Below are 230686 nucleotides of genomic sequence, written 5' to 3'. Positions count from 1 at the left end.
ACCTGTCTCACGACGCCCATGTCGGGCATCCGTCATGAGAACAAGATCATGACCACGTTCCGCCAGAACCGTCGCGACAGCTTCAGCGGGGAAGAAATGTCCTCCCGTTCCGCCGGCAGCAATGACAATCGGGCGCTTCATGGTGTGTGTCTTTCAAGCAGGGAACCGGGGGTGTAGGGCGTCGCGACGCGCTGGGCAATCCTGCCGGGGCCAACATGATGGCGCGTCAGGGCCAGAACCATGCCCATGGTCATTGCCACGGACATGGCCGAACTGCCGCCATAGGAAATAAACGGCAGGGTCATACCTTTCGTCGGGATCAAATGAAGCGTTGATCCCATATTGACGAAGGCCTGCAACCCAAAGCCCGTGACCAGACCGGCAGCAGAGACGATCACAAACGGGTCTTCTTCCCGCATCAGCTTCAGCAATGTGCGAAGAACGATAATCCCGAAAACGATGATGATGCCAAAGCAGAGCAACAGCCCGTATTCTTCACCTGCTACGGCGAATACGAAGTCAGCATGCGCGTCAGGCAGCAGGTCCTTGACGCGCCCTTCGCCCGGGCCACGGCCCAGAAGGCCACCGTTGCCGAGCGCGCGCAGAGCCGTGTCGATCTGATAGTGATCGCCAACATCCGGGTGCAGGAAGCGCTCAACACGGGAACGGACATGCGGGAACATGACAAACGCCATACCGAACGCGCCCACCATGCCAGCAACGCAGAGGCCAACCCAGTACAGACGCAGACCGTCCACAAAAAGCTGCGTCATGAAAACCATCGTAATGACGGACAACATACCGATGTCAGGCTGGGATTTCAGAAGCGCCAGAATGACGCCAAAACAGGCGAAGGCAAGGATCATGCCGGGAAACGCAATATTCCCACGCAGTACAACGGTACGTCGGGCAGACAGCAGCCACCCCGTTACCACGGCGAAACAGGGTTTTAGAAACTCGGACGGCTGAACGGACATCATGGGGAGCGCAATCCATCGCCGCGCGCCTTTGATTTCCATGCCATGAACAAGCGTCATGGCCGTGGCTGCAAGTGCGATGATTCCGCCAATGAAGGCCAGTTTCTTCACGCCTTCGCGGGACAGATACGAGACACCCAGCACAATCGCTCCGGCAAGCGCCAGAAAGATGACCTGCTTGAGAATGAACATGTTGCGGGACGCGCCGATGCGCGATGCAACGGCCGGGCTGGCCGCGAGCATCAGAACATAGCCAAGGCCAATCAGGATGCCAACGCAGGCGAGCGTGACCCGGTCGGTATTGCGCCACCAGCGGGCGACTGCCGATGAATCGACACGGGAGGTACCCGCCATGACCGTCACCCTTCCTGTTCTGTTGTGAGCATTTCGCCCGAATGGCCTGATTTCACAATATTATCGCAAATCTGGAGAAAGTGTGACCCACGATCCTCAAAACTGCGGAACTGGTCAAAACTTGCGCAGGCCGGTGAGAGCAGAACGGTTTTTACGCCTTCCGCCAAAGCTGCCTCAAACGCTGCAGGGACGGCACGATCCAGCGTTTCGCAAAGCGTAAAGGGTACCTTACGGGCCTTGAGTGTTTCCGCCAGAATGGCTGCATCCCGACCGATCAGAAATGCCTGCGCAATCCGGTCAAACCACGGAACCAGCATGTCGATGCCGCCTGCCTTGGCTGTTCCGCCTGCAATCCACATGACACGCTTATAAGATCCGAGCGCCTTGGACGCAGCCTCTGCGTTAGTGGCCTTGCTGTCATTGATGAAAGCGACACCATCGCGTTCGGCGATTTTCTGAAGTCTGTGTTCGAGGCCGGGAAAGGATGCCAGTCCCTTGCGAATATCATCATCGCTCAGACCAAGATGGCGCGCCATGGCCCAGGCTGCTGCAACGTTTTGAAGATTGTGTCGGCCCGGCAGGGCGTCCCCCACAAATTCAGGTACCGCATCAGGGTCAAGGAACGTGACTGTCACGCCTTGAGGCGCGACATCATCTGCAATTCTCTGGCACCATGGATCATCCTGTCCGATGGCAGCCAAGTCATCCGACGTCATGTTGTCAAAGACATGTGCTTTAGCGGCGGCATACCCGTTCATATCGCCATGGCGATCCAGATGGTCTGGCGTGATGTTCAGCAGGCATGCCGTTGAAGCATGGAAACGGTCGAGCCGTTCCAGCATATAGGACGACATCTCAATGACATAGACGCCATTGTCCGGAAGCAGGGGCAGGGCGAGAGATGCCGTTCCCAGATTGCCACCCGCCGCGCAAGGGACTCCCGCGGACTGAAGCAGATGGGCTAGAAGGGCCGTCGTCGTGGATTTGCCGTTGGTCCCGGTGACGGCGGCAAAACGCGCCTGTGATCCGGCTTTTCTGACTGCGCGATAGAGCAGTTCGGCATCGGACAGGATCTGAATACCCTGTGCGCGGGCCAGTTCGGCAACGGGATGCGGGGTCGGGAGAAGATGGGGAATACCCGGTGACAGCACGAGGGCTGTCACGCCCGACAAATCCGTCAGAGGAGCGAGTGTCAGGCGCTCACGAGGTGGAAGGACAGGGTTGCGATCATCCCACGCCTGAACCTCGGCTCCCATGCCCAGAAGCGCATCAACCACGGCTGCACCATTACGGCCGAGACCGCACACAGCGTAGCGCTCACCTGCAAGAAGATCTGTCGGAAATCCGCTCATCTCAGTTTCAGCGTGGCCAGACCACACAGCCCCAGAACAATGGAGACAATCCAGAACCGTACGACGATCTTCGGCTCCTGCCAGCCCTTCTTTTCAAAGTGATGATGCAGTGGAGCCATTAGGAATACGCGGCGTCCGGTGCGTTTGTACCAAAACACCTGAATGACGACGGACAGTGTCTCCGCCACGAACAGGCCACCAACGATGCACAGAACAAGCTCATGCTTGACGGCCACAGCAACAGCACCCAGTGCGCCGCCCAGTGAAAGGGAGCCTGTATCGCCCATAAAAACGGCTGCTGGTGGCGCATTGAACCAGAGAAATCCAAGCCCGGCCCCGATCAGTGCCGCACAGAACACAGCCAGTTCTCCGGTCCCGGGAACCGGATGAAGCTGAAGGTAATCCGCGAAGACATGGTTGCCGACCAGATAGGCGATCAACGCAAAAACCAGAGCGGCAATGACAACCGGAACAATAGCCAGACCATCCAGGCCATCCGTGAAGTTCACGGCATTGCCAAACCCGGTAATCGTAATCATGGCAAAGAGTGGAAAGGCATAGCCCAGCGGCAGGAGGATATCCTTCACGAAAGGAAATGCCACGGCATTGCGAATTTCCGGGGGCGTCAGATGCTGGAGCCAGATGCCAGCAATCAGGGACGCCGCAAATTCACAGCCCAACCGCATCCGCTTTGAAACGCCCTGCGTGTTGCGCTTTGAAAGCTTCAGGTAATCGTCTGCAAACCCGACGGCTCCGAAAGCTGCAGTCGTCAACATGACCGCCCAGACGAAGCCGTTTGTCAGATCCGCCCAGAGGAGTGTGGCTGAAAACAAAGCAATCAGGATCAACATCCCGCCCATCGTCGGGGTGCCGGCCTTTTCCAGAATATGACGTTCCGGCCCGAGTGCACGGATAGGCTGGCCTTCACGCTGGATCCGCTTGAGTTGCGCGATGAACGGATTGCCGAGGGCAAGCGAGATCACCAGTGCCGTCAGGCAGGCACATCCGGAACGGAAGGTCAGATAATGGAAAAGGTTGAAGAAGCCCCCATGCGACGAGGCATGTGAGGCAACAAGATTGAAGAGCATCAGGCAGAAACCGGGTTGGAAGCGTTATCGAGAGCGGCGATGACATCGCGCATCCGGCTACCCAGGCTGCCTTTGACAAGCAGAAGATCGCCGGGCCGGAGGGCGTTGAGAAGGAGAGGGGCGAGCGAACGTGAGTCTGGTGCGTAAGCGCCGCGCAGATCTTCAGGCAGAGCGTTGTAGAGGGCGCGCATATGCTCGCCACAGCAGAAAGCGATCGCGTTCGCAGCAACCACAGCATCTGCCAAAGAACGATGCTCGGCATCTGCAAACGCACCAAGTTCGCGGATGTCTCCCAAGGCAGCTACGCGGCGTTTTGCGGGCAGCAGGGCAAGTGTTTCGAGCGTCGAGCGGATACTGGTCGTAGAGGCGTTGTAGCTCTCATCCAGCAACTGAACACCATCCAGCACTGCGCGCATCTGACCACGTCCGGCCCCCGGGACAAAATCCGTCAAAGCATGAGCCGCTTTGGAAACATCTTCCCCAAGCGCAGCAACCGCACCCAAAGCTAATCCAGCATTGCGAGCAAGATGGCGACCTGGCGCCTTCAGATGAATGCTCATGTCTCCGACTTCCGGAAGCGTCAGGACAAAGTCACTTCCGTCTGCTGTGCAGACAAGACCGGTCAGTCGGATTTCAGAATTAACGGAAAGACCACTGTGCCAGAGCTTCGCATGGACCGGGAGTGCCGCACGGAACAAATCCTGCCCGGTCGCATCGTCGGGAACGATGGCCGTGCCATTCGCAGTCAAAGCACCAAAGAGCGTAGCCTTTTCGCGTGCAATTTCTTCCACGCTGCCCATATGGCCGAGATGCGCTGTCCCAATCGTGGTGATGATTGCCACATCTGGCCGCACCTGCGCTGCCAATGGCGCAATTTCACCGACATGGTTCATGCCAACTTCACTGACGCAGAACTGTGCGTCCCGTGGGAGGCGGGCGAGCGTCAGAGGAACACCCCAGTGATTGTTATAGGATGCGACAGCCGCATGCGTCGGACCAAGAGCCGACAGCGCCGTACGCAGCATGTCTTTCGTGGTTGTCTTGCCCACACTGCCAGTAACGGCGATGACCTTTCCGTCAAAACGGTCACGCGCGTAACGTCCGAGCGCTTCAAGAGCACGCATCGTATCCGCGACGATCAGTAGACGAGGGTCTGTCGAGCCCCGCGTGTCATGCACCATGACGCACGCCGCGCCGGCTTCGAGAGCCTGCGCAATATGGCCATGTCCGTCGCTGGTTTCGCCCTTGAGGGCAATGAACAGATCGCCGGGCTTCAGAGTGCGTGTATCAATGGAAATACCCGTCACACTGACATCAGCGGCAAGTGTGCCCTGTGTAGCGTCACAAAGTTCCTGAGTGGTCCAGAGAGCGCTCATGCGGCACCTGCCAGTTCACGGATCACGCTGCGATCATCAAATGGGAGAACCGTCAGGCCAACAATCTGCCCCTGTTCATGGCCTTTACCTGCGACGACCAGAATGTCACCGGGCTTCAGTGCCTCCAGACCCGCCGCGATGGCAGACCGGCGATCACCGATTTCCAGTGCATCAGGGCAGGCTGCATGAATGGCAGCGCGAATGCTCTGCGGTTCTTCCGTACGGGGATTGTCGTCCGTGACGATTGCCACATCGGCCATGCGGGCCGCAACTTCGCCCATGAGCGGACGCTTGCCACGATCCCGATCGCCACCAGCCCCAAAGACCACGACCAGACGGCCTTCTGTATGGGGACGAAGACTTGCCAGAACGCGTTCCAAAGCATCAGGCGTATGGGCGTAATCCACATACGCTGCGGCGCCATTGGACAGTTCAACAGCCCGTTCGCAACGTCCACGCACACCCCTTAACTGTGGAAGCAGATCCACAAGACTGCGTGCGTCGTCTTCTGTCTGCCAGCACATTGCTGCTGCCAGCATCGCATTGTCGGCCTGGAACAGTCCCGGCAAACCAAGCGTCATTTCCGGTAAGTCTTCACCATAAAGAGACAGGCGGACAATCTGGCCCGTCGGGGTAGGACGTGTCTCCAGAAGGCGGAGGGTCTGTCCCGTTTTGCCTGTCGTCCGAAGGGCCATGCCCCGTTGTGCTGCGATAGCGTGCAGAGCGTTCAGCGTATCCGCGTCCATATCGGCATTGACGGCGGCAATACCGTTAGCAGGCAGAAGATCTTCGAAAAGACGCAGTTTCGCGGCACGATAGGCTTCAAGGGTGCCGTGATAATCCAGATGGTCTCGCGTCAGGTTTGAGAACCCGGCGGCATTGAGCCTCACACCATCCAGCCGATGCTGCTCCAGACCATGAGACGACGCTTCAAGGGCGACATGATCCACCCCATGCTGGGCCAGAGATGCCAGCGTGGCTGCCAGTGAGACCGGATCGGGTGTTGTCAGGGAAGGCGGAGGCGGAACATCGACATTCGCAATCAGTCCAAGCGTGCCGAGGCTTGCAGCCTTGAGTCCCTGAAGCGTCCAGAGCTGACGCAGAAACTCAGCCGTGCTGCTCTTGCCGTTCGTTCCGGTGACGGCTGCAATGCAGGAGGGCTGCGGCCCCGCAAGTGTTGCCGCCATCAGCGCAAGCAGATGCTTGGCGTCCGGCGTCAGGAGAACCGGGATGTCTGCTTCAGCGGGATGATCCGCAATGATGGCGACGGCACCCTTTGCGACAGCCTGAGGAATAAATGCTGCTCCGTCCTGTTTCGCGCCACGCAGAGCGAAAAACAGTGTGCCTGGCCGGACCTGTCTGCTGTCTGCCGTGACAGTCAGGATTTCAGGGTCGACGGAAGGCGACAGAACGGAACCATTCTGCCGGAGAAGTTCAGAGAGACGCATGGGCAGGCTCAGTGCTGTGTCTTGGGGGAATGCGCCTGATTGCGCGGATCACCGGGATCGTTTCCGGGACCCAGGGCACGATAGCCCGCTGGCACAGACGGATTCATGGGAATGGCGAGAGACGCTTCAATCGCGTCCTTGTTGGCCGTATCCGGGAACTGGTTCAGGATTGGCCCAACACGTGAAATGATCTTTTTCACGGTTGGCGCGGCGTTCCAGGCGGCTGTGGTCCAGCCGTGGGTTGCCGCTGTTCCCTGTGGGCTGTCGAGCATGACATAGACCGCGTAATGCGGATTGTTCATCGGGAAGACACTGGTGAAGGCCGAAACGTTGACGTGTTTCAGGTATCCGCCATGGGCACCGATCTTTTCCGCCGTACCTGTCTTACCGCCAACATAGTAACCCGGAACCTCAGCTGACTTGCCGCTGCCGACCGTGACGTCGAGGCGCAACAGTTTGCGAAGCAGGGCAGAGGTCTTTTCTGACAGAACCCGCGTTCCAACGGGCGTTTGTGCGCCGATATCATCGCCATTTTCGGTCTCATCCGGCTTGTACGCAACGGGCCGGACCTTGGCATCGGGTGTCTGGGCTTCATCCTGCTGGTCGCGCGCTACAAGCGTCGGCTTGAGCAGGATACCACCATTCACAGTCGCTGCGGTGCCGCGGACAATGGCAAGAGGAGGCTCAGCCACGCCGTGGCCGAAACCTACGGTCATGACAGTGGAAAGCCCCCAGTTCTTTGACGCTGGCACCAGAGGACGCCCGGCTTCGGGCAATTCAACCGGAACACGGTTGAAAAACCCCATACTGCGTAGCCAGTCCTGCTGACGCTGGGCGCCAACATCCAGAGCGATGTGTGCCGCTGCCGGGTTGGACGAGTAGGCCAGAACACCTGGCAAAGACAGCCAGGGCGCAAAATGATCGGTCTTCATATCCCGGATGGTGAAGCGTCCGACCCGGATGGGAATGGTCGAGAACCGATCCCAGATATGCACAACGCCGAGCTGGAGACCCATTGCGGCAGTCTGAAGCTTGAACGTCGAACCCGGTTCGTACATACCCGTCACAGCGCGGTTAAAGCGGGCATCATTTGGCGCATGGTTGAAGTCGTTAGCGTCATAGTCAGGCAAACTGACCATGGCGAGGATCTCGCCCGTCCGCACATCCATGACGATTGCTGAGGCACCAATGGCCGAAAACTCATCCTTGGCAGCCGCAAGCTCGTCATGGGCCACGGCCTGCACACGTACATCCAGAGACAGTCGAAGCGGCGTCCGATCCGAATTCAGGCGCTGATCAAAATATCGCTCGACGCCAGCAATGCCGTGGTCGTCAATATCCACGCTTCCCATGATCTGGGCAGCCGTCCGGCCAAGCGGATAGTGGCGGCGCTCGCCAGCTTCAAAATAGATACCGGGAATGCCAAGATTGTTGATTGCGATTTCCTGCACCGGAGAAATATCGCGGGCAATGTAAACGAACTGCTTCTTCAGGGAGAGGCGACGAACAGTTTCTGCCTCATCCAGTTTTGGCAGAACAGTCTTCAGCTTCTTCGTCGCGTCCTCCGGATCAATCAACTCCATCGGATTGGCATAGACCTGCGCGACCGGAAGGGAGAGAGCGAGCGTCTGACCATTTCGGTCCGTAATGGTCGCGCGCTTGACGGATGGCAGAACAAAATCGCCCGCCATCTCACCGCGTGGATCACTCTTGGGAATTTCCGGAACCTGAGGCGCGATCTGCCGCTTTTCTGGCTCCATCGGCATGAGAACCGTTGCAAAGGTCGCCTTAAGGGCAACTGCACCATAGATCGCAAGAAAGCCCATGCCAGCCACGAGAAGGCGGCCATGCATCTGGTCAAGGTTCAGGCGGCGGGACGAAGGCTTCGGTCCCGCTACCTGCGAGCCGCGCCGCTCCGCCCGTTTATTCTGGCGTACGGCGCGACGCGAACCTGATGGGGGTGGCACGTCCTGAGGCATCGTGCGGCGTTGCGTCCTATGTAAGGTGCTCGCCCGAAGCTATCCGGAAAATACTTGACGAGCAGTTAACGAGAGAGGGTCTCAGTTAGCCAACGGAACCGGCGGGGGCAATGCATCTCCATCATTTCCCAGCGCAGAGCTGGCATGATGACGGACGCGCGGACGCTCTTCTTCGGCAACCCGCGTCAGTGACGCTTCACGGACCTGATGAACTGGCTGGCTGTGCCAGGCCGTGGCGACCACAGGCGTGGGACGTGTTCCATGGTAACTCACCAGGCGTACGCTTGGCGTCACATCAGATCGTGCCGCACTCAGATGAGGAACCACAGGGCGCGTGGCTGCCGCAGATGCCAGTTCAGTGTCGGCGCTATGAACAATCCGGTCTGCACGCGGATGAACAGGACGAGGTATCGCAACGGCCTTGGCTGTCACGATGCGTGGCGTGGCTGGAAGAGGCTGAGGGGCTGCTGCGGCAATAACCGGAGCATGCGTGACCGGTACGACAGGGTGGGTAACAGGTGCTGCCGGAAGCGGCAAATGCGCCTCGGTTGCTGCGCGGTTCACGACTTCATGGAGTCCCTCGCGCGGATCAGCGGGGGTCGGACGGGAGCCAGGAGCGGGCAGGCGGCTTTCCACGCTGGCCATCCGCACGAACTGATCCGGAGCCATCGGGTGGAGATCGGGCACAAACCGTGCTGCCAGAACATTCAGGCGATCCGGCTGATTGAGAAGCGCCCATTCCGTCCGCAGCATGGCTGTCTGCGAGCGGACCTTCTGCGTCTCCTGAACGATCTTGGTAATCTTCTGATCAAGGACCGTCGTCTCATGTTTCTTGGTATAGAGAAACAGGCCGGACCCTGCGGCGAGGACAGCGCAGGCGATGGTGAAAGGCCGGATCATGCTCGGTTTCCTGAGGCGGACGGTTGAGAGGCGGAATTACGAACCAGGGCGCGCAGACGTGCGCTTCTTGCTCTGGGGTTTTCCCGCGCTTCCTCTTCCGTGGCAGGCAGGGGGCGGGAATGGAGAAGGGAAAAAGCTGGCGGCTCTTTCCGGACGGGAGCCGGATCGTAGCGGGACGGGTTGGCTGTGCGGCCAGCCAGTTCCGCCATGGCACGCTTTGCCAGACGATCTTCAAGAGAATGGAACGTCACGACAACGAACACACCACCCGGAGCCAAAAGACGGGGGGCAGCTTCCAGTGCGCGTTCCAGTTCACCCAACTCGTCGTTCACGGCAATCCGAAGGCCCTGAAAGCTGCGGGTGGCCGGATCGATCTTGGAGCGATCTTTGGGAACGCAGGAGCGCACGATATGAGCCAGACGACCTGTTGTCGTGATTGGTTCTTCGGCGCGTGCGATAACAATTGCGCGGGCAATGCGACGGGAGAGCTTCTCTTCGCCGTAGCGATAGAGAATATCCGCCAGATCACTTTCCTTCATGGAATTAACGAGATCTGCAGCGGATGGGCCGTCAGTGCCCATACGCATGTCCAGCGGGCCGTCATTGCGGAAAGAAAATCCTCGCTCGGCCTGATCGATCTGAAACGATGAGACGCCCAGATCCAGAACGATCCCGCCAAACGGACCATCCTGCCCGACGAGCTCTTCCATATTCCCGAACGTGCCCTGATGCATGATCAGGCGGCCATTAGCCTGTTGAGCCATGGCTTCGCCGCGGGCAATGGCCGTGGGATCACGATCAATGCCGTGCAGGGTGCAATCCGCACTGTTCAGGATGGCACGGGCATAGCCGCCGCCTCCGAAGGTACCGTCCAGATAGCGACCGCCATCGCGGGGGGAAAGCGCCTCGAGCACTTCCTTCAGCATGACGGGGACATGCCCCTGATGGACGAGAGTAATCGCGTTCATGCCGCAACTCCGTTGGCCGGTCTGCGGCTGCCTGTCAGTTCTTTTGCCCGTGCACGCGCCTGAAGGCGACGCTCTGCTGCCGCTTCTGGATTCCAGATCTGGAAAACGCGACCCAGTCCCATGAACGAGACTTCGTCTGTCAGCGAGGCATGCGTGCGCAGAACATCCGGAAGAATGATCCGGCCTTCCTTGTCGCTGTCCAGTGGGTAGGCATCCGCATACAGGCTGGCAGCAAGATCATCATGATCTTCCGAGAACGGATCGTATTCGTCGAGCGGCTGAGCAAGAGAGGCGAAAGCAGCAGACGTCCACGCTTCGATGCAGGGATGCAGATGCGATGGACGAAGAATAACCAGAGCCTCACCCGGCTGGGCCTGTGTTCTGAGAGCGGATCGGAAAGGGGCCGGAATGGAAACACGTCCCTTGGCGTCAAAGCGGTTCTGATGTGTGCCGAGGAACATGCTCATTGATGATGTGCCTCCCTTCACTTCAGGACCCGCGCAAGGTGTTCAGGTATTTCTCTGTTCTTTCTTGGGATACCATGGGATTTTATGGGACGTCAAACACATATCTGCGAAAAACGGCAGAAAACTGCGGCTATTTTCAACGCGGGAATTGTGACGCGTTTTTTTGCTATTTATTAGGAATTATCAGGGATAATCGCCGGGCGAGATCTATACCTGCCGCTATTTGTTCCCTTTATGTTCTCTTAATATCTGTTCTGGGAACTATTGGAGAACGGTTTTGATCAGAGGTGCCAGACGGCCTGTAAGCCGGGTTCTGTCCGCCAAAGGCGGGACGATCATTCCTCTGGGACATGCATTGCTGCATGCCTCACGCAACCAACCCGAACGACGGAGTGAGACGCTCCCGGCTGCCTTGCGACAGCCTGCCGTTCCTATTCGGTCTTGCTCCCGGTAGGGTTTACCGTGACCGACGCCGTTGCCGGAATCGCGGTGCGCTTTTACCGCACCGTTTCGCCCTTACCCGCGACATGTTCCAGAAGGAACAGTCCGGCGGGCGGTCTGTTTTCTGTGGCACTGTCCCTAGGGTCGCCCCCGCCGGCTGTTAGCCGGTACCGTTTTCCCATGGAGCCCGGACTTTCCTCCATGACAGGGATCCTCATCCCGGTCACAGCGATCGTCCAGCCGTCTGGCGGGCGGACCTTGCGCCGGGAGCGGTTGCGGGTCAAGGGCAGACTTTCGGTTCATTTGTCGCCATGATGCTGGAATGCAACCGACTTTTGCTCTGCGGATCTTTCTTTTCTGGCTGGAATGGCAAGCTCGTCGTCGCGGAATGGTATCTCGTTCCGTGCCCATTGATGTGGTGCCGGACATCCCAGCGCCTATGCCGTCAGCTACGGCTCTCGCGCATCTTAGGCGGGTGACCGGGAGGCCAAGTTTTCCTCAATGTCTGTCCTCGCTGCGCATTCGCAAATGGATTGAGATCAACGTGCCAGGCGAAGTGGGAGAGCGACCTGCGCGGCTCTATCGTCCCAGAGGGAAAGTCACGGGCATCGTGCTGTTTCTGCACGGTGGAGGATTCGTTCATTGCGACACAACCTCCCACCACGGTATCTGCTGCCGACTGGCTGCGACATCGGGTGCCATGGTTCTATCACTTGATTACCGTCTTGCGCCTGAACATCGATTCCCTGCGGGGCTGAGAGACGCACAGGCAGCCCTTAAATGGCTCAGGCAGGTTGCACCCAAGCTTCCGATTGCAGTGGCGGGTGACAGTGCTGGAGGGAATCTTTCAGCCGCGCTTACGCACTGGAGTCGTATCGATCCGAATATTACTCTGGCTGCTCAGCTTCTGTATTACCCGGCCGTCAGTGGTCCGATCATTCCTGCGTCCCGGCAGGCCTATGGCCAAGGCTATATGCTTACTACGGAACTGCTGCACTGGTACTGTGGGCAGACCCTTGCGGCTCCGGAGGATCTGTTTGATCCAGAGTTTTCGCCAGTCTTTGCCGAGACCTTCAAAAATCTTCCACCTGCGATGATCGTAACGGCTGGTTTCGATCCGTTAAGAGGCGAGGGAGAGCTTTATACCCGTCTACTCAGAGATGCAGGTGTTCCGGTTCGATATCGACTCTTCCCGCGCATGATCCACGGCTTCCTGAATGGATATGCTTTGTTTCGGGATGGACGGACGGCGCTGCGGGAAGGAGGCGAGTTTCTGAAGGAAGCTTTCAGGAAGGCCGGGACAGCGTCTTCCTGAAAAGCCAGTTCTGTCAGGGCTGAAGCTGACGAAAGGAACCGGGTGTCCCTGCGTCCGTCTGAAGGGTTCGCTCGCTGCGATCAACTTTCACGCTGAACAGCTTGTCAGCGGAAGGTTTGTCACCCGGGCAACCGTTTCCATGTCGTCCCAGAACGTCAATGATTGGATTATTGTCCGCAGCATTGCCATTGACGACAAATACCAGGCACTTTTTCGGCATATCCGTCAGGCCGTCATTGGTCACGACAAGGCGCAGATGTTCCACAAGGGCTGTGTTGTCGAACCAGCTCAGCTTGTTGAACGTGAACTTGTCATAGGAAAAGTCCAGAAGTCCGGTACGAACGATCACGAACATCAACAGAAACGCCGGCACCACAATCAGGAGCCGGCGCATCAGATGCTGTTTGAGTGTACGAGGCGGACGCCGTGTGCCCCGTGAAAAACGGGGCTTTGCGTTCGCGTTGTCAGTCAAAAGCGTTTACTCCATATCTTCGTGCCACTTGTCGCCCTTGGCGGCGAGCATTTCAGCAGACTTTTCCGGACCGTACGAACCGGCACTGTAAGTCTGCATCGGCACCTTGTTCTCACTCCAGGCATTGAGAACAGGCTCAGCCCAGCGCCATGCCGCCTCGACCTCGTCACGACGGATGAAGAGAATAGGATTGCCCCGCACCGCGTCAAGGAGAAGACGCTCGTAAGAGTCCGGGAAGGGAAGTCCGCCTTCCATCCGGATCGCTGTGTCCAGATCGGCAGTACGCAGTGTATAGGCGTCCAGAGCCGGGTTTTTGACGTTCAGCTGAAGCTCGATACCTTCGTTAGGCTGAATGCGAATAACCAGACGGTTTCCCGCCGGTGCTGAACCAAAAAGCGTGGTCGGAGCAGAGCGAAAGCGAATAACGATTTCGCTGACCTTGTGGGCAGACCGCTTTGCGGTGCGGATGTAGAACGGCACACCCTTCCAGCGTGGTGTATCAACCCAGGCCCGGATGGCAGCGTAGGTTTCCGTATTGCTTGGTTGTCCAAGCTCTTCCAGATAGCCTGGAACGCTCTGACCGCCGACAACGCCTGCCGTGTACTGAGCGCGAACTGTTTCAGCCGCTACCGTTTCATCCGTGATGGGACGAAGGGCGTTTAGGACGGCCAATTTCGCATTGCGAACCGTATCGGCTTCCAGAGAGTCCGGAGCTTCCATGGCGACAAGGCACAGAACCTGAAGAAGATGGTTCTGAATCATATCGCGCATGGCGCCTGACGTGTCGTAGTAGGACGCACGTCCCTCTACGCCAACAGTTTCGGCGGCCGTGATCTGTACGCTTTCAATCTGCTCCCCAGACCAGATTGCATTCATGATCGGATTGGCAAAGCGCAGCGCCAGAACATTCTGGACGGTCTCTTTTCCAAGATAATGATCGATGCGGTAGATCTGGTTTTCGGGGAAATACTGACCAACACCGTCATTGATGGCGGTGGCTGTGGCCATATCCGTGCCGATCGGCTTCTCCAGCACGACGCGAGAATGGGGCGTTACGAGACCGTGGCTGTGCAGGTTCTCGCAAATGCGACCATAGAGCTGAGGCGCTGTCGCGAAGTAATAGACGCGGATCCGGTCGGCCGGGGCCTGAGAGAGAAGGGAAGACAAATCCCCCCATTCACTGTCTGCCTTTGTGCCATCAAGTGTGACATAGTGTAGAAGGCTGAGAAAACGGTCCACAAGGACCGATGACCGGACATCATCAGGTATGAAGCGTTCCAGCGCCTCTCTGGCGCGGGCAACATAGCCTTCCCGGTCGATATCCGTACGCGCGGTTCCGATGATGCGGGCATCATCAGGAATCTGCCCCATGCGGAGACGGTTATAAAGCGCAGGCAAAAGCTTGCGCATCGTGAGATCGCCGGTGGCGCCAAAGATAACATAGTCGAATGGCTCGACCTGCTGGACGTGTTCCATGAGTGCTCTCTGACCTCTCGAACCCGGATTGTCGGGGAAAAGGGTTTAGGGTTCAGACCTTTGCAGGCACGGTCTAGTTCCGCTCTGGGGGGCTTTCTGTCAAGGGAATGGGCATGCACGACATCGGGAGGTCGCATCACGGAAACGCGTGCGTTCCCTAAATGTGCACATAAACCCGTTGACCTCCCAAGCCCCGGCGCGATAAGCCGCGCGGCTGGTATCGCATCTTTGCGGCACTCTGGACTTATGCCTGAAAAAGGAAATCGAACATGGACGCAGAAAGCAAAATCGAAGGCGCCGCAACGGGTGGCATTGCTGCCGACCGCCTGCGCTCCATCATCGAGCGGGTTGAGCGTCTGGAAGAAGAACGCAAGGCTCTGGCAGGGGACATCAAGGACATTTTCTCCGAAGCCAAGTCTGCTGGTTTTGACGTGAAGGTGATCAAGCAGATCATCAAGCTGCGCAAGCAGGAGCCTGCCGAGGTGGAAGAACAGGAAACGCTGCTCGACATCTATCGCCGTGCTCTGGGCATGTAATCTGATTAACGCAGCATCGTCAGACTCCCCCTAACATCGCGACCGGAACATGATGTCCGATATTTCATGGCTGCCCGCCTGGGCACTGATGTGTCTTTTGATTGTCGCTGGTCTGTTCGGGCTGGCGTTGCTGTGCATGCCGTTTGCAATTTTTGGCGTGAAGCCAAGATTGCAGGAACTGGAGTTCCAGATCGCGGAACTGCGGGCCGAACTGCAATCTCTCACGCTTCGCCTGACTGCTCCTCCGTCGGACAGGACAGTAGCGTCAGGGCAGGGGCTGGAAGGCGGCATGCGTGCGCCTCTGCGGTCTACGCAAGAGAAAGTACGCTCCGTCGAACCTGCATCACCAAAAACGGCAGACTATTTCGAGCCTGTTGCAGTCGTACGTGCGGAAGGTCCGACCTATGAGGACGGACCAATGGCGGCTGAACCGGAGATCCTGCGTCGTGCTGTCAGACGGCAGGAGCCTGCAAAAAGCTGGTCCCGTGCTCCCTGGGAAGATGAGCGTTCGCAAGCGGGCAGCCGTGAGCGTGAAGAACTTGCACCGCGTTCTGTTGCCACGCGAAATGACGATGAGGAAACATTTCGTCGGCGTGCTGAGCCGAAACTCCGCTGGCCTCCAAGAGACTGACGCGTTCTGTTGGAATCAGTGCTGGTCCAAAGCGAGGTCGTCGCGGTGGATGAGTACGTCCCGGCCTCTGTACCCGAGAAGCTGTTCCATCTCTGCTGAGCGATGGCCAATCAGCTTCCCGCATTCATCGGCGCTGTAGGAGGATAAACCCCGCCCGATGATGTTGCCACTCTCGTCCTTGATGAGGACGAGATCACCACGCTCGAAATACCCATCAATGGCTGTAACGCCGGCAGGAAGCAGGGAAGCGCCGACGATGAGGGCCTGTCGGGCGCCATTATCCACAATCAGCGCACCTTTGGGATGCAGGCTGCTGCCGATCCAGCGTTTGCGTGCTGATCCGGTATCCGTCTGCGGCAGGAACCAGGTGCACAGACCACCATCCAGAAGTCTCTGAAGAGGGTTCTGTGTCTGGCCCGCGGCAATCACCATGGCTGCACCGGCACGATTGGCAATGCGCGCTGCCATAAGCTTGGTGCGCATACCACCTGAAGAATATCCGGGAGGAGGTTCGCCACCCATCGCCATAATCTCGTCTGTGACCTGCTCGATCACAGGAATATGGCGTGCATTAGGATTTGTACGCGGGTCAGCAGTATAGAGACCATCAATATCGGACAGAAGAACCAAGCAGTCTGCCTCAATCATCTGGGCAACACGCGCGCCCAGACGATCATTGTCGCCAAACCGAATTTCAGACGTGGCAATTGCGTCGTTTTCATTGATGACCGGAATACATCCCAGATCAAGCAACGTCTGGAGGGTCGCGCGGGCATTAAGATGCCGTTCACGGCTCTCAGTGTCATCTGGCGTCAGGAGAAGCTGCCCGGCAACGAGGCCATACTCCGCCAGTGCCGTGCTCCACCCTTGCGCCAGTCCGATCTGGCCGACTGTGGCAAGGGCCTGCTTTTCGTCGAGCCGAAGGCGACGGTTCATTAGACCTAATTGATGCCGGGCTAGAGAAATCGCTCCCGAGGAAACAACGACAACTTCTGTGCCCGCTTTTCGGAGATTGGCAATGTCTTCGCAAACACTGCGGAGCCAGTCCGTCCGCAGTGCGGCCTGTGCGCTATCAACCAGCAAAGCGCTACCAATCTTGATGACAATCCGGCGCGACTGCGCCAGGTGAGGGGCAGCGGCCGGGGATGTCATGCCTGTTTGCTTTCCTTTGCAGCGTTGACGCGATCCTGAAGTAGCCGGAGCAGTTCGGGGAGGCCCTCTCCAGTCACGCCAGAGAGGGTCAGGACTTCTGCGCCGGATGCTTTGGCCAGTGCGCGCTTCTTGGCAGATTTCTGTTCCGCCGTGAGAGAGTCGCACTTGTTAAGCACAATGATTTCGGGTTTCGCGGCAAGGCCTGGATCATAAGCTTCAAGCTCATGTCGGATCAGGCGCCAATGCTTCACGATCTGGGACTCTGTTCCATCAATCAGATGAAGCAGCGTTGCGCATCGTTCGACGTGACCCAGAAAGCGATCGCCCAGACCGGCGCCTTCACTGGCACCCTCGATCAGGCCAGGAATATCCGCGATGACAAATTCTTCAGTCGTGTTCAGGCGCACGACACCCAGTTGAGGATGAAGTGTTGTAAACGGATAATCTGCAATCTTCGGACGTGCACGGGAAGCAACAGACAGTAGTGTGGATTTGCCTGCATTCGGGAGGCCTACAAGGCCAACATCCGCAATGAGCTTCAGGCGTAGCCAGACCCAGCGCTCTTCGCCTGGCCAACCTTTGTCGGCACGGCGTGGGGCACGGTTGGTGCTGGTTTTGTAATGAGCGTTACCACGGCCACCGTCGCCGCCGCGGCAAAGGAGAATTTCCTTACCGGCTTCGTCGAGATCTGCGAGGAGGGTTTCCCGGTCCTCATCGAAAATCTGCGTCCCGACAGGAACATCAATGATGACGTTATCCGCAGCAGCGCCGGTCCGATCAGAGCCCGCACCATTTCCACCCTTTCGGGCCTTGAAATGCTGGGTATACCGGAAATCAATCAGCGTATTGAGGGCAGGGACGGCGCGAAAAAGAACATCGCCACCACGTCCGCCGTTGCCACCATCAGGGCCGCCGAACTCGATGTACTTTTCCCGACGGAAGGCGATCACGCCGTCACCGCCATCGCCGGAACGTACATAGATCTTGGCCTGGTCGAGAAATTTCATCGTATTATCCGCAACATATGAAAAAGGCCGGCCCTGAGGAGGACCGGCCCTTCCGCTCGCGCTTGAGGGCGCGGTGACTTATTCGGCGGCTTCCGGCAGCGCCACGGAAACGTGGACGCGGCCTTCGGCGCGACGCTGGAACTTCACGTGTCCGTCCACAAGGGCGAACAGGGTGTGATCGCGACCAACGCCGACATTGCTGCCAGCCTTCATCTTGGTTCCACGCTGACGGACAATGATGTTGCCTGCCAGAACGCTTTCGCCGCCGAACTTCTTGACGCCGAGACGGCGACCGGCGCTATCGCGCCCGTTACGACTGGAACCGCCTGCCTTTTTTTGTGCCATGGCTGTTTATCCTTCCTGGTGCGGGCTATCAGGCCGCGTTGATCGCGTCGATGCGCAGCACGGTGACGTGCTGGCGGTGGCCGTTCTTGCGACGGCTGTTCTGACGGCGACGCTTCTTGAAGATGATCACCTTGGCCAGACGATCCTGTGCGACCACGGTGGCCGTCACGGTTGCGCCTGCAACCAGAGGCGCGCCAACAGTGACGCTGCCTTCGCTGCCGACCATCAGGACGTCGGAGAAGGTGATGGTGCTGCCGGCTTCCGCCTCAAGCTTTTCAACCTTCAGGATGCTCTCGGGAGCAACACGATACTGTTTTCCGCCCGTGCGGATGACTGCAAACATTCTGGAAACTCTCGCTGTTCCGATCTCGTGGTTGCTTTTGCCGGGGTATTCCCGATCTGGCGCAACCCAGTCGCTTCTTATCGTTGGTTCCTGTCACATCTTTAAAAAACGAACAGAACAGGCGGGTCGATACAGCGCGGTGTCCTCGACGTCAATAAAAAATAGCATAGTCACAGGTTACAGTTGTGCTTTTTTCAAAGGGTATGGTCGTGCCCTCTTGCAATCTCCGAAAAACCTCGTCATAAGCCGCTCCATCGATCAGGTCTGTTCATACAGACCGTACGGAGAGGTGCCAGAGTGGTCGATTGGGGCGGTCTCGAAAACCGTTGTGCCTTCGCGGGTACCGTGGGTTCGAATCCCACCCTCTCCGCCAGATAAATCAAAAAATGGGCGTTTGATTGATGTTCTCTTCAATCGGACTCATCTGACTTTATGTGCGGTATTTCGTAGTTTCGGCCCCAGCTTTGAAGCAGCGGCTGTAGTGTCGCGAACGAATTACTGAACAGCGTCCTGAAGTTTCAGGTGGCTGCGCTCACCCTTGAAAGGGCGGCTTGCGTCAAGAAAGTCCGCATTGGTTTGCATTGTATAGGCAATCACGACGAGATAGGTGATGGCACGGGTCATTTCCAACCGTGTCACAAGATCGGTTTCATGCTCATCAAGAGCACGTAAACGTCTGACTGCGGCGTTTGCAACGCGGGCTGCCTTATCATGCCGCTTTGTGGACTGCTCAACATAATGAAGCACCAACTGAATGGGGCGTCGCGCGCTATCCGGCAAATATTCCCGATCGAGAAGTGTGCGAAGACGGATGATATTCAGCCCTAATGTCAGCGTTGCAAGCGTTCCAAGAATACACGCTTCAATCAGTGGGGCAGGGGTTGGTCCGGCGTGCCGGATGAGGCGTGCAAAACGATCCGTGTTGCGTCCGATCCAAACACTGATCTGGGGCGTGTAGTTCGGATCTGCCAGATGACGGAGTTCCGTCAACATGATGCGACGCAGACGAAATCGCTCATCTGAACTGCTGAACGGCAGAACGGTACGAAAAACCAGAACACTGATACCAACAGCCATCACGACGGCCATGTTGCTGTTGTAGAACGCCACTTCATTCATGACATGATGGTTTTCCAGTCCCAGCATGGCAGGGAGCAGCAGACCGTATGCTGCGGCACCACCTGCGGTGGAGGGGTTCCCTTTCGCCAACCCGCCGAGAAACATTGCAGGCCCCAGAAAGAGCGTCAGTGTTTCGAAGGTTGTGACTTTCGGCATCAAGACAAAAACCAAGATCCACGCGACGACATAGGCTGCGAGTGCGCCTTTCAGAAATTCCATGGTCCCAAGAACGGGATTTTCCTTGGTTGCGAATAGGCCGCAAACCAGAGTCGTAATCGCAATAAAACCAAGCCCACTGGGCCAGGCGGTAATTTCATAGATCAGGGCCGTTACCAGGACGGCGCATGCTCCCCGAAGTCCGTTATGGACGGCCTCACGGGTATCCCGATGGGTTTGTCGTTGAAAATGAAAATGATCGCCGGGAATGGAGTGTGTACTGGCTTCATATTCCTTGATCGCAAGCTCAAGGTCCCCAAGTAGTTCGCCCAGAGACATGAACAGGACGCGCTCATCCAGATGGGCTTCCGTATCCTGCTCATTGAGTCTGAGATCGAAAGGATCATTACCCGGAACAGGCTCATTGCTGTTTTGAAGATCTGTCTCTCGATGCGGGGCGGCATACAGGCGGCACACGTCTCGAAGATGCTGGAGTTCCGCCAGAAGGTCGGGAACGGTTGTCGTATTGGCGATCCGTTTTGGGAAATCTCTAAGGAAAGAAAGAATTTCGTCTGCGGCCTGCGTAAATGCAGGATGTTCATGATTAAGGAGCTGGAGCCGCATGGCCATGCCAAATCCGCGGGACAACAGAGCAGACACAGAGGCCAGAGCAGCGCGGGCGTGATCGCCTTCGTGGCCATGCGGCCCCATTTCCACTTCAGCAAATTCGATCTGATCGTTGATGCTGAGGATGGTGCCGAACTGTCGGCGTGCGGCATTCAGGGCTCCGCGTTCTTCACCAAGGATGCTGCATAAGGTCCCGGTTACGAGAACGAGCGCGGATTCCAGCTTCTGGCGCAATTGCGCGCGCGCCTGTCGTTCCTGGGTTGTTGCGAAGATCAGGCCCATGAACGCTTCGCACAGCACGCCCAGAATAATGTAAGTGGTGCGGGAGACGGCCACCGTGAAAATATTGTCAGGATCGGATGCTGCGTCCATGCAGATGATCGAACAGGTATATCCTGCAAGAACAAGGGCGTAGGAGCGAAAGTTACTGACAAATGTCGCCAGTCCGCTGCACATGCCAATCCAGATGGCAATCATGGGAAAGAACAGCCATGGAGCCTGAGGAGCCGCAGCCATCAGGGCAATGGACGCAACGGCTCCAGTTATGGTCCCGATAATACGCCATTTGGCTTTTGACTGACTTTCACCGCGCGTTGCCTGTGCAACGGCCCAAACGGTCATCGCAGCCCAGGCAGGGCTATCGAGTTCCATCCAGAATGCGATGCCGATCGCGAGGCATGCGGCCAAGGTATTTCTGAGTGCGAAGGTGAGCGTTGCCGTCGAGGGAGCGTAGACCCAGGACAAGGGGAGTTTGATCCGCGGGCGCAAGGCTGCTGACGCACTTGCACCGGAGGGGGGATTGTTCGGAGTCGGACGTCCTGCTGACGTAGTGCTACCACTCATTGCAGGGCTTTCTTAGCCCCGATGGTTCCCGTTAGGCGAGAGCCGAAATGGCCATTCTCAGATCTGCGACGAATTTTATGTATTCGCGTGTCTTTGCATCCTCATCCGGCAGGCGCAGCAGATAAGAGGGGTGTACTGTCACAAGACCAAGGCTCCCATCTTCAAGTCTGAAAAGCCGGGAACGCTCACGGGAAACCGTAACGGGGCGCCCGAGAAGAGCGCTGGCTCCTGTCACGCCCAGCATGACTGTTACCTTGGGCTGTAGAAGCCGACGTTCTGCCGAAATCCAGGGCGAGCAGGCATTCATCTCCACTGATCCCGGTTTCTGGTGAATGCGCCGGTTTCCTTTCTGGACAAATTTGAAGTGTTTGACGGCATTACTGACCCATGCTTCATGACGCTGCCCTTGGGCTTCCTCAAAAGCCTTGTCAAAAAGCTGTCCGGCTGGCCCCACAAAAGGACGACCTTGAAGATCTTCCTGATCCCCAGGTTGTTCCCCAACAAATAGAAGGTCCGCGTTCTGGGGGCCTTCGCCAAAGACAGTTCGCGTAGCGTGATGACACAGATCACAAAGGGAGCAGTCTGTAGCAAGTGCCCGTAGGGCGGTGAGGGAAGGAGACTGCTCAATGTCTGCGCTTGTAGGTGTAACGTGCACTGTGCCTAAACCCCGCCAGTAAGCATTAGCGCGGGTTGCTGTCGCGATTTGTAAGGCCTGAGGAAGCAGGTCTGTACCGGAGGCGGCCGTGATATCCGGCAGTGCTGGACCCATACGATAGTCCTGACCATCCCAGCAAAGCGTCCTGCTGTCTGACAGAAGAGCCCATGGTGCAGTCCGTAATCGGCCAAGTGGCCCAATCTGACTATCAATTAATTGTGGGGCATAGTTTGTTTTGATGACCTGCCAGTCTTTAATCCGATTTTCCGGGAATGTGCTTCTCAGTGCGAGAATTTGGGCGCGGACATTCTCGGCAATCTGTTCGAAATCCTGCAGGTCGGCCCTGGAAGGCTCGCCAGTTTGCTGGATATGTGCCAGCGCGCGATAGAGTCGATCAAACCGATCAGGAATGGACGAAGCAAACACCGAAGAGATTAATCGACCGAAAGAGCGAGGTATTTTCAATGGAGAAGGAGTGTTCGGAAGAATACGTTCGCTCTGAGGTGCGTATAGCGCGTCTGTTTCCTGTATGGACCAATGAATCGCGTTTTCCGCAACCTGTTGGTTCAGGAAATCACGGCTGAGAGAGCGCCATCCCATGAAATCACTTGGGGAGCAGAGTATGGCAGTCCTGGGTTGCATAAGGCTCACAAAGGAACGTTGGTGAATTTCGAAAAGGCCAACAGGATAATTACTTCTTTTTTAGGCTGCATATTCTAGAAACTTTGTTAAAATTGATTCGCTATCTGCATGGTGCTGATTGTATATTCTATGATCATAACAGGCAGAATGTTTTCACGCCGAAAATGGCAAAAAATATTACCCCGCAGGGAAGGTAAAATATTATGTCGGAGAACACATCCTCTCATCCAGAGCTTTTGGAACTGACAGCGCAGATCGTTGCGGCTCAGGTTTCCAAGGGAAGCGTGGATGCGGAAACTCTTCCGGCATTGATTCGGCAGGTCTATGAAGCCCTTGCCAATGCCGGTGTTCCGCAGCAGGAGCCTGAGCCAGAGCGTCCGCAGCCTGCTGTTCCGATCAAGCGCTCTGTCTTCCCGGACTATATTGTCTGCCTTGAAGACGGCAAGAAGCTGAAAATGCTCAAGCGTCATCTTCAAAGCGCCTATAACATGACTCCTGAGCAGTACCGTGAGCGTTGGGGGCTGCCTTCTGATTACCCGCTGGTTGCTCCTAATTATGCTCAGCGTCGTTCTGCTCTGGCTCGGGAGATTGGCCTTGGTCGCAAGATCAGTGCGACGGGAGAAGGCAAGAAAGAAGGTGGCCGTACGCGCCAGTCCAAGAAGCAGGCCTGAAGCGGCTGATTTTCCAGTATAAAAATCGCTGGAGAAATTGACATTGTCGGTCGGTCCGGAGACTACTGTTTCATGAATTCTGAAGCAGAAACCCTTCTCCGGACCCAGACTGAGAAACGGCGGCTTCTCCGATGGAGAATTGCCGCCATTTTATTTTTTCTGACAGCTCTTATTGTGGCTGTTGGTAAAGGTCATCCGGTTGCTGCTGATTTGGGAGGGCGACCGCATATTGCTCGTGTCGTCATTCGGGGTGTCATTGGAAACGATGTCTCGCGGATCACGACAGCATTGAGAAAAGCCCAGAATTCTTCTTCCGTGACTGGACTTCTCGTTGTCGTGGACAGCCCGGGTGGCGGTGTGACGGGTGGTGAACGTCTGCATGATGCGATCGAACAGTTCGCTGCCAAGAAGCCTGTTGTCGTCACAATGGGGGATATGGGCGCATCAGCCGCCTACATGCTTTCTGTGCCCGCACAGCATATCGTGGCGCTCCCATCCACGCTGACAGGTTCAATCGGCGTCATTCTGCAGCGTCCGGATGTTTCGCCTTTGCTTGGGCGTGTGGGAATCGATGTGGCGGCCATTACGTCAGGCGCCATGAAAGACCAGACGGACCCGACCAGTCATTTGACTCCTGAAGGCAAAGCCATGCTGCAGGGGCTGGTAAATGATCTTTTTGATCAGTTCGTTGGGATGGTGTCCAAAGGGCGTCATCTGTCGGAAGAAAAAGTCCGTAGTCTTGCTGATGGACGGGCCTATACAGGGCGTCAGGCGATTGGTCTGGGTCTTATAGACGAACTGGGGGATGAAGATGCCGCTCGACTGTGGCTTCGCAAGCAGTTGAAAATCGGCAATGCTCAATACCCTGTTATGCCTTTGCTCTCTGAAACATCACGGCACTGGTATGATTTTCCGCATCGTCGAGCTATCTTCGAAGGTGTGTTCGGAACGGGCATTATGGAAAAAATGGATAGGCAGTTGGCAATCAGCAGTCTTGACGGGGCCGTTGCGATCTTGCAACCCTGAAACCCGTTTCATGGGCGGAGGCAGATAGGCTGCAATCATGACCAGATCGGAACTCATTGCCGAGCTTTCTGCGCAATATCCCCACCTTCTGGCCCGGGATATTGAACGGATCGTTCATACGATTTTTGACGAAATTGGAGCTGCGCTCTCACGCGGAGATCGTGTCGAGCTAAGAGGCTTTGGCGCATTTATTCCTCGTCAGCGTGATGCTCGGACAGGGCGCAATCCTCGAACGGGCGACACAGTCTCTGTAGACGAGAAAAGTGTTCCGTTTTTCAAAGTCGGGAAGGAACTGCGTGAGCGGGTTAATCATAGCGCAGTCTCTTCTGCGCGTGAGGATTAACGCGCTGCTGCGTTTCCCTGAGCCATTCTGTATTGTGCTGTCTGTGCATCAGGCAGTGGAAGAATGTGAAAACCCCCCTGCATTTGGGCACAATCCTGCCTCCAAATGCAGTAGTCTTTCCACTGTAGGGGGAGGGGCTTTCTTGAATTTTATAGTGATTCCTGTCTGTTTTGTGCTTGGTTGGATTGCTCTCATGCAGTCATGCCTTGCGGCGACACCTTCCAATATGCACAGGTCTGTCTCAACTGGTGCCAGGCATGTTTCACAACGGAATATTTTACAGAAAACGGCAGAGGTCCCCTGTTATCAGTCTCAGGCTGGGTTGATCTTCCTCAAGGCTCCTCCCGGGAAAAGCCATATGGGTCATTCTAATAATTTTGCCCCTATTGGAGAGGCTGTATTCCGGTCCTCGACCAGTCAGCATGCCTGCGTTGCGGCGCGCGGACGCCGCGGTTGAATCACGACGTCCGTGGAATAACTAGTCCTGTCCTTTGAGGTAGCTGATTTCAGCCAAAAGAAAATCCCTAAAAACAGATATTCTCTTGGATGTGCGGAGCTCTTCGGGATAGACAAAGTAAGCCTCCACCAATGGAACAGGCTGATCTGGTAGCACTCGTACCAGATTGGAATATGACGCCGCAGTGTAAAGCGGTAGCGACCCGATCCCCGTGCCGGCTGAAATAGCATTGGCGACGGCTGCAATGTTATTGATAGCCAAACGACTGCCACGATGAGCAAGTCCTTCGTGCCTCAGCAGGTCCAGGAGCCAGTTGACATTGGGTAAGGGCAGGTTACGCCCCGCAAATCCAATGATCTGATGTTCTGCCAGTTCTCGCAGGTTGGTTGGCGTGCCGTAACGCTCCAGATAATCGGGGCTTGCGTAGATAGGCATCGGGAAATTGGCAAGATGGCGCTGAACAAGATCCGGCTGTGTGGGCGGGTGCAGACGAATAGCGACATCAGCTTCACGCATTCCAAGATCCAGGTCCGCATCTTCCAGTAGAAGCGTAACCTCAATATCGGGATGCAATTCCAGAAACCGATGCAGCCGCGGGGACAGCCAGCACAAGCCAAAGCCGGTCGTGGTTGTAATCTTGATCTTGCCAGCTGCGCGCTCTTTGCTCTCGCTCAGAAAAGCCTGAGTCAGAGCCAGCTTCGAGAAAACTTCCCGTACGGTCCGGTTCAGGACTTCACCCTGCTCCGTCAGAATAAGACCACGGGCATGCCGATGGAACAGCGGCACTCGCAGAACTTCTTCCAGTGCGGAAATCTGACGCGAGACGGCAGACTGGCTGAGGTTCAGTCTGTCGCCCGCATGGGTAAAGGATCCGGCTTCAGCAACTGCGTGAAAAATACGCAGCTTGTCCCAGTCCATATGGTGATCTCCCCGATCGCTGGCGCGTCGGTCTTCGTCCTTCTTACCCATGTCACCTGGCGTTATTTCTGCGGTGTGTCGTTGAAGGGACGAAACTGTCTCAAGCCGAGGCGAGGGTCAAGTTTTTGTCATAGCAGGTATGCCAGAAAGGTACCGTTCTGCTTCCAGTGCTGCCATACATCCTGTGCCTGCGGCTGTGACAGCCTGTCGGTAAATACGATCCTGAATATCACCCGCTGCAAAAATGCCTTCCACTGATGTAGCAGTCCCGCCTGCTTCGGTCAGGATATAACCGTCTTCATCGCAGCGCACTTCATGGCGGAAAGGTCCCGTATTCGGTGTGTGGCCAATCGCCACGAAGACCCCGTCAACTGGCAGTGTGGTGAACTCGCCCGTTTGTGTGTTCCGAAGTTTCACCCCGCAGACGACTTCCGGAGAGCCTGCGCCAAGAACTTCTTCCACTGCCTGATTCCAGTGGAGCTCAATTTTCGGATTCGCGAAAAGACGCTCTTGGAGAATCCGTTCCGCTCTCAGTCCATCGCGGCGATGAATGAGATGAACCTTGTCAGCGTGATGGGTCAGGTACAGGGCTTCTTCGACTGCTGTATTGCCACCGCCAACAACGGCTACGGTTTTGCCCCGATAGAAAAATCCGTCGCAGGTTGCACAGGCGGACACGCCCCCAGACTGCAAACGCTTTTCCGACTCGAGACCCAGCCATTTGGCCTGAGCGCCTGTTGCGATCACGACCGTGCGGGCATGATACTCGTCACCGGAATCGCCCTTGAGGCGGAAATATCCATCAGATGCCGGTCCATTTTTAAGATCCGCTTCCATGATCAGATCGTAGATCAGGCGTGTCCCGACGTGTTCTGCCTGCTCGCGCATCTGTTCCATGAGCCATGGCCCCTGCACCGGAGCGGCAAATCCGGGATAATTCTCGACATCCGTTGTGATGGTCAGTTGTCCCCCCGGCTGAAGGCCGGTCACGAGAATCGGTTTCAGGCTGGCGCGTGCGGCGTAGATGGCTGCAGTGTAACCAGCGGGGCCCGCGCCTACGACCAGAAGGTCTGTATGGTGGATTTCAGGCATGATTGATCCTCGTCCGTGTTTCGATCCCTCATATAAAGGTTTCAGAGGCATGTGCCATCTTTGCGGACGTCGCCTCCTGCCATATACCTCGGAGTCAAATGAACGCTTCTCTTTCTCCCAACCCCGTCGAACTGGATGCCATTGACCGGCAGATTATCGCCGAGCTTCAGGCAGACGGCCGCATGACCAACGTGGAGCTGGCCAGACGGGCTGGCATTTCTGCACCTCCCTGCCTGAGGCGTGTCAGACGCCTTGAAGAGCTGGGGATCATCAAGGGCTACCATGCTGAAGTTGATGCGCCTCTGCTGGGATGGTCTCTGAATTTCTATGCCCTGATAGGGCTGGACAGCCAGAAAGGCAGTGTCCTCGAGGCTTTCGAGGCGCAGGTTGGTGCCTGGCCTGAAACCCGTGAGTGTCACATGATACGTGGTGGGGGCGACTTCCTGGTCCGTCTTGTTGCGCGTGATGCTGCCCACCAGAACGTTCTGACCCGCCGCCTGACAGACAGTGTTCATGTCGTGCGCGTCCAGACCCTCCAGACTATTCATACTAGTCGGGATCTGGCCGGGGTTCCTATCTGATGACTTTGAGATCTGAGGAAGATCTCCTTTTGCCCGCACGGTTGAGCATTATCGTTCCCTGCTACAACGAAGCAGAGAACGTGGCTCCCATGGTTGCGGCTCTCAGCCGTGCCCTTGCAGAAGAATACTGGGAAGTCATTTTCGTTGATGACAACTCTCCTGATGGCACGTCGGCCCGCGTTTCAGACATTGCCAAGAATGATCCGCGTGTTCGTGTTGTGCGGCGTGTCGGGCGGCGAGGGTTATCTTCTGCCGTTATAGAAGGGTTTCTGTCATCCAGCGCGACATATGTGGCGGTCATGGATGGAGACCTCCAACATGATGAGTCCGTACTCCCTGCCATGGTTGCGGCGCTTGATGCCGGATCACAGATGGTTGTCGGTAGCCGGCATGTCGAAGGCGGTGATAATGCCGGTCTTGCCGGACACTGGCGGCACCTGCTGTCAGACACCGGTATCCGTGCCGCGCAAGCCGTTCTGCCCCATCCTCTGACGGATCCGATGAGTGGCTTCTTTGCCATGAGGCGTGATCTTTTTACGGCGACGCTCCCAAAGCTGTCTGGCACGGGGTTCAAGATCCTGCTGGATCTTGTCATGTCTGCGCCCAAAGAGACGAAGATTACCGAAGTCCCTTTTGTTTTTCGCCCAAGAGTCGCTGGGGAAAGCAAGTTGGATGTCGTCGTGCTTTTGCAGTTCGCGACGATGCTACTCGACAAACTCACGCATGGCTGGCTGCCAACACGATTTCTGGCGTTTGCGCTAGTCGGGCTGGTTGGCGTTATCGTGAATGTTGCAGTCATGCAGTTGGCCCGCGTGTCGGGCATGGATTTTTCCCAGTCCCAGCTTGTCGGTACGGCCGTCGCTATTCTCACGAATTTTCTGCTGAATAACCGTCTGACCTATCATGACCGGCGCCTTAAAGGTGCAAGGATGTGGCGGGGGTTTGCACTCTTCGCAGCAGTGTGCTCCGTCGGTGTTTTCGCCAATATCGGCGTCGCGCGAATGGTTCTGCACGATTTGGGTCATGGCCATTGGGACCGCGCCTCTGCAGCGGGAGCTGTCATTGGTGTCGTCTGGAATTATGCGGTGTCCTCAACGCTGATCTGGCGCTGACATGCAGACCGACACGGTTCGTACCCTTGGAATGTTCTGGGGCTTTCTCGGCCTGTTGACAGTATTGCGCCTTACATTGGCGGCTCTTCTGCCTTTGACACCGGATGAAGCCTATTACTGGGTCTGGTCCCGCCATTTACAGCTGGGATATTTTGACCATCCCTTCATGGTGGCACTCTGGATACGGATTGGCACCTGGATTGCCGGAGGTACGCCTCTAGGTGTGCGTCTCTTAGGGCCTCTTTCGGTTTTACCCGGCAGTTGGGCCTTGTTTCATGCTGCCCGACTGTTGCTGCCTTCTCGATCATGGCCGCTTTCCGGCTTTCAGGCTGTTCTTCTTTTGAACGCGACCCTGATGCTGGGCTTGGGCGCTGCGACCATGACGCCTGATACACCACTGGTATTTTTCGTCTCGGTGGCTCTGTACGCTATCGGCAAAGCCGTCACTTTGCCTGCCAACAAGGCACTCGGATGGTGGTTGCTGGTCGGTATGCTGCTGGGGCTGGCATTTGATTCAAAATATACGGCTGTTCTGATTGGGTTTGGACTTGGTGGTGCAGTTGTGTTTTCTCCCGCATGGAGAAAACAATCAGGTCCATGGCTCGCCATTCCGGTGCTGTTGGCGGCAACATCGCCCGTTCTTTGCTGGAACGCGACGCATCATTGGGCCAGCTTGCTCAAGCAGGGAGGGCGAGCAGGGGACTGGCATCCTGCCCGGGCAATCCAGTTTCAGTCAGAACTTTTTGGAGGGCAGATCGGCCTCGCTACGCCCCTGATTTTTGGCCTGTTCTTAATAGGGCTGTGGGCCTGTTTCAAGCGCAACACACTTCTGGTTTGGCTGGGCGCCCTTCCGTTGGCCGTGTTCATTTTTCACGCCTTCGGAGACCGCGTTCAGGCGAACTGGCCGGCTGTTGTGTACCCTGTCCTTGCCTTGGCCGCGGTAGAGGCGGGGCGACGTATTCGCTGGGCGGCAGCAAGTGGCTTTGTGGTGACTGCTCTGGTCTGTTTGCAGGCAGCGTTCGCTTTTCTCCCGATACCTCCTGCGAAAGACCCGGTTCAACGCCAGACTGCTGGCTGGCCGGAGTTCGACCAGAAACTGGAAAGGCAGGCAGTGGCTCAAGGGGCTACGGTTCTCATGGCAGAAGATTACGGTCTCGCCTCACAATTGGCTTTCAATCAAGGAAACTCTGGTCTGAGCGTATTTGGGACAGATCGTCGTTGGGAACTGTTTCGTCTTCCTGCCGCAAGGGGAGAGAAAGGGCTCCGTGTTGAGGAAATTCATCATATTCCGAGCCCTTTGCCGATGGATGTTCTCTGTCGAGAAAGTCAGAGGCGGACAGTTCGCTGCTATCAGATGACCGTGGTCGAAAATCCTCTTGGCGTGCAGTTGCCACGTCACTCTTAAAGCTCTCCTTAACCTTTGACTGCCATACTTGAGGTCTCTCAGGAGGTGGAATGTCGAAAGCAGGTGGCAAGGACGAGCGCAAGATCATTATCAAGCGCTTTGAAGTGGTGGAGGGCGGCCATCACGGTGGTAGTTGGAAGATCGCTTACGCCGATTTTGTAACAGCCATGATGGCGTTTTTTCTCGTGATGTGGCTCATCAACGCCACAACGGAAGAGCAGCGCAGAGGCATCGCCAATTTCTTCAACCCCATGGCGATCCAGCAGGATATTCCGCCTCCGGCTGAGAATGTCATCCATCTGGTTCCGGACCCGGTTGCCTCATCCCAGAAACCTGCGGCCATTCATCCGGGAGACCCTGCAGGCGCGCATCCGGATAACGGGGAACCAGGTAAGGATCATCTCCTGAACAAGGATGCAGGAGACCGTAGTACCCAGATTGTGGTTCTTCATGATCGACAGGTTCAACCCGGTATGCCTCCTGCAGCGCCTCATGGACAAGACGCTCAGCAGGGTGAATTGCGGCGTGCGACTACGGAAATCAGCAAAGCGCTAGATGGGGCACCGGAACTGGCAGACGTGCGCTCTCAGGTGTCGGTCAGTCTGGGAGATGACGGTTTACACGTCGAAATTGCAGATTCCGACCATCAAGCCATGTTCGCACTGGGGTCCGCCGTTCCAACACGCCATGCTTCTGATCTTCTGAAACTGATTGCGCCGTATCTGGAAAAGCTGCCCGGCCGTCTGTCCGTCAGTGGTTATACAGATGCCGCACCCTATCGTCCCGGTCTTCCAGGAAACTGGAGCCTGTCGAGCGACCGTGCTGTGGCGGCACGGGATATTCTTGTGAACAGCGGCTTTCCCGACAGGCGACTTAAAGCTGTCACTGGCTACGCTGACCGGAACCTGTTCGACCCCGCCAATCCTCTCAGCGCCCGGAACAGACGTGTTGTTCTCGTCCTCTCCCCGGATCAGCCGTAATTCTTCGCCAGTCAGGAAAATTTTGAATGTTTATTCTTATTGGTCTGGGCGTTGTCCTTGCGTGCGTTTTTGGGTCGTTCGTGGCATCCGGAGGAGCCATCGGGCCATTGCTCGCTTCAATGCCCTTTGAGCTTCTCACCATTCTCGGAGCTGCTGTCGGTACCTTCGTGATGGCCAATTCCATTGGCGCGGTGAAGCACCTGCCTGCTGGAATTAAAAAGGCCATGAAAGGCTCCCAGTACACACGTCAGGATTACCTGGAACTCCTCGGACTTCTTTTTCACATGACCAGGCTTGCGGCCGCCAAGGGAATGATGGCGATTGAAAGCCATATCGAGGATCCCCAAGGCAGCACAGTCTTCGGAGCCTTTCCCAAGATCCGGGACAATACGCATGTCTGCTCGTTTATTTGCGATTATCTCCGTATGGCAGGCATGAACGCGACAGACCCGTTTCAGATGGATGACGTCATGGGGCGTGAACTGAAGAAAAATCTGCGTGAGGAAATGCATCTCCCACATGCTCTTCAGTCGGTCTCAGATGCTCTGCCAGCCCTGGGGATCGTGGCGGCAGTGCTGGGCGTCATCAAGACGATGGCCTCCATCAGCAAGCCACCTATCGTCCTGGGTGAGATGATTGCCGGGGCCCTTGTGGGAACCTTTCTCGGTATTCTTCTGGCTTACGGTATCGTTGCACCCATCGCCGGGCGGCTCGGAGGTGTGGTGGAAGAGGAGGCTTCGTATCTTGATCTCGTCCGCTCCGTTATCGTGGCGCACCTTCAGGGCAATGCTCCGCAGGTTAGCGTAGAGATCGGGCGTAAGAGCATTCCGTCAGATCTCATGCCGACCTTTCAGGAAGTCGAAGAATCCCTCAGTGCTGTGGCCGTAAACTGAGGTTGTTTTCCTGAGTGTGACCTTTACGATGCCGTCATCATCCTAAATGGCGGCCGAAAGGATCTGGCATGCGCCCCTCCGCACTGCGGGCTCTCTGTCTCTTACTTCCTCTTTTCCCTCTGGCGTCTTCTGCGTACGCTGGCACCCAAAACTCTCCGCAGGTCCCGCCCCGCGCGGAGCTTGAACAGGTTGATGGCCCGACTGCCCTGCACTGGGTCAAAGCGGAAAATGCCACAACCCAACAGGCTCTTGCATCGGATCCACGATACAAGCCGCTCTATGAGCGTATCCTTGCTGCTCAACAGTCTCCAGACCGTCTTGCAACACCAACCCAGATGGCAGGAGCGATCTGGAATTTCTGGCAGGATAAGGCCCATACACGTGGCATATGGCGAAGCACGTCCATAGCGGATTTCCAGTCAGGACATCCGGTCTGGAAAACACGTTTCGATCTGGATGTGCTTTCCAAGTCGGAACATGCCAACTGGGTCATGGAAGGTCTGAACTGCCTTGAGCCGGAAGACCGGCGTTGTCTGCTGGGACTGTCCAACGCCGGTGAGGATGCGCACGAACTGCGGGAGTACGATACCTCTACCGATCGTTTTGTCTCGCAAGGCTTTGCTTTGCCGAATGGCAAGCAGGCCGTGGCATGGCTCGACCGGGATACGCTTCTGGTATCCCGCGACTGGGGCACTCAGGACGCTGGTCTGACGACTTCTGGTTACCCTTATGTTGTCCGTGCCCTGAAGCGGGGTCAGTCACTCCTGCAGGCACAGGAAGTTTTCAGGGGGATGGCAAGCGACATGGAAGTCGCTCCAATGGTTCTGCAGGACGGGCAGGGGCACCAGCTTCTTCTGATCGATCGACACAAAGATTTTTTCCATAGTGATGTGGAAAAAATTGATCCGAAAACTCTTCATGTCAGCCAGCTTCCCATGCCGGAGAAGTACGATGGCCTGAGCTATCAGGATGGCCAGCTGGTTTTCCACCTTCTGCAGGAGTGGAAGACGGCACATGGCCGTATTTCGGCTGACAGTGTCGTCGCAATCAATCCCGAGCATCCGGGAGAGCCAGAAGTCATCGTGTCTCCGACATCTCGTCAGACGATTGGAGACGGGATGGGGGGTGCAATAGCGACGACCAAAGACGGGTTGATTGTCGTGCTGTACGATAATGTGCAGCCAAAGCTGATGCTTTATCGCCGGAGCGCCAGCGGGCATTGGGCTGGACGAACCATAGAGCTTCCGCAGAATATGGCTGCGACGATTGTTTCGTCAGATCCCAGAAGTTCGAACGCATACCTTCAGTTGGAAGGGTTCATTCAGCCACCACAGATCTGGAGCGTCGATACGGCCCAGCAGACCACGCGCCTGCTTTACAGTCAGCCACATCTCTTCGATGCGTCCAAACTGACTGTCGAACAACAGTTCGCGATCAGTACGGATGGCACGCAGGTTCCTTATTTTATCGTTCATGCCAAAGACTGGACGAAGAACAGCTTCAATCCGACACTGATGACAGCTTATGGCGGTTTTGGGCTGTCCTACCTGCCTGTCTACCATCCTGATCTCGGAATCACGTGGTTCGAGCGCGGTGGTGTCTATGTGATGGCCAATATCCGCGGAGGGGGCGAGTTCGGTCCGGCCTGGCACGAAGCAGCCCGCTATGCTGGGCGTCAGCATGCGTATGACGATTTTGCGTCCGTTGCTCGTGATCTGTTTGCCAGAAACATCACGTCGCCTAAACGACTGGGAATCCGTGGTCGTTCCAATGGCGGTCTGTTGATGGGGGTTGAGTTTACGCAGCACCCTGAACTGTGGAATGCGACCATCATCGGCGTCCCGCTTCTGGATATGCTCAACTACGAACATATGGCGGCTGGTGCTTCATGGGCTGCAGAATACGGAAGTGTCTCGACATCCGAAGGAAAGGGCTTCTGGGAGAAAACCTCTCCTTTACAGGCGCTCAAGGCGGATGTGCATTATCCGGTGCCGTTCATCTTCACATCCACGCGTGATGACCGCGTTGGGCCTGTGCATGCCCGCCTCTTCGCCGCGAGGCTTCAGGATCTGCATGTACCGTTCTTCTATTACGAGGATACGGAAGGCGGGCACGCCGGTACCGTCAATGCGGCCGAGGTTGCCCATGAGAGGGCCCTGGAGGCCATCTACCTCAGCAAGCGATTGATGGACCCTCGCTGACCTGAGCATCACCCATGCTCTTGCCTGATGAGGCGAGAGCATGGGTGCAACGGATGGCGCATAATCTCAAAGAGCAATAAAAAAGCCGCTCCCTGAAGGGTAGCGGCTTTTCTCGTCCGTTCAGATGACGGGAAGGACTTTAGAAGCCTTCACGCTCCAGACGCTTGCGCTCCATCTTGCGGGCACGACGAACAGCTTCTGCTGCTTCGCGGGCGCGACGCTCGGAGGGCTTCTCGAAGTGGCGACGCAGCTTCATCTCGCGAAAAACGCCTTCGCGCTGCATCTTCTTCTTGAGCGCCTTTAGCGCCTGGTCAACATTATTGTCACGAACGAGTACCTGCACGGTGCCGTCAACTCCTTCTGGGCCCGCCTTTAGCGTCACCCGTGATATGGCAATCCAATTGGGATGGAGCCCTTAACACACTCTTTTGGCGGTGTGCAATTCATTCGATGGTTCTTGTGCGGATTTTTATCTGTGCGCAATCTGCCCGCGACTTCTGCGTTAATAAGCTGTCACAGAGAAAGGAAGCTCATGGCTCTGCTTAAAATTGCCCGTATGGGTCATCCTGTCCTGCATCAGGTGGCCGAGCCCGTCAGTGATCCAAAATCGCCGGAAATCCGCCGTCTTGTAAGCGATATGCTGGAAACGATGGCAGATGCACGAGGTGCTGGACTGGCTGCCCCGCAGGTTCATGTCCCCTTGCGGATGTTCGTTTATCACGTTCCTGCAAACAGGGTGTCGGACCCGGAACAGGCAATGCTGCCTCGCGTTCTCATCAATCCGGAAATTACCCCTGTCGGTGATGAAATGATGGTGTGCAGTGAGGGATGCCTCTCGATTCCTGGTCTCAGAGGTGACGTACCGCGATACGCAAAAGTTCGGTATCGGGGACTGGATGAAAACGGTGATCCCGTGGACGGCGAGGCCGTGGGCTTTCATGCCAATGTTCTGCAGCATGAGAATGACCATCTCGACGGCGTGCTTTATCCGCAGCGCATCGAGGACTTCACCCGCTTTGGGTATGTGGAGGAAATGGTTCGGTGACAGCGCGGCCGCCTGAAGGGCCTTCCTCTACCACAGCGCATCTTTACCTTCGTGAAGAACAAATCCGTCAGTCTTATGAATCCCTCATGCTGGCTTGGCGGAGTCTGAATTCTGAATGTGAGGCTTTCCTGAGGGAAAATGGCCTCGGTGCTGCGCATCACAGAATTCTTTTTCTCGTTGCAGCGCATCCTGGCATTACGCCGAGTGTTCTGCTTACCAGTCTTGGGATTACCAAACAGTCTCTTGGGCGCGCTTTGGGTGATCTGCGGGAGCGCAACCTCCTCATTCAGGAAGAAGACCGCCATGATCGCCGTAAACGCCCTTTGAAACTGACACCTCATGGAGAGGCGATCGAACGCCAGCTTTTCCAATTGATTCGTGAAGCCATGACGCGGGCTTACCGGGAGGCTGGAGTGACAGCCGTGGAAGGGTTCAAGCGCGTCCTCTCTCCTCTGCAGATGGCTCCAGGAGGGGGCTTTCGATGAGCGACGAACATATTCTCGTTGTCGATGACGACCAGCGCCTTCTAAGGCTTCTCCAGCGATACCTCGCGGAGAACGGTTATCGGGTTACCACCGCACAGGATGCCGTACAGGCACGGGACGTCCTGAAACTCATCCAGCCGGATGCTCTTGTTCTCGATGTGACCATGCCAGGAGAGGACGGTTTGTCCCTCACACGATCTTTGAGGGAAGAGGGGCTGTCTTTACCCATTCTTCTGCTGACAGCCCGCGGCGAACCGGCTGACCGGATCGATGGTCTGGAGTCTGGGGCAGATGACTATCTTGGAAAGCCTTTTGAACCGCGCGAACTGCTCTTGCGCCTGAGAGCGCATCTCAGGCGTGTGGTGCCAGCCTTGTCGCCTGTTATGGAGGTCCCATCCGTTCTCAGGCTTGGCCCTCTGGAGTTTGACGTCGAGCGCGGATTGCTGACTGGACCAGACGGGCCGGTTCATCTCACGGGTGGCGAGGCAGCCCTGCTGGGCGTCCTTACCACCAGACCGGGTGTCGTGATGTCCCGTGAAGACATTGCGAAAGCTCTGGATATGGACGAGATCGGCGAACGCGCCGTTGATGTGCAGGTCACGCGTCTGCGTCGTCGTATTGAATCTGACCCCAAGGAGCCCAGGTTCCTGCATACTGTGCGCGGAAAGGGTTATGTTCTCAAACCCGGACTCTGAGGAGCGCTGGGGCAAGCTGGACCGGCCGCTCAGGCGTGTGTTGCCCCGCTCCCTGCTGGGGCGCTCCATGCTGATCGTACTGATTCCGCTCCTGGTGACGCAGGCCATCGTTCTGGTGCTGTTTTATGGAACGTACCTGAATGTCGTCTCCCGGCGCCTTTCAGATGGCATTACCGGTGAGATCTCGCTTGTCATTTCCATGCTGGAGCGTACGCCTGAAGCAGACCGGCGCGAAGAACTCCTGAAAGACGCAGCAGCGAGAACCCAACTTCAATTCGTTTTTCATCCTCACATAACTTTGAGGCGGGAAGGAACGAATCATGTCCTCGGCCCGATTGACGATGATTTTGAACGTGCGCTCAAGCAGGGACTTGGCCACCCGTTCTTTGTGGACTGGTCTGCCGCCCCGGAGACCGTACGCGTCTCTGTTGGCCTGCCAGACGGGATGCTGGATGTTCTGACGCCTCATAAAAGACTGAGCATCGGGCCAATCTGGATGTTCCTCGCCTGGGCATTTAGCAGCTCAGCGTTTTTATTCCTGATCGCCGGACTGTTCATGCGCAATCAGGTCCGTGCCATCCGCAGATTGGCAGAAGCAGCCGAGTTGTTCGGTCTGGGGCGGGACGAGGGAGCAATCCGTCCTCAGGGAGCCCGTGAGGTGCGCCAGGCGGCCATTGCCTTCAATCGTATGCAGGAACGCGTCAATCGCTTCGTAGCGCAACGGACGGCCGTTCTGGCCGGTGTTTCCCACGACCTCAGAACGCCACTCACCCGTTTGCGTCTGAGTATGGCCATGCTGCCCACTAAAGGAATGATTCGCGCGGAGGACATTCAGCCGGATGTTCATGATATGGTGGCGGATATTGAGGACATGGAGCGCCTGATTGGCAGTTACCTGTCCTTCGCGCGTGGCGAAGGAGCGGAGAAGCCGGTTTTGACCGATATTCGTGCTCTGATCGAAGACGTCGCTGTCGCAGCTCGGCGCGCGGGTGGCCAGGTGCTGAGTGTAGAAGGCAAAGAAGGCGTAGAGGTGCCAGTGCGTCCGGATGCGTTAAAACGGGCTCTGACCAATCTCGCCGACAATGCAAGACGACACGGCGGAGCCATGCGGTTTTCGCTGTGGGAAGGGGAGCGCCGGATCGAGATTACGGTTGAAGATGACGGCGGCGGTATTCCGGCAGACCGTCGAAAGACGCTTCTTGAGGTTGGTAGTTCAGGAAATAACGGCGGTACTGGTCTGGGGCTGACTATCGTCCGGGACATTATTCATGCCCATGGTGGCACCATCAGGCTACTGGAAAGCCCCCTTGGCGGACTAAGCGTGCTGCTCAGCCTGCCAAAATAAGCCAGCCAGATCAGGGCAGCGTATTGCCTGCGCCGCCATTGCCGGTGCCCTGGTTGCCCAGCGGCCCCTGGCTGCCGCCAAAGGTGCTGCTCATGTTGCTCATCGGGTTGTAACGGCCAACGTTGCCCAAAAGCTGCTGGATGACAGAGGTTTTTGTTCCTGGTGTCGGGGTCTTTTCCCCGACCATGCCAACGCGGATGCCATCTTTGCGATTCAGCGTATCCAATTTTCGCAGAACGCCAGAATTGTCAAAATTCAGAACAACCACCTGCTGCTTGTCGACCGAAGGAAAGCCCAGTGGCGTCGGAGACGTAATCATGGACACGTAGATCCAGGTATTGTCATCGAATGTCGCATGTGCGGTCGGAGAGCCCATGGCATCCAGAACATCTGAACGCGTACTGGTTCCCGGTACGAGCTGGGCGTAATCCGTCTTCTCGATCAGCGATCCGCGAGGTTCGGGAATCGGGCTGAAGAAGGAGCATCCTCCCAGCAGAAGCGGAGCACAGGCCAAGCCAGACAGGCTCAGGCGACGCAGAAGAGGTGTTCTGCTTTTTGCCGTCAGAAAAGATGCGTTATTCATGGAACCGGAAACTATCCTGTGCAAGAGAACCGCTCAACCCAGCGCGTGCCTTAAACGGAACCCGCCTGTCAACGATTTCCCCCATGATGATCGGGGGTGGAGTGCTCAAATGTCCAATACTCCCGAATTTTCCCGCCGTATTCCCCTGAGGCGGCTGGGATCGGGTCTGGAAGAAACGATTACGGCAACAGAGCAGGAGCGTGAGGCTCTGGCTCGACGTTTCGGTATTCCCGCCATCCAGCATCTGGAATGCCGCTTCCTCCTGACGCCTGAAGACAAGAAGCACATTCTTGCCGAGGGGCGTCTGTCCGCGAAAGTGACACAGGTCTGCGTCATTACGGCAGAAAAATTTGATGACGTTCTCGCAGAGACGTTCATTCTTCGCTTCATTCCTGAATCGGAAATGCCGGAAGACGAGTTCGATATCGATTCCATTGACCTTGAAGGCCCTGACGAACTTCCACATGACGGCCGTGGCCTCGATATTGGTGAAGCTGCTGCCGAACAACTGGCGCTGATGCTGGACCCCTATCCTCGCAAACCGGGCGCGGGTCTCGAAAATGCTGTTGACGTTACACCCGCAGAAGGGGAAGAAGAGGTCGGTCATTCTGATGACCTGCCAGAGTCAGAGCGTCGTCCGAACCCGTTTGCGGCGCTGGCGACCCTGAAGAACGGGGATAAAAAAGAATAAAATCCCCAGCTTTGGCTTGCGGGTTTCCGTTTGCTCTGCTAGAGCCGCCCGCCTGAACTCGGCGTAAATACGAGACGACGAATAACGGGGCACCGCATGCCGCTGGGAGCGGAGAGGGTGCCGACACAGAAGCAGAAAGAGGCATAAAAGCCATGGCCGTCCCCAAAAGAAAGACCACGCCGTCCCGTGCCGGTATGCGTCGCAGCCACCATGCCCTGCAGGCTGAAGCACATGCTGAATGCGCGAACTGCGGTGAGCTGAAGCGCCCGCACCACGTTTGCAGCCACTGCGGCCATTACGATGGTCGTGAAGTTGTTGCAGCAGGCAAGAGCCTGAAGACGGCCGTCCGCGCCTGATCTCTTCTGCGGGCACCCTCAAGGCGTGCCCGCATCTGCGATGCTGTCCGGGAAACTGTCTTAATGTCTAAAGCGCCTGTCGCGTCTGATCGTGACGTCGCGGCCCCAAGGCCCTACGCCCTCGCCGTCGACGCAATGGGAGGAGACAGGGCACCGGATATCGTTCTTGCTGGCCTCGAACTGGCCGCAGACCGGCATCCGACAGCCAGAGTGCTCCTGATCGGAGATGAGGCGGTTCTAAAGCCGGCTCTGGCACGATACCCAAAAGCTGCCCGTATCTGTGACATCCGTCACGCCCCTGCTAGCATTTCCATGGAAATGAAGCCGACCGCAGCTCTGCGCGTCCGCGGTTCATCCATGCGCCTTGCAATGGAAGCTGTCGCATCTGGTGAAGCACTCGGAGTAGTCTCCGCTGGTAACAGTGGTGCCATGCTTGCTCTCGCCAAAATTATCGTGAAAGCTCTCCCAGGTATCTCCAGACCTGCCATGGTGGCTGTGCAGCCATCATCGCGCGGTGATACCGTGATGCTGGACCTCGGGGCGAATATCGCCTGCGATGCCCGCAATCTGGTTGAATTTGCTGTTATGGGCGAGGCCTTTGCTCAGGCAGCGCTTGGTCTTCCAAAACCCACGATTGGCCTTCTCAACGTCGGTTCCGAGGATCTGAAAGGCGACGAGCGTCTCCGTCAGGCCGCTGAACGTCTGCGTGAAAGTGTGCTGGCAGAGCAGTTCCACGGTTTCGTGGAAGGGCATGACATTACGGCTGGCACGACGGATGTCGTTGTGACGGACGGCTTTACCGGAAACGTGGCTCTCAAGACCGGTGAAGGTGCGCTCAAGCTCGCTTTCGGTCTGCTGAAAAATGTTTTCCAGACCAATCTGCTGACGCGCATCGGGTACCTTCTGGTTCGTCCTGGATTAGAGCGCATGCGGGAGTGGATCGACCCGCGGCGTTATAACGGTGCAGTCTTTGTCGGATTGAACGGTATTGTCGTGAAGTCCCACGGTGGCGCTGATGGCGAAAGCTTTGCCTCTGCCATTGATGTCGCCATGGACGCTGTTACCCATAACCTGAACGACAAGATCCGTGCCCGTCTGGATCAGCTTGGCATGCTCGGCGCCGACACCGACGCAACACCTGCCAATGCGGTCGCTCCAGAACCTGTGAGCTGAAAACTATGTCCGGTCCTCTTCGTGCCCGTCTGACAGGCGTTGGTGGATATCTGCCCCGCACGGTTGTCACCAATGACGATCTTGCCCAGAAAATCGACACGTCCGACGAATGGATCCGGGCTCGGACCGGCATCACTCAGCGGCATATTGTTTCAGGCGACGAAACAACAGCATCCATGGCCGCAGAGGCAGCCCGTCAGGCTCTTGAGCAGGCTGGTGTGAATGCCGAAGAGGTTGATGCAATTCTGGTGGCGACCTCGACGCCGGATCAGGTGTTTCCGGCTGTTGCCACACAGGTGCAAGCCCTCCTTGGCATCACCAAGGGCTTCGGCTTTGATATCAGTGCCGCCTGTTCCGGGTTTGTGTATGCGCTCGCATCCGCCAATTCGTTCATCCAGTCGGGGCTGGCGAAGAAGGTTCTGGTCATTGGCAGCGAAGTGTTCTCGCGCCTGCTGGATTGGAATGATCGTACAACCTGCGTGCTTTTCGGAGACGGTGCAGGTGCTGTCCTTCTGGAGGCTGGAGCCGAAGACGGTGAGGGTGTTCTCTCAACCCATCTGCACTCCGATGGGCGATCGGGCGATATTCTTTATGTGGACGGCGCTGTAGGCTGTTCGGGTACGACGCAGCACCTCAAGATGATGGGGCGCGAAGTGTTCCGTCATGCGGTCGTCAAGCTTTCACAAGCTGTTGATGAAGCGCTGGAAGCCAATAACCTGACGGGTCAGGATATTCAGTGGCTCGTCCCGCATCAGGCCAATCTGCGTATCATTGACGGGATGGCCAAGAAGCTGGCCCTGCCGTCCGATCGGGTCGTGGTGACAGTAGATCGTCACGCCAATACCTCGGCTGCGTCCATTCCGCTGGCCCTTAATGAAGCTGTCCGTGACGGACGTATCCAGAAGGGCGATCTCGTTCTGATGGAAGCTCTGGGCGGTGGTCTGACCTGGGGATCTGCGCTCGTTCGCATGTGAGTGCCTCCCGGTCTTTCAAGGTTAACGATTGATTCCTTTGACTGTTCTGAACGTCATGATACGCATGTGTCATGAGTACAGTCACGCGCGCGAATCTTGTCGAGCACATCTATAGCCGTGTTGGGCTGTCCCGGCACGATTCCTCCATGATTCTGGAAAGTGTACTGGAGAAAATCTCCGGGACGCTTGAGACCGGAGAATCCGTGAAGCTGAGTGGCTTCGGGACGTTCTCTGTTCGCCAGAAAGGGGAGCGTATCGGGAGAAATCCCAAAACCGGCGTAGAAGTCCCCATTCTTCCCAGGGCCGTACTGGTCTTCCGACCGTCCCAAATTCTCAGGGACCGGATGAACGGTATCGTTAATGAGGCTCACGGAGTGGACGACGCGGATGACTGAAAATTTGTCGACTTCAGTCAATGAGGCTGAGCAGGATCAGGAAAACCTGAATCCTTCCAAGGCAAAAAAAGGTCCGGAAGCATACCGCACCATTAGCGAAGTTGCAGAAGAGCTCCATATTCCGCAGCACCGTTTGCGCTCATGGGAAACCATCTATCCCGGTGTAAAACCTTTCCGCGGGGAAAGTGGTCGGCGGTACTACAATCCGGAGCACGTCGAAACGCTTCGGCTGATTTCCGATCTCCTCTACGTTCAGGGCTACAAAGGACAAGGTGTTCTGCGTGTCCTGCGAGAGCGCAAAGCGAGAAAAGCTGCTGAACATCCCGTTGCGGTTCCGCATCCGGTGGCATCGGCTCCAATTGAGCATTTCCCAGCCGTTGAAGATCTGCCTGTATCAACGACTACGGAAGAAATTTCGGCCAATCCAGTTTCATCCGTTGATGATATTGCGTTTCCGGAAGCTCCTTCGGACCGTCTTCATGTCTCTGACCCAGGTGTGGATGAGGTTGTGGTCCTGTCCTTTCATGAAGAGAAGCAAGACTTGAATGCCTCGGAACCGGAGATGTCTCCGGAAGAAGAAAAAGCATCTCATGTGCTTGACGAATGCCTGACAGGAATTATGCCTCCCGAAGCCGAAGCCGAAGCCGAAGCCGAAGCCGAAGCCGAAGCCGAAGCCGAAGCCGAAGCCGAAGCCGAAGCCGAAGCCGAAGCCGAAGCCGAAGCCGAAGCCGAAGCCTTCTCAATTCGCGATACGGAAGAGATGCTGGCGCTTCAGGACGCGAATCAGCATCTCTGCGCATCTGTGAAGCATCTGGATGCCGAGAACGAATTTCTACGCGCCGAGCTTAGAGAAATTCTCGAAGAACTTCAGCTTCTGAGAAATCTTCTGCCTGTCTGAATCAGAGGCCCTTGCGGTGATGGCGCTACGCTGCTAAACCACCGCCACCGCAGGACAAACGGGCAGTAGCGCAGCCTGGTAGCGCACCAGTCTGGGGGACTGGGGGTCGTGGGTTCGAATCCCGCCTGCCCGACCAGTCCTGCGGTAATTTCCAGAAAATTAAGTTTGTTAAAAGGCCTAAGAGGCCTTTTTCCCGTCTGTGCGCTCTTCAGTCCAGAGCGTCCACAGCAGGTGAAGCGCCGCCATGATTGCTGGCCCCAAAAATAAACCCAGAAGCCCCCAAGTTTCTGCTCCCCCAAGGATACCGAGCAGAACCCACAGGAAAGGCATCTTCGTGCTGCCGCCAATTAAAACCGGGCGAACAAAGTGATCTGCCACGAAGATCACGACTGACCCCAAAGCCATCACGACAATAGCGCCAATCATGCTGCTCTTGGCGAGGAGCAGCAAGGCGACCAGCCCCACGGTAGGCCATGCCAGAAAGGGAATCATCGCTGCGACTGCCGTCAGCATGGCAAAAAGGAGCGGCTGGGGGGCGCCTGTCAACATGTAGGCTACACCCATAATCGCGCCTTCTCCCAGTCCAACAAGAACCAGCCCTGCAAGTGTTCCGTGAACGGAAGAGATCATCTGCTTGGCCAGACTTTCCCCTTGAGCCCCAAACAGTCGATGGGACCCAACAAGCCCTTTACGGATGACGTAGTCGCCGTCCTTGAGCAGGAAGAAAAGCGTCAGCAGTGAGAACGCAAAGAGCGTTCCTCGTCGAGCCACCTGAGATCCGACCTGCTTTGTCATCTGCATACCGTGACTTACGTCCACAGAATGGAGCAGGCGGGACAGGCGTTGAGGGCTCGTCATGTGGTTCTGCCACCAGGTCGTGGCCTGGGATGAGATGAACGGAAGATGCGGCACCCACTCTGGCATCGGAATGCCATTGTTGCGGACGTCATCTATCCACTCGAGCGCACTTCTTATCTCATCAGCAAGCTTCACGCCGACGAGTGAGACCGGGACGAGGAAGATCAGGGCCACGACAAGGGTGAAGACCATCGGAAGCCAGTCACTTCGGCCAAAACGGCGCTCCGCCCGCTGGTACAGAGGCCAGAGCGAAATGGCAAAAACACAGCCCCACAACAGAGCCGGCAGGAAGCTCTTGAGCGTGTAGAGACCGATAGCGACAAAGAAGAGAGCCAGAAATCCGCGAGCCCGCCGCTGGATGGTTCCGGTAGAATCAGACGCTTCTACCGGGATGACTTCAGGGGAGCGAGGAGGGAGCTGGTCGATCATGGGGATCCTGAAAATGGAAGCCTGCAAAGAAGATAGCGATGGCTACCTGCGTCGGATAAGTCCAACTTGCAGGCTTCGGGAAACGCTACGACTGTCAGTTGAACAGAGAGCATCCGGATTGAATGGTGAGCCCAACGGCCTGTTGGGAGAATTGTTGCCGGTAAGCAGCCTGAATTGCACGAAGATTATGTTGCAGGTTCTTGTCGGCCGGAACGACGACCCAGAGAATGCGGGAAGGCTCACGGCCAACAATATGCGTCACCGTGTTCATCCATTGACCGTCAGCATTGAAAACGGTCAGGCCGCTCGGAAAGCGTGGAGTGATTTCCTTCGTCACGAAGTCCTGCCATTCAGTATCCGTGATCGGGAGGCCGCCTGGGCGGGTCTGCCCGAACATCATCCGAATTTGCAAAGTATCCTGAGCGCGCATTTCGCGGCAGAGGTCGGGTGTGACACTTACGGGCACAACGCATCCTCCCAGAAGAGGAAGCGCGAGGATGAGGGCGGTGAAGCCAAGTTTTTTCATAATGTTTTTCGCGTCAGAGCATTTTGAAGAATGAGAGCCTCATCAGGCGTGAAAAGCCCCCGTCTGATGAAAAGGTCTATTAGAACAAGATTGACGTTGAATTTGAAATCATCCGTGTCCCGAACGCGTGCAAAAACGTCTGTCAGCGGAAGCAGATGGAAGCTCTCGACTTCGCCATCTTCTGCGATGGGGGTAAAATCGCGTGGCAGAATCAGGTCGTAGCAGTGCAGAACATCTCGCCTGAGCCCCTCAGGGCGCTCCATGGCGTATTGAAGGCGGCTGACCGGCTGGGCATGGCCTGCCAGGCTTTCAGGTATCCCAGCCTCTTCCTTCGCTTCCTTGATGACGGTTGTGTGCGGGTCAAGTCCTGCACTCATGCCGCCAGCCACAAGATGGTCGAGTTTCCCCGGATCCAGTCGTTTGGTCATGCTTCTGCGCGCAATCCAAAGCATGGAGCCGGAAGGGTGGTCTTCAACCAGACCATTCAGATGCACGCCCTCGGCAGCAACCCCGAGAACCGGAATGGCGCCTCGATCTACCTGACCAACGACAACGCCAAGATCGTTCCTCACGTCAAAGGGCTCGTTATGGGAGGCGTACACACCCTGTTGGGCCAATGTCTGTGAAAGAGGGAAAAGCTCCTGTCCCGAAGCAACTCCGAAGCCTGTCTCGTCTTTCAGGCCTAAACCTTCCAGCAGATCTGCGATTTCAGGAGAGATCCATCCGATCTGTTTCTGGGCGCAGAAAAACGGAAGTCGGTTTCCTGGCAAGCGGGCACTGTTACAGGCCTCGATATGGCGAAGAAAACGAGAAAGGGACGGGGATATGGATTTATCGAACACGATGGAAAGTTTCGCATGTGCAGGAGAGATTGCAAAGCGAAGCCTCTCTTTCTCATAGTCCGGCATGTCAAAGAAATACGATTCGACGTCGGAAATGCTGCCGCTAGGGCAACTCTGGAAAAAAATCCGCCCCGAAAATCCTGTGCGTACCTTCTTTTGGGTCGGCGTAGCTCTTGTTCTTCTCCTTGTTGAAAGCGGAACGACTGTTGCAACGCCCTGGGTCTTCAGTCGCATGGTTGCTGCCCTGTCAGAGCATCAGGCGCTTCTCGCAATTCCTGTCTGGCTGATCGCACAATATACGATCATTCGGGTGGTAGCGGGGGTTTCAACTCCTCTCCGCGAAATGCTGATTGCCCCTCTTGAAGCCGATCTTCAGCGTCGGGTGGCTCTGGTCGGGCTTGAGCATCTTCATGCCATGAGTGTGCGGTTTCATCTGGATCGCCAGACCGGAGCACTGACAAGAACGCTGGATCGGGGCTCCGATGCTGTCGGAACGCTGCTAAGCCTCGTACTTTTTAACGTGCTGCCCAATACGATCGAGTTAGTGATGACACTCTTCGTCATCCTGCGTGTGTTTGACTGGCGATATGTCGCGATTGTTGTTGCCGGCATCGGTGTTTATGCGGCTGTCTCCTACGTCTTTACGCGGATGCGCATGACAGCGCGGAGGGCGCGGAACACAGCCAACAGTCAGGCGCAATATCAGCTTGTCGACAGTATGCTGAATTTCGAGACTGTTCGAAGCTTTGCAAACAGTCGTCAGGAAATTCTGCGGTATGACCGCTCCAGGCAGGCGCTGAAAAGTGCGGAAATCCGGCTAAAAAGACTTGTTGGCTTTTCCCAGATGGCACGTAGCCTGCTGATTGCCTGTGCAACGACGGCTCTTCTGGGGTTGGCCGCACATGATATTGTGCTGCACCGGATTGGTGTCGCTCAGTTTGTCCTGATCGGAAGTTATCTGCGTGGATTATATAGTTCAGTGGGCGCGCTGAATTATGTGAGTGCCGGATGGCGCAATGCCCGGGTTGATCTTGAAAACTATCTTGAGCTTCTGGGGACGCGTTCTGAAATCGTCGAGGCAGCAAATCCTGTCCATCTTCCGGTCAGGCTGGCAGATGGTGGCGCCGCAAGGATTACATTCGATCATGTGTCCTTCAGCTACGATCCTGCTCGTCAGATTCTTCACGATATTTCACTGGAAATCCCTGCAGGCACATCTCTGGCCATCGTTGGGCATACGGGGTCTGGCAAATCAACCATGGGGCGCCTTCTGACGCGGGCCTATGATCCGACGTCAGGTGCGATCCGGATTGATGGTCATGATTTGCGGGATGTCGCTGTGGAAGATCTTCAGCGCGTCATCGGGACTGTTCCGCAGGATACGGTTCTGTTTAATGCAGGGATTGGAGAAAATATCGCTTACGGAGATCCCTCGGCTCCGGAAGAAGAGGTTCATCAGGCAGCCCGGAAAGCGCAGATTCATGACTTTATCGATGAACTGCCAGAAAAATATGAAACGGTTGTTGGCGAGCGTGGGCTGAAACTTTCTGGTGGCGAAAAACAGCGTGCGGCGATTGCCCGTGTGTTGCTCAAGGACCCACGGATTTTGTTGCTGGATGAAGCGACCAGCGCACTCGATACGTGGACGGAAGCCGCAATCCAGCAGGAGTTGCGCGAACTGGCCCAGTCACGGACGACCGTCATCGTAGCGCATCGTCTTTCAACGATTCAGGATGCGGATCAGATTGTTGTTCTTAATGCCGGACGGATCGTTGAGCGCGGCACCCATTTTGAATTGCTCCGTAAAAACGGGTATTATGCCCGAATGTGGTCGGTTCAGGCGGGCGAAACAGTCATGAGGGCTTGACGAAAGGCCTATCGTTCGCCATAAGCCGCGCCTGATTTACGGAACACGCCGGGCCTCGCTGTCCTGCGTCATCCAGCATCGAGGAAAGTGCTACCATGTCTCGCCGTTGCCAGGTCACGGGCAAGGGCGTGCTGACGGGCAATAACGTCAGCCACGCCAATAACAAGTCCCGCCGTCGTTTTCTCCCCAACCTGCAGGAGACCACGCTGATCTCCGATATTCTTGGTGCTTCGGTGCGTATGCGCCTTTCCACCAACGGTATCCGTACGATCGAGCACAATGGTGGGCTGGATTCGTTCCTGCTGGGAACGCCGAACCGCAAGCTTCCTGAAGAAGCTCAGGTCATCAAGCGCCGCATCCTGCGCGTTCAGGAACGTAAGGCTGCACAGACTGCCTGAGAAATCTTTCCGGCTTTGGTCGGTTCATAAAGATTACTCTTGAAAACCATGGCGGTCTGGGTCATTCAGCCGCCACTGGGACAAATCAGGTTCGGCTTTAACGAGCCGCAGCGGAGGTGTTTCAGTCCAGACTGAAACACCTTTTATTGTTTTTTGGAGGTTCTCCGTGTCTGAAAGCGTTCAGGAAGCCAAATCGGCTCTCTCGAAGATCCGCAACATCGGTATTACCGCACATATCGATGCTGGTAAGACCACCACGACCGAGCGCATCCTGTACTACACGGGTGTCTCCCATAAGATCGGTGAAGTCCACGACGGCAACACCACCACCGATTACATGGCGCAGGAGCGTGAGCGCGGCATCACCATCACGTCCGCTGCCGTGACGTGTGAGTGGAACGACCACCGCATCAACATCATCGACACCCCGGGCCACATTGACTTCAACATCGAAGTAAACCGTTCGCTCCGTGTGCTCGATGGCGCCATCTTCGTGATCGAAGGTGTTGCAGGCGTGCAGCCGCAGTCCGAGACCAACTGGCGTCTTGCTGACCGCTATAACGTCCCGCGCATCATCTTCATCAACAAGCTCGACCGTACGGGTGCAGACTTCTACTACGCTTTCAGCACGCTGAAAGAGAAGCTGGACATCGTTGCAGTTCCGCTGCAGCTGCCAATCGGTGCTGAAGAAAATTTCGTTGGTGTTGTCGATCTCGTTGAGATGCGCGCCATCATCTGGGAAGGCGGCGAACTCGGCGCCAAGTTCCACTACGAAGAAATCCCGGCTGACCTGAAGGAAAAGGCTGAGGAAGCTCGCCAGACGCTTCTGGACACGGCGCTCGCCATGGACAACGAAGCCATGGAAGAGTACTTCGAGAAGGGTGACGTTGACGTTGCTACGCTGAAGAAGTGCATCAAGAAGGGTGCGATCTCCGGTGAGTTCCGTCCGGTCATGTGTGGTACGGCGTTTAAGAACAAGGGCGTTCAGCCTCTGCTCGATGCCGTTATCGACTACCTGCCGGCTCCTGACGAAGTTGAAGGCATCCGCATCGCTCCGCCGGAAGGCGAAGAGGTTGACGAGAACTTCCTGCCAATCGTTCCGGTTGATCCAGACGGAAAGTTTGCTGGCCTTGCGTTCAAGATCATCTCCGACAAGTACGGCACGCTGACCTTCGTTCGCGTCTACCGTGGCGTTCTGAACGCTGGTGACACGATCCTGAACACGACGAAGGGTCACAAGGAACGCGTCGGCCGCATGTTCCAGATGCATGCTGACAAGCGTCAGGAAGTGAAGTCCGTTGGCGCGGGTGACATTGCTGCGTTCGTTGGTCTGAAAGACACGGTCACGGGTGACACGCTGGCTGATGCCGCTGATCCGGTGGTTCTGGAGCGTATGCAGTTCCCGGTTCCGGTTATCGACATCTCCGTCGAGCCGAAGACCAAGGACGCCGTCGAGAAGATGACGCTGGCGCTGCAGAAGCTGACGGCTGAAGATCCGTCCCTGCACCTCAAGACGGATCAGGAAACGGGTCAGACCATCCTGTCCGGCATGGGTGAGCTTCACCTGGACATCATTGTTGACCGTCTGCGTCGTGAATACGGCGTTGATGCTAACATCGGTGCGCCTCAGGTGGCTTATCGTGAGACGATCACGAAGCCGCACGTTGAGACCTACACCCACAAGAAGCAGTCTGGTGGTTCGGGTCAGTACGCTGAAGTCAAGATCGAGTTCGCTCCGTCTGACAAGCCGGACGAGATCATCTTCACGAACAAGATTGTCGGCGGTACGGTTCCGAAGGAATACATCCCGGCAGTCGAAAAGGGTATCCGGATGCAGAGCACCACGGGTGTTCTGGCTGGCTTCCCGACGGTGGACTTCCAGTTCACGCTGCTCGACGGTAAGTACCATGACGTTGACTCGTCGGCTCTGGCCTTCGAAATCGCCGCCAAGGCCTGCTTCCGTGAAGGCATGAAGAACGCCGGTCCGGTGATCCTTGAGCCGATCATGGACGTGGAAATCACGACGCCGAACGACCACGTCGGTGACGTCGTGGGCGATCTTAACCGTCGCCGTGGCATCATCCAGAGCCAGGAAACGTCGGGTTCGACCGTGATGATCCGCGCACAGGTGCCGCTGAAGGAAATGTTCGGCTACATTTCCCATCTGCGTTCTGCAACGAAGGGTCGTGCATCCTTCACCATGCAGTTCCATCATTACGATCCGGTGCCGCGCAACGTGGCAGAAGAGATCATGGCGAAGTCTGCCTGATCTTTTCACCTCCGGTGAACGACAAACCCCGTCAGAGCAATCTGGCGGGGTTTTTTATTGAATATCAGTGGGCTGTGGATGCAGCTTCACAATAGAACTAACACTCAGTCCGTCATTGGCGTTTTTTCGGTTAGCTATATGGAAGAAGCCGAGAGCTTTTTTTGCGCTACATTTGTGAGAGCCGCATGATAACGCGCAAAATTACCGGATTTTGGTTTGTTAATGGTGATGAGCACCATTTGACGCAGGCTATGCCTTGGATGGGCGGCCTGATGGCAAGCGCAATCTATTTTGCCTCTGTTTCCGTCGGGCAGATATAAATTGTTTGGCTTAGATTTTCAGTGCCCGGTGCTCTGAAAACAATATGCTGCCGCTGAAGTTATAGGGAATGCATCCATTTGCTCTCAGGGGTCCGAATCATGTGTTGATCCGGATCGGGTGGCTGGCCGGTTCTCGCCGAATAAAAGACGGTGTCTGTAGTGGGAAATAAAATATTCTCCCACTACAGAGTTGTTAATCAGTGCAGGTTATCAGTACGGCGGATAAAGGCTGCAACATTGTCATGTAACTGTTGAAGAGCAGTGGGGTCCACGTAAACCATGTGTCCCGAAGAATACTGGGCGTATTCGATATTCTTCTGAAGGTTCAGAGGCATCGGCAGGTGCTTCATCTCGTAAATGCCCTCATAATAAGGCGTTGCGAGATCGTAGTAGCCGCCATTCAGCATGACATGCAGATTGGGGTTCGTCTTGATGGCCATGGCGAGATCGCTCATGACGTTCGGAACGCCCTTCGGCTGATACCCGTGGCCTGGCTGCGTGTGCTTGTTGTCCCAGTGATCTTCCGGGTTGAACAGGCGATAGGTCTCGTCCGTGCCGTACTTCAGCGTATTGCGGACATAGTCGTTGAAAACCGACACATAGGCCGAACTGATAGCGCTGGACTGTGGATCGTAATCCACTTCTTTGGACATTGGATCAAGCGTTGGGCTCGAATAGCGTGTATCGAGACGACCCGTCGCCATGCCCGTCTTGGCCTGGAGTTGCTGCTCGAACTGGCCGCCATTTACGCGAAGGTCTGACCGCAGGATATAATCAGTCGGAAGGCCGGTGTAGTCATGGAGCTTTTCGGCAATGGCCTGACGCTCATTCTCAGGCAGGTCTGCACCCTGACGCAGAGCGACGGTGTAGTCCGTTACTGCAAAATGTTCGACTTCCTTCAGGAAGGCTTTCAGATCAGCATGCTGCTGCGGCAGGCAGTGGTGATACCAGGCGGTCGCGGCGTAAGTTGGAAGTGCAAGAACGTAAGGGTCGTCGACGCCGGGATTGAATTGCGGGCCATCAGCGCTGTTGTCGTAGTTCAGGATCTGGGAAAGAAGAATGACACCGTTGAAGTCGATGTTTTCTTCCTGCTCAAGATCATTGATGACGACTGCTGAGCGCATCGTACCGTAGCTTTCACCGAACAGATATTTCGGTGAGTTATAGCGATGGTACTTCGCTAAAAACTTGGAAATGAAGTGCGTGAAGGCTTCACCGTCTCCGTCGACGCCCAGAAATTCCTTGGCAGCATCTTTGCCCGCGATCCGGGAAAAGCCTGTCCCCGGTGCATCCACGAACACCACATCCGAAACATCAAGTAAGGACTGTGGGTTGTTGATCAGAGCGTATGGGGCGGCGGGAAGATGCTGGTCGCCCGGCGTATTTACGCGGCGTGGTCCGAACGTGCCCATATGAACCCAGACGGATGCTGAACCAGGACCGCCATTATACAGGAAGGTGATCGGGCGCTTGGCTGAGGGAGCGCCTTCCTTGAAATAGGCTGTGTAGAACATGGAAGCGACAGGAGGATTTTTATCCTCATCATCCTTCCCGGCTTCAACCTTGACCCCGCGTTTGTTCAGAACGTCGTTTGAATCATTATAGCCAGCACCATGAACCAGAATGGTTCCCGCAACAGCCTGATAAGGGATGGTCGTACCATCAACGACGACGGTCGCGCGCGTGACGCTATCGGCATTCGGAGCGGGTGTATCCTTCGCTGTCTCAGCGGCGAAAACAGGTGTTGCCATCATGGCAACACCGAGAAGAAGAGCCTTGCGTAGCATTCAGAAAGGGCTTTCTGCTGATTGTGTTGTCCTTCTCTAAGCGCATAGCTGCCTTGCAGACAAGGCGTTGTTATAATGTTTCGTTTTTAACCGAAAGCACGGTTGGCGTGCATGATCGCAATGCCAATTTCTCTGAGCAGATTGAAGCACCGTTCCAGTGGTTGGAAGATCTCACGATGTTCGCGCGCAAAGCCACTTTCTTCCCCGGCATCTCCTGGCTCCCCAAAATCCAGATTGGAAACGCTAAGGGCAGACATAGGGAACAGGTCATCCAGCAGTTCTAAGGAACGCGGAATATTAAGACACAGGATTAGGTTTGTGATGGAGTCGCGTGTCAGGTTGTTTCGTGGTCCGAAATATGGGATGCGGGTAGAGAGAAGCCACAACCGGTCAATGAGGGCAAACCGGATGGCGTGAAGCAGCTTTTCACAGGGTTCCATATGCGGTGCATCTGGCCATGCTGCCCGCAAGGCGATGTGGTCCGTCTGGATACGACGGAACATTGCAGGAGCGCTCGTCCAGAACTGTAGCACTTCGAGACCATGTGAGATGGTCAGATAATTCTGGCGCTCTTCTTCGTCTTCCGCTTTTGAAGCCCGATCAAGCCATGTTCCCGGATCAAGCTGGCGTACGGTTGCCCGCAGAACCTCCAGATCAGAATGGGCTAACGCCTGACGTGCAAAATCCATGGCCTCGCGGAAACGCGGCGAACTGGTTACGAAATGTTCGAAAGTTTCCGGATGACGCTGTGCGGCGTTGCCCAGGCCATGCAGAACATTCGCCCACCAGCCCAGTTGCTGGAGAATGGCGTTGTTCGGAATGGCCCGAAGCTGACTGGGGTGTGTGATGCGGGTTACGGTTGCGGCATCAGACTGTCTTGCAGAAGGGCGCGAGCCTGTCTTGTCGATAAGAGATGGCCCAAAAGCGCTCAGAAGAGCCGCGTAGCCTGGATCGTTGACGAGCGTGCCCATATCGAGCGCAATCGTGGAAAAGAAATCAGCGGCAAAATCGGGACGATCATAGACCGGATCGTTTACGCTGGTGGGAACATGAGCGACATGTTCAGCCAAAGTTGCGATGGTGGATGCGGCAATACTGTTTGTCCCGAAGAGCGTGTAACCATCGCCCCCCTGAAAGGCCGTTTCTACCCGGCAGCCCACACCTGCGTCGCGGAAAGCAATCCGTGTGCGGGCAGGAGAGAAGTAGTCGAGGCGTTGGCGCAGACTGAACGGGTGCGCACCACGGCCAATACTTTCGCCGTGCGTATCGAACAGCGTCAGGGAGACATCTTCAAGGTCATGTTCCTTGAGAAGATCCAGCGTGCGCATCCGTAGACGTTCGACAAGATTCGTTGCCGCCAACTGGCCAACGTAGCGCCCGGAGTCAGAATACCCGAACTGTAGGGACAGACGACCATTGGCGCGCAGATAGTTTCGCCAGTGTGGAGAGCGGAAGGCTTCCTCAAGAATTGTCTCGCCATTTTCCAGCGCGCTTTCTGTCTCGAAAAGCGGGGAAATTTCGATCTGATGGTCCTGAATGCCAAAAAGGCGTGCAAGCCAGAGTGTAGCGAGCAGAGTGTATCCACTTTCCGTCTCGGCAATCAGGAAGCGGATGGGCGAGCCGGAATCGATGTGCTTGAGGATCTGCGCCATCGTCATCATCAGGCGGGCGGCAGAAGCGGGCTCTACAAGCAGCGAACCGAAATCCACGTGACGGGGTGTCAGGTCGTCGAGAGCATCATTGATGCGAGACAAGAGTACGCGGCGGCGGGACGGGAGTGCGGGGTCATCCGTCAGGCCAAGGCGCGTCCGGGCAACATTATAGATCTGAGCGGCATTGAGGCGTGTATGAATATGCGCGATGCCCAGACCATGGCTCATGAAGCCAGCACGAATGGTCCTCAGCGTCAGGGTTGCTGAAGCGTCCAGATCTGTGGCGGCATCGCGGAAGAGGGGAAGAAGCTCGCGTGCATCGAGGAGAGCTTTCTCGCGATGTGTGATCAGTGTCTGGGCAAAGTCACGAATGGTTTCAGGAGCGGCATGCTTTCCGGATGGGCAGGCTGCATGTTGCGTTTTGACGGCTTCCATGGCGCGACGGACGCGCATTGCCAGAGCTGATTCCTGCAGATTGAGGCCAGCAAGGCCTGCGTCAAGCCGCTCAAGCTGCGCAAGTTTGAGTTCCAGCCGGATACGGATCGTGTCCCACCAGCCGATGTCGTTGCGCCCATCGGTATCAAAGCCGACCCAGCTTGCCAGAATGACGGGAGCGGGATCGATGTGATCGGCTTCATTCGCCCATCGGGAGGTCATGTGTTCGATAAGGGATGCGCTCAGGTCATCGAGTGCATCGCGGCCACGCAGAATTGCTGCAAGAGCCAGAGATTGTTCATGTGCGAGTGTCGGTGGCGTCGCGCGCCGGTGTGTTGTCAGGCATGGCAGGGGCAGTTCAGGATCTGAAGCCCGTTCAGCCAGAAGAGCATAGACATGATCTGCCAGAGCAAAAGTTGGGTGCGCGGTGAAAACGGCTGCAATGGCCGCTTTGGAGAGGGCTTCCGGAGAGGCTGCCTGTTCGACCAGCCGTGCTGCAACCTGTTGCAGACGCGTTGCAGGATTGGCGTCATCCAGGCCGACATACTGACGTAGATGAGCAGCACGCTGGATGAAATGGTCGTCGCGCAAGGCACGGACTGTCTGTTCCAGCTCCTCGATCTTCTCACCCTTACCGATAGACAGATCCTCACCAATGGAGGCAATCAGATCACCCAGACCATTACGCTCTTTAATAAGCTGCGCGGTCATGGTGTCGATGCGTGCGGAAAGGGATGTGTCGTGCCGGGAGGCGCAGTCAGACATCGGGAGCAGTCTCGCTTCTGCGGAAGGTAAATTGAAAACGGGCAAGTTATGTTCCATGCCCGGCCTGTAAGCGCAACCTTGTTGCGACCGCGACAGGGCATGAGGATGATGCTATCGAGGCCTACATGCATCCGGATATGAAGAAAGATGTCAGTCAGGCCAGTTCGCAGCGGCCTAATTCGCCTTCCAGATTGGCGGGGGCTTTGCTGATCGGCATGGGGGCGCTCGCGACGGTGACGACCTATCTTGCGGCGCATCACCTCCACGAAGAGAGTTGGGCTCTCAGTATCCTTAGGGCTGGTTCAAAGGCCGGTGTCGTCGGCGGACTGGCGGATTGGTTTGCCGTAACGGCTCTGTTCCGGCATCCGTTGGGGATTCCCATTCCGCATACGGCTATTCTGCCACGTCAGAAAGTTCGTCTGGGCCAGGCTCTTGGAAAATTCGTCTCAGGTCAGTTTTTCACCGAGGCCGATGTCCATCGCGCGCTCTCAAAAATCGACCTGCCGGGCCTGATCGCCGATGCTCTGAACGAGTCTTCGACCCGTCTTACATTGGTTGCGACTCTCAGGGCCAGTATTCCCAGCCTCTTTGATCGTCTTGAAGACGGTCGGGCAAGCTCTGCGTTGTCCCGGGCATTGCCAGTTCTTCTGAACGGTGAGGAAATGGCTCCTCTGGTCTCGCGTGCCATGCGGGCCATGGTCGACAGCGAAATGCATCAGGAGGTGCTGTCTTTCCTGCTGGCCAAGCTCAAGATGACAGTTGCGGCAAAAGAAGGTGACCTAAGACAGTTTGTTGAAGACCGTGTTCGTGAGCAGGGTGGTCGTTTCCTCGGATGGGCCATTGGAGGCTCTGTCTCCAATCGTGTATTGACGGCTCTCCAAGCGGAAATCGAACGTATCGACCCCATGGATTCGGAAATCCGACATGGTTTTACGGCATGGGTGAGAGCCGAAATCGATCGTATGGAAACTGACCCCGAACGTCGTCAGGATATGACGCAGGCTATTGGCTCGGTTCTGACTCATTCCAGCCTCAAGGCGTGGAGCGGGGAACTTTGGGATCGGGTCCGTCGCATGGCGGAAGAAGATTGCGCTAAAGACGAGGGCTGGAGCGCATCGGTTCTGGATGCGGCCATTATCGGGTTGGCAGGCTCAATGCGTGAAAACGATGCCCTGCGAGAGCGGATCAATCAGGCCGTGGAACGTATGGTTTCCAGGTTACTTCCCGGAATACGGGACAAGCTGGCCGGGTTCATTGCCAATGTCATGGCAGGTTGGGACGGCGACGATCTGGCGCAGCGTCTGGAGGCTCGTGTGGGGCGAGATCTCGCCTACATCCGCGTCAACGGGACTGTCGTGGGTTTTCTGGCGGGGGCTGGCCTTGATGTCATTTCCCGTCTGTTTTTTGGTGTCTGACGGGCTTATACCCTCTCAGGATATCACAAACTTCTTGACCTTTGTGACAGCATGGGTCATCTGGAACCTAATCAGGACTTCCTAAGTCTTGAATGAATGCAATGTGAGTGTGCAAGCTATGCTGAGGCTCTCCAAACTGGCTGATTATGCCACCGTCCTTCTGGTCCATCTCGGGCAGCATGAGGGTCTGGCAACAGCCGCCGCTCTGGCCGGAGAGACTGGCGTCCCGGAACCTACTGTTGCGAAGCTCCTGAAAGGACTGGCCTCAAGCGGGCTTGTTATTTCCCATCGTGGAGCTCGTGGCGGATACCGATTGTCCCGACCGCTTGAAGAGATCACGATCGCCACAGTCATTGCTGTTGTTGATGGTCCGATCTCCATTACGGCCTGCTGTGACGGGCGTGAGTGCGAGCATAGTTCCCTGTGCGGTCTTTCAGGCCAGTGGGACATGGTGAATGACGCCATCCTGCGAACGCTCAACAGCATTACCCTTGCGGATATGGACAAACATTCCGCCCTGCATAGCGGGAAGGTTTCCAGGGAGCCTTCTCTCGACACGACCGGCGCTACGGCTACGCCCGTAGCGGATCCGGTGAACTGAGGACACGAGACGATGCCAGCCGTGACGGAGACCCGCGAGACAGTCGAGAAGCTCGCGAAGTCCAGCTACGAGTGGGGCTTCGAGACCGATATCGAGATGGATATCGCTCCCAAAGGCCTGAATGAAGAGACAGTCCGCCTCATTTCTGCGCGCAAGGAAGAGCCTGAGTGGATGCTGGAATGGCGTCTGAAGGCGTTCCGTATGTGGCTGGAAATGAAAGAGCCGGAATGGGCCAAGGTCAGCCATCCGCCGATCGACTATCAGGATGCCCATTATTTCGCTCAACCGAAAAAGAAGCCTGGCCCGAAGAGCTTGGATGAAGTCGATCCAGAGCTTCTGAAAACCTATGCAAAGCTCGGAATTCCCCTTCACGAGCAGGCTCTGCTGGCTGGTGTTGAAGGTGCGGAAGAACAGAAGCGGATGCCGGTTGCCGTGGATGCGGTGTTCGACAGTGTGTCTGTGGCGACGACGTTCCGTAAGACGCTGGAAGAGGCTGGGGTTATCTTCTGCCCGATTTCCGAAGCCATTCGCGAGCATTCGGATCTGGTCAAGCAGTACCTTGGGTCAGTCGTTCCCGCCGGTGACAATTTTTTCGCTGCGCTGAACTCCGCTGTCTTCACGGATGGATCTTTCGTGTACGTGCCCAAAGGCGTGCGCTGCCCGATGGAACTGTCTACCTATTTCCGCATCAATGCGCGGAATACCGGGCAGTTCGAGCGGACGCTGATCATCGTCGAAGAGCGCGCCAGCGTATCCTATCTTGAAGGTTGTACTGCTCCGCAGCGCGATGAGAACCAGCTTCATGCTGCCGTTGTCGAACTGATTGCGATGGATGACGCCTCCATCAAGTATTCCACGGTCCAGAACTGGTATCCAGGGGATGATGAAGGGCGAGGTGGCATCTATAACTTCGTAACGAAGCGCGGTGCCTGCCGTGGTGCACGCTCCAAGATTTCCTGGACGCAGGTTGAGACAGGATCTTCCATTACGTGGAAATATCCGTCCTGTGTTCTGGCTGGTGAAGGATCGGTTGGTGAGTTCTACTCCGTAGCCGTGACCAATAATCATCAGCAGGCCGATACGGGTACGAAGATGATCCATCTGGCGCCCAATACGCGCTCGACGATTATCGCTAAAACTATTTCGGCCGGCAAATCAGACAGCACGTATCGTGGTCTCGTTCGCATGCAGCCAAAGGCTCGTAACGCACGCAACTTCACGCAGTGCGACAGCCTTCTGATCGGTGACCAGTGTGGCGCACATACTGTGCCTTACATTGAAAGCCGGAACATGACGGCGCGCATCGAGCACGAAGCAACAACGTCAAAAATTTCCGAAGACCAGCTTTTCTACTGCCGCTCCCGTGGACTGTCTGAAGAAGACGCGGTTGGTCTGATCGTCAATGGATTTTGCCGCGAGGTGCTCAAGGAGCTGCCGATGGAGTTCGCGGTCGAGGCTCAGAAGCTGCTGCAGATCAGCCTCGAAGGAAGTGTGGGTTAAAGACATGAGTGATTTTCTGAAAATCCAGGGTCTCGAGGCCCGCATTGATGCCGACGGTACACCGAAGGGAATCCTCAAGGGAATTGATCTCGAAATTCCTAAGGGTGAAATCCACGCCATCATGGGCCCGAACGGCTCCGGCAAGTCCACGTTGTCTTATGTGCTATCCGGCCGTGAAGACTACGAAGTGACGGGCGGTAGCGCGACCTTCAAGGGTGAAGACCTGTTGGCGCTTGAGCCTGAAGAACGTGCGGCGCTGGGCATGTTTCTGGCGTTCCAGTCTCCTGTCGAACTTCCGGGTGTGAACAACGCAAACTTCCTGCGGACAGCCGTCAATGCGGTTCGCCGGGCGCGTGGTGAAGACGAACTGGATGCCGTTGCTTTCCTCAAGGCCGTTCGTGCCGAGACGAAGCGTCTTTCCATGTCGGACGAAATGCTGAAGCGTGCCGTCAATGTCGGCTTCTCTGGCGGTGAAAAGAAGCGCAATGAAGTGCTTCAGATGCGTCTGTTGCAGCCGTCTTTCGCCATTCTTGACGAGACGGATAGTGGTTTGGATATCGATGCGCTGCGTATCGTTGCGGATGGCGTAAACTCGCTGCGTGGCCCTGATTTCTCCGCTCTGGTCATTACCCATCATCAGCGTCTGCTCGACTATATCGTGCCAGATCGCGTGCATGTGATGGCCAAGGGCAAGATCATTTATAGCGGCGGCCCGGAAGTGGCAAAGACGCTTGAAAAGCAGGGCTATACGCAGTTCCTCGAGGCAGCAGCGTGAACGTAGCGACAACAGTTCAGACTTCTCCAGGGCTGGAGGCTTTTGTCCGGCGTTCCGCAGGGCAGGGAACTGCGCTCTCTGCCATGGGTATTCCGACGCGCCGTGTTGAGGCGTGGCGCTACACACCACTTCGTGCGTTTGCTGATACAGTCTGGGCAGAGGCTCCGGCTCTTTCAGACGCGCAGGCGCAGACAATGCTTGCTGGTCTTCCTCTGCCAGAAGCCGGAAGCCGTGTGGTTTTCGCCAATGGTCGGAAGCTCGAAGCGCTCAGCAGCCTGTCGGACAGCATTGTTTCGACGGCAGCAGAAGCAGCAGATCCGCTTGAAGATCGCTTTTCGGCAGTTCTCAATGCAGCACTCCTACAGGATGGCTTGTCAGTTCGCGTACCTGCGGGAACTGATGCCGGAATGCTGGCACTGGTGTCTCTGACGGTTGGCGAGAACATCTCCACGCACCTGCGTCATCGGATTGTGCTGGAGGAAGGCGCCTCTCTGACGCTGTTTGACGTCAATGCGGGAGAGGGACGTTATGTCACCAATCCACGTTTGGACATTGTCGTTGGCAAGGGCGCGCGTCTGACGCATGTGAAGCTGCAACAGGACAGTCTTACAGCAGGGCATCTTGCCATCGTTGCGGCTTCCGTCGACGGTAATGGCAATTATGATAGCTTCACCCTCAACAATGGGAGTGAACTGGCTCGTCATGAAGTTGTGGCCAAGCTGACAGCTGCCCATGCACAGGTTCATGTCAACGGGATCCAGATTGTCGATGGCAGCCGCCTGAACGACCTGACGTCCATGATCCATCATGCCGCGCCAGATTGTGGTTCACGTCAGACCGTCAAGACAGTGCTGTCCGAAAGCGGGCAGGGTGTGTTCCAGGGCAAAATCCTCGTGGATCGCATTGCCCAGAAGACAGACGGCTACCAGATGAATCAGGCGCTTCTGCTATCGGAAAAAGCGCAGATCAACAGCAAGCCTGAGCTGGAAATCTATGCGGACGACGTCAAATGCAGCCACGGTGCAACCGTAGGCGCGCTGGACGACGAGCAGCTTTTCTATTTGCGCTCCCGCGGTATTCCGGAGGCTGAAGCGCGTGACATTCTGGTTCGCGCTTTCCTTCTGGATGCGCTGGATCTGGTCACGGACGAGACACTGCGCGATCTGTTGCAGGGGAGCATTCGCGCATGACTCCGGCGGTGCGTTCCCAATTCCCGATCCTGTCCGAACGGGTGCATGGGCGCCCGCTGGTCTTTCTCGATAGTGCCGCGTCGGCCCAGAAGCCCGAACGTGTGATCGAGGCGATGCGTGAGGCGGCATATCATCAGTATGCCAACATTCATCGCGGCCTCCACTGGATGAGCGAGCGCACGACGGAAGCCTATGAAAGCACGCGTGATGCTGTCGTTCGGCTTCTGAATGCGCCGGACCGCCATGAAGTCATCTTCACGCGAAACAGCACTGAAGCCATCAATCTGGTCGCTCATAGCTTAGGGTCGCTTCTGAAGCCGGGGCAGGCCGTCCTGATTTCCGAACTTGAGCATCATGCCAATATTGTTCCGTGGCTCATGCTGAAGGATCGTGCAGGGATCGAACTCCGTGTCGCTCCCATGATGGAGAATGGCGATCTGGATCTCGAAGCGTATGAAGCGCTTCTTGAAGATGGGAATGTTGCTCTCGTTTCCATCACGCATATGTCCAACGTGCTGGGAACAGTCACCCCTGCGAAAAAGCTGGCAGAAATTGCTCATGCTCATGGAGCGCGTATCCTGTTTGATGGGTCGCAGTCTGTCGTGCATCGCAAAATCGATGTTCAGGACATCGGGGCCGATTTCTTTACCTTCACGGGCCACAAGCTTTACGGGCCCACAGGCATTGGTGTGCTCTGGGGCAAAAAAGAGCTTCTGGATGTAATGCCACCTTTCCTAGGCGGTGGAGAAATGATCCAGAATGTCTCTTTCGAACGTGCGACTTGGGCAACGGTGCCGCATAAGTTCGAAGCTGGAACCCCTGCCATTCTCGAAACGATCGGCCTCAAAGCGGCGATCGAATTTGTGGAAGACATTGGGTACGACACCATTGCCACTCATGAAACTGAACTGACCGTTTACGCGGAACAGCGGTTGGGTGAGGTTCGGGGTCTTACGATCCTTGGATCTCCGGACGTGCGTGGCGGTGTTTTGTCGTTCACGCTGGATGGGGCGCATCCTCATGATCTGGCGACGCTGCTGGATCAACTGGGAATTGCCATTCGGGCCGGGCAGCACTGTGCAGAGCCGCTGATTCGTCGGCTTGGCCTGCATGCCACGGCTCGCGCCAGTTTTGGCATCTATACAACGCAGGACGAGATTGACGTTCTGATCACAGGCCTTGAACGGGCCCGGATGATGCTCACATGAGTGAAGCCATGACCGAAAATCCAGTAGAAGAAACCACCGTACCTGCACCTGACGGAACAGCTCCGGACCAGGATGCTGTTATTGCGGCAATTGCTACGGTCTATGACCCGGAAATTCCGGTTAATATTTACGAGTTGGGCCTGATCTATGCCATTGATCTGCATGATGATGGCCGGGTCAATGTGGAAATGACGCTGACGGCACCTAACTGCCCAAGTGCCCAGGAACTGCCGGAAATGGTGCGGGATGCCATTCTGAAAGTCCCAAATGTAACAATGGCCACGGTGGAAATCGTCTGGGATCCGCCTTGGGATATGAGTCGTATGAGTGACGATGCGCGACTTGCGCTCAATATGTTCTGATCTGAAAGGGCAAAACCATGTCCGAAACTCTGACGCGTCGGCCGCTTCCGGCACTTATGACAGTCTCTGACCGTGCTGCTCAAAGGCTACGGGTTCTCTATGCCGGGGCTCATCAAGGTGAACTGCTGCGGATCGGTGTAGGAACGCGGGGGTGCTCAGGCCTGTCCTACGAGATGACTTTCGTTAAGGAACCAGCTGACACTGATGAGCGGGTGGAAGATCAGGGCGTAACCCTGCTGGTGGACCGCAAGGCTACGCTGTTTCTGACCGGAACAGTGATGGACTACGAGGTCAAAGACCTCGAAGCCGGGTTCACGTTCAGGAATCCAAATGAGAAGGGGCGCTGTGGCTGCGGCGAGAGTTTTCACGTTTGATCCGTTTCGGATCGCGTGAGAACACCAGAACCGTTTCCACTTCCGTGGACCAGAGGAACTGGTCCACGACTGTCCAGTTCAGCAGGGAATATCCTGCTTCTTTCAAAGCACGACCGTCCTTTTCAAGGGCTGCCGGATTGCAGCTGATATAGACAATGTCCTTCACGCCAGACTTGGCGAGCGGGACTGTCTGTGCTCCGGCACCTGCATAAGGGGGGTCTAGAACAACAGCACGTGTCGATTTCAGATCATGCGGAAGAAGTGGCTGCCGCATAAGGTCACGCTGGTAACCTTCGACGCGACGTCCACCTGCAGCCGCCTTCAGGCAATTTGCGGCAGCGAGTTCGCCTTCATAAGCCAGAACACGCCCTTTTTCTGAGAGCGGGAAGGTTAAGGTGCCACAGCCAGCAAAAAGCTCTACGGTAATGTCTTTCTTGTTAAGGGATGGCAGTCCCTCAACAGCCGCTTGAACAATAGCATTTTCAGCGTCGCGTGTTGCCTGAAGAAACGCTGCAGGCGGTGGAGATGTTTCCACCTCCCCAAAGCGTTCCTTGACGGGTTTTGTTTGAGAAACCGTTTCAATCGAACGGTCTTTCGGATTTTGCCATGAGATTCTTGGAAGGTTGTAAGTCCGACCAAAAGCCGCCAGCTTGCTGCGATCAGCACTCGTCAATTCTGCAGAGGTAGAGAGCGTCAGGTCCGGACCACTGTCCAGAAGGTTCAGCACCAGGCTGCCACGTCCCGTCAGGGCACCCAAGGTTCCAAGGACCTCTCGCAATGGCGAGAGAAGGGCAAACAGGTCCGGATGCAGAAGGTGACATTCTGTCATATCAACGGGATCACCATTCCGGCGGTGTAGTCCCAGAATAATGCCTCCAGGAATACGCTGAATAGCGAGGTCCATCCGGCGACGCGTATAGGGTGCTGTCTGGTACTGGCCGGAAGTCGGAATATCCTCGAAGCCTGCTGCATCCAGAGCAGCGGAAACGCGGGCTGTCTTCCACTCCAGGAGGGCTGGAAGTGACATTTCCTGAATCGCACATCCGCCACATTCGCCGAAAAGGCTACATGGGGGAGCAACGCGATCCGCAGATGGATGAGTAACTTCGATCAGTTCAGGACGAGTTCCTGAAAAGCGCGCAAGCACTTCTTCTCCCGGCAGTGTGCCGGGAAGAAAAAGAACATGCCCGTCATGATGAGCAACGCCGTCACCCGCGGCGCCAAGACCTTCAATCCGGAGGGGAAATGCTCCGGTTCCCGGGTTATTCATCACCGTAATGACGCGCGTCATGCTGAACTGGAAGAGTTAGGTCCGTCTCTTCGGAGACTGACAGACGGCGCCGACGGGGCACCAGCATGAATGCGGGAGTATCCCCGCCAAAGCCAGTTTTGGGCGCGTCGTTTTCAAAGGCTGGAGCCAGCTCAACAGATTTGCGATTCTGAACAGGCGCTGAAACAGGGGGGGCTTCCATAATGGTCACCCCTGCCTCAACGGTTTCGTCCCGGCCGTTGCGGTTGCGTTTGCGGCCACCACGACGACGTTTTCTACGCTGTCCTTCCGATTCGTCGTCATTCCCGGCTTCGACTGCGTGCTGCTGATGAGGGAGAGGCTGCTTTGGAGCCACAATCGGACGACCATTTTCGTCTTCCTGTGCCCAATCCACAGAGCGGATTTCCGGAGCATCAAGACGTGCAATGGTTTTGCCCGTCAGAGTCTCGATGGCCTCAAGCAGACGACGATCACGGGGGCCAGCAATGCTGAACGCATGTCCGTGTTTGCCGGCACGGCCTGTGCGACCAATACGGTGTACATAGTCTTCTGCATTGAACGGAAGATCAAAATTGAAGACGTGAGACAGGCCGCCAATATCGATTCCGCGTGCGGCAACGTCAGAGCAGACGAGAATTTTCAATTCGCCTGATTTGAAGTTGTCCAGCGTGGAAAAGCGCAATGACTGCGCGAGATCACCATGTAAATGACCTGCTGCAAAACCATGTTTTGTCAGGTAACGCTGGAGCATGTCCACGTCACGCTTGCGATTGCAGAATACGATTGCACTCTGCACATCCTGCGAGCGAAGCAGTTTGCGAAGAGCTCGACGTTTCTCGTCTTCGTCGACGACAATCAGACCTTCTTCAATCGTCGTTGCGACAGAAGAGGGGCGAGAGACCGTAATCTCCACCGGATTTCTCAGAAACTCATCTGCGAGTCGACGGATTTCGGGAGCCATCGTTGCGGAGAAAAACAGCGTCTGACGATTGCGGGGCAGAAGGCCGACAATTTTTTCAATATCGGGAATGAATCCCATGTCCAGCATACGGTCTGCCTCGTCGATCACGAGCGTGCTGGTTTGCGTCAGCAACAGGCCGCCACGGCTGAAGAGATCAAGAAGGCGACCGGGAGTTGCAATCAGGACATCCACGCCGCGGTTCAGAACATCCCGCTGTTCAGCCATGCTTTCTCCGCCAATCAGCAGTGCATGGGTCAGCCGGAGATGTTTGCCGTACAGCTTGAAGTTATCTGCAACCTGCAGGGCAAGCTCCCGTGTTGGCTCAAGAATGAGCGAACGTGGCATTCTTGCGCGGGCGCGGGAGCCTGACAGCTTCTCAAGCATGGGGAGTGTGAAGGACGCCGTTTTACCGGTTCCTGTCTGGGCAACGCCCAATACATCATGGCCTTTCAGGACTTCCGGAATAGCCTGTGCCTGAATTGGAGTCGGGTGTTCGTACCCCAGCTCCAGAATTGCCTGCATGATGGGATTTGAGAGGCCTAGATCTGCAAAGCGAGGTTGGTCGGCAGAGGTCTGCAATATCTCGGGAAGAGCAGAAGTTTCTGTCGGTGCCGCCTCAACGTCCACGATTACTGCGACATCCGCCACAGGTGTTTCTACAGGGACTTCGACGGGGAGAGGGTTCTTTCTAGGCCGACCACGACGTTTGGGGGCCTTGGGTAGCTGGTCTGGAGAGATTGTCAGAAGGTCAGGATTTTCCCGAATGACCGAGGTCGCTTCTTCTGCGACCGGCACGACTTCAGGGGCGACCTTAGGCTTTCGTCCGCGTTTTTTGGGCGTTGAAGGGGTAGCGTCTTCTACCGCAACCTCAGTCAATGCTTTGGGCTTGCGGCCACGACGCGGTTTGGCTTCTTCAACGACAGCCACGTCTTCGGCAGCCAGCGTTGCCTCAGTTGCCTCAATAGCGATTTTAGGCTTCCGTCCACGCTTCTTGGGAGCTGGCAGTGCAGTCTCTTCCGCGGCAGCTTCAACAACGACAGCCTTGGGCTTGCGGCCACGACGCTTGGGTGCAGGAGCGTCGACAGTCTCTTCAGGAGTCGCTTCTGCGACCTTATCCATAAGGCTATCGGCTTTGCGCGTCCGGCGTCGGGGCGGGAGTGTCGAGTCTTCTATTTGCGCTTTTGTGCGTCGGGCACGGCGAACTGGTGTTGCTTCTACAGAATCGCTTTTCACCTCGGCCGCAACCGGTTCGGATATTTTGATTTGCGCGGCTCTGGCGCGCGGCAGGGACGGTGCCGCGACTGTCTCAGTGGCAGTTTTCTCTGCCGCAGAACGACGGCCTCGCGTCTTCTTCTCGGTCACGACTGGTTGAGAGACAGCCTCATCAAGGCTCTCTGGTTCAGTCGATGAATTCTTGGTTGCCTTTGCACGAACGCCAGCGGGACGGCCGCGCTTCGCAGGGGCAGAGGTACGGGACTTGGAAGGACCGGAGGTCGTTTTCGCGCTCAAATGACTCTCGAGACTCTCGTTGACGGTACAGGCCAGATAGACTGTGCCGGAGTTGAGGGCGGGCACGTGTCCCGCAACTTTAAAGTGGTGCGTTATCGGCTAAACGCTGGAAAGGCAAGCGATACAGCCCATAAAGCGCCATATCGCTACCACAATCACATGCCGTGCGCCATGGCTGCAATCAGAATGTTCAGAAGACCCAGTCCTGCCATCAGGACGGTTCGGTTCCGCAGGCTGTCAAAAACGGCTGGCTGTGGGCGAAGGGCCCGCCTTGCACGTAGGAAAGGCCCACGAGCTGTTGTGATGAAGACGATCGCCATTGCGATGCCGATTAACTGCATGGCGTTAATCGTCCAGTTGACGGCGTCAAAACCGCCCTCATGAATGACAAGTGCCCAGCCACTGACCAGCGAAAACGGAACAACCTGCCAGAGTCCTTTGAAGAACCGGGTATAATTCTGCAGCAGTACCGAAGCGCGCGGGCCTGGGTCGAGTAGGCCAACCGTGGAGCGGACAACCAGAGCCGAATAGATCGACCCGCCGATCCAGTAAGTCATGCAGAGAAGATGGATTGCGAGCACGAGGCTCCAGACAATTGAACCGGTCATTGATCCTCATCATGGTCAGGTGCGTAAAGGAAGGGCAGGGCGTATCCCTGACGTATCTTTGCAAGATTACCCGACCCCACCGGCAGAATGCCATAGGGAACGCGGAAGAGCTCTCTGCTTTCTGTAAACAGTGATCCCATCAGGAGAAACAGCGCCGTGTCTTCATATCCACTTGCCCTTCTGACACCACAGGAAAGCGATAGGATGGATCATGCGGCTTCAGCCGTTGTTCCTGTTTCACAGCTTATGGAAAGGGCGGGATGGGTAGTCGCACGTGCAATTCGCAAGCGGTTCGCACCCTGCCGTGTCGCAGTGGTGTGCGGCCCGGGAAATAACGGTGGGGATGGCTATGTTGCCGCCCGTTTTCTTGCTCAGTGGGGATGGTCAGTGCGTGTTGTGGCCATGGCGGCTCCCAGGGAGGGTAGCCCTGCCCATGATGCTGCCAGTCACTGGAATGGGCCGGTACTGCCGTTCGATGTCCGCTCTGTTGAAGGGGTGGATATGATTGTGGATGCCGTTTTTGGTTCAGGTCTCAAGCGGCCTGTTCAGGATGATGTGGCAACAGTGTTGGGGGCTGTTCCGCTTCGGGTTGCCATTGATATGCCGAGTGGCGTGTCCGGGTTGACGGGGTGTGTGCTTGGGCATGCGCAGGCCTGTGCTTTGACGGTAACGTTTGTGCGTCCGCGCCCGGGGCATTTGCTTGAGCCCGGCAAAGGGCTGTGTGGTGAGCTGGTTTGTGCAGACATTGGTATGCCCGCCGAGGCCTGGGACGGCCTTGCTCCGAAAATCAGTCTCAACTGGCCGGGGCTTTGGATGCTCCCTGTTTCCGGTGACGGGGATTACAAATATCGCCGGGGTGTTGTGAGTGTCTGCGGCGGAGCGGTCATGCCGGGAGCAACGCGGTTGGCCGCCAAAGCAGCGCGTCGGACAGGTGCGGGACTTGTGAGGATTGCTGCGGGCCACGCTGCGGAGTCATACCGACTCGGTGATCCCGGGCTGATTGTTGATGGCGGGCCGCTGTCAGACTTGCTGAAAGATCAACGACGGAAAGTCTGGATCTGTGGGCCGGGGCTTACGCCTGATGAAGTTTCTGCCGTGCTTCCTGAGTTGCTGGGTGCTGATCGAACCGTTCTTGCAGATGCTGGAGCGCTCGCCTGGGGAGCTGAGGATCTGTCACGCCTGAACGGAGTTGCTGCCGTCACGCCTCATATTGGTGAGTTTAAAAAACTGTTCGGCCAGGTTGAGGGTAGTCGCCCGGATGCTGCTCTTGCTGCCGCGCAGAAACTCAATGCAGTCATGGTCATGAAGGGGGCGGATACCATCATTGCCGCCCCGGATGGACGTATTGCCATCAATGCCCATGCGACGTCCGCGCTGGCTACAGCTGGTTCCGGAGACACGCTGACAGGAGTTATTGCAACGCTTCTGGCTGCGGGGATGGAGGTCTGGGAGGCCTGCTGTGCAGGTGTCTGGCTGCATGGAGAGGCCGGGATGCAGGCGGCGAGGCAGCATGGCGGGTGGCCAGTAGCAGAGGATCTGGATCTGCCACTCGGTGCTGCCCGAAAGCTTGCAACAGAGCTTTCCAAGGGCGATTTAAGCAAAAACCCGGTGGCCGCCCTGTTGTGAAGTAGCGTGTCATGCGCTAAAGGCCGCGCTTCCAAGGTTCGGTAACACGAACCCCGGAGACGGGGCTGAGCGGGCGTGGTGGAATTGGTAGACACGCCAGATTTAGGTTCTGGTGGCGCAAGTCGTGGGGGTTCAAGTCCCTCCGCCCGTACCAACCCGGTTTCCTGAGAAGAGATTTTAACTTACCCGACCGAGAGGATCGCCTGGCTCATGCAGGTTACGCCCACGCTCAACGAAGGACTTAAGCGCGCCTTCACTGTCGTTGTCCCTTCTGCGGACCTGCAGGCCCGTCGTGCAGCCCGACTCGCTGAAGTTGCGCGCACGATCAAGCTTCCGGGTTTCCGTCCGGGCAAGGTTCCGGCCTCTCTCGTCAAGCAGCGTCACGGTGCTGCCGTCAACGCAGAGCTGATGGAAGAAGTCATCAACGATACGGTTGGCAAGCTGGTTCAGGAACAGGACGTTCGCCCGGCCATGCAGCCGAAGGTCGAGCTGGTTTCCGCTCCTGATTCCGAAGGCGATCTTGAGTTCAAGATTGAGATGGAAGTTCTGCCGGCAATCGAAGTTCCGGATCTGTCCGGTCTGAAGCTGACGCGTCTGACCTCCAAGGTTGATGAAGAGGTCGTTAACAAGGCTCTTGCTGATCTCGCCCGTCGTAGCCGCAAGTTCGAAGCCATCGAAGAAGATCGTGCAGCCGTAAAGGGCGACGTGGTCTGCGTTGACTTCGTGGGTAAGCTGGATGGCACGCCGTTCGACGGTGGCACAGCTGAAGACGTGAACGTTGAAATTGGCGGTGAAGGTTTCATCCCGGGTTTTGCCGAGCAGATGGAAGGCATGAAGGCCGGGGAAGAGCGCGTCATCAACGTGACGTTCCCGGAAGACTATCAGGCTGAAGAACTGGCCGGTAAGGCCGTGACATTCGACATCAAGGCGAAGTCCCTGAAGAAGCCTGTTGATCCGGAAATCAACGACGACCTGGCCAAGGACATCGGTCTCGACAGCATCGAGCAGATCCGTTCCCTGATCACGGAGCAGGCTGAAGGCGAGTACAAGCAGCTCTCCCGTCTGCGCATCAAGCGTGAGCTTCTGGACGCCCTGTCCGAGAAGACCGACTTCGAAGCTCCTCAGAGCATGGTTGATGCCGAGTTCGCGCAGATCTGGGCCCGCGTCGAGCAGGACCGTGAAGCCGGCCGCATGGACGAGGAAGATGCAGGCAAGGACGAAGAGACCCTGCGTGCAGACTACCGTCGTATTGCAGAGCGTCGTGTGAAGTTGGGTCTGCTGCTGGCTGAAATCGGCCGCAAGCAGGAAATCCAGGTTTCCCGCGAGGAACTTCTGGGTGCGATGCAGCAGGAAGCGCAGCGCTATCCGGGCCAGGAAAAGATGGTTTTCGAGTTCTTCTCCAAGAACCCGCAGGCTGTTGAAGGTCTTCGTGGCCCGATCCTGGAAAACAAGGTTGTCGACTATCTGATCGAGCTGGCTGATGTCACCGAAAAGGAAGTCACACCGGAAGAACTCGCAGAAATCCCGCCTGCAGAGCTCTGAGAGTACTGACGCAGAAAAGGCGGGCACTCTTCGGAGTGCCCGTTTTGCTGTCTGCTCCCTTTGACGGAACGCTCTGCCGGGTCCATGTTAAAGAATACAGACAGCCCATCGGGCATTGAGGAACAGACAGTATGACCATTGGGGACCGCGATCCCGTCGAGGTGTTCAACAACTCTCTGGTGCCGATGGTAGTCGAGCAGACTGCCCGCGGAGAGCGAGCTTTCGACATTTTTTCACGTCTCCTTCAGGAGCGTATCATCTTCCTGACCGGCCCGGTTTACGATCAGGTTGCTTCTCTGATCAGTGCGCAGCTCCTTTATCTTGAGAGCGTGAACCCGACCAAGGAAATTTCTTTCTATATCAACAGCCCAGGCGGTGTCGTTTCTGCTGGTCTCGCGATCTATGACACGATGCAGTACATCCGTTGCCCGGTAAGCACGGTTTGTATTGGTCAGGCGGCATCCATGGGGTCGCTGCTTCTGGCCGGTGGTGAGAAGGGGCATCGGTACTGTCTGCCAAATGCGCGCGTGATGGTGCATCAGCCTTCTGGTGGTGCGCAAGGTCAGGCGTCCGATATTGAAATTCAAGCTCGTGAAATTCTGCTGATTCGTCAGCGCCTGAATGAAATCTATCGTGAGCATACGGGGCAGACGCTGGAAGAGATTGAGCGCAAGCTCGAACGTGACAGCTATCTGTCTGCTGAAGAAGCCAAAGAGTTTGGTCTGATTGATGCGGTCGTGCGCCGTCATCCGGCAGTTCAGTCTGCTCAGGACTGACCGGTTTCAGAACGCAGGAGGAGTTTTGCTCCTCTTGGAAAAGAAAAGCGGCATCCCGATATGCCGCTTTTCATGTCTTGGAGTTACGTGCTCCGGGGTTGCCGAAGGCTGAGACCTCGGCCTAGAGTTTTAAGTGCTTCAGCATGTCTGCTGCCGAAAAGCGGTCGGTGCGTGTGTGAGGGGAAAGAGGAACAGCGATGAGCAACAAATCCGGCGATTCAAAGAACACCCTGTATTGCTCGTTCTGTGGGAAATCCCAGCACGAAGTTCGCAAGCTGATCGCTGGTCCAACAGTTTTCATCTGTGATGAGTGTGTTGAACTCTGCATGGACATCATTCGCGAGGAGCATAAGACGCACCTTGTGAAATCCCGTGACGGTGTTCCGACGCCCAAGGAAATCTGCAAGGTTCTGGACGATTATGTCATCGGGCAGTTCGAGGCCAAGCGTGCGCTGTCGGTCGCCGTTCACAACCATTACAAGCGGCTGGCCCATGCCCAGAAGAACAGCGATATCGAAATCGCGAAATCCAACATTCTTCTGATTGGTCCTACAGGTTCGGGTAAGACGCTGCTTGCGCAGACGCTGGCTCGTATTCTTGATGTGCCATTCACGATGGCAGATGCCACAACGCTGACCGAAGCCGGTTATGTGGGTGAAGACGTTGAGAACATCATCCTCAAGCTGCTTCAGGCTGCTGACTATAACGTCGAGCGTGCGCAGCGCGGCATTGTCTACATCGACGAAATCGACAAGATCTCGCGGAAGTCCGACAATCCATCCATCACCCGTGATGTTTCAGGCGAAGGCGTACAGCAGGCGCTTCTGAAGCTTATGGAAGGGACGGTTGCGTCCGTGCCGCCGCAGGGTGGTCGCAAGCATCCGCAGCAGGAGTTCCTGCAAGTTGACACCACGAACATGCTGTTCATCTGTGGCGGTGCTTTTGCGGGGCTGGACAAGATCATTTCGGCTCGTGGCAAGGGATCAGGCATCGGCTTTGGCGCGGATGTGCGTTCTGAGGATGAGCGTCGTCTGGGGGCAATTCTTCAGACAGTAGAGCCTGAAGATCTGCTCAAGTTCGGTCTTATTCCGGAGTTCATTGGGCGTCTGCCGGTTATTGCAGCGCTGAATGATCTTGATGAAGCTGCCCTGATCCAGATTCTCAGTAAGCCGAAAAATGCTTTGACCAAGCAGTATGGGCGCCTTTTCGAGATGGAAGGGGTCAAACTGTCCTTCACGGAAGACGCACTTTCCGGCATCGCCAAGCGGGCTATCGAACGCAAGACTGGTGCCCGTGGCCTTCGTTCCATTATGGAGAACATCCTGCTTGGGACGATGTTCGATCTTCCAGGACTGGAAGGCGTTGAGGAAGTCGTCATCAACCGTGAAGTGGCGGAGAGCAAGGCCAACCCGGTTTATGTGTACGGGAAGGGCAAAAGCGAACCGACGGAACAGTCTGCTTGATGATGTCGAAAAGGCCGTCTTGTCAGTCGGCCTTTTTGTCACAACATTGAAGACAGACGCTGTCTGAATTCGTGCCTTTTCTGCATGAAGAGACATTACGGTGCTCGCGCTGCCAAGCGGGCGGGGGCCGTAAGATCGTCCCTACGGAGATCAAGTGAATGACTGACGATACAAAACCCAAGACGCGTCGCCGCACAAAAAAAGTGGACGATGCTGCGGTCGTTGAAAAAAAGACCGTCCGCAAACCTCGTGCGACAAAAGCGGCTAAAGAGGCTGTGCCTGCAGAAATTGTGACGGAGGCCGCTCTGGCTGCTCGTCATGATGTCATGGCGGTTCTTCCGCTGCGGAACATTGTCGTTTTCCCGCATATGATTGTTCCGCTCTTCGTTGGGCGTGAGAAATCTGTAAAGGCTCTTGAGGCAGTTACGCGGGACAGCAAACAGATCCTTCTTGTCGCGCAAAAAGACGTCTCGCAGGATGATCCATCTGTTGACGATATCTATCGCTACGGAACGGTCTCCACCATTCTGCAGCTTCTCAAGCTGCCAGATGGAACAGTAAAGGTTCTCGTTGAAGGCACGCGTCGGGTTCACATCACGCGACTGTTTGACGTGGACGGGCATTTCGAGGCCGAGGTTGAAGAAATTGCAGATGCGCCGCTCTCCGCGACGCCAGGCAGCGATCTCGAAGCACTTGGGCGCTCGACGGTTTCCCAGTTCGAGCAATATATAAAGCTCAATAAGAAGATTCCGCCTGAGGTCATGGTCTCGATCAATCAGATCGATGATCTCTCCAAGCTTGCGGATACGATTGCGAGCCATCTGAATCTCAAGATTTCTGAAAAGCAGGAAATTCTTGAGATGCCTTCCGCTGAGCAACGTCTCGAGCGCGTGTTTGCTCATATTGAGACGGAAATCGGGGTTCTGCAGGTTGAGAAGCGCATCCGGAACCGTGTGAAGCGGCAGATGGAGAAGACGCAGCGTGAGTATTATCTCAACGAGCAGCTCAAGGCGATCCAGAAGGAACTTGGAGAAGGCGAGGACGGCAAGGACGAACTTGCCGAGCTTGAAGAGAAGATCAACAAAACGCGGCTGAGCCGTGAAGCCAAGGAAAAGGCTCATGCGGAGCTGAAGAAGCTGCGCGGTATGAGCCCGATGTCCGCAGAGAGTACGGTGGTCCGGAATTATCTGGACTGGCTGCTGGGTATTCCGTGGAAAAAGCGTTCCAAGATCACCAAGGAATTCACGCACGCTGAAGGTGTGCTTGAAGCCGAACATTACGGCCTTGAGAAGGTCAAGGAGCGCATCCTTGAATATCTTGCCGTGCAGACGCGTTCCCAGAAGATCAAGGGACCAATCCTGTGCCTCGTTGGGCCGCCGGGTGTCGGTAAAACGTCTCTGGCACGCTCGATCGCCAAGGCAACGGGCCGTCAGTACGTTCGTATGTCACTTGGTGGCGTGCGTGACGAATCGGAAATCCGGGGTCATCGCCGGACGTATATCGGTTCCATGCCTGGGAAAATCATTCAGGGCATGAAAAAAGCGAAAACGTCTAATCCGTTGTTCCTGCTGGATGAGATCGACAAGCTGGGAGCTGACTGGAGAGGCGATCCGTCTTCCGCGCTTCTTGAAGTGCTGGATCCGGAGCAGAACTCCACCTTCGCCGATCACTATCTGGAGGTCGACTACGATCTTTCAGATGTCATGTTCGTGACGACGGCCAACAGCCTCAATATGCCTCAACCGCTTCTGGACCGCATGGAGATCATCAATCTCTCGGGTTATACGGAAGACGAGAAGGTCCAGATTGCGCGTCGACATCTGCTCTCCAAGCAGGCGGAAGCTCACAATCTCAAGCCTGATGAGTGGACCGTTTCTGATGAAACTCTGCTTGAGTTGATCCGGTCTTATACCCGTGAGGCAGGTGTCAGAAATCTCGAGCGCGAAATTGCCCGTCTGGCCCGTAAGGTTGTGAAGGAAGTCATCACGACCGGCGTAACGCACGTTGAAATCACACCAGACAATCTTGGTAAATACGCAGGCGTGCGTCGTTTCCGTCACGGAGAAACCGAGACGGAGGATATGGTTGGTGTCGTAACCGGCTTGGCCTGGACGCAGGTTGGCGGTGAGATCCTGACCATTGAAAGCGTCATGGTTCCCGGTAAGGGGCAGGTGAAGCAGACGGGTAAACTGGGTGATGTGATGCAGGAAAGCATTGCAGCAGCCCTGTCTTATGTCCGCTCACGGGCACAGGATTTCGGTATCCGGCCGCCGCTCTTTGAAAAGCGGGATATTCACGTTCATCTTCCGGAGGGAGCAACCCCGAAGGACGGTCCGTCCGCGGGTATCGCGCTTGCAACGTCTCTCGTCAGCATCATGACGCAGATCCCCATTCGCCGGGATGTTGCGATGACGGGCGAAATTACGCTTCGTGGGCGTGTGCTGGAGATTGGCGGCCTGAAAGAGAAGCTGCTGGCTGCATTGCGAGCTGGAATCAAGACCGTTCTCATTCCGAAGGACAATGAAAAGGATCTTGCAGAGGTTCCTGAAAATGTCCGTCATGCGCTCAAGATCATTCCAGTTGCCCATGTCGATGAGGTTCTGAAAATTGCCCTCACGCGCATGCCTGAGGCAATTGAATGGGATGAAAGTGTGGACCCGATAGGTGGAATTGCTGGCGAGAAAGCCTCTCCGGCGGCACTTCCACACTAACGGTTGGGTCCTTCTGCGATTCTTACAGTTGACGCGGCCAAAAAGCGCTTCATAGTGCGGCCGCAGATCGAACAAGCACCTGAGCCGCAAGACTCTTCGGAGGATGGCTCGGGTGCTCTAACACCAGAAAGGCACATCATGGAGAAGCCCCTCAACAAGCAGGAACTGATCGCCGCCGTTGCAGACGCCGCCGATCTTCCGAAGGCAAAGGCCAGCGAAGTTGTCGATGCGGTGTTCAGCACGATCGAGAAGACGCTTGCCAAGAAGCAGGAAGTCCGTCTCGTTGGCTTCGGTAGCTTCGTTACCGCTACGCGTAAGGCTGCTAAGGGCCGTAACCCGCGCACGGGCGAAGAGATCGACATTCCGGCATCTACCTCTGTCCGTTTCAAGCCGGGCAAGGGTCTTAAGGACGCCGTAAGCGAATAAAAAAATTCGCTTTTATGGTTCTGGGTGTCTTTACGGGCGCTCAGAACCGTGTATATAGACCACGTGTTTTCTGAGGGCGATTAGCTCAGCGGTAGAGCGTCTCGTTTACACCGAGAGGGTCGGCAGTTCAATCCTGTCATCGCCCACCACATGAAGACTGACTGTACATATGGCCTGGCGTTTCGAACTCTATGAGACGTTGGGATCGACTTCCGATCTCTGTAAAGAAAAAGCTGAGGCTGGAGCGCAAGAAAAGCTCGCCATTCAGGCTTTTGCCCAAACCTCCGGGCGCGGAACTCGTGGTAGAAGCTGGGTCGATCCTGGCGGTAATCTGGCAATATCTCTTCTTTTCCGACCTGTGAATGCAACAGATTTTCTGGCTGCTATTCCTTTTCTGACGGCTCTGAGCCTCTACGAGACTGCGCGGCAGTTCAGTACGGGTGAAGCTGATTTCATGTTGAAATGGCCGAATGATCTTCTGCTCTCTGAACGCAAGATGGCAGGCGTTCTGATCGAAGCAGGGGGACGTGCAGATCATAAATGGATCGTCGTTGGCATTGGAGCCAATCTCCGGCAAGCTCCCGAAATTGAAGGCCGCAAATTGTCCGCGTTGTCCGAAGTGGCTGCGCCCCCTGATCCCGTGGTTTTTGGTCGTAACCTGACCCTGCAGATGGATCATTGGGTTGGTGTCTGGGAAGCTGCAGGATTTGCTCCAATTCGGGAGGCGTGGCTTGAACGTGCGCATCCTGTCGGACGTCATCTTGCGGTTCAGCGCCGTGAAACATATATATCAGGTTCATTTTCAGGATTGGACGAGCAGGGACGTCTGCTTCTTGCGCTTCCAAGTGGTGAAATCATACCGGTTGTAACCGGCGATATCTTGCTGGACTGAAGGACCGGATTGAAACGTGCTTCTCGTCATTGATGCTGGCAACACGAATGTTGTGTTTGCAGTCCACGATGGATCGTCGTGGGTCGGTCAATGGCGCATGTCCACGAGCGACTCCCGTACTGCTGACGAATATGCTGTCTGGCTTCTGGGTCTGTTTGATCGCATTGGGCTGAATGCTGGCTCCATCACACGTGCTATCATCGGAACGGTTGTTCCTGCGGCGCTTTACGATTTACGTCGTTTTTGCAGACAGTGGCTGGATGTTGAGCCGCTTGTAGCCAATGCAGGTCTGGAGTGGGGCATTGAAGCGCTGGTTGATAATCCTTCCGAACTTGGAGCAGACCGCCGTTTGAACGGTCTTGCAGCCCAGCACTTTTATGGCGGCCCTCTCATTGTTGTTGATTTTGGCACGGCAACGACGTTTGATGTCGTGAATGAACATGGCCAGTACTGCGGTGGAGCGATTGCTCCGGGCGTTAATCTTTCCATCGACGCTTTGCACAGAGCGGCTGCCCGTTTGCCACGCATGAGCATCGGGCGTCCTCTGAACGCGATTGGCCGAAGCACAAGCGTTGCCATGCGTTCCGGACTCTTCTGGGGCTATGTTGGCCTGGTTGAAGGGATCGTGGGCAGAATTTCCGAAGAAATGGGCGGTCGCCCCAAGATTATTGCAACGGGTGGTCTCGCGCCTCTGTTTTCAGAGGGCACCAACCTGTTCGACGTGATGGCCCCGGACCTGACCCTGGATGGCCTCCGTCTTCTGGCTGATCGTAATGCGATGGCTCAGCACACCCATTCCCCCGAAGGCATGTAGGCTTTCGGCAATGAATATCACTGATGATGTTAACACATGTAAGGAACAACTATGACGGATACACCTGACGGTTTGTCCTTCCTGCCTCTGGGCGGGACGGGCGAGATCGGCATGAATTTCAATCTTTATCGTCTCACGAAAAACAACAAGGAAACCTGGCTCGCCATCGACTGTGGCATTGGCTTTTCGGGCAATGATACGCCTGAAGCCGAAGTTCTGATGCCAGATCCGACATTTATTGCGGATCGAGCAAAAGACCTCTGCGGCCTCGTGATTACCCATGCGCACGAAGATCACCTTGGTGCTGTCGCGCATCTATGGCCGTATCTGCGTTGCCCGGTTTATGCGACCCCGTTTGCTGCGGCTGTTCTGCGTCGGAAGCTGCATGAGGCTCATCTGGTCAATCAGGTGAAGATCCATGTCGTGATGCCAAGCTCGCGGTTCCACGTCGGACCTTTCGATCTTCAGTTTGTTGCTGTCACCCACTCTGTGGCTGAAGCGCAGGCTGTTGCTCTCCGGACGCCGCATGGTCTCATTGTGCATACGGGCGACTGGAAGCTCGATGAGAACCCGCTGGTCGGTCCGAAAACGGATCTTGAAGAATTCGGTCGCCTCGGAGATGAGGGCGTTCTGGCGATGGTGGGTGACAGCACCAACGTCATGAAGGAAGGGCGTTCAGAGTCTGAGGCTGATGTTCGCAAGGGCCTGACGGATCTGATCACGAGCCTTCATGGCCGTGTGGCCGTGACGTGCTTTGCCAGTAACGTGGCGCGCGTTGAGAGTATTGCGAAGGCTGCCATGTCCGCTGGTCGTGCGGTCATGATCGTGGGGCGTTCCCTGCGTAATCTTGAAACGGCTGCCCGTGAGTGCGGCTATTTCAGTGATCTGCCGCCGTTCCTGACGGAGCAGGATGCACGCGATATCCATGATGATAATCTTCTGATGATCATCACGGGAAGTCAGGGCGAACCTCGTTCTGCGCTGTCTCGCATCGCCTCGGATACCCATCCGAATATTTCGCTCGGCGAGGGCGATACGGTTATTTACAGCTCACGCGTCATTCCGGGGAATGAGCAGGCTGTCATGGCCGTGCAGGACAATTTGTCCCGTCGTGGCGTGACGGTTCTGACGGACAAGGATGCGAAGGTGCATACGTCCGGCCATGCAACGGGCGATGACATTCGTGTGCTGTACGGGATTGTCCGCCCGAAATACAGCATTCCGACCCATGGTGAATGGCGTCATCTGACGGCTCATGCTGCTCTGGCGCACGAGATGGGTTCTGAACCGATCCTGCTGGAAGATGGTGACATTCTGAATCTGTCTCCAGGTGATGTCCGGGTTGTTGACACGGCGCCGACTGGTCGTCTGGCACTGGATGGTGGGCGCCTTCTGCCGATGACGGGTGGCGTTCTGGCTGCCCGCCGCAAGATGCTGTTTAACGGCATGGTCATTGCGAGTTTCGCTGTAGATGACGAAGGCTATGTCATTGGCGAGCCCAAGATCAGTGCACCTGGTCTGCTTGAGGTGGAAGATCCGGAAAGCATTCGCATTCAGGAAGAATTCGCTGATTCCATTGACGAAATCCCGGATGAACTGCGACAGGACGACACGGCATTCCGTGACGCAGCCAAGACGGCTCTGCGCCGTGCGCTGGGGCGGAAGCTTCAGAAGCGTCCGCTTGTCGATGTTCATTTGCTGCGCGTCTAAGAGAAGAAATAGAGTATGCGTCTGAGTAAAGCCTTTCAGCCGACGCTGAAGGAAGTTCCGGCGGAGGCGCAGATTGCGTCTCATCGCCTTATGCTGCGTGCAGGTCTGGTTCGTCAGACATCGTCCGGTATTTACGCGTGGCTGCCAGCTGGTCTGCGCGTCCTGCGGAACATCGAGAAGATCATCCGCGAAGAGCAGGATGCCATTGGTGCTCAGGAAGTCCTGATGCCGACACTTCAGTCTGCTGATCTGTGGCGTCGTTCGGGGCGTTATGACGCTTACGGTCCGGAAATGCTCCGTATTCAGGATCGGCATGGTCGTGAGCTGCTGTATGGACCGACCAATGAGGAAATGATCACGGATATCTTCGGATCGTCCGTTAGTTCCTACAAGCAGCTTCCGAAGGCGCTGTATCATATCCAGTGGAAGTTCCGTGATGAGGTCCGCCCGCGCTTCGGTGTGATGCGTGGTCGTGAATTCCTCATGAAGGATGCCTACTCCTTCGATGCAGACTATCAGGGCGCGGTTAACAGCTATCGCCGCATGATGCTGTCCTATCTGCGGATTTTCCAGCGTCTTGGCGTTCGCGCTGTGCCAATGGTTGCAGATACGGGACCGATCGGTGGCGATCTCAGCCATGAGTTTCTGGTTCTGGCCCCGACAGGTGAAAGCGGCGTGTTCTTCGACGCGGCTCTGGAAGAGCAGGACTGGCTGGGCCGTCCGGTGGACTGTGACAACGAGGAAGATCTCGCTGCATTCTTCTCATCCGTAACGGATCACTACGCCGCAACGGATGAGAAGCACGACGAGGCTGCCTGGGCTGAAGTGCCGGATGACCGGAAGCGGGAAGGACGTGGCATTGAAGTGGGCCACATCTTCTACTTCGGCACCAAGTACACGGAATCCATGGGGATCGAAGTCAGCGGTGCCGATGGGGCGAAATTCTCGCCTCATATGGGCTCCTATGGCGTCGGTGTGTCCCGTCTGGTTGGCGCGATCATCGAGGCCTCGCATGACGAGGCTGGTATCATCTGGCCGGATTCCGTCGCGCCGTACAAAGCTGCGATCCTGAATTTGCGCCCGGGTGACGAAGCCTGCGATGCAATCTGCGAAGAGATCTACGGGGCCGATCCTGAGAACTTCATGTACGATGACCGCTCCGAGCGTGCAGGTGTGAAGTTCAATGATGCTGATCTGATGGGGCATCCCTGGCAGATCATTGTTGGTCCGCGCGGTGCCAAGGAAGGCAAGGTTGAACTGAAGCGTCGTGCAGACGGTGAGCGGTTCGAACTGCCGGTGGCTGAAGCGCTGGCCAAGATCGGAGCCGCCTGATGTTCGGCCGCTTCGAGCGTATGGTGGCGGGGCGCTATCTGCGTGCCCGCCGTGGCGAACGCTTCGCCTCGATCATTGCAGTTTTCTCATTGGTCGGCATTGCGCTCGGGGTGGCTACGCTCATCATCGTCATGTCGGTGATGAACGGGTTTAAGGCTGATCTGATGGGGCGTATCCTTGGCTTGCACGGGGATCTTACCGTGTTTGGCTACGGACGCCCTATCGAGGCCTATCAGAACGACGTCGAGGCTATTCGCTCTGTGCCGGGCGTGAAGTCTGTCATTCCCATGGCGCAGGGGACTGTACTTGTCGAAGCTGGTCGGTATTCGACTGGCGCAGAGGTTCAGGGTGTCGCCCAGCAGGATCTTCGGGATTGGCGTGCTCTGAGTAGTGGCATTATTGCTGGTTCGATTGATCGTTTCACTGGAGACGACGCGGTTGCCATCGGGACGACGATGGCAGATCGCGCGGGCTTAACGGTTGGCTCTCCAATTACGCTCCTGTCCCCGGATGGTCAGGCAACGCCGTTTGGCACAATGCCGCGTGTAAAAACATATCATGTGGCCGCGATCTTCGATGCCAACTGGAACGACTATAATTCAAACATCGTTTTGGTACCGCTTCCTGCCGCACAGAAATTTCTGATGCTTGGAAACGCTGTTTCCCTGATTCAGGTCTCGACCAACGATCCGTCGAACGTCCAGCCTACACGTCAGGCTATTGCGCAGCGCCTTGATGACCCACGCCTTCGGGTTCTGGACTGGACGCAGAGCGCGAATGGTTTTCTCGATGCCGTCACAGTCGAGCAGAACGTCATGTTCCTCATCCTGACGCTCATCATTCTGGTTGCGGCCTTCAATGTGATTTCGTCCCTCATCATGATGGTGAAGGACAAAACGCGCGATATTGCTGTGCTTCGTACGCTTGGTGCGAGCCGCGGCGCGATCATGCGAATCTTCCTGATGAATGGTGCATTCGTCGGGATTGTTGGGACCGCGGCAGGTTCGGCACTGGGTATCGCGTTTGCGCTCAATATTGAGCGTATCCGCCAGTGGCTCCAGTCTCTGACGGGAACCAATCTTTTCAATCCGGAAGTCTATTTTCTTGAGCGGCTGCCAGCCAAACTCGTCTGGTCGCAGGTTGGAGAGGTGATTGCCATGTCACTGGTCTTGTCGCTGCTGGCTACACTGTATCCGTCCTGGAGAGCTGCGCGGACTGATCCAATCGAGGCTCTGCGCCATGAGTGAAGCCCGCATGACAGCTCTAAGGCTCGAAAATCTGACCCGTCGTTTCAAATCTGGTGAAGAGACACTGGAAATTCTTTCTGGTGCATCGTTCTCTCTTTATCCAGGCGAAATTGTAGCTCTTGTAGCGCCGAGCGGTACTGGTAAGTCCACGCTGCTTCATCTGGCAGGATTGTTGGAAGCGCCAACGGAAGGCACTGTCTATATTGGCGAAAAGCCGGTCAGCGGTTTGAGCGATACCGTGCGAACAGCAGTGCGTCGGGATCAGATTGGTTTCGTGTACCAGTTTCATCATCTTCTTGGTGAATTCACGGCTTGTGAGAACGTGATGCTGCCTCAGTTGGTGGCTGGCGTTTCGGCAAAAGCCGCAAAAGCGCGTGCAGAGGATCTGCTAGGTCGTTTTGGCCTGTCTCATCGCCTCAACTCCCTGCCTGGACGCCTTTCTGGTGGAGAGCAGCAGCGAACCGCGATTGCCCGTGCGCTTGCCAATCGTCCAAAGCTTCTTCTGGCGGATGAACCGACAGGCAATCTGGACATCGCGACTTCCGATCATGTTTTTGACGAACTCCTGCGTGTGGTGCGTGAGGAGGGCGTTGCAGCCCTTATCGCAACCCACAACAAGGAGCTCGCAGCGCGCATGGACCGCACGGTTACGTTGCGGGATGGAAAGCTCGTTTCTTTCTGAATTGCCCTGAACTGGCGAGAAGAGCGCTGTATCTGCTCGTCGGTCCTGATAGAATGATGGCATGTCTCATGCCGATTTCGTTCATCTTCGCAATCATTCCGCATACTCCCTGAGTCAGGGAGCCATTCGCATTGCAGATCTCGTCGGGCTTGCCACCAAAAATGCCATGCCTGCCGTCGCCCTGACGGATAGTGGCAATCTTTTCGGGGCGTTGGAATTTTCCCTCTACTGTCGCAATGCCGGTGTTCAACCTATCGTTGGCTGCCAGCTCTCCCTACCATCGCGGAGCACAAAACCCGGCGCGCCTTCCGAACCGCTGGTGGTTCTGGCACGGAACGAAACGGGTCTTGCCAATCTGCAGATCCTGTCCTCGCATGGCTTCCTGAATGGTGATCCGGCTGACCCCACCGTTGCCGTAGATGTTCTGTGCCAGCATGCGGATGGTCTTTTTCTGCTCACCGGGGGTAATCGTGGGCCGATCAATCGCCTGATTTATGATGAACAGAAAGACGAGGCGGAAGTTCTTCTGCGCCGTTTGATGGAGGCATTTCCACAGAACATTGCAGTCGAACTGAATCGTCTGGGTGAGGCTGGCGAGCGGGAAATTGAGAGTATTCTTGTGCCTCTGGCCGATAAGCTCGACATTCCTCTTGTCGCGACCAATGAATGCTTTTTCCCCACGCCACAGATGCATGAAGCGCACGACGCTCTGATCTGTATCGCACAGGGGCGGACCATGGCGGAGGCTGACCGCTGGCATGTTTCACCACAGGCATGGTTCAAGACGCCTGCCGAAATGCGGGAGCTTTTCAAGGATCTTCCGGAAGCCTGCGATAACACGCTGATTATTGCGCAGAAATGCGCCGTAGCCGCCTGTACCCGCAAGCCACTGCTGCCCATCTGTCCCAAGGTTCGCGAAGGTTCAACGGAAGAAGAAACGCTGCGGGCCATGGCGTGGGAAGGGCTGGAAAAGCGCCTTGAGGCGATCAATGCCGATGAAGATAAACGGAAAATCTATTCCGAACGCCTTCAGACGGAACTCGACATCATCGCGAAGATGGGATTCCCGGGTTACTTCCTGATCGTGGCCGACTTTATCCAATGGGCCAAGGCTCATGATATTCCCGTGGGCCCAGGACGTGGATCGGGCGCTGGATCGTTGGTTGCTTACGCTTTGACCATTACCGATATCGATCCGCTTCCATTCGGGCTCCTGTTTGAGCGATTCCTGAACCCGGAACGCGTCTCTATGCCTGACTTTGATATCGACTTCTGTCAGGACCGCCGTGACGAAGTGATCCGATATGTCCGCGAAGAGTACGGCGGCAGTCGCGTCGCTCAGATCATTACCTTTGGAAAGCTGCAGGCAAAGGCGGCGGTTCGGGACGTAGGGCGTGTGTTGGGTCTGCCTTACGGCATGGTTAATCGCGTTGCCGAGCTTATTCCGAATAATCCTGCCAAACCCGTTACCCTGGCGCAGGCGATTGAAGGAGAGCCGCGCCTGCAAGAAATGCGGGACAGTGATGAGGCGCTGAAGCGTCTTTTGGAAATCGCTCTCCAGCTTGAGGGGCTCTATCGCCATGCCTCGACCCATGCTGCGGGCGTGGTGATCGGGGATCGTGAACTGGTCGAGCTTGTGCCGCTCTATCGCGATCCGAAGAGCGATATGCTGGTTACCCAGTACAACATGAAGTTCGTTGAACAAGCTGGACTGGTGAAGTTCGACTTCCTTGGCCTGACGACCCTGACAATTCTGAAAAGAGGTCTGGATTTCCTTAAAGAACAAGGTGTTATCGTCGATCTCTCACGTATTCCTTTGGATGATGCCAAAACCTTCGAGATGTTGGCCAAAGGGGATACGGCCGGTGTCTTCCAGTTCGAAGGCGCGGGTATGCGGGACATGCTCAAACAAATGGCTGCCAGCCGTCTGGAAGATCTGATTGCGGGTGTGTCCTTGTATCGTCCGGGACCAATGGCCAACATTCCGGATTACTGCCGCCGCAAGCACGGTGAACCATGGGAACCGCCGCACGAAGAGATCCGTGACATCCTTGAAGAGACCTATGGCATCATGGTCTATCAGGAACAGGTCATGCAGATCGCCCAGAAGATGGCCGGCTACAGTCTGGGTGGCGCTGATCTTCTAAGACGCGCCATGGGCAAAAAGATCGCGTCCGAAATGGAGAAGCAGCGCGAGATCTTTACGGAAGGTGCAACAGCCAGAGGAATCCCTCAAGACAAAGCCGTCGAAGTCTTTGATCTTATGGCTCGTTTTGCTGATTATGGCTTCAACAAGTCTCATGCCGCAGCCTATGCGTTGGTTTCGTATCAAACAGCGTGGATGAAGGCGAACCATCCTGTTGCGTTCCTTGCGGGCTGTATGTCACTCGCGCGGGAAAAGACAGATAAGCTGGCAGCTCTCTGTCAGGAAGCGCGGCGGATGAACATTAAAGTTCTCCCTGTCGACATCAACAAGTCCATGGCAGATTTCTCGATCGAGGCACTTGAGGATGGTCGTCAAGGAATTCGCTATGCGCTATCCGCCATCAAGCGTGTTGGTGCAGCCGCAATGGAGTCTGTCGTTGCCGCTCGCGGTAATAAGCCTTTCCAGGATCTAACGGATTTTGCAGAGCGTTGTGATCCCAAAAGCCTGAATAAAATACAGATAGAAAGTCTTGCAAAATCAGGAGCTTTCGACAGTCTTCTTAAGGATCGACATACCGTTTTTTCGAGTGCAGACATTTTGTTACGTCGAGCGCAGTCGCGGGCTCAGGAGCAGCAGATGGGCCAGTCAGGATTGTTTGGCGGTAGCGGTCAGGATCGTGAGATTCTGCGGTTGAATGAAGGTCGTCCGTGGCCGGATTTCGAGCGCTTGTCGCTTGAGGCCTCGGCCATTGGCTTTCACATGAGCGCTCACCCGTTGGATGCTTATCGTACGGTTCTCAGAAGGCTAGGTGTCACACCCTCTAACGCTCTGGAAAATGCTGCAAAAACAGGCACTATGCGCGTCAAAATAGCGGGGTGCGTTGTTGATAAGAAAGAGCGTCCGACCCGCACTGGCAAAAAGATGGCCTGGGTCAACCTTTCGGACAGCGGCGGCGGGTGTGAAGTTACGCTTTTCGCGGAAACTCTGATTTCGTGCCGGGATCTTCTGGTGGCTGGACAGGCTATTCTGGTGACAGCCGAGCTTAAACTGGATGGAGATGCGCTGCGGATTACGGCGCAAAGCGTCATGGATCTCGAAACCGCTGCTGCGGCTGAACGGTCTGAAATGCGCGTATGGCTGAAGCAGATGGATGCGCTTCCCACGCTTTCTGAAATGTTGGCGGAGATGCGGGGAGGACACGGGAAAGTTGTTTTCCTGCCGTCTCTCGAAGAAACAAGAGATGTGGAAATCGCCCTTCCAGGCACATATCGCGTCACACCACGTCTGGCTGAACGCCTACGGACTGTTCGGGGGGTCGAGAAGGCTGAACAGCGCTGATCTGGCGGAAAACCCTTGCAATCTGAGTGAAGATCGGCCATATCGCGCTCGTCCGCTGGCATCCCTCGTGGGAGAAGGCGGTCAATCCGCACGCATGGCCCTGAGGTTTTCTGGTGTTCCGCAAGGGACGTCGCCATGCGGAGGTCCAACCAGATGCTAGGAATTTGAATCATGGCAATGCCAGAATTCACCATGCGCCAGCTGCTCGAAGCCGGTGTTCACTTCGGTCACCACACCCGTCGCTGGAACCCGGCCATGGCGCCGTACCTGTTCGGTGTTCGCAACCAGGTCCACATCATCGACCTGCAGCAGACGGTTCCGCTGCTCGACCGCGCTCTGAAGCTGGTCCGTGAGACGGTTGCCAACGGTGGCCGCGTTCTGTTCGTTGGCACGAAGCGCGCTGCTGCTGAGCACGTTGCTGAAGCTGCACAGCGTTGCGGTCAGTACTATGTGAACCATCGCTGGCTCGGCGGCATGCTGACGAACTGGAAGACCATCACGGGCTCCATCAAGCGTCTGCGCCAGATCGATGAAATGCTTGCTGGTGACACGGCTGGTCTGACGAAGAAGGAAGTTCTCGACATCACGCGCGACCGCGAGAAGCTCGAGCGTTCCCTCGGCGGCATCAAGGAAATGGGCGGCCTGCCGGACCTGATTTTCGTGATCGACACGAACAAGGAAAAGCTGGCTGTTGAAGAAGCCAACAAGCTGGGTATCCCGGTCATCGGCATTCTGGACAGCAACTCCAACCCGGCTGGCGTTACGTTCCCGATCCCGGGCAACGACGATGCAATCCGTGCGATCACGCTGTATTGCGACCTGATCTCCGGCGCAGTTCTGGACGGTATTTCCGCTGAACTGGCTGCTTCGGGTCATGACATCGGTGCTGAAGAAGAACTGCCGGCTGAGACGGCTGTTCTGGAAGCCGCTGAAGAGCAGGCTCCAGCCGCCAACTGAGACAGCGTGCCGTGTCATCATCTGAAGATGCGGTAACTGGAAGAAACATGCATGCGGTCGGGCGTTTACGCTCGGCCGCATGATCTTTTCGAGGGATAAGAGAACATGGCAGAAATCACCGCAGCCCTGGTTCGCGAACTGCGCGAGAAGACCGGCGCAGGCATGATGGATTGCAAGAAGGCTCTGACGGAAGCCGCTGCTGACATGGAAGCAGCCATCGACTGGCTTCGCACCAAGGGTCTGTCCCAGGCTGCCAAGAAGTCCGGCCGTACAACGGCTGAAGGTCTGGTTGGCGTTGTCTCCGGTCCGAACCGCGCCGCTATGGTTGAAGTCAACGCTGAGACGGACTTCGTTGGCCGTAACGAAGCATTCCAGGCCTTCGTTGAGCAGGTTGCTCAGGTTGCCCTGGAAGTTGGCGAAGATCTGGAAGCCATCAAGGCAGCCAAGGTTCCGTCCGGCCGTACGGTTGCCGACGAACTGACGCATCTGATCGCTACGATCGGCGAGAACATGTCGATCCGTCGCGCTCGCGTTCTGTCCGTTGAGTCCGGTGTTGTCGCCAGCTACGTCCACAGCGCACTGCGCCCGGGCATTGGCAAGATCGGCGTTCTCGCAGCCCTTCAGGCTCCGTCCGAGTCCGACGCTCTCCTGACGCTCGGCCGCCAGATTGGCATGCATGTTGCTGCAACCCGTCCGGCTGCTCTGGATGTTGCAAGCGTCGATCCGGAGTCCCTGGAGCGTGAGCGTACGGTTCTGATCGAACAGGCCCGTGATTCCGGCAAGCCGGAAGCCATCATCGAGAAGATGGTCGAAGGTCGTATCCGCAAGTTCTACGAAGAAGTCGTTCTTCTGGAGCAGGTCTGGGTTCTCGATGGCGAAAGCCGCGTGGCCAAGGTTGTGGAAAAGTCTGGCGCGAAGCTGGTTGGCTTCGAGCGCTTCCAGCTTGGTGAAGGCATCGAGAAGGAAGAAAACGACTTCGCTGCCGAAGTGGCTGCTGCTGCTGGCACCAAGTAAGGTCTTTTTCCATTTGACCAGGCAGGCTTGTCTGCCTGGTTGAAACCGAAAGAGATTGGAAACTCCCGCACGGTACTCGTGCGGGAGTTTTTCTGTTTTTGGTCTTTGTCGGGAGCATCGTGCTGTGATGGAGTGGGAAGCGGCTGCGCTTGTCCTGTCTGTTCGTCCTTACGGAGAAGGCAGTGCTCTTGTTCATCTGCTGAGCGAAGAGCATGGCGTTTCACACGGAATGGTGCGCGGTGGCGGGTCCAGAAAACAGGCCCCTCTGTGGCAAACAGGTAATCTTGTCATGGCGCGCTGGCGTGCCAGACTGTCAGATCAGCTTGGTGCCGTTACGGCTGAACCTGTTCAGAGTGTAGGGGCAAGACTGCTTGATCTTCCTCTTCAACTGGCCATGGTGAGTAGTGCGTGCGCTCTGGCGGATGGTGCTCTACCCCAAGGGGAAGCTCATCCCGAACTTTTCATGCGCCTGATCCGGCTTTTGACGTTGATAGGAATTGCGCCTGAGCCGCCTCCCATAGCGGCCTATCTGCGCTGGGAACGAGAATTGCTGGGCGAACTGGGTTACGGGCTGGATCTTTCTGCCTGTGCCGTCACCGGAGGGTGTGACAACCTGAATTTTGTCTCCCCAAAGTCCGGGCGTGCCGTAAGCGAAGAGGGCGCTGGTGCCTGGCGCGATCGGTTGTTGGTGCTTCCTGCGCTTCTGGCCAATGAAACCGAAGACGGCAGCCCTGAAGACTGGCTGGCAGGAATGACGCTGACCGGCCACTTTCTTTCACGGTGGGTTTTTGGCGTGCGGCACCAGCCCTTGCCTGCGGCGCGCGAAAGGCTGTTCGAGCGTCTTCGCAGGCTGGCCGGAAAAGATGAGGTCACCGAAGATCTCAATATCGAACCTGCACAGGACCCGGACGAACCCCGCTGACGACATCCGGGTCGGCAGTCCAGTTCCAGACGGACCAGTCCCATCCCGGATGCTGGTTGATTTCCGCTGTCATGCGCTGCTCATCATCGGCGGAAACAGGGTGGCTGAGCTGATAGGCGTGATAGGCCACCATATTGCCCATATAGACGCACCCGCATGCGGTCGGGTCGGCATAGAGCATCACGGCGATATTGCCCTGCATGCGATAGGTCATGGTGTTCGGAGGCAGCAGGTTCATCATCTGCCATCGGGCTGTGGTATCAGCCTGATGGGCGACGAAGCCGTTGCGGGCCAGCGTGTCTTCTTCATGAAGGATCGGCCGGTATGGCGAACAGGCTGAAAGAAGAACGAGCGCAACGCTGGACAGGAGCGGGCGCCAGTGTCTAAGTCCTGCTGAGAAAAGGGGAAGTGCATGGGCGTTGATCTGGCGGGTCATATTGAGGATACCAAGCTCGCGGAGGCTCTGAGCGAGCGATATATTGCGTATGCGATGTCGACGATCATGTCGCGGTCCCTTCCGGATGTGCGTGATGGTCTCAAGCCGGTGCACCGGCGCCTCCTCTATGCGATGCAGCAGCTACGCCTTGATCCCACATCAGGGTTTAAAAAGTGTGCACGTGTCGTCGGTGACGTAATCGGTAAGTTTCACCCGCACGGTGATGCGTCCGTTTACGAAGCACTGGTGCGTCTGGCGCAGGATTTTGCCGTTCGGTATCCGCTCGTCGAAGGGCAGGGTAATTTCGGCTCCATCGACGGCGATGGCGCAGCGGCCATGCGTTATACGGAAAGCCGCCTGACCGAAATTGCACAGACGCTGCTGGACGGTATCAACGATGATGCCGTGGATTTCCGCCCGACTTACGATAACGAAGACCACGAACCTGTCGTTCTGCCAGGCACATTCCCGAACCTGCTGGCTAATGGAGCGGCCGGTATTGCCGTCGGCATGGCGACGAGTATTCCGCCTCATAACGCCGCAGAAATCTGTCATGCGGCGAAGTATCTGATCGAAAAACCTGATGCGACCGTCGCTGAACTGGTCGATTTCATTCCCGGTCCGGATTTCCCGACCGGCGGTATTCTGGTTGAAGATCGCGAGTCGATCATTCGTTCCTATGAAACCGGTCGTGGCAGCTTCAGGACGCGTGCGCGCTGGGAAGTGGAGCAGGGCAGGTTTGGAACCTGGTGCATCGTTGTCATGGAAATTCCCTATCAGGTTCAGAAGTCCCGTCTGATCGAACAGATCGCCGAGCTGATGGAGCAGCGTAAGCTGCCGCTGCTCGGAGACGTGCGGGATGAGAGCACGATGGAGATCCGTCTGGTGCTGGAGCCCAAGACCAAGGGGTGTGACCCTGAAGTCCTGATGGAGACGATGTTCCGCAATACGGCGCTGGAAAACCGCTTCAGTCTGAACATGAATGTTCTCGGCGGAGACCGCGTGCCGGGTGTGCTGTCAATCAAGCAGGTCATTCAGGCCTGGCTGGCGCATGTCCATGAAGTGCTGGTGCGTCGGTCCAACCATCGTCTTGCGGCCGTTCTGCGCCGTCTGGAAATCCTGGATGGTTTTCTCGCGGTTTATCTCAATCTGGATGAAGTCATTCGCATCATCCGGGAAGAAGATGAGCCGAAGGTCAGTCTGATGAAGACCTTCACCCTGACGGATATTCAGGCGGAAGCCGTTCTCAACATGCGTCTGCGTTCGCTGCGCAGGCTGGAAGAAATGGAGATCCGCAAGGAGCGTGATGCCCTTGCGGATGAACGCAAATCTCTTGAGACCCTTCTGGGATCTGAAAAGCGCCGCTGGACCCGGATTGGCAAGGATCTGGATGCGACGATCAAGAAGTTCGGAAGTGGCCCGCTGGGCGATCGACGGACGCGGATTGCACAGCCCCCTAAAGCTATCGATATTTCGGCAGCGCTTGAAGTGGATCGCGAACCGCTGACCATTCTTCTGTCTCGCGAAGGCTGGATCAGGGCCATGAAGGGACATGGGCTGGACCCACAGGGGCATCGCTTCAAAGAAGGGGACGAAGCCGGTCTCATGGCGGAATGTCAGAGCACGGATCGGATCTGTCTGATTGCCAGTGGAGGCAAGGCGTTCACGCTCAAAGCCGCGGATCTGCCCCGTGGACGTGGCTTTGGTCAGCCTGTTCGGACGCTTGTGGATATTGCACAGGAAGAGCGTGTGGTTGCGATGTTCCCTGTCATGGAAGACGGCAAGCGCCTGATCGCGTCTGAGAGTGGGCGTGGCATGATTGTTTCTGAAGCTGGGATCGTGGCGGAGAAGCGGACCGGTAAGCAGGTCTTCAACGTCAAGGAGGGCGAAAGCATCTTCGCCTGCATCCCGGCTGTTGGAACGCATGTGCTGGCTTTGGGGCAAAACAAGCGTGCCCTGATCTTCCCAATGGAGCAGGTGCCGGAGATGAGCCGTGGATCGGGCGTCTCCTTCCAGAAGCTTGGAGAGAGCACACTGCGTGATCTCCGGGCTTTCACGCTTGAGGATGGACTTATGTGGCAGGAGGGACAGCGCGTCCGCCCGGCTGCCGATCTGGCACCGCTGGAAGGGCGCCGTGGGGCGGTCGGGAAGGCTGCACCGCAATGGATGCTGCGCAAACCGAACTAACCTTTCAGGCGGAGAGAATCAGGGGCGTCCAGTGACCACCCTGAAAAATCTCGGCAGGCTGGAAGGTGGCTTTGTAAGCCATTTTCTGACTGCCAGGGACATAATACCCCAGATAGAGGTGAAGATGTCCGCGCTGTTTGGCCAGATGGAGCAACCACAGGATCGAGAATGTTCCCCAGGATGCAGCAGGGGTCGTGGGGTCGTAAAAGGTGTACACGGCGGACAGTCCGTCCGACATGACATCGACAAGAGACACACAGACGAGTTGGTCTGCCGACGTGCGAAACTCTATGACAATGGTTTCGACCGGAGTGTTTGAGATCAGATCGGCGTAGTCCTGCCAGGACATATGGGCCATATCCCCATCTGTATGGCGGCTTTTCTGATACGCCTGAAACAGTGCAAACTGTTCCTGCGTTGGAATTGGCGCTGTAATGGCAGCCTTGACGTCCTGATGGCGTTTCCAGATGCGTTGCTGTGTGCGGGATGGCTGGAAAAGAGCCACAGGCAGGCGCATCGGTTTGCAGGCCCGGCAGTCCATGCAGACGGGGGCATAGGCAATCGTGTGGCTGCGTCTGAACCCGGCCTGGGAAAGACGGTCATGCAGGGAGGCAGCATCGGGGCCAGAAAGATCTGTCAGTACCTTGCGCTCCATGCGGTTGGGCAGGTACGGGCAGGGAGCTGGCTCTGTCGTATAGAAGAGCTGAGGACGATGCTGCACAGGGTCGCTCCTCTTGGAAAATACCGGATTGATTGCCTAGCGTAGCTCAGACATCCGGCTGACGCATCCATCATCTTCGCGGAAAGAGCACAGTCTCGGTCTGCCAGGGAGTTTTATGAGGCACTGGCCTGTTCTGGATTTCGTTCTGACGTGCCTTCGCTGGGCACTGCCCATTATGGTCACACTCCATGCCTTGCGCCACAAACGCAACACGTCCGCGTGCGCTGCGTGGATTGGCGTCTGTTGGATCGGGCCATTTCTTGGAACCGCACTTTACGTGATGTTCGGTATCAACCGTGTTCATCGCCGGGCGCGCAAGATGATCGACCATCACTCCTGGGAAGGGCGCGAACTCCTCGCCAAGTACCGGCAGGTGATGGAAGGGGACCTGGCTCCGCTTGCAAAAATGCTGGGTCGTCTTACAGAGCGCCCCTTGATGCGCGGGAACTCCGTGAAGGTTCTGCACGATGGTGATAATGCCTATCCTGTCATGATAGACGCCATCCGGCAGGCGAAAACATCGGTTATTCTCTGCTCTTATATTTTCCGGGCAGACCGGATTGGTGAGCAGTTTGCTGAAGCTCTGGTGGACGCACACAGACGTGGTGTGGAAGTCCGTGTTCTGGTGGATGGAATCGGGAGCGGCTATTTCCGCTGTGCTATAGAGCGACGTCTCAGACGCGATGGCGTGAAATGTTCCCGGTTCATGCATTCCGTATGGCCATGGCGCATGCCGTTCATCAATCTCCGCAACCATCGCAAGATACTTGTTGTGGATGGTCGGGTCGGTTTCATGGGCGGACTGAACATTGGCGAAGAAAACATGCTTCGCCTACGGACAAAACTCCCTGTCGCGGATACACATTTCGAGCTGCGTGGACCGGTCGTGCATCAGTTGTCCGTGGCATTTGCATGGGACTGGTCTTTCACGACGGGAGAAGAACTCAAGGGCGAACCTTACCTGCCCGAACCGCTGCCCGTCGGCGATATTCCCATGCGGATCGTTACGTCTGGCCCGGATGCCGATCTTGAGAAGATTGAATATGGCATGTTGCAGGCCATTACTCTGGCCAAGAAACATGTGCGTCTCATGACACCCTATTTCCTGCCGGATGACCGCTTTACCTCGGCTCTCAATCTGGCAGCTTTACGGGGTGTTGTGATTGATATTGTTGTGCCGAAAAGCAGCAATCACGCGATTATTGATTTTGCACGCGACGCCAACCTGAGACCTTTTCTGGATGCGGGGTGTCGGGTCTGGATGGCCAATCCGCCGTTCAATCATTCCAAGCTGATGGTCGTGGATGAGGAATGGAGTTTTGTTGGGAGCACCAATCTGGACGTCCGCTCTCTACGCCTGAACTTCGAAATCAATCTGGAAATTTACGATCGGGACGTAGCTCGGGATCTGTCAGCCTTCATGGATACGCATCGCAAAAACCGACTGACCCACCACGACATTGATCGGACACCCTATCTGATCCAGATCCGTAATGCAGCACTCAGGCTTTTCCTGCCCTATCTGTAAGGCTTAGGGCGTGAGGCGCAGCGTGACGGAAATCGGACGGTGATCCGAGCCGAAACGCGGGAGTGCACGGGCTTCCAGGCGATTCACGCCGCGGACAAGGCAACGATCCAATCGCAGGGGAAGGCGGTCCAGCATCCGGTGGGTTTTTTCCTTGGGGCCAACGTCATGAAATCCGGGGAGCATGACTGGGCCCACAAGATTGAAATCCCCCATGATGACAGCGCGTCGATGCATGCTGGTCGTCAGGCTGCGAAGCTGTCGACGGTTGAGGATCTGTCCATGGGACAGGTGCACGTTGGCCAAGGAAAAACTTCCGAAATCGATGATCTGCGCCGTGCGCTTCACAACCAGTCCACGCGGCAGATGGCAGAAAGACGGCGGTCGCGTGAACGGCAGACGACTCCAGCATGCCGTGCCATGCGGGCGACCGGGAAGCGGAATACGATCATAATAGCCCCCCAAGATTTCAGGCAGAACATCAACTGGTACCTGCGCTTCCTGCATCAGAACGACGTCCGGATCTTCCGCACGAATCACGGTCAGAACGTCTTCCAGCGATGCGCCGTCCCAGCGAAGAAGGTTCCAGCTCAGAATACGAAAAGGTGAGCCGGACAGAAGCGATGCCGTCACTTGGAAGACTCCGAAATATAAAGATGCCGTGGTTCTGGTCGGTGAGGGCCAGCAGCGAATTCACTGGTAAGCGTGTATCCAACAGCCAGCAGGACGGGGCCAAGGAAAATCCCGAGGCCGCCGAAAGCCACAACCCCGCCAAGAACGCCCAGAACGGTCAGCAGATAGGGTAACTGCGCGCCACGTGAGATGAAGATCGGTCGGATCAGATGGTCCGCACCGGAAATAACGATTACGCCGTAAGCCGCCAGAAACAGCCCATGCCCCACATGGTGGGTCATACCAAGCCAGATGGCCGCGGGTATCCAGATCAAAGGCGCGCCAATGGGAAAGACCGCAACAAACGCTGCAATACCCGCCAGAAGAACCGGGGAAGGAACACCTGCAATCATGAGGCCGATCCCTGTCAGAACACCCTGAATGATTGCCGTACCCAGTACCCCGTACACCGTTCCCCGGATTGTCCGTCCGATGACATTGATGAGACGGGGGGTGGCACGAGGGCCAGCGATCCGGGCGATCAGCGCGGTAATAGTGAGACCCAGCGAATCGCCGTTCAGCCAGAGGAAGAATGCCACAAACAAAGCCATGACAAGCTCCACCAGACCACTGGCCAGCTTCATCAGGATGGCAAGCGTGTAGTGAGCGATCTGGCCGAAATAGGGACGCAGCATTTCCGTGGCCGCGCCAACGTCATGGGTCAGATGGTGCCACCATTCGACCAGATGGGGCCCTGCCAGCGGGATATGAGCCATCCAGGCTGGAGGTGGTCCGGCCGAGCCTGCCCTGAGAAGGAGCGTATCCAGAGTGCCAATCGTTTCCGGGATGTCACTGATTCCAGCGGATGTGAGAACCGACAGGGGAACGATAATGGTCACGGCACTGAGAAACATCATGCCCAGTGCGGCAAGCGACGGCCGGATATGGCGTCTCAGCCATCGGTAGATGGGCCAACTGGAAAAAGTGAGGATAGCCGCCCAGAGGATGGCCGAAAGGAACGGCCAGAGGATGACGCCGCATCCATAGGCTATGCCAACAAGGACGAAGCCCAGAATGATCCGCTCTGTTGTCATGGAACAGACTTCCGGGGGGTCAATGGCTTCAAGGCAGGGACCTGCATATTCATGGCTGAACAGTCTGCCACGCTCTGGCGTCCCGCGCATCCCTCGACCTATGGTAGAGGAATGACGAATTCACCGCTTCTTGCCGCACAGGACCTCCTTGCAGGGACAACGGCTTACGTTCCGCTGGATGCCAGCGTTCTCCTGCCCGGTCAGAACGGGAATCCGGACGCTGCGTTCCGTGAGGCCCATATTCCGGGTGCACGTCGATTCGACATTGATGTCTTTGCCGATCCGGAGAGCCGCCTGCCGCATACTGTTCCGGGTGCCGCCCGGTTTGCGCGTCTGATGGGCGAACTCGGTCTGACCGAAGACACGCCAATCGTTTTTTATGACGGAAAGGGAAGCGTCGGAGCCTGTCGGGGCTGGTGGCTGGCACGCCTGTTTGGGCACCGGAATGTCAGGATTCTGGATGGCGGTCTGGCTGCATGGCGGGAAGCTGGTGGCTCGGTTGAACGCGGAGACCCTGTGGGTGTGGAGCCTGCTCAGTACAGAACGCGTCCGCGTTACGGTCTGCTGGCAGGGAGCGGTGATATTCTGAACGCACCCTCTCAGACGGTTGTTCTGGATGCCCGCAGTCGTGGGCGTTTTGCGGGGTCTGTTCCTGAGCCGAGACCGGGCGTGCGCGGTGGCCGTATGGCGGGCGCTCTCAGCATGGACTGGACACGGCTTATCGACGAGCATGGTTACTTCCTGCCGCCGGAAACGCTTCGCTCCCTGTTCGCACCGGTTGCCGGGCGCCGGGTGATTACAAGCTGCGGGTCAGGACTGACAGCCGCAACACTTCTGGCTGGGCTGGCAATCGCCGGACTGCCGGATGGCGCACTTTATGATGGGTCTTGGGCAGAATGGGGAAGTGATCCGGATGCGCCGATTGTGACGGGAGAACAGGCATGAGCGATCTCGCAACACGCGTCAGCGCGGGCTGGAACCGCTTGGCATCAACTCTTGTACAGGGTGGGCGTGCAGAGGCCAGCGAGAGCGGAACACTGGTGAATCTGCCCGTCTCGCGCGGTTCGACGGTCCTGTTCCCCACGCTTGAATCCATGAACCGGATGGATGGTCGTAGCCATGCCCATAAGGCGGTTTATGGCGCAATGGGAACACCGATCCAGCACGAACTTGAAGTCCTGTTATCGGCCATTGAGGGCGGGACCCACACACAAGTTGTCAATTCCGGTCTGAGTGCCTGTACCACGCCGCTGCTGGCGTTTCTGGAGCAGGGCGACCATCTGCTTCTGCCCGACTCGGTTTATGGGCCAACGCGCCGCTTTGCTGACACCATGCTCAAACGTCTGGGCGTTAGCACAACGTACTACGCTCCAATGGCGACACGCGCAGAAATTGAGACCCTGACCCGGCCTGAAACGCGCATCATTTTTGCTGAAAGCCCCGGCAGCCACACATTCGAAGTGCAGGACGTGCCAATGCTGGCGGACGTGGCCCATCAGGCCGGGGCGTTACTGTTCCTCGATAACACATGGGGAATCGGTGTTTTCCAGCCGTTCGAGCATGGGGTCGATGTGTCGATTCAGGCCCTGACGAAATATCCGGGAGGCCATTCGGACGTTATTATCGGCTCCATCACGGTCAATGATGAGACGCATTGGAAGACCTTGCGGGATGCCTCCATCCAGCTTGGCCAGTGTGCCAGCCCGGATGACTGCTGGCTGACCCTTCGTGGTCTGCGAACCATGGGTGTGCGCCTCGCTCATCAGTCCCGTTCCGCACTTGAAATTGCTCAATGGCTAAAAACACGTCCGGAAGTGGCGCTCGTGCTGCATCCGGCTCTGGAAGACTGTCCGGGGCACAACATCTGGAAGCGTGATTTTACGGGTGCATGCGGGTTGTTCGGTGTTGAGCTTCAGCCGGACATCAGTGTCGTGGCGGCGGAGCGGATGATCGACGGTCTGAGCATGTTCGGGATCGGGGCCTCCTGGGGAGGCTACGAAAGCCTTGTGCTGCCCACGACCGGACATGTTCGCCGCGTGACGGGAGACGGTGGGCCAAAAGCAGCAACCTTCCGCCTGCATATTGGTCTGGAGAACGTGGAGGATCTCAAGGCAGATCTGGCGCGCGGACTGGATGGTTTGGCAGGGGTGGATCAGTAATGCCAAGCAAGGAATGGATTATCTGGTGGGTCATGCTGGTCGGTTATGCCGTCATGACCGCAACTTTGCTTTATGGTTTCTGGCTGTATGGAACGGCGATGTTCCACCAGATCAATTTCTGGATCACGCTGTTCATCATGGTCGCCATGATTCCGTCTTTTCGGGATCTGGGTCGACGTAAGAACGGATCAACGCCGCCGAAACCCTAAGGCTTCGGCAACGTGATGGCGTTGAATCTGCTGCGTGCCTTCCAGATCCGCAATGGTTCGGGAAACCCGCATCAGGCGTGTCAGCCCCCGATTGGAGAGGCGCATTTTCTCGGCGGCCTGTTCGGCCATGGAGCGAGCATCATCATCCATGACAAACAGGTCTGGTGAGACCTGAGCATTGCAAGCACCCTGTCGTTCGATCTGCCGTGCCCGCGCTTTTTCAACGCGGGCCCGAACTGTCGCACTGTCTTCACCACGCGGTGCCCGGCTGATTTCTACAGGGGAGAGAGGGTCAATCTGCACGCAGATATCCATGCGATCGAGCATGGGACCTGAGATTTTGGCACTGTAATCCTCACCGCAGCGTGGCGCTTTACGACAACTCCGTTCCGGGTCTCCCAGATAGCCGCACCGGCAGGGGTTCATCGCGGCAATAAATTGGAAACGGGCTGGATAAGTCGTGTGCTGGGCAGCGCGTGCGATGGAGATGGACCCGGTCTCAATAGGCTGACGTAGCGATTCCAGACAGGAGCGGGAGAATTCGGGCAGTTCATCAAGGAACAGCACCCCGTTATGCGCCAGACTGACTTCACCGGGTCTCGCTTTCGCACCTCCACCGACCATGGCCGGGAGGCTCGCACTGTGATGCGGAGCACGATAAGGCGGCCGAACGGTCAGGCGTCCCTCTTTCAAAAGACCGGAGACACTATGAATACGGCTGGTTTCCAGCATTTCTTCCGTTGTGAGATCCGGCAGAATACTTGGCAAACGACATGCCAACATGGATTTTCCCGCGCCGGGCGGTCCACTCATGAGAACTGAATGTCCACCGGCAGCGGCAATCTCCAGAGCGCGCCGACCCAGTGCCATACCTTTGACGTCTGCAAGGTCTGGCCCGTAATCGGGAATGTAGCCTTGCGCCGGTGGGACAGGCGTCAGAACCTGTTCGCCCCGGAAATGGGAAACAAGCGCCAGTAATGTTTCCGGCGCCAGAATGTCATGATCGGGATTGCCCCATCGTGCTTCCGTACCCTGAAGCGAAGGACAGATCAGACCTAGCCCCTCTGTCGCGGCACCCAGAGCGGCCGACAGCACGCCGTTGATTGGATTAACACGCCCATCCAGAGACAATTCTCCAACGGCGGCATAAGCAGACACGGCTTCGAACGGCAAAAGTCCCATCGCCACCAGCAGACCCAAGGCAATGGGAAGGTCAAAATGTGCGCCTTCCTTGATGAGGTCGGCAGGCACCAGATTGACCAGAATACGTTTGGGTGGAAGCGCGAGGCCCATCGCTGTGAGAGCGGCGCGAACGCGTTCGCGCGCTTCTCCAACAGATTTATCGGCCATGCCGACGACCAGAAACGCAGGCAAACCGGTAGAAACCTGAACTTCGACCGTGACCGGAACCGCTTCGATGCCTGAGAAGGCGAAGCTCTGGATACGGGCGAGAGTAGGTGTCGTTTTGGGAGGTGTGTTCTGGCCGGATGTCGTCATGGGACGAGATCGTAGCCAGAACATATTACTGGATGGTTAACGCTGGTAAATCAGGCGTGCACGGAGCGTACCGTCCATAGCGCGCAGACCGTCCAGAAGCTGCTGGTCCATGTCAGGGCCAGTCGATTCGGCTTCAACGACGACGTATCCGACTTCACCATCCGTTTGCAGATACTGTGCCGTCACATTGCAGTTCTCGGCTGCGAACAGTTCGTTGATCTGCCGCATGATGCCGGGACGATTGGCATGAACGTGCATGAAACGCGTGCCACGTGGCCGCTCCGGAAGCTGTACGCTCGGAAAATTTACGGCACCAATGGTGGAGCCAACATCCGAATAGTCTACCAGTTTGCGCGCGACTTCAACGCCGATCCGCTCCTGCGCTTCCATCGTGGAGCCGCCGATATGCGGGGTGAGAAGCACGTTTTCCAGACCCTGAAGCGGGGAAACAAAACGCTCGCCAGCAATCTTCGGTTCGACCGGGAAAACGTCCACACCTGCGCCCATGAGGTGGCCGTCCTTGAGAGCAGCAGCCAGCGCCTCCAGGTCCACGACATTACCGCGCGCGTTGTTGAGCAGGATGGAGTTGGGCTTCATTGCCCGGATTTCAGCTTCGCCAATCAGCAGATCCGTGTCCGGTGTTTGCGGAACATGGAGCGTCACGACATCCGACTGAGCCAGAAGATCTTTCAGCGTGGCAACAGCAACTGCATTGCCATGGGGAAGGCGTGGCATGATATCGTAGTACAGGACGCGCATACCGAAGGCTTCGGCCAGAACGGAAAGCTGCGAGCCGATTGAGCCGTAACCGACAATACCCAGCGTCTTGCCACGAACTTCCCATGCATTGATGGCGGATTTGTCCCAGCCGCCCTGATGGCACTGTTCAGAACGGGACGGAATACGGCGCATCAGCATGACCACTTCGCCCATCACCAGCTCGGCGACAGAACGTGTGTTGCTGTACGGGGCATTGAAGACGGGAATACCCGCCATCCGTGCTGCCGTCAGATCGACCTGATTTGTTCCGATACAGAAGCAGCCAATTGCCATCAGGCGGTCAGCGGACTCGATGACCTCCTGTGTGAGCTGCGTCCGGCTGCGGATCCCCACCATGTGCACGCCTTGAAGCGCTTCCTTGAGAGCATCGCCTTCAAGGGCGCCTTTCAGGCGTGTGACCTCTGCATAACCCTGCACATTGAAATGCTCGACAGCACTCTCATGGATGCCTTCAAGCAGGAGAATGCGGATCTTGTTTTTGGGGAGAGAGAATTGCGCGTCCATATTTCCATCCCGGTCCTGAACCGGAAGGCTCCGGCTCTCATTCCAACCTGTCCCGGCCCATGATCACCGGGGCGTCATGCCTAACGCATCGTTCACAAATGGGAAAGGTGGCTCACGATCTCTGGAAGCAGGGCAGGGTTGCCGCAGGCCAGAACCGTTCCATCGCTATCAAGGCTGAGGGGCTGGCCCTGCCAGTCGGTGATGCTACCGCCCGCGCCCTCGATAACGGGCACCAGAGCGCCCCAGTCCCAAGGGTTCATCGTGCATTCCGCAATCACGTCAATCTGGCCGAGCGCCAGTAGTCCATAGGCGTAGCAATCCCCTCCCCATGAGGTTCGCCGAACATGTTTTTGAAGGTTGGCAAAACGGGGCGTATGGGCAGGCGTCATGATTTCCGGCGAAGTGCAGGATAACTCGGATTCTTTCAAGCTTGGGCAAAGACGTGTTCCGATCGTGCCGGGCAAGCGGTCCGAAACGAAGCGTGTTTTCTGCCCCACAGCACCAATCCATCGTTCCCCAGTCAGTGGCTGGTCAATCAGACCCAACACCGGACGGCCTTGATGAAAAAGAGAAATCAGGGTGCCGAAGGTTGGGCGCCCCGTCAGAAATGCGCGTGTTCCGTCGATGGGGTCCAGAACCCAGAGCCAGTCGCTTTCATGCCCGCTCATGCCGCTTTCTTCGCCAAGAATGGCATGGTCCGGAAGAGCGTCTTCCAGAATAGCGCGCATGACTTTTTCGGCAGTACGATCGGCCACGGTGACAGGGCTGTCATCGGATTTCGCATCCGCCTGCAAGGAGGTGCGGAAATGAGGGATGACCGTCCTGCGGGTGGCATTGGCACAGGCTTCGGCGACGGCAAACGCCTTGTTCAGAACTGTTTCGATCATATTTTCCTTCAATTTCCGTCAGAAAGCCGTGTGTGAGATTGACGCCCGATCAGGCGGGCGGCATCAGAAGGACCATGCGCCCGATCATTATCATTCCTTCCAGACTTGCCTCGACCCGTCTTCCGCGCAAGCCCCTTGCGGATATTGGCGGTCTTCCCATGATTGTCCGTGTTGCGAAACGGGCTCTTGAAGCAAAAATTGGAACAGTGGTGGTCGCAGCCGGGGATCAGGACATTCTTGATGCGATCAGTGGGCTGGAAGGCGTGCAAGGCGTTTTGACCGACTCGTCGCTGGCCAGTGGTTCGGACCGTGTTCATGCTGCCCTTCAGCAGGTTGATTCCGCTGGCGAACATGATGTGGTTATCAACCTTCAGGGCGACTTGCCGCTTATTGAGCCTGCCAGTCTGGCAGCAGTTCTTGAGCCTCTGAAACAAGACAGCTTCGACATCGGCACGCTTGCAGCTCCTGTCCAAAGCGAATGGGAGCGAAATGCCGAACAGGTGGTAAAGATCGCCTGTGACTTCGGGGAGCGTTCGGTTGCGCGAGCGCTTTATTTTTCACGCCTGCCGATCCCATGGGGCGCTGGTCCGCACTGGCATCATGTTGGAGTCTACGCATGGCGTCGGGAGGCACTTGAGCGCTTTGTTTCCCTACAGCCTTCTGCACTTGAACGCCGGGAGAGCCTGGAGCAGCTTCGGGCGCTGGAAGCCGGGATGACCATTGGATGTGCACGTATTGAACACGCGCCTCAGGGTGTTGATACGCCTGAAGATCTGGAACGAGTGAGGAAGTTGGTCTGATGCCGGTCATTGCTTTTCAGGGGCGGCCTGGCGCCTATTCGGATCTCACATGCCGTCAGGCCCGTCCGGGCTGGACAACTCTGCCATGCGCAAGTTTTGCAGCTGCGATTGAGGCTGTTCATGATGGCCGCGCGGATGAAGCACTTTTGGCCTGTGAAAATTCCCTTGCAGGGCGCGTACCAGATATTCATTCCCTTTTGCCGGAGGCGGGCCTGCACATCGTAGGGGAGCATTTTCAGCGTGTTGAGCATTGCCTTCTGGGGGTGCCAGGCACTGAAATCTCCGATATCAGGCGTCTGCATACCCATCCCGTAGCCTTGGGGCAGGTTCGCAAGCTCATTCGTGAGTTGAACCTTGAAGCCGTGCCGGAGTTCGACACCGCCGGAGCTGCGGAACTGGTGGCAAAATGGGGGCGTAAAGAGGATGCTGCCATCGCGTCTTCTCTTGCTGGCGAACTGAATGGCCTGACGGTTTTGCGGCGGAATGTGGAAGATGCCGCCCATAATACGACGCGGTTTTACCGTGTAGCACCTGCACCGGACTTTCCTGATGTCAGCCGGAGCGATACGTTGACCACGCTTCTGATGCGGGTTGGAAACACGGCTGGTTCGCTTTACGCGGCATTGGGTGGATTTTCGCGGCATGGTATAAACATGACCCGGATTGAGAGCTACATGCTGAACGGTTCTTTCACGGCGACGCAGTTCCTGATGGATGTCGAAGGGCATCCGGAGCAGCCTGCGCTTGCAGCCGCTTTGAAAGAACTGGAGCAGGTCAGTGATAACTTGAAGATTTTGGGTGCATACCCACGCAGTCTTGCCCGTTCCGGCATATGACGTTGACGGATCGGATGAGCAGGATGGAACGCATGATGAGCAGAGGCGAGACGATGGTGGAGACGGGCATGTATCGGGGGTCGCTGACGGCTCTGGTTACTCCGATGGATACGGATGGACGTATCGATTTCGGTGTGGCGACAAAGCTTATCGAGCGCCAGATCAAAGCCGGTACCAGTGGTCTCGTTCCGGCTGGCACTACCGGAGAAAGTCCGACCCTGTCTCATGAAGAGCATGGCAGGATTATCGCGCACTGTGTCGAGACATCGAATGGGCGTGTACCTGTCATGGCAGGGGCAGGTTCAAACAGCACATCTGAAGCTGTTCAGATGGCGAAGCATGCTCATTCTGTCGGTGCGGACAGCCTGCTGGTCGTTGTGCCGTATTATAATAAGCCGACACAGGAAGGTCTCTATCGTCATTTTATGACGATAGCGGACGCGACGCCGCTGCCGATGTATCTATATTGCATTCCAGGCCGTTCAGTTGTGGATATTACTCCTGAAACGCTGGGGCGTCTGGGTCAGCATCCGAATATCGTGGGTGTGAAAGATGCCACCGCCAATATGGCGCGCCCGATTGCCGTGCGTCGTCATGTGAAGAAGCCGCTGAATCAGCTTTCCGGTGATGACAATACGGTTGTTTCGTTCCTTGCTTCTGGTGGTGATGGCTGCATCGGCGTGACGTCCAATGTCGTGCCGGATCTGTGCGCACAGATGCATGCGGCCTGGAATGAGGGGCGCGTGCAGGACGCGATCGCTCTTCAGGATCAGCTGTCTCCGTTGCATGACGCGATGTTCATGGAAAGCAACCCTGGGCCGGTCAAATACGCTATGTCCCGACTGGGTCTCTGTACCGCCACTCTGCGTCTGCCGCTGGTTGAGCCTCAGGATGCAACGCGTAAGGCGATTGATGCGGCCTTGCGTTCTCTCGATTTATTGGACTGATATTTCTAGATGGCCGGAAAAAAAGAGAAGAGCGGCATGATCTCTCATGGGATCGTCGCTCAGAACCGTAAAGGCCGGTTCGACTATACGATTCTTGAAACCACAGAAGCTGGTATTGTTCTGAAGGGGCCTGAGGTGAAGAGCCTCCGGCTAGGGCGTTCGACCATCACAGAAGCTTATGCGGCAGAGCGTGATGGAGAGATCTGGCTCTTCAATGCTTATATCCCTGAATATCAGGGTGGGGTGCTGTCACGCTTCGAGCCGCGGGCGCCTCGTAAGCTTTTGATGCACAAGAAGCAGATTGCTCATTATCTATCAGCTGTAACACGTGCGGGCGCTTCCCTTGTGCCGCTGGATATCCATTTCAATGCCCGTGGCGTCGCAAAAGTAACGATTGGATTGGGGCAGGGGCGCAAGAAAGAAGACAAGCGTCATGCAATTGCCGAGCGTGACTGGCAGCGTGATAAGGCGCGCCTGATCCGAAGCAAGGGGCGGGATTATTAAATCTTCGATGGCATGAGTTTTCGAGATCTTGGCGAACTGGTTTCGCCCTGTCATTGGAAGTCGCTTTTGCTCATACGGAACAAAAAAAACCGCTGTGGACCTAGTCCACAGCGGTTTTTCTATTTGTTCAGCAAAGAGCTGAAGCGAGATCAGTCAGCGCTGATGACAGCAGCTTCCGGACCCTTCTGGCCCTGAACAACCTTGACGTTGATCGTCTGGCCTTCGTCGAGGGTAGCAAGCTGGGAACGCTCAAGAGCGGAAGCGTGAACGAAGATGTCCTTGCCGCCGGAATCAGGCGTGATGAAGCCGAAGCCCTTCGTGGAGTTGTACCACTTCACGGTGCCGCGGATGTCCTGTGCATCGGACAGATCAGGAGCCGGACGGCCCGGACGAGCGGACGGACCACCAAAGCGCGGCTGCTGCGGAGCTCCGAACTGAGCGCGCGCACGCGGTGCTTCAGCCGTGCTTTCGTCAACGGAAAGAACTTCTGCAACCTGGCGACCCTTCGGGCCCTGACCGATGCGAACAACAACGGTTGCGCCCGGATTGACGCTGCTTACGCCAGCGTTGCCAAGAGCGTTGGCGTGCAGGAATACGTCGCCAGAGCCGTCAGCCAGTTCCACGAAGCCGAAGCCCTTCTCCGTGTTGAACCACTTAACGCGGGAGCTGATTTCTGGGCCGGATGCTGTGACGAAGCTGCTGCCTGCACCGCCACCGCGACGAGGGGCGCCAAAGCCGCCGCCACCGCCACCGAAGCCACCACGGTCACCATAGGACGGCTGGGACGAATAGTCCCCGTCAAACCCGCCGCGGCGAGGTGAGTTAAAGCTGCGGTCGGTTCTGTTGTTTCTCAACGGTCTAATCCCGAGACTGGGGCGCCACAGAGGGGGTCAATTCCCTGCCGTGACGTATTTCAAAAAAGGTGAGTTCAGCGCCAGCGCCTTCCTCTAAGAGAATCACTAGCATGGTTTTTTGCTCGGCTGCCACAACGAAAGTGAGAGAAGCGCCCAACTCGCGTGGATTTTAAGATTGTCACGAGCGCTGGAAGGCTTTGCTTCATAGCCCGGAGATGACATACAACGCATTATAAATGCCCCAGATCCTGATCGTTCGTGAGAACAGAGGTGCCTATGCAGACCCGACTGACTCTTTCCCTCGGGGCAACAGCCCTGCTTGCACTGGCCTCTTCGTCCGCCATGGCGACCCCTCTTCAGGACCCCTACGGGACCTGGACGATCCAGGGGGAAAACGATGCAGTTTCAACGCTTAAGGGAACGTCGGACCAGTATTACACATCGGGTCTGCGTATCAACTGGACGTCGGGTACGGACAATCTGCCGCTTCCGTTTGCGAATCTGAACCACTTCCTGATGGGCAATGGGCAGCAGCGGATCAGTATCGGATTGCAGCAGCTGATCATGACGCCTCGTGAAACCCAGATGGCCCAACCGCCGCAGGGTGATCGTCCGTATGCAGGTCTTCTGCTGGGAACCATTAATCTTATTAATGATACGGATCTGTCCCGTACGGTCATGGGAATCCAGTTTGGTGTCATGGGACCTGCAGGTCTGGGGCGCCAGGTTCAGAACGGCTTCCACAATCTGATCAGTGATACGCCTAACAAAGGCTGGAGCCATCAGTTGGCTAATCAGCCAATCATGCAGATTCAGGCAGGACGTATCTGGCGTCTGCCAATCGTGAACATCTATGGCGTTGGGATGGACGTTCTGCCTGCGGTCTCTGGCGCAGCCGGTGACTATCGTACTTATGCTGATGCAGCCGCGACCTTCCGTATTGGTCAGGGTTTGAACAGCGATTTTGGAAACTCGACAATTGGCCCGGGAACGGATGGAACAGATGCTTTCCGTGCTACTCGCCCGCTGGCATGGTATTTCTACGGTGGTGTCGAAGGACAGGCCGTAGGGTATGATTCCAGTCTTCAGGGCAGCACAGTCCGTGCAAATGCCCCTCATGTCGACAAGGTCTGGGATGTAGGTGAAATTCACGCCGGTGTGGCTGTGATGTGGCACGGTGTGCGACTGTCTTATAGCCAGAACTGGCAGACTGCCCAATTTAAGACCCAGAAGGCTGGATTGTTCAACTACGGATCATTGAAGCTGTCCGTAAAGTTCTGATCTGGGTTGGATTGTTTTGAAACCCCGGTTCTCCGGGGTTTCTTTATGCGGATCGGGAAAGGGGCTGGGTTTGGTCCAGAACGGGTGATCCTAACAGGTATCCCTGGACCTCCTCGCAACCGTAGGCGTCCAGGAACGCCATCTGGTACTCGGTTTCTACGCCCTTTGCGCAGGTCGTGATGTTCAGGGCGCGCGCCAAGGCCAGAACGGCAGACATAACTTCGTTGGCACGATCGTTTTCGCCCAGACCTTTTATGAAACCTCTATCCAGCTTGACCTGATCCAGCGGATAAAAACGCAGACGTTCCAGAGAAGAGTGTCCTGAACCAAAATCATCCAGAGCAAGGCGTACGCCTAACGCCCGAACGCGGGCCAGCTCACGGAATGTAATGTCTTCCGGACCAAAAAAGCGAGATTCTGACATTTCTATCTGAAGGCGGCTGGGAGCGAGGCCCGTTTCCTGCAGGATTTCTGCAACGAGTTTCGAGAGCCTTTCGCTTGCAAGCCAGACAGGAGAAATATTGACGCAGACCCGATAGGGCTTTTCCCATTGGGATGCCGCCTTGCACGCGTGCCGAAGGCTCCAGGTATCCAGGGCTTCAACCATGCCGGCTTCTTCAGCGCATCGAATGAAAAGCTCTGGCGAAACTTCACCATGTCTCGGCCTGTTCCACCGGAGCAGGGCTTCATGGGCGACTACTTTTTGGGAAGCCGTATCGACGATTGGCATCCACTTTAGAAAGAGGGCATTCTTTTCAGCAGCTTGTGCGAGATCCTGCTCAAGGCTGGAAGACAGGAGATGGAGTTCGGTCTTTTCTGTTGATGCGCGTCTTTCATGTCCGCCACCTGCTCTCTGCGCTTCAACCAATGCGGCTTTGGCGCCGGTTAGCAGATCGTCAACGGACTTTCCATTGTCCGGAAACATGCTCCAGCCGACGGAAAGAGAAAAAGGAAGTGACATTTCAGCAAGATAGATTGGGGTGTCGGATGTATGCAGGATTGACGTCATCAGGGATCTCGTCGTGACGACCGTGTGCCCCGGTGGTGTCAGAACGACAAAATTACCTCCTCCCATGCTGCCAAAAAAGCTTCTTGGAGGCAGAAGAATATCAACACGCCGGATAATCTCCTCCAGCATCTGATCCGCGATATCCCAGCCGTACCGTTCATTAATGAATGAGAGGTGATCGAGATTGAACCAGATCAGCCCGAAGTTTGCGCGCTTTGTAAGATTTTTTGTGCGATCAATATGGGACTGGATGGCTTCCAGAGTTTGGAGCCGATTAGGCATGGCGAAGGGCGAGTTCTCTACAGGACCTCTTATCAGTTCAGCCATGTCTTCAAGGGCAGTATCGTTGGACGCGTGGAATTTGGTCTCATCGTGCGCGAAGGCCAGAAGGACTGTGGCGGATGCCTGCTGCTGAGGCGCAGATTTGCCAATGACTATACCACGGAGGCTGTGACCACTTTCGGTTTTGAATTTTACGACTGAAGAAGACTGAAGCAGGTCGGAAATCGGGAGGTTCCGGATATGATCTGCAAAAGATGGACCTATATGCGAAATCTCGACAGACGACGCTGCAGTAGAAATACTATAGACGGCTGCTGCTGAAGCCCCAGTAATGGCAAGGGCAACTCTGAGAATGGGTTGATAACTGGCAGGTATGTTTCCTGTCGGGAGAGAGGCTGCATGCCGATCTGTGCCAGTTAACGTCATACTTAGTGCCCAGTATTCTTAAGTCGTTGTAACCATCTGAAGTAGAAAAAGTTCCTTCTTCAGATGTTCGAATTACACACTTATCTTTAACGATCTTCTAACCCGAGATCAAAAGTCGGTCTGGTTCGTGGCGATTAAAAAGCATTAGGAGTGTACGAAGCGCTACTCCCCGCTTTCCTTCAAGGTGGGGGTTCCGGTCCAGTTCCCGTTCGGAATCCTGTTGCATGGCCGTCACCAGAAGGGACAGGCGCAGACCTTGAGCCAGGCGAAAGCCAGGCAGGCCGGACTGGCGATTTCCTGCGAGATCTCCACCGCCGCGAATCCGGTAATCTTCGTCAGCAATCATAAATCCATCGTTTGTGTCGCGTAAAAGGGTCAGGCGTTTGACGGCAGTTGGCGTGGCCATTCCATCATGGAGCAACAGGCAGAACGATTTTTTGGCCCCCCTTCCGACGCGCCCGCGCAACTGGTGAAGCTGAGCCAACCCAAATCGTTCGGCCTGTTCGATTACCATGACGGAGGCATTCGGGATGTCCACACCCACTTCGATTACAGTGGTTGCAACCAGAATGCGGGTTTTTCCCAGGCGGAAAGCTTCAAGAGCGGCCTGGCGGATTGCGATATCCTGTTTGCCATGCGCTAGCCCGACGATACCGGGAAAGCGTTCGCTCAACATGGCCCAGCGCTCTTCGGCGGCAGCGGCGGATTGGGTTTCGCTGTTCTCAATCAACGGGCAGACCCAGAAAACCTGTACATTATCTGCAATCGCACGGGAGATGGCAGCAAGAATTTCCGGCATTGCTTCCATACTGTGCAGCGTTGTGCGGATTGGCTGACGTCCTGCTGGTTTTGAATCCAGACGACTGACGCTCATTTCGCCCCATTCCATCAACTGGAGTGTTCGGGGAATAGGCGTAGCCGTCATGACCAGAATGTCTGTGGCCTCGCCCTTGGCGCTGAGGTTCATCCGCTGTTCAACGCCAAACCGATGCTGCTCGTCGATGACTGCCAGCCCGAGATCCGCGAAAGTGACGCCGTCCTGAAAAAGGGCATGTGTCCCGATAACGATTTTGGCCGTTCCATCGGCGATTGCGGCCAGCGTTTCCCGGCGTGCTGCACCCTTGATGGTCCCGCTCAGATACACGCATTCGGTCGGACAAAGGCGGGAAAGGGTCTCGAAATGCTGGCGGGCCAAAATTTCCGTTGGAGCCATAAGCGCAGCCTGAGCGCCGGATTCCACAGCTTGAAGCATGGCATTTATGGCGACGAATGTCTTACCCGCTCCCACATCGCCTTGAAGAAGGCGCATCATGGGCGTGGGCGACGCCATGTCTTTCAGGATTTCCGCGATGGCGCGTGATTGTGCCTCCGTGGGGGGGTAACCAAAGCGACGGCTGAGTTCGGCGCGGAGTGTGCCATCTCCCGGCATGCTTCGGCCCGACCGGCTGCGGGCTTTGAGGCGTGCGAGGCCAAAACAGAGCTGGTCAGCTAGAAGTTCGTCGGCTGCAAGGCGGGTCAAAGCTCTCTCACGCAGAGGCGCCCATTCCACATCAGCAGGACTGTTTTCCGGCGCCTGTATGAGCCTGAGGGCTTGTGAAAAGGACAGCCAACGTCGTTTGTGAACAAGAGCCTGATCCTGCCATTCGGGAAAATCAGGCAGGAGGGCAAGAGCAGCCTTCATGGCCTTGCGCACCGTGTAGGGAAACAGGCCAGCCGTCAGGGGCCAGACGGGCTCAAGTCGAGGAAAACTATCCCGCTTACTCCAGCTTGTAACGTGATCCGGCTGCGGCATGGTCAGTTCGCCCTGAAACCGGCTGGTTTTGCCGGACACAAGAAGTTCCGCACCGACAGTCGGAGCTGGCATATTCTTCTGCTGGAAGAAGACCAGATCCAGCCGTCCCGTATCGTCTTCCGTGCGGATGACGGAGGGCTGTCCGGGGCGTGCAGCTTTGCGCATCGAAACGACACGGACACGTGTTGTCAGGATTTCTCCGGGCGCGAGATTGTGTCCGGCGGCAACTGTGCGCAGAATACGACGATCAACGATCCGCTCGGGAAGAGTGAACAGCAGGTCCAGGACGCGCCGTCCGCCTGCGATCTTTTCCAGCAGACTGGCGTGTCGCGGCCCGATACCGGGCAGGGACGTCAGGGGTGCAAAGAGCGGGGCAAGAAGATCTGGAGACGGCTGTTCGGACTGCATTGCAACGGGCGCTCCCCGGCTCCTCTTGATGTGTCAGGCTATGAAACGGCAGGTATAGGGCAAGAGCAGGATGGAACAAAACGAAACCATGACCCGTGAAATGCCACTCGCATCCTTTGGTCCAACCGTCTGGGGTGTGCCTGATGGAAGCGTAGCCCTCCTGCTGCGTCAGAGACTGTCCGAACATGACGGACCGCTTTTACATGTTGCCCGGGACGACGCCGCAGTAGCCTCTCTTGCGGACATGCTGGCTTATCTGATGCCAGAAGTCGAAGTCCTGCGTCTGCCTGCGTGGGACTGCCTGCCTTATGACCGCGTCTCTCCGAACTCCGTCATTGTGGCCGAGCGCGTTGGAACGCTCTGTCGTCTTCTGGAGCCGACCAAGGCGCGCCGGATTGTTCTGACGACAGTTCACAGCCTTTTGCAGCGGGTGCCGCCGCGTTCCGCCTTCAAAGGGCAGTCCATCAGCGTGGCTACTGGCGAAATGCTGGACCAGTCCATGCTGATCGAAGTTCTGGTCGCCAATGGCTACACCCGGACGGATACCGTCATGGAAGCTGGCGAATTCGCAACGCGTGGCGGAATTTTCGATCTGTTTCCGTCTGGTGCGCCGGACCCGATCCGCCTCGATCTGTTTGGCGATGAAGTCGAAAATATTCGGGCTTTTGACGTCGGAACACAGCGTTCAACTGAAAAGCTGGCCCGCTTCGAACTGCGTCCCGTTTCCGAATTTTCGCTGGGCCCGGACAGCATTAGTCGCTTCCGGACAGGCTGGCGCGATACATTCGGCCCGGGGGCTGCGTCGGATACGATCTACGAGAACGTCTCGGACGGTCGCCGCTATCCGGGTCTGGAGCATTATCTGCCACTGTTCCATGATGGCGATGGCCATCAGATGGAAACGCTTTTGGATTATCTTCCTGATGCAGCTGTCAGCTTTGACAGCCATGCACCGGATATTCTGAAAGCCCGGCTGGACATGATTGCGGATCATTATGAGGCCCGCCGCGTGCCGGTGCGGGAAGGGGAGATGCCCTATCGCGCGCTTCCTCCGCATCGCCTGTATCTGGATCGGCACGGATGGGACGCAATGCTTTCCCGCACACCTTCCGTGCTGCTGAATGCTTTCGCCAAGCCAGACCTCGGGGAAGGCATTGATGCGGGCAATCGTCCAGGCCCGCTTTTCGCACGAGCCAAGGATGGATCGCGTGATGGCGTGTTCGAGGCGTTCGGCAAGCAGGTGGAAGACTGGGCGCAGTCTGGCCGACGAACCTATGTGACGGCCTGGAGCCGTGGTTCGCGGGAGCGAATTGCCCATCTGCTTCAGGAACATGGCCTGACCACGGAAAGCCACGATGACTGGCCGTCCGCTGCGGGGATATCACGCGGAACGGTTGGGCTGCTGGTGCTTGGAGTGGAGCGCGGCTTCGTTTCGGACCGGCTGTGTTTTGTTTCCGAACAGGATCTTCTGGGTGAGCGTATTTCCCGTCCACCCCGTCGCAAGAAGCGTGGCGAGCAGTTCATTTCCCAGGTTGGAGAAATTGCGGAAGGTGATCTGGTCGTCCATCAGGACTACGGCATCGGGCGCTATGTGGGCTTGCAGACCATTCGCGAAGGTCTGGTGGCGCATGATTACCTCTCCATTTTCTATGATGGAGAGCAGAGACTTCTTCTCCCGGTTGAGAATATTGAGCTTCTGAGCCGATTCGGCTCTGAGCAGGCCAGTGTTCAGCTTGATAAATTGGGCGGTACGGCGTGGCAGGCCCGCAAGGCCAAGATGAAGTCGCGCATCCGCGTCATGGCGGGTGAACTGATTCGAACCGCTGCCGCCCGGGCGATGCGCGAAGCACCGACGCTGGCACCGGCTGAAGGTCTATGGGACGAATTCTGTGCCCGCTTCCCGTTTGTGGAGACGGAAGATCAGTCCCGTGCCATTGCGGATGTTCTGGAAGACATGAGTTCCGGTCGCCCGATGGACCGTCTGGTTTGCGGTGACGTGGGTTTCGGCAAGACTGAAGTAGCGTTGCGGGCTGCGTTTGTAGCGGCTTTGTCCGGCATGCAGGTGGCTGTCGTTGTCCCTACGACGCTTCTGGCCCGTCAGCATTATCGGGGTTTCGTTGCCCGCTTTGAAGGGTTGCCCGTCCGTATTGCCCAGTTGTCGCGCATGGTGACACCCAAGGAAGCGACGAAGGTTCGCGAGGAGATGGCCGATGGCCGTCTTGATATTGTTATCGGCACGCATGCGCTTCTGGCCAAGACCGTGTCGTTCAATCGCCTTGGTCTGCTCATTATTGATGAGGAGCAGCATTTCGGCGTGGCTCATAAGGAAAAGCTCAAGGCTCTGCGTGAAGACGTGCACGTCCTGACGCTGTCCGCTACGCCATTGCCACGCACGCTTCAGCTATCCCTGTCCGGCGTGCGTGAAATGAGCCTGATCGCTACGCCACCGACGGACCGTTTGGCTGTCCGCACGTTCATTACGCCGTTTGATAGCGTGATGATCCGTGAGGCCATTCAGCGCGAGCGCTTCCGGGGTGGTCAGGTCTTCTGCGTCCTGCCGCGTCTGGCGGATCTGGACCGGATGGCGGATCGTCTGGCCGAGATCGTACCGGACGCCAAGGTCGTGCAGGCCCATGGCCGTCTGACGCCTACGGAACTCGAACGGGTCATGACCGAGTTTGCGGATGGGAAGTACGATATCCTTCTCTCCACTAATATCGTGGAAAGCGGGTTGGATATGCCCAGCGTGAACACGATCATCATCCACCGGGCGGATATGTTCGGACTGGGGCAACTGTACCAGCTTCGTGGGCGCGTGGGGCGTGGCAAGCAGCGTGGCTATGCCTATCTGACCTGGCCGCAGACGAACCCGCTTTCGGCGGCTTCCGAGAAGCGTCTGGAAATTATGCAGACGCTGGATTCGCTGGGCGCAGGGTTCACGCTGGCCTCTCATGACCTGGATCTGCGTGGTGCTGGCAATCTGCTGGGCGATGAGCAGTCCGGTCACATCAAGGAAGTTGGTATTGAACTGTATCAGCAGATGCTGGAAGACGCGGTTCTGGATCTGCGCCGCGAGCGGGGTCGCAAGGCTGAAGAAGATGAGAGCTGGACGCCCAATATCATTCTGGGTCTGCCGGTTCTGATCCCGGAAACTTATGTTGCTGACCTGCCTGTTCGACTGGGGCTTTATCGCCGCATCGCATCCCTGAACGGGGAGGCGGAAGTCGAGGCGATGCGTGCTGAACTGGTGGACCGTTTTGGGTCATTGCCTCAGGAAGTTGGCAATCTTCTGGACGTGGTGCTTATCAAGCGTCTGTGCCGTGAAGCGGGCGTGGAGCGTCTGGAAGCCGGGCCGAAGGGTATGGTGCTTCAGTTCCGCAAGAACCGGTTCCGCAATCCCGCCGGGCTGATCGACTGGGCGACCCGGAAGAAGGACTCGGGTGTGAAGATTCGCCCGGACCACAAGCTGGCCGTGATCCGGGAAATGACGAACGCCACCCGGATTGGTTTTGCAAAGAAGGTGACGACCGTTCTGTGCAAACTGGTGCGGAAGATGGAAGACGCAGACTGAGCGCGTCTTCCGGTTCTTTTTAAGGAACGGCGATTGGAAGCGGGATACGATTAACCGTTACAACGCCACCCTGAAGAGCAATGTCCCAACTGGTGGTGTTGCCATTCTGGCGGCCCATCAGGCGGGCGATCGTCAGGGCAGTGACGACCTTGGTCGGTGCCGTCTGGTGAATTTTCTCGATCAGATCAGCAATGTTTGTAATGCTGACATGCGTGTCGGCAGTTGATGTTGCTGCGGAAGATCCGATCTGGATGGTTCCGGTTCCATCGACCGTGCTGCTGCCGGAGATAGCGTGCAGGGCGTTGATGGTGATCTGCTGTGACGCACCGGAAAGTCCGTGAATGGTCAGATCAGCCGAGAGTGCGGACGGAATAAGCGGCTGTTTCGAATCGTGGATGCCGGTTCCGTTGACCTTCATGCGAAGGTCAGGATTGGTCTCAACGGCATTGATGGTCGCGTGCTGAATCGTCATCATATGGCCGGGGCGAGACAGCTTCACGTTACTCCAGGATGCTTCCGGGGTACCCTCATGGATATTGCGGACTGTAATGGTCGCATCCTGCCCCTGACATTCCGAACTCAGGCCTCCGCGGAAAGCGCTGAGGGCAGCATAGGCCGCAGTCGCGTTGAACTGTTCGAGTTTCGATTCTTCAACTGCACCTTTCGGGTCTTTCAGACTGACAGGGCCAATATCCAGTCCGATGCCGGTGCCTGTCAGGGTTGCGTGCATTCCTGAGGCGGAGAACGCATGTGATGCAGCCTGGTGGCCGCTGAGCGAATACGTGAAGCAGGACGCGGGAATATTGGGCAGTGTGTCTGCGAAAGCGAAGGATGCGAAGGCTGGAAGAGCCGTCGCGATGGCCGTCAGAAGAAGGGTGCGGAAAGACATCATGCCCTCGGTGCTGGTGGTGTCCGATCTCTTGGACAACGTGTTGCTTCAAGATCGTTAAGACTCTCTTAGGATTATGGAGAGACAATGGTTCCCCAATATCCTTTCTTGCGGGTGAGTGTGCATGTCTTCGTCCATTTCCGCCATGCCAGCGGTGCCGCAGTATCTGTCCATCGTCAAAGACGAACAGACAGCCGTCACCAAATGGGAGAAAACAAGCACCGACTCCCGGCAGGCTTTGACCGCCTTCAAGAGCGAAGCCTCTTCAATCACGACACCGGATCAGCTTCTGAAGAACTACAAGGCGCTGAAAGTTGTTCTTGGCGCCTACAACATGTCGTCCAACATTGATCAGACGGCTGTTCTGAAGCAGCTTATGACGCAGGATCCCACGTCCTCTACCTCTCTGGCGCAAAGAAGCGGCAATACGTCCTGGAAAGCGTTTGCCACAGCGTTTTCGGACTGGTCTACGTCGCCTCTGGCGTCAGCCGATACAATCTCTACTATTACCCAGAAGTATCTGACGAATGGATATGAAAACAGCGTTCAGGAAGAAACGCCGGGTCTGGGCGATGCACTCTATTTTACCCGGACCGTCACGTCTGACACGAAGCTTACAAATATCATGTCGGATTCAAAGCTGCTGAAGGTTGCAGAGAAAGTCGCTGGGTTTGATTCTACCCAATTCGGTGCGCTCGATTATGATCAGCAGGTGCGATTGCTGGGTGACAAGCTGGATCTAACGCGGCTCAGCACGCCAAAAGGTGTTCAGCGCTTTGCAGAGCAGTATTTGGCGCTTCTGCAGATTAACCCGGACAAGACGACTACTCCCTCCAGTATGTTGACACTCTACGGCAGCAGCGGGTCTTCTGATGGCGTTCTGTCCCTGTTCACGGGCGGCAGCTCTTCAACGTCATCAAACCTTTATTCAGCGCTTTTCTGAGCCTGCTGCGTGACATCGCGGTGGGAGGTCTGTATCGCGGCTAGAGACATCTGGTAGCGAAAAAGGATCTCTTCATGGCGGGACTGGACCCTGAAGACTGGAGCGGCATCCGTGCGATGGGGCACCATATGCTTGACGCCCTGTTTGATCGTATGGAGCATGTCGGGGAAGGGCCCGTCTGGCAGCCTATGCCACAGGACGCTCGGGACGCTCTGAAAACCGGTTTCCCTGAACAGGGGCAGTCTCTCGAAGAGCTTCACAGTCGCTTTACAGATCTCGTTGTTCCCTATGGCAATGGGAATACCCATCCGGGTTTCATGGGCTGGGTGCACGGGGCAGGCACGCCCGTAGGGATGCTGGCGGAAATGCTGGCTGGCGGCATGAACGCCAATTGCGGTGGGCGCAGTCATGCTGCCAATGAAGTCGAGCGCGAAGTTATCCGCTGGGCTCTCTCCATGGTGGGCATGCCGGAAGACGGCTCCGGTTGTCTGGTAACCGGGTCGTCCATGGCTAACTTCATCAGCATCATTACGGCTAGTCGTGTGCAGGATATCGCTCTGCGCTCTCAGGGCGTTGGGGGCCGTAAAATGGTCGGCTACGCCGCGACAACTGCGCATGGTTGCCTTCCGAGAGCGTTCGATCTGGCGGGTTTTGGCAGCGATGCCCTCAGACGAGTTCCGGTTCTTGCAGATCACAAGATGGATCTGATCGCATTGAAGCGCATGATCAGGGAAGATCGTGAAGCGGGGCACATGCCGTTCATGGTCGCCGGAACGGCTGGAACTGTGGATTGCGGCGCGATTGATGATCTTGCCGGAATCGAGGCGATTACTCGTGAAAACGGGCTTTGGTTCCATGTTGATGCCGCGTTTGGGGCTCTGGCCTGCCTGTCGTTCCGGTTTCAGAAGGCGCTCTCCGGTATTGAGAAAGCGGATAGTCTGGCTTTTGATTTCCACAAATGGGCACAGGTTCCGTATGACGCGGGTTGCGTTCTCGTCCGTGATCGAAAAGCGCATGCGGCCGCGTTCGCTCAGTCCCTTGATTATCTGACCCGCGAACCTCGTGGTCTGGCGAGCGGTGCGCCATGGTTTTGTGATTTCGGGCCTGATCTGTCTCGCGGATTTCGTGCGCTCAAGGTCTGGATGACGCTGGGCCATTATGGCTCCCAGCGTATGGGGCAGATGGTTGAAGCATGCTGTGATGTAGCGGCGCATCTGGCGCGCCGGGTACAGACGACGCCGGGTCTGATTCTTCTCGCGCCAGTGACGCTGAACATCGTCTGTTTTGGGATTGAGGACCTGTCAGATCAGGACGTGTCCGAACTGGTGCAGGATTTGCATGAAAGCGGTGTGGCAGCTCCGTCTACGACGCGCATTAACGGTCGGCTGGCGGTGAGGGCGGCGATCGTCAATCACCGCACCACGACCGCCGATACCGACCGTATGCTGGATGCTGTTATCGCGCTCGTCGCTGCCCGACGGGCGTGAATAGCTCGCTCAGCTGAGCCATCATGGTTCCGCCCAGGTCTTCGGCGGAGCTGATGGTCACGCTGTGTCGATAGTACCGCGTTACGTCATGGCCGATGCCGATGGCCAGAAGCTCTGTGTTGCGATCGCTCTCGATGCGCTTGATGACCTCACGAAGGTGGTTCTCAAGATAGTTGTGCGGATTGGCAGAGAAGGTGCTGTCATCCACCGGCGCACCATCTGAAATTACCATCAGAATATGCCGGTGTTCCGGGCGCCGCTTCAGGCGTTTCCAGGCCCAGAGCAGTGATTCCCCGTCAATGTTTTCCTTGAGAAGGCCATCACGCAGCATCAGGCCCAGATTTTTCCGAGCCCGACGCCATGGGGTGTCTGCGTCCTTGTAGATGATGTGACGCAGATCGTTCAGGCGGCCCGGTTCAGGCGGTCGCCCGTTCTTGACCCATTGTTCCCGGCTTTGACCACCTTTCCATTGACGGGTGGTAAAGCCCAAAACCTCCACTTTGACGCCACAGCGTTCCAGCGTGCGCGCCAGAATGTCGCCGCAGATGGCCGCTGTACCAATCGGGCGACCACGCATGGAGCCTGAATTGTCGATCAGGAGCGTCACGACCGTATCGCGGAACTCCATTTCGGTTTCATACTTGTAGGACAGCGGCAGGGTCGGATTGGTCACGACGCGGGAGAGGCGTCCGGCATCGATAATGCCTTCTTCCTGCTCGAATTCCCAGCGGCGTTGCTGCTGCGCCATGAGGCGGCGTTGCAGACGATGCGCAAGGCGGGACACGAGCCCCTGAAGCTGGACAAGTTGCTGATCGAGCTGTTGCCGAAGGCGATCCAGTTCATCCGGATCGCACAGATCAGCCGCCCCGACTTCCTCGTCAAACTTCGTCGTGTAGGCTTTGTAAGACGACGCTATGCCCGTACCCGTGCCATCGCCCGTCTGATCGGAAGGGCCGGCGGCTTCTTCCGAACCTGTTTCAGGGGAATCGAGCGCGTCGGAAGACATTTCCGTCTCACCTGTGACGCCGCTTTCGCCGCTCTCGGGTTGATACCCGTCTTCCTGATCCGGCTCTTCGCCTGCGGGCGTCTGTTCGTCTTCCTGTGGGACGGCTGCATCGTCTTCAGATTGCTGCTCGTCTTCTGAAAAATCATCAGACGGAGCCTGCTGCTCAATCTCTTCCGGCAGTTCGGTTAGTTGGCACGCACCAAGAAGATGCGTGATGGCCTTGGCGAACGCTGTTTGGTCGCCCTGTGTTTCGGCCATTTCAGCCAGGGCATTCCGCGCAGACGGCGAAAGGGAGGAGCGCCATGCGTCCAGAGCCGGACCTGCCTGTGAAGGCGCATGCTCACCGGATATGGCTTCGCGGGCCAGAAGGCCAAGCGCCATGGCGGCGGGCATGTCGTCCTTGGTCGCCATGCGATTGCAACCAGCCTCGGCGCATTGCTGGATGACGCGCTGGTCCAGATTGGCTCGGACGCCTGCCATATGCCGGGAGCCGTAAACCTCGCAGCGGACCTGCTCAAGCGCGGTATAGGCTTCCTGAGCCTGTGGCTCGGGGAAGTGTGCGTCCAGTCCATTTTTATGGTGACGGAGTTTCAGGGCCGCGGCATCGGCTGCCCCACGGACTTTCTGGATCTCGCGGTCGTGCATGCTGCGCGACATGTAAGGCAGCTGAATCGAGTCTGGTGCCGGAGGGGCTGGCAGTCGGTTGCCCACGACCACGCCCTGAAAGTCCACGTTCTGGTCGGGCGTACCGCCGAGAGCGCGAAGGGTCGCGATGGTGGCGCGGCGGAAGCCCTCCTGACGGTTCTCGTCAGGAGGGGAGTTCTTGGGCGCGGACAAGGCTTTTTACTCCACCGGGGAGGCGTTGAAGCAGCGCTGATAGTACTCGGCCACAATCCCGCGCTCTGCTTCGTCACACTTGTTCAGGAAAGTGAGGCGGAAGGCGAAAGCCACGTCATTGAAGATCTGAACGTTCTCGGCCCAGGCGATGACGGAGCGGGGAGACATGACTGTGGAAATGTCTCCAGCCATGAAGCCTGCCCGCGTCAGGTTGGCGAGAGCGACCATCCGCTCGACCATCTTTGTCCGGTCCTTGTCGTCCGCGCCAATTTTCAGCTTGGATGTGACGATGGCGACTTCCTGCTCCAGTGGCAGGTAGTTCAGGGTTGCGACGATGTTCCAGCGGTCCATCTGGCCCTGATTGATCTGCTGGGTGCCGTGATAGAGACCCGTCGTGTCCCCAAGCCCGACCGTGTTGGCCGTGGAGAACAAACGGAAAGCCGGGTTCGGGCGGATCACGCGGTTCTGGTCGAGCAGGGTCAGGTGACCTTCGGCTTCCAGAACACGCTGGATCACGAACATCACGTCCGGACGTCCGGCGTCGTACTCGTCAAAGATCAGCGCGCAGGGATGCTGGAGGCACCATGGCAGCAGACCTTCACGGAATTCCGTTACCTGCTTGCCGTCCCGCAGGACGATGGCGTCTTTGCCGATCAGGTCGATACGCGACACATGGCTGTCGAGGTTGATACGGACGCACGGCCAGTTCAGGCGTGCTGCAATCTGCTCAATGTGGGATGACTTGCCAGTACCGTGGAAGCCCTGAACCATGACGCGGCGGTTGTACGCGAAGCCTGCAAGAATGGCGCGGGTCGTGTCTTCATCGAACTTGTAGGACTCGTCGATATCGGGGACGTGCTCGGTCCGCGCCGAATAGGCGGGCACCTGAATATCCGTTTTGATACCGAAGACCTCACGCGAGGATACCATGAGGTCAGGCGCACCGAGAACGTTGGTTGGCACTGTTGAACTGTCAGCAGTGGTGACGGTTTCCGGGGCGTCGATCGTCGCGAAATCACTCATGGGTCTGACGGACTTTCATTGAATTCAGGAATGTTCTGAAAAGATGGGCCTTTAGGCCGTATTCTTCCAGAGAGAAAATCAGGAAACGAACTCTGATTCGCGACTGAAATGCGTTTTCAGAACCGAATAGGCGGCTCCGATGGCTTTGAAACGCTCTTCAGCTTTCTGATCACCGATATTCGCATCCGGATGATGACGACGTGCCAAGGCGCGATAGCGGGTTTTTACGTCATCCAGAGAGACAGGCCAGGAGAGGTCCAGTGTCGCCAGTGGTTGGCGGAGTGGCTCTGGTGGCCCACTGGCAGCGGCACGCTGTCGGGCGCTTTCTTTCGCCCGTTCAGCGCGATTCCGACGGCTGGCACCCAGAATATCCAACGGGTCGAGAATATCTTCTTCGTTGAACTCAGCCTTGTTGGCCGTGCCGGTACCGAGTTTCCACGAAGGGCGTTGCCAGGACGTATCGGCCCGCAGATGGGCCTCGATCTGTCCTGGCGTCATGCCACGATAGAAATCCCAGCGGGAATTATATTCGCGCACATGATCAAGGCAGAACCAGAAGTAGGATCGCAGGGCATCCCGCCCACGGGGTGCACGATAGCCGGCACGTTCCGTGCAGCCCGGATGGTCGCAGATCTGGTCCGGTGCCTCTGGATCGGGGTCAAAGGCCCGATGTCTGGTAGATTTACGCTGCATGGTGTCTGATATGGGCAATGTGAGCCGCCTGATGCAAGCGGACAAACCAAGTCGGATTTAATTGACTATGACACAGCCCCTTACAAGACGGGACAGAATTGCCGAAATTCTCACGCAGGAACTGGCGCCCTCTGTGCTGGAAATTCAGGACGACAGCGCCCGTCACGCTCATCATGCCGGGGCCAAAGCTCTTGGTAATCCGGGGGAAACGCATTTCAATATCGCTATCACCAGTGCGAAGTTTGATGGTCTGAACCGGATTGCCCGGCATCGTCTGGTGAACGGATTGCTCGCCGGGGAGTTTGAAACGGGACTACATGCCCTGTCTCTTGTTCTCCACGGAGAAACCACTCCATGAAGCGTGCCCTTCTGGCTCTTCTGTTTCTGTCTGGCTGCGCCACGAGCGGCTATGGCCATCTTCCTGCTGACCAACAGGCAGATGTACATCGCATTGAAACCTACATGAACGGTGTGACCGGGATGCGGGCGTCATTCAACCAGATTGGTCCGGATGAGGGGCATAGTTCTGGACGATTCGTTTACATGCCTGGGCATCTGCGTCTCGACTATGTAACTCCACACATCATGGAGCTTGTCGCGGGTGACGGTCATCTTGTGCTGGATGACATGGACAGTGGGGCCGTGACGCATCTGTCTCTGAAGCGGAATCCGCTGGGCCTGCTTCTGCATCATCCGATCCGTTTTGATCGAGATATTCAGGTCACGGATGTGAGGCGAGGGCAGGGATCGCTTCAGATTTCCGTGGCTGAGGCAAACAACCCCTCTCAGGGTCTTCTGACACTTCAGTTCTCTGACATGGACGGTAAGTTGTCCCTGATGGGTCTTCAAGGCGTGGATGCCCGTCAGAACCGTTTCAGCGTGTCATTGAACAGCGTGGAAGAGGGTGTGGCGTTCACACCCACGGTTTTCACTCCTCCTGGGGGATAGATCCGAAATGCGCTGGCCATGCTGCGGCCAGCGCCTCGTCCAGATCCTGCATGGTCAGGGCTGGATTGAAGCGGCGAAGACTCGTAACGCCAAATTCCCGGATACCGCAGGGAACAATTCCATCGAAATCGTCCAGAGCCGGGTCAAGATTAATCGAGACACCGTGCCAACTGACCCAGCGGCTGACGCGGATGCCAAGCGCAGCAATTTTTGCTTCCTGACCGCTCACAGGATCAACGGTCCAGACACCGATGCGCCCATCACGGGTGAACGCTTCCACACCGAGGCGCGCCAGCGTCTCGATGATCCAGTGTTCCAGTCCTTTGACGAACGCTCTTAAATCACGCGGAGGGATGGTACCGTTCTGCTGGCCAAGATTTAGCATGACATAGGCTAATCGTTGACCGGGCCCGTGATAGGTCCACTGTCCGCCACGGCCCGCGCTGTAGATCGGGTATCCATGAGGGTTGTAGAGATCTTCCGGGCGGGCAGAGGTTCCGGCGGTAAAAATCGGTGGGTGCTCTACGAGCCAGACGAGAGGGCTGGCAGTCTCTTCATGGATCTGACGGGAACGGGTCGCCATGAAATCCAGGGCTTCAGGATAAGGTGTCAGCCCGTCTGATTTTTTCCACAAAATTTCTTCACAAATATCGTTTCTGGTCATTGCTCTCGCTTCAGGCTTCGGCTATATCGCCCCTCACCGGACGGTCTTGCACTACACAAGACGGTTTGTCACGGGGCGGCCGTGGCGGAATGGTAGACGCGCAAGCTTGAGGTGCTTGTGGGGGCAACCCCGTGGAAGTTCGAGTCTTCTCGGCCGCACCATTTCCCTTTTTGGGTAATGGAAAAATTCTCGAAAAAATCACAAAAACAAAACTCCCCCTGAATGCCAGAGTTAAGGCATCCAGAGTGGTGTTTTGCGTCTGTGCCATTTTATTGCCAGACTGCTAATCCACCGTTATGCCTTTCTATGTTTTCATCAGAGCGTTGTGAGCTTCGGCTCGGCGGTCGGATGATTGTTCTGGCTGATGTGTGAGGTTTCGTGATCAAGCCCCTGAAGAAAGCAGTCCTTCCCGTTGCAGGACTTGGAACGCGGTTCCTTCCGGCGACCAAGGCTATGCCAAAGGAAATGCTTCCTGTCGTCGACAAGCCGCTGATCCAGTACGCCATCGATGAAGCGCGCGAAGCTGGCATCGAAGAATTCTGCCTCGTCACTGGACGCGGTAAAGACAGCTTGATCGATTATTTCGATATCGCTTACGAGCTTGAGGCAACGCTGAAAGAGCGTGGCAAGAAGAGCGCGCTTGAAGCCCTGCAGCCCAGCAGCGTGCAGGCTGGCTCACTTGTGGCTGTCCGTCAGCAGGAGCCGCTGGGCCTTGGCCATGCCATCTGGTGTGCCCGGTCCTTTATCGGTAACGACCCATTTGCCATTCTTCTCCCGGATGACATCGTAAAGAGCGGCCGCAGTTGTGTTGCCCAGCTTGTGGATGCCTACAATCAGACGGGCGGCAACGTCGTTGCCGTAACGGAAGTACCGCGCGAGCATACCAACCGTTACGGTATTCTGGATGTAGGTGCGGACGACGGCCGCCTCGTGGAAGTGAAGGGGCTGGTTGAGAAGCCAAATCCTGAAGATGCTCCGTCCAATCTGTCGATCATTGGTCGTTACGTGCTGACGGCTGATGTGATGAAGCACCTTTCCAAGCTGGAGCGTGGCGCTGGTAACGAAGTGCAGCTGACGGATGCAATGGCCAAGATGATCGGGCATGTCCCGTTCCATGGTCTGCGCTATGAGGGTACGCGCTATGACTGTGGTGACAAGGCTGGCTTCCTGGAAGCACAGATTGCCTTCTCGATTGATCGCCCTGACCTGGGTGATGCGGTGAAGGCGTTCCTCAAGAAGTATGTCGACGCTGTTTGATGTCTTTCAGGCACGATTTTGATCCAACCAGTCTCCGCGAATACGATATTCGCGGAATTGTTGGAAAAACGCTTCACCCCGAAGACGCTTTTGCGATTGGTCGTACGTTTGCGAGCATGGTCATTCGGCAGGGTGGGCGTAGCGTTGTCGTTGGTTTTGACGGAAGGTTGTCTTCTCCTGCTCTTGAAGATGCCCTTGTCAAAGGCGCCGTAGAATCTGGTGCGGATGTTATCCGCATCGGCTGCGGCCCGACGCCCATGCTCTATTTTGCGTCCGTTGCCCTGAAGGCTGACGGCGCAATCATGGTTACGGGAAGTCATAATCCGCCGGATTATAACGGCTTCAAGATGATGAGTGCTGGTAAGCCGTTTTACGGAGACCAGATTCGTGAGCTGGGGCATCTGGCTGCAGCAGGAAATGTTGTTCCCGCGACTGAGGGAACGTCGCGAAGTGAAGACATTTCCGGCGCTTATATTACCCGCCTCCTTCAGGATTACGATGGGTCACGCCCGCTCAAGGTCGTGTGGGATAATGGTAACTCGGCTGCGGGCGACGTTCTGTGTCGGCTGGTTGAAAAATTACCAGGTGAACATACGGTCTTGTTTCCGGAAATTGACGGTCATTTCCCGAATCATCACCCCGATCCGACCGTTCCCAAAAACCTTCAGGATCTGATTCTTAAGGTTAAGGACACAGGTGCGGATCTTGGCATCGCCTTTGATGGTGACGCAGATCGGATCGGTGTGGTGGATGATCAGGGGCAAATTCTCTGGGGGGACCAGATTCTGGTACTTCTGGCCCGTGATGTTCTTCGGGAGTATCCCGGCGCAACGATCATTGCAGATGTGAAGGCCAGCAAGGTTTTCTTTGATGAGGTCGAGAAAGCAGGCGGTCAGCCGCTGATGTGGAAGACCGGCCATTCTTTGGTAAAAACCAAAATGGCTGAGACAAAGGCCCCTTTGGCGGGCGAAATGTCGGGGCATATCTTCTTTGCCGACAAGTGGTATGGCTTCGATGATGCACTTTATGCGGCGGTACGGTTTATAGGGATTGTCTCTCGACTGGGGCAGCCGCTTTCACAGGTTCGACGTGCATTGCCAGAAACAGTCAGTACGCCTGAGCTGCGTTTTGATTGCGCCGATACGCGAAAATTTGACGTGATAGCTGAGGTTGCAAAGCGCCTTCGGAGTGAAGGCGCTGACGTCTCTGAAATCGATGGTGTGCGCGTCAATACAGAGGACGGATGGTGGCTCTTGCGTGCGTCCAATACCCAGGCGGTTCTGGTGGCTCGGGCAGAAGCCCTGACCTCTGCAGGACTTGACCGTCTGAAGCAGGCTCTGGCGCTTCAGCTTGACGCTTCAGGCCTCATGGCACCGGACTTTTCTGGTGAAAACGCTGGGCACTGAGGGTCTTTTCATGGCATGGACAACGAGATGTCCATGCCATTTCAGTCTTTTCTAGAGCCCGGCCAGATCGTGCAGCATCCTGACTATCCGGAATGGGGTTGGGGTCAGGTTCAGTCTGCAATTGCGGAGCGCGTGACCGTCAATTTTCAGAACGAGGGTAAGGTTCTGATTGACGCTTCGCGGGTGACGCTAAAGCTGGTGCAGTCCTGATTGCTAAGCATACTGCCGCCGTTTTTTTCTCGCTGTTGCCGGACACTTCTTGATTTGGCGCTTCCGCCAGTCTGTTCCGGGTGTGGGGCCGATGTCCTGACAGAGGGAGCATTCTGCTCTGACTGTTTCTCCTCCGCCCGGCGCATTATTTCCCCCTGCTGTGACCGGTGCGGGACACCACTGATCAATGAAACTTATGGGGGTGCCAGAAGAATCTGCGTTTCCTGTCAATTGAAGCCTCCCGTCTGGCGTCAGGCGCGCGCGGCCTTTGTTTATGATGATTGGTCGCGGCGGATGATCCTTCCTCTGAAATATTTTGACAGAACGGAAAATGCAGCCGTTCTTTCCCAGGAAATGGGAAGGGCCGGAAAAGTCTTGCTGGAGCAGGCAACAGTATTGGTGCCTGTGCCGATGTACCGGGGGAAACTGTGGAGGCGTCGTTACAATCAGGCTGCGCTTCTCGCTCATGGATTGGCGTGTCGCAATAAGGTTCCTGCTTTGCTGGATGGGCTTGAGCGCAGGCGGGCAACCAGAGCGCTTGCTCGGCTTTCTCCAAAAGAACGTTATGCTGAAATTGCAGATACGATTGTTGTTCGGCCAGAGCGTGAAAAACGAATTGTAGGGCAGGCCGTTCTATTGGTGGACGATGTGCTGACAACAGGAGCGACGGCATCGGTCTGCGCGGATGCACTCTTGAAGGCGGGAGCATTATCGGTGGATATTCTCGTTGCAGCCCGGACCGGCAAGGGCGATGAACGGGATGTTCCGTATCCCGAGGAGTAAAAACCATATGTCAAAAATTGAAATTTTCACGCAGCCGGGATGCCCATACTGTGTTCATGCTGTCGATCTCCTCAGATCGAAGGGTGTAGGTTTCCAGGAGATCAATGCGCCCCATGGAACGCCGGAGCGGGAGGAGGCTATTGCGCGGTCGGGACGCCGGACTGTTCCGCAGGTCTTCGTGAACGGAACGTCTCTCGGCGGGTGCGATGATATTGTGGCGCTGGATCGAGCCGGGCGGCTTGATTCCCTGCTTGGCGGTGTCTGAGTGCGGTGGGGATTGATCCTGTCGGGTCTGCTGGCGTGTCTGTCTCCTTCAATGGGGCGGGCCGCGGCAACCGCTGATGTTTCTTCGGCTGCCGGTCCTTCTGAACTGGGTCTTTGGTTGTCCGGGGGGAAGGATGGTGTCTTCTCGATCGAACACTGTGGAAGCAACGGGAATGCCCTGTGTGGCAAGCTGGTTGGCATGGACTATGATGGGGAAATGCCGAAAGACACCTGGGGTCGAGCTGAGTGCGGCTTATGGATGTTGACAGACTTTGTACCAGTTGAAGACCACAAATGGGGTGGCCACATTCTTGATCCACGGAGCGGACGTGTTTATCAGGCCTACATCTGGCTTTCGGAGCCGAATGTCCTGAAGCTGCGGGGCTATGTTCTGGGAATGCCTCTGTTGGGGAAAACCGAGACCTGGACCCGGTATACCGGTGGCGCCTTTGGCGCGCAGTGCAAGATGCCTCCGCAGCCTCACTGAGAAACTATCATGGCAGACCGTATCCTTCTGATATGGTCTTTCAGGAATGCGCAGGTCCGATGTGGCCTTGGCATCTGCCAAACTGAAAGGACCGTGGAACCATTATGTCCCACCCCGTTTCCCGTCGCGATTTTGCGCTTGGACTTGCTGCTGGTGCCGTTGCAACCGGTGTTGCAGGAACGTCTCATGCGGCGGACGAGCCCACAGTCATTCCCGTTCCGCCACCGCCGCCGAAGCCTGTTTCCAAGACGGTCTGTTTCGTCGGCGGATACACCAAGCATGCTCCGCCTGGTGGAGCAGGAAACGGGCAGGGAATTGCTGTATTCGAAATGGATCGTGAATCCGGCGTTCTGACGCCGATCACGACTTATACCGATATTGCCAGTCCTTCGTTCATCACGCTGTCTGCGGATAATCATTTCCTATACGCTCTCAGCGAGATTGATGATTATAACAAGGATGGGCATGGGTCTGTTACGGCATTTGCCGTGGATCAGAAGACTGGCTCCCTGCGCAAGCTGAACGTAGTCAGTTCCGGCGGGGCCGTTCCGGCGCATCTGAGTGTGCACCACTCAGGCCGTTATGTTCTGGTGGCGAACTACATGGGAGGCTGTGTGGCCGTTCTGCCGATCCGGAGCGATGGTTCTCTGGGAGAGGCAACGGACGTCGTTCATAACACTGGTCCGCGTCAGCCCGAGCGTGCAGCCGACAATCCGCAGGGCAACTTCGCTGTTTCAGATCACTCCGGTTCACATCCGCACATGATCCGCTCTGATCCGAGTGGTCGGTTTGTGATCGCGGATGATGCTGGGCTGGATCGGGTCTATGTCTGGACGCTGAACCTGACGACTGGAAAGCTGATTCCGGCCAAGACGCCGTATTACGACATGGAGCCCGGTTCTGCGCCGCGTCACTTCGAGTTCAATCACTCGGGGCGCATCATGTATAATCTGTGCGAGCAGAATTCGAAGATCGTGGTCTCCAGCTTCGATCCGCTGACGGGTGCCATTACGAACATCCAGACCGTCAGCACGGTCACGCCGCATTTCCGTGGCTCGACGCTGGCTGCGGAAATTCTGATCTCGGCCAGTGGCAAGTATGTCTATGCCTCCAACCGTCTGGGCGATTCGCTGGCTGTGTTCGCGATTGCGGCAGATGGAACGCTGTCCTTGCAGGATGAAGTCTGGATGCATGCCGATTATGGCCGTGCCATGATGTTCGATCCGTCAGGAACGTTCCTGTTCTGCGCTAACCAGCGCTCGGATGCGGTGACGTCCTTCAAGGTGGACAAGAACACCGGACAGCTTGCGTTTACTGAGAACTTTACGCCTGTCGGTAGCCCGACGACGTTTGCGTTCATGAATACGCAGGTCTGACCTTCCATGAAAAAGGCGCTCTCCGGAGCGCCTTTTTTGTTTCAGCCCTTCGTGAACATCGCGATGTAGTTCACGCCGGTGTCGCGGGTCGTGCGCCAGCGCGGGGGCAGGTAGCTCATGCCGGCAATATCGGTCATGCGCAGGCCGGCGTTCCGGGCCATGGCTGCCAGTTCTTCCGGTTTGATGAATTTCTTCCAGTCATGTGTGCCGACGGGCAGCATCCGCAAAATGTATTCCGCGCCTAGCTTTGCCATGGCGAATGAGCGCGGTGTGCGGCTCATTGTGGAGACGGCAACCATGCCTCCCGGACGGGTCAGGGCTGCAAGCATGTGCAGAAAGTCCTGCGGATCGTTGACGTGCTCGATGACTTCCAGAGCTGACACGACGTCGAATTCTACGCCTTCCTCGACCAGATCTTCTGCGCTGCCATTGCGATAGGTCAGGGGGGCGGCACTCGGTGGCAGTGGGTAGTTAGCCTGATGCGCGAGTGCTGCTTCGATCCCGTCCGGGCTTGCATCAAGGCCGAGCGTCTCGAACCCCAGTTTTGCAAAGGCTTCGCTGGCGAGGCCTGCGCCGCAGCCGATATCCAGTAGCGAAAGGCGTTTTCCTTCGGATGGCTTGAGAGAGGTCGTTCGGGAGGCGACCCAGTCCGTCCGCAGGGGGTTCATGGCGTGAAGAGGGGCCATCGGGCCGCGCGGATTCCACCAGTCCTTGGCCAGCGCACTGAAATGGGCGATTTCGGAATCGGAAACGGAAGAGCGATGTGAGGTGCTTCCGGAAACGGTTTCTGAGGCCATCAGAACTGTCCTTCTGTGTGCCCGCATGATGCCGTCGGCTGGACGCGGCGTGGCGAGACGAGTATGTGGACCGGCAGAGTCTGTTCAGAAGACCGGCCGGCAAATCTGTTTTGTGCCGTATCCGATGCCAGACCCGAGCGCGCAACGCCAGACACGTACTGGAGCCTTATCCGCGATGTCCATGTCCGATACTCCCGTTCACGACCAGGTTTCGGGTCGTGCCGATACTCTTTCCACGTCTGTGGATAGCGGGAAACGGAAAACGATTGTCATGAAATTCGGCGGTACGTCCGTCGGAACAATTGAACGCATCCGGATCGTTGCGCAGCGAGTCAAGGCCGAGCATGCGCTTGGGCGCCGTGTGGCTGTTGTTGTGTCGGCCATGGCGGGTGTGACCAATCAGATGGTTGGATACTGTGCCGAACTGGACCCGCTGGCGGACCCGAAGGAATATGATGCTGTCGTGGCATCCGGTGAGCAGGTCACGAGTGGTCTTGTGGCTATTGCGCTACAGGCTATCGGCGTTCCGTCACGCTCTTTTCAGGGCTGGCAGATCCCGCTTGTGACAGATGACGCGCACGGGAAAGCATCCATTGACGGTGTTGACGGTACTGAACTGCTGAAATGCCTTGATAAAGGTGTTGTGCCGGTTATCGCTGGATTTCAGGGTGTTGGTCCGGATCACCGGATTGCCACACTTGGGCGTGGCGGATCAGACACATCTGCTGTAGCCATTGCCGCTGCGATCCATGCGGATCAATGCGACATCTATACGGATGTTGATGGAATTTATACGACGGACCCGCGTATCGTGAAGCGTGCGCGGAAGCTGGATCGCATCACATATGAAGAGATGCTTGAGCTTGCTTCCGTAGGTGCCAAGGTTCTTCAGACCCGGAGTGTCGGGCTTGCGATGCGTGAGGGAGTTCGTGTGCGTGTGCTGTCGTCATTTTCCGAAACGGATGATGACAGTGGGTCGATTGTGGTGGATGAGGACGAGATCGTGGAGAAGGAACTGGTTGCGGGTATTGCCAGCTCGCATGATGAAGCAAAGCTCTCCGTCCGGCGTATTCCGGACCGTCCGGGCATCGCGGCGGCCATCTTCGGACCTCTGGCTGCGGCAAATATCAATGTGGATATGATCGTGCAGAGCACGGGCGTTGACCGCATGACGAACATGACCTTTACGGTCGGCAAAAGTGATGAAGCTGCGGCTCGTGCGGTTCTGGAAAAGGCTCATGCCGATATCCAGTATGGTGAGCTTGAGACATCTCACAACGTTGTGAAGATCAGTGTTGTTGGTGTTGGTATGCGCTCCAATGCCGGACTTGCTGCGACCATGTTCGGTACTCTGGCGGAGCGCGGAATCAACGTGCAGGTGATTTCCACGAGCGAAATCAAGATCTCCGTCCTGATTGATTCGGAATACAAAGAGCTTGCGATGCGTGCACTGCACACCGCGTACGGGCTGGATAAGAAAGAGGAACCCTCTACGTGAGTGCAATGACGGACGCCCGCGAAACCCTGAACCGCCTCTGGAAGCCGGGATGTGACTTCCTGGGTAGCGAAGTCGCCATTCTTGGCGGCGCGATGTCCTGGGTGAGCGAGCGCAATCTTGTCTCCGCCATTTCCAATGCTGGCGGCTTTGGTGTGATTGCGTGCGGCGCGATGACGCCGGAGCGCCTTGAGGAAGAAATCGTTGCCACGCAGGCTCTGACGAAGCGCCCGTTTGGTGTGAACCTCATTACCATGCATCCGGCACTTGAGCAGCTTGTGGACGTGTGTCTTGCACATAATGTGTCTCATGTCGTTCTGGCTGGTGGTGTGCCAACGAGCGCCATCATCAAACGTGTCCGCGATGGCGGAGCGCGTGCGATTGGTTTTGCGCCTGCACTGGCTTTGGGCAAGCGTCTGGTGAAGCTGGGTATTGAAGCACTCATTATTGAAGGATCGGAAGCAGGTGGCCATGTTGGTCCGGTTTCCCTGACGGTCCTGGCGCAGGAAATCCTGCCGCACATCAAGGACGTTCCTGTCTTTGTGGCAGGTGGTCTGGGTCGTGGCGATGCCATCGTGTCCTATCTTGAGCAGGGCGCTTCCGGTGCACAGCTTGGAACGATCTTCGCGGCGTCCCAGGAGAGCATCGCACACGAGAACTTCAAGAAGGCGTTCCTGCGAGCCAATGCCCGTGATGCCGTGACATCTGTACAGCTTGATGAGCAGTTCCCGGTCATTCCGGTACGTGGTCTTGCCAATGCGGGTAGCCGTGGCTTCCTGAAGCATCAGGCAGAAACGATCCGGAAGTTCCAGAATGGCGATGTGAGCAAAGAAGATGCTCAGCTTTCCATCGAGCATTTCTGGGCTGGTGCGCTGCGTCGCGCCGTGATGGATGGTGACGTCGATAACGGGTCTGTCATGGCTGGCCAGTCTGTCGGTATGGTCAAGGAGATCCGTCCGGTGTCCGAAATCATCGCTACGCTCGTGGAGCAGGCTGTGGAAGCCATTGCAAAGCGGGAAGACCGCGTTCACGCTCCCGCCTGATCAGGTTATTCAGCCATGTCCCCTCCTTCCGATATCCGCACGATGCCGCTTCGCTCAGACCAGCCGAGTGTTGGAACGATCCTGCGTACGCGTCGGGAGGAGTTGGGGTGGCAGATTGAGGATGTGGCTCAGTGGCTACGAATCCGGAGCCGTCTTCTGGTTGCGCTGGAGGCGGATGATCTGTCGTCCCTGCCGGGTGTTGCCTATGCCGTAGGTTTCCTGCGGACATATGCTCATGCCATGCAACTGGATGCTGATGGTCTGGTTGCACGCTTCCGTCAGGAATATCGCGGTGTTGTTAACCGCAAGACGGATCTTGTTTTTCCTCAACCGGAGGGAGAGCGCGGCCTGCCAGTCGGGCTTCTGGTTGGGGCAGGACTTGTTGTTGTCGTTGCCGCCTATGCGGGGTGGTATCGGTTTGCCTCGCATGAAAGCCCGGCTGATCGCCGGGTTCCGGCTGTTGCGGAGTTGATGTCAGGCGCTGCAACGCCCGCAACGACCTCTCCGCAGGTTGCATCGGTCATGCCGGGACGTGCGCCTACGCCGGAACCGCATGTTTCGCAGTCTGTAGCGCCCGCCATGACGCCACCTGTTGAGGCGCCGTCTGCACAGGCTTTGCCGCAGGCTGTTCCTCCGGCGTCTCAGGTCAAGCCCGCTCCTGCCGTTACGGCAGAAGCTGAGGCCGGTTCTGAAGATGCAGATCAGAACGCCGGAGACCAGTTCGGTCCTGCCACGAATGCGCCAGCAGAAACTCCCGCTCCGGCTGTGCCTGTCGGATCAGTTGTTGTGCGTCTGCTTGCTCCTGTCTGGATGCAGGTCAAGGATAAGGACGGTCATGTTCTTGTCTCGCGTGTTCTCAAAGCCGGAGAAAGCTGGCAGGGCGACGCGGCAGGTGCTCCTTTCCGAATGTCATTTGGCAATGCCGGAGGCGTGGTTCTTTCAACGGATGGTACGACCAGTGCGCCTCTTGGGCGCCAGGGTGAGGTTCGCCGGAACGTCGAGGTTACGGCAGAAGCCATCAAGTCTGGGGCATTTGGCAATGGCGTTGCCTTGCCTGCGCAACCTGCGTCTGAGTCGTCAAATCCGTCTGCTGTTCCTGAGGCGGTTGATGGATCGCAGGATAGTCCTGCATCTGTTGTGAAACCTGTACCGCATCGGGCAAAAGCGCCTGCAAAGCCTTCCGCAGAATTTTCTGCTGACGATCTGAATGCCCGGCAACTGGATCAATCGTCTCCATCGCATTAAACAGGGGCCAAGCCCCTGACCCACAGGACCCGGTTTGTCCGGGCACGAAGAGGTAAATCATGAGCAGCTACCGCCCCTATCAGCACATCGAGCGTCGCAAGTCGCGCCAGATTCATGTCGGCAAGGTTGCGGTCGGTGGTGATGCGCCGATCTCCGTGCAGACTATGACCAACACCCTGACATCCGACGCGCAGGCGACGATCGACCAGATCCGTCTGGCCGAACTGGCAGGTGTAGATATTGTTCGCGTGTCCTGCCCGGATGAAGCTAGCACGGAAGCCCTGAAGGAGATCGTGCACGAAGTGAACGTGCCGATCGTTGCGGACATTCACTTCCACTACAAGCGCGCTATCGAAGCTGCGAAGGCCGGCGCGGCCTGTCTGCGTATCAATCCGGGTAATATCGGTAGTGCCGAGCGTGTTCGTGAAGTTGTGAACGCCGCCAAGGATTACGGCTGTTCCATCCGTATCGGCGTGAATGCCGGTTCTCTGGAAAAGCACCTTCTGGAAAAGTACGGTGAGCCTAACCCGGAAGCACTGGTTGAAAGTGCTCTGGAACACGCCAAGATCCTTCAGGACCATGATTTTCATGAGTTCAAGATCAGCGTGAAGGCGTCTGACGTGTTCATGGCGGTTGCAGCCTATCAGCAGCTTGCAGACTGCTGTGACCATCCGCTGCACATTGGCATCACTGAAGCTGGTTCCAAGCGTGCCGGTACGGTGAAGTCTTCCATCGGTCTGGGCAATCTGCTCTGGGCGGGCGTGGGTGACACGATGCGTGTTTCGCTTTCGGCTCCTCCGGAAGAGGAAGTGCTGGTGGGCTGGGACATCCTCAAGTCCCTGGGTCTGCGTCATCGCGGTGTGAAGATCATTTCCTGCCCGTCCTGTGCGCGTCAGGGTTTCAATGTGGTCGAGACGGTTCAGACGCTTGAAGATCGCCTGCAGCATATCAAGACGCCGCTGACGCTCTCCATCATCGGATGCGTTGTGAATGGTCCGGGTGAAGCTCTCATGACTGATATCGGTGTGACCGGTGGTGGCTCTGGCCGCCACATGGTTTATTCCGCTGGTCGTCAGGATCACACGATGCCAGCCGAAGACATGATCGAGCACATTGTGGATCTGGTGGAAACCAAAGTTGCCGCTATCGAAGCGGACAAGGCTCAGACCGAAGCTGCTGCCGCTGCTGAAGCCGCCAAGCAGATGGACCCGGCGAGCCACTGATGTCAGGACTGCAACTGCCCCGCGGCACACACGACCTCATCGGCGACATCATGCGCCGTCACCACCATGTGGTGGAAACGGCGCGTTCGGTTCTTGAAACCTATGGGTTTGAGGAATGGAGCACGCCAATCTTCGAAGACACGCGGGTTTTCTCCCGTACGCTCGGTGAGACATCTGATGTCGTGTCCAAGGAGATGTACACGTTTGAGGATCGGGGTGGCGAGAGCATTACGCTGCGTCCCGAGAACACGGCCTCCATCTGCCGTGCGCTCGTGACAAATGGCCTCACCCAGTCCCTGCCTCAGAAGGCGTTCTATCACGGGCCGATGTTCCGTTATGAACGTCCTCAGAAGGGGCGGTATCGCCAGTTCCACCAGATTGGTGCGGAACTGCTGGGTGCCGAAGGGCCGCTGCGGGATGCTGAAGTCATCACGATGGCTTACGACATCCTTAAGGCTCTTGGTCTGTCCGAGCATGTTGTTCTGGAACTGAATACGCTGGGTGATATTGCGTCCCGTCAGGCATGGCGTGAGGCGCTGGTCGCTTATTTCCGCCAGCATGCTGATGCTCTTTCGGAAGAGAGCCGGGTGCGTCTTGAGGTAAATCCTCTGCGTATTCTGGATAGCAAATCCGAGCAGGATCGGGCTCTTCTGGCGGATGCCCCGGCGTTTGCAGACTATCTGAACGATGAGTCCCGCAAGTTCTGGGATGATCTGCGGTCTTACCTGACGGCCTTTGGCGTGGAGTTTGTTGAGAACCCGCGGATCGTACGTGGCCTTGATTACTACAGCCACACGGCTTTCGAGTTTGTGACAACCAAGCTGGGTGCGCAGGGTACTGTTCTGGCTGGCGGGCGTTATGAAGGTCTGGTCGAGCAGATGGGCGGCCCTGCCATTCCGGCAATTGGCTGGGCTGGCGGTATTGAGCGTCTCGCGCTTCTGCTGGAAGAGATGCCTTCCATTGCGGCTGGTATTGCAATCGTTCCCATGGGCGATGAAGCGGTTCTCAAGGGGGCGGCCATTGCACGTGCTCTTCGTGAAGCCGGTTTACGTGCGGAGATCGAGACGCGTGGCAACATGAAAAAGCGTATGGAGCGCGTCGTAAAGTCCGGTGCGTCTCATGCGGTTGTTCTTGGCGATGAAGAACTTGCGCGTGGCGTCGTACAGCTTCGGGACCTTGGTGCCCGCGAGCAGCAGGAAGTGGCCATATCCGACCTCGTACAGGCTCTGAAAGGCGCCTGAGACGTGGCATTTGATGACAGGCTGGAGCGGATTGTTGCCCGCTCGGAAGAAATTCAGGCTCTGATGTCGTCTGGCGAAATGGGCGGAGAAGAGTTCACTCGTCTTTCGCGCGAATATGCGGAGCTTGAACCTGTCGTCGTGTCCATTCAGGCCTGGCAGGCTGCCGAGAGGCAGCGGGAAGGGGCCCAGGCTCTTCTTGCTGATCCTGAAATGAAGGAACTCGCTCAGGTCGAGCTTGAAGAGATAGAAGCGCAAATTCCTGAGTTGGAGCACAATCTACGGATTGCGCTTCTGCCCAAAGATGCTGCTGATGAGCGTAGCGCCATTCTGGAAATCCGTCCGGCGGCGGGTGGTGACGAAGCCGGGCTTTTTGCGGCCGAACTTTTCGATGCCTATCGTCGGTTTTCCGAGCAGAATGGCTGGCGGTTCGAAGTCATGGAATATGCCGAGAGCGAAGTCGCGGGTCTGAAGGAAGGCATGGCGACGATTTCCGGCCGTTCCGTCTTTGCCCGTCTCAAGTATGAATCAGGCGTTCATCGTGTTCAGCGCGTTCCGGCCACAGAAAGTCAGGGCCGTATCCATACATCGACGGTGACTGTTGCTGTTCTGCCAGAAGCGGAAGAAGTGGACGTGACGATCAATGACGACGATCTGCGGATCGACGTTTATCGCGCGTCTGGTGCGGGCGGACAGCACGTTAACAAGACCGAAAGTGCCGTTCGGATTACGCATATCCCGACTGGTGTTGTCGTGGCGATGCAGGAAGAGAAGAGCCAACATAAGAACCGTGCCAAGGCCATGAAGATTCTTCGGGCACGTCTTTATGAGCGTCAACGATCCGCAGCGCATGAGTCGCGTGCCGCAGATCGTAAGTCTCAGGTGGGAACGGGTGATCGTTCAGAACGCATCCGGACCTACAATTTTCCGCAGGGACGTGTGACGGATCATCGGATTAACCTGACCCTCTACAAGATCGAGCGCATCATGGCAGGCGAGTTTGATGAGATTATTGATGCTCTGACGCGTGAGGAGCAGACAGAGCTTCTTGCAGCTGAAGGCTTTTAAAGAGTCAGGAACTCGGCGTAGCGCAGACAGCAGCGCGTCCATGTCGGTGGGTTGCAACAGAGGGGTCGTTGTAATCCACAAGGAAGAAATCAGTGAAGTTGTTACTTCCGACGGCATCCAGAGTATGGCCTTCCGGATGATGGAGCTGTCCTTCGCTGCTGACCTGATGCGTTTCCTGATGACCGTTATGCATGATGGTGATTTCGCCGCAGAGCGCGTAATCAACGTCATATCGTCCAGCGGGCAGGGGAATAGTGCGGGTTTCGCGGGATTTGGACAGCCCCAGCCGGAAGGTCGCCACAAGGTTACCGTCAAGGTAAAGACGGGACACTTCGGATATTTCTTCTGAAGCGCGCTCATCTGTCACGGTGAAGGTACCGGGCAGTTCTGACTGGGCCTGAGCCGTATGCAAGGCGCATCCCAAAAGAAGGGCTGAGAATAAGAATGCACGTTTGGACTTCATGATGACAGGTATAGCAGGTTCTCGGGCAAGATGACTGCAAAAGATGTTCTTCTTCGACAGGCAACAGAGGTTCTGCAAAGGGCCGGGTTGGAAGATCCGCGACGGGAAGCGAGGCTTTTATTGGGGTGGGTGACAGGTCGTGATCCAGCGGGACTGTTTTCCCTGACAACTGTTTCGGAAGCTGATGCGACTCGGTTTGAAGACGCTGTTACGCGGCGTGCGGCACGGGAGCCTCTGGCATTTATTGTCGGGGAAACAGGGTTCTGGACGCTGGATTTCCATACGACACCCGACACGCTGATTCCTCGGGGGGATAGTGAAGCCTTGATTGAAGCGCTTCTGGCCGTGCGGCCGGATCGTGCGGCGTCTCTCAGGATGCTGGATCTTGGAACTGGCACAGGCTGTTTGCTTCTTTCTGCTTTGTCAGAATACCCGCAGGCCTGGGGTGTGGGGGTGGATCTCTCCGCAGGAGCGGCAGCGCTTGCTCGCAGGAATGCTGGCCGGAACGGATTGCAGGACCGAAGCTGTTTTCTGGCGGGAAACTGGGATTCCGCTCTGGCCGGAAAGTTCGATGTGGTGATTTCCAACCCTCCTTATATTGAGAGTGCAGATGTGCCTGACCTTATGCCGGAAGTCTCTCAATATGAGCCAGAACGGGCGCTGGATGGGGGGCAGGATGGCTTGGATGCTTATCGTCTGCTCTGTCGGGCACTTCCGTCACTTCTGGTGCCGGGCGGTCACGCTATTCTGGAAATGGGGTTGGGCCAAATTGATGCCGTCTCAGAAATCGGTCGCGCTAACGGACTACGGGAGGTTGCGCGGCAAAACGATCTAGGTGGAATTGCACGGGCTCTTGTTCTTCAGTGGTCAGAAAACTCAGGAAAGACGTTGGCTTAGAGCTTGAGAGTTGATATGAACAGGAAACTGCATTCTGTCGTAGAAGCCGCAATGGCGGTTTTTTCCTTATGCAGTTGCTCCTGTTGACCGTCTTTCAGTAGCCGGCAGCGGATGAGAGGCTGGCCAGTGTCCAGCCACAGCGAGATAGACAGACGTCTTTTCGGCAGCGGCGGACGCATCCTTCTGCACGGGCAGAAGTGGGGCACGCCATCAGGAAAGTGCATCACGGGTCGATGAATATGAAGCGTATAAGAGGCCGGCATCATCGTGCTGGCGGCGGGACACCACGCAGTAGCAATTCCCAGACCCCTCTGAACCGCAACCATGTGTTTGACAGCAATGGCCCGGACCTCAGAATTCGTGGAACTGCCCAGCAGCTCTTCGAAAAGTATCTCCAGCTTGGCCGGGATGCGACAGGAACGGGGGATCGCATCCTTGCGGAAGCCTATTTCCAGCATGCAGAGCATTATTTCCGTATTCTGAATGCCATGAACCAGGCTGCTCAGCAGAGCCAGCAAGAGCGCAATGAGCGTCAGATGCAGCGCCAGCGGGCTTATGAAGAGCGCCGTGAATCGCGTGGCGAACGTGGCGGTGACGAACACGGGCAGGACGAGGGCGATGATCAGCCTTCGATCGAGTCTTCCCGTTCGGAAGAAGCTCCGGCTGAAGCGGAGTAACAGTTCTGAAACCGGCCCTGTGAAGGGCCGGTTTTTTTATATCCGGCCAATAAACCGTTCTGGCAGGCGCCAGAGTTCTGTTCCGTTCAGGTGTAAATCCAGTCTGTAGCGATCATGCGTTCGAGACGTGGCGCTGTTCTCGACAGCATGCCGCCAGTTATGCAGACGCTGATCGTTCTGATCGAAAGTGGCTTCCACTACGGGAAGAGCCGCCATGCCGCGGAGCATGTTTTCCCAGTCTTGATCGTTGATTCGCTGATGTTGCCCAACGTCGTTGGAGCACCAGGGCTGCGTTCGTGTCCGCTCTAGTCGGCGCAGACCAGAAGACAGATCTGCATAACGAAGATGGAAGAGAAAAAGCGGGGCGCCCATTTCGGGAGCAATTTCTGCACAGCAATGAGAGCCAGGCGCCCATGTGATGGCGGCACGGATCAGGACGGGTTTGCACATGGCGCTTGAAAATCGCACATGCTGGCGCTGGACAGAGACGAGGCGCGTATAATCCAGCGGAGCTTCGCTTTCCGGCAGATGAATGACGTCCAGGCCTGTGGCCGTTACGACTGGCCGCGTATTCGCTTGGGCAAAATGTGTGAGGGACGGAAAGATGTCTGGGTCAGGGAGAAGGAGTTCATCAACATCGACGTAGATGACGCTGTCGTACCACTCGAGCAAACTCTCGCAGAACTTCCCAATGGATCTTGTTCTGCGCTCATCATCCTGCGGAGAGCGGGGAATTCGGGCCCGATTGATCTGCCCGAGAGCATCTGTCGATCCGTCATCTGAGCCGTGGTCGATAACGTAGCAGGACTGTTCACCAACCTGCGCGCCGTAATGTCTGCGCCAGATCAGAAGATGTTCTGGCTCATTGTAAACCATAGTGACGACGGCAAGAGGTTTCTTGATCATGCCGTCAGAATACAAAAATGCTTTCAGATCAGATACCTGAAAGATTTTTATAATTTTTTAGGAAAGAAGGATGGTAGCGGTGGACGGATTTGAACCGCCGACCAAGGGATTATGATTCCCCTGCTCTACCGCTGAGCTACACCGCCATCCCACCGGGATGCCCCGGCGTTGAGGCGGGTTTTTAAGGGGGATCTGATTGAGTGTCAACACGTTATCCAGAGGAAAATGCAGGATTTTGGTCACTGCATTTTTTACACTGGTCATATCTGTTATGGCTGGCCTGCTTTCTGCTTTTCTCCAGATCTCTTGTTAAGGAGTTTTCCGCCTAGTGACGCAGCATTTCGTCAGCACGCTGTTTGCCGTTCGATCCTACTTTACCTGGCTCCCGGCACCTGTCGTCTCCGTTCTGATGCTCGCGGTCGTGGGTATTCTCGCTTTCTATTGCGGAAACCTCGTCACGTCCTTGACGCTGCGTATTCCTGGTTCCCGTAGTGCAGCGCTGATCCGAAAAATTGTTGCGGCTCTTCGTCGTCCAACACGGATCATGGTTGCGCTGCTTGCCATGCTGGGCGCACTCCCGGCTGCCACTGGGTTTTCTTATGAGACGGAGCAGGATCTCAAGCTGTTTTTCCTGTTCCTGCTGGTTCTGACCTTTGGCTTTTCGGCCATTATCGTGTTCCGGATCATGACGGAGGCATACCTCAATCGTTTGTCGTCACGAGAACAGACTGACGACATCATGATCCGCACGCACCAGACGCAGATTCGCGTTTTAAGGCGCTTGACGGAAATTATGGTGGGTATCGTGACGGTGGCGTCCGCGCTGATGCTTTTTCCGTCCGTCAAGCAATATGGTGTTTCGCTTTTTGCCTCCGCCGGTGCCGCGTCCCTGATCGTTGGTCTGTCTGCACGTGGTCTGCTGACCAATCTGATTGCGGGCGTGCAGATTGCAGTGACACAGCCAATTCGTATGGAAGATCTTGTCATCATCAACGGGGACTGGTGCTGGGTTGAGGAAATCAATGCGACTTATGTTGTCCTTCGGGTGTGGGACTGGCGCCGACATATCGTCCCGATTTCCTACTTTCTGGAAAACCAGTTCGAAAACTGGACGCATAATTCCGCGGCGATCATCGGCGTAGTGTTCCTCTGGCTGGATTATGAAGCGCCGATGGACAAGGTGCGGGAGATGTTGAACGAAATCATCCGCACATGCCCGCTTTGGAATGGTAAGGTTTTTGATGTGCAGGTGGCAGATTGCAATGCTCAGGTCATGTCTATCCGTATCATTGCCAGTGCTCGGAATGCGTTGCAGAGCTGGGATCTGCGCTGTGACATCCGGGAGAAGATCATTGCTCGTATTCGGCAAGAATGTCCTGAGGCATTGCCTCGTGCGCGTTTTGCGATGATGCCCCCGAGACCGGGAGAGGACGCATGGCCCAGCGAATTGCTCTCTCCCAAGATCGATCGGCCGCCGCCAGGCAGTTATATGGGACCTGGTACGCCCGGCGCGTAAAAGTAAAAGCCGCCGTAACCCGGTGGCTTTTTTTTATTTACCCCGCTTGTTGCGTGCAGCGCTATGGTGACGCGGATAAAGAAGTCGGTCTGTAACGTCTTTATCCGTCAGGCAGGATTTACGGCGCCATCGTAGAGTTGTGGCGTCCGTAGAGAACATACGTCATGACACCCAGCACTACATATCCTGTAAGAAGGAGCAGAGGGACAGGGTTACCGCTGGCCACTGCATGGATCATATCTGTGACGAGGGGGATGGTCATGAGCAGACAGAAAATAATGCCTAGAAGGGGCGTTATACCAACCCAGAAACCACGAATACGAAACCCGCCCAAGGGAACGCTGAAGGGTCTTTGAATGTCTGGCCGCGTGTTTCGCTGCCAGATGACTGTGAAGCAGACGATGCCGAAAGCGGCAGCTGTTCCGATGGAGACCAGATCGCTGATGATGTCGATGGGCAGGGTGGCAGTCATGAAAGCCACAACCAGGCCGAGAACGATGGTGCCAAGCCATGGGGTGCGAAACCGTGTGTGAACCTTGCCAAACAGGGCAGGGATGAGGCCATCACGGCTCATGGTCAGCAAGACGCGGGACTGGGCATACATAAGCCCCATCAGAACCGAGCAGAGACCTATTGTTGCGCCGACATTGATGAAGATGGCCAGCCACGGCGTGTTCATGGCTTTCACGGCAATAGCCAGCGGGTCCGGTACGTCCAGTTCGCGATAAGGAACAATGCCAAGCAATACTTCGGCAACGATCATATACACGACGGTGCAGATCAGCAGGCTTCCAATAATCCCGACCGGGACGTCCCGGGTCGGGTTTTTGGCCTCGGCTGATGCTGTGGAGACGGCCTCAAAGCCGACATAGGCGAAAAAGATGACTGAGGCGGCCCGGAAAATACCTTTGACGCCGTAGTGGAAGCCCCCCTGATTGGCTGGGATGAAGGGATGCCAGTTTGCGGGATGAATGGCATGAATGCCAAATGCCACGAACAAAGCAAGAACACCTACTTTTAGAAAGACGATGATCGTGTTGACACGGGCGGATTCCTCAATGCCCCGAACGAGCAGACCCGTGACCAGGAAGACGGCAGTTAACCCGATCAGATCCAGCCTCCATCCTCCGCTGATGGAGGAGCCTTCCGATCCTGGAACCGGTTGAAGAGTGGCTTGGGTAAGGGCTTGGGGTAAATGGATACCAAAGACGGCCAGCAGGGACGACGCGTAACCGGACAGACCGGCTGCCACTGCAGCGCAGGAGATTCCATATTCCAGAAGCAGGAGCCATCCTACGATCCACGCCACTTTTTCGCCCATTGAAATATAGGCGTAGGAGTAGGCTGAGCCGGAGACAGGCAACGTGGAGGACAGTTCTCCATAAGAAAACGCTGTAAAGAGGCAGGCCAGAGCTGCGACAACGAACGAAATGAGAACGGATGGGCCAGCATACTCCGCAGCAGCAGTCCCCGTCATGACGTAAATGCCAGCGCCGATTGTTGATCCCACGCCCAGAAGGATGAGTTGTGTGGCTGTGAGGCTGCGCTTCAGTCCATGCGACTCATTCTCGGACATGATCTGTTCGAGACTCTTTCGACGGGCAGTTGTGGCGGCGGATGCGCTGGATTGTATCGGAAGTGGCATGATCCCTAATCTGCCGGGAAAAGCGGCGTCTGGAAAGGTTTATAGAACGATGAGAACGCCTGCCAGAAGACCGGCAACAATGCAGTAAATGCCGAAAGGCTTGAGAGCCCATTCGTCATGATTGCGGAAGAAGCGCAACATCAGGAGAGAACAGATCAGCGCGGTGATACCGGCTGCGAAGGCACCTACGACGCATTGGAACATGACGTCATGAGAGATTGTCATGTGCCGCATCTGCCACCCTTCCTTGACCGTCGCTGCCAGAACGACTGGCTGGGCCATGAGAAGGGAAAAGCGGGCAGCTGTGCCATGATCCAGCCCACGGAGAAGGCCGCCATTCATCGTGGCGCCTGAGCGTGACAGGCCCGGGAACAGGGCAAGGCACTGCCAGAACCCGATCACCAGGGCATCCTTGGGAGACAGGGAAGAGATCGGCCGGTGATCTGCCTGTCCACGTTGTTTGCGGAGCCATTCGGTAACCAGAAGCAGAAGGCCGTTCAGGACCAGAAACCCTGCGACGGCCAGAGGGGCTCCGAATATGCCTCGGAGGCGATGTTCGAAAAGGCCGCCGAAGATGACAGCCGGAATTGTCGCAATAACGAGAAGACCAAAGATCCGAATCGACTCAAGTTGGTTGTATCGACCGTGCAGACCAAGCATCCCGCGAAGAATGGCCATCCAGTCGCGCCAGAAAACACCCGCCAGGGCCACGAGGGTTCCGACATGGAGCATCGTCAGGAACGGCAGGAACATGTCTGAATGTTCGTCCACGTTCCAATGGAGGATACCGGGGAGCAGAACGGCGTGACCGAGGCTGCTGACAGGGAAGGGCTCGGTAATACCCTGAACGATGGCGAGGATGATGGCCTGGAAAAGCGTCATGGAGCCTGCACGGATGGGCGGAAAAGGAAGTCACTTGCCTGATGGGGCGAAGGGACGCAACCTTGACCGGGCTCTGGGGGCAGATTAACTCGCTTTTCTATTCGGTTTTCTGAAAGTTGAGGCGCGGCATGAAGTCAGGATACAGCGGGCGCGGCGGTGCCATTCTGGCAAGTGGCCTTGTTCTTGTCGTTGCCGGGGCGTTTCTTGTTTACGGCAAAGAGTTGCGCAAGGACCCGGTTCAGAACAGCATTGTCATGCATGCTCAGTTCAATTCGGCCAACGGTCTGAAGCCGGGTGCGGATGTTGATCTGGCGGGAGTGACCGTTGGGCGTGTTCAGTCCATCCGCCTGGATCCGCAGAGCCAGATGGCCGACGTAGCATTCTCGGTTGATGAACGTCTTCATCTGCCCGTTGATACGGCTGTTGGGATCGGTGCGCCCAGCATGACGTCTGATAACGCTCTTCAGATCGAGCCAGGCAAAGACCCGAAGGCGCTGACTGCTGGCGGGGTTATCAAGGATACCCGCGATCAACTGTCTCTGGAGCAACAGGTCAGCAATTATATCTTCGGTGGTGGTAACCTCGGGAACTGATGTTCCCTCAGTCGTTCATCGGATAGGACGCGAGCAGGCGACGCTGCTTGCGCCAGGAATGTAGCATTCCGAACGCGCCAGAGGTCTTCCATCCGCGGGCCTTGTTGGCTGCACCGATCAGAAACGTCTGGCGATAGTGGGAAAACTGGGCGCGATAGGCTTCCCACAGTGTCGTACGGCGATCCCAGATGTGAATGGCTTCAGAGCCGACGCCATTGATCTCGATGATCCGCAGATCTTCCCCACGCTGAAGAGCTTCGATTGAAGGTACCTTCACATCGACCCGACCAAAATAGAAATCTGGAACGTCTTTCATGATGGCATCCAGGCGGGCGGTCAGTGCAGGTGTGGTGTCTGCGCGGCCATCTCGGAACACGGACCCTTTGCAATGGTTGCCAGCGAAAACCAATGGCAGTTGCTCACCCTCGGCCAGCACCGTTTTCTCTCGGCCTGCAAGGCGGGGCAGATACAGTTGGGGAACCTGACTCATGCGAGGATCGCGCATGATGAGTTCCTCAATGGTGGAACGTCCGTTACCCGTCAGAACCGGAGCTTCCTTGTAGGTCACGGACGTAATGCGGCCCTGTGTCTGATCCGGGTGGCGGATATAGAACAGGCCCGCTTCAACCGGGTAATCGATGAGTTCCTGCACCATGAGCGCCACGTTATCCGGGAACTGCGGAAGGACTTCTTCCATTTGCTCGCGAGTGTGGACGAGCTTCACGCCTGTTCCATTGCAACCGATATCTGGCTTGACCACGACGGGGAACGAGAGGCCGGACTGCTCCATGGCTGTCAGAGCGCGTTCCAGTGACCCAGGGCCGCTTTCAAAAACAGCGTAGGGTGCAATGGCGTCCTGTGCGACGGGACCAGCCATATCGAGGATCGAGGATTTGCTCTCACCGCAGAGTCCGCCTGTTTCAATGCGCGGATTGGCAGCCGTAGGAATACTGAGATCCCGGTATTTCAGGCCCATGGCGATCCAGTAGAGGACGATAGGCGTGTAGAAGATGGAACCTGGCCAGAACTCAAAAAGAGAAAGGGGATTTTGCTCGGTCTCTGTCTTAGACATTCAATTACTGGCTCACGGTCTGGATACGGGCAATCAGACGCCCGACAACAACGATACACAGAACAAATCCTGCCAGCCCGGCCCAGCGCCAGCCTCCCTGGTGCGCCAGAAGCCAGCCGCCGATCCGCATGGCCAGCAGGAACAACAGTGTTGTCCACACAAGCGTAGCGAGAACTGCTGTCAGGGCAAAGCGCACGAAAGGCGCGTGGAAGAAGCCGCAGGCTGTGTAGAGCGGGAGGCGGGCGCCGGGCACGAAGCGTGAGATGGCCACGATGCGGATGACGTTCTTCGAAAACCAGTCCTGCGTGCGTTCCTGTTTGGGGAGGGTCAGGAAGCGACGAAGATAAGGCCAGCGTGCTCCGGCAGCGCCGAGGCCGTACAGTCCGAGATCTCCGACAGCGACGCCGAACCAGAGCGCTCCAAGGGCCAATGCTATGCTGACATGTCCGGCGCGGGCTGCAACGCCTGACAGGACGGTCGCTACATCCTCGAGGATGAATGTCCCCACAATGATGCTGACGACTTTCAGCCAGGCAGGCTGCGACGCCAGGGCGGGGCCAATGGCTATCATGCCGGGGGATGTTCCATGATCATGGAACGTTGATGTCGCATGTTGGCGTGCTGGCGACAATCTCACGGTTGCGGTTTCACCCTTCTGAATGTGGAAAGAAGGATGGGAGGCTGGCGGGGAGCATCACAGGTTGCTAGCGTGCGCTGCAAATGAACCACCCTCTGGGGGCTGATAGTCCAGTGCTTAAAAGACGTAACCTTCTTGCCGCCTTTTCCTCGGTCGCCGGAGCGGCGGCGATGGGGATACGCTCTGCCGAAGCACAGGATTATGGAGCGTTTCTCGCTGGTGTGAGAACGCAGGCGTTGGCGCAGGGGCTGTCGTCTACGATTGTTTCGCGTGCCCTGTCCCTTACGAAGGAACCAAACCTCAAGGTTCTGAAGCTTGATCGACACCAGCCTGAGTTTACCCTGACATGGGCCCAGTACCGTGATCGCGTTCTGCCAGAGTCGCGTTTCCAGAAAGGGCGCACCACATATGCGGGCGTTGAAAATGTCATGGCTCCCGTGACCGCGCGCTTTGGATGCGATGATCGTGCCGTCATGGGGATCTGGGGGCTCGAGTCGGGCTTTGGAGCTCATACTGGTACGTTCTCGGTTGTGGATGCGTTGGCGACACTGGCCTTTGATGGTCGTCGTTCCACGTTCTTCCGGGGAGAGCTGATGAAGGCGCTCCAGATTCTGAACGACGGGGACATTTCCCCTGAAGCCATGATGGGCAGCTATGCCGGAGCCATGGGGCAGGCCCAGTTCATGCCAAGCGCCTATCTGCGATATGCGGCGGATGGAGATGGAGACGGCAAGCGCAATATCTGGACGTCCCAGCCAGATGTGTTCGCATCCATCGCCAACTATATGGGCAAATGCGGCTGGAAACCCTATGAGCCCTGGGGGCAGGAAGTCACTCTGGCGAATGCGCTCGACAAGAGTCAGATCGGGCGGACCAATACCAAGTCTCTTGCGGAATGGATGTCTCTTGGTGTGCGCCGGGCAGATGGGGCACGTTTCTCACGGCCAGACGTACAAGGGGCGATCATTCAGCCGGATGGTGCTGGAACGCAGGCCTTCATGGTTTACCACAATTTCAACGTGATCCGTCGTTACAATCCATCCGATTATTACGCACTGGGCGTAGGTCTTCTGGGAACCGGCATTGTTACTCCGTAATTGCGCGCCACTTCTGGCGTTTCTGCCTCTGTTTGGTGCCTGTCATCGGGATGACGCGCCGGTGCCTGTCGCGCACCCTCATTACGAGCTGGGAAACGCGTGGCAGGGTCCGCAGGGGTGGTTTTATCCCTATGAGCAGTTCGATTACCGCGCCACCGGTCTCGCCACACGCGAAATGCCTCTGAAAGGGAGACTCGCGTCTGATGGGGAGGTTTGGTCGGCGGATGGCATGACCGGATCCCATCAGACTTTGCAGCTTCCTGCTGTTGTGACGGTTCGCAATCTGATCAATGGACGGGTTGTGCGTATCCGGCTGACGCGTCGTGGTCCGGAAAGCGCCGGGCGAATTATTGCGCTCTCTCCGAAAGCTGCGGATATTCTTGGGATGACCGCCGATACACCTGTAGAGGTGACGGAAGGCGAAGCCGCCAGTCGTGCATTGGTCGAAGGATTGACCGGCGCGCCACATCTGGATGTTCAGTCCGCGCCGGTTGGAGAGGTTCGTGCAGAGTCTCTCGATGGTGGCGCGGCAAAGACCTATGGAAGCGACTCGTCGGAGGGGCATCAGGCGGTCTCCACGCTTACCCCGATGCCTGTCACGTGGTCGCAGGGTAGTCCGGGGCCAACGGGGCTTTATGTTCTGTTAGGCAAGTTTTCCGGTCGCGGGGCTGCTGCCAGTATTGCGGCGCGGTGCTCCGGCGAGGTTCAGCGCGTCCCTGATGGGGGCGGTCTGGACTGGCGTGTAAGGTCCGGACCCTATACCGATACCGCCCAGGCCGATGCGGCACTGGACCGGACCCATGCGTGCGGGGTAGAGGGCGCGCGGATCATTGTGGAATGACGGCCGTGACTAAGGCTGAAAGACTGGGGACGAACGTGCGGACTAGACGCTCTCTTTTCGGTGGTGTGGCAGGGTTTGCCGCCTGTGCTTCTTTTGGTGGGCCGCTGAGTGCACTGGCACGCCCGCATCACCATGCTGGTCATGCGAAGGCCGCGGCTGCCACAGCCTCTACTGCTCCTGCAGCACCAGTTGGCACGCCCGCCAATACGCCGATCGGCCCGTTCGATACCGTGGCGCGCTGGGCCTATATCGTGGACTTCGACACGGGTGCCGTTCTGCTGGACAAGGCGGCTGATGAGCGCATGGCACCGTCGTCCCTGACGAAGATGATGACGGCCTATATCGTGTTCGGCATGCTCGCGACGGGACGTCTGCGTCTGGATCAGGCGCTTCCGGTGAGCGAGAAAGCGTGGCGGACGCAGGGTTCCAAGATGTTCGTGCCGCTTGGCGAGAGCGTCGCGGTGCAGGATCTCATCCAGGGCATGGTGATCCAGTCCGGTAATGATGCCTGCGTTGTGCTGGCAGAAGGTATTGCGGGGTCTGAAGAACGCTTCGTTGCGATGATGAACGAGGAAGCTCCGAAGATCGGGCTGAACAACTCGCACTTCATGAACGTGACGGGTCTGCCGGCTGAGGGGCATTACATGTCCGCTCATGACGTAGCGACTGTTGCCATGCATCTGATCCGCGACTTTCCGCAGTACTATCATTTCTTCGGTGAAACCGAATTCCTGTTCAACAAGATCAAGCAGGGCAACCGGAACGTTCTCGTGGACAAGGGTCTCGCTGATGGCCTGAAGACGGGTCATACCGATGCAGGTGGGTTCGGTCTTTGCGCCAGTTCCAACCGCAATGGCAATCGCGTCATTGTTGTGATCAACGGCACGGCATCCAGCAATGAGCGCGCTCATGAAGGCGAGCGTCTGATGGCGTGGGCTTTTGCGAATTTTGAGAACGCGACGCTGTTCCGCAAGGGGCAGGTTGTGGATCATGCGCCGGTCTGGATGGGTGAGCGCAAGGCTGTTCCGCTCGTGGCTGGTTCTGACATCGTGATGACGATGCCGGTGGGCTGGCAGCAGCGCTCTCACATTGCAGTGGATTATGCGTCACCTGTGATTGCGCCGGTTGTCGCCGGGCAGTCCTGTGGGGCGATCGTGATTTCAGCGCCGGGCATGGCGGATATTCGTGTGGCGCTTCAGGCTGGCGCGTCCGTTGCGAAACTCGGACTGGTTGGACGTGCGATGGCACGCCTTGGTCATGGCCCTGCAAATTAAAAACGGCCTGTTCATCACGCTGGAAGGTGGCGAAGGCGCCGGGAAATCCACGCAGGCGCGCCTTCTGGCGGATGCGCTTCGAGACCGGGGTTACGAGACGATCCTGACCCGTGAGCCGGGCGGGACACCGGGCGCGGAAGCCATCCGTCATCTGCTTTTGTTCGGGGAAGAGGAATTTTCCTGGCGTGCGGAAGTGCTGGCCCATATGGCGGCGCGGTGTGACCATCTGGATAATCTGATTGTGCCCGCTCTTGAGCGTGGTGCGGTTGTTGTCTGTGATCGCTTCCATGACTCGACGCTGGCTTATCAGGGCTACGGTGTTGGGAATGCATCAGCGGAGCGTCTGGAGTTCATCACGGGTGCTAGGCGTCTCGTGGCGCGCGAGCCGGATCTGACATTGCTGCTGGAGCTTCCTCGGGAGCAGGCGCTTGAGCGTCTGGAAAGCCGGGGTGGGCGGACGGATCGTTATGAAGGTCAGGCTGAGGCTTTTCATCAGCGCGTAATGGCGGGGTTCGAGACGATTGCCCGTGCAGAGCCAGAGCGGGTGAAGCGTATCGCTGCCGGTCGCACGCCCGAAGCCGTCAGCCGTGCATTGCTTGAAGCTGTGCTGCAACGTCTGGATCAGACGGCGAGTGTTTCTGGCGCGTGACAGATCCTCGGCATACGTTTGAACTCCGAGGTCATGAAGAGGCTGAAAATGTTTTTCGGACCGCTTTGGCCTCGGGACGTCTTCATCATGCCTGGCTGATTTCCGGCCCTGCAGGGATCGGAAAAGCGACGCTGGCGTTTCGTCTGGCGCGTCTTCTTCTGAACGGGGAAGATTCCGACTCACCTGCTGGTCGGCGTATTACAGCCGCTACGCATGGCGATCTTCTGGAAATTTCCCGTGCGGTTGATGAGAAAAAAGGGCGTCTGCGCGGAGAAATTACGGCTGCGGATGTGCGGCCGGTCCAGTCTTTCCTGCATCACACGGCCACTGAAGGCGGCTGGCGTGTGGTTATCGTCGACGGGGCGGAGTTTCTGAACCGTTTTGCGGCCAACGCGCTTCTGAAAATCCTTGAAGAGCCTCCGCCGCGGGCCATCCTGCTGCTGACCACAGCGTCTCCCGGTAAGCTTCTTCCGACGATCCGCAGCCGCTGTCGGGCATTGGCGCTGTCTCCCGTTTCAGATCGGGACATGAGGGCCATTCTGCCAGATGTGTCCGAGGATGTGCTGGCAAGGGCACATGGTTCACCGGGGCGTGCACTGTTTCTGGCGCAGGACCGGGATGGGGCCATTGCGGGTTTTGTGGCGGAAATCCTGGCCGGAAAGGCCCTGACCGCAGAGATGCTCCCTCTCATTGACCGGATCGCCCGGGAGACGGAAGGTTTCGCATTGCTCTGCGATTTGCTAGGCGAGGGGTTAGCAGAACGTGCACGCTCGGCTGCACGACGTGGCGATCTGCTTCTTGCTGATTCTTCTGCCCGTCAGTGTTCGGAACTTGATACACTGAAGCGGCAGACAGACGGTTTTAATCTGGACAAGGCCCAGGCCATCCGTCAGGCAGTGGAACGCGCTGCCGGGATGTGAATGGCTCGGGCATGACAAGACGAGTGGACATGACGCGGCGCTTCACCATTACAACTCCGATCTTCTACGTGAACGGCGCTCCGCATATCGGACATGCCTACACGTCCATTGCGGCTGACGTTCTGGCCCGTTTCCATCGCCTGAATGGTGAAGACGTGTTGTTCGTCAGCGGGACGGATGAGCACGGCCAGAAGGTCGAGCAAACTGCGACCGCTCAGGGCATGGACACGCAGGCCTATGCCGACAAGATTTCTGCATCTTTCCGTCAGATGCAGCAGGATATGGCGATCTCCACGGATGAGTTCATCCGCACGACGGATGAACGCCACAAGATTGCTGCAACGGCTCTGTGGGAAAACGTTGCGGCCAACGGCCACATCTATCTCGGCGCGTATGAAGGCTGGTATTCCACGCGCGATGAAGCGTTCATTGGTGAAGATGAGCTGGTCAAGAAGCCGGATGGCACGATGGTTGCTCCATCCGGTGCGCCGGTAGAGCGCGTCAAGGAGCCGTCCTACTTCTTCAAGCTGTCCGAGTTTCAGGACCGTCTGCTGAAACTGTATGAAGATAACCCCGAGTTCATTGGCCCGCATGGTCCACGCCGGGAGATCGAGAGCTTCGTGAAGCAGGGGCTGAAGGATCTCTCCGTCAGCCGAACCAGCTTCAAATGGGGTATTCCGGTTCCGAACGATCCGGATCACGTCATGTATGTCTGGTTCGACGCGCTCGCCAACTATCTCACGGCTGTGGGTTACCCGGACCTGAATGATCCGCGTGCGAAGTTCTGGCCGGCTGATTTGCATATTGTTGGCAAAGAAATTGCCCGATTCCATTGCGTGTACTGGCCGGCGTTCCTGATGGCTGCGGGTATCGAACTGCCGAAAAGCGTGTTTGCCCATGGCTGGTGGACGGTCGAAGGCGAGAAGATGAGCAAGTCTCTCGGCAATGTTCTGGACCCGAAGGCACTGGCTGATGAGTTCGGTCTGGATGCGCTGCGGTTCTTCCTGATGCGTGAAGTGCCGTTTGGTGGCGATTCAAACTTCAGCCGCCGCTCCATGATTACGCGCACGAATGTCGAACTGGCGAACGACCTTGGCAATCTGTGCCAGCGGACGCTGAGCCTCGTGGCACGCAATCTTGGGGGCGTCGTTCCGGAGCGCGGCCCGCTGACGGAAGACGATCAGACCATTCTGGCGTCTGTTCAGTTACTCCCGACACTTATGAGCGAGCAGATTGAGCGCAAGGCGATCACGGATGCGCTTGAGGAGGTCTGGAAGATCATTCGTGCAGCCAACTCGTATATCGACCGTCAGGCTCCCTGGGCGCTGAAGAAGACCGATCCGGAACGTATGACGCATGTGCTGCGTGTGTTGCTGGATGTGATCCGTGGTATTGCGACGATGCTTCAGCCTTACATGCCCGGCACCATGGATAAGATGCTGACGCAGCTTGGTGTGGAAGATAGCGAGCGTACATTTGCGTCTCTTGAGACGCCGTTGCCCGGTGGTCGCACTCTGCCGAAGCCAGAAGGGCTGTTCCCGCGCTTTGTCGTCGAGGACGCAGAATGACAGGACTGATCGACAGTCACTGCCATCTGGACCGTCTTGACGATGTGCCTGCCGCACTGGAGATCGCGCGGCAGTCTGGTCTGGATGGGATGATTACGATCGGGACGCGGTTTTCGCAGGCTGACACGCAGATTGGCCTGACGCGGTTTGACACGCCAGATCTGCGCGTCTGGTGTGCGATCGGGACGCATCCTGACCATGTGGGTGAGGAGCGTTTGCCGTCCGTTGAGGAACTGGTTCGCAAGGCGGAACCGTCCTGCGTGGTGGCAATTGGCGAGTCCGGGCTCGACTATTTTCATAGTGGAGATGAGGCGAAGCCAGCGCAGCATGAATCTTTCAGAACGCACATTGCCGCGGCTCGGGAAACGGGATTGCCGGTCGTTATTCATACGCGCCAGGCGGATGACGACACGATTGCGATCCTGCGGGATGAGAGCGGGAAGGGCGCCTTTCCGTTTCTGATCCACTGCTTTGCATCCGGACCAAAGCTGGCGGAAGCGGCTCTGGAACTTGGAGGTTACATCAGTTTTTCGGGGCTTCTGACATTCCCGAAATGTGAGGAAATCCGCGAAGTTGCGCGGATTGTGCCGGAAGACCGCTTGCTGGTGGAGACGGATAGTCCATTTCTGGCCCCTGCACCCAAGCGCGGGCGGCCCAATACGCCCGGATATGTGGCGCATACGGCGGCTCGCTTGGCGCAGGAGCGGGAAGTTTCGCCTGAACGGATCGCGGAGATTACAACGGCCAACGTGCATCGGCTGTTTACAAGGACGCGTCTGTGAAAGTCACGATCCTCGGATGTGGTGGTTCAGCGGGCGTCCCGATGCTCGGGGGGCATGATGGCTCACAGACGGGGATCTGGGGGCATTGTAATCCGGACAATCCAAAGAACCGGCGGACACGCTCGTCGATCGTGATTGAAGGTGAGGGTGGCTTCCGGCTTCTGGTTGATTCCGGGCCGGATTTTCGCTCTCAGATGCTGAATTGTGGTCTGAGCCACATTGATGCGGTACTTTATACGCATCCGCATAGTGATCATATTGCCGGGCTGGATGATCTGCGCGCCATCAATCGGGTTATCGACAGGCCATTGCCGCTATTGGCTTCGCAAAACACTCTGGAAGAACTTAGACAGCGTTTTTCCTACGCTTTTGCCCCTTGGAAAGGGCCAGATTTTTATCGTCCGGTTTTTGATGAGCAGGTCGTTGCGGCGGGTCAGTCTGTTACTTTTCCGGGTCTTGAAGGGCGAGTTTTCGAGCAGCAGCATGGACGGATCACGTCTCTGGGGCTGCGATTTGGGAAGTTTGCGTATTCGACAGATGTTGAAACGCTGTCTGATGAGGCGTTGGAGCTTCTGGATGGTGTCGGAACGTGGGTTGTTGATTGTTTCCAGTATGAACCGCATCCCGCTCATGCGTGGCTGGAGCGTGTGCTGGAATGGCGCACGAAAATCAGGGCAGGGCGCACAATTCTGACCCATATGGGCACAGATATGGATTACGACATCTTGTGCAAAACGCTGCCGCCAGATGTGCGGCCAGCTTATGACGGAATGGTGCTGGAGTTTTGAAAACCGGGCAGGGGGCTGCCCGGTTTTTTAGGATCAGAACGTGATCATCGCACCGGCAGACATGGTGTGATCGCTTTCGCGGTTCGGGCCGTGAGCAGCTGATTCCGTATGGGCATATTCACCCACGAGGAACATCCAGTCTGTCAGTGTGTAATACAGCGCGCCGACTTCGGACTCATTACGTCGCACCAGTGATGGATTGTCTTCGCCAGCCGCCTGATAAAGATTACTGACACCATAGCTTCCGACCAGCTTCAGGCGCGGCAGGATCTTATAGGATGCCTGAACATAGTAACCTTCAGAGTTCCGCTTGCGTCCGGTCTGTGAAATGCCGTCAAACAGAAGGCCGGTCGTGCCGAGACCGTTGCCGTAATAGTAGTATGCTACGCCTTCAAATGGTCCGCGGGACAGTTTCACGCCAACGTCGCCCGCGGCAACGGTTGCGCCTTTGCGACTGTCGGTTCCGAGGGTTGAACTGGTCAGGTTCTGAACGTGTTGTGTCAGGAAGCTGGCCCAGAGGCGTGTGGTGAACCCGGCAATGGTGGTGTCGTAAGTGACTTTACCCTGAACCATTGGAGAACTGTGCTGTGTGGTTGTCGCGGATAGACCACCACCGGCGAAATTGAACTGATCCAGCGGTGTCATGATACCGAGAGAGCCTTGAAGACCATGCCATTTCGGGGAAATGTAGGTGATCTGTGGGAGCCAGTCGGTGTAGACATAGCCGACGCCAATACGGCCGAGGGAGGTATTGGCCGGATTGGCGTTACTGCCGGTGCTGCCGACGCTGAGGAGCGTTGCGTCATTCAGGATGGCATCGGAGGCAAAGAGTGCGATGTCACGGCCGATCTTGATGGTTCCAAGTTTGTCGGTTCCGGCGGTCATATAGACCTGACGGAAATCGACGCCTGCCGTACCAAGCCCAACCGGGCTACCACCAGAATTGGCGTTGAATGTACCCACATCCGCATTGTTCAGCCCCGGGTACATTCCGAAAACTGCGCCGAGCTTGATCCCATCCTGAACGGTATTCAGCTTCAGGATCAGGCCGCCTGGCAACAGGCCGTTACGAACGGATGAAGAGTCAAAGCCGCTGGACCCTGTGGAGATGCCACCTGCAACGGGGCGGCCACCGCCCGGGCTGTTATAGGTGTAGAAGCCGTTGATGAAGCCGGACAGATTAATTTCGATCTGACCAGCCTGAACGGTCACGCCTTTGCCTGCGACATAGGGTTTGACCCGAACGACGCTGTCTGGGTCGTAATGTGCGAGCATGGAACGTGCATCACGTGCGCTGGCGGCAGCGTCCTGAGCTGCGCGCTGCGCTGCCTGGGAGGCTGCAATGGTTGTGACATCCGGTGGTTCAAGAGAACCATCGTACTGATTGGGGTTGTATCGACGATAACGGTTGTGTCTGGCAGGGGGGCTGGATGTATCGTCCTGATTGGTCGGAGCGCTGGCATGGCCATGCCTCAGGTGGTGTGCCAGAAGACTATTATATTCGCCGCGCGTCAGGCTGCCTTTGGCGCGAAGAATGTCCAGAAGTTCGGTGTAGTCATCCGCCTGTGCCGTTGCAGGGAGAACCGTAAGCGAGCCCAGAGAGAAAGCGCAGCCCAGAAAGGCAATCTGACGCAGAGAAAGGCGAGCCATGCAATGACCGTTCCATCGAGTGAGCCGGTCACGAAAATACGTTCGGAGACCGGGAGAAATTGAACTTCGTTTCACGTTAGCGCCAAAACGGCCATTCTTTGCAACAAGTCATCGTGTATCACGACTATGTGAGGAAACGACGTCTTTTTGATATGTAAGTTGGCATAATATATATTATACGATATTCATGTGAGCTGATATTGAGCCTCTTCCGATGCTTGTAAAACTGAATTCCTGAGGCTTCCCAACCAACGTTTTGTGGGACTTTCGCATGGTTGTACGGCTATCGCATTGGTTGTCCTGGGATTTGGCATTTTGCCATATATGCCCATTTGGGGCAGTTTTCCGGGGATTTTTCCAAGAAAATATATCTTTGGGATCAGGTGATTTCTTTCATGGCAAAAAGCCACAAAGAATTATATGTGATGAGGTCTATGGCTTTTTGCCATAGACTGCGATTGGGACATTTTGCCATAGATTTTCATATTGGCATTTTGCCAATGCCCTTCTCTTCCTCTTTACCCTACGTCGCACTGACCGCTACGAAAGGTTTTCCTCTTTCGCCTCCGAGGTCTGCTTTGACTGAAGTGCTCCCTAATGATCCCGTTATCGATGCCTTGACCGTCCCTGATCGTAAGGAGATCTTCGGTCATCCGCGGGGGCTTTGGGTTCTTGTACTGACGGAAGGATGGGTCGCCTTTTCCCTTTACGGATTACAGTCCATTCTCGTTCTGTATCTGGCTGATCATCTTCTTCAGCCCGGACATATTGAAAATGTCTGGGGCATGGGAACTGTGAAAGCCGTTTTGGACATTCTTTATGCTCCTGTCGGGATTCAGGCGACGGCTGGCGCCATAACAGGGCTCTTCTTAGCTTTGATTTATGCGACGCCCCTATTGGGCGGCTTTGTGGCAGACCGGCTCCTGGGGAAAACCCGGACCATTTTCCTGGGAGCTATTCTAATGACGGTCGGACATGTTCTGATGTCGTTCGACTGGAGCTTCGTGCTGGCTGTTGTTTTTCTTCTGCTGGGTATTGGAGCTGCCGGAGGGCTGCGGGCGCAGGTTGGTGCGCTTTATGCACTTGATGACCGTCGGCGGTCGGACGCTTATCAGATCTACTCTCTCGGTGTGCAGGCTGCCGTTATTGTGTCGCCTGCCCTCTGTGGAATGTTGGCAATGAAAGCCTGGCACTGGGGTTTTTTGACTGCTGGTCTGGGAATGCTGACTGGGTTGGTTGTCTATCTCTTTGGGCGTCGGTGGCTGCCAGAAGACACGGTTTTCAAGGCTTCATCCCCTCGCCCTCGCCTGACATCCCGCGAGAAAAAAACGAGCGTCCTTCTGCTGGCGTTGCTGCCGGTGCTGGCTTTAGGTGCGCTGCCAAATGATGAGATCTTTGACGGATATCTGTTGTGGGGGCGTGAGCATTATCAGCTGACGTTCTTCGGACATCTGTTCCCTGTCAGCAGTCTCGTCTCGTTCGATGGTTTCATCAGCACTTTGATGACAATTTCCGTACTGTGGTTCTGGCGAATGTATGCCCGACACAGGCCAGACCCGGCAGAAATCACCAAAGTGGCCATAGGCACTTTTATTGCCTCGTCAGGCCCGGCTGTTCTGGCGCTTGCATCGTGGCTTTATCCTGAGCCTCATCAGATCAGCCTGTTCTGGGGGCTGGCTTTTCATATTATCAACGATATCGGCTTCAGTATGAGCTATGCCATTGGAATGGCAATGTATTCCCGTGCTGCGCCGGTGAGCTTGAATACGATTTTCGTAGCCTGTTTCTCACTTCATCTTTTTATGGCCAATTTGACCATCGGTAAGCTCTCAACCCTGATCGGGCGTATTGGAGATGTTCCCTTCTGGCTCCTCCACAGTGGAAGCAGCTTGGTTGCAGGGGTGATTTTGTTGACATGCTCAATTGTGTTCCGGAGCCTTTTGGCTCCGGAAAATGTGCCTTCAGGGCGAGACAATCCGTCTCATATCCTGTGACGGAGCCAGCCTGACGCCCTCTGCTGTTTGCAGAACGTAAGGATCCAGCAGTCCGTCTGCCCGCTTATTGCTGCGAGCGATGATAAGACGCTGAACGATCGGGTAGTCGTGGATCAGACGCTCAAAGACGGGCTTGGGAATGGCCAGTAAGTGGCTGAACTGAAGGGCGCGCACTGTACCGGACATACGCTCGCTCCGAATGACGCTGGCCGCACCAATAAGGTCCCCGCTCCCGAACAGGATTTCCCTTTCAGGTAGGTGAACTTCCGCCAGTCCTGCCACCTGAGCGTAAACGGTTCGGACTTTCTGTCCGCGCTTGAACAGCACTTCCCCTGGAGACACGAAACGCATCGCCACCTTGCGGGAGAGTGTGTGTAAAACACTATCGGGCACGCCATTGAACGCCGGAAAAGCCCTCAAACGTTGTTCGATGCCGCTTTTCAGGTTGAACCGCAAAGGCGCCTCGAGGCGCGCGCTCCGACGTTCGATATCGCGATGGAGTTCCCTGTGAAGTTCTTCGGAAATCAGGTTGTCGGCCTGGAGTGCGTCGTACTCCTCGTCTTCGAGACGAAGGGCGATCTGGCGCAGAATCCTGCTCTCCAGGGCTTCTGAATACCCGGAATAATGGAGGCGCAATGTTTCCAGCGCATCATCGAGCAGCTTGCGCTGACGGCCCAGAACTTCAGACACGATTTCCGTAATGCGTGGACCCAGTGTTGGCTCCATGCGCTGACGGACGAAGCGTTGCAGCGACAGGGAGACCAGATGTGCGATGATGAGCATTTCGAAGCGCTCCATCATTGCGTACATCAGTGGTTCATCGAAATGGAAGCGACTGTGCAGATCCTGGGCAATCCGGAAGCGTAAAGGTGGCTGGAGGCGGCGCTTCAGGGCTTTGACGTATCCATACCGTCCCTCAAGGCGGGCGCCATCAGACATGGCCTCGGCAGTGCGGAGAAGCGTCTCCATCACACGACGTGACAGGCCCTGAATGCGGAAGAGATCCAGAAGCAGAGAGCGCTCCTGATTGGCGATCGTGATAAGCGCGATATTCACGCGGGCCCGGTCACTCAGGGCAGATTCAAAATTATTGGCCGCCCTCTCCTTTTCTGCGCGCTTTTCAATGCGGCTGATGACGCCAATGCGTGTTTGCTCACTGAACCCCAGTTCGTCGGACATGACGCGGGTGCGTTCTGCAACTTCGCCCAGACCAATGCCCAGAATTTGCTGACGAATAGCTTGATCAATTGGTGAAAGCTGATCGAGCTTCAGGAACAACACAAGAGAACGCAGCGTCGTGCCATTGACCAGCAGCGTGATCAGAACGAAGCCCGTTGCGATGATACCGATGAAGTGGGCAACCGGGCTGGAGACGCTCTGGTTCTCCGTCACGGCCAGCGCCAACGCCAGCGTGATGGCGCCGCGTAGACCGCCCCAGACCATGGTAGCCTTGAACGGTGTTGGCACTGGTGGGGAAAGCTTTGTGAAAGCAAGGATGGGCAGTAGGCCGAACACGACGGCGCCGCGAGCCAGTAGCCCGGCCACGCTGGCGATCAGGATCAGCACACAGTCCCAGCGGGTCATGCCGATCAGCAGGCGCGGTACCAGCATGGACGCCAGCAGGAAGACGAGTGAACCGGCCCAGAAGACCAGTTGCTGCCAGAGGTCGTTGAGAAACCGCCACACCTGCGGACGGAATGTCGAGGGTCCGTAAGCAGAGACTGTCAGGCCAGCAGCAGCTGTTGCCACCACGCCGGAGAAGCCGAGCATTTCGTCACACAGGATATAGACAGTGTAGGGCAAAGCGAGTGTGAGTGTGATTTCTGCGGCAGGTGCGCCACCCAGACCTGCGATTAGCAGCAGTGTCAGCCGACCCAGGCAGACACCCACGACAATTGCGCCGCCGAAGGCTGACGCGAAATCAACAACGGCCTCACCCAGATGGATGTGTCGGTGTGAGGTGACCGAGGCCAGCAGGATGGCGAAGATTGCGATGGCGGCTGCATCGTTCAGGAGTGCCTCGCCTTCAACAAGGCGCGTCAGTCGCGACGCAGCGCCGATTTCCCGGAAGATGCCGGCCACTGCGGATGGGTCGGTCGTGGCGACGATGGAGCCCAGCAGAAGACAGACAACAAGGCTCTGACCAGCAAACGGGTAGAGCGCGAAGCCGATCGTCGCGGTTGAAACCACAACCGCGACAACGGCCAGTAGAAGAACAGTGGCCGTTTCATGCGCCAGACGTCTTACGTCAATGGCCATGGCACCCTGAAAGACCAGAATGGGCAGGAAGATCAGTAGGAAGGCTTCGCTGTTGATCGGAAAATAGATCAGGGCTTCAGCCGCCCCATCCAGCAGGTCTGTGGCGGATGAGCGCACAATGAGCGATGCCGCCCCACCCAGAACAATGCCAGCGAGGGCAAGCAGGACCGTTTCGGAAATCTCAAGCCGTTTGGCCAGAGGCTGAATGATGCTGACGAGCGTGAGCAGGAACGCAATTGCGAGAAGAACGGCTGCAAGCCCTGTCACCATCATTGTATTCCGTACCCTTTTAGTTCGAATACCATCCTAGAGAGCGTTTCCGCTGTAAGATAGCGTTGTCTTTAAATTATGTGTCAGCGGCTGCAAGCCACTGTTTCACCTGACTTTCCGGATCGTCTACGCGAATAAAGTCGCTGACGGCCGCCACGCTGTCCGCTCCGGCTTTGAGGCAGGATGGCAGACGTTCGAGCGTTATGCCGCCGATGGCGACCAGAGGGACGTCACCGCACAGTTCCCGCCATTCCGTCAGACGTTCAATGCCCTGAGGACCAAACGCCATTTTCTTCAGTTTCGTTTCCCAGATCGGACCAAGTGCAACATAATCCGGCTTGCAGGCCAGAGCGCGTTGCAACTCTTCATGGCTATGGGTCGAGATACCAAGGCGGATGCCTGTCTGTCGGATGGCATCAAGATCAGCGGTATCAAGGTCTTCCTGTCCCAGGTGCAGCCATTCATAGCCAAGTTCGATTGCCAGCTCCCAGTAATCGTTCAGCACGAGGGCGACATTATGGCGTGCGGCGAGTTCCTGCGCGGTTTCGATTTGGGTGCGCTGTTCTTCGGGGGGAAGATCCTTGAGGCGAAGCTGAATGAAGCGTGCACCCGCCCCTCCAAGACGCTCAACCCAACGGGGATGGTCAACAACCGGATAAATCTTCGAAGGCAGACGGGACATCAGAGCATTTCTCCACCAAGAGTGCGGGCCAGACCCAGCGTCGGGGTCGAGGGCACCGCCATATCACGTTCTTCCATAGGGTCTGCCGCATACCCTGCCAGACCGGCCTCACATGCCAGACGAAAAGCTTTTGCCATCTCTGCCGGATTGCCAGCTTTGGCGACGGCTGTGTTGATCAGGACGGCATCGAACCCCAGTTCGAATGCGGCCGTCGCATGGGATGGCTTACCGATCCCGGCATCCACGACCATGGGCACATCCGGGAAATGTCCACGCAGAGCCCGCAGGCCGAAAAGGTTGTTCAGGCCCCTGCCCGAGCCAATCGGTGCACCCCAAGGCATGAGAACTTCTGCACCAGCTCGGAGAAGGCGTTCCGCAACGACCAGATCTTCCGTCGTGTAGGGGAATACCTGAAACCCGTCTTCCGTCAGGATGCGGGTTGCTTCCACAAGTCCGAACACATCTGGCTGGAGCAGGTCGCCCTGCCCGATGACTTCGAGTTTGATCCAGTTGGTTCCAAAGACATCGCGGGCCATTTGGGCAGTTGTGACCGCTTCACGAACGCCGTGGCAGCCAGCCGTATTGGGCAGAACGGGGACATCCAGACTTTGGATCAGCGACCAGAACGCCTGCCCGGCCTGAGCGCCCGCAGACTCACGACGAAGAGACACGGTCACGACGCCAGCCTGAGCGGCTTTAACCGCCTCGGCGAGAATGGCCGGACTGTCATATTGCGCTGTCCCCAGCATCAGGCGTGAGGACAGTTCGGTGCCGTAGAATTTCATGCGTCAGCCTCCCTGCATCGGGGCCAGGATTTCGAGGACGGCCCCCTCGTCCACAGCCTTGACACTGCGCTGCGTTGCAGGAACGAAAAAACCGTTCAGAGCTGTAGCGACGCGGGCCTTCCCGTAGCCGAGTTCATCAAGAACGGCTCCAAGGGTTCGGGCGTGAACTTCTCTGGGCTCGTCATTGACGGTGATCTGCATGATGTCTCTCCCATCCGGGGCTGTATGAGGAAGAAAGGGTTCAGGCCCGATCTGTTCCGAAAATGATCTCACAGACTTCCCTTGCACGTGCAGGAGATAACAGGAACCCGTGACGGTACATGCCATTAAGGGAAATCCTGTTGCCCTCTCGCCGGACGCGGGGAACATTATCCGGATAAGCGGGTCTCAGTCCGGCATTGGCTTCCAGAAGTTCAGCCTCGGCGAAGGCTGGATGAAGCGTGTAGGCGGCATTCAGAAGGTCCGTAATGGCGCGGACGGTGATGGCTCGGGTATCATCGCTTTCCACCATCGTTGCGCCGACCATAAAGACCGAATTGTCACGCGGAACGATATAAACCGGAATACGCGGATGCAGCATCCGGATCGGACGGTGAAGTGTGATCTCGGGGCAGCGCAGAAGCACCATTTCACCACGCATTCCTCGCAGATCTTTCTGCGTCTCCCGTGCGGCGACACCTGTGCAGTCGACGATCCAGTCAAAAGAGGCCGTATCAATCGCAGCGTTGGAGACGATTATTCCACTATGGTGAGCCAGCTTGTCTCCAAGGGCTACCAGCGCTTTGCGCGGATCAACATGTCCTTCTTCCGCGAAAAACAACGCTCTGTCGAAGCGATCTTCCAGATCGGGTTCAAGGGCTCTGATGCGTTCAACGCCGATTGTCTCGAAGTGACTGGTTCTGCGTCCGAAGCGCGTAAGTTCAGGAGTGTCACGCGGTGGAGCTACTACGAGGCTCCCGGTCTGCACCACATCCGGGACGTGGGCTTTCCACCAGTCTAGCGAGGATAAGCTGTCTTGGGTGACTTCATCAGGAGCTGACTCTGCTTCGCACCATGGGGCAAGCATTCCCCCTGCAAACCATGAGGCTCCCGCCCCTATGCGGCCGCCAGCATCATATACAGTAACCTGTGCGCCGCGTTCGGCAAGAGCAACGGCGGTGACCATGCCGGCCACCCCGGCTCCACGAACCAGAATGTGAGGTTCTGTCATGTTTGCCCCCTCAGAAAAACCGCGATGGGTGTAACACACCTCTTACGGACGGTCAGGAGGCTCGCGCAGGAAGGTGATCGATGTTGTAAAGCAAAATGGTGTATCGGCCCTCTGTGACACGGGCTGCGGGAGCGCCGAAAGTGTTGATGGCACCGGCCTCGTTGAAGGTTTCCTCTGGATGGGGAATGACAATAAAGAACGCTTTGCCATCCAAAGAGTGCCAGTCCATGTGTTTGCGAATATGTACAAACGGAGCAATCGTGCCGTTGGCCTGCATCATCGCCGGATACACATGAAGTTTCCCCAGGGATGCCACTTCGAGATTGCCTGAACTCCACCATGTGCCAATTCCATCAGGAGGGAAGTCTTTCTCCAGTCGGCTGAGAAGCTGGTTATCTTCCGTACTGAGAATCCCTGTCGAGTAGAGTGGGAGAGTTCGGTAATCTGTAATGAGCGTTACTGCCAGCACGGATGTCGAAATAGTGACGGCCATACGTCGTGTGGGCCAGACAAGTGCGGTAATGCAGGCCAGATCAAGCCAGAGAGGGAAAAGGTAGCGCGCTATAGCCACTGTGCTTCCGTCAAGCGCAATACGGTTGCTGACGGCCAGTGCGATAAAGTCTAGCAGTGCGGAGACAACCAGGAAGGAACGGAAGGGAGTGTTTCGGCCACCACTTACCCAAGCTGTTTTGGCCACCTGCCAAGCTCCTGTCAGAGCCAGAACGACAAGGGCTACACGCAGGCATTCTGGGAGGGTTGCACTCACGACCTGACCGGAAGGATCGGCATCATAGACGAGCAGAATGGAGCGGAATGTTGTAAGCAGATTGCTGCTCAACTGCTCCCAGGGTGCAAAGCGCGTCTCCAGCGGTTCGGTTTCAAAACCTCCGGTTGCAGCATTGAGATGCAGGAGAGTTTTTGCGAGCATGACGGCCACAAGCGTGGCACCTGCCATAAGGAAACGATGTTTCTTGGGGAGTTCTCTTGCCAGAGCGGCATATAAAAGCAGCGCCCCCGCTCCCGTGATGGCCAGTAACGGATCCCCAATGACGCCGAGGCAGAGAAGAAGTGCCATAATGAATAGTGACCGCCAGGAGCCGGACGACAGGAACCGGTCAGCCCAGTGGAAAGCCCACACTCCATAGATCAGCACGCCCATGTGGATAGCCGAGAGCGTGATGAAATAGGCTGTTGGTGCGCGCAGGAGCGGAAATGCCAGCACTGGCAAAAGAAGTGCAGCGGCGCCCAAGCGGGACTGACGATCCGGGAGCCGCAGAAAAACTACAGCAAAGGCGGAGACTACGACGCCAGTCCAGAGAATGGCGGGTTGTACCATCAGCAAAAACGGGCTTCTCGCAGGATGGCCAAGAGCATACCAGAACGCGGCTAAGGTTGCGCTCAGGGGAATATCTGACGTCCAGAAATCGGGAGGCGTCAGAACCCAGCCTTTGAGGCGCCAGTTTCCGCGAAGAACATCCAGACCTGCGAGAAAATACGAAGCTTGATCAGATGTTTTTGGCCAGAGGGATGAAACCCGAATGGCCAGTAGAAGATACAGTAAGGATAAAGTTGAAAAAAACAGGATGGAAGAAAGCTTTTTGCAACCAGTAAAATTATTTAATTTCATGGTTTTGTATGGATTTCTTATGTCTTGCTATGAAGTTGTGCGGCGAGAATTTCCACGGGGTGCGCAGGACGCTTTCCTGCAAGCCTCTTTCCTTGGCAACGGCAGGAGAAACCTGTCGCTAGAACATCGCCTTTCGCTGCCCAGTTCTGTTCGAAAATGGCCGCCGAAAGATCTGCATGCTCTCGTTCGTGGCCGAACAGACCAGCCATACCGCAGCAGCCGGCTTTGCCAGCCTGAGCTCGTACACCAAGATGTTGCAGAACTGTGGCCCAGTCCTGCGCACTGCCGGGACGCACGGCCTGTTCCGTACAATGTGAAATAACCGTCAGGGGCGTCATATCTCCTGCAGGAGGCTTTTCTGCCACTAGGCCTTTGTCGATCTGGCGTTTTAGGAAGCCTTCCAGAGAGAGCACTGCTGGAACGGACTCCATGCCTGCAACGTCTTGATACTCCTGTTCGAACATCAATCCCGTTGCGGCATCAAGGGCAATAACGGGCACATTATGGCGGCTGATGTTACGGAGTTGCCGCAGGGTTTCGCGTGCCGTGGAGGCAAATCCCTTGCGAAAGCCCCGGACATGCCGTGCCTTGCCGTTATCCCACACGGGCGTGATCCGCACGTCCATGCCGAGTGACGACAAAAGCTGATACGCACTTTCGATGACGCCACCATCGAAGCTGCCGGTAAAGGAATCCTGAATCAGCACGACAGAGCAGTCATTCTTTGCGGCTTGTCGAAGCCAGTTCTGTGTCAGAAGTGCTGTGCGTGGGAGAGTGGCCGGTTTCAGTACTGGCAAATCGACCAGTCCAATTTTTTTGAGCAGACCGGCTGAAATTGGATTTTGCATCAGAATATTGGCGATTTGTGGCATCCGTCGCCCAATCCCAAGAAGTGGCTCCAGCCAGTACACCAGATAATCTCGCATGGGGCGTTGCCGCGTCTGGAAATACAGATCCAGAAACTTGGAGCGCATGGAGGGAATATCCACGCGGATCGGACACTGGGTCGCACAGGCCTTGCAGGACAGACAGGTGTCAAGCGAGGCTTTAAGTTCTGCCGTCAGTTCTGGCAGAGCATTCTTGTCGGAAGCATCATCTGGCAGCGCGTTCAGGCGTGCCCAACTCCGCAGAAGCGTTGCGCGGCCTTTAGGCGACTGGGTTCTGTCCTTCGTTGCCTTGTAAGACGGGCACATCGCCATATCTGGCTCACGATTGTAACAGGCGCCATTCCCGTTACAGCTAACGGAAAGCCCAAAATTTTCTCTGAAATCATCAGAAATCTGTTCGTCGAATTCACCTTTGAATGGGACGCCATCGATGCGGTCCACGGGATAGAGTTTCCCAACCGGAGCCAGCTTTCCACGGTTGAAAATATCTTCAGGATCAAAGGCCTCCTTAATCCGGCACAACTCTTTGAAAAGCGTTTCCCCGAAGAACAAAGGAGAGAACTCTCCGCGATAACCTCGCCCGTGTTCCCCCCATAGCAATCCGCCATGTTTCTTGGTGAGGTTTGCGACAGCGTCTGAAATTGGTCGGATGAGGGACCGATCTTTTTCGGAAAGCATATCCAGGAAGGGTCGAACGTGCAGGCATCCAACATCAGCATGTCCGAACATGCCATAGGACAGATCATACCGGTCGAGGATCGCTCGGAATTCACCGACATAATCTGCGAGGGCTTCGGGCGGAACGGCTGTGTCCTCGACAAAAGCCACGCCCTGTTTGTGACCATCAGGTCGCCCTAGAAGTCCAACGGATTTTTCCCGCAGGGTCCAGAGTTGGTTGATGATCTCCTGATCTGAAACAGGTTTATAATCAATGACTTCGAAAGGAGAGCTCTCAAGGAGAGTCACGGCGTCCTGCATCTGCTGATGCAGATGAGCAGCATTGTCTCCCACGAATTCGACGAAGCTCATCCCTCGAACCGGGACTTCTGAACGCGCTCCCAGAACATCTTCAAGAGACTGCCAGACAATATCCTGCGCTGCTTTTTCCAAGACCCGGTCATCCAGCACTTCGATAGCCGAAGGGTTGGCTGGAAGGAGGGTCTGCACGTCTCGTAACGTATGATCGAAACTGGCATAGCGGACGACCAGAAGCTGTCTGAACTTCGGGAGGCGTCGCACGCGCAGCACAATGCGCTTTGTCAGAGCGAGTGTCCCTTCCGAGCCTGCGAGCAGGCGAGCGAGACTGAACCGTCCGTCCTCAAGCAGAATATTCTGCAGGTTATAGCCTGTGAGCCCACGGTTCATATCCGGGAAAACGCGACGGATCTCGTCAGCCTGATCCGTGATGACGCGATGAACTTCACGATAGATGCGTCCGGGCAGATCCTCTCGTGCTTCAGCCTGTTTTAGGTCGGTTTGTGAAAGCTTCCCGACATGCAGGTCAGACCCATCGGACAATACGACGTCCATTGTCTCGATGTAATCGGACGTGCGGCCGTAGAGGCGCGACCCCTTGCCCGACGCGTCAGTGGCGACCATGCCTCCGATCGTAGCGCGGGTTGCGGTTGAGACTGTCGGGGGGAAAAAATAGCCGTGCGGCTTTAGGAATGCATTCAGTCTGGCGAGGACGACGCCAGGTTCGACTGTGACCAGGCCGGTTTCGGCATCGAAGTCCAGAATACGGTCAAGATAGCGGGCTACATCAACGATGACCCCGGACGTCAGGGATTGGCCATTGGTGCCTGTCCCGCCACCGCGTATCGCAAGCGTCAGAAGACCTCCGGCAGCCGCACGAACCGCCCGGTTCAGATCTTCAAGAGTTTTGGGATAAAGGACCAGAACAGGAAGCTGCTGATAGATGCTGTTGTCAGTGGCTGCCACCAACCGTGCCGAAACTTGTGGGGTGATGTCCCCTTCAAATCCTTCAGTTCTTAGCCGGCTCAGAAAAGTATCACGGGCGGCAATCTCAGATGCGGCCAGAGTGAGACCGGAATGTACGGTTCCACCTGATAAAGCTGCATCGCCACCCATGATTTTTTCTCCCATTCACGTCATGTGTTGAGGGGCTATCCTCCGCGAAATGAAGCGTCTTGGAAAGCCCCGCCAACCGGAAGAAAATGTCCTTATTCCACCGTGACGGATTTAGCCAGATTGCGAGGCTGGTCCACATCCGTGCCCTTCAGCAGTGCGACCTCGTAAGCGAGGATCTGGACGGGGATTGCGTAGAGAATGGGAGCAACAAAAGCATCTACATCTGGCAGTACAACAATATGTTCTGCAATGCCTTCAAGGCGTTTTGCACCCGCCGCATCTGTAAAGGCCAGAATGCGCCCACCACGCGCCTTGGCTTCCTGCAGGTTGGACAGGGTTTTGTCGAACAGGATTGTGGAGGGTGCGATCGCCACGACAGGAACGGTCCGGTCAATCAGGCTGATCGGACCATGCTTCAGTTCACCCGCGGCATAAGCTTCTGCATGGATGTAGCTGATTTCCTTGAGTTTTAAGGCGCCTTCATAAGCGATTGGCGTGCAGATGCCGCGCCCCAGATACAGGACATCTCTGGCTTCTGCGATAACACGCGCCATGGCCTGAATGGCCTCAACCCGCGTGAAGACTTCAGCTGCACGGGACGGAAGATCGAGGAGGTTAGCTGTCAGGCTTTCTTCGCGAGCCTTATCGATCGTACCCCGTGCGCGTGCGAAGTCGATGGAAAGAGCTGCAAGAACAGAGAGTTGTGCTGTAAAAGCTTTGGTGGAAGCTACCGAAATTTCCGGGCCAGCAACCATCCCCAGAACCAGATCGCTCTCACGCCCCATCGTTGAATGTTCGACGTTCAGAACAGACACGATACTTTGTCCGGCCTTCTTCAGGCTACGTAGAACGCCGAGTGTATCTGCCGTTTCACCGGACTGGGAAATGAGGAGTGCAACCCCTTTGTCAGGCTGTGGCGCGTCCCGGTAGCGCATCTCAGAGGCTACATCGATTTCGACAGGCACACGGGCCAGAGACTCAAGCCAGTACCGGCCGACCATGCCAGCATAGAAAGCGGAACCGCATGCTGTGATGGTGATACGAGGAACCTGAGCCGGGTCGAACGGCATGGCCGGTAATGCGATGGTCTTGGAGGCAGGGTCGGTAATGCGCTGAAGCGTCTGGCCGATGGCGACCGGATGCTCGTGCAGTTCCTTTTCCATATAGTGGCGATAGCCATCTTTGCCGACCTGTCCGGCCATAAACGCAATGTTCTGGATCGGGCGGCTGACTTCCTGACCTTCGCCATTGAAGATGATGACATTGCCAGGCGTCAGTTCGCACCAGTCGCCATCGTCCAGATAGGTGATACGGCTTGCCAGTGGCGCCAGAGCCAGACTGTCGGAGCCAAGGAACATCTCGCCTTCACCGTAGCCTACAGCCAAAGGAGCGCCATGACGGGCGCCAATCAGCAGGCCGTCATGGCCCTGAAAAATGATGGCAATTGCATACGCGCCTTCAAGGCGCTTGATGGCAGCAAAAGCTGCGTCCCGCGGCGTCTTGCCCTGATCCAGATAAAAATCAACCAGATGGGCGACGGTCTCTGAATCCGTATCAGACAGGAAAATCCGGCCCCGTGCTTCGAGCTCGGCCTTTAGTGTGGCAAAGTTTTCGATGATGCCGTTATGGACGATCGCGACCCGGCCAGCCGCGTGCGGATGAGCGTTGGTTTCTGTCGGTGCGCCGTGAGTGGCCCACCGCGTGTGGCCGATGCCTGTCGTGCCACTAAGGGGTTCAGCCTTCAGAACAGCTTCGAGATTATCGAGCTTGCCAGCTGCGCGACGGCGATCAATGGTGCCATCGGCAGACAGGGTCGCGATACCGGCAGAATCATAACCGCGGTATTCAAGCCGACGCAGCGCTTCGAAAACGATCGGGGTGGCTGGACGATGGCCTACAACGCCACAAATTCCACACATCAGCCCTGCTCCTTTTTGGCTTTAAGGGTCTGTTTGATTTCAAGGCCGCGACCTGGTTTGACAATCTGACGGGCGCGTCCGAACGCCAGACCTTCTGCCGGAACATCTTCCGTAATGGTGCTTCCCGCAGCGATCAGCGCGTCGTCTCCAATCGTGACGGGGGCCACGAGAATGGAGTCCGACCCGATGAAGTTGCGTTCACCGATGATGGTGCGGTGCTTGAAATATCCATCGTAATTGCAGGTCACGGTCCCTGCCCCAACATTGGTTTCCGCGCCGACGGACGCATCCCCGAGATAGGTCAGATGATTGGCTTTTGCGCCGCGACCAAGATCGACATTCTTGAGTTCGACAAAATTTCCGACATGCGTGTCTGCGGCGCAGACCGTCCCGGGACGCAGACGGGCATAGGGGCCAATCATGGCGCCCTCACCGACTGTGCATCCTTCAAGATGTGAGAACGCCCGGATCAACGCGCCGCTGCGGACTGTCACGCCCGGCCCGAAAAAGACGTTTGGTTCAACCACCACATCCGCTTCCAGAGCCGTGTCTGTACTGAGGAAGGTGGTCTCAGGAGAGACAAGCGTTACACCCGCTTCCATAGCAGCAGTCCGGAGGCGTGCTTGAAGTGTGGCTTCTGCCTGTGCCAGTTCACTTCGGGAGTTAACGCCTGCGAGTTCGCTTTCAGGAGCCTCGACACACTGAACACGCCCCTGTGTGGCGGCCATGGCGACAACATCCGTCAGGTAATATTCACCTTGTGCGTTGTTGTTGTCGACGGCTGCAAGCCATATCCGAAAATCATCGGCACCCGCGCACATGACGCCTGCATTGCACAGCGCAATCTGTCGCTCGTCCTCGGTTGCGTCCTTGAACTCGACGATCCGGCTGACACGGCCCTGCTCTTCGACAATCCTGCCGTAACGACCGGGATTGAACGGGCGCATACCAAGAAGCGCAAGACTTGCCCCGGTCTGGCGGGCTGCCGTGAGCTTGCGCATTGTTTCTGCGGTGATCAGGGGATTGTCGGCGTACAGGACGGCAATGTCGCCGTTACCGAACAGATCTTTTGCCATGTTGGTGGCGTGCGCCGTTCCCAGACGGTCGGTCTGCACGACCGTGCGGTAGGGCAAAACCACTTTTTCAAGTTCGGGCATATCAGGCCCAACCACCACAACCACATCGTCAAAGACTTCGCGGGCAGTCTCGATCAGATGTGTGATCATGGGACGGTTTCCAAGACGGTGCAGAGCCTTGGGAAGGCGGGACTTCATGCGCGTGCCGAGGCCCGCTGCAAGGATGATGGCTGTGGTGTGGCGTGCGGTATTGGTCATGTTCCGTCCCGGGTATCCAAACCGCGCCAGTTCGTCAAACGATGGTTGAGCGATACACCATCACTTCGGATTGCCGTTTATTGCGAAATGGTTGCGGCTGATTTTGAAGGTGGAAGCGGGTTCTGCATAACAACAGTAACATGTCCCAGCTTTGGATGATTGAATTCGATCCGGACGGGGACTAGCCCGATACCTTCAACATTCCTGAACCAGGCAGCTCCAGGCTGAGGGGTGGCCAGTTTCGCCCGATTTGGAGAGTCTTTGATAAACCCTGCGACCTGCTGACCAATAAAATCACAGCGGAGCGACGGATCTCCAGCATAAGCCTGTTTATGTGTTTTGGGGATGTCCGCCTGTGTCGGACCGTGAACCGTCATTTTTGTCAGACGTAACCCGTCAAAAATGACGGCAGAACCGTCACAATGTCCGGTCTGCGTCAACGTCTCCAGCAGGCGCGCCATGCCACTCAGTGTATCAATCGTATGAGGCAAGTCGCTGTCTGGTATGGGGTCCCGGTCTGTTTCAACGGGTTCCAGAATATCAACATGTGGGGTGTTGCCGTTATAGGTGAGCAAAACCCGACGATGCTGCCCGCGCGACATGCCCCCGCTATCATACCGAATGGGTTTGACGTTGCCGCCTTCGATGAAATCGCCTTCTACGCGAGAGCGGATATCCATCTTGACGAACCAGCTGATCATACCGGCTGGTCTGATATGTGTGGTTCCGCCGTAGCCCCAGTGCTCGATCTGATAGGACACATCTGTATCAAGCACATGCAGTCCGCGCAGATAGACCGCGTAAGACGTGTTGACCTGACCGGCTGCCGCATGAGCAGTGGAAACGCCAGCCAGAAGCAGGAAGCCTGCTCTAGCCAGCGCTCGGAGTGTCTTAAACGTCAAGATTGGCCACTTTCAGGGCGTTTCCGACGATGAAGTCACGGCGCGGCTCCACCACGTCTCCCATCAGGGTCGAGAACACCTGCCCCGCCTCTTCGACGTCACCAATCTTCACCTGAAGCAGGGTTCGGGTCGATGGGTCGAGCGTTGTGTGCCAGAGCTGCTCATCGTTCATCTCACCCAGGCCTTTGAAGCGGTTAATCGTCAGGCCGCGGCGGCCCTGTGCGAAAATTCGGTCCATGACATTGGACGGACCAAACAGCTTCTGCTCGTTCTGATCGAGCCGCAGGATGGCCGGAGTGGCGAAATCTCGTGCCAGTCGTTCTCCTTCAGAAGCCAGCCAGCGGGCTTCTGCGGATTTGAGAACGCTCTGCTCAAGGCGATAGATTTCGCTGACGCCACGAACCGAACGCGCACACTCAATCCCGGTGCTGGAAAGGGAGACTTTCCAGCCACGCTCGTTCTCAGCGGATGCCTCGTCAAGGCGGCGCTGGAAGTCGGGGATGCGATCGCCAATTGTGGTCGGGTCAAGTTCCAGAACGCGTGCGATCGCGGCCTGTTCGAGTACCCAGACCGGGATCTTGGTGGCAATATTTTTCAGGTTCTGGGCTGCTGCGATGAGGAAGCGAACTTCCTCCTGAAGGGCATCGCCTGTCAGTTCCAGATTGTCTCCAAAGCGCAGGGAGGCATTTGCCAGCGCTTTATCCAGAAGATACTGCTCAAGAGCGGCATCATCCTTCAGGTAACGCTCTTCCTGACCACGCTTTGCGCGATAGAGCGGTGGCTGAGCGATATAGAGATAACCCTGTTCGATCAGTTCAGGCATCTGGCGGAAGAAGAACGTCAGCAGCAGCGTACGGATGTGGGAGCCGTCCACGTCAGCGTCAGTCATGATGACGATCTTGTGGTAGCGCAGCTTTTCGGCTGAGAAACCGCCCTGATCCACTTCGCCACGTCCGATACCGGTGCCTAACGCCGTAATGAGTGTGCCAATTTCGGCCGAGCCCAGCATACGATCGAAGCGTGCACGTTCGACGTTCAGGATTTTACCGCGCAGAGGCAGGATCGCCTGGAAGCGGCGATCACGTCCCTGCTTTGCCGTACCACCTGCGGAGTCACCCTCAACGATGAAGATTTCGGCCTTGGAGGCATCGCGTTCCTGGCAATCTGCCAGTTTTCCCGGCAGCGAGGAGACGTCCAGCACACCCTTGCGGCGCGTCAACTCACGAGCACGGCGTGCAGCCTCACGGGCGCTGGCTGCATCGATGATTTTGGCGACGATTGCCTTGGCTTCCTTGGGATGCGTTTCAAACCAGTGGGAAATCGCATCCGCCGCTGTTGCATGCACAACCGGCTGAACTTCAGAGGAAACCAGCTTGTCTTTGGTCTGGGACGAGAACTTGGGATCCGGCACCTTGACGGAAAGAACTGCCGTCATGCCTTCACGCATGTCTTCGCCCGTCAGGGAGCCTGATTCACGCTTGGCAACGCTCTCAGCGTATTTGCCGACCACGCGCGTCAGGGCCTGACGAAAGCCTGCCAGATGTGTGCCACCATCCCGTTGGGGGATGTTGTTCGTAAAGCACAGCATTGTCTCGTGGTAGCTGTCGTTCCACGTCAGAGCGAACTCGACGCGAATGCCACTTTCGACATGGTCGATCTCACCCGTGATCGGCGGTGTGACGATCGAGGTCTTGGAGGAATCAAGCCACTCGGCGAATGCGCTCAGGCCGCCTTCATAGAAAAAGCGGACTTCCTTGCTTTCGGCATGGCGCTCATCGCGAAGAATGATTTCCATTCCGGAGTTCAGGAAGGCCAGTTCGCGGACGCGACGTTCCAGAATGGAGAACTCAAATTCCACCTTGGTAAAGGTCTGCTTGCTCGGCTTGAATGTGACGAGTGTTCCGCGGGGTTCGTCAGATGGGCCGACAACGCTTAGGGCTTCGTCACGCTCACCATGCTGAAAGCGGATCTTGTGCTCGAGCCCGTTACGCCAGATCCGAACTTCCATCCATTCTGACAAGGCATTCACGACAGCCGCGCCAACACCGTGCAGACCGCCGGAAACTTTGTAGGAGTTCTGGTTGAACTTGCCGCCTGCGTGAAGTTTGGTCAGCACGACTTCGGCTGCGCTGATCCCTTCTTCAGGGTGCATGTCCGTCGGGATACCACGACCATCATCGCGAACGGAGACGGATCCATCTCCGTTCAATGTCAGGATACAGCGGGTAGCGTGACCGGCCTGGGCTTCGTCAACGGCGTTATCGATGATTTCGAACACCATGTGATGAAGGCCGGAACCGTCATCCGTGTCACCGATATACATGCCAGGGCGTTTACGGACAGCGTCCAGTCCCTTCAGTACCGAGATAGAGGAGGCGCCGTAATCTTCACCGTCTGCGCCTGGAATCTCCGGCTGGTTCTGGGTCTCTGACATGCGCGAGGCGGTCTCCGTGGAACTCTGAAAAATTATTGTCTTAATTATAGCGCGTCGAAGCCTGTGAGGCCAGAGCACGCACGCTATGCAGGTTGGATATGCCCATCCTGAACATTGAAAAATCCGGCTTTTCCGGTGAGAGCCGAAAAGGGTTCGGCATCTGTCCCGGTTAATAGGACTGGCGTATTGAGATTTAGCAGGCTGACAAGAAGAGCATCTCTCCGGGGTTCGTCCAGATGAAGGAGCGGTTCATCCAGAAGGATGACAGGCGCATCCCCCCTGCTCTGCTCGATTAGCGCAGCATGACTCAGGACAACACCAATCAGCATGGCTTTTTGCTGACCGCTGCTTGAAAGTTCAGCTGAGCGGCCGGTTTTTGCGTCAGAGAGAAGAAAATCTGCTTTGTGGGCGCCAACGGACGTACTGCCGCGCGTGCGATCTTCGGTCCGACTGTCGCGCAGTTTTGCCCTTAGCCAGTCTTCCACCTGTAGTGCGGAAGCGCTCATGAGTTTCCGGGTAATGTCGCAATTCAGGCTGAGCATGCTCTGGGGGAAGTCGCCACCGGTAAAAGGGTGGGCGTTCATGCTTTCTACGAGGGAAAGTCGGGCAGCGCAGGCGGCCACAGCATGTCGGGCGATGGAGTCTTCAATAGACGCCAGCCAAAGGGTTTCGTTGGGGCGATCCGACAGAAGGCGGTTTCGGCTTGAAACCGAGCGTTCATGGGCTGCCATCTGGCGTGCATGGTCCGGGGTCAGGGCCATAACCAGACGATCCAGAAAGCGTCTTCTGCCGCTGGCACCTTCCAGGAAAAGGCGATCCATTTGTGGTGTCAGCCAGACACATGAAAATACTTGCGCGATCTCTGCCTGAGATCGGACGTTTGCACCATCCAGCCTGAAAGAGCGTCTGCTGTTTTCGGAAAGATCGGCCCCCGTCCCAAGCAGGGTCTGGTCAAGGCCATGGCTCAACGTGGCTGCTACGCCCCACTGAGAGGCATCTGTTCGGCACAGGGATTGAAGGGGCGCATTTCGAAGGCCGCGCCCTGGTGCCAGAAGCGACACAGCTTCCAGCAGGTTGGTTTTCCCTGACCCGTTTTCACCGGTCAGGACTGAAATGTTTGTCTCAGGCTTCCAGACAGAATGCCGGTAGTTCCGGAAATCCGTCAGGGCCAGGCGTGTCAGTCTCAATGCGGGCCGATCAGACCCGCATCGGCATCAGAACATACAGGGCAGACGGAGACGCCGTATCGCGCACCAGTGTGGGGGCGGAACTGTCTGCAAAAGCAAACTCGACTTCAACGTCAATCTGGTCTGTGATGTCCGTCAGATAACGGGCCTGGAAGCCGATTTCGATCGGTGGCGCATCATAGGTGACTGTGCTGTCGTCCAGTTCCTCGTGTGCCACGCCCTGGTCTGGGCTGATGGCGGAAAGCGTCAGCATATTGTGCGTGACGGACAGTTTGACGGGGCGCGAGCGCTCCTGACTGATGGCTGCCACACGACCGACGGCCGCCGCGAAATCTTTCTTCGTCGTGCGAAGAATGCGATCATTGCCCTTGGGAATAACGCGCTCGTATTCAGGGAATGTGCCGTCGATAAGTTTGGACGTCAGAAGGACGGGGCCAGCCTGAAACTGGATGCGGGTGTCGGACAGGGACACTTCAATGTCCGCAGCACCTTCATCCAGCAGCTTGCGAAGTTCGGCGACTGTCTTGCGCGGAATGATGACGCCCGGCATACCGCGTGCACCTTCAGGTAACTCTGTTTCGACGCGAGCCAGACGATGACCGTCTGTAGCGACAGCGCGGAGCATCGGGAACGTCCCGCCTTCTGCGACATGCAGATAGATACCGTTCAGGTAGTAGCGTGTTTCCTCATTGGAAATCGCAAATTTGGTACGGTCGATCAGCCCACGGAGTGTCGCCGCTGGAATGCGGAAACGGTGCGGAAGATCTCCTGCCACCATGGCTGGGAAATCATCAACCGGCAGGACGTTCAGGCTGGTGGCGTAGCGGCCGGCGCGCAGGGCAAGCGGTGCGTCGCTTTCCGGGTGGTCAAATTCGATTTCCACGCCATCTGGCAGCTTGCGAACGATCTCGAACAGCACAGCAGCAGGCACGGTAGTAGAGCCGAGGCGCTCACCTGTGGCTACGACGTCTTCGACGACGGCAATTTCCATATCCGTGGCCGTCAGGCGAAGAATATCCCCTTCATAGGACAGCAGGACGTTCGCAAGGATGGGAATGGTGTTCCGCTTTTCTGCAACGCCATGAATATGCGCCAGGGCCCGTTGCAGCAGGGTGCGGTCAACCTTGAATTTCATTGTTTTTTTCCCTGGTCGGCAATCTTTGAGTTTTGCCGTTTCTTAGCAGACACCCGCTTCCGGCGAAAGGCACCGATAGCGGGTTGTCGTCCTTGCTCAGCCTTCAAGCATCCGGCGCATCAGCTCGACGTCTTCTGCGAAAGACGTATCCTGCTCCATCAGTTCTGCAACGCGGTTTACGGCGTGCATAACGGTCGTGTGATCACGGTTACCGAATTTGCGCCCGATTTCCGGAAGGGATCGGCTGGTCAGCTGCTTGGCAAGGAACATGGCGACCTGGCGCGGACGGGCCACAGCCCGGGCACGGCGTGCAGAAGACATGTCCGTCAGGCGGATATTCCAGTGTTCCGCAACCTTGCGCTGAATTTCCTCGATCGTCACGCGACGGTCATGAGCCTTGAGCATGTCCTTCAGGACATCCTGCGTCGTATCGAGTGTAACTGGCCGACCAACCAGATCGGCGTGGGCGATCAGGCGATTCAGGGCACCCTCAAGCTCACGCACGTTTGTCGTGATCTTGTGAGCCAGATATTCCAGCACCTTGGATGGAACATGCGTGCCAGACGCCTTGGCCTTCGCTTCCAGAATGGAGATGCGGAGTTCAAAGGTTGTGGCGTGAATGTCCGCAACCATGCCGCAGCCAAGGCGTGTTCTCAGGCGATCTTCAAGACCCGACAGATCAGATGGGCTCTTGTCCGCGCTAACGATGATCTGACGTCCGGCATCAACGAGAGCGTTGAACGTATGGAAGAATTCTTCCTGCGTGTTGTCCTTGCCGATCAGGAACTGAAGATCGTCGATCATCAGAACGTCAACGGAGCGCAGTTGCTCCTTGAATTCCATGGTGGACTGGGAGCGAATGGCTGCGATGAAGCGATACATGAACTTCTCGGCTGACATATAGGCAACTGAGACGTTGCCTGTCTTCGTCAGTTCCGAGCCGATAGCATGCATAAGATGTGTTTTGCCCAGTCCTACGCCACCATACAAGAAGAGTGGGTTGAAGCCGGGGCTGGATGGCTTTTCAGCCACACGGCGGGCGCAGGCATAGGCAAATTCGTTCGGCTTGCCCACGACGAAGCTGTCGAAGGAAAACCTTGGATCCAGGGGGACGGCAAGATCGCTGCGAACTTCGTGACTGACCGCGACCTGAGCTGTGACTTCTTCGATTGCGCTGTCGCTTGCGATATCGGCGGACGGGGGAACTTCGGGCAGGCCACGTTTGACCTGGAGTTCAATACCCTGCACATCCGCACGCTCGGTGCGCCAAAGCGTTTGAAGGCGCTCTTCGTACTGGCTGCGAACCCAGTCCCGAAGGAAACGGGTCGGTAGGTACAGGATAAGTTCGCCGTCTTCGATTGGCCCCAGAACGATCTGGCGCAGCCATGTGCGATATTCGACTTCGCCGACTTCGCCCTTCAGCTTTTCACGAACTTTGTGCCAGGAAGCTTCCAGAAGATCCGCCGAGCCGGGGGCGGAGGCGCTGGCGTCCAGATACTGAGCGTTTTCCACCTATGATACCCCCTTTCATTTCTGCCCCAGATACGATGGGGCGTCTGTCATGGTTCCCTGCACGCAGGGTGGATATGCTTCCAACGGAGAACGTCCACACAGGATTGGGTGGCGCTTCAAATAAAGCGAACGCTTACCGGAGAAAACAGAGCCTCTGGCACTGAGCTTGATCTGGCAGGATAGGCTTCTGCCCAAACCGAAGCAAGCTGGAACACGAAAGGTTCAGAGGTGCCGAGGCGAGGTGTTGCAGTATGGTCAAAAAAGAACGCGCTCCCGGAGGGGGGAGCGCGTTCTTCAGTTCATACCCTGCAAAGGGGCTCAGGCGGTTGCCAGAGCCTTGATGCGGGCAGACAGACGGGACAGCTTGCGGCTGATCGTGTTCTTTGCGACGACGCCCTTGCCGGCAGCGCGCTGCATTTCAGGCTGTGCAACCTTGTATGCTTCGGCAGCAGCCGTCTTGTCGCCAGACTGGATAGCCTGTTCGACCTTCTTGATGAAGGTACGCATACGGGACACGCGGGCCACGTTGCGCTCGCGGCGGCGTTCGTTCTGACGGATGCGCTTACGGGCAGAAGCTGTATTTGCCATGGATCTTTCGGTTCAGTTAGCGGTCTTGTCGCGGAAAATGATTGGCGCCCTCTACCCGTCATGAACGGGGACGTCAAGCGTTTTGCACATTTTATACACACGGGGCGTCTGCGCAGTGTCTTCCTTATTTCTGGCAGTTTGCGCAGTAGAATGTGGATCTACCTGCCTGTGTGATGCGTGAAACAGGATAACCTGTCCCGCACTTTAAGCATGCCTCTCCTTCCCGTCCGTAAACAAGGTGCAGGTCCTGAAAGCCGCCCTTTGTGCCATCGGCCTGAACATAGTCTCTTAAAGACGACCCTCCAGACGCAATGGCCTCTGTCAGAATGGCTTGTATGGAAGCGGAGAGGCTATTCGCTTCCCTTTTACTAAGAGACATGGCCATGCGGGTGGGGTGGATGTGGCTGCGGAACAGCGCTTCGCAAACATAGATATTGCCGAGACCTACGATCAGCCGCTGATCAAGGAGAGCCGTTTTGATCGGAGTGCGCTTGCCCTGCATAAGGTTGTGCAGATACGGGCCTGTCATGCTTTCCGAGAGCGGCTCAATGCCGAGACCGCTTAGAAGGCGGTGCGCGTTTTCCTGATCCGTTGCAACAAGATCCACCATCCCAAATCGCCGCGGATCCACGAGGCCCGCACGGGCGCCGTTCTCCGTTTCCAGAACCAGATGCTCATGTTTGGACGGAGTCGTGTTCATGCCGGATTGGCCGAGGAGCAATCGGCCGGACATTCCGAGATGCAGCATCATGCTCGTGCCACTCCCGACGCGCATGAGAATATACTTTGCGCGGCGATGAAAGGATAGCACGTCCTGTCCTTCCAGCCTTTCCCGGAGATCCAAGGGAAATGGCCATCTGAGGTCAGGGCGGTTGACGGTAACGTGACGGATCCGCTGCCCTTCGAAGGCGGTGCGGAACCCACGCATAACGGTTTCGACTTCTGGAAGCTCTGGCATGACTGGACACAAAGATATATCGATTGCCCCATGACCGATAGCGCTGAACATAACGTCCCGCCCTTCCCGTCTTCCGAGCAGACCGGAGACACCACGGATTTTGGTTACCGCAATGTCCCGCGGAACCAGAAGAAGACCATGGTCAGGGAGGTGTTTGAGAGCGTCGCTGGCAAATATGACATCATGAACGATGTCATGTCGCTGGGTATCCATCGCGTCTGGAAGCGGATTTTTGTGGGAATGCTTGGTGCGCGCCCGAACATGAAGCTGCTGGATCTGGCGGGTGGAACGGGTGACATCACGTTTGGCTGGCTGCGCTCCGGTGGTGGTCCGGCCATCCTGTCAGACATTAACTCCGCCATGCTGTCCGTCGGCCGCGACCGCGCCATCAAGGCGGGGCTGATTGGCCAGATCGAAGTCTGCGTTGTAGATGCGGAAGCGATTCCTCTGCCTGACTGCTCTGTTGATCGTGTGACCATTGCTTTTGGTTTGCGCAATTGCACGGACAAGGACGCTGTCCTGCGAGAAGCGCGTCGTGTGCTGAAGCCGGGCGGGCGTTTCTTCTGTCTTGAGTTTTCCCGCGTTGAAATTGCTGCGCTGTCACCTGTTTATGATACGTGGTCTTTCAAGGTTCTGCCGAAGATGGGGCAACTGATCGCCAAGGATGCGGACAGTTATCAGTATCTTGCGGAAAGCATCCGCATGTTCCCGGATCAGGAGACGCTTGCTCAGATGATGCGTGATGCTGGTCTGGAGCGCGTGCAGTATCGCAATCTCTCTGGTGGAATCGCGGCCATTCATTCCGGCTGGCGTCTGTAATTCATGCGTCGTGTTCTGCTGATTGTTGGTGGCGGCATTGCAGCTTATCGGGCGCTCGAACTCGTGCGCCTTCTGAAAGCTGAGGACATTGCCGTCACCCCGGTCATGACAGACGCGGCCAAGGCGTTCATTACACCTCTCAGTCTGGAGGCCCTGTCTGGGGAGCGCGTGCATGACGCGCTTTTTGCCCCCACGCAGGAAAGCGAAATCGGCCATATTGCGCTTGCGAGAAGCGCGGATCTCGTCGTGGTCTGTCCGGCTACGGCCAATCTCATGGCCCGCATGGCGCACGGTCTTGCAGATGATCTGGCAACGACGCTGCTTCTGGCGACGACGACCCCCATCCTGCTTGCTCCTGCGATGAATGTGCGCATGTGGGAGCATCCGGCAACGCAGGCTAACCTCACACTTCTTCGGCAGCGTGGCGTGCAGGTGGTTGGGCCGGATGAGGGTAGTATGGCCTGTGGCGAGTTTGGGCCGGGGCGCCTGAGCCAGCCTGATGTGATGCGGGACGCGATTGTGGCTGCCCTCACGCCAGACCAGTCTTTGGCCGGGCACCATGCTCTTGTGACGGCTGGGCCAACTGTCGAGCCTCTCGATCCAGTCCGTTTTATTTCCAATTATTCGTCCGGCAAGCAGGGTTACGCCATTGCAGAAGCCCTTGCGGCCCGTGGGGCGCGGGTCACGCTTGTCAGCGGACCTGTCTCTCTTCCTGCTCCTGACGGCGTAAGCTGCGTAAAGGTCCAGACTGCAGAGGAAATGCTGACGGCTTGTGAGGCCGCGCTTCCCGCAGATATCGCCGTGTGTACTGCTGCAGTCAGTGACTGGCGCGCCAGCGTTCCGTCTGGAAGCAAGATCAAGAAGACGGGCGATAGCCCGCCAATCCTCACTCTTGTCGAGAACCCGGATATTCTGGCCACGCTGTGTCATCATGTTAGACGCCCCAAGCTGGTTGTCGGCTTTGCGGCGGAAACAGATGACGTTCTGGAAAATGCGCTCGCCAAGCGTCAGCGTAAGGACTGTGACTGGTTGGTGGCCAATGATGTTCGTCGTGGGGTTTTCGGCGCAGACAGGAATCTTGTCAGCCTGATTGATGTCAATGGTGTGGAAACATGGCCGGAGATGGACAAGTCAGCCGTCGCCGGGAAATTGGCGGAACGGATCGCTGAAACCTTCAGGTCTTCAACCGCCTGAAAATCCGGGATAAGAGAAGCGTCATGACGACCGATCTGATTGATGTCCGCATTACCCGCCTCCCTCATGCGGAAGGGCTTTCTCTTCCATCCTATGCAACCTCAGGAGCCGCTGGCTTCGACTTTGTTGCGGCTATTTCGGCCCCGGTGACGATTGAACCAGGCGGTCGTGCGCTTGTCCCGACTGGTCTGTGCATCGCCCTGCCCTCTGCTTATGAGCTTCAGATACGCCCGCGATCTGGTCTGGCTCTGAAGCATGGCATTACGCTGCCGAATTCTCCTGGGACGATCGATGAAGACTACCGTGGCGAGATTGGCATCATTGTCATGAATGCCGGCACGGAACCTTTCACGATCGAACGTGGCACACGGATTGCTCAGGGGGTGCTGGCTCCTGTGTCCAGATTACGGTGGCAGGAAGTTTCGTCTCTGGATGAAACGGAACGTGGTGCAGGTGGTTTTGGTAGCACTGGCCACTGAGACGTTCCGGGACATGCAGAAAACACTTGAGCCACCAGAAGAACCTTCCTTACTCTCGGTTCCTCTGAAACCGGGAGGACAACAGTCATCATGACGGGCAGCCCTATGGCCATGCCCATCCGTGTCATGCATCGCTGGCGACAGCGCATGAGCGGTATTGAACTTTCGATCCTGTTTGCCGGGGCGGCCCTGTGCCTTTTTCTTGTGAAGAAGGCGGCTTGGGTGCCTGCTTCTGTACTCTTGCCAGAGAGGCCCGCGGTTTCAGTCTGGCAAGAGTTTTTATTCACGCTTTTGCATGCGTTTCTGGCGCTGGTCACGGTCGTTGCCGTCTCTCTGGCTCTGGCCGGTTTGTCCCGCCAGTTTCCCCGCTTTCGTCGATTGCTGGTGCCTGCGCTGTCCGTGGCGCGATCCATTCCCGGACTGGGGCTGGTGGGGCTTCTGGCGCTGGCCCTGCCCCCTGTCGCCGTCATCGTGAGTGTGGCGGCTTTCAACATGATCTGGCGTGTTCTGACTGCTATTCTGGATGCTGAAGAAACGCTTCCGCCCGAACTGAACGAAGTTGCAACAGGTCTTCACATGACGGGATGGCAGCATTTCTGGCGTTTGCAGATGCCGGTTGCCATTCCTCTTGTAACGTTCCGTGCGTCTCAGGCCATGCCGGGCTTATGGTTCCGCCTCTTGTGTGTGGAAGGCCTTGCGACGCTCCTGATGCGTCATGATGTCGGTGGTTTGGGAGCGCAGGCTCTGATTGGCCTCGAAACGCATCACGCTTCCTGGTTTCTGGCGGCCGGAAGTCTGGCTGTTCTGCTCATCCTGATCGTCGATCAGTGCTTGACGCGGCCGATGATGGGGTGGGCACAGCGCTACAGGCTGGATGGTCCGCAACCCCAGAAAAATCGTGGAAGATCCTGGGTTCTTCAGTTCTGGCGTGAGTCTGCGACCCTGAATGGGTGCAGTGTCGGGCTGCACAGGCTGATTGGAGGGATTGGAAACTGGCGTGTGGGTCGAGTGCGCCGGCATGCGCCTGCGCTGTCCTCCGTCTCTGTGCCTGTGCCGGACTGGCTTGTGCCTTTGGCGTCCCTAGTCCTTCTGGGGCTGGCAATCGCGAAAAGTCACCTGAAAGACCGCCTGCCCTATGATCTGCTCGAGAGTCTTCTTACGCTTTCGCATGTCTGTGGCGCACTGGTGCTGTGCGGGTTGCTCTGGCTGCCCCTGGCCCTGTTCTTTTTTGATGCAAGCGAGCGCGTCTTCCGATTTGCAAGACTGTTTGTACTTGCGGGTGCACTGTTCCCGGCTGTTCTGCTGTATCCTCTTTTTCGTAAGCTCGAGATCATCCCCGCAGCAGTCCTGCTGTTCGTGGGCGCGCACTGGTTGACGGGTGGGACGGTTCTGGATGCCATGCAGGCTATTCCGGGACCTTTCCGTCAGGTGGCGCGAGGTCTGCGCCTCAAAGGTGTTCTGCTCTGGAAGCGGCTTATCCTTCCCGCCGTGGCCCCTGACCTGTGTGGCGGACTTCTGCTGGCGGCCGTCCCCATCTGGGATGCCGTCATGATTGCGGAGGCATTTGTGCCGTCAGACACTGGTCTGGGGGCAACGCTGCTGGCTGATATGCTTCAGGGGCAGATTGCGGCTCAGATTATTGTCCTCATGCTTCTCACGCTTTTGTCCATGTTGCTGGACCGTCTTGTTCTTCAGCCCCTTGCGGTTCACGCCGCTCAGAAATACGCGATCCAATGACCCGAACCCTGCTCAGTCTCCAGAATTGTCGTCAGACCTATCTGAAAGACAGCAATGCTGATCTCGTTGTTTTCGATCAGGTGAGCTTTGATGTCCGTGCCGGAGAAATTCTTGGTCTCCTTGGGCGTTCCGGTTCAGGCAAATCATCTCTTCTGCGTGTGATGTCCGGATTGATGCCGCCTGTGGAAGGAAAGGTTTTCTGGCAGGGAAAGCCAGTTAACGGGCCGCTCGATGGTGTTGCTACGGTTTTTCAGTCCGGAGCGCTCTTTCCCTGGCTGACCCTGCGGCAGAATGTTCTTCTCGGGCTTGAGGCGCGTCGTCTGTCGCGGGCGGATCGTGAGAGTCAGGCCAGTGCCGCGATTGCGGTCATGGGGCTGGAGGGATACGAAAACGCTTATCCCAAGGAATTGTCGGAGGCGTTGAGTCAGCGTGCGTCCCTTGCACGAGCGCTCGCATTACAGCCGTCTCTGCTTTTGCTTGATGAGCCTTTCTCTGCTTTGGATGTTCTGAGTGCTGAAAACCTTCGCACGGATCTGATTGAACTCTGGGCAGAAAAGAGACTCTATTCCCTTCATGCCATGTTGCTGGCGACACATGGCATTGAAGAAGCGGTGCTGATGTGTGACCGGATTCTGATTTTTTCTTCCAGTCCCGGGCGCGTGACCCACGAAATCAATGTTCCCTTCCCGCACCCCAGAAACCGTGAGGATGCTGATTTTCGCCGGTTTGTGGACCAGATCTATACGTTGATGACACGCCGGGCCCCGATCGTTTCTGAAGCCGAGACAACAGTCGGTCTGTCCCCTGCGGCTTTGCCACCACTCTCCATTGTGTTGCCTGATCTTCCTGTAGAGGTTCTTGTCGGGCTGATGGAGGTGCTGAATGGCGCGCCTCTCTCCGGCCGTGCGGATCTTCCCGAACTGGCGCAGCGTCTTCAGATGACGCTTGATGATCTGCTTTCGCTCGGTGAGTCGCTACAGCTTCTGGAACTGGCGGAGCTTGAGGATGGCGATATTCTTCTGACGGATGAAGGACGCCTGTTTGTCGAAGGGGACGCTGATGCGCGACGTGACATAATGCGCACCGCCTTGTTGCATTATCTGCCACTTCTTCGCGCCATCCGCAGTACGCTCGATGAGCGGTCCAACCATGTCGTGGATGCCAATCGTTTTCGAAAGGCGCTGGAAGAAAGCATGTCTCCCGACTATGCCCAACAGACGCTGACAACAGCGATCGGCTGGGCACGGTATGCGGAACTCTTCGATTACGATGAAGAGTCAGACCGCTTTCATTTGGAAACCGAAGAGTAAGGTCTCAGGCTGGGTTTTTCAGTCGATCCCGGTATAGTTTGCGGGCCTTTGCGACCTTGGGAGCGACAACCGCTGCGCAGTAAGCGGTTTCCGGGTTGCGAGCAAAATAATCGAGGTGCTTTTCCTCTGCGCGCCAGAAATGGGCGGGACCTTCGATGGTTGTGACAATCGGTGCGGGCCAGATCTGTTCTGCCGTAATTTCATCTTTTACGGCTTGGGCAACACGTTGCTGCTCTGCGTCTCCGAAAATAACAGACCTGTACTGTGTGCCGATGTCATTACCCTGACGGTTAAGCTGCGTCGGGTCATGGGTCGTGAAAAAGATGCGCAGAATATCGTGCAGGGAAATTTCCTGAGGGTCGAAAACGACCTTCACGACTTCCGCATGACCGGTATTCCCTGTGCAGACGGCTTCATAGGACGGATTGTCCACATGGCCACCTGCGTATCCCGGATCAGCCGAGATGATGCCGCGTAGACCGGTAAAAACGGCTTCTACGCACCAGAAGCAGCCTGCGCCAAGAAGAATGGAAGAGTGTGTACTCATGAGCGGGATCTCCTGAGGGAGGTGAGCCTCCCCATATAGGGAGGCGCTTTCCTTATTTCACGACAGGCAGCCAGACGGCGCTGGCTGTGTTCCCACCACGGTGAATGGTCTGGGTGGCGGTGTGGTAATCCGATGGCTTGGCATCGAAGATATTCTGCACATAGGTCTGCGGGTTTCGATCATAGAGCGGGAACCAGCTCGACTGGATCTGGACCATGATGCGATGACCCTTCTGGAACACGTGGTTCACGGCGGGCAGCGTGAATTTGTATTCCTGAACCTGCCCTGCCGGAATGGCAGATGGGTGGGCGAAGTCATTGCGGTAACGGCCGCGGAAGATATCCATGGAAATCGGGAGTTCGTATCCGCCCATCTCTGGCCGGTCCGGTGTAACGCCGGGCTGAACGTCGATGATCTTCACGATCCAGTCTGCATCTGTGCCTGTTGTGGATGCAAAGATGTCTGCGGTTGGGACGCCGGAGACGCGTACAGGCGCATCAAGAACGGGTGTCTCGTACGTCAGAACATCGGGACGGCTTTCTGCAAAACGTTGATCCGTGACAAGCCAGGGTTTCCAGCGCGGATCGCCGGCAGTGTAAGGTCGCGGCATGAACGGAACTGGATGAGACGGGTCGGAGATATAAGCATCCGTTCCTGGAAGCGTCCGTTTGAAAGACAGACCATGATCGGGCTGAAGGTACAAGCGCTCGCCTCGCAGCAGGCAGGTCGTGTCACACTCCCCGAGCCAGTTGCGGAAATGATCCCATTGATTCTCGCCTGTATTGTAAATGATCGCTTCATCAAGATGCGGATCAGCGGCATCTTTCAGATAGTGATCAAAGAACGGGCGCATGACATTGGAGCGATACCACAGTGCGGTGTCACCGTTGAAGTGTAGCGGGCCAAGCGTAGAACCATCATAGTTGACGCCACTATGCCGCCATGGCCCCATTACGAGAACGTTGGGGACTTGTGTGTGATGAGCTTTGAGGGCCATCCAGGAATGGATCGCGCCCCACATGTCTTCCTGATCCCACAGTCCCTGCTCCCAGATTGTCGGGACTTTCAGAGGCTTGCGGACGATAATCTGATCCAGAGCCTGCTCTTGCCAGAACGCATCATAGGCCGGGTGCGCTTTCAGGCGATTCCACCAGGGATATTGATCAAGACCCGCTTTGGTTGCGAAGGCTCCAGTTGAGCCGGCACGCAGGAAGTTGGTGTAATCGTCAGCATCCTGCCGGGGAATGGAGCGTCCTCCACCGGTTGCGCTCATCTGCTCGGTAAAGTAGTCGAGACCTGGCTGGCGGAAGGCACCATAGTGGAACCAGTCGTCACCCATCCAGCCATCCACCATCGGGCTTTCCGGAGCAGCAACTTTAAGGGCTGGATGCGGGTCCAAGAGTGCCATCACGACGGTCCAGCCTTCATAAGAAGAGCCGGTCATGCCAACGCGGCCGTTGCTTTCGTGAAGATTTTTCACGAGCCAGTCGATCGTGTCCCACGCATCGGTGGTGTCGTCTGTCTTGGTCGGGTTAAGCGGGCCCATCGGGGGGCGCGTCATGATGTAGTCGCCTTCAGACCCGTATTTTCCACGGATATCCTGAAAGACGCGGATATAGCCTTCCTCAACAAAAACACCATCGCCCTGAGGGCAGATCTCACGCATGGTTGACGCGTTGGAAATGCGGTTCAGGCGTTCACTGGCATGATACGGTGTCCGCGTGAGCAGGATCGGTGCGTTTTTTGCTCCCTTGGGGATGACAATCACGGTATGGAGCTTCACGCCATCCCGCATGGGAATCATGACGTCACGCTTGATGTAATCCTGCTGATCAGTTGGCAGGGCGGCATGAGCTGGAATGTCATTTCCGGTCTGGATCATATCTGGCGTCACGGCCGGTCCAGCAGATGCTGGAGCCGCCAGTGCGACGGGACTACAGACAAGGGAAAGAGCCGTTCCAAGGCTGAGAAGATAACGTTTCACAAAAGGCTCCTGATCTTTGAATGGATTTTGGCCTCGTGTGTTCCCATCTAGCAAGAGCGGGAAAGAATGCTTTTCATATCTTTCCTACGCTGGTCTTCTTTTGTTTGATTCGCTATGGAGCATGGCTCCTTCTGATATGAAAGTTCTATTCTGATGCCTGCCTATCGTTCCCGTACCACAACCCATGGCCGCAACATGGCTGGCGCGCGTGCCCTCTGGCGTGCAACGGGAATGACAGATGGGGATTTCGGAAAGCCTATTATCGCGATTGCGAACTCCTTTACCCAGTTCGTGCCGGGCCATGTCCATCTGAAAGACATGGGGTCTCTTGTGGCGTCCGCTATTGAAGAAGCTGGGGGCGTCGCCAAGGAATTCAATACGATCGCCGTTGATGACGGCATCGCGATGGGCCATGGCGGCATGCTCTATTCCCTGCCCTCGCGTGAGCTGATTGCTGACTCCGTCGAGTATATGGTCAACGCGCACTGCGCCGATGCCATCGTCTGCATCAGCAACTGCGATAAGATCACGCCAGGTATGTTGATGGCCTCTCTGCGCCTGAACATTCCTGTCGTGTTTGTTTCTGGCGGTCCGATGGAAGCCGGAAAGCTCAACGGTCCGGGCATCGAGCGCAAGCTTGATCTCGTGGATTCCATGGTTGCAGCTGCCAACCCGAATGTGTCGGATAGTGAATCCGAACAGATCGAGCGCTCTGCCTGCCCAACTTGTGGATCATGCTCCGGCATGTTTACGGCCAATTCCATGAACTGCCTCGTGGAAGCTCTGGGTCTTGCTTTGCCTGGTAATGGTTCCCTGCTGGCCACGCATGCGGATCGTCGTGATCTGTTCCTGCGCGCTGGCCGTCTTTCTGTGGAATTGGCACGTCGCTGGTATGAGCAGGACGATGCTTCCGTTCTGCCGCGCAGCATCGCGACGCGAAGTGCGTTTGAAAATGCCATGACGCTTGATATTGCCATGGGCGGCTCCACGAACACTGTTCTACACCTGTTGGCCGCAGCGCGTGAAGGCGAAGTCGATTTCCATATGGCGGATATCGACCGTCTGTCCCGCAAGGTTCCGCATCTGTGCAAGGTGGCACCAGCTAAGGCTGACGTGCACATGGAAGATGTGCATCGCGCTGGCGGTATCCCGGCAATTTTGGGTGAACTGGATCGAGCTGGACTGATTAAAACATCAGTTCCGACTGTTCATGCGCCCACCATGGCCGATGCCCTGCAGAAATGGGACATCGTAAACGGGGATGAAGAAGCCCGTCACATGTTCAGCGCCGCTCCGGGCGGTGTGCGTACTGTTCATGCCTTCTCGCAGGCGAGCCGCTATCACGAGCTGGATCTGGACCGAGATGCGGGTGTTCTGCGCAACAGGCCAAATGCCTTTTCACAGGATGGTGGACTGGCTGTTCTGTACGGAAACCTTGCCGAGGATGGTGCCATTGTGAAGACGGCCAGCGTCGCAAAGGATATTCTAACGTTTACGGGTGTTGCCCGTGTTTTTGAAAGTCAGGATGATGCTGTTGCCGCTATTCTGGGTAACAAAATCGTCGCCGGAGATGTTGTGGTCATTCGTTATGAAGGTCCGCGCGGTGGCCCGGGGATGCAGGAGATGCTGTATCCGACCAGCTATCTGAAATCCAAAGGCCTGGCCGAAGTTTGTGCCCTCATCACGGATGGTCGCTTTTCCGGTGGCAGCTCTGGGCTGTCCATCGGGCATGTTTCTCCAGAAGCTGCGGAAGGCGGCTTGATTGGATTGGTGGAAGATGGCGATCGTATCGTGATCGATATCCCGAACCGGGGTATGCATCTGGATGTTTCGGATGCAGAGCTTTCCAGCCGTCGTGAAGCCATGCACAACCGCGGTGAACTGGCCTGGAAGCCGAACCGGACGCGCTACGTCTCCCGTGCTTTGCAAGCGTATGCAGCCATGACGACCAGTGCGGCCAATGGCGCTGTTCGTGATCTGTCCCAGATCATTGTGAAGACACGCGGCTGATCGCCCGTTCAACGGCCTCTCTCAATTCGGGAGAGGCCAGCATTTTCTGTCCGTCATGACCCGTATTGGGAACAATATCGATATTCCAGTTGAAGGGAACGTTTAGTCGGTAAGCCTGTTCCCGGGCCTGTGCAAAAGCCCATTGCCCCCGCTCCAGACGATTGCGGCCCTGCCCCATGGCCTGCGCGATGCGTCCTGCCCCGAGAGTGGTTTCCACATCATCTGACCCCAGAAGAATGGTCAGGTGCTCAGACAGGTAATGTTTAAGAGAGGTCTGCTGAATAGTCTCAGGCCAGCCATTAAAGCCATAGGGCACGGGGCTGTCCGTTTCAGGCTCGACGTAGGTGGCGGGGTTCATGATGATGACTTCTGCCTCATCAGCAGGAGCATAAGCTGCGACACGGTCCAGAAACTGGGCACCTGCAGAGTGACCGATCAGAATGATGGGAAGCTGAGGAAGGCCGGTCTCCTGCCACGCCCATTGCTCCATCGGCTTAATCAGAGACGCAGCAGGTAGCTCGTTGTTGCGGATCGGAAACCCGCCACGCTGGTATTGCCAGGTCGGAAATTCTTTTTCAGGGAGATTCGGAGAAAAAATAATCCCGCAGACTGCGCGGGAAAGAGGAATGCTATCATTCCGGTAAGCCCAGCTGTCACGATCTTTCGCAGCCATGACAAGCAGGATGGCGCGCAACTGACAGTATGGCGGCCGGAAGGCCACCATACTCACGCTTTGACCAAACAGAACAGCTTTCTGGAGGCTGGGTCCAACCGGCAGTTCCGCTGCTCTGGCAGAAGGCACCTGAGCCATACCTAACGTCAGAGCAAGGTATGCAGCGAGGTGCCAGGTTTTAGCCAAGCCGTGCCAGAGCGGCTTTGAGGCGTTCAAGATCGTGCTCGAAAGTTTCGAGGCGCTGACGGTTTTCGTCAACCACTTCAGGCTTGGCACGTGCAACAAAATCGGCGTTGTCCAGTTTGCGGCGGACCTTAACAATTTCACCTTCGTTCTTGCTGATCTCTTTTGCAAGACGTGCACGCTCTGCATCGAGATCAATAAGGCCTTCCAGTGGAATAAAAATTGTTGCTTCGTCCAGAACGATCTGGGCTGCATTGCGAGGAATGTCACCCGTCAGAACGTCAACTTCTGAAACACGTGCCATGCGGCCAATAGCCTCTTCCCAGGTTTTGGCGCGGGCCAGATTCTCCGGTGAGACATCACGGAAAATCAAAGGAGCCTTCTGGGACGGCGGAATATTCATTTCCGAACGAACGGTCCGAATTTCACCGATGAGGCGGACCACCCAATTGAGCTCCGCCTGCGCCTGACCTGCTTCCTGAACGACCATAGCCTCCGGCCAACGGATAGCCGTGAAGTCACCAATATAGCCGAGCTGCTCCCAGAGCGTTGCCGTGACAAATGGTATCACGGGCTGCATCAGGCGCAGAATCAGGCCCAGAACATGGGCGCTGACGGCTCGTAACTCTGCTGTTTCTTCGTTTTCGGCGGCAAAAATCGGTTTTGAGAACTCAACGAACCAGTCACAGAAGCAACTCCAGACGAAGCGATAACAGCAGTTTGCATATTCATCGAAGCGATAGGCTGACAAAGCCTGCTTTGCTTCGGCAATCGCTGCATTGGCTTCCGTCAAAATCCAGCGACCGAGGCTGCCTTGAACCTTGGCGGGGTCAAAGTCTGCTACAGGGGCGGCACCGTTCATCTCGAGGAAGCGTGCTGCATTCCAGAGTTTGGTGACAAACGCGCGATGCTCTTCGACGCGTTTTCTGCCCAACTTGATGTCTCGACCTGGACCGGTTCCTGCACAGATTGCCAGACGGGTCGCATCAGCGCCAAACTCAGAAATCAGGTCCAGAGGATCAAGGCCATTGCCTTTGGACTTGGACATTTTCTGGCCTTTTTCGTCCCGGACGAGGCCATGAATCAGAACCGTGCGGAATGGCACATCGTCCATGAAATGCAGGCCCATCATCATCATTCTGGCAACCCAGAAGAAAATGATATCAAAACCTGTCACCAAGACGCTTGTCGGATAGTAGCGGGCAAGTTCCGGCGTTTTATCGGGCCAGCCAAGGGTCGTGAACGGCCAAAGACCAGAACTGAACCACGTATCCAGAACGTCTTCGTCCTGTGTCAGGATAACACCAGTGCCTGCTTGTGCCTGTGCTTCAGCCTCGTTTTCTGCAACGAAAACACTGCCATCTGGTGCGTACCAGGCCGGAATGCGATGGCCCCACCAAAGCTGGCGACTGATGCACCATGGCTGAAGATCCCGCATCCAGGCGAAGAACGTATTCTGCCACTGACGGGGCTCAAAAATGATTTTACCACTTTCGACAGCGTCTACGGCCGGACCAGACAGCTTCTGGGCATCGCAGTACCACTGGAGTGTAAGGCGCGGCTCGACGATAGCGCCACCGCGCTCGGCATATGGGACCTGAAGCTTATGAGGCTCGATTTTTTCAAGCCATTCCAGGCGCTCAAGTTCCGAGACGATGCGCTTGCGTCCCTCTTCCCGGCTTAATCCAGCCAGAGAATTTACAAATTCTACGGATGCGAGACCGTCAATGTCCTGCAATTCATTGTGTATTTCTTCAAGCCAGATGCAGGCAGTTTCATCGAGCATGGTCGGTGCGGGCAGATCATGGCGCTTCCCGACTTCGAAGTCATTGAAATCATGGGCTGGCGTGATTTTGACCGCGCCTGTCCCTTTTTCAGGATCGGAATACAGGTCCGCAACGACAGGAATGCGGCGGCCTGTTAAGGGGAGCGTGACAAATCTCCCGACCATATCTGCATAACGCTCATCCTCGGGATGAACGGCAACAGCGACGTCTGCCAGCATCGTTTCTGGGCGCGTGGTCGCCACAGTAATGGCGCGACCATCCTCAAGCGGATAGCGAATGTACCACATCGACCCGTTGGTCTCGCGGTTTTCAACTTCCAGATCCGAAATTGCTGAACGGAAGTTGGGGTCCCAGTTTACCAGGCGGCGATCACGGTAGATGATGCCTTCCTGATGAAGCTGCACAAAGACCTTGCGAACTGCCTTCGATAGCCCTTCATCCATTGTGAAGCGCTCGCGCTCCCAGTCGGCAGAAGCGCCGAGCTTCCGAAGCTGCTGAACGATTTCACCGCCGGACTGCTGCTTCCAGTCCCAGACACGCTCCAGAAAGCCTTCACGTCCCAAGGCTGTTCGGCTGACGCCTTCCTTATCCAAAGCGCGCTCGACAACCATCTGGGTGGCGATGCCCGCATGGTCAGTTCCTGGCTGCCAGAGGACATTAAACCCTTCCTGTCGCTTCCAGCGGATCAGGATGTCCTGAAGGGTGAAGGTCAGGGCATGACCGAGATGAAGAGTTCCCGTGACATTCGGGGGGGGGAACATGATCGAAAAAGGTGTGCCAGATGCGTTTGGGTCGGCACGGAAAGCCCCGCTTTTCTCCCAGTTTTCGTATAGGGAGGTTTCGTGTTCGGCGGGAACAAAACTTTTTTCGAGCATGATAATCCAGAGAGGTCAGCGAAGGCTGTCAAAGTGAAAGAAAGATGCGAGCTTTTCAGCTGTTGGGGCGAAGGCGCGCAATCTCGGCACGGACGAGGATTTCTACCAGAGACGGGAGATGGGCGTCCATCCAGGTTCGGACCATCGCCCGGACTTCTGTTCTTACCATATCTTCAATCGTCATGCCGCTGCCATTGCTGATGACGGTATCCGAAGGAATGGCTTTGTTTCCGGATACACTGAAGGCTGTCTGAAGATCTTTCAGAGAATGCTCGGCCGCTGCGATGGTCTGCGCGCCCATCAGATCATCTGCCGAGGTATTCTCAGCTTCCTTCTGCTCGGGCGATGAGGACGTGAGCGGAGCTGAAACCATCATGGAGGGATCGAGGGTAAGCTCATCTTGAGGTGTGGGCGATGTCATAAGCTGACCCTTCTTATCCTTATTCATTGTATCGTCATGCAGGATCTGACGGATCGAGCGGAGAACGGTTTCAATTGTTTCGTCATCCCGACCCGTTTGTGGGGGCGATTGCGCTGAGGAGGTCATGGGCTGCAGAATTATCCGTGGCTGACAGGAAAGTTTTTAACGCCCGGGCTGGTTGATGGCGTAATCGCTTGTTCCCCACAGCTTGTTCCTGACGGCGTTGTAATAAGCTTTTTCATCATAGAGGGGGACGCCAAGCTTCAGATCTGAGGCAGTCAGCCGGCCAATGGATGCCGCTACAGAGTAGGACGACAACACCAGACTGGAGAGATGCTGCACCAGAGCCTGCTGTGCGGAGAGAAGGGTCTGTTGCTGTTGCAAGACGGCAAGGGTTGTACTGGTACCGACAAGGGCCTGCCGTTCCACACCGTCCAGTGCAATCACGTTTGCTGAAATGGCAACCCGGTCGCTGGCGATGGACTGCTTATAGGCTACCATCTGCTGCCAGCTTGCCGCAGCTTTTTGGAGAGCCTGTCGACGTTGCACATCGACTTCCCTGTGTGCAGCCTGTGTTTGCTGACGTGCGCTCCGAATGGCGGCATATTCAGATCCACCTTGATACAGGGGAATCTGGAAGGCAATGACACCGTATTTATTGTCTGTCAGGGACCGGCTGTACCCTTGGTTGACGGAGTGTTGATAGTTCAGTTCCGCTGAGACCTTCGGCATGATGGCCGAGATCTGAACAGAAACGTTGTCTTTTTGCTGCGCTTCCGCAAAGAGGGCATTGACGACACTGGGGTTGTTCTGAACCGCAAGTGCAACCGCTTCTTTCTCGCTTTTTACCGGCAGATTGAGCGGCTGGGGCGGTTCAAGATTAGGGGCTGCTGCAATTCCGACGATCTGCAGATATGTGGCTTGAGCACTCTGAAGAGTACCTTCTGCCTGCTGCCGTTGTGCAGTCGCACTTGCCAGAGCGGCTTGCGCCTGCGCGACATCCGTGCGGGTGATCTCGCCAACATGAAAACGCTCTTCCGTAGCCTGAAGCTGTTGCTGAAGAACGTGCTCATTGTTGATGGCCAATTGAAGGAGTTGTTCGTCTTCAATGACGCCCACATAAGCACTCACGACATTGGTGAACACTTCCTGTTCTGTTGCGATCAGTTTAGCGCGTTCCGCCATGACCTGATTGGTCGCTGCATGAATGCTGGCGAGGGTTTTTCCGCCCTGATACAGAGGCTGCGCAATGTTGACGCCACCGCTGTAACCGGGAGTTTGATAGCGGTTGTTGCTGCCTAGGGAGCCACCCGTAGCAGCGTAATTTGTCTGACCATTATAGTAGCTCAGATTCATGGTCGTCTGGATTGTGGGGTGCCATCCAGCCATGGCTGTTGGAACTTGCTCGTCCGTTGCGCGAAGGCGCGCACGTTCTTCTCTGAGGGTAGGATTGGTCAGATAGGCGGTGGAAAGGGCTTCCTGCAACGTATGGGGGACAAAATTTGGCGAGCCGCTCCCGTCATATTTCTGAGCAAGAGCGGTGCCGCTCAGGAGGAAGGTCAGAAGACCTAGTCCGAGAGGACCAGTGATTGTCTTTGCGCCGTTGCGTCCTGAAGTCATGAGATATCCTGCCGTCTGAACACTGTATCGCAGCGTTTCGTGAATCAGATCTTAATAGCCTGTTCATTCCAAGAAGAAAAATCATCTTCCTGATTGAAATATCTCTCTTGACCAAAAGCTTCTGAAAGACGATACAGCGCCTGTCTCCCCGAGGTCCGGTGGCAGAATGGTGATGTAGCGGACTGCAAATCCGCGAATGTGGGTTCGATTCCCGCCCGGACCTCCAGGAGACCTTTTCTATCCCCTTGAAAATCTGGATGTTTTGCTCACCCCGTTAGGAGTGAGCTTCTGCATAGGCTGCTGCTGCCCCGAATAGGCCAGGCTGCGGATGTGTGATGATCTTGACTGGCATTTCGCTCATCATAGCCTCAAATCGGCCCTTGGCGACGAAACGCTCCGCAAATCCGGACTCTCCAAGAATGCCGGCGAGACGTAACCCCAGACCGCCCGCAATCACTACGCCCTGTGCACCGTGCGCGAGAGCCAGATCACCAGAAATGGCACCAAGGCTAAGGCAGAATCGTTCGAGAGCGGCAGCGGCAATCGTGTCTGAGCCTTCCATTGCATTTTGCCAGAGGGTCTTGTTGTCCCGCAGGGTAATGGGTAGGCCCTGCTGCTCGGCAATCACTTCATAAAGATTTGTCAGACCTGGCCCGGACACAATGCGTTCGGCCGAGACGCGGCGGAAGCGTTGACGCAGAGCCTTCAGAATTCGGTCTTCTACATCGTCGAGCGGCGGGTAGTCCAAATGGCCACCTTCTGTCTCCATGACAAAATACTTTGAGCCGCGTCGAAGAAGACACGCAGCGCCAAGTCCTGTACCGGGACCAACGATTGTAATGGCGCCTTGGGGGGGGAGATCGATATTCGGTCCGCAGAGATGCTGCATGAAGGAAGAATCAACCTGCGCGACTGCGTGAGCGACAGCACCGAAATCGTTCACAAGAACAAAATTGTCCAGATACAGCCGCTGAGCGAGTTGGGACGGATGGATGATCCATGGATTGTTGGTCATCTTCAGGATTTCGCCTGTGACCGGACAGGCGACGGCAATTCCTGCTTCTTTAGGCATTGGTCGGTCAAGAGAACGACCAAAAGCCTCCCATGCAAGCGCGAGACTGGCGTGTTCGGCGCATTTCAGGGTGACGGCTTCTCCCAGCTCAATGACCTTCCCGTCCTCGATGCTTGCAATCGCGAAACGGGCATGGGTGCCCCCGATGTCGACTGCAACGATTTCCCTCATGACAACTTTCCTCTGGCCTGTCTGGCGGGTTCAATGTGGAAGCAGTCGCTTACCGGCTGCATGACGTCAAGTTAACGAGATACTGCTTTTCCTAATTTGACGCACTCTGTCGCACTTCTGCAGAGCGCAGCAGGCGATGAGCGATGGGACGCGGCACCAGCATTTCCAGTAGTCGAGCAAGTGCAAATGGCCATGGGAACAGGAGATGGGCCCTGCCCTGGCCGATCGCACGGGCGATCATGCGGGCGGCTTTTCGGGAGGAAACGAGGAAAGGTCGCGCGCCTTCCAGGCGCTGGCTCATCGGTGTGTCCACATAGCCGGGAGAGACTAGCGTGATATGGACGTTATGCGGGGTCATAGCTGCGTGAAGGGCGGTGCTGAACCGGGCCAGGCCTGCTTTGGAGCCGCTATAGGCCGTAGCAATGGGCAGATCATGAAATGCCGCTACAGAGCCTATCAGGGCAATGTTCCCTCCTCCCCGTGTGATCATTCTCCGGGCCATTTCGGTCGCCAGTGTGACGGGCGTCGTGAAGTTGACCAGAGAGATTGTCTTTACCTGCTCGGGAAGTTCCGTGAGTTCACCTTCCGGCCGGATGTCGCCCAGGCCCGCAGCGAGAATGAGAATATCGACTGGAGTGGTATCATCGGCCTTGCGAAGGGCCTCAAGGGCTGCCTCAGGGTCGCAGAGGTCCAGCGCCAGAGTTTCTGTTGTCGCCCCGTGTTTGGCCGCCTGTGCGGCGACACGATCTAGGCGCGTCTGATTTCGTCCCCATAGAACAAGATGTGTGCCAGCCCGTGCATAATGAAGCGCAAGGGCTTCTCCGATGCCGCTTGAGGCCCCGGTGATCAGGATGCGGGATTGAAGACCGGGCCGATTGGGCGGTGTCGAAGTCATGGAAGAAAGATCCATATATTGAAAGTCATGGTCGGATTGGTGGTGGAAAGGTATAGCCTTCCCGTGCCAGAAGATGCGACCCCGTGTCTGAACAGCACGCTACCCTTTATTCCGGAACCTGTTTTCCAACCAGAGGTGCAAGGCCCGACCCTATGACATCGCCCGCTCCGCAAGATGATCTAGTAGTCCGTCCAGTTACGACGCGGGCACATCTGAAGCTCTTCATCACCCTGCCCCGTCGTATTTACGCGGGAATGGCGGGATTTGTTCCTTCTCTGGATCTGGAACAGAACGATCTCCTTAACCCCCGTAAAGCGGCGATTTTTCGTCACTCCAGCATCCGTTACTTTCTGGCATGGCGTGGTAACGTCCCGGTAGGACGAATTGCTGCAATTGTAGATCATCGTGCAATCGAGTTCTGGGGCGAGAAAATTGGGTCCTTCGGGGCGCTGGATGCTGTACCGGAAGCGTCTGTTGTGGCTGCTTTGCTGGATGCCGCACGGCATTGGCTGCGGTTGCAGGGTATGGAGCGCGTTCGTGGCCCTGTGACACTGAGCGGAAATGGTGAGTCCGGTCTTATGATTGAGGGGCAGGATCAGCCCCTGATGATTGCGATGCCCTGGCACCCCAAATTGCTTGGTCAACTGGTGGAAGCGGCAGGTTATGAGCGCACGGAAGACCTGCTGAGTTACAAGCTGGATCTGACGGACGACAGCGAATCGATTTTCCGTGTTCCGGGTGATTTAACGATTGGTGAAGGACGTCTTGGGTCGATCTCTCTGACGCGCCTCTCTAAGAAGCAGATTGCGGATCAGGGGGAGGTTCTGCGGACGCTTTATAATGATGCCTGGAGTGGCAAGTACAACTTTGTGCCTCTTCAGGACTATGAAATGAAGGCTATGATTGATCAGCTCAAGCCGTTGCTACGGCCTGAGCATTACGTACAGATCGATCAGGATGGAGAGCCTGTTGCCATGGCTCTGGTTGTCCCAAATCTCTACGATATTGCTGGCGATTTGGGCGGTGATCCTTCACCGTTAGGCTGGGTGAAGCTTGGTGTTCGCCTTGGGCTGCATCGGTTCCACTCTGCGCGCGTGATCCTGTTGGGGGTAACCCGCAAGCTGCACGGGACCATGCTCGGGTCTCTGCTGCCATCTCTGGCGATTTCAGAGCTGCTCCGTCGTGGTCAGTCTCTTCCCTACAAATGGGTCGAGCTTGGGTGGATTCAGGAATCCGATACGCGGATGAAGAATCTTGCAGAAGCCGTCGTGCCGCATCCTTACAAGCGGTATCGCCTCTATGAGCGTGCGATCGAAGGCTGAAGTGCCACAGGCGCTGGTAGTATTCAGAAGTGCTGCCAGCCGCCTTTCAAAAATTGGATGGCCTGCCCGTTCTGATCCAGCACACGCACACCCTTTCCCGAATGCACAGTCCCTATTCTTGTTATGGGTGTGTGGGCTTTCTGACAGATTTCAATCAGGGCGTTTTCCTGCTCAGGTGCACAGGCCAGGAGCAGTTCGTAATCATCCCCCCCTGTCAGCCGTTGCTCCAACCACTCCGGTCCCAACGACTTTGCTTCTGATGACGCTGGCACGGCCTCAGCCAGAACATCAATGGCCACTTCAGATTCTTCAGCAATATGCTGGCAATCCTGGATAAGCCCGTCTGAGACATCCATCGCTGCATGCACGATGCCGTTCAGTGCCAATCCTGTTCTTGGTTGCGGTAATCGATAGCGATCGGCCAGAAACCCTGACGGGTCAGAAATTTTTCCCTGAAGGGTCAACAAGCCGAGAGCGGCGTCTCCTATTGTGCCTGTGACCCATAAGCTGTCGCCCGGCCTGGCGCCATTTCGCCGCAGCGCAGTTCCCTTGTGCAAACGTCCAAACGCTGTAGCCGAGAGAACCAGAGGTCCGGATGTGGAGGTTGTGTCACCTCCGAGAAGTGTCACGCTGTATCGGGCCTGATCCTCTGATAGCCCGGCTACAAAGGCGCCGAACCAGCTATCGTTGTAACGTGAGTTTCGGGGAATGGTGACGTTCAGGGTGTAGGCGTAGGGCGTTGCTCCCATGGCTGCGATATCTGACAGATTGCAGCGCAGGAGCTTTCGTCCGAGCGTTTCCGGCGGATCATCCGACAGGAAATGGACGTTCTCGACCATTGTGTCGGTTGAAATGGCCAGTTCCTGCCCTGGAGGGCAGGAAATCAGGGCGCAGTCGTCTCGAAGGTCAAGGCTTTCCGGGCCTGCGAGGGGCCGGAAGTGTCGGGCGATGAAACTGAATTCGCCCGACATGGATCAGGCGTTGCCTTCACCGCGACGACTCAGGGTATCCAGAATACCATTTACCATCTTGGGTTCGTCACCGAAGAAGAAGCCATGGGCGACGTCCAGATACTCGTTGATGACGATGCGGTCTGGAGTGTCTGTTTCGGTAATCTCAAAAACAGCGGCGCGCAGGAGGCCGCGAAGAACGGGATCAAGGCGGGAAATTGGCCACTGCTCTGGAAGAAGATCGCTCAGTGTGTGGTCAACCTTGTCCTGCTTCAGCGTGACGCCACGGACGATTTCCTGCATCAGAGTCAGGTCGGCGTCGGGAATGTGGCCGTCTTCGAACGAGGCTGTCGGGCTCACACGGCGGTGGCGGAGGAACTGGTTGAGAACGGTTTCCGCATTGTCGCCAGACTGTTCGCACTGGAACAGGGCCTGAACAGCGGCAACGCGGGCGATTGTCCGGCTGCGGCGCGTCGGGTGGCTCGTGGGCGCGTCGGATGCGGTCATGGTGTCTCCTGGGAGTCTTTGGTCGGCAGGGACGCGTGTACGTCCCCGGGAATGGGGTTCATGTCGGCGAGGATCTTCGAGAAAGCCTCGACTTCACGGAAGTCGCGATAGACGCTGGCGAAGCGGACATAAGCCACACCGTCCACCTCACGCAATGCATCCATGGCAAGTTCGCCGATACGATGTGAAGAAATATCCTGTTCCCCGGAGGCTTCAAGCTGTCGGACCAGTCCGTTGACCAGCCGTTCCTGACGCTCCTCCTCAACCGGGCGCTTGCGCAGTGCCACGCGAATGGAGCGTGCGAGCTTGTCCCGATCAAACGGGGCGCGGCGACCATCGGCCTTGATGACAGTCAGTTCCCGGAGCTGAACGCGCTCAACGGTCGTGAAGCGCTGGGTGCAGGCGGAACAGACGCGACGACGGCGGATGGCCGTTCCATCTTCGCTGGACCGGCTGTCCTTCACCTGAGTGTCTTCATGTCCGCAGAAAGGGCAACGCATGGACGGTCCTGATTGTTCGGGCCTTGTGGTGGCCGGGGAATTGGAGGCAGTTTACCGGATCATACGTTCCGACCCAAACGGGCCTGTCTGTTCTTAGGAGACTGTCGTTGAAACGGGTATCTGCCGCTTTTGCTGTCCTGTTGTCGTTTTCTGCGGTTCCGGGCTTTGCCCAGGATGCCGGGGCGCTTCCTGCCGCCCAGCATAACCGCCAGAAAATCGTTGTTTTGGATGGAACGCTCTCGCCCTCGTCACACAATACGTCTTCCGCCAGCGGCTATTTCACGATTCGCAATGACGATGGCGCGGATCATCTGCTGAAAGGGGTGTCGTCTCCGGTCTGCTCCAGCATCACCGCACACCACACCAATCAGGAACAGACTCAGGCAACGAATGATCTGTTTTCCCATCTGTCCCTTCCCCATAATTCGGAAATGATTTTCCCACCCTCAGGGTATCACCTGCTGTGCGGCGGCATCACGAAGCCTTTGCAGCAGGGAGAGAAAATTCCGTTTACCTTCCAGTTCCTCGATGGGGACAGCATTACGATCGGGTTTACGGTCAAGCCCGTATAATCAACTCCGGGAAGTCTCAGGCCATGATCTTGGCCGAGATTTCCTTGATGACGGCCAGAACCGATTCGCCATACCGGTCGAGCTTGGATGTTCCCACGCCTTTGATGCTGGCAAGCTCCTGATGGCTCACCGGATGCTCCCGGGCGATGTCCCGTAGAACAGAGTCGTGGAAAATGACATAAGGCGGGATTTCCTGCTCCCGGGCTTCTGAAAGTCTCCACTGGCGCAGTGCATCGAACACGGTTTTTTCTTCAGCCGACAGACTCTCGTTTTCCTGATTGCTGGACGGTGTGCGGGCGATCAGGCTCTGGCGCGTATCCTGACGCAGCCGAATTCTCTCGTCTCCGCGCAGGATCGGGCGTGCGATGTCTGTTTGAAGAGCCAGACTGCCATGTTCGCCATGGGTGCGGATGGCACCCCGCGCAATCAGTTGCCTGACAACCGCTCGCCACCAGTTTTCCGTCTGATCCTTGCCGATCCCGAACACGGATAAATGCTGATAGGCGTGGCGTTCGATGGTTTCGTTCGTCTTGCCTCGAAGTACGTTCGTCAGTTGAACGGCTCCAAGACGCTGACCGGTACGGTAAATCGCGGACAGGACTTTCTGGGCCGCCTCTGTCCCATCGAAGGTGGAGACAGGCGTGATGCAGTTGTCGCAATGTCCACAGGGCTCTGACAGATTTTCACCAAAACAGGCCAGGAGAGCCTGTGTTCGGCATCCTGTGGTTTCGGTAAGAGCAATCATGCTTTCCAGTCGGGATTGCATGACACGTTTCTCGTTGTCTGGCGCATTGGACTGTTCCAGCCAGTGGCGAGCCCGTGCCATATCCTCACCGCCATACAGCAGAAGTGTATCGGACTTTTCTCCGTCACGCCCTGCCCGCCCAATCTGCTGGTAATAGGCTTCCGGCGAAGACGGCATATCCAGATGGATCACGCAGCGGACGTCTGGCCGGTCAATCCCCATGCCAAACGCAATCGTGGCAACGATCACCATGTCTTCACCAGAGCGAAAGCGCATGAGGGTTGCACGCTTCTCTATGGGAGACAGGCCCGCATGATACGGAAGAGCCGTCAGACCTTTTTCCCGTAGCATGGTTGCCGTGCGCTCGGTCTTGTTCCTGCTGCCGCAGTAGACGATGGCTGCTCCGGTGCGATGGCTTTCCAGCGCTTCGAGCAACTGCTTGCTTTCGCCACCTTTGGGGCGTGCTTCCACAAACAGGTTAGGCCGGTGAAAACTGGCCATCAGAACCCGTGCGTCGGGCATCCCCAGAACATTGAGAATATCATCCCGTGTTCTGGGGTCGGCCGTGGCCGTCAGAGCAATGCGGGGAACATTGGGGAAAAGTTCCGGCAAGGACGCAAGAGCGCGATATTCGGGACGAAATTCATGTCCCCAGGCGGAGACGCAGTGTGCTTCGTCAATTGCGATCAGAGAGATCTGGCGCTTTGACAGGAAATTGCCGGTTCCAGGCTGAAGAAGCCTTTCGGGCGAAATGTAGAGGATGTCGATCTTGTTGTTTCGCAGATCGTCGCGCAGGATTTCCCGCTCTTCTGTCTCCAGTTCCGAATGGAGAGCGGCTGCACGAATACCAAGTTGACGAAGACCTGCGACCTGATCGTCCATCAAGGCGATCAGGGGGGAAACAACGATGCCCATGCCATTTCGGCACAGGGCTGGAACCTGATAGCAGAGACTTTTTCCGCCACCGGTCGGCATGAGAACGAGAACGTCCTCACCGCGCATAACGGTTTCTACGGCTTCTCCCTGAAGACCGCGGAAACCGGAAAACCCGAACACATCCGACAGGACCTGTTCGGGATTACGGCCCGGACTGGGCGTAGGGTTCAGAGATCCCTCCGTCACTCCGGACGCCGGATCACTGGTTCGGATTGATGGTGATGGAGACGCGGCGCAGTGCAACGTGTGAGGCGTCAATCGTTGTTTCCGGCTCTGGACGGATTTCAATTTTCGCGCCGTTTATACCATCATTGGCGAGCTGGGTGGCGACGGCCTGTGCACGGCTGTCAGCCAGTTCCTTCAGAACTGCCGGGTCGCCATTCATGCCAGCGGAACCTGCCACACGAATGGTCTTTGCGTTTTCGTTGCGTGCAGCCGTTGCAGCCTTCGTGACGACAGCCTGGGCAACAGGGCTGAGGGTCACGGAGTCACGGTCAAAGAACACGACATAGCTGTCGCGGGAGGGCTGCTCCGCGCAGCCAGCCAGGGCGGCGGTCAGGACGAGAGCCGGAGCCGCAAGACGGATGGAAGAAAGAATACGAACCATGGCGTAACGTCCTGAAAGAAAGGATTGAGGCCTCTAGGTGCCTTGTCGGCAAAGGCTGGTCAACCTGCGCTTGAAACAACGTGTCCGTTCTCGAGACGCCAGATTCGGTCCAGCTTCTCAACGCCTGTCAGGCGGTGGGCGATCAGTAGCACGCTTCGACCATCTCCAACATTGTTCAGGGTTTCCAGAAAGGCTTTTTCTGTGTCTGCGTCCAGGCCGGTGGCTGGTTCGTCCAGAATAAGCACGGGAGCGTCCGAAAGCAGGACGCGGGCGAGTGCAATACGTCGCCCCTGCCCGCCAGAAAGCTTGGAACCACTTTCGCCAATCCATGTGTCGAGACCATCCGGAAGGTTCCGAACCGTATCTGCGATTTTCGCGTGCTCCAGGGCGGTCCACAGCGCATCTTCGGAGAGATCCGTGCGGCCGAGAAGCAGATTATCGCGGATGGTGTCATCAAAAAGATGACTGGACTGGGAGAGCCACGCGACTTGAGAACGCAGGGTTTCGTTCTGAAGTGTTGCGATATCTGTTCCGCCCAGCAGAATCTTGCCTTTTTCTGGAGCGATGACCTTGAGGAGCAGAGCGGCGAGGCTCGACTTTCCGGCGCCTGAAGGGCCAATCAGAGCAGCGCGTTCCCCTTCACGAAGAGTGAGTGTCAGATCCTGAAAAACGGGTGCCCGGTCGGGCGTCCAGCGGAAGGTCACATTCTCTACGCGGATGTCATGACGGGCCGGCAGGGCTGCTGTTCCTTCAGGAACTTGAGAGCCACGCTCGGCCACTTCCATGATACGTTCTGCCGCGTGTGAGACCTGTCCGTACAGGAGGCCTGCGCGGGACAGGCCTGTGACGCCATCCAGAGCTGTAATGGCGACAAACAGGGCTGCAATACCGACAACTGGTGCGGATTGCTGAAAGATCAGGCCAGCGACGGCGCACAGGATAACTGCGATTCCGGCCTTTGCGATCAGGCCTGCCAGCCCGTTTGTCAGTGCCATACGAAGCGCCTGACGCTGTTGCGCGGCAAATAGAGCATCCTGACGCTGTGTTACGGCGTTTGCCAGCACGTCTTCAGCACCAAAAGCTCTTGCTTCCCGTAAGCCGGAAGCGAGATCCAGGGCTGCTACTCGGAGGTCCGCATCTGCATGAAGAATGTTGGGGCCGAATTTTCTTGACAGGCGCGCAGCGATCCAAGGCAGGACGAATGCCAGAATGGCAAATACTCCTCCTGTGATCAGGCCGGGCAATACGCCTGTTTTCAGCCAGACAATGGTTGCGACAGGAAGTGTCAGAATGGCTGCTGCCAGTGGAATCAGGATGCGAAGATAAAGATTGTCCAGCGTCTGCACATCAGACACCAGCCGCGACAGGAGATCGCCTGACCTCTGGAAGCCGAGACCTGCTGCTGCCCCTCCAGCCAATCGGCGGTAAAACCACACACGTAGATCAGACAGCGCGCGGAACATGGCGTCGTGTGTGTAGAGCCGTTCAAAATAACGGAGAACGATCTGGGAGGAGCCAGCGATCTGCAGCAGCATTGATCCAGCGGCGACACCGACAGCCGCTGCGGCGACGCGGCTTCCTGCCTGTCCCATTAGAAGCAGGCCGGAGCACACAGCCAGTTCTGCGATAATGCCACCGGTTATCAGGCGGCCATAATTTGGCTTCCAGATCTGGATGACGCGGGAAAGAGCTGTTCCATTTTTGGGATGCTCGGACTGAAAAGAGGCGCTCATGCGGCTTCCTCCGTGTAGGAGATGGCGTGCCCTTTGTTCAGAACGAGGTGTCGTCCATGGAATTGTCGAGCCTGTGCGGAGTGCGTACAGAGAACAACTGTTCGTCCCTGCGCCAATGTGTGAAGGCTTTCCAGAATTTCAGCTTCTGTTATCGGGTCAAGGTGCGACGTAGGTTCGTCCAGAAGCAGGATCGGTGCGTTTTTGAGGAATGCCCGCGCGATGGCAATACGCTGCGCCTGCCCCCCGGAGAGACCGAAGCCTCCCTCACCGATACGTGTTTCAAGTCCTTCCGGAAGCATGGAGAGATAATGGTCCACCGCTGCAGCAGAAATCGCTGCATTCAGTTCCTGTTCAGAAGCTTCAGGTCTGGCAAAGAGAATATTTTCTCTGATCGTGCCAGCAAATAGAACAGGTTTCTGTCCAATCCAGCTGATCTGTGCAGAGATTTGACGGGGCGTCATGTTGGCCATGTTCTGGCTGCCGAGGAAGATCGACCCTTCGGATGGGGCAACAAAGCCAAGAAGCAGCTCAAGGAGCGTTGATTTTCCTGATCCGGATGGGCCTTCCAGGATCAGTGTTTCACCAGCGGGAAGATCAAAGCTGACGTCGTGAATGACGGGGCCGCGTTCTTCGGTCCATGCGAAAGAAAGGTTTTCTGTCATAATCGCCAGGCCGGCTGGTGCGTCTGTGGCAGAACAATCCACAACATGGCTTTCTTCCGGCATGGGAGCGAGTGCATGCATGGCTTCTGCTGCGGCTGACGCATGGGCTCTGTCCTGATAAGCCGCAGAAAGAGCACGGAAAGACGCGAACGCTTCTGGCACCAACAGGATTGCATAAAGAGCGCGGGTCAGGGTCAGTTCCGGCGTCGAACTGCTGAGACTATGGCTCTGTGTGATGACAATCAGTACGAGAGCGACAACCATAGCCACATCTGTCGTTGCAGATGCGAGGAAAGCGATGCGGAGTACTTTCATTGTCCGTAGACGCAGATCATCGGCACTGTTGGCCAATGCCTGTGTCTCACGCTCCGTACCCCCCGACAGAACAATGGTTGCAATTCCTTTGACGCGGTCCAGAAATCGCGTCTGAAGGCGGGTCATGGCCAAAAACTGCTTGCGGGACGCGACGGCTGTAGCGATGCCGAAGATAGCCTGGAAAACAGGCAAAGTGGCGCAACAGATCGCAAGAAGAACGCCCGCTTGATGATTTTGCCAAAAGACAGCCGCAACCACGATCCATTGAGAAACCAGCCAAAGGGCTGAAGCAGGCAGCCAGCGTGCAAAATACCCGTCCAAAGCTTCTACGCGATCGACCAGAGTTGAGGCGATGACGGAGCTGTGTTGACGGCGAAGAAGAGCGGGCCCTTCCCCAAGAATACGCGCAAGAATTTCCGAGCGTAACCGACGACGCGCAGAAAGGCTTGAGCGTGAGGCCATGACCTCCTGAATAACACCCAGTCCTATTCGAAGCAGACTGGCCAGTAGAAACATTCCGATCGCTGGTGCTGCACCGGCGGAGTGGGATGTCAGGATGGAAGCAAGTGTCCGGGCTAGAGCCCATGCCTGCAGAAGACCCAGCAGGGTCGAGAGCAGTCCGAGGATCACTACGATGGAAGTGCTGGAACGGCTGGCTCGTCCCTGCGCCTTGATCCACGCTTTTGCGATTGTTTTATCGGCCTTCATGATCCCTGCATATAGGTCGCAAAATTGCTGTAAGACAGCCTTCGACGCATTTCTTGCAGCTTATTTAGATTTTTATGCCCATTTTCAGGAGTCGGAACTCCGGTACGCCTTACGAGATGGGCGAATCGTCTCTGTTGATTGCCTGCTGCGCGATGGCGACCGCGGTCGGCACGGGATCAGCGGGAACAAACTTTAGATTATACCAGGTGCCACCATCATTGTTGATCAACAGGTCTGCGTTGATTTGTCGCGCAAAGCCACGGATCAACTGAATGCCTATGCCTTCGCGCCGCGTGCGGGACTCGGAGGCGCGGGCGGCGTCCAGGCCAATCCCGTTATCTCCAAGTTCAAGTTCAACGAGCCCTTCTTTTTCCGGAGGAGGATTGGGGACGCGACGAAGCGAAATGCTGATAGCGCCTGATCGGTTTCCAGGAAATGCATACCGAAGAGCATTGCTGACGACTTCTGTGACAATCAGTGCCACCGGGACTGCCTGATCCGGTGAGATCAGAACATGCTCAATGTCCAGCTTCAGCCGAATACGAGTCTGCGTATTCATGTTGTGAGCAGAGAACAGGATGGAACATAATTCTTCGAGGAAGCTCTGAACGTCGAGCGCCGATAAGCCATTCTCTGAATAAAGATAGCGATGAAGGGTGGCGAGCGCTCTGACCCTGTCCCGCACAAGTCTGAATTCCTCGCGGGCTTCATGGGAACGGATACGACTTGCCTGTAGATTCAGCAGGGACGCAATGACCTGAAGATTGTTTTTAACGCGATGGTGGATTTCCCGAATCAGCATATCCTGATGATGGGCGGATTTTTCCAGTTCCTGCTCATGACGTGTCAGGCGACGTGTTGCGCGGAGAAACGCACGTTCAAGATGGCGTATTTCCAGCGGGATCGAGCGGTTGATCCGGGGGTCAAACGGGGCCCCCCTCCTCCATTCTGCGACGGCAAGAGCAAGGCGTTCCAGAGGCTCTACAAGAAAGGTCCGGGCTGCAAGGGCAACGGCGATCAATTCCAGTGCTAGCAGTCCTGCAATTAACCCCACCCGAATAAGGAAGATATTAAGAGCTCTGCTTTCTTCATGTGTGCGCTCGGTGGCGACAAGGAGGCTGACGGGGCCATATGCATTCTGAAGAACATAAGTCGTGCCTTTGATCGTAAAAGCATCGTGCAAGGCATGTCTTGTAAAGTCTGCTTTAAGGCGCTCGTGAACTGCTGCAGGAAGTTCAGGGATGTCGGGATGATCAGGGAAAAGCGAAAAGATCGCTTGATCCCCCATCAATAGAAGATGACGGGCATTGTCATTGACGCCCAGAAGAAGTCGGCCATCTCCCATTGGCAGGTGGCTTCTTTGCCATCCAAGCGTTCGTACCGCTACGATATAACCGGTAATGGCGCCCTGATTCATCAGTGGGACAACGAAGCGGATGAGTGGGCCGCGTTTGCCCTTCAGAACGTCTACGCCAATATTGGGCCGATGAGCGCCGTCATAAAGAATAGGAAGCAGTTCGCTCGAAGTGCAGATTGCCGGGTCTTGAGATGACGGTGGTGGTAGAACCACGACAGGGCGACCGTCTGCATCCGTAAGAACCAGTGAACAATAGTGATGCTGGGAGATGGTTTGTACGAGAGCAAATTCCCTAAGAGCATTGTCAGGGGAGATGTTTCCCTCTGCGAGCATATCCAGAGCGGTATGGGTCTGGTCCATATCGCTGGATAGTTCAGAGAGGGCGGTTTGGGCGTCTTTCTCGGTGCGAGAAAGCGCATTCCCTACATTTTCCTGATAATTATGCCAGGCAAGCAGTCCCGCAATGGTGGCCAGTGGCAAAGTTGTTGCGACAATGAGTGCCATGACACGGGCACTGACAGTGTCTAGCATTCTCACACTGCGAAAAATCATTCTGCGGTAAGGAATGATCAGGCCCCTTGAGACCGCCGACCCGATATCTCAGGTCGGGCTAGAGATTTTTTCACTTGTTGCGGTCTTCTTCGATAAGCTTGAGGAGCTCGTCAGGAATAGGTTCGTTCGCAACATCGTCAAAGAGCTGATGAAGTCCGCGGCTCAGCCAGATACCAAAAGGAGAATCGTTCTCTTCAACTTTTGGTTTTCCGGATGAGGATTGGGACTTGTCTCCTCCGGTCATTTTATAGTCCTGAGCCTCTCTGTGACAAAGGAGAACAGTCGCTTCTGTCCCTGCGGGCTGCCTGCCGTCGGTCGACCTTATCAGAAGCCGATGAATGAGGCAGCGACGGAATGTTTACAAAATACAGCAGACCTGCCGCAATTGCCTTAATTCCGAAATGGACGATTTTTTAACGTCCGTGCAAGGCTAAAAGTTCATATCCGCTCAGGAAAGAAACAAATCATCTGCAGACTTGCCGTCGCGATGGCGGGCATCAATCGCTTCACGCAGCGCTTTTACCTTGACGCGGAGCTTGTCGTTGCTGGGCATTTCTCCCGTCATCCATGCTTCAAGCTGACGACGTGCGCGGAAAACGCGACTTTTTGCTGTACCAACGGCGCAGTCCGTAGCTTCTGCCAGAGCTTCATAGCTCATACCCTGAATAACAACCATGACGAGCGCTTCCCTCTGGTCAGCCGGAAGGCGCGACAGAGCAAGAGAAAGGTCTTTCAATGCAAGACTGTCTTCATGTGTGGCCGGACTTGCAAAGTTGGATGCTGGCACATCGTCGATATCCGTTGTCTCACGGCGTTTGCGCAGATCGGAGATGAAGCGATTGCGAAGGATACGATGCATCCAGGCAGAAAAATTGGTGCCGGGTATAAAGCTGTTCTGGGCGGCAAGAGCATTGCACACAGCATCCTGAACCAGATCTTCTGCTGCTGCGCGGTTGCGGGTCAGGGAAAGGGCCTGAACGCGAAGCTTCGGAAGAATGGCAATAACCTGGTCATGGAACGTCATGGGAAATACTCCTGATTTCGTCCTGTTTCATGGGATCAATGAACGGAACTTCAGGATCGTTGCATTCAGATGGAAAATTTTTCTATTTTTCTTGGGAATTGTTTTTTAACAATGAGTTACGCTTAATTTTCGAGTGAACTGTCTGTTGTTAGAGCCGCTAACTGGCTTCTGGCGCGAGACACCCTTGCTTTCATGGTGCCGGCAGGAACATTGCAAATACAGGCTGCATCTTCATATGAAAGCTCCTGCGCGCCGACCAGGATGATGGCTTCCCGCAGAAGGTCTGGCAGTTTCCAAAGAATTTCCCCGAGATCTGTGATGGCATCTCTTGCGCTTTGCATTGAAGGAGCTTCGGAAGAGACGGGCATATCGAGTTCGAAATCCTGCATGATCTCCTGTTCGCGGGAAAAACGCCTGCGTTGCTCGTAAAAGGCATTTCTCTGAATTGTGAACAGCCACGCCTTGAGCGTGGTTCCTGTTTCGAACTGAGTCTGGGCTGCGAGAGCCCGCACGACCGTATCTTGCACAAGATCATCCGCTGCCGTCGCATCGCGGGTTAAAAAACGCGCAAAACCGCGAAGGTCGGGTAGTGTTTTGAGGAGTTCCTGATGGAAGGAAGATCCTCTTCTCTCCTGCGGAGCCGGTATCGTGCCGGAAACAGGGTTTGTCAGAGGACTGTCCTTCCAAAGGAACATGTGAGGTGCGACCGGATAACGAACACTAGGCGCGTCATGCTGGTCGTGTCATGATTAATCAATTGCCGCAAACGGATAGCTCTTCATAAGGTTTCCGTGCGACCATTCTGCAAGAGGCCAAGAACTCATGACTGACACGGCACGTCAGGAACTTATCGCGGCGCTGCCTTATGCCCGTCGTTTTGCTCGTGCGCTGGCCGGGGATCAGGCGCACGGAGATCGTCTGGTTGCCAGCGCTCTGAAAGATTTACTGGCTGAAGGAGAAGCAGATCTCCCTGCCCGATTGGCTCTCTATGGTAAGCTTGTGCAGGAATTTTCTCACAAGTCTGCCTCGCAGGCCGGTATGACGTTAACCCAGAGAGCCTTGTTGCTTCTGACGTCTCTGGAGGAGCAGTCACTGGCTTCTGCTGCGCGTGCATTGTCCATTTCTGAAGACGAGGCAGCAAGTGAACTTGGAGTTGCCCGTCAGGCTTTGCAGGGGATTGCCCAGACATCAGTGCTCATCATTGAGGATGAGCCCATAATTGCGATGGATATTCAGGATCTCGTTGAACGGTGTGGTCACAAGATTGCTGGCGTAGCTCATACAGAGGCCGATGCGGTCAAATTGGCCGCCGAGACAAAGCCAGGCCTGATACTTGCCGATATCAATCTGGGTGGCGGTGGAGACGGTATGCACGCTGTAGGTCGTATCCTTAAGACGCACGAAACACCTGTTATTTTTGTAACGGCCTATCCCGAGCGTCTTTTGACCGGGGAAGCGCACGAGCCTTCCTTCGTGATTACGAAGCCGTTTGAGCCGTTGGCTCTGGCTGTTGCGACGTATCAGGCCGTAACAGGTGGCGTAGAGCCGGTTTGAGTTGAAAACAGGAATTGGGAGCCTTGCGGGCTGACGTCTCCTGCGACACATAGGAGGCATGTCGGCACCTATCCTCCTTCTCCAGAATATTACCTACACTCTTGGCGGGCGCCCGCTCCTTGATGGAGCGGAGCTTGGCGTCTTGCCGGGGGAACGTATCTGCCTTGTTGGGCGGAACGGCTCGGGCAAATCCACGCTCCTCAAAATAGCAGCGGGTGATATCGTCGCTGACGACGGAACGCGTTTCGTTCAGCCGGGGGTGAAGGTCCATTATCTGGCCCAGGAGCCGGATCTCTCTGCCTATCCTTCTACATTTCATTATGTCGCTGACGGTCTGGACGATACGGAGCATTATCGTGCCCGCGCCATGCTGTCCGAACTTGGTATGACAGGTGACGAAGGCTGCGAGCGGCTTTCAGGCGGTGAAGTGCGTCGTTGTGCGCTTGCCCGGGCGCTGGCGGCTGAGCCGGACCTGTTGCTTTTGGATGAACCGACCAACCATCTTGATCTGCCAACAATCACATGGCTCGAAAAAGAGCTGGCTGCGTCCCGCTGTGCCATGATTGTCATCAGCCATGACCGTCGTCTTCTGGAAACGCTGTCTCGCAGTGTGGTCTGGCTTGAGCAGGGTAAGACGCGCCGTCTGGACCAAGGATTTTCTCGCTATGAAACCTGGCGAGACGAGGTTCTGGAGCAGGAAGAGCGCGATGCTCACAAGTTGGATCGTCAGATCGCCCGTGAAGAAGACTGGATGCGATATGGTGTAACGGCTCGGCGAAAGCGGAACGTGCGCCGTGTGGCGGAACTCGCGACATTGAGAAACAACCGTCGGGAAATGGCTTCGCGCGGCACTGGTACGCTTCGGATGGCTGCTACTGAGGCCGACGGAGCTGGAAAAATCACGATTGGCGCCGAGAAGCTAGGGTGGTCTTATGACGACCGGCAGATCGTCAAAAATCTTGATCTCAAGATACTTCGTGGGGACCGACTTGGACTGGTCGGGGCAAACGGTGCTGGCAAGACGACACTTATTCGACTGCTGACGGGGCGAATGGCTCCTCAGGAAGGCTCGGTCTATATCGGGCCGTCTGTTGCCATGGTGACGCTGGATCAGCAGCGTGAAAGTCTGGATCCCGCTAAAACGCTTTCTGATACCCTGACGGGCGGAAGCGGCGATATGGTCCAGGTCGGGACTGAGAAGCGGCATGTTATTGGATACATGAAAGACTTCATGTTCCGGCCCGAGCAGGCTCGTACGCCTGTTGGCAAGTTGTCGGGGGGAGAACGCGGCCGTTTGGCCCTTGCTTGCGCTTTGGCCAAACCTTCCAGTCTCATGGTGCTGGATGAGCCAACCAACGATCTCGATCTTGAGACGCTTGATCTGTTGCAGGAGATGCTGGCTGATTATGCGGGTACAGTTCTGCTCGTCAGCCATGACCGTGATTTTCTGGACCGGGTGGCGGGCTCCGTTCTGGTGTCAGAAGGGGATGGTCATTGGATTGAGTATGCAGGCGGGTATTCTGACATGCTGGTTCAACGACGTGGCGAAGCCCCCACAGAGAGAAATGTTGACGAGAAGGCGTTCGTTAATCCTGAGACTAAAAATGTCGTAAAATCAGAAAAGAAGCAGACAAAGCTCAGTTATAACGACAAGCGGGCACTTGATCTTCTTCCCGGAAAAATGGCCAAGCTGGAGAAAGAGATCGTTACGTATAGAGAAGCTCTGGCTGATCCTGCTCTTTATACGCGTGACCCTGCCAAATTTGCGAAAATCAGCGATGCTCTTCATGCCGCAGAAAATGCTCTGACAGAAGCTGAAGAGCAGTGGCTGGAGCTGGAGGTCAAGAAGGAAGAGTTACAATCTCAATGAGTTGCTAAGGGGATTTAGGTCTGTTCCATCGCAGGGATAAGGCCTGAAAGCTCCATGGTTTTGCGGGAGGCATGAATGCTTTCCGTGACGCGGATCGCGGCATCCAGCGCCCGGATGCCAGCCTGTGCGTCTACGAGCACCGGAGTGCCTTCGAGGCATGAGGTTGCAAAAGCCTGATGTTCGACGGTCAGATTATCATGATCGTTCCAGCTGATGGCTTCTCGCCGGAACCCTCCGGTGCCTGGAAGCGGCAGGCCACGTTCGCGCCCGATAAAGCTCAGTTTGCGTTCCATGAAGTCTGCAGACAGGTATCCGTCTTGTGAGAAAAGTCTCATACGACGTTCTGTTTTCAAGGAAATCCGGCTTGCGGTAATCGTGGCGACGCAACCGTTTTCGAAGCGGACACGTGCATTCGCAATATCTTCATGCTCGCTCGAAACCGCGGCACCGATAGCGTCAATGGCAGCGATGGGGCTGTCTACAATCGCCAGAACGAGATCGAGGTCGTGGATCATCAGGTCCAGAATGACTGAGACGTCTGTGCCGCGTGGTTTGAAGGGCGCTATGCGGGTCGCTTCGATGTAAAGCGGTTTTGTGATCCGTTCTGTAATGGCTTTGTGTTCTGCGGAATATCGGAGAAGGTGTCCGACCTGAAGGACCTTCCCGGTTTGTTCAGCAAGTGTCGCCAGCTTGTATGCTTCATCCAGTGTTGCTGCGATCGGTTTTTCCACCAGAACATGACGATCAGCTTCAAGCGCCTTGCTGGCGAGTTTGAAGTGATACTCGGCTGGGGCTGCGATGATGACGGCTTCGACGTCCGCCAGGAGTGCTTCGTACGTGGGGGCAACCCCGCATTTTGCTTCACGGGCAACCAATGCCGCCCTGGCTGGGTCAGGGTCGAAGAGCGCCACTAGATGTTCAGCCGGATTTGCCGCTGACTTGAGAGCGTGAAACCGCCCGAAATGACCGGCACCGACGATGCCGACCCGAAGCTGTCGCCGAGTGTTCATGCGTGACAGGATTACCAGCCCGCCGCGCCTTCGCAAAGGCGTCAGGCTCAGAATAGGCTCGTAATGTTGGTGAAAGGTTGCATCGGCATTGCGGAAGCGGCATGGTCCCGCGCAAGAAACTCGAACCGTCCAAACCCGCCGAGGACATCTCGACCCGTTATGATGTATTACAGCCGGCTCAGACTGCTGGGTGTCGCAGGCGTTTGCCTGATCGGCCTCCTGCTGTGTCTGCCCAATTTCATGCGTGCCCCCACGCCGTCCCTGCCCTGGCGGCAGATCCATCTTGGCCTTGATCTTCGAGGTGGGTCATACCTGCTTCTTCAGCTTGATCTGAAGTCTCTTGAGCATGATCGTTTGCAGTCCCTGCAGGATCACGCGCGTCAGACCCTTCTGGATAAATCTCTCGGTTACCGGGATTTTCAGAAGGACGATCAGACGGCCAGTCTCAGCTTTGCGCCGCGTTCAGATGATGAGCGTGCTGCAGCGTTGAAGACCATGCAGGATCTTCCGGTTGTTGTGCCGGATGAGTTCCATGTCACAGAAGCGGATGGTCGCATTGTCCTGACGCTTCAGCATGACGCCATGCTGGCCCGTGCTCGCGATGCTGTGGCTCAGTCCATTGAGATCGTGCGTCGTCGTATTGATGCGACGGGTGCGATTGATCCGAGCATTGCCCGTGAAGGCGATGATCGGATTGTCGTGGAACTGCCGGGCGTGAGCGATCCGGAGCGGATCAAGACCCTTCTGGGAACGACTGCCCGTCTGACATTCCGTCTGCTGGCGCCCAATCCCAGCGTCGCAAGCCCCGGCTCAGCGATGCTTGAGGATATCAGCACGCACTCTCAAGTTGCTGTTCAGGATCATGTTGATGTTGATGGAACAGACCTGACGAACGCTGGTGCCGTCATTGATCAGCAGAGCGGTGGTTGGGCTGTGACGTTCCAGCTTAACAGTGCTGGCGCGACCGCTTTTGCGAACACTACCCGCGCGAATGTTGGCAAACGCTTTGCGATTGTTCTGGACAACAAGGTTATTGAGGCTCCGAATATTATCAACCCGATCACGGCTGGAAGCGGCCAGATTACGGGTGGATTTGATGCTCACAGTGCGTCTGATCTTGCTCTTCTGCTGCGTGCTGGTGCCCTTCCCGCTCCGCTCGCCGTCATTGAACAGCGGACGATTGGCCCGAGCCTTGGTGCAGCCTCTATCCATGCCGGTATCATCAGCCTGGGTGTGGGCTTCCTGCTGGTTGTTGTGTTCATGGTGCTCTTCTACGGACGCTTTGGTCTGTATGCTGATATCGCCCTGTTTGCGAACCTGATCCTGATGGTGGCGATCCTCTCGCTGTTCCAGGCAACGCTGACGCTACCGGGTATGGCGGGTATGCTTCTGACATTGGGTATGGCGGTTGATGCCAACATCCTGATCAACGAGCGTATCCGTGAGGAAGTGAAGCGTGGTCGTGGGCCGTTGCAAGCTCTTCAGGCCGGGTTCGAACGCGCGACCAGCACGATCGTGGATAGTAACGCCACGGCGTTTCTGGCCCACGTCATGCTGTTCGTGTTCGGTACGGGGCCGGTGCGAAACTTCGCTCTGACCATCACGATCGGTATCGTGACGACCCTCTTTACGACCCTGCTGCTGTCACGCTTCCTTGTCGTGCGGTGGTATGCCCTTGCCCGTCCCAAAGAACTGCCGGTCTGAACGTCATGCTGTCACGTCCCCTTCTCCGCTTTGTCCGTGACGATCGGCGCATCAATTTCATGCGCGGCCGTCACATGGGGCTTATCGTTTCGGCGGTTCTCTCCATTGCGTCTGTTATTCTGTTCTTTCAGCCGGGTTTGAAGCTTGGTCTGGATTTCCGGGGTGGCATCATTGTCGAAGCTCAGACGCCTGGTGCGGCTGATTTTGGCAAACTGCGCTCTGCTCTGGAAAAGGCAGGTATCCATCCGGATGCGGTTCAGGCTTTCGGGTCCCCGCGTGATGTGCGTATCTCGATCAATGCGCCTGAAGGTGCTGACCGGGAGGCTCAGACGCAGAAGCTTGTAGATGGCGTCAAGACTGCCATCTCCGCTGCTGAGCCTGGAACGAAGGTTTTGCGGGCGGATGCCGTTGGCGCTTCCGTGTCTTCCGAACTGTTCCGGGATGGCCTGCTGGCGCTTGGTTTCAGTCTTGCGATGATCCTGGCATACATCTGGATCCGCTTTGAGCGTGAGTTCGCTATTAGCGCGGTTATCACGCTCATCCTTGATCTGACGAAGACGGTGGGTTTTCTGGCCATCACACGCTTCGAATTTGATCTGGTAATGGTGGCAGCGCTGCTGACGATCCTTGGTTATTCAACCAATGACAAGGTGGTGGTTTATGATCGCATCCGCGAAAATCTGCGCAAATATCGCACGATGCCGCTGCGGGAGCTTCTGGATCTTTCCATCAATGAGACGCTGAATCGTACGCTTGGAACGTCCATGACAGTGTTTCTGGCGGCTCTGCCTCTGGCGCTGTTTGGTGGCAGTACTCTGACGGGTTTTGCGACTGTCATGCTGTTCGGTATCGTGGTTGGAACGTCTTCTTCCATCTTCATCGCAGCGCCACTCCTGCTGCTGATGGGGGAGAAGCGTCTGCGTAAGGGGGGCTCTACTCCCGAAGCGGAATGAGTTTTTTCCAGAATTTTGAAACAAAAAAACCGGCTCCATAAGGGCCGGTTTTTTTTGGGGTTGTGATGTCTGGCTCTTTAACTCGAAAAGCTGGTCAGAAGTGCTGCGATTGCAGCGTCTGCTTTCCGGTTTTCCGAAGACGTTTGAAGGCGCATCGCATTCAGAACGGCCTTTTGGGCCTCATGATCCAGAGAAATCAGCTTTGGAACATTCTGGGCGGTAATCCGTCCCCCCATCAATGCTCCACGCGCCATGCCGTGAGCCACGAGATAGGCATATAAGCGGGCGTTTGGGGGTGGTGGCACGCCTTCCATCGGGTGTGCCGCGCATCCTGCAAGCAGGCCTGTCATCAGAACAAAAATGCTCATTCTTTGAATGAAGGTCGTTCCGGGAAAGGCCTGCCGAGACATCAGGACGCCTTGCTGGCGAGGATGTCGCGAATTTCCGTCAGAAGGACTTCTTCCTTTGTGGGTGCTGGCGGAGCTGCTGGAGCAGCTTCTTCTTTACGGTGCAGCTTGCCGATGAGGCGCACGACCCAGAAGATGAAGAACGCAACGATCAGGAACTGGATAACAGCATTCAGGAATACGCCGATATTGACGGTGACAGCACCAGCCTTCTGGGCTTCTTCAAGGGTGTCCTTAACCGGTCCTTTGAGGGTGATGAATAGGTTGGAAAAGTCAACACCGCCGGTCAAAAGGCCGATGAATGGTGTCAGAACGTCCTTGACGGCGCTGTTCACAATGGTTGTGAACGCTGCACCGATGATCACGCCGACGGCGAGATCCAGAACATTGCCGCGCATGATGAATTTCTGGAAATCGCTGACCCAGCCCGGAGTGTGCAGGGCGTGTTTCGTTTCGCTCATAAAAAACCTTTCTTGGGGGAGCCGCAGAGACGCGGTTGCAGGCCTGAAAAGTTATGCCTGCATCAACCCAGAAATAAACGGACTCAGGCGATCCCGTAAAGTCTGCTTTCATCCTGTAGGACTTTCCGTTATACGCGCCTCATGATTCGCTCCGGTCGGTATCGGAGCTTTCTTTCTGGAGTAGAGAATTCATGAAATCCGGCATCCATCCCGACTACCACGAAATCACCGTCATCATGACCGATGGCACCGAATACAAGACCCGCTCCTGCTACGGCGAGCCGGGTGCCACCCTGCGTCTGGACGTTGACCCGAAGTCCCATCCGGCATGGACGGGTGTGCAGCGTATGCTCGATACCGGAGGCCAGGTTGCCAAGTTCAACAAGCGCTTCGCTGGTATCGGTACCCGCAAGTAAGCTTGTCTGCCTCCATGCGCGCCTCTTGAAGCGTCGCAGGACAGGTACCATCTGGAATATCGGTCATGACGCCTTTCGGGTCGTGACCGATAGACCAATCGCGGTTCGCCTCTTTTGGGAACTGCACCAGATGAACCCTGCCTTAAGGAGGTTTCCATGTCTTATGACTTTACGCCGTTGTTTCGCAGCGCAATCGGCTTTGATCGTCTGGCCCGCATGGCCGGAAATGCTGCCAATGCTCAGGCTATGCCGAGCTACCCCCCTTACAACATCGAAAAAACGGCAGAGACGGATTACGCGTTGACCATGGCGCTTGCCGGGTTCGGTCCGGAAGATGTTGAGGTGCTTCAGGAAGACAACACGCTTGTCATTCGCGGGCGAGTGCCTGAGAGCAACCGTGAACGCGAGTGGCTGCATCGCGGCATTGCGACGCGCGCATTCGAGCGCCGGTTTGTGTTAGCGGATCATACCGAGATTGATGAAGCTGAATTGCGTAATGGATTGCTGACGATTGTTGTTCGGCAGGTTGTGCCGGAAACTGCAAGGCCACGTCGTATCCCCATTGTTACTGCGGCATCGTCCCAGACGGTCTCACGTGAAGCTCAGCATTGTCACATTGAGGCACATCAGGCAGCATGATGACGGGAGGCAGGGCTGCTTTTTGTGCAGTCCTGCCGTTTCGACCTTGACCGGAGGCTGGATGGTGCCCCATATCGTTTCCATTATCGCCGCGCATCCAGCAGGTGCCGCGATTATATCCCGAGTGGGCTTTCAGTTCTCCTCTCCGGGTACGCCAATCGGTGCCTGCGCTTTCGCGGGCCCCTGAAGCGCCCCACAAGGAACGCACTGACATGACCCTGCCTTTGATGCCCAAGGCCACGGCCGTCTGGCTGATCGAAAAAACCGGCCTGACATTTACACAGATTGCTGAGTTCTGCGGCATGCATCCGCTTGAAGTGCAGGCGATTGCTGATGGCGAAGTTGCTGCCGGCATCAATGGCTACGATCCGGTCAAGAATCATCAGCTTTCCGAAGCTGAAATCAAACGCTGTGAAGCCAACCCTGACGCCAAGCTCAAGATTCTGTCTTCCGGAAGCCCGGTCAAGCGCCGTGCCAAGGGGGCCCGCTATACGCCGGTTGCGAGACGTAACGATCGGCCGGACGCGATTGCATTTATCCTTCGTCAGTTCCCGCAACTCACGGAAGCCCAGATCGTCAAGCTGCTTGGCACGACGAAGGACACCATTATCAAGGTGCGTGATCGCCAGCATTGGAACAGTGCCAACATCAAGCCCCGCGATCCGGTTATTCTTGGGTTGTGCACGCAGATGGATCTCAATGCAGCTGTGTCGGCGGCTAATGACCGTCTTGCGCGTGAGGGACATACCCTGCCAGTTGTCAGCGCGTTTGACGCCCACGAAGACGAAGCTCTCTAAGTCAGACGATGGGGATGCAGTGCCGGATGGGGCTGCATCCTTTTTTATTGGCATGGGCTGGAAACAACCTCTGCCTTTTTGCCTGTGATATGGAGACATGATGGTGGACGGAACGACTTCAGTTCTCCATCATGCCCAGACAGAGTTCCGGGACTGACAGCGATGATGACTGACAATAATGCCATGCTCAGACGCCTCCACGAACTGCGGAGCGAGCATCGCGATCTTGATACGGTCATTGAGCGTCTGGTGGACCATCCCCTCAACCAGCTCCAGCTTCAGCGTCTCAAAAAACGCAAGTTGCAGCTTAAAGACGAGATTTCCTGGATCGAGACCCGTCTGATTCCGGATAACATTGCCTGATGAGCCAGATTCTTTCTTCCAGCGAGACCCTTCAAGCCGAGAGCGCCGTGCGCGTTGGCGTCATCATGGGAAGCCAGTCTGACTGGGAAACCATGCGGCATGCCTGCGATATTCTGGATGAACTCGGTATCGCCCATGAACGTCGGATTGTCTCCGCGCATCGCACGCCTGACCGCCTTGCCGACTATGCCCGGACGGCCCGGAGCCGTGGGTTGCATGTGGTTATTGCGGGCGCTGGCGGCGCTGCCCATCTGCCGGGTATGTGTGCGGCGTGGACGTCTTTGCCTGTTCTGGGGGTTCCTGTTGAAAGCCACGCCCTGAAGGGACAGGACAGTCTTTTGTCCATCGTTCAGATGCCGGGTGGTGTGCCTGTGGGAACACTGGCTATCGGTAAGGCAGGCGCGAAAAATGCTGGCCTTCTGGCTGCCTCCATTCTGTCTCTCTCTGATCCTGAACTTGCGGCGCGGCTTGACGCATGGCGCGGCACGCAGACGGCTGCGGTTGCGGACGTACCAGTCGAATGACAGTGCAGACGAACGCCGTATTTGAGCCGGGGAGCACGGTCGGGATTATTGGCGGAGGGCAACTTGGCCGCATGTCAGCCATGGCTGCGGCCAAGCTGGGCTATCGCGTTCATATTCTGAACCCTGCTCCGACGAGTCCTGCAATCGAAGTTTCGGCTTCTGCGACGATTGGCTCGTATGATGATCCAGCGGCTCTCGAAGAATTTGCATCCCGTTGTGATGTCATCACATTTGAATTCGAGAATATTAGCGCCGAAGGATTATCGCTTCTGGCGAAGCATCGGCCTGTTCGCCCTGCAGGCGAAATCCTCCGTGTGAGTCAGGATCGTATTCTGGAAAAGACGCGTCTGGCCAAAGCGGGGATTACACTTGCTCCCTGGAAGGCTGTGTCTGGCCCGGAGGACCTGAAGGCTCTGGAAGAACTCGGTTTTCCTCTCCTTCTGAAGACCACGCGTTTTGGGTATGATGGCAAGGGGCAGTTCCGCGTTGAGAGTGCGGAAGCGCTTTCTGCACTGACAGATCTTCCCTACCCACTCGTTGCCGAGAAGATGATTGATTTCCAGCGTGAGCTGAGTGTCATGGTCGTGCGTGGTATTGACGGGACTGTCCGGTGTTTTGATACGGTCGAAAACCGTCATCGGGACGGTATTCTGGATGTCACTCTCGCCCCGGCCCGGATCATGCCTGATGTGGCTGAGGAAGCTCAGGCGATCGCGATGAAAATTGCGGTGGAACTGGACCTTGTCGGCATCATGGGGGTGGAGTTGTTCCATGGAGCCGATGGTCAGCTTCTGGTGAATGAAATTGCTCCTCGCCCGCATAATTCAGGGCACTGGACGATGGATGCGTGTTTGATCGACCAGTTTGAGATGCACATCCGCGCTGTGACCGGGTTACCCCTACCGCCTGCACGGCGTCATTCCGATGCCGTCATGCACAATCTTGTTGGTCCGGAAGATATGGCGCGCGTGGCGGGTATTCTGGCAACGGATGGTGCATCGCTTCATCTGTATGGAAAACGTGACGCCCGCCCGGGCCGGAAGATGGGGCACGTTAATACGATTTTTCCTCGTGGTGCCCTGCCGGGTGAACTGGCGCTGGAAGGTCTGCTGCCTCCGCGTGGCTGAGGCGGTTCATGTTTTAAATTAGAGCAGGCCTGTACGCTGAAAGCTGGTGTGGCGGCCATTTCCGATGATGAGATGGTCCGTAAGTTGAATGCCCACCACTTCCAGCGCAGCTTGAACCTGCTGGGTCATCTGGATATCGGCCTGTGAGGGCGTTGGATCGCCGCTAGGGTGGTTATGCACCAGAACGAGAGAGGTTGCTTCTACCTCTATAGCGCGTCTGGCCACTTCTCTTGGATAAACGGGAGTATGGTTGACGGTTCCGCGGGCCTGAGCCTCATCTGCAATGAGGCCTTGCTGCTCGTTGAGGAAAAGAATGCGGAATTGCTCAATATTTTCACGGGCAAGCCGGGCTGTCAGATAGTCGAGCAGCTTCTGCTCACTATCGAGCAAATCGGCCTTTGGTAACCGTTCCCGGTTATACCGGAGCGCTGCTTCCTGCAGGACGCGGATCATGGGAACCATATGAGTGCCCATGTCCCTGATGCCCGCGAGTTCCCGATTGCTGGCGGAAAGCAGGGCCGCCACTGAACCAAAGCGTTCCAGAAGTGCTGGAACGAGAGGGTCCACTTTTTCTTTACGGCCCGTAAAAATCTGAACGATCAGGCGTAGCAGAGTGTCATCGTCCAGGTGTCGTCCCCGTCCGCTCAGAAGGGCAACAGGAGGCGGAATATGCTCGTTGTTTGTCGGCTGTGGGTTGATGGAGAATGGTACGGTTTGGAAAAGGATTTTTCCTGAGTATTCAGCAAACCCATCATCAGAGGCCGGAGCATTAGTCATTTGTTTTTCTGGCACTGTAAGGCGAAGAAGATCAAGGTAGCACCGGCCCTCAAAAAAGCTTAAAAAATCGGTAGATTTTTCGAGGGCTGTTTTTCCTTTGGAAAACAGCTATCTAACAGGAAGAGTGTTCCCCGCACACGCGGGGATGAAACTTACAGGAGGCATTCCTGTCTGAGGCTGCTGAGAGTTGCTGTTTTGGTGCTGATAAGGACATCATGCAGAACAATGGAGAGTGGCCTGAGAGCGTTTTCCAGTGTTCGTGCGGCTGTTGAGAGGGCTGGTGCTTTCAGGGCGGGCTGGACGTGTACGCCGATGATGGCTGTAGCGTGCAGAGCCAGGGCGCGAATGGCGATGGCGCGGTTCAGGAAGGTAATATCTTCCTCTGGCGGAGCGGCTTCATCCGCGAGGAGCCGGTTTCGGTTATCCAGATAGAGAACGCGAAGCTGTCCGGCGACTGCGCTTTTCAGTGCTGTTTCAAGGTACTCTGTCAGTTGGGGCCAGTTTCCCAGAATGGGGCGTTCACGGTGTTCCGCTGAAGCGAGGCGTTCTGCGGCGACTGATGGCAGACGAAGGGCTCGGATGGTATCGTCGTTCAGGCCGGTATTTCGCAGATCCCGCGTTGGCGCACGGAAGACGTTGATGAGACTTCCGAAGTGGCTGATGAGGCCCTTGGCGAGAGGTTTCGTGTCCTTGCGTGGGATCCCCAGAAACAGCAGCATTTCCAGAAGTTCGTAATCCGCAAGGGTTTCGGCACCGTTGGTTTCCACGCGGGTTCGCATCCGGGCGCGATGTCCCTGCGGCCCAGTACCGCGTGTCAGGTCAATCCGGGAAGATGATGTGTTGGCCATAGGAGCATCACACTCTATATCGGGAGTGTGCCGCAAGACCCTCTCATCCCCACCCCCGACTATCTCTCCCGCCTGAACCCGGAACAGAGACGTGCCATCGAGACAACCGAAGGCCCTCTTCTGATCCTTGCCGGTGCAGGAACGGGAAAGACCCGCGTTCTGACGACGCGGTTTGCTCATCTGCTTCTGACTGGCCGTGCCTATCCGAGCCAGATCCTGGCCGTGACCTTTACCAACAAGGCGGCGCGGGAAATGCGCGAGCGTGTTGGGGCGATCCTTGGCGAGCCGGCCGAAGGGCTATGGCTCGGCACGTTCCATGCCATCTGCGCGCGGATGTTGCGGCGGCATGCGGAATATGTAGGCCTGACGAGCGGGTTCAATATTCTGGATACCGACGATCAGCTTCGTTTGTTTAAGCAGATCATGGAGCCGTTTCGGCTGGATACGAAGCGTTGGCCGCCGAACCAGCTCATGGGGATTATCCAGCGCTGGAAAGACCGTGGGCTGACGCCGGATCGCGTGACGCCTGCTGAAGATACCGATTTTGCCAATGGGCACGCGCTGGCGATCTATCGGGCCTATCAGGTGCGGCTGCGGGAACTGAATACCTGCGATTTTGGCGATTTGATGCTGCACATGGTGGAGATCCTGCGGTCCCAGCCGAACGTGCTGGCGCAGTACCACCGCATCTTCCGCTATATTCTTGTGGATGAGTATCAGGATACCAACACGATCCAGTATCTCTGGCTGCGTCTGCTGGCGAAGCGCGAGCAGGGTCCGTCCAATATTGCCTGCGTGGGGGATGACGATCAGTCGATCTATTCCTGGCGTGGGGCTGAGGTTGAGAACATTCTGCGGTTCGAGCAGGATTTTCCGGGTGCAGCGGTCGTAAGGCTGGAGCAGAACTATCGTTCAACGGCGCAGATCCTGGCGGCTGCTGCGGGGTTGATCGCGCATAATGAAGGCCGCCTGGGCAAGACGCTTCGTCCCGGGCGCGAGGATGCGCAGGGCGAGAAGGTGCAGATTATCGGTGTTCGGGATTCCGATGAGGAAGCCCGGATTGTCGGCGGAGCGATTGAGCGTCTCCATGCCGATGGGCACCCCTTGTCCGAAATGGCTATTCTGATGCGGGCCGGTTTTCAGACGCGGCCCTTCGAAGAGCGCCTGATGATGATCGGTGTCCCCTATCGGATTGTTGGCGGTCTGCGGTTTTATGAGCGTGCGGAAATCCGGGACTGTCTGGCGTATATGCGGGTTCTGTCGCAGCCTTCTGATGATCTTGCGTTCGAGCGCATCATCAATGTTCCCAAGCGTGGTGTGGGGGCTGTCGCGGTCCAGAAACTGCATGGTCTGGCGCGCACCCTGCCCGGCCCGTTGACGGCTGCTGTTCTGACGCAGATTGAACAGGGCGCGCTCAAGGGAAAGTCCAAGGAGGCTCTGACCAGTCTGATGGAAGCGTTCCAGCGTGCGAAAGCGACGCTGGAGACGGAAGGTCAGGTTGTGGCGGTCGAGCAGCTTCTTGAGGATAGCGGTTATTTGCAGATGTGGCGCGATGACCGGTCTGTGGAAGCACCGGGGCGTCTCGATAATATCCGTGAGCTTTTGCGGGCGATCGGTGAGTTTGCGACGCTTGAGGGCTTTCTGGAACATGTGGCGCTTGTCATGGATACGGAAAGCGAGACGACTGACGACAAGGTCCGTCTCATGACGTTGCATGGCTCCAAGGGGCTGGAGTTCGATACGGTGTTTCTGCCCGGTTGGGAGGAAGGTGTTTTCCCGTCTCAGCGGTCCCTGGATGAAGGCGGGAACCGGGCGCTCGAAGAAGAACGGCGTCTGGCCTATGTCGGGCTGACGCGGGCGAGGCTTCGGGCCATCGTTGTTCACGCGGCCAGTCGGCGGATTTACGCGAACTGGCAGGCTTCGATGCCAAGTCGGTTCATCGAAGAAATTCCGTCCGAATACGTTCAGACAAGTGGGCAGTCTCTTGAAAGCCGGAGGCAGGCTGCAGCAGCGCCTTCCATGTTTGCGTCCGGGCCTTTTACGAGTACCCGTCCTTCCGGGATGTCTCAGGTCCCTCGCCCCCGCGTCACGGATGTGCAGCCGCAGGCGAATGTTCCGGTTGGAGCGACGGTTTTTCATCAGAAGTTTGGCGAGGGCACCGTGATTGCGGTGGATGGCAGCCGGCTTGAAATCAACTTTGAAAATGGCGGCATCAAGCGCGTCATGGCAAATTTCGTGGAGATCAGATCGTGATGGCACCCCGCAGCATTGGCCGACGCCATGCCAGTGCGCTTGAAACCCTGTCCATTACGGTGGAGGAGGAATACGTTCCTCTCTTCGAGCAGGTGCTGATGTGCGTCTGTGAGACCGTTGGTATTTTCGAGGCTGATGACGAGCAGAAATACTGGCGCCTCGAAGGGGTTAAGGATATTGGCTACAAGGAAGACGAGCTTGAAAACGCGCTTTCTGTTGCCCGTCTTCTGACAGGCTGTGATGCTGAACTTGTTCGGGAAGCAACCGAGGCAGAGGGCTGGCTTGCGCGGACGTATGAGTCCTTTCCGCAGCAGAATGTCGGCAAGCGTTTTGCCATTCGCGGCACGCATCTGCATGGTGCCCCGGACCAGTCCCGCCTGACCATCACGCTGGATGCAGGTATCGCGTTTGGTTCGGGTGAGCATGGCTCGACGCGGGGTTGTCTGCGCGCTCTGGAAATGGTGGCCTACCGCAAGCCTCGGCACATTCTGGATATGGGGTGTGGGTCGGGCATTTTGGCTATGGCGGCAGCCAAGCTGCTGCATCGTCCCGTCCTGGCCGTTGATATCGAGCCATGGTCTGTTCGGACGGCGAAGACCAATGCCCGGTTGAATGGCCAGGGTAATTTGCTGGATTGCCGCTTTGGTAATGGCTGGAATACCAATCAGGTGCGGGTCAAGGCACCGTATGATCTGGTGTTTGCTAATATTCTGGCGCGTCCGCTTTGCCGGATGGCACAGTCTCTGGCGCTGAATCTGGCTCCGAACGGCACCGCTATTCTGGCGGGTCTGCTCTACACACAGGCCAATATGGTTCTGGCGGCACATCGCCGTCAGGGGCTCGTTCTTGAGCGGCTCTTGCGTGAAGGTGACTGGGCGACGTTGATCCTGCGTAAGCGAGGCTGACAATAGTGTTCGTGATCCGAGACGTTCAGGATGAGGACCTGCCTGCAATTCTGCAGATCACGAATCATGCGATTGCCCACACGGATGCTTTGTGGATCAGCACACCATTCACGCTGGAGCAGCGTCAGAAATGGGTTTCGGATCGTCTGGCTCAGGGGTTTCCGGTGTTCGTGGCTGTGAGCGAAAACGGAGACGTTTGCGGATATGCTTCCTATGGGGCTTTTCGCGCTTTTGAGGGCTACGCCAAGACGATCGAACACTCAGTGTATGTGGATGTCGAGCATCAGGGGCGAGGTCTCGGGCGCATGTTATTGGCCCGATTGATCGATCATGCCAGACAGGCCGGTTTTCATGTCATGGTGGCCGGTATTACGGCTGGTAATGAGGCTTCGGTTGCCCTTCATCGCCAGTTTGGTTTTCAGAACAGCGGTATTTTACCTCAGGTGGGGCGAAAAGGTGGGCGCTGGCTCGACCTTCTCTTCATGACGCTCTGCCTTGAGGCAGTATTCGAACCGGAAAAGGATTTTCCATGACCGTTTCTTCCATTCCCCTGAATGAGCGCCCTGCCCTTGTTCGCAAGGCTTGTGAGGCTCTGGGAGTTTCAGGTTTCATTATTCCTCGTGGAGATGAATATCTCGGGGAATATGTGGCTCCCTGCTCTGATCGTCTTGCCTGGCTGACGGGCTTTACGGGAAGTGCGGGTCTTGCGGTTCTTTTGCTGGACGCAGCGGCTGTGTTTTCCGATGGTCGTTATACGGTTCAGATGGAAGAGCAGGTTCCGCATGAGCTATGGGAGCGGCGACATGTGACGCTGGAACCGGCTTCGGATTGGCTGACGGAGAAGGCAGCCGGTTTGCGGGTTGGCTACGATCCGAAGCTGGTCAGTCGTTCCATGCTTGCTGCATGGGCTGCGCCGGGCGTTGAACTGGTTCCATTGGCGGTTAATCCGATTGATCAGGCCTGGATGGATCGGCCTTCTGCTCCGGCGAGCACTATTGTTGAGCAACCACTGACGTTTGCAGGGGAAAGCAGTACGAGCAAACGGGAGCGTCTTGCTGCATTCCTGATGCGTTCGAGTCAGGATGCCGTTGTGCTCGCGGATTGTACCTCTATTGCGTGGTTGCTGAACATCCGTGGGAATGATGTGCCCCTCACCCCTGTAGCGCACGGCTATGGTATTCTTCATGCTGATGGCAGGGCAGAACTGTTTGCAGATCCTGCTCGCCTTGAGAGCGGTCTGGTTGATGTTCTAGGTGCAGATGTCGCCGTCTGTACGCCGGATCTGCTTGAAGAGCGTTTGGGTACGCTGGCGGGCAAGGTTGTTCGGCTTGATCCGGTGACGACGCCGGTGTGGTTTGAAACGACCCTGAAAGCTGTTGGTGCCAAGGTTGTGGATGGTAATGATCCGTGCACCTTGCCCAAGGCCGTCAAGAACAGTGTGGAGCAGGAAGGATCACGCCGGGCGCATAAGCTGGACGGGATTGCGATGGCGAGGTTCCTGCACTCGCTGTCTAGCTCAGCAGCCGGTCAACGTGAGACGGATCTGGTCGACCGTTTGAACGGTTTTCGTGCCCAGTCTTCCGATTATCGAGAGCAGAGCTTCGACGCGATTTCCGCGGCGGGACCGAATGGCGCGTACCCACATTATCGTGCGGAAGTCGGCAAAGACCGGGTTTTGGCGCCCAATAATGTGTATCTGATTGATAGCGGTGGTCAGTATCCCTTCGGGACGACGGATATTACCCGCACGCTATGGATCGGGCCTGATGCCGCTCCGCAGAGCATCAAAGAGAATTTCACACGTGTTCTGAAGGGCAATATTGCGCTTTCCCGTGTGCGCTTCCCGCCCGGTACAACGGGGCATCGTCTGGACACTCTGGCGCGTGCTGCGCTGTGGGAAATCGGGCTGGATTACGATCACGGGACGGGTCATGGAATTGGCAGTTATCTGTCAGTTCATGAAGGGCCGCAGAACATTTCCCCTGCCCCTCGCCCAACGGCTCTGGAAGCGGGTATGATCGTTTCCAATGAACCGGGGTATTACGAGCCGGGGGCTTATGGCATCCGTATTGAAAATCTGATGCTCGTAAAGCCATCGGCTTATCAGAGCGCCAAGGGGATTTTCCTCGAATTCGAGATCCTGAGCTATACCCCGATTGATCGTGAATTAATCGATGTGACGTTGTTGGATGATGCTGAACTGACGTGGCTGAACGCCTATCATGCTGAAGTTCTGACGCGTGTCGGGCCGGATGTTGAAGCGGATGTTTTGGCTTGGCTTGAAGATGCCTGTGCGCCTGTTCTGAGAAATAACGCCTGATCTGGTAAGCGTTTTTTCATATTTGCCGGTCATATAGAGCATTATGACCGGCAAAACGCTTCTTCTGCTCTTCTGTATTGTTCTGGGCTTGCCGAAATTGGGGCATGCTAATGACTGGGATGTGGCGGGCGCTGTTTGTCACGAGGCGGTTGGTGATGCCGAGCGAAATACAGCTATTCCGTCTGGATTGTTAAACGCTATCAGTCGTGTGGAAAGTGGTCGCCGCGATCCGCTGTCGGGTCAGGTCGTAGCATGGCCTTGGACGGTCAATGCCGCAGGACGGGGATATTTTTACGGTTCAAAAGCAGAAGCTGTTGCCGCAGTAGAAGAGTTTCGGCGGGCAGGAATCGTTTCGATTGATGTAGGGTGTATGCAGATCAATCTGCATCATCATCCGGACGCGTTTGCTTCGCTTGAAGAGGCATTCGACCCGTTCAGAAATGCTCGTTATGGAGCCCTGTTTTTAAGAAATCTTTTCAGTCAGCTTCACGGTTGGCCTGCTGCTACTGCGGCCTATCATTCACTGACTCCCTCTTTAGGGGCTGAATACGAACAGCATGTGATGGCGATATGGAATGGAAAGCCTGATACCTATCGACCCCCTGACTTCCTGCCTCAGGTTGTCATGACAGGCGCAGGCCTCAGGGTCATTATGCCGGAATCGACATGGCATTCGCCCAGCCAGAGCCAATATTCATATCCTCGTCCGATCTCGGCTCCGCAGAGAATTCAGGGGGGGAGAGGTGGCTCGTGTCGTTTATGCGCCCCCATCTCGTGTCATCAGGCGACCTGAAAACTCCGGAAGTAATGTGCCTGGCGCAGGTCGTGGCCGGGACCTGATGTCTTACAGGGCCGCGCCTGTCCGGTTAGCCTGGCGCCAGAATTAGAAAAACCGATGTCAGTTATTGGGGGCCGTCCATCGGTTCTGCTTATAGCCTGAATACGGCCCAGGTGTATCCCCCTGGCGCCAGTGCGTTCGGTCTGTCCGATCATGGTGGTGATGGTCGACGCAGGCTGTCAAAGATAGGGCAAGCAGTACGGGCCCCAAGAGCAGATGGAACCTCATGATGTTTCTCCGTTAAAGGCCGGCCGGATATAAGCAGGCCGACGATAACGTCTCATCTGGTTCAATGTTGCGGAGGAAAACCTGTCAAAAGATGATAGAGGTAGAGCATCAGGCGATATAGCCCTTTCAACAGCTCCCAAAGATCACGAAAGATCTCAAACGGATCGAAATTTCCACTGAAAGACAGCTCGGATTATCCTTTGAAAGATGTGTTTCTTGGTAGTGTTTCGGATCGTGAGATTGGTTCCGCTACACTGATTTGTTTAAATTTACTTCGGTGCGTGATCTCACATCGCGGCCCCTATCCTCGCTATAAGCAGGCTGGCATGCCTCATCAAGACATTCCGTGTGACGCCTAGTTTCAATAAGGCTTCGCTTTGTTTGTTTCTAAAAGCGGTAAGTTTGGTTTTTTGCCTAAAAGAGTAACCTTCTGCTCTTAAATTTAGGCTGTACGATATTCTTTGGTTGACAGATGTTTATCTTTGGTGAGCGCAATTTTTCTTGATAAGAAATATAATCCTAAAATTACAATAAACAATAACTACTTTTGTTGTGATTTTGGTTTAGAAAAATATTTTATAAAAAGATAATTAAATGTTTCATAATCGTAGATCTTTTATTAAATACCTTACGGTGGGATCTTCTCTCGGTATACTGGGAGCTTGCACAGTCACGAGTTCTGGTAATGTAATGACCGTGAGGTTGAACGTTGCAAAAATAAAAGCTTATGGAGATGCAGGCCTTAACGCTGTAACAACAATCCTGTCCATCGGCGCGGTCTCTTCAGTGATTGGTTCCTCATCTGTAGCGGCAATCGAAACTGCCAGAGTAGCGTTGCAAAATGCTTTGACTGAATTTTCAAATTCAGCGGGATCGAATGTCACAATTACTTATGACAGTACGTCTTTCAAGAGCCAGATTGATTCTATTCTGGAAGGTTTACAGAATGTTGCGGCGTTGCTTGGGAGTGCTTTGTCTCGGGCATCATCTATGACTTCTGGCTCGATCTTGGTGAACGCTAGCACGACTGTATCTGCCTTAAAAACGGTTTTGTCTGTTTTTGAAGGTGTGCTTGGCATTGTATCCGTATCTGCTCCGCTTATGACGGAGGAGCAGGCCTTCCGAATTTTGCATGTTTCCCTATGAGTGCTCGTGTTCATCTCTATTATTTTGCGAGGAAGTTTGGGGAACTGATCTGCAGGCGGCTGGCATTCAGCGCAAGAGATGCAATCGTTCCGTAAGGTGGAGGGATCGAAGAACTGTTTGTTGATGCGCTTGTCTGATGATTTTAGTTTTTTGGCGCTTTGATTGAGGGTTTCCGGGGTGACTTTCGCTCTGCGTTTTGAGCAGATCACGGTCCATCGCCGGTGGGAGGACTACGCGCTCGCGTTCAATCTTTCGAGGAAGAGGAAGCGGCGCATATTATAGACGATATTGGCCAGGCCGATCCTCATGGCGGCCCGGGTGATACCGACAGTTCGGACGAACAGACCCATTTGCGATTTCTGATCGGCAAAGACATGCTCGACACGAGATCGGACCACCGACTTTCCAGCATTCGATTTCTGGATATGCCGGGGCATA

General features: G+C 56.4%; 207 protein-coding genes, 7 tRNA genes, 1 other RNA gene and 2 pseudogenes (1 of these 217 cut by a window edge). 121 read left to right on the top strand and 96 right to left on the bottom strand.

Translation table 11 applies throughout. The annotated features are described in order from the left end of the window. From murG to rnpB, 11 genes are all read right to left on the bottom strand, one after another. A protein-coding gene (gene murG / locus J4P41_RS04600; RefSeq protein WP_426066262.1) for an undecaprenyldiphospho-muramoylpentapeptide beta-N-acetylglucosaminyltransferase crosses the window boundary here: on the bottom strand, nucleotides 1–141 show its start. 957 nt of this gene lie to the left of the window's left edge; 141 of the gene's 1098 nt are visible here — the first part of the coding sequence; its start codon is at nucleotides 139–141; its stop codon lies off the left edge, out of view. Next, on the bottom strand, nucleotides 138–1331 hold the full coding sequence (locus tag J4P41_RS04595; protein ID WP_426066261.1) for an FtsW/RodA/SpoVE family cell cycle protein: 1194 nt from the start codon (nucleotides 1329–1331) through the stop codon (nucleotides 138–140). Before J4P41_RS04595 ends, murG begins: the two co-directional genes overlap by 4 nt. Before the next feature lie 5 nt (nucleotides 1332–1336). Continuing rightward, on the bottom strand, nucleotides 1337–2683 hold the full coding sequence (gene murD, locus J4P41_RS04590; protein ID WP_426066260.1) for a UDP-N-acetylmuramoyl-L-alanine--D-glutamate ligase: 1347 nt from the start codon (nucleotides 2681–2683) through the stop codon (nucleotides 1337–1339). Continuing rightward, nucleotides 2680–3771 carry a phospho-N-acetylmuramoyl-pentapeptide-transferase gene (mraY, locus tag J4P41_RS04585; RefSeq protein ID WP_010503952.1) on the bottom strand — a complete coding sequence of 364 codons (1092 nt, stop codon included), beginning with the start codon at nucleotides 3769–3771 and terminating at the stop codon, nucleotides 2680–2682. Before mraY ends, murD begins: the two co-directional genes overlap by 4 nt. Beyond that, entirely contained in the window at nucleotides 3771–5147 is a 1377-nt protein-coding gene (locus J4P41_RS04580) for a UDP-N-acetylmuramoyl-tripeptide--D-alanyl-D-alanine ligase (RefSeq protein ID WP_426066259.1), read from the bottom strand. Before J4P41_RS04580 ends, mraY begins: the two co-directional genes overlap by 1 nt. Next, a complete protein-coding gene (locus tag J4P41_RS04575) occupies nucleotides 5144–6595 on the bottom strand; it encodes a UDP-N-acetylmuramoyl-L-alanyl-D-glutamate--2,6-diaminopimelate ligase (RefSeq protein WP_426066258.1) in 1452 nt (483 codons plus the stop codon). Before J4P41_RS04575 ends, J4P41_RS04580 begins: the two co-directional genes overlap by 4 nt. Nucleotides 6596–6603: 8 nt before the next feature. Then, entirely contained in the window at nucleotides 6604–8574 is a 1971-nt protein-coding gene (locus J4P41_RS04570) for a peptidoglycan D,D-transpeptidase FtsI family protein (RefSeq protein WP_426066257.1), read from the bottom strand. An 81-nt stretch (nucleotides 8575–8655) separates the two neighbouring features. Further along, a complete protein-coding gene (gene ftsL / locus J4P41_RS04565; RefSeq protein ID WP_426066256.1) occupies nucleotides 8656–9474 on the bottom strand; it encodes a cell division protein FtsL in 819 nt (272 codons plus the stop codon). Further along, nucleotides 9471–10442, bottom strand: coding sequence for a 16S rRNA (cytosine(1402)-N(4))-methyltransferase RsmH (rsmH, locus tag J4P41_RS04560; protein WP_426066255.1), 972 nt, complete (start codon nucleotides 10440–10442; stop codon nucleotides 9471–9473). The genes ftsL and rsmH overlap by 4 nt, the downstream gene beginning before the upstream one ends. Next, nucleotides 10439–10909 (bottom strand): division/cell wall cluster transcriptional repressor MraZ, encoded by a 471-nt coding sequence (mraZ, locus tag J4P41_RS04555; RefSeq protein ID WP_010503946.1) that lies wholly within the window; start codon nucleotides 10907–10909, stop codon nucleotides 10439–10441. Before mraZ ends, rsmH begins: the two co-directional genes overlap by 4 nt. A gap of 286 nt (nucleotides 10910–11195) precedes the next feature. Continuing rightward, an RNA gene (rnpB, locus tag J4P41_RS04550) (RNase P RNA component class A) lies at nucleotides 11196–11598 on the bottom strand. 74 nt (nucleotides 11599–11672) lie between these two features. Between rnpB and J4P41_RS04545 the strand changes: the two genes are divergently transcribed. Further along, nucleotides 11673–12665: an alpha/beta hydrolase gene (locus tag J4P41_RS04545; protein WP_426066254.1), complete on the top strand. Its 993-nt coding sequence runs from the start codon at nucleotides 11673–11675 to the stop codon at nucleotides 12663–12665. A gap of 13 nt (nucleotides 12666–12678) precedes the next feature. Here J4P41_RS04545 and J4P41_RS04540 read toward each other — a convergent pair whose 3' ends face one another. Continuing rightward, the gene (locus J4P41_RS04540; protein WP_082204513.1) at nucleotides 12679–13059 is read right to left on the bottom strand and encodes a hypothetical protein; all 381 of its coding nucleotides are present in this window, start codon (nucleotides 13057–13059) and stop codon (nucleotides 12679–12681) included. An 84-nt stretch (nucleotides 13060–13143) separates the two neighbouring features. After that, complete coding sequence (gene zwf / locus J4P41_RS04535) at nucleotides 13144–14613, bottom strand: glucose-6-phosphate dehydrogenase (RefSeq protein WP_023942809.1); 1470 nt, start codon at nucleotides 14611–14613, stop codon at nucleotides 13144–13146. A 269-nt stretch (nucleotides 14614–14882) separates the two neighbouring features. Between zwf and J4P41_RS04530 the strand changes: the two genes are divergently transcribed. Both J4P41_RS04530 and J4P41_RS04525 read left to right on the top strand, forming a co-directional pair. Then, nucleotides 14883–15149, top strand: a complete 267-nt coding sequence (locus J4P41_RS04530) for a DUF2312 domain-containing protein (protein ID WP_007283547.1) — start codon at nucleotides 14883–14885, stop codon at nucleotides 15147–15149. Between the two features lie 49 nt (nucleotides 15150–15198). Next, entirely contained in the window at nucleotides 15199–15780 is a 582-nt protein-coding gene (locus J4P41_RS04525; RefSeq protein ID WP_426066253.1) for a hypothetical protein, read from the top strand. 15 nt (nucleotides 15781–15795) lie between these two features. Here the strand turns inward: J4P41_RS04525 and proB are convergent, their stop codons facing one another. The 4 genes from proB to rplU all read right to left on the bottom strand — a co-directional run bounded on the left by proB (nucleotide 15796) and on the right by rplU (nucleotide 18627). Continuing rightward, the gene (proB, locus tag J4P41_RS04520) at nucleotides 15796–16932 is read right to left on the bottom strand and encodes a glutamate 5-kinase (protein ID WP_426066252.1); all 1137 of its coding nucleotides are present in this window, start codon (nucleotides 16930–16932) and stop codon (nucleotides 15796–15798) included. Beyond that, the gene (gene obgE, locus J4P41_RS04515) at nucleotides 16929–17939 is read right to left on the bottom strand and encodes a GTPase ObgE (RefSeq protein ID WP_023942804.1); all 1011 of its coding nucleotides are present in this window, start codon (nucleotides 17937–17939) and stop codon (nucleotides 16929–16931) included. The genes proB and obgE overlap by 4 nt, the downstream gene beginning before the upstream one ends. Before the next feature lie 78 nt (nucleotides 17940–18017). After that, on the bottom strand, nucleotides 18018–18284 hold the full coding sequence (gene rpmA, locus J4P41_RS04510; protein WP_007283551.1) for a 50S ribosomal protein L27: 267 nt from the start codon (nucleotides 18282–18284) through the stop codon (nucleotides 18018–18020). Nucleotides 18285–18312: 28 nt separating this feature from the next. Continuing rightward, on the bottom strand, nucleotides 18313–18627 hold the full coding sequence (rplU, locus tag J4P41_RS04505) for a 50S ribosomal protein L21 (RefSeq protein ID WP_023942800.1): 315 nt from the start codon (nucleotides 18625–18627) through the stop codon (nucleotides 18313–18315). Nucleotides 18628–18910: 283 nt separating this feature from the next. Here rplU and J4P41_RS04500 point away from each other — a divergent pair. Continuing rightward, a tRNA-Ser gene (locus tag J4P41_RS04500) sits at nucleotides 18911–19000 on the top strand. Nucleotides 19001–19122: 122 nt separating this feature from the next. Here J4P41_RS04500 and J4P41_RS04495 read toward each other — a convergent pair. Together J4P41_RS04495 and J4P41_RS04490 are read right to left on the bottom strand one after the other, a co-directional pair. Next, nucleotides 19123–21372, bottom strand: coding sequence for an FUSC family protein (locus J4P41_RS04495; protein ID WP_426066251.1), 2250 nt, complete (start codon nucleotides 21370–21372; stop codon nucleotides 19123–19125). 31 nt (nucleotides 21373–21403) lie between these two features. Continuing rightward, nucleotides 21404–22669 (bottom strand): UdgX family uracil-DNA binding protein, encoded by a 1266-nt coding sequence (locus J4P41_RS04490; RefSeq protein ID WP_426066250.1) that lies wholly within the window; start codon nucleotides 22667–22669, stop codon nucleotides 21404–21406. Nucleotides 22670–22872: 203 nt separating this feature from the next. On the opposite strand from J4P41_RS04490, the gene J4P41_RS04485 reads away from it, so the two are divergent. From J4P41_RS04485 to J4P41_RS04475, 3 genes are all read left to right on the top strand, one after another. Next, on the top strand, nucleotides 22873–23340 hold the full coding sequence (locus J4P41_RS04485) for a MucR family transcriptional regulator (protein ID WP_023942794.1): 468 nt from the start codon (nucleotides 22873–22875) through the stop codon (nucleotides 23338–23340). Nucleotides 23341–23412: 72 nt separating this feature from the next. Next, entirely contained in the window at nucleotides 23413–24366 is a 954-nt protein-coding gene (gene sppA / locus J4P41_RS04480; RefSeq protein ID WP_426066249.1) for a signal peptide peptidase SppA, read from the top strand. A 37-nt stretch (nucleotides 24367–24403) separates the two neighbouring features. Further along, nucleotides 24404–24709: an integration host factor subunit beta gene (locus J4P41_RS04475; RefSeq protein WP_023942788.1), complete on the top strand. Its 306-nt coding sequence runs from the start codon at nucleotides 24404–24406 to the stop codon at nucleotides 24707–24709. Nucleotides 24710–25187: 478 nt separating this feature from the next. Here J4P41_RS04475 and J4P41_RS04470 read toward each other — a convergent pair whose 3' ends face one another. Both J4P41_RS04470 and trxB read right to left on the bottom strand, forming a co-directional pair. Continuing rightward, nucleotides 25188–26084 carry a LysR family transcriptional regulator gene (locus J4P41_RS04470; RefSeq protein WP_426066296.1) on the bottom strand — a complete coding sequence of 299 codons (897 nt, stop codon included), beginning with the start codon at nucleotides 26082–26084 and terminating at the stop codon, nucleotides 25188–25190. Nucleotides 26085–26201: 117 nt separating this feature from the next. Next, a complete protein-coding gene (gene trxB, locus J4P41_RS04465; RefSeq protein WP_426066248.1) occupies nucleotides 26202–27176 on the bottom strand; it encodes a thioredoxin-disulfide reductase in 975 nt (324 codons plus the stop codon). Between the two features lie 98 nt (nucleotides 27177–27274). Here trxB and J4P41_RS04460 point away from each other — a divergent pair, with 98 nt between their 5' ends. The 6 genes from J4P41_RS04460 to J4P41_RS04435 all read left to right on the top strand — a co-directional run bounded on the left by J4P41_RS04460 (nucleotide 27275) and on the right by J4P41_RS04435 (nucleotide 34348). After that, nucleotides 27275–27757, top strand: a complete 483-nt coding sequence (locus J4P41_RS04460; RefSeq protein WP_023942781.1) for an Lrp/AsnC family transcriptional regulator — start codon at nucleotides 27275–27277, stop codon at nucleotides 27755–27757. After that, complete coding sequence (locus J4P41_RS04455; protein WP_426066247.1) at nucleotides 27757–28869, top strand: glycosyltransferase; 1113 nt, start codon at nucleotides 27757–27759, stop codon at nucleotides 28867–28869. The genes J4P41_RS04460 and J4P41_RS04455 overlap by 1 nt, the downstream gene beginning before the upstream one ends. Nucleotide 28870: 1 nt before the next feature. Then, nucleotides 28871–30274, top strand: a complete 1404-nt coding sequence (locus tag J4P41_RS04450; protein ID WP_426066246.1) for a glycosyltransferase family 39 protein — start codon at nucleotides 28871–28873, stop codon at nucleotides 30272–30274. Nucleotides 30275–30324: 50 nt separating this feature from the next. Then, nucleotides 30325–31254, top strand: a complete 930-nt coding sequence (locus J4P41_RS04445; protein WP_426066245.1) for a flagellar motor protein MotB — start codon at nucleotides 30325–30327, stop codon at nucleotides 31252–31254. 26 nt (nucleotides 31255–31280) lie between these two features. After that, nucleotides 31281–32147, top strand: a complete 867-nt coding sequence (gene motA, locus J4P41_RS04440) for a flagellar motor stator protein MotA (protein ID WP_010503921.1) — start codon at nucleotides 31281–31283, stop codon at nucleotides 32145–32147. A gap of 68 nt (nucleotides 32148–32215) precedes the next feature. Further along, nucleotides 32216–34348, top strand: a complete 2133-nt coding sequence (locus J4P41_RS04435) for a prolyl oligopeptidase family serine peptidase (RefSeq protein WP_426066244.1) — start codon at nucleotides 32216–32218, stop codon at nucleotides 34346–34348. 139 nt (nucleotides 34349–34487) lie between these two features. Here J4P41_RS04435 and rpsU read toward each other — a convergent pair whose 3' ends face one another. Beyond that, nucleotides 34488–34691 (bottom strand): 30S ribosomal protein S21, encoded by a 204-nt coding sequence (gene rpsU, locus J4P41_RS04430; protein WP_007283570.1) that lies wholly within the window; start codon nucleotides 34689–34691, stop codon nucleotides 34488–34490. A 189-nt stretch (nucleotides 34692–34880) separates the two neighbouring features. Between rpsU and def the strand changes: the two genes are divergently transcribed. Genes def through J4P41_RS04410 form a run of 4 tightly spaced genes read left to right on the top strand, consistent with a single transcriptional unit; the run spans nucleotide 34881 to nucleotide 37918 of the window. Next, nucleotides 34881–35393: a peptide deformylase gene (gene def / locus J4P41_RS04425; protein WP_426066243.1), complete on the top strand. Its 513-nt coding sequence runs from the start codon at nucleotides 34881–34883 to the stop codon at nucleotides 35391–35393. Next, entirely contained in the window at nucleotides 35390–35878 is a 489-nt protein-coding gene (locus tag J4P41_RS04420) for a MarR family winged helix-turn-helix transcriptional regulator (protein WP_023942766.1), read from the top strand. Before def ends, J4P41_RS04420 begins: the two co-directional genes overlap by 4 nt. Next, nucleotides 35875–36573, top strand: a complete 699-nt coding sequence (locus tag J4P41_RS04415; protein ID WP_426066242.1) for a response regulator — start codon at nucleotides 35875–35877, stop codon at nucleotides 36571–36573. The genes J4P41_RS04420 and J4P41_RS04415 overlap by 4 nt, the downstream gene beginning before the upstream one ends. Next, nucleotides 36551–37918: an ATP-binding protein gene (locus tag J4P41_RS04410; RefSeq protein WP_426066241.1), complete on the top strand. Its 1368-nt coding sequence runs from the start codon at nucleotides 36551–36553 to the stop codon at nucleotides 37916–37918. The genes J4P41_RS04415 and J4P41_RS04410 overlap by 23 nt, the downstream gene beginning before the upstream one ends. Before the next feature lie 10 nt (nucleotides 37919–37928). Here J4P41_RS04410 and J4P41_RS04405 read toward each other — a convergent pair whose 3' ends face one another. Next, on the bottom strand, nucleotides 37929–38501 hold the full coding sequence (locus J4P41_RS04405) for an outer membrane protein assembly factor BamE (RefSeq protein WP_426066240.1): 573 nt from the start codon (nucleotides 38499–38501) through the stop codon (nucleotides 37929–37931). A 109-nt stretch (nucleotides 38502–38610) separates the two neighbouring features. Here J4P41_RS04405 and J4P41_RS04400 point away from each other — a divergent pair, with 109 nt between their 5' ends. The 7 genes from J4P41_RS04400 (at nucleotide 38611) to J4P41_RS04370 (ending at nucleotide 43124) form a co-directional block, all read left to right on the top strand. Then, nucleotides 38611–39192 (top strand): YceD family protein, encoded by a 582-nt coding sequence (locus J4P41_RS04400; RefSeq protein ID WP_426066239.1) that lies wholly within the window; start codon nucleotides 38611–38613, stop codon nucleotides 39190–39192. Nucleotides 39193–39344: 152 nt separating this feature from the next. After that, nucleotides 39345–39548 carry a 50S ribosomal protein L32 gene (gene rpmF, locus J4P41_RS04395; protein WP_010503912.1) on the top strand — a complete coding sequence of 68 codons (204 nt, stop codon included), beginning with the start codon at nucleotides 39345–39347 and terminating at the stop codon, nucleotides 39546–39548. A 63-nt stretch (nucleotides 39549–39611) separates the two neighbouring features. Beyond that, nucleotides 39612–40721 carry a phosphate acyltransferase PlsX gene (plsX, locus tag J4P41_RS04390; RefSeq protein WP_062024108.1) on the top strand — a complete coding sequence of 370 codons (1110 nt, stop codon included), beginning with the start codon at nucleotides 39612–39614 and terminating at the stop codon, nucleotides 40719–40721. 5 nt (nucleotides 40722–40726) lie between these two features. Next, a complete protein-coding gene (locus J4P41_RS04385; protein WP_023942753.1) occupies nucleotides 40727–41695 on the top strand; it encodes a beta-ketoacyl-ACP synthase III in 969 nt (322 codons plus the stop codon). A 71-nt stretch (nucleotides 41696–41766) separates the two neighbouring features. After that, entirely contained in the window at nucleotides 41767–42090 is a 324-nt protein-coding gene (locus J4P41_RS04380; protein WP_010503906.1) for an integration host factor subunit alpha, read from the top strand. Further along, entirely contained in the window at nucleotides 42083–42988 is a 906-nt protein-coding gene (locus tag J4P41_RS04375; protein WP_426066238.1) for a MerR family transcriptional regulator, read from the top strand. The genes J4P41_RS04380 and J4P41_RS04375 overlap by 8 nt, the downstream gene beginning before the upstream one ends. 59 nt (nucleotides 42989–43047) lie before the next feature. Beyond that, a tRNA-Pro gene (locus tag J4P41_RS04370) sits at nucleotides 43048–43124 on the top strand. A 41-nt stretch (nucleotides 43125–43165) separates the two neighbouring features. On the opposite strand, the gene J4P41_RS04365 is transcribed toward J4P41_RS04370, so the two are convergent. From J4P41_RS04365 to J4P41_RS04355, 3 genes are all read right to left on the bottom strand, one after another. After that, nucleotides 43166–44275, bottom strand: coding sequence for an AI-2E family transporter (locus J4P41_RS04365; protein WP_061933240.1), 1110 nt, complete (start codon nucleotides 44273–44275; stop codon nucleotides 43166–43168). Nucleotides 44276–44369: 94 nt separating this feature from the next. Then, entirely contained in the window at nucleotides 44370–44801 is a 432-nt protein-coding gene (locus J4P41_RS04360) for a DUF3574 domain-containing protein (RefSeq protein ID WP_010501373.1), read from the bottom strand. After that, nucleotides 44798–45571: an NUDIX hydrolase gene (locus J4P41_RS04355; RefSeq protein ID WP_426066237.1), complete on the bottom strand. Its 774-nt coding sequence runs from the start codon at nucleotides 45569–45571 to the stop codon at nucleotides 44798–44800. Before J4P41_RS04355 ends, J4P41_RS04360 begins: the two co-directional genes overlap by 4 nt. Before the next feature lie 136 nt (nucleotides 45572–45707). On the opposite strand from J4P41_RS04355, the gene J4P41_RS04350 reads away from it, so the two are divergent. The 3 genes from J4P41_RS04350 (at nucleotide 45708) to fusA (ending at nucleotide 50177) form a co-directional block, all read left to right on the top strand. Further along, nucleotides 45708–47510 (top strand): ABCB family ABC transporter ATP-binding protein/permease, encoded by a 1803-nt coding sequence (locus J4P41_RS04350; protein WP_426066236.1) that lies wholly within the window; start codon nucleotides 45708–45710, stop codon nucleotides 47508–47510. 95 nt (nucleotides 47511–47605) lie between these two features. After that, nucleotides 47606–47908 (top strand): 50S ribosomal protein L28, encoded by a 303-nt coding sequence (gene rpmB / locus J4P41_RS04345; protein ID WP_010501379.1) that lies wholly within the window; start codon nucleotides 47606–47608, stop codon nucleotides 47906–47908. Nucleotides 47909–48074: 166 nt separating this feature from the next. Then, on the top strand, nucleotides 48075–50177 hold the full coding sequence (fusA, locus tag J4P41_RS04340; protein ID WP_023942740.1) for an elongation factor G: 2103 nt from the start codon (nucleotides 48075–48077) through the stop codon (nucleotides 50175–50177). A 517-nt stretch (nucleotides 50178–50694) separates the two neighbouring features. Here fusA and J4P41_RS04335 read toward each other — a convergent pair. Together J4P41_RS04335 and J4P41_RS04330 are read right to left on the bottom strand one after the other, a co-directional pair. After that, the gene (locus J4P41_RS04335; protein WP_426066235.1) at nucleotides 50695–52284 is read right to left on the bottom strand and encodes a S10 family peptidase; all 1590 of its coding nucleotides are present in this window, start codon (nucleotides 52282–52284) and stop codon (nucleotides 50695–50697) included. An 86-nt stretch (nucleotides 52285–52370) separates the two neighbouring features. After that, nucleotides 52371–55136: a phosphoenolpyruvate carboxylase gene (locus tag J4P41_RS04330; RefSeq protein ID WP_426066295.1), complete on the bottom strand. Its 2766-nt coding sequence runs from the start codon at nucleotides 55134–55136 to the stop codon at nucleotides 52371–52373. Nucleotides 55137–55261: 125 nt separating this feature from the next. On the opposite strand from J4P41_RS04330, the gene J4P41_RS04325 reads away from it, so the two are divergent. The 8 genes from J4P41_RS04325 (at nucleotide 55262) to J4P41_RS04290 (ending at nucleotide 62561) form a co-directional block, all read left to right on the top strand. Further along, complete coding sequence (locus J4P41_RS04325) at nucleotides 55262–56551, top strand: DUF445 domain-containing protein (protein WP_426066234.1); 1290 nt, start codon at nucleotides 55262–55264, stop codon at nucleotides 56549–56551. Nucleotides 56552–56669: 118 nt separating this feature from the next. Then, nucleotides 56670–57152, top strand: a complete 483-nt coding sequence (locus tag J4P41_RS04320) for an SUF system Fe-S cluster assembly regulator (RefSeq protein ID WP_062024088.1) — start codon at nucleotides 56670–56672, stop codon at nucleotides 57150–57152. Between the two features lie 12 nt (nucleotides 57153–57164). Further along, nucleotides 57165–58652, top strand: coding sequence for a Fe-S cluster assembly protein SufB (gene sufB, locus J4P41_RS04315; RefSeq protein WP_010501390.1), 1488 nt, complete (start codon nucleotides 57165–57167; stop codon nucleotides 58650–58652). A 4-nt stretch (nucleotides 58653–58656) separates the two neighbouring features. Then, on the top strand, nucleotides 58657–59427 hold the full coding sequence (gene sufC, locus J4P41_RS04310; RefSeq protein WP_426066233.1) for a Fe-S cluster assembly ATPase SufC: 771 nt from the start codon (nucleotides 58657–58659) through the stop codon (nucleotides 59425–59427). Further along, nucleotides 59424–60617: a Fe-S cluster assembly protein SufD gene (gene sufD / locus J4P41_RS04305; protein ID WP_426066232.1), complete on the top strand. Its 1194-nt coding sequence runs from the start codon at nucleotides 59424–59426 to the stop codon at nucleotides 60615–60617. The genes sufC and sufD overlap by 4 nt, the downstream gene beginning before the upstream one ends. After that, entirely contained in the window at nucleotides 60614–61825 is a 1212-nt protein-coding gene (locus J4P41_RS04300; protein WP_426066231.1) for an aminotransferase class V-fold PLP-dependent enzyme, read from the top strand. The genes sufD and J4P41_RS04300 overlap by 4 nt, the downstream gene beginning before the upstream one ends. Further along, the gene (locus J4P41_RS04295; RefSeq protein ID WP_062024080.1) at nucleotides 61822–62187 is read left to right on the top strand and encodes an SUF system Fe-S cluster assembly protein; all 366 of its coding nucleotides are present in this window, start codon (nucleotides 61822–61824) and stop codon (nucleotides 62185–62187) included. The genes J4P41_RS04300 and J4P41_RS04295 overlap by 4 nt, the downstream gene beginning before the upstream one ends. Nucleotides 62188–62204: 17 nt before the next feature. Then, nucleotides 62205–62561: a HesB/IscA family protein gene (locus J4P41_RS04290; RefSeq protein ID WP_010501400.1), complete on the top strand. Its 357-nt coding sequence runs from the start codon at nucleotides 62205–62207 to the stop codon at nucleotides 62559–62561. Here J4P41_RS04290 and J4P41_RS04285 read toward each other — a convergent pair. The 3 genes from J4P41_RS04285 to J4P41_RS04275 form a co-directional block, all read right to left on the bottom strand. Next, complete coding sequence (locus J4P41_RS04285) at nucleotides 62506–63852, bottom strand: class I SAM-dependent RNA methyltransferase (RefSeq protein ID WP_426066230.1); 1347 nt, start codon at nucleotides 63850–63852, stop codon at nucleotides 62506–62508. The two genes, J4P41_RS04290 and J4P41_RS04285, sit on opposite strands and share 56 nt — an antisense overlap. After that, complete coding sequence (locus J4P41_RS04280; protein ID WP_426066294.1) at nucleotides 63824–65530, bottom strand: DEAD/DEAH box helicase; 1707 nt, start codon at nucleotides 65528–65530, stop codon at nucleotides 63824–63826. The genes J4P41_RS04285 and J4P41_RS04280 overlap by 29 nt, the downstream gene beginning before the upstream one ends. Nucleotides 65531–66456: 926 nt before the next feature. Then, nucleotides 66457–66909 carry a hypothetical protein gene (locus J4P41_RS04275; RefSeq protein WP_426066229.1) on the bottom strand — a complete coding sequence of 151 codons (453 nt, stop codon included), beginning with the start codon at nucleotides 66907–66909 and terminating at the stop codon, nucleotides 66457–66459. Between the two features lie 156 nt (nucleotides 66910–67065). Here J4P41_RS04275 and J4P41_RS04270 point away from each other — a divergent pair, with 156 nt between their 5' ends. From J4P41_RS04270 to recO, 18 genes are all read left to right on the top strand, one after another. After that, the gene (locus tag J4P41_RS04270; protein WP_426066228.1) at nucleotides 67066–68535 is read left to right on the top strand and encodes an NAD(P)H-hydrate dehydratase; all 1470 of its coding nucleotides are present in this window, start codon (nucleotides 67066–67068) and stop codon (nucleotides 68533–68535) included. A gap of 69 nt (nucleotides 68536–68604) precedes the next feature. Continuing rightward, nucleotides 68605–68689: transfer RNA gene (locus tag J4P41_RS04265), tRNA-Leu, on the top strand. A gap of 56 nt (nucleotides 68690–68745) precedes the next feature. Further along, a complete protein-coding gene (gene tig, locus J4P41_RS04260) occupies nucleotides 68746–70077 on the top strand; it encodes a trigger factor (protein WP_023942716.1) in 1332 nt (443 codons plus the stop codon). Between the two features lie 131 nt (nucleotides 70078–70208). Next, on the top strand, nucleotides 70209–70853 hold the full coding sequence (locus tag J4P41_RS04255) for an ATP-dependent Clp protease proteolytic subunit (RefSeq protein ID WP_010501413.1): 645 nt from the start codon (nucleotides 70209–70211) through the stop codon (nucleotides 70851–70853). 197 nt (nucleotides 70854–71050) lie between these two features. Continuing rightward, a complete protein-coding gene (gene clpX / locus J4P41_RS04250) occupies nucleotides 71051–72316 on the top strand; it encodes an ATP-dependent Clp protease ATP-binding subunit ClpX (RefSeq protein WP_010501414.1) in 1266 nt (421 codons plus the stop codon). Nucleotides 72317–72474: 158 nt separating this feature from the next. Next, the gene (gene lon / locus J4P41_RS04245; protein WP_426066227.1) at nucleotides 72475–75027 is read left to right on the top strand and encodes an endopeptidase La; all 2553 of its coding nucleotides are present in this window, start codon (nucleotides 72475–72477) and stop codon (nucleotides 75025–75027) included. Nucleotides 75028–75165: 138 nt separating this feature from the next. Continuing rightward, nucleotides 75166–75453, top strand: coding sequence for an HU family DNA-binding protein (locus J4P41_RS04240; RefSeq protein WP_007282110.1), 288 nt, complete (start codon nucleotides 75166–75168; stop codon nucleotides 75451–75453). Between the two features lie 74 nt (nucleotides 75454–75527). Further along, a tRNA-Val gene (locus tag J4P41_RS04235) sits at nucleotides 75528–75602 on the top strand. 20 nt (nucleotides 75603–75622) lie between these two features. Beyond that, a complete protein-coding gene (locus J4P41_RS04230; RefSeq protein WP_211568650.1) occupies nucleotides 75623–76345 on the top strand; it encodes a biotin--[acetyl-CoA-carboxylase] ligase in 723 nt (240 codons plus the stop codon). A gap of 16 nt (nucleotides 76346–76361) precedes the next feature. After that, entirely contained in the window at nucleotides 76362–77159 is a 798-nt protein-coding gene (locus J4P41_RS04225; RefSeq protein WP_023942708.1) for a type III pantothenate kinase, read from the top strand. Nucleotides 77160–77210: 51 nt separating this feature from the next. Continuing rightward, nucleotides 77211–78869, top strand: a complete 1659-nt coding sequence (locus J4P41_RS04220; RefSeq protein ID WP_426066226.1) for a ribonuclease J — start codon at nucleotides 77211–77213, stop codon at nucleotides 78867–78869. Between the two features lie 15 nt (nucleotides 78870–78884). Further along, nucleotides 78885–80201: a proline--tRNA ligase gene (proS, locus tag J4P41_RS04215; RefSeq protein ID WP_211568652.1), complete on the top strand. Its 1317-nt coding sequence runs from the start codon at nucleotides 78885–78887 to the stop codon at nucleotides 80199–80201. Then, nucleotides 80201–81448, top strand: coding sequence for a lipoprotein-releasing ABC transporter permease subunit (locus J4P41_RS04210; protein WP_061510655.1), 1248 nt, complete (start codon nucleotides 80201–80203; stop codon nucleotides 81446–81448). The genes proS and J4P41_RS04210 overlap by 1 nt, the downstream gene beginning before the upstream one ends. Further along, complete coding sequence (locus J4P41_RS04205; RefSeq protein ID WP_426066225.1) at nucleotides 81441–82130, top strand: ABC transporter ATP-binding protein; 690 nt, start codon at nucleotides 81441–81443, stop codon at nucleotides 82128–82130. The genes J4P41_RS04210 and J4P41_RS04205 overlap by 8 nt, the downstream gene beginning before the upstream one ends. A gap of 61 nt (nucleotides 82131–82191) precedes the next feature. Beyond that, nucleotides 82192–85614: a DNA polymerase III subunit alpha gene (dnaE, locus tag J4P41_RS04200; RefSeq protein WP_426066224.1), complete on the top strand. Its 3423-nt coding sequence runs from the start codon at nucleotides 82192–82194 to the stop codon at nucleotides 85612–85614. A 171-nt stretch (nucleotides 85615–85785) separates the two neighbouring features. Then, nucleotides 85786–86571 carry a 30S ribosomal protein S2 gene (gene rpsB / locus J4P41_RS04195; protein WP_010501435.1) on the top strand — a complete coding sequence of 262 codons (786 nt, stop codon included), beginning with the start codon at nucleotides 85786–85788 and terminating at the stop codon, nucleotides 86569–86571. A 105-nt stretch (nucleotides 86572–86676) separates the two neighbouring features. Next, nucleotides 86677–87585, top strand: a complete 909-nt coding sequence (gene tsf, locus J4P41_RS04190) for a translation elongation factor Ts (RefSeq protein WP_010501436.1) — start codon at nucleotides 86677–86679, stop codon at nucleotides 87583–87585. A gap of 127 nt (nucleotides 87586–87712) precedes the next feature. Next, the gene (recO, locus tag J4P41_RS04185) at nucleotides 87713–88507 is read left to right on the top strand and encodes a DNA repair protein RecO (protein WP_426066223.1); all 795 of its coding nucleotides are present in this window, start codon (nucleotides 87713–87715) and stop codon (nucleotides 88505–88507) included. Here recO and J4P41_RS04180 read toward each other — a convergent pair. Then, a complete protein-coding gene (locus tag J4P41_RS04180; RefSeq protein ID WP_426066222.1) occupies nucleotides 88467–88943 on the bottom strand; it encodes a hypothetical protein in 477 nt (158 codons plus the stop codon). The genes recO and J4P41_RS04180 overlap by 41 nt on opposite strands. On the opposite strand from J4P41_RS04180, the gene parC reads away from it, so the two are divergent. Next, entirely contained in the window at nucleotides 88920–91130 is a 2211-nt protein-coding gene (parC, locus tag J4P41_RS04175) for a DNA topoisomerase IV subunit A (RefSeq protein WP_426066221.1), read from the top strand. The genes J4P41_RS04180 and parC overlap by 24 nt on opposite strands. Before the next feature lie 4 nt (nucleotides 91131–91134). On the opposite strand, the gene J4P41_RS04170 is transcribed toward parC, so the two are convergent. Beyond that, nucleotides 91135–91851: an arginyltransferase gene (locus J4P41_RS04170; RefSeq protein WP_426066220.1), complete on the bottom strand. Its 717-nt coding sequence runs from the start codon at nucleotides 91849–91851 to the stop codon at nucleotides 91135–91137. Nucleotides 91852–91966: 115 nt separating this feature from the next. On the opposite strand from J4P41_RS04170, the gene cls reads away from it, so the two are divergent. Next, entirely contained in the window at nucleotides 91967–93379 is a 1413-nt protein-coding gene (gene cls, locus J4P41_RS04165; RefSeq protein WP_426066219.1) for a cardiolipin synthase, read from the top strand. A gap of 3 nt (nucleotides 93380–93382) precedes the next feature. Here cls and J4P41_RS04160 read toward each other — a convergent pair whose 3' ends face one another. After that, nucleotides 93383–94009, bottom strand: a complete 627-nt coding sequence (locus tag J4P41_RS04160) for an endonuclease/exonuclease/phosphatase family protein (protein WP_426066218.1) — start codon at nucleotides 94007–94009, stop codon at nucleotides 93383–93385. Further along, nucleotides 94006–95082: an AI-2E family transporter gene (locus tag J4P41_RS04155; protein WP_026017412.1), complete on the bottom strand. Its 1077-nt coding sequence runs from the start codon at nucleotides 95080–95082 to the stop codon at nucleotides 94006–94008. Before J4P41_RS04155 ends, J4P41_RS04160 begins: the two co-directional genes overlap by 4 nt. A gap of 51 nt (nucleotides 95083–95133) precedes the next feature. Here J4P41_RS04155 and J4P41_RS04150 point away from each other — a divergent pair, with 51 nt between their 5' ends. From J4P41_RS04150 to J4P41_RS04140, 3 genes are read left to right on the top strand one after another with little or no spacing between them, the layout of a single operon-like run. After that, complete coding sequence (locus J4P41_RS04150; protein ID WP_426066217.1) at nucleotides 95134–96027, top strand: sulfurtransferase; 894 nt, start codon at nucleotides 95134–95136, stop codon at nucleotides 96025–96027. Further along, on the top strand, nucleotides 96024–97241 hold the full coding sequence (gene metC / locus J4P41_RS04145; protein ID WP_426066216.1) for a cystathionine beta-lyase: 1218 nt from the start codon (nucleotides 96024–96026) through the stop codon (nucleotides 97239–97241). Before J4P41_RS04150 ends, metC begins: the two co-directional genes overlap by 4 nt. Then, nucleotides 97241–97450 carry a hypothetical protein gene (locus tag J4P41_RS04140; RefSeq protein WP_061933187.1) on the top strand — a complete coding sequence of 70 codons (210 nt, stop codon included), beginning with the start codon at nucleotides 97241–97243 and terminating at the stop codon, nucleotides 97448–97450. Before metC ends, J4P41_RS04140 begins: the two co-directional genes overlap by 1 nt. Here the strand turns inward: J4P41_RS04140 and J4P41_RS04135 are convergent. From J4P41_RS04135 to J4P41_RS04125, 3 genes are all read right to left on the bottom strand, one after another. Beyond that, nucleotides 97430–98947, bottom strand: coding sequence for a YifB family Mg chelatase-like AAA ATPase (locus J4P41_RS04135; protein ID WP_062025455.1), 1518 nt, complete (start codon nucleotides 98945–98947; stop codon nucleotides 97430–97432). The two genes, J4P41_RS04140 and J4P41_RS04135, sit on opposite strands and share 21 nt — an antisense overlap. 36 nt (nucleotides 98948–98983) lie before the next feature. Further along, on the bottom strand, nucleotides 98984–100231 hold the full coding sequence (serA, locus tag J4P41_RS04130) for a phosphoglycerate dehydrogenase (RefSeq protein ID WP_426066215.1): 1248 nt from the start codon (nucleotides 100229–100231) through the stop codon (nucleotides 98984–98986). A gap of 92 nt (nucleotides 100232–100323) precedes the next feature. Beyond that, nucleotides 100324–101118, bottom strand: coding sequence for an inositol monophosphatase family protein (locus J4P41_RS04125; protein WP_426066214.1), 795 nt, complete (start codon nucleotides 101116–101118; stop codon nucleotides 100324–100326). A gap of 74 nt (nucleotides 101119–101192) precedes the next feature. Between J4P41_RS04125 and J4P41_RS04120 the strand changes: the two genes are divergently transcribed. From J4P41_RS04120 to smpB, 4 genes are read left to right on the top strand one after another with little or no spacing between them, the layout of a single operon-like run. Then, entirely contained in the window at nucleotides 101193–101918 is a 726-nt protein-coding gene (locus J4P41_RS04120) for a 3-deoxy-manno-octulosonate cytidylyltransferase (RefSeq protein ID WP_426066213.1), read from the top strand. Continuing rightward, nucleotides 101918–102754: a prephenate dehydratase gene (locus tag J4P41_RS04115; protein ID WP_023942669.1), complete on the top strand. Its 837-nt coding sequence runs from the start codon at nucleotides 101918–101920 to the stop codon at nucleotides 102752–102754. The genes J4P41_RS04120 and J4P41_RS04115 overlap by 1 nt, the downstream gene beginning before the upstream one ends. A 23-nt stretch (nucleotides 102755–102777) precedes the next feature. Then, nucleotides 102778–103701 (top strand): 4-hydroxy-tetrahydrodipicolinate synthase, encoded by a 924-nt coding sequence (gene dapA, locus J4P41_RS04110; protein ID WP_426066293.1) that lies wholly within the window; start codon nucleotides 102778–102780, stop codon nucleotides 103699–103701. A 9-nt stretch (nucleotides 103702–103710) separates the two neighbouring features. After that, nucleotides 103711–104205, top strand: coding sequence for an SsrA-binding protein SmpB (gene smpB, locus J4P41_RS04105; protein WP_007282084.1), 495 nt, complete (start codon nucleotides 103711–103713; stop codon nucleotides 104203–104205). A 149-nt stretch (nucleotides 104206–104354) separates the two neighbouring features. Here the strand turns inward: smpB and J4P41_RS04100 are convergent, their stop codons facing one another. Further along, nucleotides 104355–105059 (bottom strand): cold-shock protein, encoded by a 705-nt coding sequence (locus J4P41_RS04100; protein WP_426066212.1) that lies wholly within the window; start codon nucleotides 105057–105059, stop codon nucleotides 104355–104357. Between the two features lie 276 nt (nucleotides 105060–105335). On the opposite strand from J4P41_RS04100, the gene J4P41_RS04095 reads away from it, so the two are divergent. After that, nucleotides 105336–106340, top strand: a complete 1005-nt coding sequence (locus tag J4P41_RS04095) for a lipid A deacylase LpxR family protein (protein ID WP_023942663.1) — start codon at nucleotides 105336–105338, stop codon at nucleotides 106338–106340. Between the two features lie 43 nt (nucleotides 106341–106383). On the opposite strand, the gene J4P41_RS04090 is transcribed toward J4P41_RS04095, so the two are convergent. Then, nucleotides 106384–108057, bottom strand: a complete 1674-nt coding sequence (locus J4P41_RS04090; protein ID WP_023942661.1) for a putative bifunctional diguanylate cyclase/phosphodiesterase — start codon at nucleotides 108055–108057, stop codon at nucleotides 106384–106386. Nucleotides 108058–108154: 97 nt separating this feature from the next. Beyond that, the gene (recG, locus tag J4P41_RS04085) at nucleotides 108155–110257 is read right to left on the bottom strand and encodes an ATP-dependent DNA helicase RecG (RefSeq protein WP_426066211.1); all 2103 of its coding nucleotides are present in this window, start codon (nucleotides 110255–110257) and stop codon (nucleotides 108155–108157) included. 70 nt (nucleotides 110258–110327) lie between these two features. Here recG and mfd point away from each other — a divergent pair, with 70 nt between their 5' ends. Beyond that, on the top strand, nucleotides 110328–113828 hold the full coding sequence (gene mfd / locus J4P41_RS04080) for a transcription-repair coupling factor (protein ID WP_426066210.1): 3501 nt from the start codon (nucleotides 110328–110330) through the stop codon (nucleotides 113826–113828). A 19-nt stretch (nucleotides 113829–113847) separates the two neighbouring features. Here mfd and J4P41_RS04075 read toward each other — a convergent pair whose 3' ends face one another. Beyond that, nucleotides 113848–114720 (bottom strand): DUF2125 domain-containing protein, encoded by an 873-nt coding sequence (locus J4P41_RS04075; RefSeq protein WP_426066209.1) that lies wholly within the window; start codon nucleotides 114718–114720, stop codon nucleotides 113848–113850. A 121-nt stretch (nucleotides 114721–114841) separates the two neighbouring features. Here J4P41_RS04075 and J4P41_RS04070 point away from each other — a divergent pair, with 121 nt between their 5' ends. After that, nucleotides 114842–115660, top strand: coding sequence for a DUF1217 domain-containing protein (locus J4P41_RS04070; protein WP_426066208.1), 819 nt, complete (start codon nucleotides 114842–114844; stop codon nucleotides 115658–115660). Between the two features lie 74 nt (nucleotides 115661–115734). Continuing rightward, nucleotides 115735–117147 (top strand): pyridoxal phosphate-dependent decarboxylase family protein, encoded by a 1413-nt coding sequence (locus tag J4P41_RS04065; RefSeq protein ID WP_426066207.1) that lies wholly within the window; start codon nucleotides 115735–115737, stop codon nucleotides 117145–117147. On the opposite strand, the gene J4P41_RS04060 is transcribed toward J4P41_RS04065, so the two are convergent. The 3 genes from J4P41_RS04060 to J4P41_RS04050 all read right to left on the bottom strand — a co-directional run bounded on the left by J4P41_RS04060 (nucleotide 117116) and on the right by J4P41_RS04050 (nucleotide 120706). Then, on the bottom strand, nucleotides 117116–118990 hold the full coding sequence (locus J4P41_RS04060; protein ID WP_426066206.1) for a cobaltochelatase CobT-related protein: 1875 nt from the start codon (nucleotides 118988–118990) through the stop codon (nucleotides 117116–117118). The two genes, J4P41_RS04065 and J4P41_RS04060, sit on opposite strands and share 32 nt — an antisense overlap. Nucleotides 118991–118996: 6 nt before the next feature. Continuing rightward, nucleotides 118997–120013, bottom strand: a complete 1017-nt coding sequence (gene cobS, locus J4P41_RS04055) for a cobaltochelatase subunit CobS (protein ID WP_426066205.1) — start codon at nucleotides 120011–120013, stop codon at nucleotides 118997–118999. A gap of 78 nt (nucleotides 120014–120091) precedes the next feature. Next, nucleotides 120092–120706 carry a J domain-containing protein gene (locus tag J4P41_RS04050; RefSeq protein WP_426066204.1) on the bottom strand — a complete coding sequence of 205 codons (615 nt, stop codon included), beginning with the start codon at nucleotides 120704–120706 and terminating at the stop codon, nucleotides 120092–120094. Nucleotides 120707–120773: 67 nt separating this feature from the next. On the opposite strand from J4P41_RS04050, the gene J4P41_RS04045 reads away from it, so the two are divergent. Together J4P41_RS04045 and J4P41_RS04040 are read left to right on the top strand one after the other, a co-directional pair. Continuing rightward, nucleotides 120774–121064 carry a BolA family protein gene (locus J4P41_RS04045; RefSeq protein ID WP_211568670.1) on the top strand — a complete coding sequence of 97 codons (291 nt, stop codon included), beginning with the start codon at nucleotides 120774–120776 and terminating at the stop codon, nucleotides 121062–121064. Continuing rightward, nucleotides 121061–121654 carry a LolA family protein gene (locus tag J4P41_RS04040; RefSeq protein WP_211568671.1) on the top strand — a complete coding sequence of 198 codons (594 nt, stop codon included), beginning with the start codon at nucleotides 121061–121063 and terminating at the stop codon, nucleotides 121652–121654. Before J4P41_RS04045 ends, J4P41_RS04040 begins: the two co-directional genes overlap by 4 nt. On the opposite strand, the gene lipB is transcribed toward J4P41_RS04040, so the two are convergent. After that, nucleotides 121635–122318, bottom strand: a complete 684-nt coding sequence (lipB, locus tag J4P41_RS04035) for a lipoyl(octanoyl) transferase LipB (protein ID WP_426066203.1) — start codon at nucleotides 122316–122318, stop codon at nucleotides 121635–121637. The two genes, J4P41_RS04040 and lipB, sit on opposite strands and share 20 nt — an antisense overlap. Before the next feature lie 75 nt (nucleotides 122319–122393). Here lipB and J4P41_RS04030 point away from each other — a divergent pair. The 9 genes and pseudogenes from J4P41_RS04030 to J4P41_RS03990 all read left to right on the top strand — a co-directional run bounded on the left by J4P41_RS04030 (nucleotide 122394) and on the right by J4P41_RS03990 (nucleotide 128101). Continuing rightward, a tRNA-Leu gene (locus tag J4P41_RS04030) sits at nucleotides 122394–122479 on the top strand. Nucleotides 122480–122696: 217 nt separating this feature from the next. Further along, nucleotides 122697–123575: a UTP--glucose-1-phosphate uridylyltransferase GalU gene (gene galU, locus J4P41_RS04025; RefSeq protein ID WP_010501497.1), complete on the top strand. Its 879-nt coding sequence runs from the start codon at nucleotides 122697–122699 to the stop codon at nucleotides 123573–123575. Beyond that, the gene (gene pgmG / locus J4P41_RS04020; protein ID WP_426066202.1) at nucleotides 123575–124981 is read left to right on the top strand and encodes a phosphoglucomutase/phosphomannomutase PgmG; all 1407 of its coding nucleotides are present in this window, start codon (nucleotides 123575–123577) and stop codon (nucleotides 124979–124981) included. The genes galU and pgmG overlap by 1 nt, the downstream gene beginning before the upstream one ends. Before the next feature lie 27 nt (nucleotides 124982–125008). Next, complete coding sequence (locus J4P41_RS04015) at nucleotides 125009–125191, top strand: DUF3553 domain-containing protein (protein WP_051400821.1); 183 nt, start codon at nucleotides 125009–125011, stop codon at nucleotides 125189–125191. After that, nucleotides 125192–125410: pseudogene (locus J4P41_RS04010) on the top strand (double zinc ribbon domain-containing protein); the annotation flags it as partial. It abuts the gene before it with no gap. A 75-nt stretch (nucleotides 125411–125485) separates the two neighbouring features. Continuing rightward, entirely contained in the window at nucleotides 125486–125974 is a 489-nt protein-coding gene (locus tag J4P41_RS04005) for a ComF family protein (RefSeq protein ID WP_426066297.1), read from the top strand. Nucleotides 125975–125981: 7 nt separating this feature from the next. Next, entirely contained in the window at nucleotides 125982–126239 is a 258-nt protein-coding gene (gene grxC, locus J4P41_RS04000) for a glutaredoxin 3 (RefSeq protein WP_426066201.1), read from the top strand. Next, a complete protein-coding gene (locus J4P41_RS03995) occupies nucleotides 126240–126725 on the top strand; it encodes a DUF2147 domain-containing protein (protein WP_426066200.1) in 486 nt (161 codons plus the stop codon). It abuts the gene before it with no gap. Nucleotides 126726–126829: 104 nt separating this feature from the next. Further along, nucleotides 126830–128101 carry a lactonase family protein gene (locus J4P41_RS03990; RefSeq protein WP_426066199.1) on the top strand — a complete coding sequence of 424 codons (1272 nt, stop codon included), beginning with the start codon at nucleotides 126830–126832 and terminating at the stop codon, nucleotides 128099–128101. Nucleotides 128102–128142: 41 nt separating this feature from the next. On the opposite strand, the gene ubiG is transcribed toward J4P41_RS03990, so the two are convergent. After that, nucleotides 128143–128898, bottom strand: coding sequence for a bifunctional 2-polyprenyl-6-hydroxyphenol methylase/3-demethylubiquinol 3-O-methyltransferase UbiG (gene ubiG / locus J4P41_RS03985; RefSeq protein WP_426066198.1), 756 nt, complete (start codon nucleotides 128896–128898; stop codon nucleotides 128143–128145). A gap of 175 nt (nucleotides 128899–129073) precedes the next feature. On the opposite strand from ubiG, the gene J4P41_RS03980 reads away from it, so the two are divergent. From J4P41_RS03980 to prfA, 6 genes are read left to right on the top strand one after another with little or no spacing between them, the layout of a single operon-like run. Continuing rightward, a complete protein-coding gene (locus J4P41_RS03980; protein ID WP_426066197.1) occupies nucleotides 129074–130396 on the top strand; it encodes an aspartate kinase in 1323 nt (440 codons plus the stop codon). A 5-nt stretch (nucleotides 130397–130401) separates the two neighbouring features. Continuing rightward, nucleotides 130402–131436 (top strand): NAD(P)H-dependent flavin oxidoreductase, encoded by a 1035-nt coding sequence (locus J4P41_RS03975; RefSeq protein WP_426066292.1) that lies wholly within the window; start codon nucleotides 130402–130404, stop codon nucleotides 131434–131436. Between the two features lie 15 nt (nucleotides 131437–131451). Then, nucleotides 131452–132681 (top strand): RodZ domain-containing protein, encoded by a 1230-nt coding sequence (locus J4P41_RS03970; RefSeq protein ID WP_426066196.1) that lies wholly within the window; start codon nucleotides 131452–131454, stop codon nucleotides 132679–132681. Nucleotides 132682–132740: 59 nt separating this feature from the next. After that, a complete protein-coding gene (gene ispG, locus J4P41_RS03965; RefSeq protein ID WP_023942620.1) occupies nucleotides 132741–133904 on the top strand; it encodes a flavodoxin-dependent (E)-4-hydroxy-3-methylbut-2-enyl-diphosphate synthase in 1164 nt (387 codons plus the stop codon). Continuing rightward, on the top strand, nucleotides 133904–135145 hold the full coding sequence (gene hisS, locus J4P41_RS03960; protein WP_426066195.1) for a histidine--tRNA ligase: 1242 nt from the start codon (nucleotides 133904–133906) through the stop codon (nucleotides 135143–135145). Before ispG ends, hisS begins: the two co-directional genes overlap by 1 nt. Before the next feature lie 3 nt (nucleotides 135146–135148). Then, entirely contained in the window at nucleotides 135149–136210 is a 1062-nt protein-coding gene (gene prfA, locus J4P41_RS03955) for a peptide chain release factor 1 (RefSeq protein WP_426066194.1), read from the top strand. 4 nt (nucleotides 136211–136214) lie between these two features. Here the strand turns inward: prfA and J4P41_RS03950 are convergent, their stop codons facing one another. Then, a complete protein-coding gene (locus tag J4P41_RS03950) occupies nucleotides 136215–136673 on the bottom strand; it encodes a hypothetical protein (protein WP_010501516.1) in 459 nt (152 codons plus the stop codon). A gap of 30 nt (nucleotides 136674–136703) precedes the next feature. Here J4P41_RS03950 and prmC point away from each other — a divergent pair, with 30 nt between their 5' ends. Further along, nucleotides 136704–137570 (top strand): peptide chain release factor N(5)-glutamine methyltransferase, encoded by an 867-nt coding sequence (gene prmC, locus J4P41_RS03945; protein WP_426066193.1) that lies wholly within the window; start codon nucleotides 136704–136706, stop codon nucleotides 137568–137570. 233 nt (nucleotides 137571–137803) lie between these two features. Then, complete coding sequence (locus tag J4P41_RS03940; protein ID WP_010501523.1) at nucleotides 137804–138247, top strand: DUF4167 domain-containing protein; 444 nt, start codon at nucleotides 137804–137806, stop codon at nucleotides 138245–138247. Nucleotides 138248–138283: 36 nt separating this feature from the next. Here J4P41_RS03940 and J4P41_RS03935 read toward each other — a convergent pair whose 3' ends face one another. Continuing rightward, on the bottom strand, nucleotides 138284–139153 hold the full coding sequence (locus tag J4P41_RS03935; protein WP_426066192.1) for a glycosyltransferase family 2 protein: 870 nt from the start codon (nucleotides 139151–139153) through the stop codon (nucleotides 138284–138286). Nucleotides 139154–139224: 71 nt separating this feature from the next. Further along, nucleotides 139225–139299 (bottom strand) — tRNA-Met (locus J4P41_RS03930). A gap of 182 nt (nucleotides 139300–139481) precedes the next feature. Between J4P41_RS03930 and J4P41_RS03925 the strand changes: the two genes are divergently transcribed. Further along, nucleotides 139482–140669 carry a mechanosensitive ion channel family protein gene (locus J4P41_RS03925; RefSeq protein WP_034880366.1) on the top strand — a complete coding sequence of 396 codons (1188 nt, stop codon included), beginning with the start codon at nucleotides 139482–139484 and terminating at the stop codon, nucleotides 140667–140669. 118 nt (nucleotides 140670–140787) lie between these two features. On the opposite strand, the gene J4P41_RS03920 is transcribed toward J4P41_RS03925, so the two are convergent. Next, a complete protein-coding gene (locus tag J4P41_RS03920; RefSeq protein ID WP_426066191.1) occupies nucleotides 140788–142314 on the bottom strand; it encodes an APC family permease in 1527 nt (508 codons plus the stop codon). 39 nt (nucleotides 142315–142353) lie between these two features. Beyond that, nucleotides 142354–143196: an undecaprenyl-diphosphate phosphatase gene (locus J4P41_RS03915; RefSeq protein ID WP_062025388.1), complete on the bottom strand. Its 843-nt coding sequence runs from the start codon at nucleotides 143194–143196 to the stop codon at nucleotides 142354–142356. Between the two features lie 128 nt (nucleotides 143197–143324). Between J4P41_RS03915 and J4P41_RS03910 the strand changes: the two genes are divergently transcribed. Continuing rightward, nucleotides 143325–143789: an MlaD family protein gene (locus J4P41_RS03910; protein ID WP_426066190.1), complete on the top strand. Its 465-nt coding sequence runs from the start codon at nucleotides 143325–143327 to the stop codon at nucleotides 143787–143789. Between the two features lie 7 nt (nucleotides 143790–143796). On the opposite strand, the gene J4P41_RS03905 is transcribed toward J4P41_RS03910, so the two are convergent. Beyond that, nucleotides 143797–144861, bottom strand: coding sequence for a D-alanine--D-alanine ligase (locus tag J4P41_RS03905; RefSeq protein ID WP_426066189.1), 1065 nt, complete (start codon nucleotides 144859–144861; stop codon nucleotides 143797–143799). 4 nt (nucleotides 144862–144865) lie between these two features. Next, nucleotides 144866–145432, bottom strand: a complete 567-nt coding sequence (locus J4P41_RS03900) for a DedA family protein (RefSeq protein WP_426066188.1) — start codon at nucleotides 145430–145432, stop codon at nucleotides 144866–144868. Between the two features lie 236 nt (nucleotides 145433–145668). On the opposite strand from J4P41_RS03900, the gene J4P41_RS03895 reads away from it, so the two are divergent. The 8 genes from J4P41_RS03895 to J4P41_RS03860 are packed head-to-tail and all read left to right on the top strand — an operon-like array spanning nucleotide 145669 to nucleotide 153417. Then, complete coding sequence (locus J4P41_RS03895) at nucleotides 145669–146595, top strand: lytic murein transglycosylase (RefSeq protein ID WP_426066187.1); 927 nt, start codon at nucleotides 145669–145671, stop codon at nucleotides 146593–146595. Further along, nucleotides 146582–147436 carry an RlpA-like double-psi beta-barrel domain-containing protein gene (locus J4P41_RS03890; protein ID WP_426066186.1) on the top strand — a complete coding sequence of 285 codons (855 nt, stop codon included), beginning with the start codon at nucleotides 146582–146584 and terminating at the stop codon, nucleotides 147434–147436. Before J4P41_RS03895 ends, J4P41_RS03890 begins: the two co-directional genes overlap by 14 nt. Further along, nucleotides 147433–148710 (top strand): serine hydrolase, encoded by a 1278-nt coding sequence (locus J4P41_RS03885; protein WP_426066185.1) that lies wholly within the window; start codon nucleotides 147433–147435, stop codon nucleotides 148708–148710. The genes J4P41_RS03890 and J4P41_RS03885 overlap by 4 nt, the downstream gene beginning before the upstream one ends. After that, a complete protein-coding gene (gene tmk, locus J4P41_RS03880; RefSeq protein WP_426066184.1) occupies nucleotides 148694–149359 on the top strand; it encodes a dTMP kinase in 666 nt (221 codons plus the stop codon). Before J4P41_RS03885 ends, tmk begins: the two co-directional genes overlap by 17 nt. Beyond that, nucleotides 149356–150279, top strand: coding sequence for a DNA polymerase III subunit delta' (locus tag J4P41_RS03875; protein ID WP_426066183.1), 924 nt, complete (start codon nucleotides 149356–149358; stop codon nucleotides 150277–150279). The genes tmk and J4P41_RS03875 overlap by 4 nt, the downstream gene beginning before the upstream one ends. Nucleotides 150280–150308: 29 nt before the next feature. Then, nucleotides 150309–151847, top strand: a complete 1539-nt coding sequence (gene metG / locus J4P41_RS03870; protein WP_426066182.1) for a methionine--tRNA ligase — start codon at nucleotides 150309–150311, stop codon at nucleotides 151845–151847. Continuing rightward, nucleotides 151844–152629 (top strand): TatD family hydrolase, encoded by a 786-nt coding sequence (locus J4P41_RS03865; RefSeq protein WP_426066181.1) that lies wholly within the window; start codon nucleotides 151844–151846, stop codon nucleotides 152627–152629. The genes metG and J4P41_RS03865 overlap by 4 nt, the downstream gene beginning before the upstream one ends. After that, nucleotides 152626–153417: an MBL fold metallo-hydrolase gene (locus tag J4P41_RS03860; RefSeq protein ID WP_426066180.1), complete on the top strand. Its 792-nt coding sequence runs from the start codon at nucleotides 152626–152628 to the stop codon at nucleotides 153415–153417. The genes J4P41_RS03865 and J4P41_RS03860 overlap by 4 nt, the downstream gene beginning before the upstream one ends. Before the next feature lie 33 nt (nucleotides 153418–153450). On the opposite strand, the gene J4P41_RS03855 is transcribed toward J4P41_RS03860, so the two are convergent. After that, complete coding sequence (locus tag J4P41_RS03855) at nucleotides 153451–155067, bottom strand: porin (protein ID WP_426066179.1); 1617 nt, start codon at nucleotides 155065–155067, stop codon at nucleotides 153451–153453. A 587-nt stretch (nucleotides 155068–155654) separates the two neighbouring features. Between J4P41_RS03855 and J4P41_RS03850 the strand changes: the two genes are divergently transcribed. Beyond that, nucleotides 155655–157061, top strand: a complete 1407-nt coding sequence (locus J4P41_RS03850; RefSeq protein WP_426066291.1) for a peptide MFS transporter — start codon at nucleotides 155655–155657, stop codon at nucleotides 157059–157061. Here the strand turns inward: J4P41_RS03850 and J4P41_RS03845 are convergent. The 16 genes from J4P41_RS03845 to mutM all read right to left on the bottom strand — a co-directional run bounded on the left by J4P41_RS03845 (nucleotide 157029) and on the right by mutM (nucleotide 178841). Beyond that, on the bottom strand, nucleotides 157029–159593 hold the full coding sequence (locus J4P41_RS03845) for a cation:proton antiporter (RefSeq protein WP_426066178.1): 2565 nt from the start codon (nucleotides 159591–159593) through the stop codon (nucleotides 157029–157031). The two genes, J4P41_RS03850 and J4P41_RS03845, sit on opposite strands and share 33 nt — an antisense overlap. A 73-nt stretch (nucleotides 159594–159666) precedes the next feature. Further along, nucleotides 159667–160272: a thiamine phosphate synthase gene (locus tag J4P41_RS03840; protein ID WP_426066177.1), complete on the bottom strand. Its 606-nt coding sequence runs from the start codon at nucleotides 160270–160272 to the stop codon at nucleotides 159667–159669. Next, nucleotides 160272–161057 carry a thiazole synthase gene (locus tag J4P41_RS03835; protein ID WP_062016957.1) on the bottom strand — a complete coding sequence of 262 codons (786 nt, stop codon included), beginning with the start codon at nucleotides 161055–161057 and terminating at the stop codon, nucleotides 160272–160274. Before J4P41_RS03835 ends, J4P41_RS03840 begins: the two co-directional genes overlap by 1 nt. A gap of 3 nt (nucleotides 161058–161060) precedes the next feature. Then, a complete protein-coding gene (thiS, locus tag J4P41_RS03830; RefSeq protein WP_426066176.1) occupies nucleotides 161061–161258 on the bottom strand; it encodes a sulfur carrier protein ThiS in 198 nt (65 codons plus the stop codon). 40 nt (nucleotides 161259–161298) lie between these two features. Beyond that, entirely contained in the window at nucleotides 161299–162267 is a 969-nt protein-coding gene (thiO, locus tag J4P41_RS03825; protein ID WP_426066175.1) for a glycine oxidase ThiO, read from the bottom strand. A gap of 52 nt (nucleotides 162268–162319) precedes the next feature. After that, nucleotides 162320–163894: a hypothetical protein gene (locus tag J4P41_RS03820; protein ID WP_426066174.1), complete on the bottom strand. Its 1575-nt coding sequence runs from the start codon at nucleotides 163892–163894 to the stop codon at nucleotides 162320–162322. A 17-nt stretch (nucleotides 163895–163911) separates the two neighbouring features. Continuing rightward, entirely contained in the window at nucleotides 163912–166872 is a 2961-nt protein-coding gene (locus tag J4P41_RS03815) for an FAD-binding and (Fe-S)-binding domain-containing protein (protein ID WP_426066173.1), read from the bottom strand. 92 nt (nucleotides 166873–166964) lie between these two features. Next, the gene (glmS, locus tag J4P41_RS03810) at nucleotides 166965–168791 is read right to left on the bottom strand and encodes a glutamine--fructose-6-phosphate transaminase (isomerizing) (protein WP_426066172.1); all 1827 of its coding nucleotides are present in this window, start codon (nucleotides 168789–168791) and stop codon (nucleotides 166965–166967) included. After that, nucleotides 168791–170125 (bottom strand): bifunctional UDP-N-acetylglucosamine diphosphorylase/glucosamine-1-phosphate N-acetyltransferase GlmU, encoded by a 1335-nt coding sequence (gene glmU, locus J4P41_RS03805; protein ID WP_426066171.1) that lies wholly within the window; start codon nucleotides 170123–170125, stop codon nucleotides 168791–168793. The genes glmS and glmU overlap by 1 nt, the downstream gene beginning before the upstream one ends. 77 nt (nucleotides 170126–170202) lie before the next feature. Then, nucleotides 170203–171027, bottom strand: coding sequence for a DUF3108 domain-containing protein (locus J4P41_RS03800; protein WP_426066170.1), 825 nt, complete (start codon nucleotides 171025–171027; stop codon nucleotides 170203–170205). After that, the gene (gene gyrB / locus J4P41_RS03795; protein WP_426066169.1) at nucleotides 171017–173461 is read right to left on the bottom strand and encodes a DNA topoisomerase (ATP-hydrolyzing) subunit B; all 2445 of its coding nucleotides are present in this window, start codon (nucleotides 173459–173461) and stop codon (nucleotides 171017–171019) included. The genes J4P41_RS03800 and gyrB overlap by 11 nt, the downstream gene beginning before the upstream one ends. Before the next feature lie 83 nt (nucleotides 173462–173544). Further along, nucleotides 173545–174648, bottom strand: a complete 1104-nt coding sequence (recF, locus tag J4P41_RS03790; RefSeq protein ID WP_426066168.1) for a DNA replication/repair protein RecF — start codon at nucleotides 174646–174648, stop codon at nucleotides 173545–173547. 10 nt (nucleotides 174649–174658) lie between these two features. After that, a complete protein-coding gene (gene dnaN / locus J4P41_RS03785) occupies nucleotides 174659–175783 on the bottom strand; it encodes a DNA polymerase III subunit beta (protein WP_010501579.1) in 1125 nt (374 codons plus the stop codon). Between the two features lie 96 nt (nucleotides 175784–175879). Continuing rightward, nucleotides 175880–177295: a chromosomal replication initiator protein DnaA gene (gene dnaA, locus J4P41_RS03780; RefSeq protein ID WP_426066167.1), complete on the bottom strand. Its 1416-nt coding sequence runs from the start codon at nucleotides 177293–177295 to the stop codon at nucleotides 175880–175882. A 318-nt stretch (nucleotides 177296–177613) separates the two neighbouring features. Next, a complete protein-coding gene (gene rpsT, locus J4P41_RS03775; protein WP_010501582.1) occupies nucleotides 177614–177883 on the bottom strand; it encodes a 30S ribosomal protein S20 in 270 nt (89 codons plus the stop codon). A 124-nt stretch (nucleotides 177884–178007) separates the two neighbouring features. Continuing rightward, the gene (gene mutM / locus J4P41_RS03770) at nucleotides 178008–178841 is read right to left on the bottom strand and encodes a bifunctional DNA-formamidopyrimidine glycosylase/DNA-(apurinic or apyrimidinic site) lyase (protein WP_426066166.1); all 834 of its coding nucleotides are present in this window, start codon (nucleotides 178839–178841) and stop codon (nucleotides 178008–178010) included. Between the two features lie 30 nt (nucleotides 178842–178871). Here mutM and J4P41_RS03765 point away from each other — a divergent pair, with 30 nt between their 5' ends. The 5 genes from J4P41_RS03765 (at nucleotide 178872) to J4P41_RS03745 (ending at nucleotide 184380) form a co-directional block, all read left to right on the top strand. After that, nucleotides 178872–179660 (top strand): class I SAM-dependent methyltransferase, encoded by a 789-nt coding sequence (locus tag J4P41_RS03765; protein ID WP_010501584.1) that lies wholly within the window; start codon nucleotides 178872–178874, stop codon nucleotides 179658–179660. 3 nt (nucleotides 179661–179663) lie between these two features. Further along, nucleotides 179664–180854: a bifunctional phosphopantothenoylcysteine decarboxylase/phosphopantothenate--cysteine ligase CoaBC gene (coaBC, locus tag J4P41_RS03760; protein WP_426066165.1), complete on the top strand. Its 1191-nt coding sequence runs from the start codon at nucleotides 179664–179666 to the stop codon at nucleotides 180852–180854. A gap of 23 nt (nucleotides 180855–180877) precedes the next feature. Beyond that, a complete protein-coding gene (gene dut, locus J4P41_RS03755; RefSeq protein ID WP_415574437.1) occupies nucleotides 180878–181333 on the top strand; it encodes a dUTP diphosphatase in 456 nt (151 codons plus the stop codon). A gap of 90 nt (nucleotides 181334–181423) precedes the next feature. Next, on the top strand, nucleotides 181424–183070 hold the full coding sequence (locus J4P41_RS03750; RefSeq protein WP_426066164.1) for an ABC transporter permease subunit: 1647 nt from the start codon (nucleotides 181424–181426) through the stop codon (nucleotides 183068–183070). Next, nucleotides 183067–184380 (top strand): AAA-associated domain-containing protein, encoded by a 1314-nt coding sequence (locus J4P41_RS03745; protein ID WP_426066163.1) that lies wholly within the window; start codon nucleotides 183067–183069, stop codon nucleotides 184378–184380. The genes J4P41_RS03750 and J4P41_RS03745 overlap by 4 nt, the downstream gene beginning before the upstream one ends. Before the next feature lie 4 nt (nucleotides 184381–184384). Here J4P41_RS03745 and msrA read toward each other — a convergent pair whose 3' ends face one another. Together msrA and J4P41_RS03735 are read right to left on the bottom strand one after the other, a co-directional pair. Further along, complete coding sequence (gene msrA / locus J4P41_RS03740; RefSeq protein WP_426066162.1) at nucleotides 184385–184927, bottom strand: peptide-methionine (S)-S-oxide reductase MsrA; 543 nt, start codon at nucleotides 184925–184927, stop codon at nucleotides 184385–184387. A 52-nt stretch (nucleotides 184928–184979) separates the two neighbouring features. Then, complete coding sequence (locus J4P41_RS03735; protein WP_426066161.1) at nucleotides 184980–186911, bottom strand: CocE/NonD family hydrolase; 1932 nt, start codon at nucleotides 186909–186911, stop codon at nucleotides 184980–184982. A 153-nt stretch (nucleotides 186912–187064) separates the two neighbouring features. Here J4P41_RS03735 and ilvD point away from each other — a divergent pair, with 153 nt between their 5' ends. Continuing rightward, a complete protein-coding gene (gene ilvD / locus J4P41_RS03730) occupies nucleotides 187065–188921 on the top strand; it encodes a dihydroxy-acid dehydratase (protein ID WP_426066160.1) in 1857 nt (618 codons plus the stop codon). Here the strand turns inward: ilvD and J4P41_RS03725 are convergent. From J4P41_RS03725 to J4P41_RS03710, 4 genes are read right to left on the bottom strand one after another with little or no spacing between them, the layout of a single operon-like run. Further along, nucleotides 188899–189810, bottom strand: a complete 912-nt coding sequence (locus J4P41_RS03725; RefSeq protein ID WP_426066159.1) for a hypothetical protein — start codon at nucleotides 189808–189810, stop codon at nucleotides 188899–188901. The genes ilvD and J4P41_RS03725 overlap by 23 nt on opposite strands. Further along, nucleotides 189773–192439, bottom strand: coding sequence for a valine--tRNA ligase (locus tag J4P41_RS03720; RefSeq protein ID WP_426066158.1), 2667 nt, complete (start codon nucleotides 192437–192439; stop codon nucleotides 189773–189775). Before J4P41_RS03720 ends, J4P41_RS03725 begins: the two co-directional genes overlap by 38 nt. A gap of 55 nt (nucleotides 192440–192494) precedes the next feature. Further along, nucleotides 192495–192986, bottom strand: a complete 492-nt coding sequence (locus tag J4P41_RS03715) for a DUF2497 domain-containing protein (RefSeq protein ID WP_023942528.1) — start codon at nucleotides 192984–192986, stop codon at nucleotides 192495–192497. 36 nt (nucleotides 192987–193022) lie between these two features. Beyond that, on the bottom strand, nucleotides 193023–194480 hold the full coding sequence (locus J4P41_RS03710) for a TolC family outer membrane protein (RefSeq protein ID WP_023942526.1): 1458 nt from the start codon (nucleotides 194478–194480) through the stop codon (nucleotides 193023–193025). 152 nt (nucleotides 194481–194632) lie between these two features. On the opposite strand from J4P41_RS03710, the gene J4P41_RS03705 reads away from it, so the two are divergent. Continuing rightward, nucleotides 194633–194706, top strand: a tRNA-Cys gene (locus J4P41_RS03705). Between the two features lie 48 nt (nucleotides 194707–194754). Here the strand turns inward: J4P41_RS03705 and glk are convergent. Further along, complete coding sequence (gene glk, locus J4P41_RS03700) at nucleotides 194755–195723, bottom strand: glucokinase (protein ID WP_426066157.1); 969 nt, start codon at nucleotides 195721–195723, stop codon at nucleotides 194755–194757. Between the two features lie 91 nt (nucleotides 195724–195814). Beyond that, a complete protein-coding gene (locus tag J4P41_RS03695; RefSeq protein WP_023942522.1) occupies nucleotides 195815–196618 on the bottom strand; it encodes an SDR family NAD(P)-dependent oxidoreductase in 804 nt (267 codons plus the stop codon). A gap of 152 nt (nucleotides 196619–196770) precedes the next feature. On the opposite strand from J4P41_RS03695, the gene J4P41_RS03690 reads away from it, so the two are divergent. Continuing rightward, the gene (locus J4P41_RS03690; RefSeq protein ID WP_062503087.1) at nucleotides 196771–197940 is read left to right on the top strand and encodes a hypothetical protein; all 1170 of its coding nucleotides are present in this window, start codon (nucleotides 196771–196773) and stop codon (nucleotides 197938–197940) included. 23 nt (nucleotides 197941–197963) lie between these two features. Here J4P41_RS03690 and thiL read toward each other — a convergent pair whose 3' ends face one another. Genes thiL through nrdR form a run of 3 tightly spaced genes read right to left on the bottom strand, consistent with a single transcriptional unit; the run spans nucleotide 197964 to nucleotide 199897 of the window. Further along, nucleotides 197964–198911, bottom strand: coding sequence for a thiamine-phosphate kinase (gene thiL / locus J4P41_RS03685; RefSeq protein ID WP_426066156.1), 948 nt, complete (start codon nucleotides 198909–198911; stop codon nucleotides 197964–197966). A gap of 3 nt (nucleotides 198912–198914) precedes the next feature. Then, a complete protein-coding gene (gene nusB / locus J4P41_RS03680) occupies nucleotides 198915–199397 on the bottom strand; it encodes a transcription antitermination factor NusB (RefSeq protein ID WP_010501611.1) in 483 nt (160 codons plus the stop codon). After that, nucleotides 199394–199897 carry a transcriptional regulator NrdR gene (gene nrdR, locus J4P41_RS03675; protein ID WP_426066155.1) on the bottom strand — a complete coding sequence of 168 codons (504 nt, stop codon included), beginning with the start codon at nucleotides 199895–199897 and terminating at the stop codon, nucleotides 199394–199396. Before nrdR ends, nusB begins: the two co-directional genes overlap by 4 nt. 107 nt (nucleotides 199898–200004) lie before the next feature. Here nrdR and J4P41_RS03670 point away from each other — a divergent pair, with 107 nt between their 5' ends. After that, the gene (locus J4P41_RS03670) at nucleotides 200005–200469 is read left to right on the top strand and encodes a copper chaperone PCu(A)C (protein ID WP_211568719.1); all 465 of its coding nucleotides are present in this window, start codon (nucleotides 200005–200007) and stop codon (nucleotides 200467–200469) included. 16 nt (nucleotides 200470–200485) lie between these two features. Here J4P41_RS03670 and recQ read toward each other — a convergent pair whose 3' ends face one another. The 8 genes from recQ to J4P41_RS03630 form a co-directional block, all read right to left on the bottom strand. Continuing rightward, the gene (gene recQ / locus J4P41_RS03665) at nucleotides 200486–202336 is read right to left on the bottom strand and encodes a DNA helicase RecQ (RefSeq protein ID WP_426066154.1); all 1851 of its coding nucleotides are present in this window, start codon (nucleotides 202334–202336) and stop codon (nucleotides 200486–200488) included. A 13-nt stretch (nucleotides 202337–202349) separates the two neighbouring features. Beyond that, on the bottom strand, nucleotides 202350–202757 hold the full coding sequence (locus tag J4P41_RS03660; protein WP_426066153.1) for an OmpA family protein: 408 nt from the start codon (nucleotides 202755–202757) through the stop codon (nucleotides 202350–202352). Between the two features lie 59 nt (nucleotides 202758–202816). Further along, nucleotides 202817–204490: a thiol reductant ABC exporter subunit CydC gene (cydC, locus tag J4P41_RS03655; RefSeq protein ID WP_426066152.1), complete on the bottom strand. Its 1674-nt coding sequence runs from the start codon at nucleotides 204488–204490 to the stop codon at nucleotides 202817–202819. Beyond that, a complete protein-coding gene (gene cydD / locus J4P41_RS03650) occupies nucleotides 204487–206175 on the bottom strand; it encodes a thiol reductant ABC exporter subunit CydD (RefSeq protein ID WP_426066151.1) in 1689 nt (562 codons plus the stop codon). The genes cydC and cydD overlap by 4 nt, the downstream gene beginning before the upstream one ends. A 109-nt stretch (nucleotides 206176–206284) precedes the next feature. Then, complete coding sequence (locus tag J4P41_RS03645; protein WP_426066150.1) at nucleotides 206285–208063, bottom strand: sensor histidine kinase; 1779 nt, start codon at nucleotides 208061–208063, stop codon at nucleotides 206285–206287. A 91-nt stretch (nucleotides 208064–208154) separates the two neighbouring features. Further along, nucleotides 208155–208328, bottom strand: a complete 174-nt coding sequence (locus J4P41_RS03640; protein WP_023942497.1) for a NepR family anti-sigma factor — start codon at nucleotides 208326–208328, stop codon at nucleotides 208155–208157. 204 nt (nucleotides 208329–208532) lie between these two features. Further along, nucleotides 208533–209108 (bottom strand): sigma-70 family RNA polymerase sigma factor, encoded by a 576-nt coding sequence (locus J4P41_RS03635; protein ID WP_023942495.1) that lies wholly within the window; start codon nucleotides 209106–209108, stop codon nucleotides 208533–208535. A 122-nt stretch (nucleotides 209109–209230) separates the two neighbouring features. Then, nucleotides 209231–209803, bottom strand: a complete 573-nt coding sequence (locus J4P41_RS03630) for a sigma-70 family RNA polymerase sigma factor (protein WP_426066149.1) — start codon at nucleotides 209801–209803, stop codon at nucleotides 209231–209233. 127 nt (nucleotides 209804–209930) lie between these two features. Between J4P41_RS03630 and J4P41_RS03625 the strand changes: the two genes are divergently transcribed. Next, nucleotides 209931–210662, top strand: a complete 732-nt coding sequence (locus tag J4P41_RS03625) for a response regulator (protein WP_426066148.1) — start codon at nucleotides 209931–209933, stop codon at nucleotides 210660–210662. Between the two features lie 58 nt (nucleotides 210663–210720). Next, complete coding sequence (locus J4P41_RS03620; RefSeq protein ID WP_426066147.1) at nucleotides 210721–212532, top strand: ABC-F family ATP-binding cassette domain-containing protein; 1812 nt, start codon at nucleotides 210721–210723, stop codon at nucleotides 212530–212532. 14 nt (nucleotides 212533–212546) lie between these two features. Here J4P41_RS03620 and J4P41_RS03615 read toward each other — a convergent pair whose 3' ends face one another. Then, nucleotides 212547–213542, bottom strand: a complete 996-nt coding sequence (locus tag J4P41_RS03615; protein WP_426066146.1) for a Gfo/Idh/MocA family protein — start codon at nucleotides 213540–213542, stop codon at nucleotides 212547–212549. 162 nt (nucleotides 213543–213704) lie between these two features. Here J4P41_RS03615 and secD point away from each other — a divergent pair, with 162 nt between their 5' ends. Both secD and secF read left to right on the top strand, forming a co-directional pair. After that, nucleotides 213705–215246 carry a protein translocase subunit SecD gene (gene secD / locus J4P41_RS03610; RefSeq protein WP_426066290.1) on the top strand — a complete coding sequence of 514 codons (1542 nt, stop codon included), beginning with the start codon at nucleotides 213705–213707 and terminating at the stop codon, nucleotides 215244–215246. 5 nt (nucleotides 215247–215251) lie between these two features. Then, complete coding sequence (gene secF / locus J4P41_RS03605) at nucleotides 215252–216199, top strand: protein translocase subunit SecF (protein ID WP_426066145.1); 948 nt, start codon at nucleotides 215252–215254, stop codon at nucleotides 216197–216199. A gap of 77 nt (nucleotides 216200–216276) precedes the next feature. Here the strand turns inward: secF and J4P41_RS03600 are convergent, their stop codons facing one another. Both J4P41_RS03600 and mscL read right to left on the bottom strand, forming a co-directional pair. Continuing rightward, complete coding sequence (locus tag J4P41_RS03600) at nucleotides 216277–216549, bottom strand: hypothetical protein (protein ID WP_426066144.1); 273 nt, start codon at nucleotides 216547–216549, stop codon at nucleotides 216277–216279. 59 nt (nucleotides 216550–216608) lie between these two features. Further along, nucleotides 216609–217067 carry a large-conductance mechanosensitive channel protein MscL gene (gene mscL, locus J4P41_RS03595; RefSeq protein WP_023942477.1) on the bottom strand — a complete coding sequence of 153 codons (459 nt, stop codon included), beginning with the start codon at nucleotides 217065–217067 and terminating at the stop codon, nucleotides 216609–216611. Nucleotides 217068–217258: 191 nt separating this feature from the next. Here mscL and rpmE point away from each other — a divergent pair, with 191 nt between their 5' ends. From rpmE to J4P41_RS03565, 6 genes are all read left to right on the top strand, one after another. Continuing rightward, the gene (rpmE, locus tag J4P41_RS03590) at nucleotides 217259–217483 is read left to right on the top strand and encodes a 50S ribosomal protein L31 (RefSeq protein ID WP_007281980.1); all 225 of its coding nucleotides are present in this window, start codon (nucleotides 217259–217261) and stop codon (nucleotides 217481–217483) included. Nucleotides 217484–217639: 156 nt separating this feature from the next. Next, nucleotides 217640–218122, top strand: a complete 483-nt coding sequence (locus tag J4P41_RS03585) for an Hsp20 family protein (protein ID WP_426066143.1) — start codon at nucleotides 217640–217642, stop codon at nucleotides 218120–218122. 212 nt (nucleotides 218123–218334) lie between these two features. After that, nucleotides 218335–218919 (top strand): DUF1013 domain-containing protein, encoded by a 585-nt coding sequence (locus tag J4P41_RS03580; RefSeq protein WP_010501648.1) that lies wholly within the window; start codon nucleotides 218335–218337, stop codon nucleotides 218917–218919. A gap of 162 nt (nucleotides 218920–219081) precedes the next feature. Further along, entirely contained in the window at nucleotides 219082–219282 is a 201-nt protein-coding gene (locus J4P41_RS03575; RefSeq protein ID WP_007281975.1) for a YdcH family protein, read from the top strand. Next, complete coding sequence (purE, locus tag J4P41_RS03570) at nucleotides 219282–219806, top strand: 5-(carboxyamino)imidazole ribonucleotide mutase (protein ID WP_010501649.1); 525 nt, start codon at nucleotides 219282–219284, stop codon at nucleotides 219804–219806. The genes J4P41_RS03575 and purE overlap by 1 nt, the downstream gene beginning before the upstream one ends. After that, complete coding sequence (locus J4P41_RS03565) at nucleotides 219803–220933, top strand: 5-(carboxyamino)imidazole ribonucleotide synthase (RefSeq protein ID WP_426066142.1); 1131 nt, start codon at nucleotides 219803–219805, stop codon at nucleotides 220931–220933. The genes purE and J4P41_RS03565 overlap by 4 nt, the downstream gene beginning before the upstream one ends. Before the next feature lie 18 nt (nucleotides 220934–220951). Here J4P41_RS03565 and radC read toward each other — a convergent pair whose 3' ends face one another. Next, the gene (radC, locus tag J4P41_RS03560; RefSeq protein ID WP_426066141.1) at nucleotides 220952–221710 is read right to left on the bottom strand and encodes a RadC family protein; all 759 of its coding nucleotides are present in this window, start codon (nucleotides 221708–221710) and stop codon (nucleotides 220952–220954) included. 152 nt (nucleotides 221711–221862) lie between these two features. After that, nucleotides 221863–222558, bottom strand: coding sequence for a JAB domain-containing protein (locus J4P41_RS03555; RefSeq protein ID WP_426066140.1), 696 nt, complete (start codon nucleotides 222556–222558; stop codon nucleotides 221863–221865). A 27-nt stretch (nucleotides 222559–222585) separates the two neighbouring features. Between J4P41_RS03555 and J4P41_RS03550 the strand changes: the two genes are divergently transcribed. From J4P41_RS03550 to J4P41_RS03525, 6 genes are all read left to right on the top strand, one after another. Continuing rightward, nucleotides 222586–224811, top strand: coding sequence for an ATP-dependent helicase (locus J4P41_RS03550; RefSeq protein WP_426066139.1), 2226 nt, complete (start codon nucleotides 222586–222588; stop codon nucleotides 224809–224811). Next, on the top strand, nucleotides 224811–225716 hold the full coding sequence (locus J4P41_RS03545; RefSeq protein WP_426066289.1) for a 50S ribosomal protein L11 methyltransferase: 906 nt from the start codon (nucleotides 224811–224813) through the stop codon (nucleotides 225714–225716). Before J4P41_RS03550 ends, J4P41_RS03545 begins: the two co-directional genes overlap by 1 nt. 2 nt (nucleotides 225717–225718) lie before the next feature. After that, nucleotides 225719–226249 (top strand): GNAT family N-acetyltransferase, encoded by a 531-nt coding sequence (locus J4P41_RS03540; protein WP_426066288.1) that lies wholly within the window; start codon nucleotides 225719–225721, stop codon nucleotides 226247–226249. Further along, nucleotides 226246–228036: a M24 family metallopeptidase gene (locus J4P41_RS03535; protein ID WP_426066138.1), complete on the top strand. Its 1791-nt coding sequence runs from the start codon at nucleotides 226246–226248 to the stop codon at nucleotides 228034–228036. Before J4P41_RS03540 ends, J4P41_RS03535 begins: the two co-directional genes overlap by 4 nt. 43 nt (nucleotides 228037–228079) lie before the next feature. Beyond that, nucleotides 228080–228829, top strand: a complete 750-nt coding sequence (locus J4P41_RS03530; protein WP_426066137.1) for a transglycosylase SLT domain-containing protein — start codon at nucleotides 228080–228082, stop codon at nucleotides 228827–228829. 969 nt (nucleotides 228830–229798) lie between these two features. After that, entirely contained in the window at nucleotides 229799–230248 is a 450-nt protein-coding gene (locus J4P41_RS03525; RefSeq protein ID WP_426066136.1) for a hypothetical protein, read from the top strand. Nucleotides 230249–230478: 230 nt separating this feature from the next. Here J4P41_RS03525 and J4P41_RS03520 read toward each other — a convergent pair. Next, nucleotides 230479–230686 (bottom strand): annotated as a pseudogene (locus J4P41_RS03520) (IS5/IS1182 family transposase); the annotation flags it as partial.

Source organism: Gluconobacter sp. NFX36 (genome assembly GCF_049887835.1).
GTDB classification, from domain to species: Bacteria; Pseudomonadota; Alphaproteobacteria; order Acetobacterales; family Acetobacteraceae; genus Gluconobacter; species Gluconobacter japonicus_A.
Note: the sequence above shows the minus strand (reverse complement) of the source record. Positions and strands in the feature narration are given on the sequence as shown.

Bases quoted from the DNA above. Each gene is read 5' to 3' on its own strand.
- J4P41_RS04595 (WP_426066261.1), bottom strand. From the start codon at position 1,331: ATGGCGGGTACCTCCCGTGTCGATTCATCGGCAGTCGCCCGCTGGTGG.
- murD (WP_426066260.1), bottom strand. From the start codon at position 2,683: ATGAGCGGATTTCCGACAGATCTTCTTGCAGGTGAGCGCTACGCTGTG.
- mraY (WP_010503952.1), bottom strand. From the start codon at position 3,771: ATGCTCTTCAATCTTGTTGCCTCACATGCCTCGTCGCATGGGGGCTTC.
- J4P41_RS04580 (WP_426066259.1), bottom strand. From the start codon at position 5,147: ATGAGCGCTCTCTGGACCACTCAGGAACTTTGTGACGCTACACAGGGC.
- J4P41_RS04575 (WP_426066258.1), bottom strand. From the start codon at position 6,595: ATGCGTCTCTCTGAACTTCTCCGGCAGAATGGTTCCGTTCTGTCGCCT.
- J4P41_RS04570 (WP_426066257.1), bottom strand. From the start codon at position 8,574: ATGCCTCAGGACGTGCCACCCCCATCAGGTTCGCGTCGCGCCGTACGC.
- ftsL (WP_426066256.1), bottom strand. From the start codon at position 9,474: ATGATCCGGCCTTTCACCATCGCCTGCGCTGTCCTCGCCGCAGGGTCC.
- rsmH (WP_426066255.1), bottom strand. From the start codon at position 10,442: ATGAACGCGATTACTCTCGTCCATCAGGGGCATGTCCCCGTCATGCTG.
- mraZ (WP_010503946.1), bottom strand. From the start codon at position 10,909: ATGAGCATGTTCCTCGGCACACATCAGAACCGCTTTGACGCCAAGGGA.
- J4P41_RS04545 (WP_426066254.1), top strand. From the start codon at position 11,673: ATGCAACCGACTTTTGCTCTGCGGATCTTTCTTTTCTGGCTGGAATGG.
- J4P41_RS04540 (WP_082204513.1), bottom strand. From the start codon at position 13,059: ATGCGCCGGCTCCTGATTGTGGTGCCGGCGTTTCTGTTGATGTTCGTG.
- zwf (WP_023942809.1), bottom strand. From the start codon at position 14,613: ATGGAACACGTCCAGCAGGTCGAGCCATTCGACTATGTTATCTTTGGC.
- J4P41_RS04530 (WP_007283547.1), top strand. From the start codon at position 14,883: ATGGACGCAGAAAGCAAAATCGAAGGCGCCGCAACGGGTGGCATTGCT.
- J4P41_RS04525 (WP_426066253.1), top strand. From the start codon at position 15,199: ATGATGTCCGATATTTCATGGCTGCCCGCCTGGGCACTGATGTGTCTT.
- proB (WP_426066252.1), bottom strand. From the start codon at position 16,932: ATGACATCCCCGGCCGCTGCCCCTCACCTGGCGCAGTCGCGCCGGATT.
- obgE (WP_023942804.1), bottom strand. From the start codon at position 17,939: ATGAAATTTCTCGACCAGGCCAAGATCTATGTACGTTCCGGCGATGGC.
- rpmA (WP_007283551.1), bottom strand. From the start codon at position 18,284: ATGGCACAAAAAAAGGCAGGCGGTTCCAGTCGTAACGGGCGCGATAGC.
- rplU (WP_023942800.1), bottom strand. From the start codon at position 18,627: ATGTTTGCAGTCATCCGCACGGGCGGAAAACAGTATCGTGTTGCTCCC.
- J4P41_RS04495 (WP_426066251.1), bottom strand. From the start codon at position 21,372: ATGAGTGGTAGCACTACGTCAGCAGGACGTCCGACTCCGAACAATCCC.
- J4P41_RS04490 (WP_426066250.1), bottom strand. From the start codon at position 22,669: ATGCAACCCAGGACTGCCATACTCTGCTCCCCAAGTGATTTCATGGGA.
- J4P41_RS04485 (WP_023942794.1), top strand. From the start codon at position 22,873: ATGTCGGAGAACACATCCTCTCATCCAGAGCTTTTGGAACTGACAGCG.
- sppA (WP_426066249.1), top strand. From the start codon at position 23,413: ATGAATTCTGAAGCAGAAACCCTTCTCCGGACCCAGACTGAGAAACGG.
- J4P41_RS04475 (WP_023942788.1), top strand. From the start codon at position 24,404: ATGACCAGATCGGAACTCATTGCCGAGCTTTCTGCGCAATATCCCCAC.
- J4P41_RS04470 (WP_426066296.1), bottom strand. From the start codon at position 26,084: ATGGACTGGGACAAGCTGCGTATTTTTCACGCAGTTGCTGAAGCCGGA.
- trxB (WP_426066248.1), bottom strand. From the start codon at position 27,176: ATGCCTGAAATCCACCATACAGACCTTCTGGTCGTAGGCGCGGGCCCC.
- J4P41_RS04460 (WP_023942781.1), top strand. From the start codon at position 27,275: ATGAACGCTTCTCTTTCTCCCAACCCCGTCGAACTGGATGCCATTGAC.
- J4P41_RS04455 (WP_426066247.1), top strand. From the start codon at position 27,757: ATGACTTTGAGATCTGAGGAAGATCTCCTTTTGCCCGCACGGTTGAGC.
- J4P41_RS04450 (WP_426066246.1), top strand. From the start codon at position 28,871: ATGCAGACCGACACGGTTCGTACCCTTGGAATGTTCTGGGGCTTTCTC.
- J4P41_RS04445 (WP_426066245.1), top strand. From the start codon at position 30,325: ATGTCGAAAGCAGGTGGCAAGGACGAGCGCAAGATCATTATCAAGCGC.
- motA (WP_010503921.1), top strand. From the start codon at position 31,281: ATGTTTATTCTTATTGGTCTGGGCGTTGTCCTTGCGTGCGTTTTTGGG.
- J4P41_RS04435 (WP_426066244.1), top strand. From the start codon at position 32,216: ATGCGCCCCTCCGCACTGCGGGCTCTCTGTCTCTTACTTCCTCTTTTC.
- def (WP_426066243.1), top strand. From the start codon at position 34,881: ATGGCTCTGCTTAAAATTGCCCGTATGGGTCATCCTGTCCTGCATCAG.
- J4P41_RS04415 (WP_426066242.1), top strand. From the start codon at position 35,875: ATGAGCGACGAACATATTCTCGTTGTCGATGACGACCAGCGCCTTCTA.
- J4P41_RS04410 (WP_426066241.1), top strand. From the start codon at position 36,551: ATGTTCTCAAACCCGGACTCTGAGGAGCGCTGGGGCAAGCTGGACCGG.
- J4P41_RS04405 (WP_426066240.1), bottom strand. From the start codon at position 38,501: ATGAATAACGCATCTTTTCTGACGGCAAAAAGCAGAACACCTCTTCTG.
- J4P41_RS04400 (WP_426066239.1), top strand. From the start codon at position 38,611: ATGTCCAATACTCCCGAATTTTCCCGCCGTATTCCCCTGAGGCGGCTG.
- rpmF (WP_010503912.1), top strand. From the start codon at position 39,345: ATGGCCGTCCCCAAAAGAAAGACCACGCCGTCCCGTGCCGGTATGCGT.
- plsX (WP_062024108.1), top strand. From the start codon at position 39,612: ATGTCTAAAGCGCCTGTCGCGTCTGATCGTGACGTCGCGGCCCCAAGG.
- J4P41_RS04385 (WP_023942753.1), top strand. From the start codon at position 40,727: ATGTCCGGTCCTCTTCGTGCCCGTCTGACAGGCGTTGGTGGATATCTG.
- J4P41_RS04380 (WP_010503906.1), top strand. From the start codon at position 41,767: ATGAGTACAGTCACGCGCGCGAATCTTGTCGAGCACATCTATAGCCGT.
- J4P41_RS04375 (WP_426066238.1), top strand. From the start codon at position 42,083: ATGACTGAAAATTTGTCGACTTCAGTCAATGAGGCTGAGCAGGATCAG.
- J4P41_RS04365 (WP_061933240.1), bottom strand. From the start codon at position 44,275: ATGATCGACCAGCTCCCTCCTCGCTCCCCTGAAGTCATCCCGGTAGAA.
- J4P41_RS04360 (WP_010501373.1), bottom strand. From the start codon at position 44,801: ATGAAAAAACTTGGCTTCACCGCCCTCATCCTCGCGCTTCCTCTTCTG.
- J4P41_RS04350 (WP_426066236.1), top strand. From the start codon at position 45,708: ATGTCAAAGAAATACGATTCGACGTCGGAAATGCTGCCGCTAGGGCAA.
- rpmB (WP_010501379.1), top strand. From the start codon at position 47,606: ATGTCTCGCCGTTGCCAGGTCACGGGCAAGGGCGTGCTGACGGGCAAT.
- J4P41_RS04335 (WP_426066235.1), bottom strand. From the start codon at position 52,284: ATGCTACGCAAGGCTCTTCTTCTCGGTGTTGCCATGATGGCAACACCT.
- J4P41_RS04330 (WP_426066295.1), bottom strand. From the start codon at position 55,136: ATGTCTGACTGCGCCTCCCGGCACGACACATCCCTTTCCGCACGCATC.
- J4P41_RS04325 (WP_426066234.1), top strand. From the start codon at position 55,262: ATGCATCCGGATATGAAGAAAGATGTCAGTCAGGCCAGTTCGCAGCGG.
- J4P41_RS04320 (WP_062024088.1), top strand. From the start codon at position 56,670: ATGCTGAGGCTCTCCAAACTGGCTGATTATGCCACCGTCCTTCTGGTC.
- sufB (WP_010501390.1), top strand. From the start codon at position 57,165: ATGCCAGCCGTGACGGAGACCCGCGAGACAGTCGAGAAGCTCGCGAAG.
- sufC (WP_426066233.1), top strand. From the start codon at position 58,657: ATGAGTGATTTTCTGAAAATCCAGGGTCTCGAGGCCCGCATTGATGCC.
- J4P41_RS04300 (WP_426066231.1), top strand. From the start codon at position 60,614: ATGACTCCGGCGGTGCGTTCCCAATTCCCGATCCTGTCCGAACGGGTG.
- J4P41_RS04295 (WP_062024080.1), top strand. From the start codon at position 61,822: ATGAGTGAAGCCATGACCGAAAATCCAGTAGAAGAAACCACCGTACCT.
- J4P41_RS04290 (WP_010501400.1), top strand. From the start codon at position 62,205: ATGTCCGAAACTCTGACGCGTCGGCCGCTTCCGGCACTTATGACAGTC.
- J4P41_RS04285 (WP_426066230.1), bottom strand. From the start codon at position 63,852: ATGACGCGCGTCATTACGGTGATGAATAACCCGGGAACCGGAGCATTT.
- J4P41_RS04275 (WP_426066229.1), bottom strand. From the start codon at position 66,909: ATGACCGGTTCAATTGTCTGGAGCCTCGTGCTCGCAATCCATCTTCTC.
- tig (WP_023942716.1), top strand. From the start codon at position 68,746: ATGCAGGTTACGCCCACGCTCAACGAAGGACTTAAGCGCGCCTTCACT.
- J4P41_RS04255 (WP_010501413.1), top strand. From the start codon at position 70,209: ATGACCATTGGGGACCGCGATCCCGTCGAGGTGTTCAACAACTCTCTG.
- clpX (WP_010501414.1), top strand. From the start codon at position 71,051: ATGAGCAACAAATCCGGCGATTCAAAGAACACCCTGTATTGCTCGTTC.
- lon (WP_426066227.1), top strand. From the start codon at position 72,475: ATGACTGACGATACAAAACCCAAGACGCGTCGCCGCACAAAAAAAGTG.
- J4P41_RS04240 (WP_007282110.1), top strand. From the start codon at position 75,166: ATGGAGAAGCCCCTCAACAAGCAGGAACTGATCGCCGCCGTTGCAGAC.
- J4P41_RS04230 (WP_211568650.1), top strand. From the start codon at position 75,623: ATGGCCTGGCGTTTCGAACTCTATGAGACGTTGGGATCGACTTCCGAT.
- J4P41_RS04220 (WP_426066226.1), top strand. From the start codon at position 77,211: ATGACGGATACACCTGACGGTTTGTCCTTCCTGCCTCTGGGCGGGACG.
- proS (WP_211568652.1), top strand. From the start codon at position 78,885: ATGCGTCTGAGTAAAGCCTTTCAGCCGACGCTGAAGGAAGTTCCGGCG.
- J4P41_RS04210 (WP_061510655.1), top strand. From the start codon at position 80,201: ATGTTCGGCCGCTTCGAGCGTATGGTGGCGGGGCGCTATCTGCGTGCC.
- J4P41_RS04205 (WP_426066225.1), top strand. From the start codon at position 81,441: ATGAGTGAAGCCCGCATGACAGCTCTAAGGCTCGAAAATCTGACCCGT.
- dnaE (WP_426066224.1), top strand. From the start codon at position 82,192: ATGTCTCATGCCGATTTCGTTCATCTTCGCAATCATTCCGCATACTCC.
- rpsB (WP_010501435.1), top strand. From the start codon at position 85,786: ATGGCAATGCCAGAATTCACCATGCGCCAGCTGCTCGAAGCCGGTGTT.
- tsf (WP_010501436.1), top strand. From the start codon at position 86,677: ATGGCAGAAATCACCGCAGCCCTGGTTCGCGAACTGCGCGAGAAGACC.
- recO (WP_426066223.1), top strand. From the start codon at position 87,713: ATGGAGTGGGAAGCGGCTGCGCTTGTCCTGTCTGTTCGTCCTTACGGA.
- parC (WP_426066221.1), top strand. From the start codon at position 88,920: ATGGGCGTTGATCTGGCGGGTCATATTGAGGATACCAAGCTCGCGGAG.
- J4P41_RS04180 (WP_426066222.1), bottom strand. From the start codon at position 88,943: ATGACCCGCCAGATCAACGCCCATGCACTTCCCCTTTTCTCAGCAGGA.
- cls (WP_426066219.1), top strand. From the start codon at position 91,967: ATGAGGCACTGGCCTGTTCTGGATTTCGTTCTGACGTGCCTTCGCTGG.
- J4P41_RS04155 (WP_026017412.1), bottom strand. From the start codon at position 95,082: ATGACAACAGAGCGGATCATTCTGGGCTTCGTCCTTGTTGGCATAGCC.
- J4P41_RS04150 (WP_426066217.1), top strand. From the start codon at position 95,134: ATGGCTGAACAGTCTGCCACGCTCTGGCGTCCCGCGCATCCCTCGACC.
- metC (WP_426066216.1), top strand. From the start codon at position 96,024: ATGAGCGATCTCGCAACACGCGTCAGCGCGGGCTGGAACCGCTTGGCA.
- J4P41_RS04140 (WP_061933187.1), top strand. From the start codon at position 97,241: ATGCCAAGCAAGGAATGGATTATCTGGTGGGTCATGCTGGTCGGTTAT.
- J4P41_RS04135 (WP_062025455.1), bottom strand. From the start codon at position 98,947: ATGACGACATCCGGCCAGAACACACCTCCCAAAACGACACCTACTCTC.
- serA (WP_426066215.1), bottom strand. From the start codon at position 100,231: ATGGACGCGCAATTCTCTCTCCCCAAAAACAAGATCCGCATTCTCCTG.
- J4P41_RS04125 (WP_426066214.1), bottom strand. From the start codon at position 101,118: ATGATCGAAACAGTTCTGAACAAGGCGTTTGCCGTCGCCGAAGCCTGT.
- J4P41_RS04120 (WP_426066213.1), top strand. From the start codon at position 101,193: ATGCGCCCGATCATTATCATTCCTTCCAGACTTGCCTCGACCCGTCTT.
- J4P41_RS04115 (WP_023942669.1), top strand. From the start codon at position 101,918: ATGCCGGTCATTGCTTTTCAGGGGCGGCCTGGCGCCTATTCGGATCTC.
- dapA (WP_426066293.1), top strand. From the start codon at position 102,778: ATGGAACGCATGATGAGCAGAGGCGAGACGATGGTGGAGACGGGCATG.
- smpB (WP_007282084.1), top strand. From the start codon at position 103,711: ATGGCCGGAAAAAAAGAGAAGAGCGGCATGATCTCTCATGGGATCGTC.
- J4P41_RS04095 (WP_023942663.1), top strand. From the start codon at position 105,336: ATGCAGACCCGACTGACTCTTTCCCTCGGGGCAACAGCCCTGCTTGCA.
- J4P41_RS04090 (WP_023942661.1), bottom strand. From the start codon at position 108,057: ATGACGTTAACTGGCACAGATCGGCATGCAGCCTCTCTCCCGACAGGA.
- recG (WP_426066211.1), bottom strand. From the start codon at position 110,257: ATGCAGTCCGAACAGCCGTCTCCAGATCTTCTTGCCCCGCTCTTTGCA.
- mfd (WP_426066210.1), top strand. From the start codon at position 110,328: ATGGAACAAAACGAAACCATGACCCGTGAAATGCCACTCGCATCCTTT.
- J4P41_RS04075 (WP_426066209.1), bottom strand. From the start codon at position 114,720: ATGATGTCTTTCCGCACCCTTCTTCTGACGGCCATCGCGACGGCTCTT.
- J4P41_RS04070 (WP_426066208.1), top strand. From the start codon at position 114,842: ATGTCTTCGTCCATTTCCGCCATGCCAGCGGTGCCGCAGTATCTGTCC.
- J4P41_RS04065 (WP_426066207.1), top strand. From the start codon at position 115,735: ATGGCGGGACTGGACCCTGAAGACTGGAGCGGCATCCGTGCGATGGGG.
- cobS (WP_426066205.1), bottom strand. From the start codon at position 120,013: ATGAGTGATTTCGCGACGATCGACGCCCCGGAAACCGTCACCACTGCT.
- J4P41_RS04050 (WP_426066204.1), bottom strand. From the start codon at position 120,706: ATGCAGCGTAAATCTACCAGACATCGGGCCTTTGACCCCGATCCAGAG.
- J4P41_RS04045 (WP_211568670.1), top strand. From the start codon at position 120,774: ATGACACAGCCCCTTACAAGACGGGACAGAATTGCCGAAATTCTCACG.
- J4P41_RS04040 (WP_211568671.1), top strand. From the start codon at position 121,061: ATGAAGCGTGCCCTTCTGGCTCTTCTGTTTCTGTCTGGCTGCGCCACG.
- lipB (WP_426066203.1), bottom strand. From the start codon at position 122,318: ATGACCAGAAACGATATTTGTGAAGAAATTTTGTGGAAAAAATCAGAC.
- pgmG (WP_426066202.1), top strand. From the start codon at position 123,575: ATGTCTTTCAGGCACGATTTTGATCCAACCAGTCTCCGCGAATACGAT.
- J4P41_RS04015 (WP_051400821.1), top strand. From the start codon at position 125,009: ATGTCCATGCCATTTCAGTCTTTTCTAGAGCCCGGCCAGATCGTGCAG.
- J4P41_RS04005 (WP_426066297.1), top strand. From the start codon at position 125,486: ATGATCCTTCCTCTGAAATATTTTGACAGAACGGAAAATGCAGCCGTT.
- grxC (WP_426066201.1), top strand. From the start codon at position 125,982: ATGTCAAAAATTGAAATTTTCACGCAGCCGGGATGCCCATACTGTGTT.
- J4P41_RS03990 (WP_426066199.1), top strand. From the start codon at position 126,830: ATGTCCCACCCCGTTTCCCGTCGCGATTTTGCGCTTGGACTTGCTGCT.
- ubiG (WP_426066198.1), bottom strand. From the start codon at position 128,898: ATGGCCTCAGAAACCGTTTCCGGAAGCACCTCACATCGCTCTTCCGTT.
- J4P41_RS03980 (WP_426066197.1), top strand. From the start codon at position 129,074: ATGTCCATGTCCGATACTCCCGTTCACGACCAGGTTTCGGGTCGTGCC.
- J4P41_RS03975 (WP_426066292.1), top strand. From the start codon at position 130,402: ATGACGGACGCCCGCGAAACCCTGAACCGCCTCTGGAAGCCGGGATGT.
- J4P41_RS03970 (WP_426066196.1), top strand. From the start codon at position 131,452: ATGTCCCCTCCTTCCGATATCCGCACGATGCCGCTTCGCTCAGACCAG.
- ispG (WP_023942620.1), top strand. From the start codon at position 132,741: ATGAGCAGCTACCGCCCCTATCAGCACATCGAGCGTCGCAAGTCGCGC.
- hisS (WP_426066195.1), top strand. From the start codon at position 133,904: ATGTCAGGACTGCAACTGCCCCGCGGCACACACGACCTCATCGGCGAC.
- J4P41_RS03950 (WP_010501516.1), bottom strand. From the start codon at position 136,673: ATGAAGTCCAAACGTGCATTCTTATTCTCAGCCCTTCTTTTGGGATGC.
- prmC (WP_426066193.1), top strand. From the start codon at position 136,704: ATGACTGCAAAAGATGTTCTTCTTCGACAGGCAACAGAGGTTCTGCAA.
- J4P41_RS03940 (WP_010501523.1), top strand. From the start codon at position 137,804: ATGAATATGAAGCGTATAAGAGGCCGGCATCATCGTGCTGGCGGCGGG.
- J4P41_RS03935 (WP_426066192.1), bottom strand. From the start codon at position 139,153: ATGATCAAGAAACCTCTTGCCGTCGTCACTATGGTTTACAATGAGCCA.
- J4P41_RS03920 (WP_426066191.1), bottom strand. From the start codon at position 142,314: ATGCCACTTCCGATACAATCCAGCGCATCCGCCGCCACAACTGCCCGT.
- J4P41_RS03915 (WP_062025388.1), bottom strand. From the start codon at position 143,196: ATGACGCTTTTCCAGGCCATCATCCTCGCCATCGTTCAGGGTATTACC.
- J4P41_RS03910 (WP_426066190.1), top strand. From the start codon at position 143,325: ATGAAGTCAGGATACAGCGGGCGCGGCGGTGCCATTCTGGCAAGTGGC.
- J4P41_RS03905 (WP_426066189.1), bottom strand. From the start codon at position 144,861: ATGTCTAAGACAGAGACCGAGCAAAATCCCCTTTCTCTTTTTGAGTTC.
- J4P41_RS03900 (WP_426066188.1), bottom strand. From the start codon at position 145,432: ATGATAGCCATTGGCCCCGCCCTGGCGTCGCAGCCTGCCTGGCTGAAA.
- J4P41_RS03895 (WP_426066187.1), top strand. From the start codon at position 145,669: ATGGGGATACGCTCTGCCGAAGCACAGGATTATGGAGCGTTTCTCGCT.
- J4P41_RS03885 (WP_426066185.1), top strand. From the start codon at position 147,433: ATGACGGCCGTGACTAAGGCTGAAAGACTGGGGACGAACGTGCGGACT.
- tmk (WP_426066184.1), top strand. From the start codon at position 148,694: ATGGCCCTGCAAATTAAAAACGGCCTGTTCATCACGCTGGAAGGTGGC.
- metG (WP_426066182.1), top strand. From the start codon at position 150,309: ATGACGCGGCGCTTCACCATTACAACTCCGATCTTCTACGTGAACGGC.
- J4P41_RS03865 (WP_426066181.1), top strand. From the start codon at position 151,844: ATGACAGGACTGATCGACAGTCACTGCCATCTGGACCGTCTTGACGAT.
- J4P41_RS03855 (WP_426066179.1), bottom strand. From the start codon at position 155,067: ATGGCTCGCCTTTCTCTGCGTCAGATTGCCTTTCTGGGCTGCGCTTTC.
- J4P41_RS03845 (WP_426066178.1), bottom strand. From the start codon at position 159,593: ATGATGGTGACAGGGCTTGCAGCCGTTCTTCTCGCAATTGCGTTCCTG.
- J4P41_RS03840 (WP_426066177.1), bottom strand. From the start codon at position 160,272: ATGTCCCGTCTGCCTTCGAAGATTTATCCGGTTGTTGACCATCCCCGT.
- J4P41_RS03835 (WP_062016957.1), bottom strand. From the start codon at position 161,057: ATGAAATTCTACGGCACCGAACTGTCCTCACGCCTGATGCTGGGGACA.
- thiS (WP_426066176.1), bottom strand. From the start codon at position 161,258: ATGCAGATCACCGTCAATGACGAGCCCAGAGAAGTTCACGCCCGAACC.
- thiO (WP_426066175.1), bottom strand. From the start codon at position 162,267: ATGACAGAACCTCACATTCTGGTTCGTGGAGCCGGGGTGGCCGGCATG.
- J4P41_RS03820 (WP_426066174.1), bottom strand. From the start codon at position 163,894: ATGAAATTAAATAATTTTACTGGTTGCAAAAAGCTTTCTTCCATCCTG.
- J4P41_RS03815 (WP_426066173.1), bottom strand. From the start codon at position 166,872: ATGGGTGGCGATGCAGCTTTATCAGGTGGAACCGTACATTCCGGTCTC.
- glmS (WP_426066172.1), bottom strand. From the start codon at position 168,791: ATGTGTGGAATTTGTGGCGTTGTAGGCCATCGTCCAGCCACCCCGATC.
- glmU (WP_426066171.1), bottom strand. From the start codon at position 170,125: ATGACCAATACCGCACGCCACACCACAGCCATCATCCTTGCAGCGGGC.
- gyrB (WP_426066169.1), bottom strand. From the start codon at position 173,461: ATGTCAGAGACCCAGAACCAGCCGGAGATTCCAGGCGCAGACGGTGAA.
- dnaN (WP_010501579.1), bottom strand. From the start codon at position 175,783: ATGAAATTCAAGGTTGACCGCACCCTGCTGCAACGGGCCCTGGCGCAT.
- rpsT (WP_010501582.1), bottom strand. From the start codon at position 177,883: ATGGCAAATACAGCTTCTGCCCGTAAGCGCATCCGTCAGAACGAACGC.
- mutM (WP_426066166.1), bottom strand. From the start codon at position 178,841: ATGCCAGAGCTTCCAGAAGTCGAAACCGTTATGCGTGGGTTCCGCACC.
- J4P41_RS03765 (WP_010501584.1), top strand. From the start codon at position 178,872: ATGACCGATAGCGCTGAACATAACGTCCCGCCCTTCCCGTCTTCCGAG.
- coaBC (WP_426066165.1), top strand. From the start codon at position 179,664: ATGCGTCGTGTTCTGCTGATTGTTGGTGGCGGCATTGCAGCTTATCGG.
- dut (WP_415574437.1), top strand. From the start codon at position 180,878: ATGACGACCGATCTGATTGATGTCCGCATTACCCGCCTCCCTCATGCG.
- J4P41_RS03750 (WP_426066164.1), top strand. From the start codon at position 181,424: ATGACGGGCAGCCCTATGGCCATGCCCATCCGTGTCATGCATCGCTGG.
- J4P41_RS03745 (WP_426066163.1), top strand. From the start codon at position 183,067: ATGACCCGAACCCTGCTCAGTCTCCAGAATTGTCGTCAGACCTATCTG.
- msrA (WP_426066162.1), bottom strand. From the start codon at position 184,927: ATGAGTACACACTCTTCCATTCTTCTTGGCGCAGGCTGCTTCTGGTGC.
- ilvD (WP_426066160.1), top strand. From the start codon at position 187,065: ATGCCTGCCTATCGTTCCCGTACCACAACCCATGGCCGCAACATGGCT.
- J4P41_RS03720 (WP_426066158.1), bottom strand. From the start codon at position 192,439: ATGCTCGAAAAAAGTTTTGTTCCCGCCGAACACGAAACCTCCCTATAC.
- J4P41_RS03715 (WP_023942528.1), bottom strand. From the start codon at position 192,986: ATGACCTCCTCAGCGCAATCGCCCCCACAAACGGGTCGGGATGACGAA.
- J4P41_RS03710 (WP_023942526.1), bottom strand. From the start codon at position 194,480: ATGACTTCAGGACGCAACGGCGCAAAGACAATCACTGGTCCTCTCGGA.
- glk (WP_426066157.1), bottom strand. From the start codon at position 195,723: ATGAGGGAAATCGTTGCAGTCGACATCGGGGGCACCCATGCCCGTTTC.
- J4P41_RS03695 (WP_023942522.1), bottom strand. From the start codon at position 196,618: ATGACTTCGACACCGCCCAATCGGCCCGGTCTTCAATCCCGCATCCTG.
- J4P41_RS03690 (WP_062503087.1), top strand. From the start codon at position 196,771: ATGACATCGCCCGCTCCGCAAGATGATCTAGTAGTCCGTCCAGTTACG.
- thiL (WP_426066156.1), bottom strand. From the start codon at position 198,911: ATGTCGGGCGAATTCAGTTTCATCGCCCGACACTTCCGGCCCCTCGCA.
- nusB (WP_010501611.1), bottom strand. From the start codon at position 199,397: ATGACCGCATCCGACGCGCCCACGAGCCACCCGACGCGCCGCAGCCGG.
- nrdR (WP_426066155.1), bottom strand. From the start codon at position 199,897: ATGCGTTGCCCTTTCTGCGGACATGAAGACACTCAGGTGAAGGACAGC.
- J4P41_RS03660 (WP_426066153.1), bottom strand. From the start codon at position 202,757: ATGGTTCGTATTCTTTCTTCCATCCGTCTTGCGGCTCCGGCTCTCGTC.
- cydC (WP_426066152.1), bottom strand. From the start codon at position 204,490: ATGAGCGCCTCTTTTCAGTCCGAGCATCCCAAAAATGGAACAGCTCTT.
- cydD (WP_426066151.1), bottom strand. From the start codon at position 206,175: ATGAAGGCCGATAAAACAATCGCAAAAGCGTGGATCAAGGCGCAGGGA.
- J4P41_RS03645 (WP_426066150.1), bottom strand. From the start codon at position 208,063: ATGCTAGACACTGTCAGTGCCCGTGTCATGGCACTCATTGTCGCAACA.
- J4P41_RS03640 (WP_023942497.1), bottom strand. From the start codon at position 208,328: ATGACCGGAGGAGACAAGTCCCAATCCTCATCCGGAAAACCAAAAGTT.
- J4P41_RS03635 (WP_023942495.1), bottom strand. From the start codon at position 209,108: ATGACGTTCCATGACCAGGTTATTGCCATTCTTCCGAAGCTTCGCGTT.
- J4P41_RS03630 (WP_426066149.1), bottom strand. From the start codon at position 209,803: ATGTTCCTTTGGAAGGACAGTCCTCTGACAAACCCTGTTTCCGGCACG.
- J4P41_RS03625 (WP_426066148.1), top strand. From the start codon at position 209,931: ATGACTGACACGGCACGTCAGGAACTTATCGCGGCGCTGCCTTATGCC.
- J4P41_RS03620 (WP_426066147.1), top strand. From the start codon at position 210,721: ATGTCGGCACCTATCCTCCTTCTCCAGAATATTACCTACACTCTTGGC.
- J4P41_RS03615 (WP_426066146.1), bottom strand. From the start codon at position 213,542: ATGAACACTCGGCGACAGCTTCGGGTCGGCATCGTCGGTGCCGGTCAT.
- secD (WP_426066290.1), top strand. From the start codon at position 213,705: ATGTATTACAGCCGGCTCAGACTGCTGGGTGTCGCAGGCGTTTGCCTG.
- secF (WP_426066145.1), top strand. From the start codon at position 215,252: ATGCTGTCACGTCCCCTTCTCCGCTTTGTCCGTGACGATCGGCGCATC.
- J4P41_RS03600 (WP_426066144.1), bottom strand. From the start codon at position 216,549: ATGACAGGCCTGCTTGCAGGATGCGCGGCACACCCGATGGAAGGCGTG.
- mscL (WP_023942477.1), bottom strand. From the start codon at position 217,067: ATGAGCGAAACGAAACACGCCCTGCACACTCCGGGCTGGGTCAGCGAT.
- rpmE (WP_007281980.1), top strand. From the start codon at position 217,259: ATGAAATCCGGCATCCATCCCGACTACCACGAAATCACCGTCATCATG.
- J4P41_RS03585 (WP_426066143.1), top strand. From the start codon at position 217,640: ATGTCTTATGACTTTACGCCGTTGTTTCGCAGCGCAATCGGCTTTGAT.
- J4P41_RS03580 (WP_010501648.1), top strand. From the start codon at position 218,335: ATGACCCTGCCTTTGATGCCCAAGGCCACGGCCGTCTGGCTGATCGAA.
- J4P41_RS03575 (WP_007281975.1), top strand. From the start codon at position 219,082: ATGATGACTGACAATAATGCCATGCTCAGACGCCTCCACGAACTGCGG.
- purE (WP_010501649.1), top strand. From the start codon at position 219,282: ATGAGCCAGATTCTTTCTTCCAGCGAGACCCTTCAAGCCGAGAGCGCC.
- J4P41_RS03565 (WP_426066142.1), top strand. From the start codon at position 219,803: ATGACAGTGCAGACGAACGCCGTATTTGAGCCGGGGAGCACGGTCGGG.
- radC (WP_426066141.1), bottom strand. From the start codon at position 221,710: ATGACTAATGCTCCGGCCTCTGATGATGGGTTTGCTGAATACTCAGGA.
- J4P41_RS03555 (WP_426066140.1), bottom strand. From the start codon at position 222,558: ATGGCCAACACATCATCTTCCCGGATTGACCTGACACGCGGTACTGGG.
- J4P41_RS03545 (WP_426066289.1), top strand. From the start codon at position 224,811: ATGGCACCCCGCAGCATTGGCCGACGCCATGCCAGTGCGCTTGAAACC.
- J4P41_RS03535 (WP_426066138.1), top strand. From the start codon at position 226,246: ATGACCGTTTCTTCCATTCCCCTGAATGAGCGCCCTGCCCTTGTTCGC.
- J4P41_RS03530 (WP_426066137.1), top strand. From the start codon at position 228,080: ATGACCGGCAAAACGCTTCTTCTGCTCTTCTGTATTGTTCTGGGCTTG.